The sequence below is a fragment of the Amaricoccus sp. B4 genome, assembly GCF_043226085.1.
In the GTDB taxonomy this organism is placed as follows: domain Bacteria; phylum Pseudomonadota; class Alphaproteobacteria; order Rhodobacterales; family Rhodobacteraceae; genus Amaricoccus.
Genome location: NZ_CP171225.1, coordinates 3,718,606 through 3,923,428, shown reverse-complemented (window position 1 = coordinate 3,923,428; position 204,823 = coordinate 3,718,606). Strand labels below are relative to the sequence as shown.

At 67.4% G+C, this 204,823-nt stretch carries 188 protein-coding genes, 4 tRNA genes, 1 pseudogene, 1 riboswitch and 1 other annotated feature; of the genes and pseudogenes, 97 read left to right on the top strand and 96 right to left on the bottom strand.

Annotated features, from left to right (window positions below; all coding sequences use genetic code 11):
• Positions 1-523 precede the first annotated feature (523 nt).
• The 3 genes from rpsT to mutM form a co-directional block, all read right to left on the bottom strand.
• Complete coding sequence (gene rpsT, locus ACF66B_RS18830) at positions 524-790, bottom strand: 30S ribosomal protein S20 (RefSeq protein ID WP_111428843.1); 267 nt, start codon at positions 788-790, stop codon at positions 524-526.
• Positions 791-901: 111 nt separating this feature from the next.
• Positions 902-1,678 carry an enoyl-CoA hydratase gene (locus tag ACF66B_RS18825; protein WP_111428844.1) on the bottom strand — a complete coding sequence of 259 codons (777 nt, stop codon included), beginning with the start codon at positions 1,676-1,678 and terminating at the stop codon, positions 902-904.
• A gap of 71 nt (positions 1,679-1,749) precedes the next feature.
• A complete protein-coding gene (mutM, locus tag ACF66B_RS18820) occupies positions 1,750-2,607 on the bottom strand; it encodes a bifunctional DNA-formamidopyrimidine glycosylase/DNA-(apurinic or apyrimidinic site) lyase (RefSeq protein ID WP_111428845.1) in 858 nt (285 codons plus the stop codon).
• A gap of 94 nt (positions 2,608-2,701) precedes the next feature.
• Between mutM and ubiE the strand changes: the two genes are divergently transcribed.
• Together ubiE and ubiB are read left to right on the top strand one after the other, a co-directional pair.
• The gene (gene ubiE / locus ACF66B_RS18815) at positions 2,702-3,457 is read left to right on the top strand and encodes a bifunctional demethylmenaquinone methyltransferase/2-methoxy-6-polyprenyl-1,4-benzoquinol methylase UbiE (RefSeq protein WP_111428846.1); all 756 of its coding nucleotides are present in this window, start codon (positions 2,702-2,704) and stop codon (positions 3,455-3,457) included.
• Positions 3,457-4,983 carry a 2-polyprenylphenol 6-hydroxylase gene (ubiB, locus tag ACF66B_RS18810; RefSeq protein ID WP_111428847.1) on the top strand — a complete coding sequence of 509 codons (1,527 nt, stop codon included), beginning with the start codon at positions 3,457-3,459 and terminating at the stop codon, positions 4,981-4,983. Before ubiE ends, ubiB begins: the two co-directional genes overlap by 1 nt.
• Before the next feature lie 33 nt (positions 4,984-5,016).
• Here the strand turns inward: ubiB and bmt are convergent, their stop codons facing one another.
• Both bmt and ACF66B_RS18800 read right to left on the bottom strand, forming a co-directional pair.
• Complete coding sequence (bmt, locus tag ACF66B_RS18805; RefSeq protein ID WP_111428848.1) at positions 5,017-6,030, bottom strand: betaine--homocysteine S-methyltransferase; 1,014 nt, start codon at positions 6,028-6,030, stop codon at positions 5,017-5,019.
• A gap of 32 nt (positions 6,031-6,062) precedes the next feature.
• The gene (locus tag ACF66B_RS18800; RefSeq protein WP_111428849.1) at positions 6,063-6,494 is read right to left on the bottom strand and encodes a SufE family protein; all 432 of its coding nucleotides are present in this window, start codon (positions 6,492-6,494) and stop codon (positions 6,063-6,065) included.
• A gap of 148 nt (positions 6,495-6,642) precedes the next feature.
• Here ACF66B_RS18800 and ACF66B_RS18795 point away from each other — a divergent pair, with 148 nt between their 5' ends.
• Positions 6,643-7,110, top strand: coding sequence for a hypothetical protein (locus tag ACF66B_RS18795; RefSeq protein ID WP_111428850.1), 468 nt, complete (start codon positions 6,643-6,645; stop codon positions 7,108-7,110).
• 39 nt (positions 7,111-7,149) lie between these two features.
• Here ACF66B_RS18795 and ACF66B_RS18790 read toward each other — a convergent pair whose 3' ends face one another.
• Together ACF66B_RS18790 and ACF66B_RS18785 are read right to left on the bottom strand one after the other, a co-directional pair.
• Complete coding sequence (locus tag ACF66B_RS18790) at positions 7,150-8,370, bottom strand: glycosyl transferase (RefSeq protein WP_111428851.1); 1,221 nt, start codon at positions 8,368-8,370, stop codon at positions 7,150-7,152.
• Between the two features lie 33 nt (positions 8,371-8,403).
• Positions 8,404-9,213 (bottom strand): HAD-IIB family hydrolase, encoded by an 810-nt coding sequence (locus ACF66B_RS18785; protein ID WP_111428852.1) that lies wholly within the window; start codon positions 9,211-9,213, stop codon positions 8,404-8,406.
• A 250-nt stretch (positions 9,214-9,463) separates the two neighbouring features.
• Between ACF66B_RS18785 and ACF66B_RS18780 the strand changes: the two genes are divergently transcribed.
• From ACF66B_RS18780 to ACF66B_RS18770, 3 genes are all read left to right on the top strand, one after another.
• Complete coding sequence (locus ACF66B_RS18780) at positions 9,464-11,209, top strand: alpha-amylase family glycosyl hydrolase (RefSeq protein ID WP_392663581.1); 1,746 nt, start codon at positions 9,464-9,466, stop codon at positions 11,207-11,209.
• Between the two features lie 103 nt (positions 11,210-11,312).
• Positions 11,313-11,389, top strand: a tRNA-Met gene (locus ACF66B_RS18775).
• A gap of 182 nt (positions 11,390-11,571) precedes the next feature.
• A complete protein-coding gene (locus tag ACF66B_RS18770; RefSeq protein WP_392663578.1) occupies positions 11,572-11,877 on the top strand; it encodes a tryptophan synthase subunit beta in 306 nt (101 codons plus the stop codon).
• A gap of 244 nt (positions 11,878-12,121) precedes the next feature.
• Here the strand turns inward: ACF66B_RS18770 and ACF66B_RS18765 are convergent, their stop codons facing one another.
• Positions 12,122-14,632, bottom strand: a complete 2,511-nt coding sequence (locus tag ACF66B_RS18765) for a cation:proton antiporter (protein ID WP_162683177.1) — start codon at positions 14,630-14,632, stop codon at positions 12,122-12,124.
• A 150-nt stretch (positions 14,633-14,782) separates the two neighbouring features.
• On the bottom strand, positions 14,783-16,249 hold the full coding sequence (locus ACF66B_RS18760; RefSeq protein WP_111428854.1) for an MFS transporter: 1,467 nt from the start codon (positions 16,247-16,249) through the stop codon (positions 14,783-14,785).
• 121 nt (positions 16,250-16,370) lie between these two features.
• On the opposite strand from ACF66B_RS18760, the gene ACF66B_RS18755 reads away from it, so the two are divergent.
• Both ACF66B_RS18755 and ACF66B_RS18750 read left to right on the top strand, forming a co-directional pair.
• Positions 16,371-17,204, top strand: coding sequence for a universal stress protein (locus ACF66B_RS18755; RefSeq protein ID WP_111428855.1), 834 nt, complete (start codon positions 16,371-16,373; stop codon positions 17,202-17,204).
• Positions 17,205-17,307: 103 nt separating this feature from the next.
• On the top strand, positions 17,308-18,069 hold the full coding sequence (locus ACF66B_RS18750; RefSeq protein ID WP_111428856.1) for a DeoR/GlpR family DNA-binding transcription regulator: 762 nt from the start codon (positions 17,308-17,310) through the stop codon (positions 18,067-18,069).
• 64 nt (positions 18,070-18,133) lie between these two features.
• Here ACF66B_RS18750 and ACF66B_RS18745 read toward each other — a convergent pair whose 3' ends face one another.
• From ACF66B_RS18745 to ACF66B_RS18735, 3 genes are read right to left on the bottom strand one after another with little or no spacing between them, the layout of a single operon-like run.
• Positions 18,134-18,325, bottom strand: coding sequence for a hypothetical protein (locus tag ACF66B_RS18745; protein WP_111428857.1), 192 nt, complete (start codon positions 18,323-18,325; stop codon positions 18,134-18,136).
• 23 nt (positions 18,326-18,348) lie between these two features.
• On the bottom strand, positions 18,349-19,488 hold the full coding sequence (locus ACF66B_RS18740; protein ID WP_162683178.1) for a WD40 repeat domain-containing protein: 1,140 nt from the start codon (positions 19,486-19,488) through the stop codon (positions 18,349-18,351).
• 14 nt (positions 19,489-19,502) lie between these two features.
• Positions 19,503-19,814, bottom strand: a complete 312-nt coding sequence (locus ACF66B_RS18735) for a hypothetical protein (protein ID WP_111428859.1) — start codon at positions 19,812-19,814, stop codon at positions 19,503-19,505.
• A gap of 76 nt (positions 19,815-19,890) precedes the next feature.
• Here ACF66B_RS18735 and ACF66B_RS18730 point away from each other — a divergent pair, with 76 nt between their 5' ends.
• The gene (locus ACF66B_RS18730; protein WP_111428860.1) at positions 19,891-20,160 is read left to right on the top strand and encodes a hypothetical protein; all 270 of its coding nucleotides are present in this window, start codon (positions 19,891-19,893) and stop codon (positions 20,158-20,160) included.
• Positions 20,161-20,167: 7 nt separating this feature from the next.
• Here ACF66B_RS18730 and ACF66B_RS18725 read toward each other — a convergent pair whose 3' ends face one another.
• Complete coding sequence (locus ACF66B_RS18725) at positions 20,168-20,650, bottom strand: hypothetical protein (RefSeq protein ID WP_111428861.1); 483 nt, start codon at positions 20,648-20,650, stop codon at positions 20,168-20,170.
• A gap of 855 nt (positions 20,651-21,505) precedes the next feature.
• Between ACF66B_RS18725 and ACF66B_RS18720 the strand changes: the two genes are divergently transcribed.
• The 9 genes from ACF66B_RS18720 (at position 21,506) to ACF66B_RS18680 (ending at position 31,925) form a co-directional block, all read left to right on the top strand.
• Positions 21,506-23,173, top strand: coding sequence for an aromatic/alkene/methane monooxygenase hydroxylase/oxygenase subunit alpha (locus ACF66B_RS18720; RefSeq protein ID WP_111428862.1), 1,668 nt, complete (start codon positions 21,506-21,508; stop codon positions 23,171-23,173).
• Positions 23,174-23,370: 197 nt separating this feature from the next.
• Complete coding sequence (locus ACF66B_RS18715; protein WP_111428863.1) at positions 23,371-24,456, top strand: 2Fe-2S iron-sulfur cluster binding domain-containing protein; 1,086 nt, start codon at positions 23,371-23,373, stop codon at positions 24,454-24,456.
• 25 nt (positions 24,457-24,481) lie between these two features.
• The gene (locus tag ACF66B_RS18710) at positions 24,482-25,540 is read left to right on the top strand and encodes an aromatic/alkene monooxygenase hydroxylase subunit beta (RefSeq protein ID WP_111428864.1); all 1,059 of its coding nucleotides are present in this window, start codon (positions 24,482-24,484) and stop codon (positions 25,538-25,540) included.
• Between the two features lie 14 nt (positions 25,541-25,554).
• The gene (locus ACF66B_RS18705) at positions 25,555-25,923 is read left to right on the top strand and encodes an MmoB/DmpM family protein (protein WP_111428865.1); all 369 of its coding nucleotides are present in this window, start codon (positions 25,555-25,557) and stop codon (positions 25,921-25,923) included.
• Between the two features lie 107 nt (positions 25,924-26,030).
• A complete protein-coding gene (locus ACF66B_RS18700) occupies positions 26,031-27,053 on the top strand; it encodes an amidohydrolase family protein (protein ID WP_111428866.1) in 1,023 nt (340 codons plus the stop codon).
• A gap of 5 nt (positions 27,054-27,058) precedes the next feature.
• Entirely contained in the window at positions 27,059-27,871 is an 813-nt protein-coding gene (locus tag ACF66B_RS18695; protein WP_111428867.1) for an iron-sulfur cluster assembly protein, read from the top strand.
• A 63-nt stretch (positions 27,872-27,934) separates the two neighbouring features.
• A complete protein-coding gene (locus ACF66B_RS18690; RefSeq protein WP_111428868.1) occupies positions 27,935-29,572 on the top strand; it encodes a molecular chaperone GroEL in 1,638 nt (545 codons plus the stop codon).
• Positions 29,573-29,643: 71 nt separating this feature from the next.
• The gene (locus tag ACF66B_RS18685) at positions 29,644-30,687 is read left to right on the top strand and encodes an NAD(P)-dependent alcohol dehydrogenase (RefSeq protein WP_111428869.1); all 1,044 of its coding nucleotides are present in this window, start codon (positions 29,644-29,646) and stop codon (positions 30,685-30,687) included.
• 161 nt (positions 30,688-30,848) lie between these two features.
• The gene (locus ACF66B_RS18680; protein WP_111428870.1) at positions 30,849-31,925 is read left to right on the top strand and encodes an NAD(P)-dependent alcohol dehydrogenase; all 1,077 of its coding nucleotides are present in this window, start codon (positions 30,849-30,851) and stop codon (positions 31,923-31,925) included.
• A 125-nt stretch (positions 31,926-32,050) separates the two neighbouring features.
• Here the strand turns inward: ACF66B_RS18680 and ACF66B_RS18675 are convergent, their stop codons facing one another.
• The 4 genes from ACF66B_RS18675 to ACF66B_RS18660 form a co-directional block, all read right to left on the bottom strand.
• Positions 32,051-34,039, bottom strand: coding sequence for a sigma-54-dependent Fis family transcriptional regulator (locus ACF66B_RS18675; protein ID WP_111428871.1), 1,989 nt, complete (start codon positions 34,037-34,039; stop codon positions 32,051-32,053).
• 98 nt (positions 34,040-34,137) lie between these two features.
• The gene (locus ACF66B_RS18670; protein WP_111428872.1) at positions 34,138-34,620 is read right to left on the bottom strand and encodes a hypothetical protein; all 483 of its coding nucleotides are present in this window, start codon (positions 34,618-34,620) and stop codon (positions 34,138-34,140) included.
• Positions 34,621-35,010: 390 nt separating this feature from the next.
• Positions 35,011-35,310 carry a ribbon-helix-helix domain-containing protein gene (locus ACF66B_RS18665; RefSeq protein ID WP_111428873.1) on the bottom strand — a complete coding sequence of 100 codons (300 nt, stop codon included), beginning with the start codon at positions 35,308-35,310 and terminating at the stop codon, positions 35,011-35,013.
• Between the two features lie 177 nt (positions 35,311-35,487).
• Positions 35,488-37,845, bottom strand: coding sequence for a transketolase (locus tag ACF66B_RS18660; protein ID WP_111428874.1), 2,358 nt, complete (start codon positions 37,843-37,845; stop codon positions 35,488-35,490).
• 119 nt (positions 37,846-37,964) lie between these two features.
• Here ACF66B_RS18660 and ACF66B_RS18655 point away from each other — a divergent pair, with 119 nt between their 5' ends.
• Complete coding sequence (locus tag ACF66B_RS18655; RefSeq protein WP_111428875.1) at positions 37,965-38,432, top strand: Lrp/AsnC family transcriptional regulator; 468 nt, start codon at positions 37,965-37,967, stop codon at positions 38,430-38,432.
• Positions 38,433-38,486: 54 nt separating this feature from the next.
• Here the strand turns inward: ACF66B_RS18655 and minE are convergent, their stop codons facing one another.
• The 6 genes from minE to ACF66B_RS18625 form a co-directional block, all read right to left on the bottom strand.
• Entirely contained in the window at positions 38,487-38,765 is a 279-nt protein-coding gene (gene minE, locus ACF66B_RS18650) for a cell division topological specificity factor MinE (protein WP_111428876.1), read from the bottom strand.
• A 1-nt stretch (position 38,766) separates the two neighbouring features.
• Positions 38,767-39,585, bottom strand: coding sequence for a septum site-determining protein MinD (gene minD, locus ACF66B_RS18645; RefSeq protein WP_111428877.1), 819 nt, complete (start codon positions 39,583-39,585; stop codon positions 38,767-38,769).
• 25 nt (positions 39,586-39,610) lie between these two features.
• On the bottom strand, positions 39,611-40,360 hold the full coding sequence (minC, locus tag ACF66B_RS18640; RefSeq protein ID WP_111428878.1) for a septum site-determining protein MinC: 750 nt from the start codon (positions 40,358-40,360) through the stop codon (positions 39,611-39,613).
• A 257-nt stretch (positions 40,361-40,617) separates the two neighbouring features.
• Positions 40,618-40,887 carry a DksA/TraR family C4-type zinc finger protein gene (locus ACF66B_RS18635; protein WP_111428879.1) on the bottom strand — a complete coding sequence of 90 codons (270 nt, stop codon included), beginning with the start codon at positions 40,885-40,887 and terminating at the stop codon, positions 40,618-40,620.
• Between the two features lie 215 nt (positions 40,888-41,102).
• Positions 41,103-42,002, bottom strand: coding sequence for an alpha/beta hydrolase (locus ACF66B_RS18630; protein WP_111428880.1), 900 nt, complete (start codon positions 42,000-42,002; stop codon positions 41,103-41,105).
• 24 nt (positions 42,003-42,026) lie between these two features.
• The gene (locus ACF66B_RS18625) at positions 42,027-42,827 is read right to left on the bottom strand and encodes an SDR family oxidoreductase (RefSeq protein WP_111428881.1); all 801 of its coding nucleotides are present in this window, start codon (positions 42,825-42,827) and stop codon (positions 42,027-42,029) included.
• Positions 42,828-43,011: 184 nt separating this feature from the next.
• On the opposite strand from ACF66B_RS18625, the gene ACF66B_RS18620 reads away from it, so the two are divergent.
• The gene (locus ACF66B_RS18620) at positions 43,012-43,956 is read left to right on the top strand and encodes a helix-turn-helix domain-containing protein (protein WP_162683179.1); all 945 of its coding nucleotides are present in this window, start codon (positions 43,012-43,014) and stop codon (positions 43,954-43,956) included.
• 21 nt (positions 43,957-43,977) lie between these two features.
• Here the strand turns inward: ACF66B_RS18620 and ACF66B_RS18615 are convergent, their stop codons facing one another.
• A complete protein-coding gene (locus tag ACF66B_RS18615) occupies positions 43,978-44,700 on the bottom strand; it encodes a GntR family transcriptional regulator (protein WP_111428882.1) in 723 nt (240 codons plus the stop codon).
• A gap of 133 nt (positions 44,701-44,833) precedes the next feature.
• Between ACF66B_RS18615 and dctP the strand changes: the two genes are divergently transcribed.
• The 7 genes from dctP to ACF66B_RS18580 all read left to right on the top strand — a co-directional run bounded on the left by dctP (position 44,834) and on the right by ACF66B_RS18580 (position 51,949).
• Positions 44,834-45,859 (top strand): TRAP transporter substrate-binding protein DctP, encoded by a 1,026-nt coding sequence (dctP, locus tag ACF66B_RS18610; RefSeq protein ID WP_111428883.1) that lies wholly within the window; start codon positions 44,834-44,836, stop codon positions 45,857-45,859.
• A 75-nt stretch (positions 45,860-45,934) separates the two neighbouring features.
• Positions 45,935-46,456 carry a TRAP transporter small permease subunit gene (locus ACF66B_RS18605; RefSeq protein WP_111428884.1) on the top strand — a complete coding sequence of 174 codons (522 nt, stop codon included), beginning with the start codon at positions 45,935-45,937 and terminating at the stop codon, positions 46,454-46,456.
• Positions 46,446-47,762 carry a TRAP transporter large permease subunit gene (locus tag ACF66B_RS18600; RefSeq protein WP_111428885.1) on the top strand — a complete coding sequence of 439 codons (1,317 nt, stop codon included), beginning with the start codon at positions 46,446-46,448 and terminating at the stop codon, positions 47,760-47,762. Before ACF66B_RS18605 ends, ACF66B_RS18600 begins: the two co-directional genes overlap by 11 nt.
• A gap of 10 nt (positions 47,763-47,772) precedes the next feature.
• The gene (locus tag ACF66B_RS18595) at positions 47,773-47,940 is read left to right on the top strand and encodes a hypothetical protein (RefSeq protein WP_392663557.1); all 168 of its coding nucleotides are present in this window, start codon (positions 47,773-47,775) and stop codon (positions 47,938-47,940) included.
• A gap of 4 nt (positions 47,941-47,944) precedes the next feature.
• A complete protein-coding gene (gene araD / locus ACF66B_RS18590; RefSeq protein WP_111428886.1) occupies positions 47,945-49,678 on the top strand; it encodes an L-arabinonate dehydratase in 1,734 nt (577 codons plus the stop codon).
• Between the two features lie 9 nt (positions 49,679-49,687).
• Positions 49,688-50,413 carry a ribonuclease activity regulator RraA gene (locus ACF66B_RS18585; protein ID WP_111428887.1) on the top strand — a complete coding sequence of 242 codons (726 nt, stop codon included), beginning with the start codon at positions 49,688-49,690 and terminating at the stop codon, positions 50,411-50,413.
• 24 nt (positions 50,414-50,437) lie between these two features.
• Positions 50,438-51,949 (top strand): aldehyde dehydrogenase (NADP(+)), encoded by a 1,512-nt coding sequence (locus ACF66B_RS18580; RefSeq protein ID WP_111428888.1) that lies wholly within the window; start codon positions 50,438-50,440, stop codon positions 51,947-51,949.
• 163 nt (positions 51,950-52,112) lie between these two features.
• On the opposite strand, the gene ACF66B_RS18575 is transcribed toward ACF66B_RS18580, so the two are convergent.
• The 4 genes from ACF66B_RS18575 to ACF66B_RS18560 form a co-directional block, all read right to left on the bottom strand.
• Positions 52,113-52,187, bottom strand: a tRNA-Gln gene (locus ACF66B_RS18575).
• Between the two features lie 58 nt (positions 52,188-52,245).
• Entirely contained in the window at positions 52,246-53,100 is an 855-nt protein-coding gene (gene kdsA / locus ACF66B_RS18570; RefSeq protein ID WP_111428889.1) for a 3-deoxy-8-phosphooctulonate synthase, read from the bottom strand.
• Positions 53,101-53,350: 250 nt separating this feature from the next.
• Entirely contained in the window at positions 53,351-54,172 is an 822-nt protein-coding gene (locus tag ACF66B_RS18565; protein WP_111428890.1) for a DUF2182 domain-containing protein, read from the bottom strand.
• 7 nt (positions 54,173-54,179) lie between these two features.
• On the bottom strand, positions 54,180-54,794 hold the full coding sequence (locus tag ACF66B_RS18560) for a DUF1326 domain-containing protein (RefSeq protein WP_111428891.1): 615 nt from the start codon (positions 54,792-54,794) through the stop codon (positions 54,180-54,182).
• 285 nt (positions 54,795-55,079) lie between these two features.
• Between ACF66B_RS18560 and ACF66B_RS18555 the strand changes: the two genes are divergently transcribed.
• Both ACF66B_RS18555 and ACF66B_RS18550 read left to right on the top strand, forming a co-directional pair.
• On the top strand, positions 55,080-55,706 hold the full coding sequence (locus ACF66B_RS18555; RefSeq protein WP_111428892.1) for a uracil-DNA glycosylase family protein: 627 nt from the start codon (positions 55,080-55,082) through the stop codon (positions 55,704-55,706).
• Positions 55,707-55,747: 41 nt separating this feature from the next.
• Positions 55,748-56,536 carry an SseB family protein gene (locus tag ACF66B_RS18550; protein ID WP_111428893.1) on the top strand — a complete coding sequence of 263 codons (789 nt, stop codon included), beginning with the start codon at positions 55,748-55,750 and terminating at the stop codon, positions 56,534-56,536.
• A 42-nt stretch (positions 56,537-56,578) separates the two neighbouring features.
• Here ACF66B_RS18550 and ACF66B_RS18545 read toward each other — a convergent pair whose 3' ends face one another.
• The 4 genes from ACF66B_RS18545 to ACF66B_RS18530 are packed head-to-tail and all read right to left on the bottom strand — an operon-like array spanning position 56,579 to position 59,534.
• Positions 56,579-56,830 carry a PepSY domain-containing protein gene (locus ACF66B_RS18545; RefSeq protein ID WP_111428894.1) on the bottom strand — a complete coding sequence of 84 codons (252 nt, stop codon included), beginning with the start codon at positions 56,828-56,830 and terminating at the stop codon, positions 56,579-56,581.
• A 42-nt stretch (positions 56,831-56,872) separates the two neighbouring features.
• Complete coding sequence (locus ACF66B_RS18540) at positions 56,873-57,331, bottom strand: hypothetical protein (protein ID WP_111428895.1); 459 nt, start codon at positions 57,329-57,331, stop codon at positions 56,873-56,875.
• Positions 57,332-57,369: 38 nt separating this feature from the next.
• Positions 57,370-58,347: a YVTN family beta-propeller repeat protein gene (locus ACF66B_RS18535; RefSeq protein WP_111428896.1), complete on the bottom strand. Its 978-nt coding sequence runs from the start codon at positions 58,345-58,347 to the stop codon at positions 57,370-57,372.
• Complete coding sequence (locus ACF66B_RS18530) at positions 58,344-59,534, bottom strand: ABC transporter substrate-binding protein (protein ID WP_392664913.1); 1,191 nt, start codon at positions 59,532-59,534, stop codon at positions 58,344-58,346. The genes ACF66B_RS18535 and ACF66B_RS18530 overlap by 4 nt, the downstream gene beginning before the upstream one ends.
• 280 nt (positions 59,535-59,814) lie before the next feature.
• Here ACF66B_RS18530 and ACF66B_RS18525 point away from each other — a divergent pair, with 280 nt between their 5' ends.
• Positions 59,815-60,360: an SRPBCC family protein gene (locus ACF66B_RS18525; protein ID WP_111428897.1), complete on the top strand. Its 546-nt coding sequence runs from the start codon at positions 59,815-59,817 to the stop codon at positions 60,358-60,360.
• The gene (locus ACF66B_RS18520) at positions 60,332-61,306 is read left to right on the top strand and encodes a beta-propeller fold lactonase family protein (RefSeq protein ID WP_111428898.1); all 975 of its coding nucleotides are present in this window, start codon (positions 60,332-60,334) and stop codon (positions 61,304-61,306) included. Before ACF66B_RS18525 ends, ACF66B_RS18520 begins: the two co-directional genes overlap by 29 nt.
• A 6-nt stretch (positions 61,307-61,312) precedes the next feature.
• Here ACF66B_RS18520 and bluB read toward each other — a convergent pair whose 3' ends face one another.
• Together bluB and ACF66B_RS18510 are read right to left on the bottom strand one after the other, a co-directional pair.
• Complete coding sequence (bluB, locus tag ACF66B_RS18515) at positions 61,313-61,936, bottom strand: 5,6-dimethylbenzimidazole synthase (RefSeq protein WP_111428975.1); 624 nt, start codon at positions 61,934-61,936, stop codon at positions 61,313-61,315.
• A 101-nt stretch (positions 61,937-62,037) separates the two neighbouring features.
• Positions 62,038-62,313, bottom strand: coding sequence for a hypothetical protein (locus ACF66B_RS18510; RefSeq protein WP_162683180.1), 276 nt, complete (start codon positions 62,311-62,313; stop codon positions 62,038-62,040).
• Positions 62,314-62,462: 149 nt separating this feature from the next.
• On the opposite strand from ACF66B_RS18510, the gene ACF66B_RS18505 reads away from it, so the two are divergent.
• Positions 62,463-64,274: a class I poly(R)-hydroxyalkanoic acid synthase gene (locus ACF66B_RS18505; RefSeq protein WP_162683181.1), complete on the top strand. Its 1,812-nt coding sequence runs from the start codon at positions 62,463-62,465 to the stop codon at positions 64,272-64,274.
• A gap of 63 nt (positions 64,275-64,337) precedes the next feature.
• On the opposite strand, the gene ACF66B_RS18500 is transcribed toward ACF66B_RS18505, so the two are convergent.
• A complete protein-coding gene (locus ACF66B_RS18500) occupies positions 64,338-65,543 on the bottom strand; it encodes an FAD-dependent monooxygenase (RefSeq protein ID WP_111428900.1) in 1,206 nt (401 codons plus the stop codon).
• Between the two features lie 116 nt (positions 65,544-65,659).
• Positions 65,660-66,298: a serine protease gene (locus ACF66B_RS18495; RefSeq protein ID WP_162683182.1), complete on the bottom strand. Its 639-nt coding sequence runs from the start codon at positions 66,296-66,298 to the stop codon at positions 65,660-65,662.
• A gap of 367 nt (positions 66,299-66,665) precedes the next feature.
• Between ACF66B_RS18495 and ACF66B_RS18490 the strand changes: the two genes are divergently transcribed.
• The 5 genes from ACF66B_RS18490 (at position 66,666) to ACF66B_RS18470 (ending at position 76,663) form a co-directional block, all read left to right on the top strand.
• Positions 66,666-72,215, top strand: a complete 5,550-nt coding sequence (locus ACF66B_RS18490; protein WP_392663546.1) for an MBG domain-containing protein — start codon at positions 66,666-66,668, stop codon at positions 72,213-72,215.
• On the top strand, positions 72,212-73,918 hold the full coding sequence (locus tag ACF66B_RS18485) for a ShlB/FhaC/HecB family hemolysin secretion/activation protein (protein ID WP_111428903.1): 1,707 nt from the start codon (positions 72,212-72,214) through the stop codon (positions 73,916-73,918). Before ACF66B_RS18490 ends, ACF66B_RS18485 begins: the two co-directional genes overlap by 4 nt.
• Before the next feature lie 116 nt (positions 73,919-74,034).
• Entirely contained in the window at positions 74,035-74,820 is a 786-nt protein-coding gene (gene surE / locus ACF66B_RS18480; RefSeq protein WP_111428904.1) for a 5'/3'-nucleotidase SurE, read from the top strand.
• Positions 74,821-74,833: 13 nt separating this feature from the next.
• Complete coding sequence (locus tag ACF66B_RS18475) at positions 74,834-75,481, top strand: protein-L-isoaspartate(D-aspartate) O-methyltransferase (protein WP_111428905.1); 648 nt, start codon at positions 74,834-74,836, stop codon at positions 75,479-75,481.
• A gap of 30 nt (positions 75,482-75,511) precedes the next feature.
• Positions 75,512-76,663, top strand: a complete 1,152-nt coding sequence (locus ACF66B_RS18470) for a peptidoglycan DD-metalloendopeptidase family protein (RefSeq protein WP_111428906.1) — start codon at positions 75,512-75,514, stop codon at positions 76,661-76,663.
• Positions 76,664-76,774: 111 nt separating this feature from the next.
• On the opposite strand, the gene ACF66B_RS18465 is transcribed toward ACF66B_RS18470, so the two are convergent.
• The 5 genes from ACF66B_RS18465 to ACF66B_RS18445 all read right to left on the bottom strand — a co-directional run bounded on the left by ACF66B_RS18465 (position 76,775) and on the right by ACF66B_RS18445 (position 82,369).
• On the bottom strand, positions 76,775-77,128 hold the full coding sequence (locus tag ACF66B_RS18465; protein ID WP_162683184.1) for a hypothetical protein: 354 nt from the start codon (positions 77,126-77,128) through the stop codon (positions 76,775-76,777).
• Positions 77,103-77,396 (bottom strand): SelT/SelW/SelH family protein, encoded by a 294-nt coding sequence (locus ACF66B_RS18460; RefSeq protein WP_111428908.1) that lies wholly within the window; start codon positions 77,394-77,396, stop codon positions 77,103-77,105. Before ACF66B_RS18460 ends, ACF66B_RS18465 begins: the two co-directional genes overlap by 26 nt.
• 40 nt (positions 77,397-77,436) lie before the next feature.
• Complete coding sequence (locus ACF66B_RS18455) at positions 77,437-78,045, bottom strand: nitroreductase family protein (protein ID WP_111428976.1); 609 nt, start codon at positions 78,043-78,045, stop codon at positions 77,437-77,439.
• A 150-nt stretch (positions 78,046-78,195) separates the two neighbouring features.
• The gene (locus ACF66B_RS18450) at positions 78,196-78,771 is read right to left on the bottom strand and encodes a DUF1349 domain-containing protein (RefSeq protein ID WP_111428909.1); all 576 of its coding nucleotides are present in this window, start codon (positions 78,769-78,771) and stop codon (positions 78,196-78,198) included.
• Complete coding sequence (locus ACF66B_RS18445; protein WP_111428910.1) at positions 78,761-82,369, bottom strand: hydantoinase B/oxoprolinase family protein; 3,609 nt, start codon at positions 82,367-82,369, stop codon at positions 78,761-78,763. The genes ACF66B_RS18450 and ACF66B_RS18445 overlap by 11 nt, the downstream gene beginning before the upstream one ends.
• A gap of 167 nt (positions 82,370-82,536) precedes the next feature.
• Here ACF66B_RS18445 and ACF66B_RS18440 point away from each other — a divergent pair, with 167 nt between their 5' ends.
• Positions 82,537-83,235 carry a TerB family tellurite resistance protein gene (locus ACF66B_RS18440; protein ID WP_111428911.1) on the top strand — a complete coding sequence of 233 codons (699 nt, stop codon included), beginning with the start codon at positions 82,537-82,539 and terminating at the stop codon, positions 83,233-83,235.
• 3 nt (positions 83,236-83,238) lie between these two features.
• Here ACF66B_RS18440 and ACF66B_RS18435 read toward each other — a convergent pair whose 3' ends face one another.
• On the bottom strand, positions 83,239-85,638 hold the full coding sequence (locus ACF66B_RS18435; RefSeq protein ID WP_162683185.1) for a methyl-accepting chemotaxis protein: 2,400 nt from the start codon (positions 85,636-85,638) through the stop codon (positions 83,239-83,241).
• Positions 85,639-85,784: 146 nt separating this feature from the next.
• On the opposite strand from ACF66B_RS18435, the gene ACF66B_RS18430 reads away from it, so the two are divergent.
• From ACF66B_RS18430 to ACF66B_RS18415, 4 genes and pseudogenes are all read left to right on the top strand, one after another.
• Entirely contained in the window at positions 85,785-86,618 is an 834-nt protein-coding gene (locus ACF66B_RS18430; protein ID WP_111432154.1) for an IS5 family transposase, read from the top strand.
• Positions 86,619-86,656: 38 nt separating this feature from the next.
• Positions 86,657-87,300, top strand: a pseudogene (locus ACF66B_RS18425) (IS3 family transposase); the annotation flags it as partial.
• Positions 86,938-87,054, top strand: a sequence feature (AL1L pseudoknot). Its footprint overlaps the pseudogene before it by 117 nt.
• A complete protein-coding gene (locus ACF66B_RS18420; RefSeq protein WP_392664910.1) occupies positions 87,301-87,393 on the top strand; it encodes an integrase core domain-containing protein in 93 nt (30 codons plus the stop codon).
• A 39-nt stretch (positions 87,394-87,432) separates the two neighbouring features.
• Entirely contained in the window at positions 87,433-88,269 is an 837-nt protein-coding gene (locus ACF66B_RS18415) for a phosphatidylglycerol lysyltransferase domain-containing protein (protein WP_111429544.1), read from the top strand.
• Here the strand turns inward: ACF66B_RS18415 and ACF66B_RS18410 are convergent.
• The 3 genes from ACF66B_RS18410 to ACF66B_RS18400 all read right to left on the bottom strand — a co-directional run bounded on the left by ACF66B_RS18410 (position 88,266) and on the right by ACF66B_RS18400 (position 90,750).
• On the bottom strand, positions 88,266-88,799 hold the full coding sequence (locus ACF66B_RS18410; RefSeq protein ID WP_162683237.1) for a hypothetical protein: 534 nt from the start codon (positions 88,797-88,799) through the stop codon (positions 88,266-88,268). The genes ACF66B_RS18415 and ACF66B_RS18410 overlap by 4 nt on opposite strands.
• Before the next feature lie 79 nt (positions 88,800-88,878).
• Positions 88,879-89,994, bottom strand: coding sequence for a cell division protein ZapE (gene zapE / locus ACF66B_RS18405; RefSeq protein WP_392663542.1), 1,116 nt, complete (start codon positions 89,992-89,994; stop codon positions 88,879-88,881).
• A gap of 30 nt (positions 89,995-90,024) precedes the next feature.
• Positions 90,025-90,750: an alanyl-tRNA editing protein gene (locus ACF66B_RS18400; protein WP_111429546.1), complete on the bottom strand. Its 726-nt coding sequence runs from the start codon at positions 90,748-90,750 to the stop codon at positions 90,025-90,027.
• Between the two features lie 180 nt (positions 90,751-90,930).
• Between ACF66B_RS18400 and ACF66B_RS18395 the strand changes: the two genes are divergently transcribed.
• Both ACF66B_RS18395 and ACF66B_RS18390 read left to right on the top strand, forming a co-directional pair.
• Positions 90,931-92,172, top strand: a complete 1,242-nt coding sequence (locus tag ACF66B_RS18395; protein ID WP_111429547.1) for an MFS transporter — start codon at positions 90,931-90,933, stop codon at positions 92,170-92,172.
• Positions 92,173-92,291: 119 nt separating this feature from the next.
• A complete protein-coding gene (locus ACF66B_RS18390) occupies positions 92,292-92,708 on the top strand; it encodes a globin domain-containing protein (protein ID WP_162683238.1) in 417 nt (138 codons plus the stop codon).
• A 63-nt stretch (positions 92,709-92,771) separates the two neighbouring features.
• Here the strand turns inward: ACF66B_RS18390 and ACF66B_RS18385 are convergent, their stop codons facing one another.
• The 3 genes from ACF66B_RS18385 to ACF66B_RS18375 form a co-directional block, all read right to left on the bottom strand.
• On the bottom strand, positions 92,772-93,572 hold the full coding sequence (locus ACF66B_RS18385; protein WP_162683239.1) for a DUF2189 domain-containing protein: 801 nt from the start codon (positions 93,570-93,572) through the stop codon (positions 92,772-92,774).
• Positions 93,573-93,681: 109 nt separating this feature from the next.
• The gene (gene prfB / locus ACF66B_RS18380) at positions 93,682-94,809 is read right to left on the bottom strand and encodes a peptide chain release factor 2 (protein WP_111429550.1); all 1,128 of its coding nucleotides are present in this window, start codon (positions 94,807-94,809) and stop codon (positions 93,682-93,684) included.
• Positions 94,810-94,983: 174 nt separating this feature from the next.
• A complete protein-coding gene (locus tag ACF66B_RS18375) occupies positions 94,984-97,533 on the bottom strand; it encodes a penicillin-binding protein 1A (RefSeq protein WP_111429551.1) in 2,550 nt (849 codons plus the stop codon).
• Positions 97,534-98,153: 620 nt separating this feature from the next.
• Between ACF66B_RS18375 and ACF66B_RS18370 the strand changes: the two genes are divergently transcribed.
• Positions 98,154-101,315, top strand: coding sequence for an Rne/Rng family ribonuclease (locus ACF66B_RS18370; RefSeq protein ID WP_111429552.1), 3,162 nt, complete (start codon positions 98,154-98,156; stop codon positions 101,313-101,315).
• A gap of 95 nt (positions 101,316-101,410) precedes the next feature.
• Here the strand turns inward: ACF66B_RS18370 and ACF66B_RS18365 are convergent, their stop codons facing one another.
• A complete protein-coding gene (locus ACF66B_RS18365; protein ID WP_111429553.1) occupies positions 101,411-102,565 on the bottom strand; it encodes an aminotransferase class I/II-fold pyridoxal phosphate-dependent enzyme in 1,155 nt (384 codons plus the stop codon).
• Between the two features lie 86 nt (positions 102,566-102,651).
• Here ACF66B_RS18365 and ACF66B_RS18360 point away from each other — a divergent pair, with 86 nt between their 5' ends.
• From ACF66B_RS18360 to aat, 5 genes are all read left to right on the top strand, one after another.
• Positions 102,652-103,995: a M48 family metalloprotease gene (locus ACF66B_RS18360; RefSeq protein WP_162683240.1), complete on the top strand. Its 1,344-nt coding sequence runs from the start codon at positions 102,652-102,654 to the stop codon at positions 103,993-103,995.
• Positions 103,992-104,750, top strand: a complete 759-nt coding sequence (locus ACF66B_RS18355) for a DsbA family protein (RefSeq protein WP_111429555.1) — start codon at positions 103,992-103,994, stop codon at positions 104,748-104,750. The genes ACF66B_RS18360 and ACF66B_RS18355 overlap by 4 nt, the downstream gene beginning before the upstream one ends.
• 112 nt (positions 104,751-104,862) lie before the next feature.
• Positions 104,863-105,363 (top strand): acetyl-CoA carboxylase biotin carboxyl carrier protein, encoded by a 501-nt coding sequence (accB, locus tag ACF66B_RS18350; protein WP_111429556.1) that lies wholly within the window; start codon positions 104,863-104,865, stop codon positions 105,361-105,363.
• Between the two features lie 29 nt (positions 105,364-105,392).
• Positions 105,393-106,736 carry an acetyl-CoA carboxylase biotin carboxylase subunit gene (accC, locus tag ACF66B_RS18345; protein ID WP_111429557.1) on the top strand — a complete coding sequence of 448 codons (1,344 nt, stop codon included), beginning with the start codon at positions 105,393-105,395 and terminating at the stop codon, positions 106,734-106,736.
• A 7-nt stretch (positions 106,737-106,743) separates the two neighbouring features.
• The gene (aat, locus tag ACF66B_RS18340) at positions 106,744-107,397 is read left to right on the top strand and encodes a leucyl/phenylalanyl-tRNA--protein transferase (RefSeq protein WP_111429558.1); all 654 of its coding nucleotides are present in this window, start codon (positions 106,744-106,746) and stop codon (positions 107,395-107,397) included.
• Here the strand turns inward: aat and ACF66B_RS18335 are convergent.
• The 7 genes from ACF66B_RS18335 to ACF66B_RS18305 all read right to left on the bottom strand — a co-directional run bounded on the left by ACF66B_RS18335 (position 107,361) and on the right by ACF66B_RS18305 (position 112,542).
• Complete coding sequence (locus ACF66B_RS18335; protein ID WP_392663535.1) at positions 107,361-107,756, bottom strand: DUF2155 domain-containing protein; 396 nt, start codon at positions 107,754-107,756, stop codon at positions 107,361-107,363. The genes aat and ACF66B_RS18335 overlap by 37 nt on opposite strands.
• The gene (mlaD, locus tag ACF66B_RS18330) at positions 107,753-108,196 is read right to left on the bottom strand and encodes an outer membrane lipid asymmetry maintenance protein MlaD (protein WP_111429559.1); all 444 of its coding nucleotides are present in this window, start codon (positions 108,194-108,196) and stop codon (positions 107,753-107,755) included. Before mlaD ends, ACF66B_RS18335 begins: the two co-directional genes overlap by 4 nt.
• A gap of 9 nt (positions 108,197-108,205) precedes the next feature.
• Complete coding sequence (locus tag ACF66B_RS18325; RefSeq protein ID WP_111429560.1) at positions 108,206-108,580, bottom strand: NADH:ubiquinone oxidoreductase subunit NDUFA12; 375 nt, start codon at positions 108,578-108,580, stop codon at positions 108,206-108,208.
• 66 nt (positions 108,581-108,646) lie between these two features.
• Positions 108,647-109,915, bottom strand: coding sequence for an ATP-dependent Clp protease ATP-binding subunit ClpX (gene clpX, locus ACF66B_RS18320; RefSeq protein WP_111429561.1), 1,269 nt, complete (start codon positions 109,913-109,915; stop codon positions 108,647-108,649).
• Positions 109,916-110,061: 146 nt separating this feature from the next.
• Positions 110,062-110,688 (bottom strand): ATP-dependent Clp protease proteolytic subunit, encoded by a 627-nt coding sequence (locus ACF66B_RS18315; protein ID WP_111429562.1) that lies wholly within the window; start codon positions 110,686-110,688, stop codon positions 110,062-110,064.
• 376 nt (positions 110,689-111,064) lie between these two features.
• Positions 111,065-112,432, bottom strand: coding sequence for a trigger factor (gene tig / locus ACF66B_RS18310; protein ID WP_111429563.1), 1,368 nt, complete (start codon positions 112,430-112,432; stop codon positions 111,065-111,067).
• A 25-nt stretch (positions 112,433-112,457) separates the two neighbouring features.
• Positions 112,458-112,542: transfer RNA gene (locus ACF66B_RS18305), tRNA-Leu, on the bottom strand.
• 286 nt (positions 112,543-112,828) lie between these two features.
• On the opposite strand from ACF66B_RS18305, the gene ACF66B_RS18300 reads away from it, so the two are divergent.
• From ACF66B_RS18300 to ACF66B_RS18290, 3 genes are all read left to right on the top strand, one after another.
• Positions 112,829-113,167 carry a P-II family nitrogen regulator gene (locus ACF66B_RS18300; RefSeq protein ID WP_111429564.1) on the top strand — a complete coding sequence of 113 codons (339 nt, stop codon included), beginning with the start codon at positions 112,829-112,831 and terminating at the stop codon, positions 113,165-113,167.
• Positions 113,168-113,247: 80 nt separating this feature from the next.
• Positions 113,248-114,657 carry a type I glutamate--ammonia ligase gene (gene glnA / locus ACF66B_RS18295; RefSeq protein ID WP_111429565.1) on the top strand — a complete coding sequence of 470 codons (1,410 nt, stop codon included), beginning with the start codon at positions 113,248-113,250 and terminating at the stop codon, positions 114,655-114,657.
• Positions 114,658-114,803: 146 nt separating this feature from the next.
• Positions 114,804-114,983: a DUF1330 domain-containing protein gene (locus ACF66B_RS18290; RefSeq protein ID WP_111429566.1), complete on the top strand. Its 180-nt coding sequence runs from the start codon at positions 114,804-114,806 to the stop codon at positions 114,981-114,983.
• A gap of 46 nt (positions 114,984-115,029) precedes the next feature.
• Here the strand turns inward: ACF66B_RS18290 and ACF66B_RS18285 are convergent, their stop codons facing one another.
• A complete protein-coding gene (locus tag ACF66B_RS18285; protein WP_392663530.1) occupies positions 115,030-116,394 on the bottom strand; it encodes an amidohydrolase family protein in 1,365 nt (454 codons plus the stop codon).
• Positions 116,395-116,709: 315 nt separating this feature from the next.
• Between ACF66B_RS18285 and ACF66B_RS18280 the strand changes: the two genes are divergently transcribed.
• The 7 genes from ACF66B_RS18280 (at position 116,710) to ACF66B_RS18250 (ending at position 125,685) form a co-directional block, all read left to right on the top strand.
• Entirely contained in the window at positions 116,710-117,699 is a 990-nt protein-coding gene (locus ACF66B_RS18280; protein ID WP_111429568.1) for an NAD(P)-dependent alcohol dehydrogenase, read from the top strand.
• A gap of 154 nt (positions 117,700-117,853) precedes the next feature.
• Positions 117,854-118,786, top strand: coding sequence for an L-lactate dehydrogenase (locus ACF66B_RS18275; RefSeq protein WP_111429569.1), 933 nt, complete (start codon positions 117,854-117,856; stop codon positions 118,784-118,786).
• A gap of 352 nt (positions 118,787-119,138) precedes the next feature.
• Positions 119,139-120,125 (top strand): TAXI family TRAP transporter solute-binding subunit, encoded by a 987-nt coding sequence (locus tag ACF66B_RS18270; RefSeq protein WP_111429570.1) that lies wholly within the window; start codon positions 119,139-119,141, stop codon positions 120,123-120,125.
• The gene (locus tag ACF66B_RS18265; RefSeq protein WP_111429571.1) at positions 120,122-120,607 is read left to right on the top strand and encodes a DUF1850 domain-containing protein; all 486 of its coding nucleotides are present in this window, start codon (positions 120,122-120,124) and stop codon (positions 120,605-120,607) included. Before ACF66B_RS18270 ends, ACF66B_RS18265 begins: the two co-directional genes overlap by 4 nt.
• Complete coding sequence (locus ACF66B_RS18260; protein ID WP_111429572.1) at positions 120,604-122,613, top strand: TRAP transporter fused permease subunit; 2,010 nt, start codon at positions 120,604-120,606, stop codon at positions 122,611-122,613. Before ACF66B_RS18265 ends, ACF66B_RS18260 begins: the two co-directional genes overlap by 4 nt.
• Positions 122,614-122,617: 4 nt before the next feature.
• On the top strand, positions 122,618-124,357 hold the full coding sequence (locus ACF66B_RS18255; protein ID WP_111429573.1) for a sensor histidine kinase: 1,740 nt from the start codon (positions 122,618-122,620) through the stop codon (positions 124,355-124,357).
• Positions 124,354-125,685 carry a sigma-54 dependent transcriptional regulator gene (locus ACF66B_RS18250; RefSeq protein ID WP_111429574.1) on the top strand — a complete coding sequence of 444 codons (1,332 nt, stop codon included), beginning with the start codon at positions 124,354-124,356 and terminating at the stop codon, positions 125,683-125,685. Before ACF66B_RS18255 ends, ACF66B_RS18250 begins: the two co-directional genes overlap by 4 nt.
• Before the next feature lie 91 nt (positions 125,686-125,776).
• On the opposite strand, the gene ACF66B_RS18245 is transcribed toward ACF66B_RS18250, so the two are convergent.
• Both ACF66B_RS18245 and ACF66B_RS18240 read right to left on the bottom strand, forming a co-directional pair.
• Positions 125,777-126,418: a response regulator transcription factor gene (locus tag ACF66B_RS18245; protein WP_111429575.1), complete on the bottom strand. Its 642-nt coding sequence runs from the start codon at positions 126,416-126,418 to the stop codon at positions 125,777-125,779.
• Positions 126,415-127,752 carry an ATP-binding protein gene (locus ACF66B_RS18240; RefSeq protein ID WP_111429576.1) on the bottom strand — a complete coding sequence of 446 codons (1,338 nt, stop codon included), beginning with the start codon at positions 127,750-127,752 and terminating at the stop codon, positions 126,415-126,417. The genes ACF66B_RS18245 and ACF66B_RS18240 overlap by 4 nt, the downstream gene beginning before the upstream one ends.
• 153 nt (positions 127,753-127,905) lie before the next feature.
• Between ACF66B_RS18240 and ACF66B_RS18235 the strand changes: the two genes are divergently transcribed.
• From ACF66B_RS18235 to ACF66B_RS18205, 7 genes are read left to right on the top strand one after another with little or no spacing between them, the layout of a single operon-like run.
• Positions 127,906-128,883: an AAA family ATPase gene (locus ACF66B_RS18235; protein WP_111429577.1), complete on the top strand. Its 978-nt coding sequence runs from the start codon at positions 127,906-127,908 to the stop codon at positions 128,881-128,883.
• Positions 128,883-129,722: a DUF58 domain-containing protein gene (locus ACF66B_RS18230; protein ID WP_392663524.1), complete on the top strand. Its 840-nt coding sequence runs from the start codon at positions 128,883-128,885 to the stop codon at positions 129,720-129,722. Before ACF66B_RS18235 ends, ACF66B_RS18230 begins: the two co-directional genes overlap by 1 nt.
• A complete protein-coding gene (locus ACF66B_RS18225; RefSeq protein WP_111429579.1) occupies positions 129,719-130,087 on the top strand; it encodes a hypothetical protein in 369 nt (122 codons plus the stop codon). Before ACF66B_RS18230 ends, ACF66B_RS18225 begins: the two co-directional genes overlap by 4 nt.
• Positions 130,084-131,040: a VWA domain-containing protein gene (locus ACF66B_RS18220; RefSeq protein ID WP_111429580.1), complete on the top strand. Its 957-nt coding sequence runs from the start codon at positions 130,084-130,086 to the stop codon at positions 131,038-131,040. Before ACF66B_RS18225 ends, ACF66B_RS18220 begins: the two co-directional genes overlap by 4 nt.
• The gene (locus tag ACF66B_RS18215) at positions 131,037-131,966 is read left to right on the top strand and encodes a vWA domain-containing protein (protein WP_111429581.1); all 930 of its coding nucleotides are present in this window, start codon (positions 131,037-131,039) and stop codon (positions 131,964-131,966) included. Before ACF66B_RS18220 ends, ACF66B_RS18215 begins: the two co-directional genes overlap by 4 nt.
• The gene (locus tag ACF66B_RS18210; RefSeq protein WP_111429582.1) at positions 131,963-132,610 is read left to right on the top strand and encodes a hypothetical protein; all 648 of its coding nucleotides are present in this window, start codon (positions 131,963-131,965) and stop codon (positions 132,608-132,610) included. The genes ACF66B_RS18215 and ACF66B_RS18210 overlap by 4 nt, the downstream gene beginning before the upstream one ends.
• Positions 132,607-133,788, top strand: a complete 1,182-nt coding sequence (locus ACF66B_RS18205; RefSeq protein WP_392663519.1) for a hypothetical protein — start codon at positions 132,607-132,609, stop codon at positions 133,786-133,788. Before ACF66B_RS18210 ends, ACF66B_RS18205 begins: the two co-directional genes overlap by 4 nt.
• A gap of 220 nt (positions 133,789-134,008) precedes the next feature.
• Here the strand turns inward: ACF66B_RS18205 and ACF66B_RS18200 are convergent.
• The 5 genes from ACF66B_RS18200 to ACF66B_RS18180 form a co-directional block, all read right to left on the bottom strand.
• Positions 134,009-134,082, bottom strand: a tRNA-Cys gene (locus tag ACF66B_RS18200).
• Between the two features lie 219 nt (positions 134,083-134,301).
• A complete protein-coding gene (locus ACF66B_RS18195) occupies positions 134,302-134,844 on the bottom strand; it encodes a peroxiredoxin (protein WP_111429584.1) in 543 nt (180 codons plus the stop codon).
• 125 nt (positions 134,845-134,969) lie between these two features.
• Positions 134,970-135,401, bottom strand: a complete 432-nt coding sequence (locus tag ACF66B_RS18190) for a PaaI family thioesterase (RefSeq protein ID WP_111429585.1) — start codon at positions 135,399-135,401, stop codon at positions 134,970-134,972.
• Positions 135,398-136,081, bottom strand: a complete 684-nt coding sequence (gene pdeM, locus ACF66B_RS18185) for a ligase-associated DNA damage response endonuclease PdeM (RefSeq protein WP_111429586.1) — start codon at positions 136,079-136,081, stop codon at positions 135,398-135,400. Before pdeM ends, ACF66B_RS18190 begins: the two co-directional genes overlap by 4 nt.
• 40 nt (positions 136,082-136,121) lie before the next feature.
• Positions 136,122-138,539: a ligase-associated DNA damage response DEXH box helicase gene (locus ACF66B_RS18180; protein ID WP_111429587.1), complete on the bottom strand. Its 2,418-nt coding sequence runs from the start codon at positions 138,537-138,539 to the stop codon at positions 136,122-136,124.
• A gap of 354 nt (positions 138,540-138,893) precedes the next feature.
• Between ACF66B_RS18180 and ACF66B_RS18175 the strand changes: the two genes are divergently transcribed.
• Positions 138,894-140,405, top strand: coding sequence for a calcium-binding protein (locus ACF66B_RS18175; protein ID WP_111429588.1), 1,512 nt, complete (start codon positions 138,894-138,896; stop codon positions 140,403-140,405).
• Positions 140,406-140,416: 11 nt separating this feature from the next.
• On the opposite strand, the gene ACF66B_RS18170 is transcribed toward ACF66B_RS18175, so the two are convergent.
• From ACF66B_RS18170 to urtA, 6 genes are all read right to left on the bottom strand, one after another.
• Positions 140,417-141,181: an SDR family NAD(P)-dependent oxidoreductase gene (locus tag ACF66B_RS18170; protein ID WP_111429589.1), complete on the bottom strand. Its 765-nt coding sequence runs from the start codon at positions 141,179-141,181 to the stop codon at positions 140,417-140,419.
• A gap of 173 nt (positions 141,182-141,354) precedes the next feature.
• Positions 141,355-142,050 (bottom strand): urea ABC transporter ATP-binding subunit UrtE, encoded by a 696-nt coding sequence (urtE, locus tag ACF66B_RS18165; RefSeq protein ID WP_111429590.1) that lies wholly within the window; start codon positions 142,048-142,050, stop codon positions 141,355-141,357.
• A 1-nt stretch (position 142,051) separates the two neighbouring features.
• Positions 142,052-142,831 carry an urea ABC transporter ATP-binding protein UrtD gene (gene urtD, locus ACF66B_RS18160; protein WP_111429591.1) on the bottom strand — a complete coding sequence of 260 codons (780 nt, stop codon included), beginning with the start codon at positions 142,829-142,831 and terminating at the stop codon, positions 142,052-142,054.
• Positions 142,828-143,955 carry an urea ABC transporter permease subunit UrtC gene (urtC, locus tag ACF66B_RS18155; RefSeq protein ID WP_111429592.1) on the bottom strand — a complete coding sequence of 376 codons (1,128 nt, stop codon included), beginning with the start codon at positions 143,953-143,955 and terminating at the stop codon, positions 142,828-142,830. Before urtC ends, urtD begins: the two co-directional genes overlap by 4 nt.
• Before the next feature lie 4 nt (positions 143,956-143,959).
• Positions 143,960-145,504 carry an urea ABC transporter permease subunit UrtB gene (urtB, locus tag ACF66B_RS18150; protein WP_392663512.1) on the bottom strand — a complete coding sequence of 515 codons (1,545 nt, stop codon included), beginning with the start codon at positions 145,502-145,504 and terminating at the stop codon, positions 143,960-143,962.
• Positions 145,505-145,620: 116 nt separating this feature from the next.
• Positions 145,621-146,889, bottom strand: a complete 1,269-nt coding sequence (gene urtA, locus ACF66B_RS18145) for an urea ABC transporter substrate-binding protein (protein ID WP_392664908.1) — start codon at positions 146,887-146,889, stop codon at positions 145,621-145,623.
• A gap of 486 nt (positions 146,890-147,375) precedes the next feature.
• Between urtA and ACF66B_RS18140 the strand changes: the two genes are divergently transcribed.
• A complete protein-coding gene (locus tag ACF66B_RS18140; RefSeq protein WP_111429595.1) occupies positions 147,376-148,344 on the top strand; it encodes a 1-phosphofructokinase family hexose kinase in 969 nt (322 codons plus the stop codon).
• Between the two features lie 21 nt (positions 148,345-148,365).
• On the opposite strand, the gene ACF66B_RS18135 is transcribed toward ACF66B_RS18140, so the two are convergent.
• The gene (locus tag ACF66B_RS18135; RefSeq protein ID WP_111429596.1) at positions 148,366-148,569 is read right to left on the bottom strand and encodes a heavy-metal-associated domain-containing protein; all 204 of its coding nucleotides are present in this window, start codon (positions 148,567-148,569) and stop codon (positions 148,366-148,368) included.
• Positions 148,570-148,711: 142 nt separating this feature from the next.
• Positions 148,712-148,925: riboswitch (cobalamin riboswitch) on the top strand.
• A 98-nt stretch (positions 148,926-149,023) separates the two neighbouring features.
• Here ACF66B_RS18135 and ACF66B_RS18130 point away from each other — a divergent pair.
• The 7 genes from ACF66B_RS18130 to cobJ are packed head-to-tail and all read left to right on the top strand — an operon-like array spanning position 149,024 to position 157,041.
• Positions 149,024-149,431, top strand: a complete 408-nt coding sequence (locus ACF66B_RS18130; RefSeq protein WP_392663508.1) for a DUF1636 family protein — start codon at positions 149,024-149,026, stop codon at positions 149,429-149,431.
• A 5-nt stretch (positions 149,432-149,436) separates the two neighbouring features.
• Positions 149,437-150,495 carry a cobalamin biosynthesis protein CobW gene (gene cobW / locus ACF66B_RS18125; RefSeq protein ID WP_111429597.1) on the top strand — a complete coding sequence of 353 codons (1,059 nt, stop codon included), beginning with the start codon at positions 149,437-149,439 and terminating at the stop codon, positions 150,493-150,495.
• Between the two features lie 13 nt (positions 150,496-150,508).
• Positions 150,509-153,778 (top strand): cobaltochelatase subunit CobN, encoded by a 3,270-nt coding sequence (gene cobN / locus ACF66B_RS18120; protein ID WP_111429598.1) that lies wholly within the window; start codon positions 150,509-150,511, stop codon positions 153,776-153,778.
• On the top strand, positions 153,775-154,932 hold the full coding sequence (gene cobG, locus ACF66B_RS18115) for a precorrin-3B synthase (protein ID WP_111429599.1): 1,158 nt from the start codon (positions 153,775-153,777) through the stop codon (positions 154,930-154,932). Before cobN ends, cobG begins: the two co-directional genes overlap by 4 nt.
• On the top strand, positions 154,932-155,561 hold the full coding sequence (locus ACF66B_RS18110) for a precorrin-8X methylmutase (protein ID WP_111429600.1): 630 nt from the start codon (positions 154,932-154,934) through the stop codon (positions 155,559-155,561). The genes cobG and ACF66B_RS18110 overlap by 1 nt, the downstream gene beginning before the upstream one ends.
• 2 nt (positions 155,562-155,563) lie before the next feature.
• On the top strand, positions 155,564-156,307 hold the full coding sequence (locus ACF66B_RS18105) for a precorrin-2 C(20)-methyltransferase (protein ID WP_111429601.1): 744 nt from the start codon (positions 155,564-155,566) through the stop codon (positions 156,305-156,307).
• Positions 156,304-157,041, top strand: a complete 738-nt coding sequence (cobJ, locus tag ACF66B_RS18100; RefSeq protein WP_111429602.1) for a precorrin-3B C(17)-methyltransferase — start codon at positions 156,304-156,306, stop codon at positions 157,039-157,041. Before ACF66B_RS18105 ends, cobJ begins: the two co-directional genes overlap by 4 nt.
• On the opposite strand, the gene ACF66B_RS18095 is transcribed toward cobJ, so the two are convergent.
• Positions 157,017-157,772 carry a cobalt-precorrin-6A reductase gene (locus tag ACF66B_RS18095; protein WP_111429603.1) on the bottom strand — a complete coding sequence of 252 codons (756 nt, stop codon included), beginning with the start codon at positions 157,770-157,772 and terminating at the stop codon, positions 157,017-157,019. The genes cobJ and ACF66B_RS18095 overlap by 25 nt on opposite strands.
• Between ACF66B_RS18095 and cbiE the strand changes: the two genes are divergently transcribed.
• The 8 genes from cbiE to ACF66B_RS18055 are packed head-to-tail and all read left to right on the top strand — an operon-like array spanning position 157,771 to position 165,367.
• On the top strand, positions 157,771-158,958 hold the full coding sequence (gene cbiE / locus ACF66B_RS18090; protein ID WP_111429604.1) for a precorrin-6y C5,15-methyltransferase (decarboxylating) subunit CbiE: 1,188 nt from the start codon (positions 157,771-157,773) through the stop codon (positions 158,956-158,958). The two genes, ACF66B_RS18095 and cbiE, sit on opposite strands and share 2 nt — an antisense overlap.
• Positions 158,955-159,332, top strand: a complete 378-nt coding sequence (locus ACF66B_RS18085; protein ID WP_111429605.1) for a cobalamin biosynthesis protein — start codon at positions 158,955-158,957, stop codon at positions 159,330-159,332. The genes cbiE and ACF66B_RS18085 overlap by 4 nt, the downstream gene beginning before the upstream one ends.
• Positions 159,329-160,114: a precorrin-4 C(11)-methyltransferase gene (gene cobM, locus ACF66B_RS18080; RefSeq protein WP_111429606.1), complete on the top strand. Its 786-nt coding sequence runs from the start codon at positions 159,329-159,331 to the stop codon at positions 160,112-160,114. Before ACF66B_RS18085 ends, cobM begins: the two co-directional genes overlap by 4 nt.
• Positions 160,114-161,430 (top strand): cobyrinate a,c-diamide synthase, encoded by a 1,317-nt coding sequence (locus tag ACF66B_RS18075; RefSeq protein WP_111429607.1) that lies wholly within the window; start codon positions 160,114-160,116, stop codon positions 161,428-161,430. The genes cobM and ACF66B_RS18075 overlap by 1 nt, the downstream gene beginning before the upstream one ends.
• Positions 161,427-162,158 (top strand): uroporphyrinogen-III C-methyltransferase, encoded by a 732-nt coding sequence (gene cobA / locus ACF66B_RS18070; RefSeq protein WP_111429608.1) that lies wholly within the window; start codon positions 161,427-161,429, stop codon positions 162,156-162,158. The genes ACF66B_RS18075 and cobA overlap by 4 nt, the downstream gene beginning before the upstream one ends.
• Positions 162,159-162,992, top strand: a complete 834-nt coding sequence (gene cobF, locus ACF66B_RS18065) for a precorrin-6A synthase (deacetylating) (RefSeq protein WP_111429609.1) — start codon at positions 162,159-162,161, stop codon at positions 162,990-162,992.
• Positions 162,993-163,037: 45 nt separating this feature from the next.
• Positions 163,038-164,246 (top strand): AMP-binding protein, encoded by a 1,209-nt coding sequence (locus ACF66B_RS18060; protein WP_111429610.1) that lies wholly within the window; start codon positions 163,038-163,040, stop codon positions 164,244-164,246.
• The gene (locus ACF66B_RS18055) at positions 164,243-165,367 is read left to right on the top strand and encodes an acetyl-CoA C-acyltransferase (RefSeq protein ID WP_111429611.1); all 1,125 of its coding nucleotides are present in this window, start codon (positions 164,243-164,245) and stop codon (positions 165,365-165,367) included. Before ACF66B_RS18060 ends, ACF66B_RS18055 begins: the two co-directional genes overlap by 4 nt.
• Here ACF66B_RS18055 and ACF66B_RS18050 read toward each other — a convergent pair.
• From ACF66B_RS18050 to ACF66B_RS18035, 4 genes are read right to left on the bottom strand one after another with little or no spacing between them, the layout of a single operon-like run.
• Positions 165,336-166,034, bottom strand: coding sequence for a nitroreductase (locus tag ACF66B_RS18050; RefSeq protein ID WP_111429612.1), 699 nt, complete (start codon positions 166,032-166,034; stop codon positions 165,336-165,338). The genes ACF66B_RS18055 and ACF66B_RS18050 overlap by 32 nt on opposite strands.
• Positions 166,031-166,576, bottom strand: coding sequence for a biotin transporter BioY (locus ACF66B_RS18045; RefSeq protein WP_111429613.1), 546 nt, complete (start codon positions 166,574-166,576; stop codon positions 166,031-166,033). Before ACF66B_RS18045 ends, ACF66B_RS18050 begins: the two co-directional genes overlap by 4 nt.
• 22 nt (positions 166,577-166,598) lie before the next feature.
• Complete coding sequence (locus tag ACF66B_RS18040) at positions 166,599-167,198, bottom strand: energy-coupling factor transporter transmembrane component T (RefSeq protein WP_111429614.1); 600 nt, start codon at positions 167,196-167,198, stop codon at positions 166,599-166,601.
• Positions 167,179-167,907: an energy-coupling factor ABC transporter ATP-binding protein gene (locus tag ACF66B_RS18035; RefSeq protein ID WP_392663499.1), complete on the bottom strand. Its 729-nt coding sequence runs from the start codon at positions 167,905-167,907 to the stop codon at positions 167,179-167,181. The genes ACF66B_RS18040 and ACF66B_RS18035 overlap by 20 nt, the downstream gene beginning before the upstream one ends.
• 330 nt (positions 167,908-168,237) lie before the next feature.
• Between ACF66B_RS18035 and ACF66B_RS18030 the strand changes: the two genes are divergently transcribed.
• A complete protein-coding gene (locus ACF66B_RS18030) occupies positions 168,238-169,794 on the top strand; it encodes a 2-isopropylmalate synthase (RefSeq protein ID WP_111429615.1) in 1,557 nt (518 codons plus the stop codon).
• 61 nt (positions 169,795-169,855) lie between these two features.
• Here ACF66B_RS18030 and ACF66B_RS18025 read toward each other — a convergent pair whose 3' ends face one another.
• Positions 169,856-171,454 (bottom strand): SGNH/GDSL hydrolase family protein, encoded by a 1,599-nt coding sequence (locus tag ACF66B_RS18025; RefSeq protein WP_111429616.1) that lies wholly within the window; start codon positions 171,452-171,454, stop codon positions 169,856-169,858.
• A gap of 369 nt (positions 171,455-171,823) precedes the next feature.
• Between ACF66B_RS18025 and ACF66B_RS18020 the strand changes: the two genes are divergently transcribed.
• The 5 genes from ACF66B_RS18020 (at position 171,824) to rodA (ending at position 177,471) form a co-directional block, all read left to right on the top strand.
• A complete protein-coding gene (locus ACF66B_RS18020; RefSeq protein ID WP_111429617.1) occupies positions 171,824-172,864 on the top strand; it encodes a rod shape-determining protein in 1,041 nt (346 codons plus the stop codon).
• 68 nt (positions 172,865-172,932) lie between these two features.
• Complete coding sequence (mreC, locus tag ACF66B_RS18015) at positions 172,933-173,850, top strand: rod shape-determining protein MreC (protein ID WP_392663496.1); 918 nt, start codon at positions 172,933-172,935, stop codon at positions 173,848-173,850.
• A complete protein-coding gene (mreD, locus tag ACF66B_RS18010) occupies positions 173,847-174,386 on the top strand; it encodes a rod shape-determining protein MreD (protein WP_111429618.1) in 540 nt (179 codons plus the stop codon). Before mreC ends, mreD begins: the two co-directional genes overlap by 4 nt.
• Positions 174,380-176,323 carry a penicillin-binding protein 2 gene (gene mrdA, locus ACF66B_RS18005; RefSeq protein ID WP_111429619.1) on the top strand — a complete coding sequence of 648 codons (1,944 nt, stop codon included), beginning with the start codon at positions 174,380-174,382 and terminating at the stop codon, positions 176,321-176,323. The genes mreD and mrdA overlap by 7 nt, the downstream gene beginning before the upstream one ends.
• Positions 176,320-177,471 carry a rod shape-determining protein RodA gene (gene rodA, locus ACF66B_RS18000; protein WP_111429620.1) on the top strand — a complete coding sequence of 384 codons (1,152 nt, stop codon included), beginning with the start codon at positions 176,320-176,322 and terminating at the stop codon, positions 177,469-177,471. Before mrdA ends, rodA begins: the two co-directional genes overlap by 4 nt.
• An 8-nt stretch (positions 177,472-177,479) precedes the next feature.
• On the opposite strand, the gene ACF66B_RS17995 is transcribed toward rodA, so the two are convergent.
• A complete protein-coding gene (locus ACF66B_RS17995; protein WP_111429621.1) occupies positions 177,480-178,067 on the bottom strand; it encodes a cytochrome c4 in 588 nt (195 codons plus the stop codon).
• Positions 178,064-179,317 (bottom strand): PQQ-dependent sugar dehydrogenase, encoded by a 1,254-nt coding sequence (locus ACF66B_RS17990; RefSeq protein ID WP_111429622.1) that lies wholly within the window; start codon positions 179,315-179,317, stop codon positions 178,064-178,066. Before ACF66B_RS17990 ends, ACF66B_RS17995 begins: the two co-directional genes overlap by 4 nt.
• 226 nt (positions 179,318-179,543) lie before the next feature.
• On the opposite strand from ACF66B_RS17990, the gene ACF66B_RS17985 reads away from it, so the two are divergent.
• Complete coding sequence (locus ACF66B_RS17985) at positions 179,544-180,479, top strand: glyoxylate/hydroxypyruvate reductase A (protein ID WP_111429623.1); 936 nt, start codon at positions 179,544-179,546, stop codon at positions 180,477-180,479.
• Positions 180,480-180,783: 304 nt separating this feature from the next.
• Here ACF66B_RS17985 and ACF66B_RS17980 read toward each other — a convergent pair whose 3' ends face one another.
• On the bottom strand, positions 180,784-181,242 hold the full coding sequence (locus ACF66B_RS17980) for a DNA polymerase III subunit chi (RefSeq protein WP_111429624.1): 459 nt from the start codon (positions 181,240-181,242) through the stop codon (positions 180,784-180,786).
• Positions 181,243-181,249: 7 nt separating this feature from the next.
• Entirely contained in the window at positions 181,250-182,731 is a 1,482-nt protein-coding gene (locus ACF66B_RS17975; RefSeq protein ID WP_392663492.1) for a leucyl aminopeptidase, read from the bottom strand.
• Positions 182,732-182,831: 100 nt separating this feature from the next.
• Here ACF66B_RS17975 and ACF66B_RS17970 point away from each other — a divergent pair, with 100 nt between their 5' ends.
• From ACF66B_RS17970 to rsmA, 6 genes are read left to right on the top strand one after another with little or no spacing between them, the layout of a single operon-like run.
• Positions 182,832-183,944, top strand: coding sequence for an LptF/LptG family permease (locus ACF66B_RS17970; RefSeq protein ID WP_162683241.1), 1,113 nt, complete (start codon positions 182,832-182,834; stop codon positions 183,942-183,944).
• The gene (gene lptG / locus ACF66B_RS17965) at positions 183,941-185,038 is read left to right on the top strand and encodes an LPS export ABC transporter permease LptG (protein ID WP_111429626.1); all 1,098 of its coding nucleotides are present in this window, start codon (positions 183,941-183,943) and stop codon (positions 185,036-185,038) included. The genes ACF66B_RS17970 and lptG overlap by 4 nt, the downstream gene beginning before the upstream one ends.
• Positions 185,039-185,068: 30 nt before the next feature.
• Positions 185,069-187,222 (top strand): LPS assembly protein LptD, encoded by a 2,154-nt coding sequence (locus ACF66B_RS17960; protein ID WP_162683242.1) that lies wholly within the window; start codon positions 185,069-185,071, stop codon positions 187,220-187,222.
• A gap of 22 nt (positions 187,223-187,244) precedes the next feature.
• Positions 187,245-188,168, top strand: coding sequence for a peptidylprolyl isomerase (locus ACF66B_RS17955; protein ID WP_111429628.1), 924 nt, complete (start codon positions 187,245-187,247; stop codon positions 188,166-188,168).
• Entirely contained in the window at positions 188,165-189,157 is a 993-nt protein-coding gene (gene pdxA / locus ACF66B_RS17950) for a 4-hydroxythreonine-4-phosphate dehydrogenase PdxA (protein ID WP_111429629.1), read from the top strand. Before ACF66B_RS17955 ends, pdxA begins: the two co-directional genes overlap by 4 nt.
• On the top strand, positions 189,154-190,005 hold the full coding sequence (gene rsmA, locus ACF66B_RS17945) for a 16S rRNA (adenine(1518)-N(6)/adenine(1519)-N(6))-dimethyltransferase RsmA (RefSeq protein WP_111429630.1): 852 nt from the start codon (positions 189,154-189,156) through the stop codon (positions 190,003-190,005). Before pdxA ends, rsmA begins: the two co-directional genes overlap by 4 nt.
• A 21-nt stretch (positions 190,006-190,026) precedes the next feature.
• On the opposite strand, the gene ACF66B_RS17940 is transcribed toward rsmA, so the two are convergent.
• The 15 genes from ACF66B_RS17940 to ACF66B_RS17870 form a co-directional block, all read right to left on the bottom strand.
• Positions 190,027-190,857, bottom strand: a complete 831-nt coding sequence (locus tag ACF66B_RS17940) for a DUF4167 domain-containing protein (protein WP_111429631.1) — start codon at positions 190,855-190,857, stop codon at positions 190,027-190,029.
• A 211-nt stretch (positions 190,858-191,068) separates the two neighbouring features.
• Entirely contained in the window at positions 191,069-191,908 is an 840-nt protein-coding gene (gene prmC / locus ACF66B_RS17935) for a peptide chain release factor N(5)-glutamine methyltransferase (RefSeq protein WP_162683243.1), read from the bottom strand.
• Positions 191,905-192,960 carry a peptide chain release factor 1 gene (prfA, locus tag ACF66B_RS17930; RefSeq protein WP_111429632.1) on the bottom strand — a complete coding sequence of 352 codons (1,056 nt, stop codon included), beginning with the start codon at positions 192,958-192,960 and terminating at the stop codon, positions 191,905-191,907. Before prfA ends, prmC begins: the two co-directional genes overlap by 4 nt.
• Before the next feature lie 31 nt (positions 192,961-192,991).
• On the bottom strand, positions 192,992-193,495 hold the full coding sequence (locus ACF66B_RS17925) for a DUF1499 domain-containing protein (protein WP_111429633.1): 504 nt from the start codon (positions 193,493-193,495) through the stop codon (positions 192,992-192,994).
• 9 nt (positions 193,496-193,504) lie between these two features.
• Complete coding sequence (gene ispG, locus ACF66B_RS17920; protein WP_111429634.1) at positions 193,505-194,641, bottom strand: flavodoxin-dependent (E)-4-hydroxy-3-methylbut-2-enyl-diphosphate synthase; 1,137 nt, start codon at positions 194,639-194,641, stop codon at positions 193,505-193,507.
• 82 nt (positions 194,642-194,723) lie between these two features.
• A complete protein-coding gene (locus tag ACF66B_RS17915; protein ID WP_111429635.1) occupies positions 194,724-195,998 on the bottom strand; it encodes a helix-turn-helix domain-containing protein in 1,275 nt (424 codons plus the stop codon).
• A gap of 192 nt (positions 195,999-196,190) precedes the next feature.
• Positions 196,191-196,700 (bottom strand): MarR family winged helix-turn-helix transcriptional regulator, encoded by a 510-nt coding sequence (locus tag ACF66B_RS17910; protein ID WP_111429636.1) that lies wholly within the window; start codon positions 196,698-196,700, stop codon positions 196,191-196,193.
• Between the two features lie 81 nt (positions 196,701-196,781).
• Positions 196,782-197,039: a succinate dehydrogenase assembly factor 2 gene (locus ACF66B_RS17905; protein ID WP_111429637.1), complete on the bottom strand. Its 258-nt coding sequence runs from the start codon at positions 197,037-197,039 to the stop codon at positions 196,782-196,784.
• A gap of 93 nt (positions 197,040-197,132) precedes the next feature.
• Positions 197,133-198,005: a hypothetical protein gene (locus ACF66B_RS17900; protein WP_111429638.1), complete on the bottom strand. Its 873-nt coding sequence runs from the start codon at positions 198,003-198,005 to the stop codon at positions 197,133-197,135.
• 205 nt (positions 198,006-198,210) lie between these two features.
• Entirely contained in the window at positions 198,211-199,170 is a 960-nt protein-coding gene (locus tag ACF66B_RS17895; RefSeq protein ID WP_111429639.1) for an oligopeptide/dipeptide ABC transporter ATP-binding protein, read from the bottom strand.
• On the bottom strand, positions 199,167-201,041 hold the full coding sequence (locus ACF66B_RS17890; RefSeq protein WP_111429640.1) for a dipeptide/oligopeptide/nickel ABC transporter permease/ATP-binding protein: 1,875 nt from the start codon (positions 201,039-201,041) through the stop codon (positions 199,167-199,169). Before ACF66B_RS17890 ends, ACF66B_RS17895 begins: the two co-directional genes overlap by 4 nt.
• 13 nt (positions 201,042-201,054) lie before the next feature.
• Positions 201,055-202,002 carry an ABC transporter permease gene (locus ACF66B_RS17885; protein ID WP_111429641.1) on the bottom strand — a complete coding sequence of 316 codons (948 nt, stop codon included), beginning with the start codon at positions 202,000-202,002 and terminating at the stop codon, positions 201,055-201,057.
• Positions 202,003-202,009: 7 nt separating this feature from the next.
• Positions 202,010-202,366, bottom strand: coding sequence for an MmcQ/YjbR family DNA-binding protein (locus ACF66B_RS17880; RefSeq protein ID WP_111429642.1), 357 nt, complete (start codon positions 202,364-202,366; stop codon positions 202,010-202,012).
• A 7-nt stretch (positions 202,367-202,373) separates the two neighbouring features.
• Positions 202,374-203,942 (bottom strand): ABC transporter substrate-binding protein, encoded by a 1,569-nt coding sequence (locus ACF66B_RS17875; protein WP_111429643.1) that lies wholly within the window; start codon positions 203,940-203,942, stop codon positions 202,374-202,376.
• Between the two features lie 63 nt (positions 203,943-204,005).
• Positions 204,006-204,698 carry an isochorismatase family cysteine hydrolase gene (locus ACF66B_RS17870; RefSeq protein ID WP_111429644.1) on the bottom strand — a complete coding sequence of 231 codons (693 nt, stop codon included), beginning with the start codon at positions 204,696-204,698 and terminating at the stop codon, positions 204,006-204,008.
• Between the last annotated feature and the right edge of the window lie 125 nt (positions 204,699-204,823).

Genomic DNA, 204,823 nt, shown 5'->3' with positions numbered 1-204,823 from the left:
CATCAACTCTGTAGGGGCTGTCATGATCCGACGTCAGACCGGCGCATGGAGCGACTGACGAACGCGGACGACGAAACAGGGCCAAAGCCCCACTGCCGCCGGTTTCGTTGTCACGAAGATCCTGCGCCGACCCACCTTTTTTCTTCAAGACGGCGTTGTGCGGATGCACAAACACGCCCTCATGCCAACCGCAAGGAGTAAATGGCGCCTAACGCCAAAACCTTTGCATGCGGCAAGACTGCTGCCTCCGACCCACGCGCCAGCCCTAACAGGCCGCTCGCGCGACATCGCAAGATCCCATCACGAGGAATACCCCTTACTCAGCCCCCAAACATGACAGAACAGATTCGCTCGGGACAACTCACGATACCGAAGCCCCCTCTCACGGACAACCGGACCGAAGGTGGAACATCGCATTCTCGAAAACATGGATGTGCAATATGCAATTCGCACATGCGAAAGGGGGACGCACCACGAAGGTGCGCCCCACCATGTCACGCAGAACGCGACAAAAGGTCAGATCTCAGGCAGCGAGCGCCTTCACACGATGCGCGAGACGCGACACCTTGCGGCTGGCGGTGTTCTTGTGAACGATGCCCTTGGAAACACTGCGCATGATCACGGGCTGGGCCGCACGAAGCGCCTCGGCAGCAGCATCATGATCGCCAGAAGCGATCGCCTCTTCCACCCGGCGGATGAAAGTGCGCATGCGCGTCCGGCGCGACTTGTTGACCTCGGTGCGGCGCTCGATCTGGCGCGCGCGCTTCTTGGAGGACGGCGAGTTTGCCATGTTTTGCTTGTCCGTATCTCGGTCGTCAGGGAAATTCTTGAAGCCGCTTCTTTAAGGTCGCGGATCAGGGCTGTCAACACGGCGCAGGGGCCTGCGGGGCGGATATTTCCGCTATTTTCCGCGAAACTGCGGCGTCCGCTTTTCGGCGAAGGCCGCCATGCCCTCGGCCTGATCCTCGGTGGAGAAGAGGCCGAAGAACAGGCGGCGCTCGAAGAGCACCCCTTCGCGCAGGGTCATCTCGTAGCTGCGATTGACCGATTCCTTCGCCGCGCGCACGGCGATCGGCGATTTCTCGGCAATCTTTGCCGCAACGTCCATCGCTTCGCGCACCAGATCCTTGGCCGGCACCACGCGGCTCGCAAGGCCCGCCCGCTCGGCCTCGGCGGCATCCATGAAGCGGCCGGTGAGGCACATCTCCATCGCCTTGGACTTGCCGACGAGGCGGGTCAGGCGCTGGGTGCCGCCCATGCCGGGAATCACGCCGAGATTGATCTCGGGCTGGCCGAATTTCGCCGTATCGGCCGCGAGGATGAAGTCGCACATCATCGCGAGTTCGCAGCCACCGCCGAGGCAGTAGCCCGCGACCGCCGCGATGATCGGCTTGCGGCAGGCGAGGATCGCCTCGCTCGGGCGGGTGAACATGTCCTCGACATACATGTCGACGAAGGATTTCTCCGACATCTCCTTGATGTCCGCCCCGGCCGCAAAGGCCTTTTCGGAGCCCGTCAGCACGATCGCGCGCACCTTGCGGTTGGCATCGAGGTCGGTGAGAGCGGCGGCGAGTTCATCCAGGAGCTGGGAGTTGAGCGCATTGAGCGCTTCGGGACGATTGAGGCGGATCTGCGCCACATGGTCCTCGATCTCGACGATCAGGGTTTCATACGCCATGGGGGGTCTCCTCGTTCCGAGCCTGGGTTTCACGTGTCGGTGCGCCAGCTAATCCAAGCCACGGCGGGGGATCAACCCCGGCGCTGGCAGATCGGGCAATGAAAGCTGGACCGGCCGGACTGCACGATGCGGGCAACTGTGCCCTCGCACCCCGGCGTGCGGCAGGGTTCGCCCTCGCGGCCATAGACGGCGAAGGAATGCTGGAAATAGCCCAGTTCGCCATCGGCGCGGCGGTAATCGCGCAGGGAGGAGCCTCCGGCCGCGATCGCATCCTCGAGCACCGCACGCACCTCGCGCACGAGGCGCTCGATCTCCGCCGCGGCAAGGCTGCCCGCCAGAGCGATCGGGGGCAGATGCGCCCGCCAGAGCGCCTCGCAGACATAGATGTTGCCGAGCCCCGCGACATTGGCCTGGTCGAGCAGCGCGGCCTTCACCGGGGTCCGGCGGCCTGCGAAGCGCGCGCCGAGCCATTCGGCGTTGAAGCCGTTGCCGAGGGGCTCCGGCCCGAGGCGGGCGAGCAGACGGTGGTTTTCGATGGCAGCGGTCGGCCAGAGATCCATGGCGCCGAAGCGGCGGGCGTCGTTGAAGGTGATCGTGGGGCCCGCCTCGACATGGAGGATAACGTGATCGTGCTTGCCGGGGAGCGGCGGGGCATGATGGAAGCCGCCGGGCACCTCGGCGCCGATGAGAAGGCGGCCGGACATGCCGAGATGGATGATGAGGGTCTCGCCGGTATCGAGCCCGGCAAGCAGATATTTCGAGCGCCGCGCGAGGGTTTCGACCCGTGCTCCCGCAAGCCGTTCGGCCATGCGTTCCGGGAAAGGCCAGCGCAGATCGGGGCGGCGCACCTCGGCCGAGGCAATCCGCTGCCCCTCGAGCACGGGGAGAAGCCCGCGTCGAACCGTCTCGACCTCCGGAAGTTCAGGCATCCTCGCCCCTCTGCCGATACGCCCGGTTGAGGTTGTCTCCGCCCGGGCGCGCCTTATAAGCACGGGAAGGTTCCGCAAGCAAAGGCCCTTTCAGATGTCCGACGCGCCCGACCGCACCACCCATTTCGGTTTCGAAACCGTGCCGGAGTCCGAGAAGGCGGGGCGGGTGCATGGTGTCTTCACCTCCGTCGCCTCGCGCTACGATCTGATGAACGACGCGATGAGCCTCGGCGTTCACCGCGTCTGGAAGGATGCGCTGCTCGACTGGCTGGCGCCGCGGCGCGGCATGAAGCTGCTCGACGTGGCGGGTGGCACGGGCGACATCGCCTTTCGCTTCCTCGAGCGCGTGAAGGGCGAGGGCCAGGTGACGGTGCTCGACATGACCGAGAGCATGCTGGTCGAGGGCCGCGCGCGGGTCGAGGGCCGGGAAATCGAGGGCAAGCTCGACTGGATCGTGGGCGACGCGATGGCGCTTCCCCTGCCCTCCGCGAGCTATGACGCCTACACGATCTCCTTCGGCATCCGGAACGTCACCCGGATCGAGGATGCGATCGCGGAGGCCTATCGCGTGCTGCGGCCCGGCGGGCGGTTTCTCGTGCTGGAATTCAGCCGGGTGCCGAACGCGATGCTGCGCCGGATCTACGACAGCTATTCCTTCAACGTGATCCCGCGCATGGGCCAGGCGATCGCCGGCGACCGGGACAGCTATCAGTATCTCGTCGAATCGATCCGTCGCTTTCCCGATCAGGAGACCTTCGCCTCGATGATCCGCGCTGCCGGATTCGAGCAGGTGAGCTACCGCAATCTCTCGATGGGAATCGCCGCCCTGCATTCCGGCTGGAAGATCTGATGCGCGGCCCGCACAATATCTGGCGGCTGATCCGGACCGGCGCGACCTTCGAGCGCACCGGCGCGATGGCGATGGCGCTCGAGGCGTTCGACGCGCCGCCGCTCCTGCGCGTGGCAGCCCGTGTGCTCGGCTGGCCCTTCCAGTGGCTGGGCTACGAGGGCGACCCGTCGCAGCCGCCGGTGCTGCGCGCGATCACGGCGCTTGGGCCGGCCTACATCAAGTTCGGCCAGCTCATGTCCACCCGGCCCGACGTGGTGGGCGAGGAGCTCGCGCGCGAGCTGACCGTGCTTCAGGACAAGCTTCCTCCCTTCCCCATCGAGGCGGCACGGGCGGAGTTCGCGGCGGCCACCGGGCGGACGGTGGACGAGGTGTTCTCGGAATTCAGCGAGCCGATCGCGGCGGCCTCGCTCGCGCAGGTCCATCGCGCCGTCCTGCGCGAAACCGGGCAGACGGTCGCGGTGAAGGTGCTCCGTCCCGGGATCGAGCGGGCTTTCCTGCGGGATGTCGATGCCTTCTACCTCGCGGCCTCGCTCGTCGAGGTGCTTGCGCCCTTCGCGCGCCGTCTGAAACCCCGCGCCGTCATCGAGCATTTCGAGGGCGTGGTGCTCGGCGAGCTCGACCTCCGGATGGAGGCGGCGGCGGCGGCGGAATTCGCGGCCAACAACGCGAAGGAGCCGGATTTCCGGGTGCCCTCGGTCATCTGGCCTGCGACGGAGCGCCGGGTGCTGACGCTCCAGTGGGTGACGGGCACGAACATGGGCGATGTGCCGGCGCTGAAGGCGCAGGGCACGGATCTCGTGCGGCTTTCGGAGCGGATCATCCAGGTCTTCCTCACCCATGCGCTGCGGGACGGCTACTTCCACGGCGACATGCATCAGGGCAACCTCAAGCTCGCGCCCGACGGGGCCCTGGTGGCGCTCGATTTCGGGATCATGGGCCGGATCGACGCCTATACCCGCCGGGTCTATGCCGAGATCCTGATCGGCTTCCTGAAGAAGGATTACCAGCGGGTCGCGGAGGTTCACTTCGAGGCAGGATACGTGCCCGCGACGCAGGACATGGAGGCCTTTGCCCAGGCCCTGCGCTCGATCGGCGAACCGATCTTCGGGCAGGACGCGACCCAGATCTCCATGGCGCGGCTGCTCGCGCATCTCTTCGAGGTGACGGAGCGCTTCGGCATGGAGACCCGCACCGAGCTCATCCTGCTCCAGCGCACGATGGTCGTCGTCGAGGGCGTGGCGCGCAGCCTCAACCCGGCCATGAACATGTGGGAGACCTCGCGGCCGGTGGTGACGCAGTACATTTCCGACAATCTCGGGCCGAAGGCTGTGGCGCGCGATCTTGCCTCGGCGGTGCGCATCCTCTCGCGCCTCGGGCCGCGGCTGCCGCAACTTGCGGAGCGGGCGCTGATGACCGCGACCGCGCCGCGGCGGGCGCCGGAGCGCGGCGGCCTGCCCGGCTGGCTCTGGGGCGTTGCGGGCGCCTGTGGCGGCGCGGCCCTCGTTGCGCTCGGAACGCTGCTCTAGATAGGGCCGGAGGCCTTTCGCCGAACGCGCCGGTCAGCGGCGCCGGCGGCGGGCCGGGCGATCCGGAGAGCCGCCGGCATCGGAGCCGTCGGACGCGGACGAGAACGGCCCGAGGCGGGTGGCGATCGTATCGAGATCGGGGGCTGCCGCCTCCGCAGGCGCGGATTCGAGGGCGGCACGCATGGCGGAGAGATGCGCCGCGGTCGTGCCACAGCACCCGCCAATGATACGCGCGCCGCAAGCCCGCGCCAGCACGGCATATTCGGCCATGAGTTCGGGTGTGCCGTCGTAATGGATATGGCCCGCCACGAATTTCGGAATGCCCGCATTGCCCTTGGCAATGAGCGGCAGATCGGGGTGCGCCCCGGCGAGGCCGCGGACCGTCCGCAGGAGATCCGAGGCGCCGACACCGCAATTCGCGCCGAAGGCAAGCGGCTTGTGTGGAAGCTCGGAGACCAGCCGCACCATGTCGGCGGCACTCACACCCATCATGGTGCGCCCGGCGGTGTCGAAACTCATCGTGCCGCACCAGGGCGCGCCGGTGCGCGCGATGCCCTCGGCCGCGGCCCGGAACTCCTCCGCCGACGACATGGTCTCGACCCAGAGGAGGTCCACCCCGCCCTCGAGCAATGCGCGGGCCTGCGCCTCGAAAATATCCGCAGCCTCAGAAGCCTCGAGCGACCCGAGCGGGGCAAGGATCTCGCCCGTGGGGCCCATCGAGCCCGCAACGGCCACCTGGCGGCCGCTGGCATCCGCGACCGAGCGCGCGAGCCCTGCCGCGGCGCGATTGAGCTCGGCCACGCGATCCTGCGCCTCGTGAAGCTTCAGGCGGCTGGCATTGGCACCGAAGCTGTTGGTGAGGAAGAGATCACTGCCCGCGGCAACGGTTTCGGCGTGAAGCCCGCGCACCCGTTCGGGCGCCTCGACGTTCCAGAGTTCGGGCGCATCGCCCGACACGAGCCCCATCGCGAAGAGGCTGGTGCCCGTCGCCCCATCGGCAAGGATCCAGTCGCGTCCGGACAGGAGGGATTGCAGCGTCGCGCGCATCGGCCCCGAGCCTCCTCAATCTGACCGGCGGTTCAGGCCCGCTGAAGCGCCGTTTCCGCAATCGCCCGGATCCGGCCGACCATCGCCCTGAGCCCGTTCGAGCGCTGCGTCGAGAGATGGCCTTCGAGCCCGAGCCGGCCGAGTTCGGCCGGGGCATCCACAGCGGCAACCTCGCGCACCGTCAGCCCGGAATAGAGGCTGTGCAGCACGGCGATGAGACCGCGCACGATCATCGCATCGGAATCGCCGTCGAACTCGAAGCGGGCGTCCGCCCCCTCCCCCTCGAGCCGCGGCACGATCCAGACCTGGCTCGCGCAGCCCTCGACCTTGGTTGCGGGGCTCTTCAGCGCCTCGTCGAGGGGCGGCATCTTCTTGCCGAGCTCGATGACATAGCGATAGCGGTCCTCCCAATCGTCGAGGAAGTCGAAATCCGCTGCGATATCTTCGAAGTCCTGAGCCGCCACCGTGATCCATCCGGTTTTATGGAAATCTCCCAAAGATGTAGGCGCAACGCCACGCAAGGTCCAGAGTCAAGCGGGTCGGGCGAGGTTTTCCCTTTCCAACCCATCCGGCACGGTCTATTTGCGATCGGGTGGCTGAATTCGGGACGTTATGTCGAGGAATGTGCTTGTCTTGGTGATGGTGGCCGGGCTTTCCGGCTGTTCCATTCAATTGCCCAGCTTCGTCGGCCGTGAGGGCGACGGAGAAGACACGTTCAAGCTGGGCGGAACGCCCGTGCCGGATCCGGTTCCGATCGATGTCGCCTCTGCCCGGGTCGAACCGGCACTGAACGGCTACATCATTCTCGTCGAAGGCATCGCCCCGACGGCCGGGTACAATACTGCGCTGCTCATGCGGCCCGATTCCCTGCCGGACGCGCCGCAGTCGGACGGCCCTCCGCCGGAGACGATCGACTTCCAGCTCCTCGCCGTGCCGCCGATCGGCCCGGCTCCGCCGGAACCTGCCGCGGCACGGGTGCTGCGCGCGGGATACTTCCTGCCCGAGGATCATGTCCGGCGCATCCGCACCATCCGCCTGCGCGGCGCGACCTCCGTCCAGACCCTGCCGCTCGAGAGGTAGAGGGGCGCGGGCCAGGCAGCCGCCTCGCCCGCAGGCCCCTCAGCCGTGCTCGGCGTTATCCTCGGCGACCGCGTCGCGCATCTGGCGCATGATGTCGGGGTCTGCGGAGTAGACCCTGCTCCAGCTCGGGATGAAGGGCGTTTCCATCGGGTTCTCGAGATAGACGTTCCCGGCCTCGACCACGTTCGAGGCAAAGAGCTCGACGTTGCTTTCTTCCTGATGCCGGTCGAGGTGCAGACCGTTCAGCATCGCATCCGCGTAGTAGCTCTCGATCATGTCGAGCGCGATGCGGTGATAGGTCGCCTTGAGCGAGGTGAAGGTCTCCTGGCTGAAGACCACGCCTTCCCCCGCGAGCTTGCGGTAAAGCGCCTTGCAGATATCGACGGACATCCGCGAAAGCCCCTGGCCGCGATCCTCGGCCGAGACGGGCTGGTGCTTGTGGTCGTAGGCGTCGGAAATGTCGACCTGGCAGATCGAGCGCGGGTTGAGATTGCGCCAGGCTTCCGACAGCACGCCGATCTCAAGGCCCCAGTCGGAGGGGATGCGCATGTCGGGCACGATGGCCGTCCGCATCGCGAACTCGCCGGCGAGCGGATAGCGGAAGGCGCGAAGGTAGTCGAAATACTCCCGGTCGCCGACGACCTTCTTCAACGCGATGAGGAGCGGGCCGACGAGCAGCCGGTTCACCCGGCCGTTGAGCTTTCCGTCCGCGATGCGGGGGTAGTAGCCCTTGCAGAGCTGATAGGGGAAATTCGGGTTCGCCACCGGATAGACGAGGCGCGCCAGCATGTGCCGCGAATAGGTGGTGATGTCGCAATCATGAAGCGCGATCACCGAGCTGTCCTGACAGGCCAGCGCGTAGCCCATGCAGTACCAGACGTTGCGGCCCTTGCCCGGCTCTTCGGGCGCGAGGCCGATCTGCTCCATGCGCGCGTCGATCTCGCGCAGCCTCGGGCCATCGTTCCAGAGCACGGCGTGATCCTGCGGCAGACGGGAGAAGAAGGCCTTTGCATGGCGGTATTGCGCCGCGTCGGCGCGGTCCAGGCCGATGACGATCTTGTTGAGGTAGCTCGCGCCTGCGAGTTCCTCGACGATATGCGGAAGCGCCTCGCCCTCCAGTTCCGAATAGAGCGAGGGCAGGATCAGGGTGATCTTGCGGGTGCGCGCAAAGCCTTCGAGCTGTGCGGTGAGCATCTCGGGGTCGGTCGCGCGCAGATTGTGCAGCGTCGCGACAAAGCCGTTCTGATGAAAGTCTGCCAGTGGTCAACTCCCGTGTGTCCGCGCGCGCCGGCCTCACGGCGCCGGGGCGGCTTCGGTAAGAATGGCCAGAACGGCCTCGTTCCAGCCTGCAGGCCCGATGGCACGGGTGCGTCTGATGCGGCCGAGCGCCTCGCCTTGAAGCTCCGCCAGCGGCTCATGCGCCGGGTTGGCGACGATGACCCCGAAATCGGCGGCCTCGATCATCTCTATGTCATTGGGAGCATCGCCCAGCGCGAGGGTCATTGGCAAGGCATCCTCGGTGCCCGCGCAGGCCCGACGGATCTCCGCCATCCGGTCGGCCTTGGTGCCGCCGAAGCTCAGGGTGAGAAAGCGTCCGCCGCGGCGGGCCGCGAGGCCCCGCTCCCGAAGGGCGGCCTCGAACGCGGGCAGATCCGCCCCGGGGCCGGTCCAGAGGCCGGGCTCGGAGAACTGCCGCAGGCGCGCAAGCGCGGCCGTGTCCGGATCAAGCCCGGTGCGGCGGGCGACCTCCGCGGCATCCCAGTCGCCGAAGCCCGAGAAGCCCGCGCGCAGGCGCGCCGGAACGGTTTCGAGCGCGTGGCGCAGCCGGGCATAGACCTCACCGCCTCCGGAGGGCATGGCGCCGCCAGGCAACAGCCCGGCCCCGTTCTCCACGATGGCCGGGCAGCCGGAAAAGCCCAGCCGTGCGCGCAGGGGGGCGATTTCGGCGGCGGTCTTGCTGCTGGCGAGAACCAGCGGAATCCGGCGCGCGCGCAAGGCTTCCAGCGCCGGGCGCGCCGCCTCGAAACCATAGGTCTCGTGATCGAGAAGCGTGCCGTCGAGATCGGAGAAGACGACAAGTCCGGGGCGGCGGGATCGGGGCATCGGCAGTCGCAGCGCTCTTGAACCAGGGGCGCCGCACGATTCCCGCACGGCCATGCCCGAAGGCTAGCGGCCATGCCGCGGGCGCAAAACCGGAAATCGCTGCGCTGCCACTGGCGGCACCATAACTGCATAAAAAACAGCGCCTGTCGCGAAGTTGCGCAGAAAGCGTGCTGATACGGCTTGTTTTCTGAACGCGTTACGGGAAACCTTGCTGAAACATGTGCAATCCGACAAGCGAGTTCCCCTTTTCGTGGCAGTTTCCCATTCCTCCCTGCGCATCAAGCTCTCGACCTTGCTCGAGTCGATTTATCCCGAGGTCAGCGCGAGCGACCTGACCGGACAGGTCATCGAGGCCTTCTGGCCGGAAGACCGAAAACCCAGAGCCCGGGCGCGGCAACCCGGCTCGGCGCTCTGGTCCGAGAAGGATGCCCTCGTCATCACGTATGGCAATTCGATCGTCGACGGAGCGCACAAGCCGCTTGATCTGCTGCGCCACTTTCTCGAGACCCGGCTCAAGGGCGCGGTGAACGCGGTGCATATCCTGCCGTTCTTTCCCTATACCTCGGATGACGGCTTCGCGGTGACCGACTATCGTGCCGTCAACGGCGTGCTCGGAAGCTGGGCGGATGTGAGCCGCATCGCGAGCGAGTTCAAGCTCATGTCGGATCTCGTGCTCAATCATGTCTCGAGCCAGAGCACATGGTTCAACGAATACCGGCAGGGCCACGAGCCCTATGACCGGTTCTTCTTCGAGGCCGACCCCTCGGACGATCTGAGCTCCGTGGTGCGCCCGCGCACGAGCCCGCTGCTGCGCGAAGTCGAGACGGCACAGGGCACACGGCATGTCTGGTGCACCTTCAGCCACGATCAGGTCGATCTCGACTTCCGCAACCCCGAGGTGCTGCTCGAATTCCTGCGCGTGATGCGGCTCCATATCGATCAGGGCGTGCGGATCATCCGGCTCGATGCGGTTGCGTTCATCTGGAAGGAGCTGGGCACGCCCTGCATTCACCTGCCCCAGACCCATGCCATCGTCCGGCTGATGCGGGTGCTCTTCGACTATTCGATCGAGCCCGTGGTGCTGCTGACCGAGACGAATGTGCCGAACGCGGAGAACCTCTCCTATTTCGGCAACCGCAACGAGGCGCATGCGATCTACAATTTCTCGCTGCCGCCCCTGATCCTGCACGCGCTTCTCTCGGGAAGCGCCCGCTATCTCAACCAGTGGCAGATGGCGATGCCGCCGGCCCAGCTCGGCTGCGCCTATCTCAACTTCTCCGCCTCCCATGACGGGATCGGCATGCGCCCGGCCGAGGGGTTGCTGGACGAGGACGAGATTGCGGCGGTGATCGACGCGGTGCGCTCGTTCGGCGGCCGGGTGAGCATGCGCGCGATGCCCGATGGCGGCCAGAAGCCCTACGAGATCAATGTGACCTTCTTCGACGCGATGAAGGGCACGCTCGAGGGCGAGGACGAGTACCAGATCGAGCGGTTCCTGTGCAGCCAGACCATCGTGATGGCGCTCGAGGGGCTGCCCGCCTTCTACATCCACTCCTTCCTCGCGACGCCGAACGATCAGGAGGGCGTGGAGAAGACCGGGGCCAATCGCGCGATCAACCGCCACCACTGGGAATATCCGGAGCTTCAGGCGCTGCTCGCGGATCCGGAGACGCCGCAGGCACGCGTGCTGGCCGCCATGAAGGCACGGCTCGCGGTGCGGCGGCGCCAGAAGGCATTCCACCCCAACGCCACCCAGTTCACCATGCATCTCGGCGACAGCATCTTCGGCTTCTGGCGGCAGAGCCACGAGCGGGACCAGTCGATCTTCGCGCTTCACAACGTCACCCGCGAGGAGGTGGAAATCCCGGTGATGGCGATCAACCTCATCTCGGGCGAGGACTGGGTGGATCTCCTGTCCGGCGAGCGTTTCACGCCCGCGCGCGACGTGATGCGCTTTGCGCCCTACCAGTGCCGCTGGATCTCGAACCGGCGCTGAGCCCGCCTTGCGGCGCCACGGAGACAAAAGTGAAATTCGGCGGCGGCGAGGTCACAAACCTGTCTTGACGCCCCCCTGCCCGCTCCTTATAGAGCGCGGCGTTGGCGGAGTAGCTCAGCCGGTTAGAGCAGCGGAATCATAATCCGCGTGTCGGGGGTTCAAGTCCCTCCTCCGCTACCAACACCCCTCCCCGAAAAAGCGATGGCAGTGGCGGCGGCTCGCGACAGCTGGCTTGCGTCTGCCGTGATGGCGGGAGAGCCTTCCCGGGGGCCGGGTTGATCCCTGTCGCTCCGGCTGGGGGGCCGGTTGACCTGGTGCGGGTCGATGGCCATTTCTGGTTCGTATCGGCGGAAGAGATCGGGATGGCGGACGAGAAGGCACGGCTGGAGCGGCAGTTCGATGCGATTGCGCGGGACATGCCGCCTGCGCGCAGGATCATAGATCCGCTGCTGCGCGGACGGCTCAGCCGGTTTCGGCTGCCGATTGCCTGCGGTCTGATCCTCGGCAGCTTCCTGTGGATTCTGCCGGTTTTCGGCCTCTGGATGCTGCCGCTGGGGCTTCTCCTGCTGGCCTTTGATGTGCCGCGGCTGCGGCCCGCGGTCTCGCGGCTTCTCATCCGGGGACGGCGCCGGGTCGGGCTCTGGCGGCGGAAACGCTCGGCCGAGTGAACCGGGCCGGGAGGCGTGAAATAGGGGCGTTTCACCGTGAAAATCGGAAAATGCCTTTGAAAAGACTGGAAAAACCCGTTAACAAATCATGAATGGGCCGCGACAGTCACGCCCCGCGAGGCGCGGCAGGGCGCGGTCTCGGGCCCCTCTCCGCCCCGGCACGGCGGGAGGGTGAGGCGGGCGGCCGAGGGAGCTGGCCGCGGCCCGCAGGCCACTTCTGCGGGCGCGGGGGCGGCAGCGGGCTTCAGCTTTCGGCGGCGGGAGGGTCCGGCGGGTTGGCAGCGGCGGCGAGCCTGCGCGCTGCGGCACTCCGCTCGACCACGGCGCGCAACTCGGGGTTCTTCTCGATCAGGGCGAGAAAGCGTGTCTTCTCGAGGCAGAGCAGCATCGAGTAGCTGATGGCCGACACCCTCGCCCGCCGCGGACGGCGCCCGAGTACGCCCAGTTCGCCGAAGATGTCGCCACGCCCCAGGCGGTAGGTCTGGCCGGCGGTTTCGACCTCGACCGCGCCCGAGGCAATGAAGAACACCTTCTCCGAGACCTCGCCGGGATAGATCAGCACCTCGCCCGGGGAGACGAAGTACGACTCCAGCACCTCGGCGAGCTGATCGCGGGCCTTGTCGTCCATGTCGCGGAACATCGCGGCATTGCGGATGATCTCGCGGTTATGAAGCGCCATGTCGAGCGGCGGGCGCTTGTCGGCCAGCGCGCGGGCCTGCGCGATCGCCTTGCTCAGGCTGCGGTAAAGCTCGGGGCCGATGAGCCGGTCGGCCCGGAGCGTGTCATATTCGAGCTCTTCCTGCCGCAAGGCGAGCTTGCGGATGAAGCGGCGCTCCAGCCGCTCGGCGTAGCCCGGGTATTGCAGCCGCAGGGCATCGAGCGCCTGCTCGACCTCCTCGCCGCGCCGTTCGAGAATGTCGTGAATGATCTCCGCAACCCGGCGGCCGTGGATGCGCAGGATGCGGCGGTTGGTGAAGGTGTGAAGCTCCTTGAGGTTGATCTGCGTGTGCAGAAGCCGCTCGAAGCGGTCGGCGATCATGTTGTGGATCGGACGCCCGAAGCCGAGGCGCACCTGCACCCTCTGGGCCATGCGGAAGCGGAGGCTGTAGGCGAGCGCCGCACTCGCCGTGCGCATGTAGCCGAGGCGCCCGCCCGTCCGGGTCCGGTCGATGAGGCGGCTTGCGTCCGAGAGCATGAGATCGACGATGGTTTCGGTGATGAGCCGTTCGCGGAACTTGTCGAGGATGATGTCGCGCTCGCGGGCCGCCAGCGTGACAAGGCCGAGCGTGATGCGGTCGCGGTCGCGGATCTCGCTGGCTTCCGCCTCCCGCACGGCCTTGTCGAGCCGTTCGCCGAAGGCCTTGGCCTCGCCGCGCGCAACCTCCGGCGGGAAGCCGTAGCGCTTCACGGTCTCGGAGGTCTCCTCCCGCACGTTCTGAAGCGCGACCGCGATCGCCTGCTTGCGGAGCGCGACATCGAGCGGGTTGAGCTGCTCGAGGCCGAGATAGCGGATCACCGGCCGGAGCGTGGTGCCCTGCACGAGCAGCGTGAAGAGCACGAAGCCGGTCGCGAGCACGGCGACGAAGCGCTGTGCATCCGGCGGGACGAAGGGGTTTTCGGTGACGGCGAGCGCCAGCGCGAGCGTGACCGAGCCGCGCAGCCCGCCCCACATGATGACGAGCTTGTAGGGGCGGCTGACCTTCGGACTGAGCCGGGCGAAGGTGAGCAGAGGCAAGACGCCGAAGAGCACCACCGCCCGCGCCGCGAGGGCCGCGATGATGACGACGGCGATGAGGCTGACCTCGACCAGCGTGAGCCCGCCGAGAATGCGCGGCACGAGGATGGCTGCGAGGGTGAAGATGAGCGTGCCGGCCCAGAAGGCGAGCTGTTCCCAGCTTGCGGTCAGGTAGTTCCAGTTTTCCGGCGGCAGGCGCGAGGGCCCGAGAAGATTGAGCGTGAGCCCCGCGAAGACCACGGCGATCACGCCGGAGACGCCCAGCACCTGCTCGGCGATGATGAAGATCACGTAGGGTGTTGCCAGCGAGATCGACATGCTCGCCATCCGGTCCACCCGCACCAGCGAGAGCAGGACAAGCGCCCCACGCGTCGCGACATAGCCGAAGCCGATGCCGCCCAGCAGGTTGAACAGGAACGTGTCGAGGATATCGCGCGGCCCGATCTCGGAATTGGTGACGATGCTGCCGATAAAGACCGAGAAAAGCGTGATCGCGGCGGCGTCGTTCATCAGGCTCTCGCCCTCGATCAGCCGGCCGAGCCGCGAGGGCGCGCTGAGATCGCGGAAGATGCCGACCACCGCCGAGGGGTCGGTGGTGGCGACGATGGCGGCGACAACGAGGCAGACCGGCAGCGGCTGGACGCCGAACGGCAAGAGCGCAAAGCCGATGACGAAGGTGGCGACGACCACGGCGAGCACGGCCATGACGAGGATCGGCACCCAGTCGTCGAGCATCCGGCGGACTTCGAGCGTCAGCGCGGTCTGGAACAGCAGTGTCGGCAGGAAGACGTAGAGGAAGACCTCGGAGCCGATCGGCAGCGCCAGCACCGAGCGCGCCACATCGTTGAACGCATCGGTGAGCGGCGTGGCGAGCAGGAAGAGCGCCCCGGCGCCGATGACGATGCCGACGAGGGCGAGCACCACCGTGAGCGGCAATCGCAGGCGTTGCGCGAAGGGTTGCATGAGACCGATCACGGTCAGGAAGAGGGCCAGGGCGAGCAGGAACGCGATCAGGGTCACGAGGGTATCCAGTCCGAATCGAAGAGGTGCAGCAAGGCCCACCCCGAGCCGCGGATAGCATCTTACCGGCGGCATGGCATCTCACGACCGGGGTGTTCGGCGGCATTTTGTCAGGGGTGCCGGCCGCCGCGCCGGGGTGTTCGCCGGCCCTCAGATCCTGCGGAGCGGCAGGGTCCAGGCGGCCGCGGCGCCGATGCCGGCAAAGATGGCGGTGCAGAGGAAGAGCCGGGAGAACGCCTGTCCGAAGGCATCGCCGATCTCGGCCAGCGCCTGCGGCGGGAGGCTGTCGAGGGCGGACGCGCCCTGCTGGACGACGCGCACGAAGGCATCGCCCGTCTCCGGGCCCGAGGCGGAGAGCGAGAGGAAGAGAACCGTGCTCACGATCGCCGTGCCGAAGGCCGCGCCGAGCGAGCGCGAGAACTGCACGGTGGCGGCGCCGGAGCCGAGCAGCCCCTTGCCGGAGGACATCTGCACGGTGAGCTGCACAACCCCCATCACGCTGCCCATGAAGAGCGAGCAGAGGCCGAAGAGGAGCGCGGTGGGGACCGCGCCCAGCGTGGTGGTGAACACCGAGGCGCCAAGCAGCAGGAGGGCCACGACCGTGAGGCCGACGGAGGGAAAGATCGCGCTCCGGCCAGTGCGGCCGACCAGCCGCCCGGTCGTGATCGAGCCGATGCCGATGCCGATGGTGAGCGGCAGGAGCAGGAGGCCGATGCGCGAGGCCGAGGCGCCGTGCTCGATCCGGTAGAAGAGCGGCATGAAGGTAATGAGCGACACGAGTGTCGCGCCGTGACAGACCGCCATGAGATCGCAGCGCCAGATGGCGGAATTGCGCAACAGCTCGAGCGGCAGGAGCGGCGAGGCGGCCCGGCGCTCCTGCCGCACCAGCAGGAGGAGGGCCGCGAAGGCGATGACCGCGAGCCCGGCGCTCATCGCCCAGGCGCCACTGACCGCCGCCTGGCCGCGCTCGAGTGCCACCAGGGTTGCGGCGATGAAGATCCCGAAGAGCAGGAACCCCGGCAGGTCGAAGCGGAAGGGCTGCGGCAGGACCGGGCGGCGTTTCAGGCGGAAGACCAGCAGCGCGGCGAGCGCGGCCGTCGGCAGGTTCACCAGAAAGATCGATCGCCAGCCCAGATGCTCGGTGAGGAGGCCCCCCGCGACCGGCCCGAAGGCGCTCGCCGTCACCGCGACGGTTGCGAGATAGCCCTGATAGTAGGCGCGCTCGCGCGGTGGGATCGTCTCGCCGACAAGGGCCTGCGAGAGCGTCATGAGCCCCCCGCCCCCCGCGCCCTGCAGGATCCGCGCGGCGGCAAGCATGCCCGTGGAGCTCGCCAGGGCGCAGGCGATCGACCCGGCCGCGAAGATCGCCAGGGCGATGAACATGAGGTTCCGCCGGCCGAAGACATCGCCGAGGCGGCCATAGACGGGGGCCGCAATGGTCGCGGCCACGAGATAGCTCACCACGATCCAGGAGAGCCGCTCGGCACCGCCGAGATCGCCCGCGATGGCCGGCAGCGCCGCGGCAACGATGGTCTGGTCGATCACCGCGAGAAACATCGGCAGAACGATCGACGGAAAGAGCTGGAAAAAGCCCGCGGAATCTTTTTGTGAACTCATGCGTCTTCCGGAGCGGCGTTGGGTGGAGAACTCGTCGGGACTGACAGGGCCGAAACTCCGCTTGGGTGTCCGGCGGAATCAGGGCAGTCTGCCGGTATTGGCATAACAAGGGACAAAGTCCATGAAATCGATTTTGGTTCCGGTTGGCCAGCAGGATTGCAGGTCATCCCTGATGCTCGCGGCGGAGGTGGCGAAACATCTCGGAAGCCTCATCGAAGGCATCCCCCTCCGCGAGCCGCCTGTCCCGAGCGTGGACTGGGGCATGGGCAGTGCATTCGTGATCGAGGAGCCGGCGCCGGACGACGACCATGTGGAAGCGGAGGCGCGCACGCAATTCCTTGCGGCGATGGCCGCAGGCGGGGTTTCCGTCTCCGCCGGGCCCCCGCCCGCCGGCGGCGCGGCCGCGATCTGGAACGAGACGAAGCCGATCGGCAATCACGGGCTCGGCCGCCTCGCGCGGGCCTTCTCGCTCACCTGCATTCCGCATCCGGCCAGGCGACCAAATGCGATGGCGACCTTCGAGGCGGCGCTGTTCGAAAGCGGCGGGCCGATCATGATGGCGCCGAACGATTGCCCCATCCGCGTCGGCGGCTGCTACGCGCTGGCCTGGAACGGCAGCGACGAGACGGCGCGCACGCTCACCTTTGCGATGCCGCTGCTGCGGCAGGCCGCGCGGCTGGTGATCCTTGCCGACGAATCGGGGCAGTTCGCCTCGCCCTCCGGCGGGCAGATCCGGCGCAAGCTCGCGCTCGAGGGCATCGAGGCCGATCTCAGGCTGCTGCCCGAGGGGAGCGTGATGTCCGGCAAGACGATCCTCGAGGCCGCCGAGGCGGAAGGCTGCGACATCCTCATAAAGGGCGCCTATACCCAGAGCCGCCTCCGGCAGATCATCTTCGGCGGCGCAACGCAGCACATTCTCGGGAATGCCCGGATGCCGCTGTTCATGGCGCATTGAGGCCCGATACACTCGGGATACGACATGTCCGCCGCCGAACGGCCCTTGCCCTTTCCGTGCGAATGCGAAGGATGGGGCAACGGACCGGCTTCGCGGAGGGGAAATGTCCCGCAACAAGACCTCGCGCCAGCAGCGCATCCTCGCCGAGCTGGAGCAGACCCCGTCGCTCAGGGTAAATGAGCTCGCCGAACTCATGGATGTATCCCCGGAAACGATCCGGCGCGATCTCGACGCCCTCTCCCATGACGGCCTCATCGACCGGACCTATGGCGGGGCGCTGCGCCGGCGACCGCTCGAACCGAATGTGAGCGAGCGGCATACGTTCCGGGTTGCCGAGCGGGAGTCGATGGCGCGCCGCGCCCGGCCGCTGCTCGGGGAAAGCAGGCATCTGATGATCGGCTCGGGCGCGACGACGATGCACATGGCCCGCCGCATCGCCGTCGAGATGAAGAACGTCACCGTGATCGCGCATTCCTTCGGCGTCGCCACCGTTCTCTCGCTCAACCCCACCATCACCGTGCTGATGGCGCCCGGCATCTACCACCCCGGCGAAGGCGGCATGCACGGCTCCGCGACGATCCGCTTCCTGCAGGATTTCCGGGTGGACTGGGCCATTCTCGGCGCAAGCGGCCTCACGCCCGACGGCCCCGCGGATGCGCTCATCGAATCCGCGGATGTCTATGCGATGATGATGCGGCAGGCGACGCATACGCTGCTGCTTGCGGACAGCGGCAAGTTCGGCGGGAGCTTTCCGGCGCGCTGGGCCAAATGGACCGACATCGATGCGCTCGCGACCGATGCCGAGCCCGAAGGGGAACTGCGGGAGGCGATCCTCGCAGGCGGGACCCGGATCCACTGCGCCTAGGGCGCAATTCCTTTCCGGATCGGCTTCGTTCCGGACCGGCCTCGGCCCGGAACGAAGCAGACGCTCAATGCGGGGCAGCTTCCCCGACAGCGGCGCTGCCGCCCTGATGGACCTTGCCTTCCGCAATCCAGCGCGCCGCCAGGATCAGCGCGCCCATGGCGAAATCCTTGTCATGCGCCGTGACCATTTCCTGTGACAGCCGCCCGAGCTGTTCGAAGAAACGGTCCTTGCTCTCGTCTTCCTGGCTTCGTCCCATGATGTCCTCCTTATGGATGCCGGTTACTTGAACATGTTTTTCGGAAAGGCGACCAGCGCCACATTCCCGCGCGCCGTGCCGATTGCCATGTGCCGGCCGTCCCGCGACCAGGCGAGAGCGCGGACCGCCGCGCCATCGCCCGGGCGCACGACCAGTTCGTCGGCCTTGCCAACCTGCGCGATCTGCACGAGGCCGTTGGCATAGCCGAAGGCCGAGAGCGCGCGATCGGGATGGGTGGTGACGGCGTCGATTGCCGCGATGCCCGGACTGCCGGTGGCGATCGCCTGAACGCGCGCCGCGGCCTTCGGGGTCGCGGGCAGAGCCCATGCCGCGGGCCGCAGGCCGCCAGACGCGATCACCGCCCCTGCCACCTGGTTCAGCGCCAGATCGGCGCCGGGCGCCGGGCCCTCGATCCGTGCCTGTGCGCCCTCGGCCGGCCAGATCGCCTCGATACCGCCCTCCGCGCACCCGGCGATCAAGAGATCGCCCGCGGCACTCCAGCGCAGCGTCGACGGCTTGCCCTCGACGGCCAGCGACAGCACGGGCGCGGCGCCGCCGCTGCTCGACCAGATCGAGACGCCGCCCGCCTGCGCGATGGCGAGCGCCTGGCCGTCGGGCGAGAAGGCGATGCCTGAAACAGGGGCGTCCGTGTCGATCTCGGCAACCGTTTCGAGCGTGTCTTCGTCGAGAATGCAGACACCACCCGCCGTGGCGGCCGCAAGCCGGCCGGGCTGCCCGCCGCGGGGGGCGGCCCGGTCGAGCCCGAGGATGGCGCGGCCGTCGCCGGCGCGCAGGCGCACCACCTGACCGCGCGGCGTGATCTGAAGGATGCGGCCGTCCGACGTGCCCGCGGCAAAGCCCGTGTCGCGGAACGCGGCAAGGACGGGGGCGCCCTCGCCCAGAGGCTCGGTGCGGGCCAGCGGCGCCGGGGGCCGCTCCCGTGGCCGGATCGTCGTGCGCCCGGTCTCGAAATCGAGCCGCAGGCGCTTTTCCGGCGCCTCCTCGTCCTCGAGACGCGCCAGCGCCACGCTGCCATCCTCGAGCCCCGCGGCCACTGCGGATCCGTCCGCATTGAACAGCAGGGCTCCGACCGGAGAGCCGGCGCCCCATTCACGGGCCAGAAGATCATAGAGCGTCGGCGCCCTGGTCAATGTCTCTTCCAATTCGGATCTCCCTGTCATTTCATGGCCGCCGCAATCTCGCGATCGAGTGCATCCACCCGCCCTTCGAGATGCAGAAGCCTCGTTTCACATTCCGCGAGTGCCGCAAGCGCCGCCTCCTGCCGCTGGATCGCGGCTTCGAGCTCGCTCCGTGCTGCCGCGCTCTCGCCATCCTCCGCGATGGTCCGCTCGCAGGTCATTACGTCGATTTCCGCGCCGCCGACGTCCTGCACGAGGCGCACCTGGGTGCCGTTGAGCTCGACAAGCTGGCAGACGAGCTGGGTGCGCTCGATCATCACCGTCTGAAAGCTTCGCGATTGATCCGTCATGCCCCTCTCCTGTAGGTCTTCAGCCGGGGGAGCGGCCGAAGCGGCGCCCCGTTTCAGGACCGCGAGGAACGAACGCATGAACGCTGCATCCCGGGACCCGTTTCTCTCCGCCCTCGCCGGCGTGGCGGCCGACCGGCTGGGCGAGGATCACCCCTGCGCCCTGCTGGCGGCCGAAGCCGCGGCCGCGCCGGGAAGCCCGGTCGAGGCGGAGCTGCGCCAGGCAATAGATGAGCTCGATCCGGAGGTTCGGGACGGCCTCATGGCCGAGCTTCACCGGCGGATGCGCGAGGATCTGTCCTCGATCTGGGACCACCTGCCCGGCTATCGGCAGACCCGTCCGAACTGAGCGCGGCTCAGCCGTCATCGCCTGACCCTTCCCCTTCGCCCCTGGCGGCACGGGACGGCTCGAGGCTCGCGATGAGCGCCGGCAGGGCGTCCGCCTCCTCGGCGAAGCGGCGCTCGGCCAGCTCGATGTTGGCGACGAGCGCATCCCAGATATCCATCCGCAGCACCTGGAAGGAATCGCCCGTCAGCTCCTCGATCTCGCGGATCCGGAACTGCCGGGAGAGCGACATGCCGGTATAGACGAACTCCCGGAGTTCGGTGGCATGGCTGTCGATGAAGGCCTGGAGGAAGGGGTGGCGTTCGCGGGTCACGCCGCGCGCGGCGAGGCCGGCGGCGATGTGGTCCCGGAAGTGTACCTGAAGCAGGTGCTGGCTCTCGCCAAGAAACCGCATGAGGAACACGAGATCCTGCGGCGCCCGGCGCAGGATCGCCTCGGCGACGCGCTGGGGCTCCGAAGACGGGCCGAGTAATGTTGCATCCTTGTCGGACATGATCCGGCGGCGTTTCCCTGTCTGGCCCGGCCTTGGCGGCGGGTCCTTCGTTCTGGCGGGCACACGCCCCGGACACCTCCGAGTCGCTCCCCTTGCCAGTCACATAATAGTCACGGCATTTCGTCAAGTGAAGCTCATATATAATTGAAGTTTCTACATGAATTTTTACAGAGGTGTCCGCGGACAATACACGTACAGCTTCGGTGTATTTACATGTGTAACGCTTCTTTACAGTCCGAGGTGAACGGGAAGCATGCTTCGGAAGCCCTTGCCCCGAAAATGGCGCCGAGCGCGAAAAAAACATCCGCCCGATGCCCAAACCTGACTTTGCGATGCATCAAAAAGGGGCGCGTGCCGGAGCGAGGCGATCGCGCTGGGCCAAAAATTTTACCCGTAATTCAAATGCGTTAACCGGCCTTTTTTGGCACGCCGCGCCTGCTGCAAACGCGAATTCGCTTCCTGAAGCCCCGGCAACCGGCGGCTGTTATCACGCGACTTTTCCGGCCGAATTGTGGCCTTCGCGTCTCATTGCACCAAAGGAGGAGGCCGCAATCCGAAGACTGGCACGGTCCTTGCTTTGTTACGCTGCAGAAGAAGCCGGTCCCGCCACGACGCGGGATCTCGTGAAGAACGAAGGAAGGGAGGAGACATGCGGGGGCACTGCCTCGCTCCGGTCCCAGCGCAGCGCGCGGGACGGGAGCTTCCGGCGCCCACAGCGGCGCCCTCTCCCGGAACCTTTGCCGTGATCCGAACGGGCGGTCGCGCCGGCATGCCAGATGGCATCCGCGAACGGACCCCCGCACCTGCAACCGTCGGCACGGGCCGACGCAAAGCGACAACAAGGAGGCTGATGGCATGACGTCATTGACGCTCAACAAGATCACGTCACAACGCGGCATCTCGGTCGGGGAAGCGACGAAGAAGATTTCCGACCTGGGGTGGAATCCGACCTACGTTCAGGAAGCAAGCACCTTCCCGACCGACTACAAGATCACCAAGGCGCCGCGGGACCCGATGAAGCAGGTGCTGCGCTCGTATTTCCCGATGCAGGAGGAAAAGGACAACCGCGTCTACGGCGCGCTCGACGCCGCCCTTCGCGGCGACATGTTCCGCAACGTGGAGCCGCGCTGGGTCGAATGGATGAAGCTGTTCCTGGCGATCATCCCCTTCCCGGAAATCTCGGCCGCCCGCTCGATGGCCATGGTCGGACGTCTTGCGCCGGGTGAAGACCTGCGCACCGGCTTCACCATGCAGATGGTCGACGAGTTCCGCCATTCCACCATTCAGATGAACCTGAAGAAGTGGTACATGGAAAACTACATCGATCCGGCAGGCTTCGACATCACCGAAGAAGCCTTCGGCAAGTGCTATGCCACCACCATCGGCCGCCAGTTCGGCGAAGGCTTCATCACCGGCGACGTGATGACCTCCGCCTGCATGTATCTGACGGTGGTTGCGGAAACCGCCTTCACCAACACCCTCTTCGTGGCGATGCCCTCGGAAGCGGCCCGGAACGGCGACTATGCCCTCCCGACCGTCTTCCTCTCGGTGCAGTCGGATGAAAGCCGCCACATCGGCAACGGCCATTCGATGCTGATGGCGGCGCTGAAGGAGCCGGAGAACCACCTGCTGCTCGAGCGCGACCTGCGCTACGCCTTCTGGCAGAACCACGCCATCGTCGATGCCGCCATCGGGACGTTCATCGAATACGGCACCACCAACCGCGACAAGGACAAGGAATCCTACGCGGAAATGTGGCACCGCTGGATCTTCGAGGACTACTACCGGACCTACATGCTGCCGCTCGAGAAATACGGCATCACGGTGCATCACGACGACGTCCACGAAGCCTGGAACCGCATCACGAAGAAGATGTATGTCCACAAGGTCGCCCAGTTCTTCGCGGTCGGCTGGCCGGTGAACTTCTGGCGGATCGAGGCGCAGCGTGACGCCGACTTCGAATGGTTCGAGCACAAGTACCCGGGCTGGTATGCCGAGTTCGGCGACTTCTGGAAGTGGTACGACAAGCTTTCGAAGCCGGGCCAGAAGGTCATCACCTTCAACGAGGAAACCGGCTACGTCTACCCGCACCGCTGCTGGTCCTGCCTCGTGCCCTGCCTCATCCGCGAAGACATGGTCGTGGACGAGATCGACGGCAAGCTCCACACCTTCGCCCACGAGCTCGACCGCTGGACCGCGGTGGAAGCCTTCGCGGACGAATACCAGGGCCGCCCGACGCCTGCGATGGGCCGCTTCTCCGGCAAGCGCGAATGGGAAACCGTCTATCACGGATGGGATCTCGCGGACGCGATCAAGGATCTCAACTTCGTCCGCGAGGACGGCAAGACCCTGACCCCGCAGCCGCACCTGCGCTTCGACGACAAGGACATGTGGACGCTCGACGACGTGAGGGGCCACACGCTTCTCTCGCCGCTGACGCTGCTGCGCGAAATGTCGCCGGAAGATCGCCAGAAGCATATCGCCGAATACCAGGCGGGCTTCACCATCAATCCCTGCAACTGAGCGGGATCAACCGGGGGCCGCAACCGGCGGCCCCCACACCATCCGAAAAAAGCAGGAGTTCACCTCTGCACCGCGACGCTTTCGCCACCCCGCCGGGATAGGGCGGAAGACCGAAACCACGACAGAGACGTGAACGCCATCTGCGAACCCGTTCCCACCCCGGGGAACGGAACGGAGAGGATTTGGGAGGCAAGCACATGGGGGAAACCTATACCGTCCGTCTGGAACCGGTCGGGGTCGAATTCGAGGTCGAGGAGGACGAAACCGTACTCGATGCAGCGTTCCGCCAGGGGATCGCCCTGCCGCACGGATGCAAGGAAGGCCAGTGCTCGGCCTGCAAATGCGTCCTGCTCGATGGCGAAGTGGATATGCTGAAGTATTCGACCTTTGCCCTGAACGACAGCGAACGCGATACCGGGCATGTCCTGATGTGCCGCTCGCTCGCATTCACGGATCTCGAGATCGAGCTCCTGAATTATGACGAGGAGGTCCTGTCGAAATCCATCCCCGTCAAGGATTTCTCGGGCCGGATCGTCACCTTCGACCGCCTGACCCACGACATACGCGGAGTCGAGATCGAGATCGACTCCCCGTTGAAATTCTGGGCCGGCCAATATGTCGACATCACAGTCACCACGGAAGAAGGGGAGACGATTACGCGCTCGTTTTCCATGGCAAATCCGCCGAGCGAAACCACGAAACTCTCCTTCATCATCAAGAAGTACCCCGACGGAAAGTTCTCCAACCAGCTCGACTCCGGAGGAATCCGAAAGGGAGCCGAGGTGCGGGTCCGGGGACCTTACGGAATGTGCTTCCGGCGCGAAGGACGGGAAGGACCCGTGATCCTCGTCGGCGCGGGGTCGGGCATGTCGCCGGTCTGGTCGATCCTCAACGATCACCTGGCGAGCGGCGAGGACCGCCCGGTCTACTACTTCTACGGCGCGCGCTCCCGCGACGATCTCTTCAAGCTCGACGAGATTGCCGCGATCACCGATGCCCACCCGGAGGTGACCTTCATCCCCGTCCTCAGCCATGCGGATGACGACGCGGAATGGACCGGCGAGCGGGGCTTCGTGCACGAGGCCGTCGACCGCAAGCTGCGCGAACTCGGGATCGAGGGCGAGGGCGATGTCTATGCCTGCGGCCCGCCACCGATGATCGATGCGCTCACCCCGACCCTCTTCATGCTCGATTTCGATACCGAGCGTGTCTTCTACGACAAGTTCACCCCAACGTCCGGCGCGTCGGCCCAAGCGCATCCCGCCGCCGCGGCGGCCGAATAACCCAAAAAAGCAGGGAGAAACGACTATGCCAGCAACCTCAAGCTCCGTCGGCTCGGGAGCGGCCGGCGCCGCGATCTTCTCGGGCTCGACAAGCCGGAAATACCGGTATTTCGAGCCTCGCGGCAAGCGGGCGACCCATTACGAAGACGTCACCGTGGACGTGCAGCCCGATCCGGAGCGCTATCTGATCCAGGACTGGATCATCTCCTTCGCTGACGGCAAGGGCGCCTATGTCAAGGACAACACCCGCGCCCAGAGCTCCAACTGGCACGCCTTCCGCGCGCCGGACCAGGAGTGGGAACGCACACACTACCAGCGTCAGTCGCGCATCGAGACCATGGTGCAGAACGTCATCGCCAACGCCCGCCGCGCCGGCGCGCCGCAGACCTTCGACCGGGTCTGGCAGACGATCCTGCAGAAGCATCTCGGCGCCTGGAAGCATGCCGAATTCGGCCTCGGGACCTCGCTCATGCAGGCCCAGCGCTACGGCTACACCCAGATGATCAACAATGCGACGCTGACCAACTCGTCGTACAAGATGCGCCTCTGCCAGGACATCACGCTCTATCTCGCCGAGATCGGCATGGATATCGCGGGCTGGAATGACGAGCTCGGCAAGCAGACCTGGCTCGAGGACCCGATCTGGCAGCCGACGCGCGAAGCGATCGAGACGATCATGGGCACGACCGATTATCTCGAACAGTATTTCGCCATCAACATCATCTTCGAGCCTCTCGTGGGCGAACTCTTCCGCTCCGGTTTCCTCATGCAGGCTGCCGCGGCGAACAATGACTTCATCACGCCCCCGGTGATCTCGGCGGCCGAGGCCGATTACGAGCGCAATCTCGCGAACACGATCGACCTCATGTATCTGCTCGTGCACGACGAGCAGTACGGCCATGCCAACCGCGAGCTCTTCCAGAGCTGGGTGAAGACCCACGGCGCGCTCGCCGACAAGGCCGCCGCCGCGCTGCAGCCGATCTGGTCGCAGCCCCACTCCAAACCCGTCTCGTTCGAGCATGTGCGGACCGTGTCCCACGAGAGGATCGGCCAGATCCTCGGCGAACTTGGCCTCAGCCGCTGACTGGAGAACAGACCATGTCGACCACGGCCCGCGACTCCTCGAAGAAGAACATCTTCAAGTCGATGAAGGACATCACCTTCGAACAGACCATCTCGCATCAGTGCGGGGTGACCATGAATGACTCCGTCGAGGCACGCGCCATCGCCGAGTTCATGGCCCAGGATCCGAACGTGACGGTGACCTACAACCCTGCGCTCATCCGGATCGACGGCGAGGGCAAGCTGATCTTCAAGATGGACGAGATCAGCGAGTTCCTCGGCAAGGACATGACCGCCGAGATCTTCGAAGTGAACACCTCGACCCACTACGGGCGGATGGTGCGCGTCGACGACAACACGGTGATCCTCTTCGGCAACATGGACGAAGTGTTCGAATACATCTGATGCAAGGCGGGCCGGGTGAAAGCCCGGCCCTTCCGCAACGACATTTCGCGACCGGGCGGTGGGTGCGCGCGAGGCGCCGGGAGCCTGGAAGGACAAGGGAGGAAGCCATGTACAAGACGCCCGACGGGAAGGAAATCTTCGTCATCGACGGCCACATCCATTTCTGGGACGGAAGCCCGGAAAACCAGGCCAACATTCACGGCAAGCAGTTCATCGAGTGCTTCTATGCCTATCACACGGCGCTGAGCCCGAAGGAGCAGCTCTGGGAGAAATCGAAGTTCGAGAAATACAGCGAAGACGATCTCTATCGCGATCTCTTCATCGACGGCCCCGATGACATGGCGATCATCCAGACAACGGTGCTCAGCGATTTCTACAAGACCGGTTTCGGCTGCATCCAGCGCGCCACCGACATGGCCGCCCGCGCCAAGGACCGCTTCATCGTCAACGGCTCCTTCGATCCGCGCGACGGCGAGAAGGCGCTCGAATACATCCACTTCATGAAGGAGACCTACGACATCACGGGCGTGAAGATGTACACGGCCGAGTGGAACGGGGCCTCGAAGGGCTGGCGGCTCGACGATCCGCAGGCCTATCGCTGCTTCGAGCTCTGCGAGAAGCTCGGCATCAAGAACATCCATGTCCACAAGGGCCCGACGATCATCCCGCTCAACAAGGATGCCTTCGACGTCCATGACGTCGACCACGCGGCGACGGATTTTCAGGGGCTCAACTGGATCGTCGAGCATTGCGGGCTGCCGCGCCTCGACGATTTCTGCTGGATCGCGGTGCAGGAAACGAATGTCTACGGCGGTCTCGCGGTCGCCCTGCCCTTCATCCATGGCCGGCCGCGCTATTTCGCCGAGGTGATCGCGGAGCTGCTGTTCTGGGTCGGCGAGGACAAGATCCTCTTCGGGTCCGACTATGCGATCTGGACCCCGCAGTGGCTCGTCGACAAGTTCTGGAACTTCGAGCTGCCCGAGGACATCAAGCAGGAGCGCGGCGTCGACCTCACGCCCGAGATCAAGGAGAAGATCCTCGGCCTCAACGCGGCGAAGCTCTACAACATCGACATCGAGGCGAAGCGCAAGGCGTTTGCGCAGTCTCCTGTCCAGATCGCGGCAGAGTGATCGCCATGGACGTGCCGGCACGCAACACGCGACAGGAAGGTCAGGTCTGGGATCGCCTGGCCCGGGTCGCAGATCCGGAGCTTGACGAGCCGATCACCGACATGGGGTTCGTCGAGCGTGTGGCGATCGTCGGGCGCGAGGCGGTGGAGGTGGATTTCCGCCTCCCCACCTACTGGTGCTCGCCGAATTTCGCCTTCCTGATGGCGGACGGCATCCGCCGCGAGGTCGGTTCGCTCCCCTGGGTGCGGCGCGTCCGGGTCAGGCTCCATGACCACATGTTCGCTGAACGTGTGAACAACGGGGTCAATGAAGCACAGGATTTCGCGGATATCTTCCGCGAACTCTCCGATGGCGACGATCTCGACGCGGTACGCGCGAAATTCGAGGAGAAGGCGTTCCAGCGGCGTCAGGAGTGCCTGATCGAGGCGCTCGTCGCGGAGGGCTTCCCGGCGTCGGGGATCGTTGCGATGACGCTCGCCGACCTCGACGCCCATGCCTTCGCCGACACGGCGGCAGCTGCGCAGAAGCCCCGTTACCGCGCGCTGCTCCTCGAGCTCGGGCTCGCCTGGGGCTCGGACGATCTCGCCTTCCGCCGCTATGACGGCAGCGCGATCACCGAGGCAGGCTTTGCCGAGCACATGGCCGCACTCCGGGCCGTGCGCATCAACATGGAGTTCAACGGCGCGCTCTGCAGAGGCCTGCAGGGCACCCGTTACAAGGAGGTCGACCGGAGCGGAAAGGAACCCGAACTGGTCGACTTCATCCTCGGCCGTGTCCCGCCGCGCGCGGACCGGCCCGGGCAGACGATGACGAACTGAAACAATCCGCGGGACAGGCGGAAGGAACTGGACCGGCGGGGCGCCGGTCCGAGGGAGGAAGACATGCCCAAACTCATGCTGCACAACAGCGAGGCGCGACGCGCGCTCGCACGCGGGGTCGCACGGCTCTCCGCCGCGGTCGAACCGACGCTGGGACCGAAGGGGCTCAACGCGATGATCGACCGCCCCGTGGGCTCGCCGATGATCACCCGCGACGGCGTCTCGATCGCCTCCGAAATCGAGCTCCCGGACCGTTTCGAGAACATGGGCGCCCAGGTGACCCGCGAAGTCTCGATGCAGACCAACGATGTTGCGGGCGACGGTACCACGACCGCGATCGTGCTGGCCAACGCGCTCATCCAGCAGGGTGTTGCCGCGGCCGAAACCGGGATCAAGACGGTCGATCTCTGCCGCGGGATCGACCTGGCCGTGGCGCGCATCGTGGAGACGCTGCGCGCCTCCGCCCGGAAGGCCAGCGACGATCCGAAGATCCTGACCGCCGTGGCGACGATCGCCGCAACCGATCCGAAGCTCGGCGCGCTGGTGGCCGAAGCCTATTCGCGGGTCGGGCCGGAAGGGGTCATCACCACGGAATACGGTGTGACGACGGAGACGACGCTCGAGGTCGTTGAGGGCATGTCCTTCGAGCGCGGCTATCTCTCGCATCACATGGTGACCGATGCCGACCACATGGAGGCCGTGCTCGAGAGGCCGCTCATCCTGCTGACCGACCAGAAGATCCTCGATCCGGCAGCGCTCGATCCGGCGCGCAAGATCGCCGATGACGAGGGGCGGCCGCTGCTCATCGTCGCCGAGGAGGTTTCCCCCGACGTGGTGGTGACGCTGCTCGAGGCCGCGAAGCCCGGCAAGTATCTCATCGTGCATCCCCCGGAATACGGCCACTGGCGCCGGGCGATGATGGACGATATCGCGATCCTGACCGGCGGCCAGGTTCTGGCCCGCGATCTCGGCAAGCGCGTCGAGAACGTGACACGCGCTCAGCTCGGCGCCGCCGATCGCGTTCGCACCACCTCCTCCCACACCACGATCCTGCGCGGCGAGGGCGACCAGAAGATCATCGCGGCCCGCCGGGCCCAGGTTCAGCGGCAGTATGACATCGCGCCGCCGAACATCGAGCAGGACAAGCTGCGCGAGCGGCTTGCCAAGCTCTCCGGTGGAACGGCGGTGATCCTGGCCGGCGGGGTGACGCCGGTCGAGCAGAAGCGCACGATCCAGCTCATCGAGGACTCGCTGCATGCGGTGCGCGCGGCAGCGGAGGAAGGCGTCGTTGCCGGTGGTGGCTCCGCGCTGACCCAGGCGGCCCCGGCCCTCGACAGCCTGCTTGCGGAGACCACCGGGGATGTCGCGGAAGGCGTGAAGCTCGTCCGTTCGATCCTCTCCCGGCCCCTGGCCCGGATCGCGACCAATGCGGGCGGCAACCCGGAGGCGGTCATCGAGGAAGTAACGCGCGTCAATGGCGGGCACGGGTTCGACGCCGCGACCGGCCGGTTCCAGAACATGTATGACGCCGGCATCGTCGATCCGGTCCGGGTGACCACCTCGGCGCTCCGGAACGCCGCCTCGGTCGCGACGCTCATTCTCACCACCGAGACGCTGATCGGCGATCTCGCGGAGGACGAGGAGGATCCGACCGCCGGCCCGGCCCGCGGCGGCGGCGCCGAGCTGCTCGGCCGGCCCTGAGCCCCTTCTGAACAGCTGATGCGCAGGCGGCCTGGAGCGCCGCCTGTTCCGACCCAGGAAAGGAAGACGCGATGAAAGCCGCGAGACTATACGAGTACGACGCCGCCATGAACGTCGAGCTCAAGATCGAGGACGTTCCTCCTCCCACGATCAACGGGCCCGACGAGGTTGTCGTCAGGGTCGGTGCGGCCGGCCTCTGCCGCACCGACCTCCATATCATCGAGGGTGTCTGGAAGGACATCATGGACCAGGATGGCAGCCTCCTGCCCTATATCATGGGGCACGAGAACGCCGGATGGGTCGAGGACGTCGGCTCCAACGTGAAGTCGGTGAAGCCTGGTGACGCGGTCATCTGCCACCCGTTGCGGACCTGCGGCATCTGCCTCAACTGCCACTACGGCCACGACATGTATTGCGAGCACGGGCAGTTTCCGGGCCTCGGCCTCAATGGCGGCTTCGCGGAATACTTCCTGACCAACGAGCGCTCCCTCATCAAGCTCAACACCAACATCGCGCCGCTCGACGTCGCGCCGATGGCGGATGCGGGCATCACCGCCTACCGTGCGGCGAAGCGCGCGGCCGGTCTCCTGCGGCCGGGCGCCTATTGCGCGGTGCTGGGCGTGGGGGGGCTGGGCCATATCGCGCTCCAGTGTCTCCAGGAGATCTCGGGCTGCCGGACCATCGCCATCGACCGTGAGCCCGGTGCGCAGCAGCTCGCCAAGGATCTCGGCGCCGATTTCGTGCTCGACGGCGGGCCGAACGTCATCGAGGAGGTCAAGCAGATCACCGGCGGCGGCGCGCATGTGGTGATCGACTTCGTCGGCGAGCTCGGGGTCGAGAACATCTGCTGGAAGATGTTGCGCCAGGGCGGCGAGATGATCGTCGTCGGCTACGGCGGCAAGATCGAGATCCCGACGCTCGAACTGGTGGCCAACGAGATCAAGATCGGTGGCAGCCTCGTCGGTGACTACACCGAGCTGGTCGAGCTCATGGAGCTCAATGCCGATGGCAAGGTGAAGATGCACTACAGCCAGTACAAGCTCGAGGACATCAATACCGCGATCGACGACTTCAAGCATCGCCGCTTCACCGGCCGGGGCGTGATCGTTCCCTGAGCCCAGCGCGGGCCGGCATACCAAGACAGGACCGGGCGCCTCACCGGAGGCGCCCGGCAGGCGGGGCAGCATTCCTGCATCCGGCGGCGGATCCGGGTGGCAGGAGAGACCGGCGTGTTTCGCCGGGAAAAAAAGCATCCGCAGGAGAAGGGAAGACGCTCATGGCTGCCAAGATGAAGGCCGCAATCTTTGTTGAGAAGGGAAGGATTGTCCTCGACGACAAGCCGGTGCCGGACATCGGACCGATGGACGCGCTTGTCCGCATCACCACCACGACAATCTGCGGCACGGATGTCCATATCCTGAAGGGCGAATACCCCGTCGAGAAGGGTCTGACCATCGGTCACGAGCCGGTAGGGGTCATCGAGAAGCTCGGCAGCGAAGTGAAGGGATTCCGCGAGGGGCAGCGCGTGATTGCGGGCGCCATCACGCCCTCGGGCTGGAGCCATGCCTGTCTCTGCGGCTTCTGCTCGCAGGACGGCGCGGGCACCAAGCACGGCTGGAAGCCCATGGGCGGCTGGCGCTTCGGCAACACCATCGACGGCTGTCAGGCGGAATACGTGCGTGTGCCGGATGCCATGACCAACCTCGCGCCGATCGCGGACGGGATCTCCGACGAGGAGGTGCTGATGTGCCCCGACATCATGTCGACGGGGTTCGCGGGGGCCGAGAACGGCAACATCAAGATCGGCGACACGGTTGCGGTCTTCGCCCAGGGGCCGATCGGGCTTTGCGCCACGGCCGGCGCGAAGCTGATGGGGGCAACGCGGATCATCGCGGTCGATCGGGTTCCGGAGCGGCTCAAGATGGCGCGCCAGCTTGGCGCGGATGTCACGGTGGACTTCAGCGCGCAGGATCCCGTGGCGGCGATCATGGAGCTCACCGATGGGCGCGGCGTCGATGTCTCGATCGAGGCGCTTGGACTTCAGGCGACCTTCGAGGCTGCGCTGCGCGTGCTGCGGCCCGGCGGCACGCTCTCGAGCCTCGGGGTCTATTCCAGTGACCTGCGGATTCCGCTCGATGCCTTCGATGCCGGTCTGGGCGAGAAGTCCATCCGCACGGCGCTCTGCCCCGGCGGCAAGGAACGCATGCGGCGGATGATCGAGGTGATCGGCTCGGGCCGTGTCGACCTCAAGGGGCTCGTCACCCACCGCTTCACGCTCGACCAGATCGAAGATGCCTATGAACTCTTCGCGAACCAGCGCGATGGGGTGCTAAAGGTGGCTGTCACGCCCTGACACGGTCCAGGGCCCCTGCACCACCGGAACGGCCCGCCCGAGGACAGGCGGGCCGTTTCCTTTCCCGTATCGTGAAATCGGCTCGTGACAACTGCGATGACGAAGCCGCCCGGCTCCGGCGCGGTCTATTCGTAGACGCGGCGGATGTCGTAGAGGCGCATCTTGCGGTATAGCGTCGGCCGCGAGATGCCCAGGGTCGCAGCGACCCGGCTGAGATTGCCTTTCTCCGCCCGGATCGTGTTGCGGATCGCTTCCTCCTCGAGATCCTCGAGACTGCGCGCGCCGTCCTCCGGACGTGCCTTGGCCGCAGCACCGCCCTGGCCCGCCGCCCGCATCTCGGGCGGCAGATCCTCGAGCGAAACGTCGCGGCCGCGCACAAGGAGGTAGAGCCGTTCGATCAGGTTGCGCAGCTCGCGCACGTTGCCCGGCCAGCCATAGGCGCGCATGAGCTCGCGCACCTCGTCCGGGAAATGCAGCAGCGGCCGGTTCTGACGCTCGGAGAATTCCAGGCTGAAATGTTCGGCAAGGGTCAGGATGTCGTCGCCCCGCTCCCGGAGCGGCGGCACGTGGATGGTGACCGTGCCGAGACGGTAGTAGAGGTCGCGGCGGAAGCGGCCCTGTTCCACCTCGGCCAGCAGATCCCGGTTGGTGAGAGCGACGAGCTGCACGTCCACTGGCCTACGGCGGCTGTCACCGATGCGCCAGACCGCGCGCTGCTCAAGCACCCGCAGGAGATAGGGCTGCATGTCCTGCGGCATCTCGCCGATCTCGTCGAGACAGAGCACCCCCTTGTCGGCGAGCTCGAACTTGCCGGGTTTGCCCTCGCGCACCGCGCCGGTAAAGGCGCCGGCAACGTGGCCGAAGAGTTCGGCCCCGATGAGATCGCGGGAGATGGCGCCGCAATTGAGCGCGACAAAGGGGGCGGCCTTGCGCGCCTCTGCATGCACAAGGCGCGCGAAGAGCTCCTTGCCGACACCTGTCTCGCCCTGCACGAGCACCGAGGCGCCTGCCTCCGCGGCCCGGCGCGCCAGATCGATGGCCGCCGCCAGCTTCGGGCAGTCGCCGACGATCTCGACCGGCAGCTTGCGCGCTGGTGCCGCGCGCTCGGCCCGGCGCGTGCTCGGCCCGTCGCCCGAGATGATGAGCGCGGTGCCGCGCACCTCACCGTCAAGCCGCAGGAAGCTCACGCCGCGGGGCTCGAGGAAGCAGGGCAGCGCCGCCGCGATCTCGGCCTCGCTGCGGACGCGGGAGGGATCGACGAGCCGCTGCCCCATGGCAAAGGCGCCGGCGTTCTGCGTCGCCTTGGGCATGTTGCGGTTGTATACGACGCGGCCATAGCGATCGAGCAGCACGACCCCGTCCCGCTCGCCGCGCGCCGGGCCGGACTCGATGAAGGCCTCGAGGAGACGGGCGCGCTCCTGCTGCTGCCTCTCGCCCAGCACACGCTGGATCTCGCTGGCCGCGGCGGCCACCAGCGCGGTGTTGTGGCGGCGGAAGATCTCGGTCGGCCCGGACAGATCGACGACACCGATGACGCTTTGATCGAAGGGATCGCGGATCGGCGCGCCGGCGCAGGTCCAGCACTTGATCCCGGCACAGAAGTGCTCGGAGGCATGCACGAAGATCGGACAGCCCGTGCGGAGCGCGGTGCCGATGCCGTTCGTGCCGATCGCGTCCTCACCCCAGACGCCACCGATCTCGAGGTGGATCTCGCGGCCGTCGTCGAGCGTGCGCTCGTCGCCGATGGTCTCGATGATGACACCGTTGCCGTCCGTGAGGATCAGCATGGCGTCGGAGCCTTCGAGGAGCTTGCCGATCTGGGAAAACGCCCCGCGTGCCGCTTCGCGCAGATCGCGATTGGCGTGTTTCAGCCGCGAGATGGCCTCGCTGCGGTAGGGCATTGGGGCTTCATTGGCCTGGGCATCGATACCTGAGCTCGAACTCCGGCTCCAGGATTGCAGGATCTCTTTCCGGACCGGGCATGCGCCTTCCGGAAGGACGCGGTTGTTGATGAGAAACTTCTCCCACGCACGCATCGTCTCCCGTTCATCATACTCGTACTGGGCTGCGCGGAGATGACCAAGACCATTGGTTGGGATAGCAGATTTCGCCATGACAACTCTAGCTGACTGTGCCGCACGCACCGCCCGGGCCATCAGGATCCGGAAGGTGCCGCTGCGGCGTCGCGGGCAGTATGCCGGCCCTTGCGGACCTAGGTGAGGCCGAGCCTCGCGCCGATGTCGGCCGCAAGGCTCTTTTCCGGATAGGAGCCTCCCACCATCACGCCATCGAGATCGGCAAGCGCCGCCGAAAGCTCTTCGTCCATCTCGGAAAAGAAGCCGTTCTGCTTCCGCGCCAGCCGGAAATGCCGCTGGCCGCCCTCCCGGCGGATTTCCCCGAGAAACTCGAGCTGCCGGCCCGAATTCATGTCCGCCATCACGACGCGGTTGTTGACGCTGATGCGGATGAAGGGTTTCGCCTCGTCCTTCGCCCGCGGCGCCTTGAGATCATGCGTGATAAGACCGCTGGCTTCCGGAGCCTTTGGTACCTTCGGCCGGGTCAGGCCGGCAGAGTATCCGCCGCCGCTCAGATTGTCGGCAAGCTTGCGGATCGTCGCGCTGTTTTCCGAGATCAGGCGACGTGCTGCCACATCCTCGCGCCGGGGACCGTCCCGCCTGGAAATGATATCGACCATGTTTCCTCCCTGGTTGGCGCCTGCGCTTGTTTGTCTTGCCGCCTCCCTTGCAAGGAAGATTCGGCCTGCAGGTCGTCTCCATCTCCGCGGTCAGGCGGAGCAATGTATCATGCACGCATGTTCAGGATTCCTCCATACCTCCATTCTGGTTAGAGGCACGGCGATCCCTCCGCGAAGGCAGGACGAGACGGCGAAAACACGGGCCTGCCCGCTGTCTGACGACACCGGGCCTTCCGCGTCATGATCTCTCGATCCAACCAATCCCACACCTGCCGATTCGCGGCCATGCAAGACACTAGCGCGGCGGCCAGACCCTCGGGTGGTAGTCTTGTACTACGCACAGGGTCGCGATCGACAAGCGGCGTTTCGCGTTCGCCGGCACCCGGCGGATCAGTCGTTCCGGCCTGTGATCGGCAGCATCTCCGACTGCGGACTGCGCGCGAGATGGGTAAGACAGGCGCAGCGAAGCAGCGAGGTGAAGTTGCGCGCTTCGCCGTAGCGCTCGATGACTTCGGCATGCAGCGTCGAGACGAACTGCGGCGTCGAGTGTCCTTCGGCGCCCGCAAGCGCGTCGAGCACGTTCCAGAACGCCCGCTCGAGACGGATCGATGTGCTCTGACCATCGAGGCGCATCGAGCGCGTCTGGCTCTCGTAGAAGTTGGGATCCTCCCCAACGAAGAGCTTGCACATCCGATATCCTCCCTGATGACCGGTACTGCGCGGATATTTTATTGGCGGATGACAGGACAGGCCCGAAACCCGCGCGTGCAATCTACCGTTTTCGCGCAGCCGCGTCGAGCACGGGCCCGCCCGGACGGCGCTGATGCGCCAATCCTTCCGGGCGGGCCCGCGGAGTCCGCCTCGTCTTCAGAGACGGCGACCAGGGGTAAGGCCGGCGACCTGTGCGGCGATGGACGCCGCATCGATTCCGAAGTGGCGGTAGAGGTCACCGATCGTGCCGGTCTGGCCGAAATGCTCGACGCCGAGCGGAATCGTCCGATGCCCGGCCACCGCGCCAAGCCAGGAGAGCGTCGCCGGATGGCCGTCAATCACGGTGACGAGGCTGCAATGCGGCGGCAGCGCCCCGAGCAGCCTTTCGGCATGGGAGCGGGCCTCAGCATTGCCGCGGGCACGGGCCCGTTGCGCGGCGGTCCAGCCCGCGTTGAGACGATCGGCCGAGGTCACGGCGAGCACACCCACATCGCGCCGCCCTTCCGCGATGCGGGCGGCGGCCTTTATCGCTTCACCGGCGACGACGCCCTGGTAGGCGATCACCACTTCGGCGCCCGGCCCCGGCTCGCGGAGCCAGTAGGCGCCGTCGATCGCGCCTTGCCGGAACGCGCCGTCGGTGGCGCGGTGGGGCTGTTCGAGCGGGTTGGTGCTGAGGCGGAGATAGACCGAGCCGCCGGTCTCGTCCCGGAGCCAGGTCCGCTCGTCGGGGTCGCCCTCGCCGTCCCGCTGGAGATAGTCGAAGGCCCATTCGAGGATCACGCCAAGTTCGTCGGCAAAGGCGGGCTCGAAGGCGGCGAGGCCATCCTGGCTCATGCCGATGAGCGGCGTGCCGATGGACTGGTGCGCGCCCCCCTCGGGGGCAAGGGTGACACCCGAGGGCGTCCCCACGATGATGAAGCGCGCATCCTGGTAGCAGGCATAGTTGAGCGCATCGAGGCCGCGGGCGACAAAGGGATCGTAGACCGTGCCGATCGGGATGAGGCGCTTGCCGAAGAGCGAGTGCGAGAGCCCGGCAGCGCCGAGCAGGAGGAAAAGGTTCATCTCGGCGATGCCGAGCTCGACATGCTGGCCTTCGGGGGTGAACTCCCATTTGGCGAGCGAGGGGATGTTGAGCGCACGGAAGGTATCGGGCCGGGCGTCGCGCGCGAAGAGCTTGCGGCGATTGACCCACGGGCCGAGGCTGGTGGTCCCGGTCACGTCGGGCGAGGTGGTGAGGATGCGGGCCGCGAGGTCGCTTTCCCCCTTCGCAAGCCCGTCAAGGAGCTTGCCGAAGGCCGCCTGTGTCGAGATCTCGGCCTCGCCGCCCGCCGCGACGGCGGGCACGGCCAGGCGATCGTCGTGAAAGCGGCGGCGGCCGGCGGCAAAGAATGGCACCTCGGCAAGGAACGACCGGAGCCCATCCGGATCAGCGACCGTTGCGAAGGCATCCCATTCCGCGCCTGCGGGCACACCCATCCGCTTCTGCCACTCCGCCATCTGCGCGCCGGTCATCAGCCCGCCATGGTTGTCCTTGTGGCCCGAGATCGGCGTTCCCCAGCCCTTTACCGTATAGGCGAGGAAGCAGGTCGGGCGATCGTGGTCGATGGCGGCAAAGGTCTCGGCCATGGTCTCGACGCAATTCCCGCCGAGGTTCTCCATCAGCGCCGCAAGCTCCGCATCGCTGCGGCGGTCGATGAGGGCGGAGACATCGCCCTGATCGCCGAGATCCTCCATGAGACGCGCGCGCCACGCCGCCCCCCCCATGTAGTTGAGTGCCGCATATTCGCTGTTGGGGCAGCGATCGATCCAGTCGCGCAACCCCTGCCCGCCCGGCTCCTCGAAGGCTGCACGCTGGAGGGTGCCGTATTTCACCTTCACCACGTCCCAGCCGAAGGCATCGAAGATCTTCTCGATGCGCTGGAACAGGCCCTCGTGCAGAATGCCGTCGAGCGACTGGCGGTTGTAGTCGATGATCCACCAGGTGTTGCGCAGGCCGTTCTTCCAGCCTTCCTGCAGGCATTCGTAGATGTTGCCCTCGTCGAGCTCCGCATCGCCGACGAGCGCCACCATCCGGCCGAGCGGGCGGTCGCCGCCCCAGGATTTCGCCGCGATGTAATCCTGCACGATCGAGGCAAACGAGGTGATCGCGACGCCGAGGCCGACGGAGCCGGTGGAAAAATCCACATCGTCCACATCCTTGGTCCGCGACGGATAGGACTGGACCCCGCCATAGCCGCGGAAGGCCTCGAGCTTCTCGCGGGTCTGCTGCCCCACGAGATACTGGATCGCATGAAAGACAGGCGCGGCATGCGGCTTCACCGCAACCCGGTCCTCGGGGCGCAGGGCGGAGAAATAGAGCGCCGTCATGATCGAGACCATGGAGGCCGAGGACGCCTGATGGCCGCCGATCTTGATCGCGTCCTCCTTCGGGCGGATGTGGTTCGCATTGTGGATCATCCAGTGCGACAGCCACAGGAGGCGTTGTTCGATGATCTTGAGCGTCGTGTCGGTCATGTGGCGTTTCCCCGCTGTTTCGCGCGAGCTTAGCGGAAGACGGGAGAGCGGTTCAGGGCAATTGACAGCGCCAGAACCACTAATGTTAGAGACTTCCACCAACGGAACAGGAGTTTGTGATGGATCCCGCCAACCTGGACGAGTTCGATGTTCGGATCCTGCGCATGCTCTCGCGGGACGGGCGGATCCCGGTTCAGGCCCTGAGCGATGCGGTGGGGCTCAGCCCGACACCGGTCGCGCGCCGCCTCCGGCGGCTCGAGGAGGCGGGGATCATCAAGGGCTACACGGCGGTGATCGACGAGCACGCTCTCGGCTTCGAGACCTCGGTCTTCGTATCGGTCAAGCTTGAACGCCAGATCGACAACGCGCTCTCGACCTTCGAGACCGCGATTGCGGCCTTTCCGGAGGTGGTCGATTGCTGGCTGATGACTGGGAACCGCGACTATCTGCTGCGGGTGGTGACGCGGAGCATGGCGGAATTCGAGGCGTTTCTTGTCGGGCGGCTGACGAAGGTCCCGGGCGTGGCCGAAATCGAATCCTCGATCCCGCTCAGGCGTGTGAAGTCGGCCCTTGCCCGCACGCTCTGAGACGCGCGCAGGCCCGGCCCCCTTCAGGGGAGGGTGTGACCCCTCCCCGCTCTGTCAGGCAGCACCCCTCGTGGCAAGCATCTGGGCGCCCGGAAGCTCGATATTGATCTCGAGGCTCGACATGTCGTCGCCACGCTCCAGCTTGATGTCGACGGTATCGCTGTCGACCTGCATGTGGCGCTTGATGACCTCGAGAATCTCCTTCTGAAGGATCGGAAGGAGCTCCGAATTCGAGCGGTCGACACGTTCATGGGCGAGAAGGATCTGCAGCCGTTCTTTCGCGGTCTGCGCGGTGTTGCTGGCCTTGCGCGGCTTGAAGGAGAATCCAAACATGTCAGGCCGTCCGTCCAAGCAGGCGCTGGAAGAGGCTGGGCCGCTCTGCCATCTGGATCCGCATCTCGATCTGCTCGCCGATGAGGCGTGAAACCGCATCCTCATAAGCCTTGCCCGCACCGGATTTCTCGTCGAGCACGACCGGCATGCCCACGTTGGACGCGCGCAGGACCGTGGTGCTCTCCGGGATGATCCCGAGAAGCGGAATGGCAAGGATCTCGAGCACATCCTCGACCTTCATCATCTCGCCCTTGGCGACACGCTGCGGGTCGTAGCGGGTGAGAAGCAGGTGCGACTTGATCCCCTCCTCGCCGCTCTTTTCCGCACGCGCCGTCTTGCTGTTCAGAAGCCCGAGCACCCGGTCGCTGTCACGCACCGACGAGACTTCGGGGTTCGTCACGACCACGGCTTCGTCGGCATAATACATCGCAAGATGCGCGCCGCGCTCGATGCCGGCCGGACTGTCGCAGACGATATAGTCGAAATCGTCCCGCAGCTCGTCGAGCACCGCCTTCACACCCTCGCGGGTGAGGGCGTCCTTGTCCCGGGTCTGGGAGGTCGGCAGGATCGAGAGGGTTTCGAGACGCCTGTCCTTGATGAGCGCCTGCTTGAGCTTGGCGTCCCCCTGGATGACGTTGATGAAGTCGAAGACCACGCGGCGCTCGCACCCCATGATCATGTCGAGATTGCGCAGACCCACATCGAAATCGATGACGACGGTCTTGTGGCCGCGCATCGCGAGGCCCGCGCTGATGGCGGCCGCCGAAGTGGTCTTGCCGACACCGCCCTTGCCGGAAGTGACAACGATGATCTTGGCCAAGAAATGCTCCTCTCTGCTTATAGGTTTATTTGAGGGCTTCCACGCACAGCGTGTCCTCCCTGAGAAACGCCTGTATGCGCTGCTTTCGAACCTCGGGGCCGAGGTCTTCACTGGTCCGGTAGAGGCCCGCGATCGCAATGAGCTCCGCGTCCAGACTCTGACAGAAGATGCGTGCGCTCCGGTCGCCGTTGACACCCGCAAGCGCCCGGCCCCGGAGGCGGCCATAGACGTGAATGTTGCCATGCGCGATCAGTTCGGCACCGGAACTGACCGGGGCGACGACCACGAGATCCCCGCGGTCGGCAAAGATGCGCTGGCCGGAGCGGACGGGCTCCGTCAACACGAGCGCCGAGACGGGCTCGGGTTCGGGCTCCGATGCTGGCGCAGGTTGCGGTGCCGCGACCGGCGCGGCGGCAATCGGCGCCACGGCGGGCGCGCTGCGGCCACGCTGCGCGATGTAGGGCACGTCCCGCCCCCCCTGGAGCAGTACGAGGCCCGACGCGAGCGCAGCCTCCTTCTGTTCGGCGCTGCCGTTCTGGACACCGAAGATCGAGAGCCCCCGCTCGCGCAGCCCCTTCAGAAGCGCGTCGAGCTCGCCATTCGCATCGGGCCCTTCCGCACGATCGAGATCGATGACGAAGGGGGCGTTGGCAAAGAAATCGGGCGTCTGCCGCAATTGCTGATCGAGCGCCTCGTAGAAGGCATCTCCCGGCGCCCCGGCGGGCCGGAGAACCACCGCTGTGAAGGACCGGCTACGGATCTGAAATGGCTTCATGGACGCGATAGCCGCGCCACCCCCATCCTTTGCACTTAATGGTTGCACGCTCGCCCCAATGCCTCTGTTTTGTATCGTGCATGATGGTTAATGCACGCCATGATTGACTCATCTCTACCCGTGCGGCAAGTCCCGGTCTAGTACAATGAGCGTGACTTCTGCGCTTATCTGCCGCTTCCGGGGCGTTTTCCCGGGCTCCGCGGCGCATCTGGACCGATATTTTGCCGATTTCGGCGCAAGTTACCCGAACGCCCCGCTCACTTGAGCTGGCTGTCCTTCGAGCCCCGGCGGTTGATCCCACCGCGCAGCATCGGCCGCGCATCGCGCTCCTGCTGACATTCGATGCAGAGCTTGACGCCCGGGATCGCCTGGCGGCGCGCCTCGGGGATCGGCTCCTCGCACTCGGCGCAATGGGTGAGGCTTTCACCGGCCAGACGCCGGCGGGCCTGCATCCGCTTGAGCTCGTCCTCGATCGACGCCTCGATCTGTTCGTTGACCGCACCGTCGCGCGCCCATCCTCCGGCCATGCCACCTCCTCCGCTCCGAACGCGCAGTCTAGCGCGATACGCCCAAGGAGGTCAAAGCGGAGCAGTTGCGAGGCGGTGGGATCGCAGGCACGGATTAGGGGAGAACGCCCGCGATCCCGATGCGCGCCTGCCAATTGCCGGCACGCCTCGCCTTCCCCGCGCCTGTCCGCAGCAAGACCGGGGAAGCCAGTTGTCCTGGCGCTTCGGCCGGGCCGTCACCCCAGGAGATGCTGCCGGAACCAGTCGACGGCCGGCGTGGAGGCAGACCCGAAATCATTCACGTAGGCATCGAAATGCCCGCCCTTGAGCGCCACGAGGCGCTTGGGCTCCAGCGCCTGCTCGTAGGTTGCGAGGGCGAGATCGGCGACGGTTAGCACATCGCCCAGCGCCACCACCATCAGGAGCGGCGTCGGGCTCACGAAGGCCGCATAGCTTCCCGGCTCGTATTCGGTGAACATCTCGACCGAACGCAACGTCACCTCGTTCTTCCAGGAAGGCGCACGGGCCTTGCCGGTTTCGGTGAACCATTTCCAGCTGTCGGGCGTCGGCAGCGCCGAGGGCGCGGAGGGATCCTCGTCCACCACGGGAATCATCGCGGGCGCCTCGCCCTTCATCCGCGCGCGGCGGTCTGCGTCGAACATGCCCTGCACGCCCGCGAGGAAATCCGCGCGGATCAGCCGGCGCGCATTGCCATGGCCGCTGGCGAGCGGCACCTGCGAGACGACGCATTTCACCCGCCGGTCGATCGCCCCCACCACAAGCACATGGCCACCGCTGTAGCTGGAACCCCAGATGCCGATCCGCTCGGCATCGGTCTCGGGCAGCGTCTCCGCATAGGTGATTGCATCGCGGTAGTCGCGAACCTGCTGCCAGGGGTCGATCTCGTAGCGCGGCTCGCCGTCACTGGCGCCGAAGTTGCGGTTGTCGAAGACGATCGAGGCAAGCCCGGCCTCGGCAAAGGCCTCGGCGAAGCGGTCGAGATACATCTCCTTTACCGCCGAAAATCCATGGGCCATCACGATTGTCGGCGCCGGGCCGCCCGCCCCCTCCGGCACATAGTGCCAGCCGCGGAGCGTCACGCCATCCTCGGTCTTGAATTCGATATCCTTGCGCATTCTGGTGCCCTCCCTTTGCTGGCTTCAGACCGAATAGCGGCAGAGCGTCTCGCCGCCGTCGACCCGGATCAGATCGCCATGGATGTAACTCGACTCGTCGGAGGCGAGGAAAATGGCGAGATTCGCGATGTCTTCCACCTCGCCCCAGCGTCGCAGCGGAATGCTCTCGGTGAAGAAGGAGTCGAAATCCTTGTCGTCAAAGAGCGCGCGGGTGAGCGCGGTCTTGGCGTAGGTCGGGCAGATGCCGTTCACGCGGATGCCGAGATGGCCGTATTCGATCGCAAGGCAGCGGGTGAGGTTCGCCTGCGCCCCCTTCGAGATGTTGTAGACTGACTGGCGCGGATGGCCCTGCAGCCCGGCGGTCGAGACCAGATTGATGACGTTGCCGCCATCCCCCTGCGCCATGAACTGCTTCACGGCCTCCTGGCAGCCATGCCAGGTCCCCTTCACGTTCACGGTCCAGCAGGCTTCCAGCTCCTCCTCGGTGAACTCGTGGAAGAGCTTGCCCCCACGGTAGATGCCCGCGTTGTTGAACATGATGTCGAGGCGGCCGTATGCCTCGACCGCCTTCTTTACGAGCGCGTCGACTTCCGGCCGATTGGTCACGTCGCAAGGCTGGAAGATCGCTTCGCCCCCTGCCGCCCGGATCTCCTCGACGGTGGTGTGGCCGGCATCGGCCTCGAAACCGCCGCTGCTCGGGGCTTCCTGCAGATCGCCGACAACGACCTTGGCGCCCTCCCGTGCAAAGGCAACCGCGCAGCCTCGGCCGAAGCCCGAGCTTGCGCCGGTGATGATCGCAACCTTGCCTGCGAGACGTCCCGCCATGTGTTTTCCTTCCCTGTCGTCTTTCGTTTGCGCGCAGCTCGCTGCGGCGCTGCCGAAATTATTGGCGGCTGGACCGCGATCGGTCTTGCCTCGCGGCGCGCGAGTAGTTGACTATCCGTGCATGGGGCGCGCGCAGGCACCCGGCAGAGGTGTTGCGTCCCGTACAAGGCATGGGAGGATGCCGATGATGACCGAAAATTGGTCCAGCAGCGCCCATCGCGCCACGGCGCAGTTCGAAGCCTGGCGTCATGCGCTCAACAACAGCCACCTCGAATGGCGGCTCGACGCCCCCACCGATCCCGCTTTCGGTGCACGCATCCGCCAGCGCACGCTGGACGGAGTGCGGATCATCGAATGCCGCTGCGATCCCTGCACCGGCTGGCGACGCCGCCCGGAGCTGCGCCGGACAGAAGGCGCGTGGTTCGGCATTCTGTTCGAACTCAGCGGCCGCGAGGTGATCCGCCAGGGTGATCGGGAGGCCGTACTCAAGGCCGGAGATTTCGTTCTCTGGGACAGCGAGCGCGAAATGGAATTCCGGGTATTGAAACCGCTGCACAAGCTTTCCCTGCTGATCCCCAAGGCGCGCATGAATCTGTTGCTCGGCGATGCAGAGCGCCACGCCGGCACCGTGGTGCCGAGCTCGGGGCGGACAGAGGGCATCTCGGCGGAAGCGCTGCGCCGTCTTGCGCGGGATTTCACCGAGATCGACGCGGACGGCGCGCATGCGGTCATCGAGCCGCTGCTGAGCCTCCTTTCCGCCACGATCATGACCCGTTGCCCGCCATCACGGGGCTCGGCCAGCCACCTCGACAGCTTCCGCAGTATCTGCCGCCATATCGAATGCAATCTCGGCGATGGCGGACTCACGCCTGCTTCCGTCGCCGCCGCGCATGGCGTCTCGCTCCGCTACCTTCACCTTGTCTTCGCTGAACAGGGCACGACATTCGGACGCTTTCTCCGGCAGCGTCGCCTCGCCTGCTGCTACCGCGAGATCGCCGATGCCGGGCAAGGCCGGACAATCACCGAGATCGCCTTCCGCTGGGGCTTCAACGACATGGCCCATTTCAGCCGCGTCTTCCGCGCCGAGTTCCGCATGTCGCCACGCGAGCTCGCTCAGGGAGCGAAGTGAGCGGCTCGCCTGCGGAGGGTCCTAGAAATAATCGGGAAAGCGGGCGATGATCTCGTCGACGGTCGCGAGCGTTCCCGAAAGATGTTCGCGCACCGCGGTTTCGGCGCCGGCAAGATCGCCCGCCGCGATCGCATCGAGAATGCAGCCATGGTATTTCATGATTTCGGCGGGCTTGCCGGGATCCGGCAGGTTGAGGTTGCGCAGCCGGTCGATGTGACCCGAGCGCGACGTAACGAGCCGCCAGAGTGGTGCAACACCGACGGCCTCACAGAGCGCACCATGAAAGCGGTGGTCGAGTTCGGCAAAACTGTCGAGATCGCCGGCCGCAAGCGCCGCGCCCTGCCGTGCCAGCATGTCCCGTGCAGGGGCAAGCCGTTTCTCCCCGCCGTCGAGCGCAAGGCGGCGCGTCACTTCCAGCTCGATGGAAAGCCGCAGGAATTGCGTCTCGCGCGCCTGAACGACGTCGATGCGTGACACCTCGGTCTTCGACTGGGGGTAGATGACGAGAAGCCCATCCTCCTCGAGCTTCAGCATCGCATCGCGTACCGGCGTCTGGCTCACGCCATAATAGTCGGCGATCTCGGAGCGGGAGAGATTCTGCCCCGGCCGCAGGTCGAGCCCGACGATCCGGTCACGCAGCGCTTCATGGATCTGCTGGCTGGCCGAGATGCGCCGGATGCGCGGGCGCTCTCCGGATGCAAACGGCGGGGTCCGGTCCGACGAAGCCGTCGATCTTGCGCTCATGATGCCTCCATTGCTCCCTGCCCGGCATGTCCTCCGACAACACTACAGCGCGCTTGCGAACGATGCACTAATATATTAGTGTATTAGATATACGGAGCGGCAAGCTCCGGCAATTTCCCGAGGGAGGAATCACATGGCCCTGACGAAAACCGTGCTGCTCACCGCATCGGTCTCGGCGCTCGCGAGCCTTGCACATGCGGAAACGCTCAATATCCAGACGTCCTTCAACGCCGGCGATTTCTCGACCCAGTATCTCACCGAGACCTGGCTGCCGAAGATCAAGGACATGACCGATGGCCGGATCGAGATCGTCCTCATGCCGAACGGTTCGGTGGTGCCGGCCAAGGAAACGCCGGAGGCGGTGGCCGCCGGGGTGCTCGACGGCGATTTCACTTCCGTCAACTATTTCGCGGGCAGCGAACCGGCCTATGCGATCATGGGCGACCTGATCGCGGGGTATGACACCCCCGAGCAGATGCTCGATTTCTGCCGGGTCGGCGGTGGCGAGGCGCAGATGCAGCAGGCCGCCGACAGCGTGACGGGCGGCGAGATCCACGTGATCGGCTGCGGCCCCTACTCGCGCGAAAGCCTGCCCGCCCGCGTGCCGATCCGGACCTTTGACGATCTCGCGGGCAAGAAGATCCGCTCCCCCGAGGGTCTTGCCGCAGCCGTCTTCGAAGCGGCGGGTGCCTCCCCGGTCTCCATCCCTTTCTCCGAAGTCTTCGGCGCGCTCGAAAAGGGCATCGTCGATGCGGCCGATGCCTCGGCCTATGTGAACAACGATGCGACGGGCCTCCACGACGTGGCGCCCTATCCGATCTATCCGGGCATCCACTCGATGGCCTCGATGCAGTTCACCCTCAACAACGAGACCTGGAATGCGCTCTCCGAGGAAGACCAGCAGGCACTTCGCACCTGGTGGTACGATGCGATGTATGCCATGGCCGCCGCGGTTGCCGCCGAGGATCAGAAGCTCGTCGAACGTGACAAGGCCGCAGGCAAGATCGAGGTGATCGACTGGTCGCAGGAGGATCGCAACGAACTCCGCGAGGTCGCCCGTGAGCAGTGGGAGATCTATGCACAGAAATCTTCCCTCGCGCAGGAAGCGCTCGACGCCAATATCGCCTACATGAAAGAGATCGGGCTCCTTCAGAACTAGGGCAAAAGCCCGCACCGCCGGCCGGCCTCGCGCCCGCCGGCGCCTTCACCTTTCAGCGATATCCGGGGAGACGCGATGAACCGCATCCTTGCCCGCTATGCCGATGCGATCGACCGGATCAGCGTCTTCGTCGGCCATGGCTGCTCTGTCCTCTTCTTCGCCTGCATCGCAGTCTCGGCCCTCGAGGTGGTGATGCGCTACGGCTTCGATCATCCCACCGTATGGTCAACAGAGCTCGCCATGACACTCTGCGCCTCGGCCTGGGTGCTCTCGGTCGGTTATGTCACCGAACGCCAGCGCCACATCTCGATCACCATGGTGGAGATGCTGGTGAGCGCCCGCACCTGGCACATCTTCCGCCTTGTCCAGATGCTCATCGCGCTCGGTGCGCTCATCGTGCTCACCCTCGCCCTCTGGAGCCCGGCCGCGAAAGCGATCGCACGCGGCGAACATTCGGGCACCGCATTCAACTCGATCCAACCGACCTATCTCAAGGTGCTGATCCTCGTCGGGGCCATTTTCTACATCCTGCAGCTCACCGCGAACATCATCCGCTGGGTCCAGGGCACCGAAGGGGAGATGTCCGGTGGGCATTGAATACATTACGCTTCTGATCGTCGTCTCGCTTCTGGCGCTGATGGCGCTCGGCGTCCCGCTCGGCATTACCACGCTCACCGTCTCGCTCACCACGGCATTGCTCTACTTCGGCGAACGCGCGGGCTTCTTCATCGTTGCGGCCAACGTCTCCGAAGTGCTGCACAAATACGAGCTCATCGCCGTACCCTTCTTCGTCTTCATGGCGAATGTGCTCGAACGATCAGGCATTGCAAAGACCCTCTTCGACTCGATGGCGATCATGGGTGGACGTTTCCGGGGCTCGGTGGCGGTGCAGACCTGCATTGTCGCCGTGGTTCTTGCGGCGATGTCCGGGATCATGGGTGGCGAGATCGTCATGCTTGGCCTCATCGCGCTGCCGCAGATGCTGCGCCTCGGCTATGACCGCAAGCTCTCGATCGGCATCATCTGTGCCGCCGGCGCGCTCGCAACGCTCATCCCGCCCTCGGTCGTACTCATTGTCTACGGGCTCGCCGCACAGGTCTCGATCACCAAGCTCTTCATGGCCTCCGCCGTGCCCGGACTGATCCTCGCCGCGCTCTTCATCACCTATATCCTCGTCCGGGTCCGGCTCAACCCGGCATTGGCGCCGATCTACGACATCCCCGAAACCGGCCTGCCATTCTTGCAGCGCGCACGCTTCCTCAAGGGTGTCATCCTGCCCGCGCTCCTCATCGGCGCCGTGCTCGGGGTGATATATTCCGGCATCGCCACCGTGACCGAAGCCGCCGCCATCGGCGCGGTGGGGGCGCTTGTCGTGGCCGGGGTGCGCAAGGAGCTGACCTGGCGGATGACCCGCGATGCCATGCGCCAGACGGTGCTCACCGTCGGATCGATCATCTGGCTGGTGATCGGTGCGGTCTCGCTCATCGGCATCTACAACCGCATCGGTGGCGGCGAGTTTCTGCGCGGCGTGCTTACCGATCTCAATATCGCGCCGATCTGGGTGATCGTCGTCATGATGCTGATCGTGATGGTGCTCGGCACCTTCCTCGAATGGATCGCGATCATCTTCATCACCGTGCCGATCTTCGCGCCCGTCGTGGTGGATCTCGGCTTCGATCCGATCTGGTTCGGCGTGCTCTTCGCGATGAACATCCAGATCTACTACCTTTCCCCGCCCTTCGGGCCGGCCTGCTTCTTCCTGAAATCGGTCGCCCCCAAGGGCATCGAGCTGCAGGAGATCTTCGCCGCCGTCCTGCCTTTCATCGCGCTTCAGGCCGTGGGTCTCTTCCTCGTCCTGTTCATCCCGGAGCTCGCGCTCTGGCTGCCCGCCATGCTCGACTGAGGAGGGAGCAATGAAAACGACCGACGAGGACCTTGCCCGTCAGGAAGACGATCTCCCCGCAGCCGCCTTCGCGGCCGAGGAGAAGCGCGACCACCACGATTTCGGCAACTGGCCGGAAGTCGCAGGCCTTGCCTTCACTCTCTTCGTCACCTGGCTGATCTTCGCATTCACGGGATAGGACAATGACAAGAAAAGACCCCAGGGACCTGCGCTCGGCCCGCTGGTTCGCTCCCGACGACCTCCGCGGCTTCGGCCACCGCTCACGCATGATGCAGCTTGGCTACGCGGAGGAGGATTTCCGCGACAAACCGGTGATCGGCGTCCTCAACACCTGGTCCGAGCTCAATACCTGTCACGCGCATTTCCGCGACCGCGTGCAGGACGTGAAGCGGGGCGTCACACAGGCGGGCGGTTTCGCCGTCGAGATGCCCTCGCTCTCGGTCGACGAGAGCTTCACCAAGCCCACCTCGATGCTTTACCGCAACATGCTCGCGATGGAGACGGAGGAGATGATCCGCTCGCACCCACTCGATGGCGTGGTGCTTATGGGGGGGTGCGACAAGACCACGCCAGGGCTCGTGATGGGTGCGATCTCGGCGGGCGTTCCGATGATCTACCTGCCAGCCGGACCGATGCTGCGCGGCAATTACGCGGGCAAGATCCTCGGCTCCGGCTCGGATGCCTGGAGATACTGGGACGAGCGCCGCGCGGGCAACATCAGCGATGCCGAATGGCTCGGCATCCAGGCTGGCATCGCGCGCTCGGCGGGCACCTGCATGACGATGGGAACCGCCTCGACAATGACCGCGATCGCGGATGCGCTCGGCCTCACCCTGCCCGGCGCATCCTCGATCCCGGCGGTGGATTCGAGCCATCAGCGCATGTCGGCCGACTGTGGCCGGCGGATCGTGGAGATGGTCTGGGAAAAGCTGACGCCCGACCGGATCGTGACCCCGCCCGCGGTGCAGAACGCCGCGGTCGTCGCGATGGCGACCGGCTGTTCGACCAATGCCGTGGTGCATCTTATCGCCATGGCGCGGCGCGCGGGCGTGAACCTCACCCTCGACGATCTCGACGCACTCGGCCGGGTGACACCGCTCGTTGCCAATATCCGCCCCTCCGGCAAGGACTACCTGATGGAGGATTTCTACTACGCCGGCGGCCTTCGCGCCCTGATGAAGCAGCTCGGGGATCGGCTCGACGGCTCGGTGCTGACGGTGACCGGCAGGACGATGTCCGAAAATCTCCATGGTGCGCAGGTCTACAATGACGATGTGATCCGGCCGCTCTCCAACCCGGTCTATGCCGAGGGCTCGCTCGCGGTGCTGCGCGGCAATCTCTGCCCCGACGGCGCAGTCATCAAGCCCGCCGCCTGCGACGTGAAGTTCCATGTCCACGAGGGCCCCGCCCTCGTCTTCGACAGCTATCCAGAGATGAAGCAGGCCGTCGACGACGAGGATCTCGCAATCACCCCCGACACGGTGATGGTGCTCCGCAACGCAGGCCCGCAGGGCGGCCCCGGCTTCCCCGAATGGGGCATGCTACCGATCCCCAAGGCACTCATCAAGCAGGGCCATCGCGACATGCTGCGCATCTCGGATGCCCGCATGTCCGGCACGTCCTACGGCGCCTGCGTCCTGCATGTCGCACCTGAAGCCTATGTCGGCGGCCCGCTCGCGCTTCTCCGGACCGGCGACACCGTGCGGCTCGATCTGCCCAACCGGCGGCTCGACATGCTCGTTGACGAGGCCGAGATCGAGCGGCGCCGCGCCGCCTGGACACCGCCGCCGGCGCGGTTCAAGCGCGGCTGGGGCTGGATGTTCTCCCGCCACGTGACGCAGGCCGATCAGGGCTGCGACTTCGATTTCCTGCAATCCGACTTCGGCCGAGCCGCCGGCGAACCCGACATCTTCTGAGGGCCAGACATGACCGACTACATCCTTTCCGAAGCGACCCGCGCCAAGCTCAAGAAGGTCTCCACCGCCTCAATCGCGACGGCGCTCTTCAAGCGCGGCCTGCGCAACCAGTTCATCCAGGGCGTCGTGCCGGTCGCGCCGAAGGAGGAGGTTATGGTCGGTCAGGCCTTCACTCTGCGCTACATCCCCGCGCGCGAGGATCGTAATCCGATCACCGCCTTCCGCAGCCCCGACCACCCGCAGCGGGTTGCCATCGAGACCTGCCCACCGGGCTGGGTCCTGGTGATGGATGGCCGGAAGGACGCGCGGGCGGCCACCGCGGGCTCGATCCTCATCACCCGGCTCGCGATCCGCGGCGCCGCAGGCGTGGTGACGGATGGCGGCATGCGTGACGCCGCAGGCATTGCCGAACTCGACATGCCGGCCTATTTTGCCAAACCGTCCGCGCCCACGAACCTCACCCATCACGAGGCACTCGACATCAACGTGCCCGTCTCCTGCGGTGATGCGCCGGTCTTTCCGGGAGACGTCATGGTCGGCGACCGCGACGGCGTGATGGTGATCCCCGCGCATCTCGCCGACGAAATCGCCGAGGAATGCACCGGGATGGAAAGCTACGAGGATTTCGTGCTTAAGGAAGTGCAGGGGGGTGCCGGGATCATCGGGCTCTATCCCTGCACGAAGGACGAGAATCAGAAAAAGTACGAGGCCTGGCGAACTGAAAACAGCCGCTGAGCCCCTACGGCAAAAGGAAAAGAGATGATTTTCACCCCTCATGGCAAGCATCTGATCGCCGGAGACTGGGTCGCAAGCGCGGAGACCTTCCGCTCACAGCCGGCCCAAGGCACCGCGCACGACTTCTCCAGCGGCACCGTCGATCAGGTGAACGCCGCCTGCGAAGCCGCCGAAGACGCCTTCTGGACCTTCGGTTATTCGACCCGCGCGGAGCGGGCTACTTTCCTCGATGCCATCGCAGAGGAAATCGAGGCCCGTGCCGACGCCATCACGGCGATCGGCAGTTCCGAGACCGGGTTGCCGGAGGCGCGGCTGCAGGGCGAGCGCGGCCGGACCGTCGGCCAGCTTCGTCTCTTCGCCTCGCATATCCGGGATGGCGCCTATCTCGACCGGCGGCATGACGCGGCGCTGCCCGACCGGCAGCCCCTGCCCCGGCCGGATCTGCGGCTGATGCAGCGCCCGATCGGACCGGTCGTCGTCTTCGGCGCATCGAACTTCCCGCTCGCCTTCTCGGTTGCCGGCGGCGACACCGCCTCGGCCTTCGCAGCCGGCTGCCCGGTGGTGGTCCGAGGCCATGCCGCCCACCCCGGCACCGGCGAGATCGCCGCCGAAGCCATCCACGCCGCGGTGAAACGCTGCGGGCTGCATCCGGGCACGTTCTCCTTCATTCAGGGCGGCGGCAATGCCGTCGGGGCGGCGCTGGTGCAGCACCCGCTCGTGAAGGCGGTGGGCTTCACCGGTTCCCTCGGCGGCGGACGCGCGCTCTTCGATCTCTGCGCCGCGCGACCCGAGCCGATCCCGTTCTTCGGCGAGCTCGGGTCGGTCAACCCGATGTTCCTGCTGCCCGAGGCGGTCAAAGGCCGGGGAGTCGATATCGGCAAGGGCTGGGCCGGATCGCTCGCCATGGGCGCTGGCCAGTTCTGCACCAATCCCGGAATCGCCGTCATACTCGAGGACCAGGCAGAAGCGGTCAGCGAGGCCGCACGCGAGGCACTGTCCGGCGTCGGCACCCAGGTCATGCTGACCGACGGGATCGCAGCCGCCTATCAGGCCGGCACCCAGCGCTATGGCGAGGCGCCCGGGGTGCGCGAGATCCTGACCTCGACCTGTGACCGCCGCAACGCAGCGCCCTTTCTCTACCTCGTCTCCGGCCGCGACTGGATCGGCAATCATGTGCTCTCCGAGGAGGTCTTCGGGCCGCTCGGCCTGATCGTGACCGCGGCGGACGCGGACGACATGCTGGCGATCGCCCGGAGCTTCGCAGGCCAGCTCACCGCGACACTCCATATGGATGCGGGCGATGCGGAGCTTGCACGCCGCCTGCTGCCCATCCTGGAGCGCAAGGCCGGGCGGGTTCTGGCCAATGCCTTCCCGACCGGCGTCGAGGTCTGCGACTCGATGGTTCACGGCGGCCCCTACCCCGCCTCGACCAATTTCGGCGCGACGTCGGTGGGCACGATGGCGATCCGCCGTTTCCTGCGTCCCGTCTGCTACCAGGGCATCCCGGAGGCAATCCTGCCCGAAGACCTGCGCTGATACCTCCGGCCTCGTGCTGCCAACGCGCGGTGCAACACTCGAGCGGGCCGCCTCATCACGAGCGCGGCCTGCCCCGTTTCATCCGAAGGAGCATCCTCCGGAGAAGTGAGCCTCACCGATCGGCCTGACGCAGATGGCAATTCGTTGTCGTGGCGGAAGAGACTGGCTGGGGCGGCAGGATTCGAACCTGCGAATGACGATACCAAAAACCGTTGCCTTACCACTTGGCGACGCCCCAAGCGCGTTCCCGTCTTCTATTCAGCCCGGGCGCCGATCTCAAGCGGAATTCGGTAGCTTCAGAACGGCTCGAACGGTGTTGCCTTCGCGAGGCGGTCGAAGGCCATAAGATCCTCGACGAGACGGGCCATCCGATCGAGCGGGATCATGTTCGGGCCATCGGAGGGGGCGCTATCGGGGTCTTCGTGTGTCTCCATGAAGACGGCGGCGACACCGATCGCGACCGCGGCGCGGGCCATCACCGGGGCAAATTCGCGCTGACCACCGGACGATCCGCCCTGGCCGCCCGGCTGTTGAACCGAATGAGTCGCGTCCATGACCACCGGCCAGCCGGTCCGGGCCATGATGGGCAGGCTTCGCATGTCGGCGACAAGGGTATTGTAGCCGAAGGACACTCCGCGCTCGCAGAGCATAATCTTCTCGTTGCCGGTCGAGGCGATCTTGGCCGCGACGTTCACCATATCCCAGGGCGCGAGGAACTGGCCCTTCTTCACGTTGACCGCAGCCCCGGTTTCGCCCGCGGCGAGAAGGAGGTCGGTCTGGCGGCTGAGGAAGGCCGGGATCTGGAGCACATCCACCACCTCGGCTGCGGGGGCGCATTGGTCGGGAGCGTGCACATCCGTCAACACAGGGCAGCCGATCCGGGCGCGGACCTCGCCGAGGATACGGAGCCCCTCGGCCATGCCGAGACCGCGCTTTCCGCCGAGCGAGGTGCGGTTGGCCTTGTCGTAGGACGCCTTGAAGATAAAGCCTGCGCCCGCGTTGGCGCAGATCCCGGCCATTGTTTCGGCGATCATCAGGGCATGCTCGAGTGTTTCGAGCTGGCAGGGTCCGGCGATCAGCGTGAGGGGAGCCTCGTTCGACAGGCTCAGATCGCCGATGCGGACGATCTTCGCGGCTTCAGTGGCGGTCATTCTATCCCTCCCTCAGTTCCGGGTTACCAGCGATAGCCCGTGGGCAGGCGAACTGTAAAGCCAAGGCAGACGGGGAGGATCAGAGGGCAGGTTTTCACGGTAAAGACACGAGCAAAGCGCCGAAATCGGAGACGTTGATCTTCATCTGGCGCGCATCCCGGGCGGATCTCCGATGTGAGATCCGGGTATATACAGGCTGGCCCTTCTCCTTCGGGCGCAGCGTAGAGGCAGCCCCTGCACCTCCATCTCCTCAGGCCGCGGCGACGAGCCAGTAGAGACCCGCCACCACCATCAGGAACCCGGAGCCGCGCGCGAATGCATGGCCCATGGGCAGGAGTTTCTCGACGAAGACCAGGGCCGCGATCATCGCCACCCAGAGGAGATTCATGACTCCGGCCGTGAAAAGCAGCAGCATCAGCGCCCAGCAGCAGCCAAGGCAATAGAGTCCATGTTGCGCCCCCATGCGGAAAGCGCCCATCGCGCCGCTCCGCCAGTGGAAGAGGAAGGTCTGGAGCGGCGCACGGCACTGCCGCAGGCAAGCCTCCTTTACCGGTAGCCACTGATAAACCCCGGCGCCAATCAGCAAGAAACCCGTCATTGCGGCGCTGGCGGAGCGCAGCATCGGCGTGAGGAGACGGAGCTGCTCAAGCCAGGTCTGCAGGACAGCTGCGAGCGCGCTGAAGGCAACCCAGAGCGCGATGTACCCCGCGGCGAAGGCGAGCGCCGAGGGGACCGGCCCGGCGCGCTCTCTGCGATTTCTCGCGATGCCGAGAAAGAGCAGAATTGCGGGCGCTGCACTTGGCAGCATCATTCCGACCATCATGACGGACCACATCAGGAAGGTCATGACGAACGGCCCGGCTGCGCTGGCCGCGGACATTTCGCCGGACGCCATTCCGCCAGGAGCTGTCACGGTCATATCCGGCGCCGGAGCAGAGCTCATCCCCGCCATCTCGCCCATGCGCGCGACATCGGCGACAAGATAGAGCCAGGCAAGTCCGGTGACGGCGAGAAGGCAGGAGAGGACAACAAGCCTCTCCCGCTCCAGCACGCGGACGATCAGCGCCGTCATCGCCCGCTCACGCCGCCCAGTTGAAGGAGGCGAGATGGCCGTTCCGGGTGCCGGAAACGTCGTCCCAGTCGATCCCGAAAGCATGCATGTGGCTCGTCCTTGCATGCCCCAGCGCAAGCCGTGACGAAACCGGATGGGTGGTGTTCTCCAGATAGATCGGCTTGCCCTCGTGCACGGCGCTCGGCACGGTTTCAACCGACTGGCTGACCAGATCGCCAGCACTGACAGAGGCGAACTTGCCGTCGGTCTCGAACACGATCCGCCGCTGCTCGACTCCGGCGAAGGCGCCCACGAGCGGCGCGAGATTGGCCATCGGCCCGCCGGCCGCGCCCGAGGCGATGCCGGTGATAGCTTCGACCTGCTGGGTGTCGGCACCATCATCGATGATAAGGCCGACCTTGATGTTGCCCGCTCCCATGATGCCCGGCGCATGCAGGAGCACGATGAATGACCGGCCGCTCAGATCGACGCCATCCTTTTCACCCTTCTCGACGTGCATCGCGAGGGCGGCCGTGCAATCCCCTTCGCTGGGTTCCGCCGCCAGATTGGACGTGATGCAGGGGCAGAGGAAATTGCAGTTGCAGGTTTCCACGTAGTTGCCTTGGATATGCCAAGTTGCCATTTCAATTCCCCCCGAGTCCTTCTTGGAGAAAATACAATATCATAATTTCCTATTAATTTTGATATGTAACTTAAATCAAAATAACAGGTGAAATTAGACATCAAAACTCATTTAATCATCACAAATGTAGCCATGACATTCGAGAGAAAGTCCAGCGCAGTGACGCCGGGTATGCGTCCATGTCCGGGAGAGGTTGAGGCGTTTCTGTTCCAACTCCTTGGATAGCCCCAAAGCCCTTTTCAGTTTGCTTTTCATTCCGAACCGGTTTTGGTCTAGTGAGGAGCCATGACGGACACTTGCCCCCCCGCCGAAGAGGATCTCGCGGCGCTGACCCAGGACATCCGCGCCTGTCGGATCTGCGCTGCGCGCTTTGAGGGCACCCGGACGGCCCATATCCCGCGGCCGGTGCCCTGGCTCTCGGCGCGGGCGCCGATCCTCGTATGCGGCCAGGCGCCGGGGATGAAGGTTCATGAGCGCGGGCGGCCCTTCGACGATGCCTCGGGAGACCGGCTCCGCGACTGGATGGGGATCGATCGCAAGACCTTCTACGACCGGAACCGCATCGGGGTCCTTCCCATGGCATTCTGTTTTCCGGGCTATGACGCGAAAGGCTCGGATCTGCCGCCACCGCCGGTCTGCGCGACGACCTGGAGGCGCCGCGCGCTCGCCGCGATGCCGGCCGTGCAGCTCACCCTGCTGATCGGCGGACATGCCCAGCGCTGGCATCTCGGGCGCGCCGCGGGCTCTGTCAGCGCGACGGTGGAGGCTTGGCGCGCTGCGCCCGAGGGCGTGTTGCCGCTCCCGCATCCCTCTTGGCGCAATACGGGCTGGCTGCGCAAAAACCCCTGGTTTGAGGCCGAACTGTTGCCGGAATTGCGCCTACGGGTTTCCAACTTGCTTGAAGACCGCTAGACCGTTCCGAACTGCGGAGAATCCTGCAGATCGGGAGAGCCATGATCGAGACAGCCATCGACGCCGCCTTTCAGGCCTCCGAGGCCGCGCCCGACGATACCCAGCTTTACATGCGTCTGCTCGAACGGGTGATGGATGCCGAACTCTTCCTGCTCCTTGCCGAGGAGCCAGAGCGCGAACATATCGAGCCGCATCTGTTCGAGCTGCCGGAAGGACGGTTCGTTTTGGCTTTCGACCGTGGCGAGCGGCTGGCAGAGTTTCTCGATGCGCCCGCGCCCTACATCGCGCTGCCAGGGCGGCGGCTGGTGGAGATGATCGGCGGGCGCAGCATCGGGCTTGCGCTCAATCTCGGCGTCGCGCCGTCCGAAATGCTGCTGCCGCCGGAGGCGGTGGGCTGGATGGCCCAGCTCGGCTCCGGCCTGCCAGAAGAGACGGAGGCGAAGGTGCGTGGTGTCGCGATGCCACGCCATCTGCCCTCGGGTCTCATCGGCGCAATTGATCCCAAGCTTGCGGCGATGGCGGGGGTGATCGAGGAGGCCCATCTTGCCGAGGTGCATTTCCACGACGGGACCGAAGCCCTGCTGCTGGCACTCGTAGGCGTGCCTGAGATCGCCCGGAGCGATGTTGCGGCGGCGATCGGCGAGGCGGTGCGGTTCAGCGGCACCGAGCACGCCCGGCTCGACGTGACCTTCATCGAGGCCGGCACCCCGATGCACAGCCAGATCGGCGCCATCTCGGTGCGGATCGAGCTGCCGCGCCATGCACCCGCCCCCCGACCGCAGTCGAAGCCGCCGGGCAGCGATCCGGACGAGCCTCCGATCCTGCGCTGATGCGGCTGGCGGGGGCTTCCCCCGACCAGCCTCAGGACAGCCTCACTCCTTGCGCTTGCCCGTGACGTTGAGATCGGCATCAAGCTCGATGTCGTACTGGCCATCAGCACAGAAGACATCGTCGAGCTCGTAACCCGGGCCGTCGGCCTCGATGTCGGCCGGGTCCATCTCGCACTGCATTCCGGCAAGCATCTCGGTGATCCTCGTCACCGTTTCGGCCGGGATCTCCTCGGCGCCGGCGGCAAAAGGCATGGCGAGCGCAAGGGCGGCCGCCGGGGCGAAAAGTCTGGTCATCAATAGAGTCTCCTTCTGTCATATCGGTTCGGAAGATCGGGATCAGCGGATCGCGATGGAGACCTTCTGGCTCTCCCCGGTCGAACCGGGAATCTTCAGCTCGAACGTGCCGGGCTTGATGGCGATGAAGGATATGCTGGCTGTGCCCGCGGCGTCGAACTCGAGGCTGTCGATCGCCATGGGGCGGATCTCGATCTGGTTGATTACGATTTCGTTGAACCAGATCGCGCGGAAGAATTCAGGGCCTGCGATGGCAAGCTCGGCGGAGCCGTCAGCGGTGATGCGCATCTCGTAATATGCACCCGACTGGAGCTCGATCGGGCCGGCTTCGTGGAGCGGCTGGCCGGAGGCGAGCGTGAGCTCAATCGGCTCACCGCGGTTGCACTTGGTAAGCAGGCCCGCAAAGCCGAATTTGTCGCAAAGCGGCGCGGCGGCGGCAGGCTGAAGCGCGGCGGGAAGGATGGCAGCCGCGAGAAGCGCGGCAGCGGCAAAGCGTTGCATGGGGACTCTCCCTGTCCTTGTGATCCGGTGCGGATGGCTCAATCCGGAGCGACGACGACGCCCCAGGGCTGCTGTCCGACCTGAACCGACTTTATCGTCTCGAGATTCTCGACGTCTATTACCGAAACGTCGTTGGAGTTGCCGTTGGTGGTAACGAGGTATTTCTCGTCAGGCGTGAAGGCCAGCTGCCAGACGCGCTGGCCGACGAGGAGGTAATCCTTGACCTCGTCGGTCGCGGCATCGACCACGGCGACACGGTTGGCAGGCCCGAGCGCGACGAAAAGGGTCTTGTTGTCGGAGGTCACGCGCATTCCCACCGGCTGGAGCCATTCGGGCAGCACGTTCGGAACCTCGAAGCCGATCTTGTCGATGAGCGTGGGCTCGGCTCCGGTCATGTCGATGACACTCACCGTGCCGCCGATCTCAGAGCTCACATAGAGTTTCGAGCCATCATCGGTGAAGATCGCGTAGCGTGGGCGCTGGTCGACAAGGACGTTGTGCTTGATCTCGTAATCGGCGCTGTCGATGAAATGCGCCATGTTGGTGGTTTCGGAGGTGTTGATGACCCAGTGTGCGTCGGGGCTGATCGCCATGCCTTCGGGCTCCACGCCCACCGGAACCTCGGCGATGACCTTGTGGGTCTTCGTGTCGACCACCGTCACGAGGTTGTCGTCCTCATTGGCAATGTAGAGCGGGTTGCCCGAGGGGTGCAGCACGAAGAGCTCGGGGTCGGGACCGGACGGGAGTGTGTGGAGTTCCTCGTAGGTTTCGGGATCGAAGACGCGCACGACGTCGTCGTCGGAGGCGCAGACATAGAGCTCCGAGCCGTCCGGGGAGATGGTGATGCCGCGAGGTCGGTTGCCGGCAGGAAACTCGCCGATCACCTCCCAGCTCTCGCTGTCGAGCACGGTCACGGAATTTCCGCGCTCGTTGGAGACGAAGACCTTGTTGGCAAGCGCGGGGTGGGCAAGGCCCAGGAGCGCCGTGGCGGCAAGAAAAGTGGTAGAGCGGTTCATCGGTCGGCTTCCTCTGTGAAGGCCGTGCAGGTCGTTTCCGGAGCGTCCGTCCCCAGTGTGTCGAGGGGCGAGACCTGGTGCAGGTAGCCATCTTGAGGCGAGACGCTCACGTTTACCCGCCCGTCGCTGAGCAGGATCGGCTGGCGGAGCTGGCCGTTCCAAGGGCGGAAGGTGACCGGCTGGCCCTTGAAGGCGGCGAGCGTGAACTCCTGGCCCAGCGCATAGGCGCGGATCGAGGCCGGGTCGGCCTCGCCCGTGCGGGTGGCAGCCTCGCCGATCACGCGAAGCGCGAGCCAGACCTGGTAATCCTCCTCGCGCGCATATCGCCGGGTGAGCTTCTCGAAGCGGGTCTGGAACTGCGTCGCACCCCAGGCCTCGTGAGCGGGCGACCAGGTAACGGGCCGGAGCCCGGCGGAGCCGACAACGAGATCGGGTCCCCAAGTATGATAGGGGAGGTGCGCGGCGAACACATCGGCCTCGTCGGCGGCAACGACCACGTCATGGCGCTTCATCTTCTGAGTAAAGACCGGGATCTGGCGCTGAACAAGCACGTAGCCGGTATCGGTGCGGCGCGCGCCGCCGGTGTCCTCGAAGCCACGCTCCTCGACAATCCTGGCACCGAACTTGCGGGCGGAGCGGCGGTAGGCGTCGGCGAGCGCGAAATCCTCCGGGTGAGAGCCCTGGATCAGCACCCAGTCGCCCCATTTCTTCCACATGAGATACTGGGCAAGTGCATCTGTCTTCATCGACCGGCTCGGAGCGATGTGGAGCACGTTGGCGCGACATTCGTCGTTGCGCAGTTCGTCGCCGGGTGCTGTCGCGTTGAGCAGCAGTGCGCGGTCGCCGGCCGCGTCGGCCAGTGCAAGGAGCGTCGCATCGTCTGACATGACAACGACGAGCGAGATCCCCTCGCCGAGCAGCCGTTCCAGCGCCGCCTGCGCCTCCTCCGGCGACACGGCCACGGTCTCGAGGCTGTAGTCCATGCCGAGGAAGGTACCGGTTGTCTGGTTGTCCTCGGTTGCAAGCACACCGCCCGCGAATCCCATGTCATCCGGCTTGAGGTCAAGGCGCGAGATCGGCAACAGCGCATCCTGGTCGATGCGGAGCACAGCCGCTTTGACCTCAAGCGCGCGCGTGGCGCCAGCCATGGTGCATGCCATCGCCAGCGCAAGCAGACAGAGCCGCAGCAAGATCCGATCCTCCCCAGGAGTTCCCGCAGTCTTTTTGTCGTTTTATGAACGATGCCGTTTTGGCAACTGTTTTAGTAAGGCTAACCTGCCGAAGGCAACAGCGAGAACCGATACCTTTGGCTGATTGAGCTCGGCCCGGCCCATGCCCGATCATCCGGCCATGCCACGGGCGACCGGGCATTCCGCACACGCGGGCGGGCTTTTGGTCTCCGGCCCCGCGTCGCGGGATGCTCTGCTTCGCGGCCAACAACATCGTCAGGACGGGTGAGGAAATCTCATGAAACTCCACCGCAGGCAGGCCATCCTCGGCCTGGCCCTTCTTGGTGCGCTTGCGCCGACACTTGCCGCAGCGCATGGACCATCGCGGCAGAAGCTCACGCTCACGACCGAGGTCGGCGCAGCCCCCGCGGAGGTATGGGCCGTGATCGGCAATTTCCAGGACATGAGCTGGCATCCGGCCGTTGCGGAGACGAACGGTGAAGGCGGCAACGAGATCGATGCGACCCGCGTGCTGCACCTCGGTTCGGCCGACGGGCCGACGATCTCGGAGATCCTCTACAAGTATGACCCCGAGAAGATGAGCTATTCCTATCGCATCACCGATGTGGATGTCGCCGTGCTGCCGGTGACGAACTATTCCTCGCATCTTACGGTGATCCCGAAGGACGGTGGCGGCTCGGTGATCGAGTGGCGCGGCGCCTTCTATCGCGGCTATCCCAACAACGATCCGCCCGAGGAACTCAATGACGAAGCCGCCATCGCCGCGGTAACGGGCGTCTATCAGGCCGGGCTCGATGCGCTGCACGCCCGTTTCGGCGACTGAGGCGCTCAGCGTCTGCGCCTGGCTCTGGGCGGCAGTGGCCAGTGCCGGCGATCTTGCCTATGTCACCAACCAGTCGGGCAACGATCTGAGCGTGCTCGATCTCGCGGCCGGGCAGGAGATCCGGCGGCTCGACGTGCCAGGCGCGCCGGCAGGTGTGGCCGCGGCGCCCGCGCTCGGGGCGGTCTTCACGGTGAGCCCCGAGAGCGCCACGGTGCGGCGCTTTCGCATGCGTGACGGCGCCCTTGAGGCTGAGGCGGTTTTCGACGGCGGGCCGATGGGAATTGCCGTCGATGCCGATCGGGGCCGGGTCATTGTCGGCGACTGGTACAATGCTCGCCTGCTGGTACTCGATGCCGAGGATCTCACGCTGCGCGCGGAACTGCCGACCGGGGCGGCACCCGCCGGCGTGGTGCTCTCACCCGACGGGCGTTGGCTGGCGTCCGCCGACCGGGACGGGGACCGCGTTTCGGTCTTCGATGCCGCGACACTCGCTTTCCGGCATGCCATCTCCACCGGCGCGCATCCTTTCGGCCTCGCGTTCGCCCCTGACGGGCGGCTCTTCAGCGCCGATGTCGAGGCGGACGGGCTGACGGTCATGGACCCGGAAGAAGGGACGGTACTCGGCCATGTCGTGACCGGGGCGCGGCCTTACGGCATCGCCTTCGCCGTCGGGCGGGGGTTTGTCACCAACCAGTATGCCGACAGCGTGACTGTCTTCGATGCCGCCTCGCTCGAAGGCATCACGACGCTCGAGGTTGGCGAGTATCCCGAAGGAGTGGCGGCCACTTCGGACGGTGGTCTCGTGGTGGTGACGAACTGGTTCTCGAATACGGTGACGCTTGTCGATCCGGAGGCGCTGGAGGTTATCGGAGAGATCGCCACCGGCGACGGACCACGTGCCTTCGGCGCCTTCATCGCGCCAGCTTCCCCCGACGGAGGCGGCTGACGGTGATCAGACCGCCTCCCAGGCGGGTTCCGAGTTTTCCTGCCAGCCGGAACGATGGAGGAGTGGTGTGTCATCGGCGAAGGTCGGGTAGCCGATACAGAGCCAGGCCAGGAAACGCCAGCCGGCTGGTACGCCGAGCAGCGTCTCGATCCGCCGCGGTTCCAGGATCGAAACCATGCCGAGCCCGAGATTCTGCGCCCGTGCAGCGAGCCAGAGTGCATAGACCGCCATCGCCGCGGACTGCCGCAGCGTTTCGGGCATGGTCTGTCGCCCGAGCCCGTGGCCGGTTTCCGGATCTTCGAGGCAGAAGACAGCGAGCTGGAGCGGCGCAGCCTCAAGTCCTGCAAGTTTCAGTCGGTCGTAGGCCGCGCGGCGATCCCCGGCATAGCCTTCCGCGGCCGCAGCGTTGCAGCGGGCAAACTCGTCCCGGACCGCCGCACGGATGCCCGGGCTCTCAACTCGGAGCACGCGCCAGGGCCGGGCATTGCCAACAGAGGGCGCAAGCGCTACCGCCTCGCGCATCCTGTCGATGGCGACCTCGGGCACGGGATCGGTGCGGAAATGGCGAACATCCCGGCGCCAGCGCATGAGCGAGAGCAGACGTGTAATCTGGTCTTCGCCGAATTCCATGCTGCCTGCCCTCTCCTGCCCGACGGACGCCCGTCGCGGCGCCGATTCCGAAGGGCGAAACCCATCAGAATTCCAAGCAGCCTGCAAGTTTTGTGGGCGGCCTACTCCGGGGCTCCGGCGGGAAGCGGCTCGGGTCGGGAGAGGGCAGCCGCCCTGGCCCGCAGCGCCTCGGCGCGCGCCTCGAGTTCCTCGGCGCCGCTCAGCAGGCCCTCTGCATCTTCGGGTGCACCGGCCCGCAAGCCATCGAAGCTCGCGGTCGGCTCGAGAACGGGCGGCGACTGTTTCACCTGCTGCGTGGAATCCGGAAAATCGGCCTCGGGGGGCGCGCAGGCGGCAAGCGCGAGCACAACGGCCACCAGCGGAACCGACGCCGCCAAGCCGGGGTTCAGGGGCCGCAGAAAGGGCCGGTCTTGCTCTGACATTGCAGCAGCCCCGCCGAATTGGATACTGGCAAACATCGCCGACCCTTGTATTATCCCCCGGACGTCGCGGCGGCAAGTTGCGGGCAAAGAAGGGGGAAACGAACATGAGCGATCATCAGGATCTCGATACGCTCGCGGAGCAGGGTCAACACGTTGCACATAACATGGCGGAGGTCTTCGACATCTCCAGCCAGATCTGGCAGACCTTCATGGCCGCGCAGCTTCAGCAGGGAACGCCGAAGCACGCCGATCCCCTAAACACCTTCCCGACCTTCGCCGAGCTCTATCGGACCATGTGGGACAATCCCAAGGAAGTTGCTGACAAGACCATCCAGTATTGGACGCAGCAATCGGCCCTCTGGCAGCATTCCATGCTGCGCTGGCTCGGGGCGAAGGACGTGCCGGAAAAGCTCGAGTTACCACACATGATGAAGGCGGACCGGCGCTTTGCCCATAAGGAGTGGTCCGAGAATGCGGTCTTTGACTATGTGAAGCAGTCCTATCTGCTCACCTCCGGCTGGATTCAGGACACGGTCAATTCCGTTGGAGAGATGGATCCGAAGGAGCGCAAGAAGGCGGCATTCTACACCCGGCAGTTCGTCGAGGCGATGAACCCCGCGAATTTCTTTGCCCTCAACCCGGAAGTACTCGAGGCCACGGTTTCGGAAAAGGGCGACAACCTGGTGCGCGGCCTCAAGATGATGCTGAAGGATCTCGAGCGCGGCAAGGGCAAGCTCCTGATCCGCCAGACCGACATGGATGCCTTCGAGGTCGGCAAGAACACCGCCGTTTCCGAGGGCTCGGTCATCTGGCAGACCGACATCTGCCAGCTCATCCAGTATTCGCCCAAGACGGAGAAGGTCTGCGCCAAGCCAATCCTCATCATTCCGCCCTGGATCAACAAATATTACGTGCTCGACCTCAATCCGAAGAAAAGCCTCGTGAAGTGGCTTGTCGAGCAGGGTCACACGGTCTTCATGATCTCCTGGGTGAACCCCGACGCGCGGCACAAGGAGAAGACCTGGGAAAGCTACATGTTCGAGGGCGCCTCGGCGGCCATCGACAAGGTGCTCGAGGAAACCGGGCAGCGCAGCACCCATGTCGCGTCCTACTGCATCGGCGGCACGCTGACCGGCACGCTGCTCGCGTGGATGGGCAAGAACAACGACAAGCGCGTGGCCTCGGCGACGTTCTTTACCGCCCAGCTTGATTTCGAGGATGCGGGCGAGTTGCAGATCCTCGTCGACGATCAGACGATCAACGTGATCGACTCGGAGATGGAGCAAGGCTACATGCCGGCCAACAAGATGGCCGAAGCCTTCAACATGCTCCGCGCCAACGACCTGATCTGGGGCTATGTGGTCAATAACTACATGCTCGGGAAAGACCCGTTCCCGTTCGACCTCCTGTTCTGGAACGCGGACTCGACGGCGATGCCGGCGAAGGTCCATGGCTTCTACCTGCAGCAGTTCTACGTCAACGATGCCTTCGCCAAAGGCAATCTGGTCGTGGACAACACCAACGTGACCCTCGCGGACATAAAGGTGCCGGTCTACCATGTGGCGACGAAGGAAGATCACATTGCGCCTGCCGCCTCGGTTTATCGCGGCGCCAAGGAGATGACGAATGCAGATGTACGCTTCGTCCTTTCGGGCTCGGGACACATCGCCGGGGTCGTGAACCCGCCCGCCCTGGGCAAATACCAGTTCTGGACCAATGCCGACATGTCGCAGCAGTCGCTCGACGCTTGGATGGGCGGCACGCAGGAGACAGAGGGAAGCTGGTGGCCGGACTGGGACGAATGGCTGAAAGCCCGTTCCGGGCGCCAGCTCAATGCCCGCGAACCCGGCGCCAAGCTCGGCGTGATCGAGCCCGCTCCCGGCTCTTATGTGAAGGTCCGCTTCGACAAGCAGTAGGACTGCAGAAACAAGCAGCGCCCCGGGCAAGCCCCGGGGCGGCAGCCCGCCGCGGGGCTTGCCTCAGAGCGTGGCCTGAGCGCTCACCACATCCGCCCCGTAGAGCCAGTCAAACCGCCCGAGCAGCGCGCTCGGCGCCACGGCAGATGCGGCCGAGAGGCCGAGATGGGCCAGCGTGCCGATGCCCGGACCGAGATGGTAGATCCGCCCGTTGCGGAGCGAGGCGCGCTGGATCCGCGTCGCCCGGGGCTTGCGCCGCGCTTCATAGGCCCGGAGCCCCTGCCCCAGATCCTTCGCGACATCGAGTTCGGCGGCGAGGACCCAGGCGTCCTCGAGGCCGGTTCCCGCCCCCTGCGCCAGAAAGGGCAGCATCGGATGACAGGCGTCCCCGATCAGCGCGACGGTGCCGTTCACCCAGTTTGGCAATGGCGGATGGTCGAAGAGCCCCCAGAGGAAGGTCTCGTCCACGGCCTCGAGCAGCTGCTTGACCCGTGGGCCGAACCCGGCAAAGGCCGCGCGCAGGTTTGCCGGATCGTCAGGTTCGGTCCAGCCCTCGATGGCCCAGTCATCCCGCTCCTCCACCGCAACGAAATTCCGGAGCGCGCCATGCCTGAGCGGATAGGTGACAAGATGTCGCCGCGGCCCCATGTAGACATTCACGCCATCGGGAAAGAGCCGCTCGGGAAGACGCGAGGCATCGACGAGCCCGCGCCACGCCACATGGCCGGTAAAGCTCGGCGCCTCGCCTTGGAAGAGACGTCCGCGCACACCCGAGCGCAAGCCATCCGCTGCGATAACGCCTTCCGCGAGCAGGGTTGCGCCGCATTCGAGCGTCACTCGGCAGCGGTTTCCGTACGTCTCGACATCTGCGACCCGCGCTGCGGTCTCGATGGTCACGCCGGCCTCGCGCGCCCCGGCTTCAAGCAGGGCGAGCAGATCAGCACGGTGGAACTGCCAGTAGGGCCGCCCGTAGCGCGCGATGCACTGGCGCCCGAGCGGGATTCGGGCCACGCGGCGCTCGGAGGCAAAATGATGGAGCTCAATCGCAGGCGGCAGGCTCGCGCAGGTTTCGGCGGCATCACGCAACCCGAGCGCCTCGAGAACCGCAACCCCGTTCGGTCCGACCTGAATGCCTGCCCCGACCTCGCCAAGTGCAGATGCCTGCTCGAGAACCCTCACCCGGGCCCGCCGCTGGGCCAGAGCCATCGCCGCCGCCAGTCCGGCGATGCCCGCACCGATGACGATGAATTCGTGCTCTGCCAGGTTCATGGCCCAGTCCTCCTGCGCGGCGGATGTCCCCTGCCCGTCTCTATAGGACAGGGCAGCGGCGGCGTCAGGACGAAATCACCGAAAGCGACACACAGCTCTTCAGGGCACCGCGCGCCTCACCGCACCGCATAGCCCGACGCCGCGAGCAGGCGGGCCACCTCGGCCCGGAGCTCATGCGCCCGGATGACGAAGGCTTCGTCCGCAATGGCGCTTGCGCCCTGTGGGGCATAGGCCGAACCGGCGCCTGCCTGAACGACCCGCGCCGCCGCCGTGCCCCGCCGGATCGCGGTCAGCATGCCGACGAGATGGTCGGAGCGGTCGAGGATCGGCCCCCCCGAGAAGCCAGGCCGAACGCCTGGCACGAGGGCGACAAGCCCAGGGCCGAACACATCGATATCCTTCCGCGGCTCGGTGACATGCCCGAAAAGCTCCAAACGGTCGCCGGCACGCGGCCCGCCCGAGGCATCAACCCCAACCGCAACGACGGCAAGCCCGCCATGGCTCCGGACAGGCTCGGTCGGGACCGGTGGCAGGAAACCTGCCGGGATCGACAGAACAGCAAGGTCCATATGGCGGCTGATCGCGAGAATCCGCGCATCGGCCTGGCGATCCGAACCGGCGGACGCCACCAGCCTGACGGTATCTCCCGGCCGCCGCCCCTCAACCACATGACCATTGGTCACGGCCACCCGCTCCGAGAGTGCGAAGGCCGACCCGACGAGATCTCCGCTCACAACCATGGCGTGGAAGCGCATCGGCCGCAGCCCGGTAGACGCACCGACACCCTGGCCGAAGAACAGCAGACACGAAAGGCCGATGACAAACGAACAAAGAAACCATGCCCACCCGTGTCCGGACCTGCCGGACCCGCGGGCTCCCCTAAAGACACCCATGGTCTTACCCCCAAGTGGTACCGACCCCCGTGCGGCACCAAGGAAAGATCTAGGCAGAGGCGGGTTTCCGTAGCCCTAACGCAGCGCCCCGCTGTTCCTAAACTTCATCGTTAAACCTTCCTAAACGACTCTCCCGCGAAAAGCACACGGGGCGGTTGGTATGCCAAGACCCTGATTCTCCGGAAGAACCGGGGGCACACTCTCCCAGAAACGCCAAGTCGAGTTCCCCATGTACGTCAGTAAAGTTTCCCAAGTAATTCGCGTAAAACAGTGTCACGCCGCGCGTATCATGCTTCTCGCGGGAGTCTCCCTCCTTGCGCTCGGATGCGGCTCCGCTTTCGCCGAGGGCCCGACGGGCGGAAACGTCGTGCGTGGCAAGGCAACTATCTCGCAACAGGGCGCTGTATCCAGGATCACCCAGACCAGCCGCCGCGCCGTGATCGATTGGGAGAGCTTCAATGTCGGGCGTGAAGCGAGCGTCGTCTTCGACCAGCCGGGCCGGGTCTCCGCAACTCTCAACCGCGTGACCTCCGCCGGCCGCAGCGTCATCCAGGGCACGCTCGCCGCCCCCGGCACGATCATCATCCAGAACACCGCGGGCGTTCTCTTCACCGGCAGTGCCAAGATCGATGCGACCGGTCTCGTCGCCACGAGCCAGCGCGTCAACGCGGAGCTTTTCCAGACCGAGGGGCGCCTTTCGATCGGCGGCGGCGAGAAAGCCGGCGCCTCCGTTCTCAACAAGGGCGAGATCACGATCGGCGAAGCGGGTCTCGCGGCTCTCGTTGGCACGGATGTGCGCAACGCCGGAGCAATCGTCGCGGAGCGCGGCACCGTCGCCCTGGCATCCGGGCAGCGCAGCACCATCGACCTTTCGGGCGACGGCACGGTGCAGATCGCCGTTGATGGGCATTCGAAGGGCGGCGGCGCGCGCAACACAGGCCTGATCGACGCGGCCGGGGGCACGGTCATCCTCACCGCCGGCGCTGCCGTCTCGGCGCTCGAGAGCGTTATCAACACCTCCGGTATCATCCGGGCTGGCGGCACCGCCGGACAGGGTGGCAAGATCCGCATCACCGGGCGCGGCAATGGGCGGCTCGAGTTGAATGGCTCGCTCGATGCATCGGGCACCGTCAAGGGCGGCGCGATTTCGGTCGCGGGGGGCAGTACCATCGCGGTCGGGGCCGCAGCCCGTATCCTGGCCAACGGTGGGCACGATGGCGGCAGCCTGCGGGTCGGAGGCGATTTTGGCGGCAAGGGCCCTCTTCCGCGTGCGGGCAATCTCAGGATCGACCGGGGCGCAGAACTCTCGGCCATCGGCATTTCGGGCACCGGCGGCAGCGTCGTCGCCTGGTCCGACGGCACCACCGAGATCGGCGGCACCCTCTCGGCAACGGGCGGCGAAGCGGGTGGCACCATCGAGACTTCCGGCCGCTTCGCGCTCGGAGTCGGAGTCCATGCGGGCATTTTGCTCGGCGAAGGCGGCAGCTGGCTTCTGGATCCACGCGATGTGCGGATCAGCACCTATGGCACACCCGTGAGGCCCGGCACCAACAATCCCACCGACGGATCGGGCGAGCACATCGTCAACGGCAGTTCCGTCGCCGCCGTGCTGCAGGGCGGCAGCGACGTCACGATCACCACGGATGCCGCAGGAGCCCCGGGCAGCGATACGGGCAACATCGTCGTCGATCGCCAGCTCAACTGGACCGGCGCCGGCTCTCTCACACTTGAAGCCGATGGCGGCATCGTGCTCGAAAAGGGTATCAGCAGCACCGATGGCAGCTTCACCGCTGAGGCAGGCGGCACGATCGACGTGAAGCGCTCGATCACCGCGCGCGGCGACGGCAGCATCACTCTCGAGGCGGGCGGCGACATCACGGTCTCCGAAGACATTTCCGCCTCCGGCGCGGGCAACGTCTCCCTCCAGGCCACCCGCGGCGACATTCGTATCGGCGAAACCTCCACTGGCAACGTGCTCGTCTCGACCACAACCGGCGCGCTCGACCTTGCCGCCTCCGAGGGCGACATCGTCCTGCACCGTGCCGAACGACTGGGTGCTGCGCATATCCAGGTCCGCTCGGCGAGCGGCCCGCTTTCCCTCACCGCCGGAAACGAGATCCGGATCGAGGGCGGCGAGGACAGCGCGAGCTGGGTTCGGGTCGGCAGCTCGACTGGCAGTTCCGAGGTCACGCTTTCGGCCCCCACCGTGACGGTGGTGGGCGGCACGCATCCGAACAGCTTTGCCGAGGTCGTGACCGGCGCCGGTGGCGCGCTCACCATCACGGGCGAGACCTTCGCGCTTTCGAACGGCAGCGGCGATATCGGCATGGTCGCCGCGCTCGATGGCGCTGATCTGACCATCAGCGCCACACGTCAGCGCTGGGATGGCTATCTGCGTGCCGGCTCCGGCGCCTCCGATGGCGGCAATGTGCTGATCGAAGGTTCTGCGACCGTCTCGGTTGAGCCCCAGTTCAGCCTGGCCGAGAACCGGAACTTCCACCTTGGCCCGGGAGCGGACGGGGCCGAGATCAATGCAACGGTTCCGGTCACGGTCACCACATCGGGCCGCGGCACGATCGATGTCGAAGGTCTCTTCTGCGTCCCGGGCCTGACCCTTGCCTCCGAAGAACAGGTCGCGCTCGGCCCCGATGCACAGCTCGTGGGAACCGGGCGAGGCGATGCTGTCGTCGTTGCCGCGGGTCGCAGCTTCGAGAATGCCGCCGGAGCGGATGCCATCGCGCTCGAGGCCGCCGGCAGCCGATGGCTCCTCTACGTCAACCGCTTCAACGGGCTCGAAGGGGACGAGCCGCAGAGCCACGGCTTTGATCTCTATGGCCGCCCCTACCCGACCACACCGCCCTCCGCGATCTCCCAAACCGGGAACCGCATCGTCTATGGCGAGCAGCCGACGCTCACCCTCACGGCGGATACCCTGAGCAAGTCCTATGGCAGCGAAGCCGAGCCGGGTTATTCCGCCTCTGGCCTCCGCGAAGGCGACAGCCTTGCCACTGCGCTGATCAGCGGACCGAATGTCATGAGCGACGGCAGCGAAGCCAACGCCGACACAGGCACCTACATCACCCGCGTCAGCGCAACCCAATCGAGCCAGGGCTATCATCTGGTTGTCGCCCCGGGAGCCATTACGGTAGAAGCGGCTCCGCTCACCATCACCGCAGGCAACGCCTCCCGCACCTACGGCGGCACCAACCCGGCCTTCTCGGCCACCGGGGCGGGCTTCGTCCTCGGACAGTCGCTCGACGATCTCGACGGCAGCCTCGGCTTCGAGACCGCGGCCACCCGACGCTCCGACACCGGGCGCTACAGCGTCACGGCCGCCGGCCTCACCTCCCGCAACTACGACATCACCTACGCCCCGGGCACCCTCACCATCGACCCGGCCGCCCTCACCATCACCGCAGGCAACGCCTCCCGCACCTACGGCGGCACCAACCCGGCCTTCTCGGCCACCGGGGCGGGCTTCGTCCTCGGACAGTCGCTCGACGATCTCGACGGCAGCCTCGGCTTCGAGACCGCGGCCACCCGACGCTCCGACACCGGGCGCTACAGCGTCACGGCCGCCGGCCTCACCTCCCGCAACTACGACATCACCTACGCCCCGGGCACCCTCACCATCGACCCGGCCGCCCTCACCATCACCGCAGGCAACGCCTCCCGCACCTACGGCGGCACCAACCCGGCCTTCTCGGCCACCGGGGCGGGCTTCGTCCTCGGACAGTCGCTCGACGATCTCGACGGCAGCCTCGGCTTCGAGACCGCGGCCACCCGACGCTCCGACACCGGGCGCTACAGCGTCACGGCCGCCGGCCTCACCTCCCGCAACTACGACATCACCTACGCCCCGGGCACCCTCACCATCGACCCGGCCGCCCTCACCATCACCGCAGGCAACGCCTCCCGCACCTACGGCGGCACCAACCCGGCCTTCTCGGCCACCGGGGCGGGCTTCGTCCTCGGACAGTCGCTCGACGATCTCGACGGCAGCCTCGGCTTCGAGACCGCGGCCACCCGACGCTCCGACACCGGGCGCTACAGCGTCACGGCCGCCGGCCTCACCTCCCGCAACTACGACATCACCTACGCCCCGGGCACCCTCACCATCGACCCGGCCGCCCTCACCATCACCGCAGGCAACGCCTCCCGCACCTACGGCGGCACCAATCCCGCCTTCTCGGCCACCGGGGCGGGCTTCGTCCTCGGACAGTCGCTCGACGATCTCGACGGCAGCCTCGGCTTCGAGACCGCGGCCACCCGACGCTCCGACACCGGGCGCTACAGCGTCACGGCCGCCGGCCTCACCTCCCGCAACTACGACATCACCTACGCCCCGGGCACCCTCACCATCGACCCGGCCGCCCTCACCATCACCGCAGGCAACGCCTCCCGCACCTACGGCGGCACCAATCCCGCCTTCTCGGCCACCGGGGCGGGCTTCGTCCTCGGACAGTCGCTCGACGATCTCGACGGCAGCCTCGGCTTCGAGACCGCAGCCACCCGACGCTCCGACACCGGGCGCTACAGCGTCACGGCCGCCGGCCTCACCTCCCGCAACTACGACATCACCTACGCCCCGGGCACCCTCACCATCGACCCGGCCGCCCTCACCATCACCGCAGGCAACGCCTCCCGCACCTACGGCGGCACCAATCCCGCCTTCTCGGCCACCGGGGCGGGCTTCGTCCTCGGACAGTCGCTCGACGATCTCGACGGCAGCCTCGGCTTCGAGACCGCAGCCACCCGACGCTCCGACACCGGGCGCTACAGCGTCACGGCCGCCGGCCTCACCTCCCGCAACTACGACATCACCTACGCCCCGGGCACCCTCACCATCGACCCGGCCGCCCTCACCATCACCGCAGGCAACGCCTCCCGCACCTACGGCGGCACCAATCCCGCCTTCTCGGCCACCGGGGCGGGCTTCGTCCTCGGACAGTCGCTCGACGATCTCGACGGCAGCCTCGGCTTCGAGACCGCAGCCACCCGACGCTCCGACACCGGGCGCTACAGCGTCACGGCCGCCGGCCTCACCTCCCGCAACTACGACATCACCTACGCCCCGGGCACCCTCACCATCGACCCGGCCGCCCTCACCATCACCGCAGGCAACACGACATGGACCGAGGGCGGCGGGAACCCCGATTTCACGGTCTCCGGCGATGGATTCGTTAACGGAGAGGATGTGGACGATCTCGGCGGAACACTGACCTTCGCGACAGACGCCACAAGCAGCTCCGGCCCAGGCAGCTACAGCATCACGCCTGATGGCCTTACTTCGGGCAACTACAGCATCACCTATGAAAGCGGAACGCTCACGGTGGAACCCGCAGGCGGCGGCACGGATGGTGGCGGCACCCCTTCTACCACGCTTGCCGATGCAAGCGGTGCGGTCGAGCGCTTCTCGCGCGGCGTCCCGCCGCTGACGCCGGGTGACGCGAGCTTCCGCACCACCCAGATCGACGCCCCGCCCGCAATCGCCAATGCCTTTGGCCTCGACTACTCGCTCGGCGATGTGATCCAGCTCGCCCCGGGTGGCCGCGCGCCTGCGGATGGCTTCTCGCCAGCCTCCGGCACCATCGCCTCTATGGATGATGCCGATGGGTTCCGCCCCGCGTCCGGCAGCGCAACACCCACTGCAGCGCCGCAGCCCGTGCAGGCGGGCGGCTGCAGCGGCTCGATCAACACCGGCGCCGCCGACGCCGGCTGCGGACGCGCCCGCAGCACAGAAACCTACTGGACCACAAGGACACCCGCCAGCCGATGATCCGGACCCGTCTCGCTTTCGCGGCCGCCCTTTGCCTCACCCTGCCCTCCGCCAGCTTCGGCCAGTCGGCACGTGATTATCTGCCCCGAGAACCCGGCCTGCGCCCGGACCCGGCCCGCGAGGTCAGGCCACCTGAGGAGACAGCACCGCCTGCAGCGATCCGACCCGCGGCGGGCACGGGCGGGCTCCTTCTTCGGGGAATTGCGCTCGATGGCGCCACTGCGGTCTCGGAGGCAGAACTTGCGCCGCTTTGGGCCGGGCTGATCGGCACGCGCGTTGGTGTGCCCGAACTCGAGGCGGTTGCGGCGGCCATCGGCGCCGCCTATCGCGCGCGCGGTTATATCCTTTCCCAGGCGGTCCTGCCCGCACAGGACGTGAGCGGTGGCATCGTGCGCATCCGTGTCGTCGAGGGCTTCGTCGAGACTGTTGAGGTATTGGCGGAGAATTCATCCGTCCAGGCCACGACGGAACGGATCTTTGCACCGGTCCCCGCAGACCGTCCGCTCCGGATCACGACGCTCGAGCGCAGCGTCCTGCTTGCGCGCGACACCTTCGGCGCGGAGGTCGAAACCGTGCTCGAACCGGCCCCGGTCACCTTCGGTGCCGCCAATCTCGGGGTCTCCGCCGCCGTCGAGCCCACCTCCTACTTCGCCACCGTCGACAACCGCGGCTCCCGCCTCTACGGCGCCTGGACGCTGGGTGCGGGCAGCCGGAGCTATAACCTCCTCGGGCTCGACGAACGCATCGATACACTGATTGCCGTTGCGCCGAGCGATGCCTCAATGCTCTTTGCCGCGGCAACGCTCGACAAGCCGCTCGCATCCCTCGCCGGTTCGGTGCTTGACGGCGGACGGCTCGAGCTCCATGCCGACTTTTCGCGCGCAGATCCCGACCTCGCGAAAAGCGGCTCGCCCGACGGGCTTTCGCTCGTGCAGGACGAGACGAACCTCCATGCAGGCCTGATCGTGCCCTTTATCCGGACCCGGTCGCAGAACCTCTTCGGCCGCGCCGGGCTCGGATTTCAGGAAAGCCGGGGCATCACCGACTTTGCCGATGTGGAATCGGAGCAGACCGACAGGCTCTGGGTGCTCGACGCACGTCTGACCTGGGATGTCGCCGACCGTTTCGGCGGCGTGACGCTGGTCGACGCAACCGTTCGCAAGGGGCTCGACATCGGTGGCGCGACGGTGGGTGCCGATGGGCCGGCGGCCGGTGTACCGGACTTCCTCCTCGCCGACCTAACCCTCTCCCGGCTCCAGCGTCTTGGCAACGGCGGCTGGGCGATCTACGGAGAGGCCACCGGCCAGATTGCCGCTGACGTCCTGCCCACCACCGAACGCTTCAGCCTCGGCGACAGCACGATCGGCCGTGGTTTCGCACCGGGAAATACCTCTGGCGACTCAGGCTTCGGCACGCGGCTGGAACTGCGTCGCGAGATTGCCCCCGAACGGCTGCGCGATGCGGTGCAGAGCGCCGAGCTCTATGTCTACGGCGATTACGGCCGCGCCTGGGACCGCAGCCTCGCCCGCGATGGCGAACAGGTGGAAACCCTCGCCTCCTGGGGTTTCGGCGCCCGGATCGACGTCCGCCCCTGGCTCACGCTGACGCCCGAGGTCGCCCGTCAGCTCGAAGGCACGGCAACCGATACGACCCAAACCGGCCTTGAAACCCGCTTCTACATCGGGGCCATCGCCCGTTTCTGAGCCATCGGCCGGAAACGGCCCACCCGAAGCGCGCCGGATACGGAATTCTCCGGCGCCGCCGCTGGACGCAGGGACGCCTCTCCCCTAAAAGGACTCGACATCTCCGAGGGGAAAACATGCGCATTCTCATCACCAACGATGACGGCATCACCGCGCCCGGCCTGAAGATCGCCGAGGCGATCGCGGCGGAGCTGGCCGGGCCCGAGGGCGAGGTCTGGGTTGTCGCACCGGCCTTTGAACAGTCGGGCGTCTCGCATTGCGTTTCCTACATCCGCCCGATGCGGCTTGAAAAGCTCGAGGAGCGCCGCTTTGCCGTCGAGGGCTCGCCCGCCGACTGCGTGCTTGCGGGCCTTGGAGAAATCCTGCGCGACAACCCGCCCGATCTCGTGCTTTCTGGGGTGAACCGCGGCCATAACGTCGCCGAGGACACGCTCTATTCCGGCACGATCGGCGGCGCGCTCGAGGCTGCGCTCCACGGCTACCGTTCAGTCGCGCTCTCGCAGTATTACGGCCCCAATTCGGCTCACGGGCTCGGCGCCTTCGAGGCCGCCGCCGAACATGCCGTGCCGGTGATCCGGCGGCTGCTCGAAAAGGCGCCATGGCAGCGCGAAGGCTACAACCTCTTCTACAACGTGAACTTCCCTGCACTTCCCGCCGCAGAGGTGAAGGGGGTCCGGGCCACGCACCAGGGCTCGCGGCTCAATCCGACCTTCGGGGTGCAGCCGCAACGCGCGCCCAACGGGCGGCTCTATCTCTGGCTCACCCATGGCGAAGGCAACAACGGCACCGCGCCGGGCTCGGATTCCCATGACTGCCACGCCGGGCATGTCACCGTCACCCCGCTCAGCGCCGATCTCACGGTGCACGAGATGGTCGCCCCGCTCGCGGAGCTTCTGCAGTAGGACCGGGAGTTCCATGGACGACATCGAGCGCCAGATGCAGTTCGTCTTCGCCTTGCGGTCGCATGGAATCACGAATGCCGATGTGCTCAAGGCAATGGAATCCGTGCCGCGCAAGGACTTCCTCGAAGGCATCTTCGAGGAACGTTCCCATGAGGATACGCCGCTGCCGATCTCCTGCGGCCAGACCATCAGCCAGCCGTCGGTGGTTGCGCTGATGACCCAGGCGCTCGATCTCAACCGCCGCTGCAAGGTGCTCGAGATCGGCACCGGCTCGGGCTATCAGGCTGCGATACTCGCCCGGCTCGCGCGCCGGGTCTACACAATCGAGCGGCACCGGCGCCTGGCCCGCCGCTCGAAGGAGCTGCTGCACCGGCTGGGGCTCCACAACATCACCGTGGTTCACGGCGACGGTTCGCTCGGCCTTCCCGAGCAAGTGCCGTTCGATCGCATCATCGTGACCGCCGCCGCTGAGGATCCGCCACAGATCCTGCTCGATCAGCTCCGCCCCGGCGGCATCATGGTCCTGCCCGTGGGTCAGAGCCACTCGGTCCAGACGCTCATCAAGGTCTCCAAGACCGAGCATGGGCTGGAATACACCGAGCTCGGACCCGTCCGCTTCGTTCCCCTTGTCGAAGGCATAGCACATGATGTATTGGACTAGCCGAAACCACCGAAATATGGGAGAATTGTGATGGTTTCGCGCCGCGGCTTGCCCAATGGGCGCATCCGGACCCTCCGCCCGCTCCTGATATCCTCCGCCTTCTGCGCGTTGCTCGCGGCCTGTACCGCGCCCGGCGCCGGCGGTGGCGGACAGCAGGCGGTCCCAAATCTTTCCCCGGATTCGCGCGGGGTCATCACCTACGCCACCTATCAGGTCGCCGTCGCGCGCGATGGCGATACGCTCGATACGGTTGCAAGCCGCGTTGGCACGACGAGCGCTGAACTGGCTCGGCTAAACGCGTTGCCCGGCGATTACCGGCTCCGGAGCGGCGAAGTCCTGCTCCTGCCGCAAAGCGTGGCACGCCCGCCCGATTCCGGCGGCTTCGGCACCGGCGAGGTAAGCACCGAACCGCTCTGGAGCCCCGAGGGGGCGGCCGCCGCCATCGATGGTGCCTCTGCGACGGGGAACACCTCTCCCCAGAGCAGCCCGTTCCAGAACGGCCAGACCCAGCCTCTGATCGACCCGATCCGGCACCGGGTGGAAGCGGGAGAGACCGCCTATTCGATCGCGCGTCTCTATGGTGTCTCGGTCACCGCACTCGCCTCTTGGAATGGGCTCGGCCCGGATCTCGCCGTGCGCGAGAACCAGGAGCTGCTGATCCCGATCGTGAGTGACGCGAATCGGATCTCCGGCGCAGCCGACACCCAGCCCGGCCAGCCGACGGATGTCGCCGCGCCCGCGATCGCGGCGACGCCGCTGCCCGACGACATCACCGAAGCGGCCGACCCGACTTCTCCCGATCTTGCCCAGTATCGCACCCCGGCCGGCGGCAAGCTTGATGCGCCTGTCTCGGCCAAGATCACCCGCGGCTACAACAGCTCGAACCCGAATGGCGTCGGCTACTCGGTCCCGGCCGGTACGCCCGTACGCGCCGCAGCCGATGGCGAGGTTGCGTTGATCTCGGAGGAACTAGGCGGCATCGGCACGATCGTTTTGATCCGGCATCGCGACGACCTGATGACGACCTACAGTACGCTCTCCGATGTGGATGTCACCAAGGGACAGAACGTGCGGGCAGGTCAGGTAATCGGCAAGGTCGCACCGCGCGACAAGCCGGAACTCCAGTTCGATGTCTTCCGCGGCACAACGAGCGTCGATCCAACGCCCTATGTCGGCGGTTGATCCGACTGGAAACCACCGCTGACCTCACGCGCGCCCGCACGCCCCGCGGGCGCGTGGTTTCGGTTTATCCTTGGTGTGAGAGCAAAATCCTGAGTTCGAACTGCTTTCGCTCTAGTGGCGAGCGAGTTCGGCCTTGCCCTGCAAGCGCCGGGCACAGACCAGCCATTCGCCGAGTGAACACTCAGTCTCAGCGCAGTCGAACTCGCAGACCGCAAGCGACGGCGGAACCTCCTGAACGAAGGAATCGGCCAGTATCCGGGTCTTGCGGTTGAGCCACCCGTTGAAGGCATGCGGGGCGCGGGCGAGCCGGGCCAGCGTGTGTTCGGCAACAGGATGTTCGCGCATCTTGGAAATCCTTCTCACCAGATCAAAATCATGCGTTAACCATGGCAGGCGTGAACCTTTGCAGCCTTGATCTCGCGCAAACGCAAGACAGGCTTCACGGTGTCCCTTGGCGATCGACATGGCCAAGGTCACGCTCGGGCGACACCCGGTCACGCACCATCTGCTTGAGCCTTTTCACATCCGGAAATCCGCCGTCACGCTTGCGTTCCCAGATCAGCTCGCCATCGATGCGGATCTCGAAGATCCCGCCGGTGCCTGGCACGAGTGTCACCGCGCCAAGCTCTTCGGAGAAGGTCGAGAGGAGCTCCTGCGCCATCCAGGCCGAACGCAGGAGCCAGTTGCAAAGGCTGCAATACGTGATGGTGACGGTGGGGCGGTGCTCTGACATACCCCCACTCTGCCCCGCTGCCACGCCCGCCGCAACCATGTCAGGCGGTTGGAAAGGCGCCCTTGAATGCCACTTCGGCGAGCGGGCGCCGCGGGCTCGGAACTTCGCGCGCCTGCAGCGCCTCGGGAAGCTGTGCCTTGTCGCCGAGCTTGCCGATCGCGACCCCGGCCTCGACGCGGAAGCCCTCGGGCACCCCTAGCACCTCAGGGATACGGTCGAAATGGATGCCGGTCATGCCATGCACGTGGTAACCCAGCAGCTGCGCCTGGAGCGACAGCAACCCCCAGGCCGCGCCGGCATCGAAGGAATGGCTGTAGATCGGCTGTTCCTCGCTCGATCCGGGCGCCGCGGCATGGGTTTTCGAAAGGATGAAGACCAGTGCTCCGGCGGCCTTCGCCCAGCTCTGATTGAAATCGTTGAGCAAGCCGAGCAGCCGGTCGAATTCCGGCGTCCCCTTTACGGCGTAGACGAAGCGCCAAGGCTGAAAATTGAAGGCAGAAGGCGCCCAATGCGCCGCCTCCAGAATGGTAAGGAGCTTGTCTTCAGGCAGGGCGGTTCCGTCGAAGGCACGCGGCGACCAGCGCTCGAGGAAGAGCGGGGCAACCGCGTTTTCGGCGTTGCGTGTCTCGATGGCTGAGATCTTGGTCATGGCGGTCGAAATCCTCTGCATTCGCGTTTGCAGCAAATGTAAGCCATCGCGGAATAAAACCAACAAGTTTCGTCGGTTTATTGTCGCGGCATCGGCGACACACCGTTGGCGCATCTGCCCGGCGCACGTAGCCCCAGCCAGCGTGAGGCCTCACGACTCATGCAAGTCACGCGCGATTGGTGGCCCGATTGCGACATCCTTGAAGTGCGCGACAAACCCGGCCCGCGTTGGCGAGCAGGCCATCGGTCCGACCTCGGCCGGTCCCTCCGGAAAGGGGCAAAGTCGCGCCATCCGCCAGGCTCCACCGTCCAGTGAATACTGCACCCGCACTGCATCGCCATGCCGGGTGATCCGCACCCCGACCACCGTCTCGGGCGTGGCCTCGGGCAACGGGATCACCGACCAGTCGGAGCGAGGCGCGCTGACCACGGTGCTGAAATGCATGAGCCCGTCGGTGAATTCGATACCCGCCTTGATCCAGCATGTCTCTCCGCACCGCAGCATCATCCCGGCCTGATCGTAGAGCGCCGAATAGCGGCCAGTCACAGCGAGGCGGGCGGTAAAATCCCCCTTCACCGGTGCAAGCCAGGCGTGACCACTGTCCCGCACAAAGCCATAGAACGTCTCCCGCCAGAAATCGGTCGTCTCGCCCGTCTCCAGCGAAAGTGCTGCTGCGTCGCCCGACCAGACCGGTGGAGGATTGAGCCAGGTGAACTCAGTTGCCATAACCACCGCCCCCCGGGGTTTCGAGCCAGTAGACATCGCCCGCGGCGACCTCGGTCTGATCCGCGCTGGCGAGTTCATCGACAGCGCCTCGGGCGCGCACCACGCGGGTCCGGCCACAGCCCCCCGGAGCGCCGCCCTCAAGCCCCGGCGGAGGCACGCGCCGGTGCCCCGAGAGGATTGCCACCGTCATCGGCTCGAGGAAGCGGATCCGTCGCGTCACGCCATTCCCGCCATGGAACTGCCCGCCCCCGCCGGTACCCTCCCGGATCGAGAACTCGTCGAGCACGACGGGAAAGCGCCATTCGAGCACTTCCGGGTCGGTCAGCCGCGAGTTGGTCATATGGCTGTGCACACCGCTCGTCCCGTGGAAACCCGAGCCATCCGACAGCCGGCCCGCCCCCGTCCCGCCGCAGATCGTCTCGTAATACTGGTAGCGTCCGTTACCCCAGGTGGTGTTGTTCATGGTCGATTGCGCCGCCGCCTGCACGCCCAGCGCGAGAAAGAGCGCCGAGGTCACAGCCTGGCTGGTCTCCACATTGCCCGCGATCACCGCTGCGGGATATTCCGGCGCAAGCATCGAGCGCTGCGGCACGATGACCTCCAGCGGCTTCATCACCCCCTCGTTCATCGGGATGTTGTCGTCCACGAGGCAGCGGAAGACATAGAGCACGGCCGCTCGCGTCACCGGCTCCGGCGCGTTGTAATTCGTTGCAAGCTGGGCGGTCGTGCCGGTAAAATCGATCACGGCCGAGCGGTTTTGCCGGTCCACCCGTATGCTCACCCGCACCTCGCGCGGCGCCCCGTCAAAGTCCGGGTCCATCGGATAGACGTAATCGGCATCCTTCAGCGCCTCGATCGCGCGCCGCACGCTCTCCTCCGCATTGTCCTGCACATGGCCCATGTAGGCCTCGACCACTGCGAGCCCGAAATGCTCGACCATGCGGCGAAGCTCCTGCGCCCCCTTCTCGCATGCTGCAACCTGCGCCCGGAGATCGGCGAGGTTCACCTCCGGCGCCCGCACCGGATAGGGCCCGGAGCTCAGCAGCTCGCGCGTCTCGGCCTCTCGGAACCGGCCGCGATCCACGAGCTTCCAGTTGTCGATATAAACCCCCTCGTCATGGATCGTCCGACTGTCGGGCGGCATGGATCCCGGCGTGAGACCGCCCACATCCGTATGATGGCCGCGCGCCGACGTGTAGAAGAGAATCTGAGCACCGGCATCATCCCAGACCGGCGTCACCACCGTGATATCGGGCAGATGCGTCCCTCCGTTGTAGGGCGCGTTCAGCACGAAAACATCGCCCGGCGCCATCTCGGGATTCTGCGCGATGACCGCCTTGACGCTCGCGCCCATGCTCCCGAGATGCACCGGCATGTGCGGCGCATTGGCGATGAGATCTCCGCCCCGGTCGAAGACCGCGCAGGAGAAATCCAACCGCTCCTTGATCGTGACCGAGGCCGCGGTGTTTTCGAGCACCGCGCCCATCTGCTCGGCAATCGACATATAGAGGTTGTTGAAGACCTCGAGCATCACCGGATCGGCTTCCGTCCCGACCGCGGCGCGTTTGGGTCGCGCCACGATGCGCCGGAGCACCACGTGGTCATGGGCGCTAATCCGTGCCTGCCAGCCCGGCTCGATCAGGATCGAGGTATGCGGCTCGACCAGCACGGCAGGGCCGGTGAGCGTATCGCCCGGCCGGAGCACCTCGCGCTTCACGAAGCGTGCCTCGACCCACGCGCCATGCAGAAAGACCGGCGCGACCAGCGCCGCGCGGTAATCGCCCTCCGCCCGTTCCGCCAGCGGCTGCGCAGTTTCGGCAAGATCCGCCGCCCCGCCGATCGCCTCGACCTGAACGCTCTCGATAACCAGCGCCGCATCACCCGGATCAAAGCCGAAGCGTGCCCGGTGTGCCGCCTTGAACGCCGTGCGCAACTCGCCCTCCGAGCCGAAGGCGATCGGCAGCGCCGTATCCGTGCCCTTCACCTTGAGATGCAGCGTATGGACGAGCCGGATATGGGCCTCCGCCACGCCCTGCGTCTCGACCTCGCCCAGCGCCTCGACGCCGAGCGCATCGAGACGCCCCGCAGCGGCCAGCCGTGTCACGTCGCCAAGCTCAGCCTCCATCGCTTCGGTCCGCGCCGCACGGATATCGGCAAGCCCCATGCCATAGGCTGAAAGCAGCGAAGCCATCGGATGGACGAGGCAGGTTTCCATGCCGAGCGTATCGGCAATCGCGCAGGCATGCTGTGCCCCTGCTCCGCCAAACACCGTGAGACAATAGCCGCTCACGTCATGGCCGCGCTGCACGCTGATCTTCTTGATGGCGTTGGCCATGTTCTCGACGGCAATGCGCAGAAAGCCTTCTGCCACTGCCTCCGGCGCCTTGCCGACCTCCGCGGCCATCCGCTCGAAGCCGGCCCGCGTTGCCGAGAGATCGAGCGGCCGGTTCGCATCGCGCCCGAAGATTGCCGGGAAAAACTCGGGCCGGAGCCGCCCGGTCAGCACGTTGGCATCCGTCACCGCCAGCGGCCCACCGCGGCCGTAGCACGTCGGCCCCGGATTTGCCCCCGCGCTCTCCGGGCCGACGCGCATCCGTGCCCCGTCGAAGGTAAGCAGCGAACCGCCGCCGGCTGCGACGGTATGGATGTTCATCATCGGCGCGGTGATCCGCACCCCGGCGATCTCAGTATGAAGCAACCGCTCGTAATCGCCCGCGAAATGGCAGACATCCGTTGATGTACCGCCCATGTCGAAGCCTATGATCCGCCCCTCGCCTGCAATCTGGCTGGTGCGCACCGCGCCCACCACGCCACCGGCCGGCCCCGAGAGGATCGCGTCCTTGCCTTGGAAGAGCCCCGCATCGGTGAGCCCGCCAGAGGACTGCATGAACATGAGCTTGCCCCGCATCTCCCCGTCGAAGGCGGCCGCGACCCGGTCGATGTAGCGCCGGAGAATCGGGGTGAGATAGGCATCGACCACGGTCGTGTCGCCCCGGCTTACCATCTTCATGAGCGGGCTGACCTCATGGCTTACCGAAACCTGGGCAAAGCCTGCCGCCCGCGCGATCTCGGCCGCCCGGGTCTCATGCGCATGATGGCGGTAGCCGTGAACCAAGACGATGGCACAGGCCGATAGGCCTTCGGCCCGCACTGCAGCGAAATCGGCTGCAAGCCTCGCCTCGTCGAGCGGAAGTTCCACGGTGCCGTCCGCCCGCACCCGCTCGTCGGCCTCGATCACAGTGCGATAGAGCATCTCGGGCAGGATGATCTGGCGGTCAAACAGCCGCGGTCGGGCCTGATAGGCAAGCCGAAGCTGCTGGCCGAGCCCGCGGGTCGTCACCAGTACCAGCGGCTCGCCCTTGCGCTCGAGCAGGGCATTGGTGGCAACCGTTGTGCCCATCTTGACACTTGCAATCCGTTCCGCGGGGATCGGAGCCTCGGCAGCGAGCCCCAGGAAACGCCGGATGCCATGGAGTGCGGCGTCCTCATACTGCTCGGGGTTTTCCGAGAGCAGCTTGGCACGATGGAACCGCCGGTCCGGGTCACGCGCAACAATATCGGTGAAAGTGCCGCCCCGGTCGATCCAGAAATCCCACATCCGCTCTCGCGCTCCCTGCCCGTCCTCCCTTCCGGTCTAGCGCGGGATCGCTGACCATGCCAGAGCCAAGCCCCGCCCTCTCTGCAACCGCTGGTGCCCGCTCAGAAATTCGCCAATGCGTGCAATCGCCTGCTGTATGCCGTGCGCGCACCTGCTAATCTTGGTCCATGTCGATCTGGAGCCGCATTGGAGACGCCATTTCCGCGCTCGTCGCGCGGGGCGAAGCGCTGTCCGCCTTCTTCGAACGGCGCCGTGCGGCGCCGGAGAAGTCGGTCGCCTTTACGATTGCCGTGGTCAGCCTCGGAGCCAAGATGGCCAAGGCCGACGGTCAGGTACGCCCCTCCGAGGTCGCCGCCTTCCGAAGGGTCTTCCGCATTGACCCCAAGGATGAGGCCGCCGCCGCACGGGTCTTCAACCTCGCCCGCCAGGACATTGCCGGCTTTGATGTCTACGCTCAGCGCATTGCCCGGATGTTCGAGGGCCAGCCGCAGGTGCTCGAGGACATTCTTGAGGGTCTCTTCAACATCGCGATGGCGGACGGCCATTACCACGAAGATGAAGAATGCTTCCTGCGCCGTGTTGCCGAGATCTTCGGCATCCGCCCGCCCGCCTTCGCCTGCATCGAGGAGCGCCATGTGTCCGGACGTCCGCGCGATCCCTGGCAGGTGCTGGGCGTGCCGCGCGATGCCGATCTCGGCACCGTACGGACCCGCTGGCGCGAACTTGTGCGGGCAAATCACCCTGACAAGATGATCGCGCGGGGCTTGCCGGAAGAGACAGTGGCGCTCGCCACGTCACGCATCACGGCGATCAATCAGGCCTGGGAGGAGATCTCCTCCCGGAACCAGGCCCGCGAAGTGCATTAAGTCTCAGGCTGCGCGCCGGCCCCGTCCACGCGGGGTTCCTGCGCCGCGCACGCCTCCGAAGAAGGCCACAAGCGATTCGAGCCGTTCGGTTTCCCCGGTCAGTGCCTGCGCTGCCTGCGCGCTCTCGTCCGCCATGCCCGCGTTCTGCTGAGTGATGGTGTCCAGCTCGTTCACCGCAGCCGATACGCCTTCGATCCCGGTCGCCTGCTCACGGTTGGCGATCGTGATCTCATCGGCAATAGAGGCGACGCTCTCGATGGCATCGACGATCGTCGAGAGCACTTCTCCGGTCGCCGACACGAGCCGCACACCCTCTGCGACATCCGCGGTGCTGCTCTCCATCAGGCGGCCGATATCGCCAGCAGCTGCCTCGGCGCGCTGCGCGAGCGCGCGCACCTCCTGGGCAACGACCGCGAATCCTTTCCCTGCATCGCCCGCCCGTGCCGCTTCGACACCGGCATTCAGGGCAAGCAGATTGGTCTGGAACGAGATTTCGTTGATGACCTTCACGAATTCGCCGACCTGCCGCGAATTGGCATCGATCTGGCTCATGGCGTTGATCGCCTCATGCACGACCTCGCCCCCCTTTCCAGCAGTTTCCACCGCCCGCTGAGCCCGCGAGGCAACCTGCTCGGCGCTTTCGGCATTGGCCTTCACGGTCGCCGCCATTTCGGTCATCGTCGCGGAGGTCTGTTCGAGCGAAGCCGCCTGGGCGGTGGCGCGATCTGCAAGCTGGCCGGAGTTCTCCGAGATCCGCCGGGTATCGGTGATGATCGCGACAGTCGTTTCGCCGATCGCCTGCACGATGCGTTCGAATTCGTTTACGGTCACATCCACATCACGCTTCAGCGCCGCGAACCGCCCCTTGTAGTTGCCGTCCATCCGGCAGGAGAGATCGCCGCCGGCAAGCTGCGCCATCACCCGGCTCGCGTCCGCGACCCCGCGCTCGACCTCGTCCATCAGCCGGTTCATGCCGCGGGCAAGCTCCTCGAGATGCGGGTCGTCGAAGCGCGCCGTGATCCGGCGATCGAATTCGCCTTCTGCCGCCCGCGCAACCACCGCACCGAACTCGACACCGAAGGCCTCCGCCGCCGCAGCACGGCGCTCGGCCAGCGCCCGGTCGCTATCGGCCCGGAGCCGCTCGGTCTCGGCCGCGGCGCGTTCGGATTCCGCCCGCGTGCGCTGTTCCTCCGCAAGGGCCCGCTGGCGCTCCGCGGCCTGCCGCTCCCCTGCGGCTTCCCGCTCGAGCGCCTTCTGCCGCAGCAACGCCTCGCGCAACTCGTCCACGCTGTCACGAAGAAGCCCGATCTCGTCCGCGCTCCGCCAGGCGGGCGCCTGAGCATCGAGATCGCCCGCAAGCAGACGCCGCATCGTCTCCGAGATCTGCAAGAGCCGCACGCCGATGCTCTGGTGCAGCCCTCGATAGGCAATGAATGCCGCGCCCAGGATCACGAGCGCCGCCGCGATCGCCATGCCCGCGGCAAACCGGTCGCGTGCGCGCAGAGCGCTGAGCCCTTCTTCCATCGCCGCATGGATCTGGTCCTCGGCATCATCCGCCGCGCTCATGAACTGATCGTAGGCAGCATCGAGCGCGGATGCAGCCGCCCCCATCGCCTCCGCCCGCGCAGCCATATTCGCCCGGCGCTCCAGCGCCAGTGCCGAGAAGGCGGCGACATCGGCAGGAAGCGATGAAGCGGCCGTCTCAAAAGCCGGATCCAGTGCCGCAGCCTCCTCAAGCCGCGCCCGGGCATTTTCGAAGTCCGCAGTCGCCATGCCGAAATCCGCGCTGGCATCGCCACTGAGGCCCTCCTCGACGATCAGATGCCCGTCCGCGATCAGAAAACGCGCCTCGCCAACAAGCCGTTGCAGCTCTGCATTGCCCGGCGCCACCTCCGCAGCAGAAGTCATGCCATCCGTGACGCGGCCGTAAAGCTCATCGAACGTCGCGTCCGCAGCACTGCCCACGCCGTCATCTGCAGAGAAGAGTTCCAGGCGGTGGCGCGCTGCCTTTTCCATCGTGTCGAGCGCAGCGAGTGCTGCGTCCACGCTTTCCCGCACCGCCGGCGAATCCGTTGGCTGATACCGGCCTTCCGGAAGATCTGCCCCGTCGAGAATCGCGTGTGCGAAAAGCCGCGCCGCCTCAAGCTGCTCGGAGATACTGTCGAAATTGCCGACCACCTCACCGGAGATGATCTCCTCGAGTCTCATATGCGCGAAGGTCCCGGTGAGCTTTACCTCCATTACCGCGTCGCCCAGAGGTGCAAGCCCCTCGCCGACCCGGATGCCGTTGCGCGCCACACCGTCGGCAGACCAGAGGATCAGCCCGCCGGAGGCAAACACAAGAATTGCAAACACGGAAAAGACTGCAAGGATCTTCCTTCCCGCCGACAGATTCTCGAACATGATAACTGGCCCCGGATAGTCGCAACGCGATCCCGGGACCATGGACAGGAAACATTTCCCGAAAATTAAGAGCCCACCCGGAAAAGAGTTGAGCGTCTTCAGTTGGTTGTGGTTCCGTTCGGTTTGCACGCTGAATGGAGCCGACAATGCCCTGGACTGAAGCCGCTCGACGGGAGTATCGGCGGGAATGCCCGCGTTATGCAAGCGACCTGTTGGATCGGGAATGGGCGTTGATCGAACCTTTCCTGCCACCGCCGAGCCGCCTCGGTCGCCCGCGCACGACGGATCTGCGCGAAGTGATGAATGCGTTGCTCTACATCGCTTCCACGGGGTGTCAGTGGCGTATGCTGCCGAAGGAGTTTCCTCCGGTCTCGACGGTGCAGGGCTATTTCTACGACTGGCGTGACAGCGGCCTGCTGCAGACGATCCGTTTCGCGCTGACGATGGAGACCCGGGACCTGGAGGGGCGGGAAGCCAGTCCGAGCGCGGGCGTGATCGACTCCCAAACCGTGAAAACCACTGAAAGCGGGGGGATTTCCGGTTTCGATGCCGGCAAGAAGGTCAAGGGGCGCAAGCGCCATATTGTCGTGGACACCTTGGGCCTGCTCTTCGGAGTAGTCGTTCATTCCGCCGATATCCAGGATCGGGACGGGGCGCCGGCGGTGCTCAGGACGATCCGCCATGCCTGTCCCTGGCTCCGTCACATCTTCGCCGACGGGGGCTATGCCGGACCGAAGCTGCGCGGCGCGCTCAGACACATGGGCGAGTGGACGGTCGAGATCATCAAGCGCTCTGACACCGCAGACGGCTTCGAGGTCTTGCCACGCCGCTGGGTCGTTGAACGGACCTTCGCCTGGCTCGGTCGATGCCGCCGTCTCGCCAAAGATTGGGAGAAATCCGTCGCCTCCGCCGAGGCCTGGATCAACATCGCCCATATCCGTCTCACAACCAGGCGCCTCGCAAGGTATTGCTATGTTTGACTGAGTTTTGAATCAGGCTCTGAGTAGGATGGAGCATCATGAGCAGGACCACGAACAAGTTTTCCCCTGAAGTGCGAGAGCGGGCCGTGCGGCTGGTTCTTGACACCGAGGCCCGGCATCCGTCGCGCTGGCAGGCGGTGATGTCGATTGCAGCGAAGATCGGCTGCACCGCACAGACCCTGAACGAGTGGGTCAAGAAGGCGGAGGTTGACAGCGGCCGCCGCGCAGGCATCCCAACCGAGACAGCGGAGAAGATGAAGGCGCTCGAGCGAGAGAACCGTGAGCTGCGCCAGGCGAACGAGATCCTCAGGAAGGCGTCAGCGTATTTTGCGATGGCGGAGCTCGACCGCCGGTCAAAGTGATGGTGGATTTCATCGAGGCGCATCGTGATGCGCACGTGGTCGAGCCGATCTGCGCGATTTTGCCGATCGCCCCTTCCACCTACTACGATCACTTGGCGAAACGGGCCGATCCGGCGCGTCGTTCGGATCGTGCACGTCGGGACGATGCTCTGCGGCCCGAGATCCGGCGCGTCTACGGCGTCCGCAAGATCTGGCACCAATTGCGCCGCGAGGGGTTCGACGTCGCCCGCTGCACAGTGGCACGGCTGATGAAGGACATGGATATTCAAGGCATCATCCGCGGCAAGCCGCACCGCACGACGTCGAACCCCTCGCGCGCAATCGGTGACTGGATCCAGTTCTACAACCACAGACGCCCGCATCAGGCACTTGCCATGCGGACACCAGCGGAGGCATTCAGATTAGCAGCTTAAACTGCACAGATTCCGCTGTGTCGACACAGGTTCCTCTTCATGACAGCTTCTCCGTTTAGTGACATACCAGAAGATGCCTTGAGACGCGGACGCTACCAAGAACATTCACATGCTTACCTAACGTTGTTCGCAAAAAAGTACCAGTTCGAGATGTCTACATCCGACCCATCAACCGTGCTGTTTAGATTTCAACAAGCGAAACATGCCCTTTTTTTGGGTGAAATAGATGATCGTTCAATCAATTACTTGTCGGACTTGCTCCGATCCGATCACCGAGTAATAACAACGGATCAAGGTCAGGCCGCACATCTTGCATCAAGGGTTAAGAGGAAGACCTCTGTGCATTTTGATCGAAATCAATCAGATTATATCTATCTTACAGATCACCTTCGCAGACCTATCGGCTCATCCTATGCGAGACGCCGCAATCTAATATCAAATGTTCGCCGAAATCTTGATGTCTGCGTTCGTGAGATGAAGCTTAACGAGACACCGACGGCAAAGTCCTTAGTGCAGGCGTGGTATGCTATCCGTAGATTTACGGCCAACAAAGACGAACGAGATGCTTGCATTGATGCAATTAACAGAGCATCTGAACTTAATTTAGAGGTTTTCGTCATGGAGGTTAATGGCGATCTAGAAGGCATTTCTATTATTGACCCCACACCAAGAGAATCCATAATAGTACTATTTCAGAAATGCCTTAGAGGTTTCAGCCGATCTGATGAATATTTCTATACCCAGTTGGCTGAGAAATATTCTGATACTCCCTATATCAACGCTGGGCAAGACCTTGGCATGACTGGTCTAAAGTTTTTCAAGTCTTCTATGAAGCCATACGAAATACGGCACAAATGGTATGTTCAAACGAGCTAGCTGAGAAAGGTAAGCGCAAATCCGACTGCAAGCCCGCAAATGCCTAGAGCATAAAATAGTGCAGATGAAATAAATAGTGCTCGCATTTGCCCAGAAAATATATGTCTACCCCCGTAGAATAAATTATCTATAGTTGCCTTTCCATCAGCAAAATCTCTTACATTTCTGTCAATGTGCTCCACAACATCAACGCATATGTCGTTTTTTCTAAGGATAACAATAAACGCAAGAAATGACGAAATAATTAAGCATGCACTAGACGCGAAAATTGTCATACTGGATATTTTCGAGAATTCAGCTACCGCTGCGACTGCAATAGATGCAATGGCTATTGAAGGGCCGGAAGTGGCCGGTGTAGACAATACTAAATTGTTCACCACATGGGATTGCTCAAAGAAAAAGTCGTAAGTTTTATTTCTCTTTTTTATCCAATAGTCTAGCTCTGGACGGCTTAGCTCGCTGGCTGAGACGCTTCGTTGAGCTGCTTCTGGGTGAAGCTTGCTTCTGTCATCTCGAACAGAGTTCGTCACGGTTCGCTCACTGGTTGCCTAGTCGTTGTACGCTTGCATACTCGAAGTATTGATTCAATTGGCTGTTTCTGGTTTCGCTTTAAGGCGCGGCCGCTGCGCCTCCCGGCCAGGTCGAGGAGCGCATTTCCTCGAGCCGCGAAACCGTGCGGTGAAACTCGAAAGCACCCGCGCCTTCCGTATAGAGTGCCTCGGGCGGCGCCGCCGCCGAGCAGACCAGCAGGACCTTGGCCTCGTAGAGCGCATCGATCAGCGTGACGAAGCGTTTCGCTTCATTGTTGTTCGCTCGCGACAGCGCCGGGATGCCCTCCAGGATCAGTACCTTTATCCGCTGCGCGATGGCGAGATAGTCCGCCGCGCCGAGCGGCCGGGCGCAAAGATCGGCAAAGCTCGCCCACGCCACTCCATGCGCATGCCGCGGCAGACGCACCGTACGGCCCTGCACCGCAATCTCCAGCGGCGCGCCGGCCTCACCGGCGTGGCTGGCCCAGGCCGCATCGAGTGCCGCGCGCGCCGCGGCATCGTCCGGGCTGAAATAGACCGTCTCACCCATCTCCCGGTCCATACGGTGATCCGTTGCGCTCTCGAGCTGATGGATCTCGAGCTTTTCTTTCAGCATGGCGATGAAGGGCAGGAAGAGATGCCGGTTGAGCCCATCCTTGTAGAGGTCATCCGGATGCCGGTTCGAGGTCGTCACCACGACGACGCCGCGCTCGAACAGCCGCTCGAAGAGACGCCCCACCAGCATCGCATCGGTGATGTCGGTGATCTGCATCTCGTCGAAGCAGAGCAGCGTGGCGGCATCGGCGATCGCATCGGCAACCGGCCGCACCGGATCGGAGGCGCCCTTCTGCCGCGCGGCGTGGATGCCCGCGTGAACCTCCTGCATGAAGGCATGGAAATGTACCCGCCGCTTGGGGCTGACCGGCGCCACATCGAAGAAGAGATCCATGAGCATCGATTTGCCCCGGCCCACATCACCGTAGAGATAGAGCCCGGGCACCACGGTTTCGGGCGTGCGCTCGCGCCCCCAGCCGAAGAAGCCGCGCTTCACCTTCTTCGGCGTCGCAGGATTGTAGTCCTTCAGGCGCATGAAGAGGAGCTGCAGCTTCTCGACCGCAAGCCGCTGCGCCTGATCCGGCGAAAGACCTCCTGCCGCAACCCGCTCGCGGTAAAGGCTCATCGGACCTTGGCTCATTTCCGTCTCCCGGTTCCGGCCGCGCGCGCCTCAGGCCGCAAAATGCAGATTGACGCGCCGGTTGGAACGCCCCTTCTTCTCGATCTTGCCCAGCCGCAGCGATCCGATCTCGCCGGTGCGCCCGACATGCGTGCCGCCGCAGGGCTGGAGATCGACGGTCGCCTCCCCGCTGCCGATACGGATCAGCCGCACCCGCCCCTGACCCGTCGGCGGCTTTACCACCATCGTCTTCACGAGCTCGGGCTGCGCCGCCATGTCCGCATCGGAGATCCACTCCGCCGTGACCGGCAGATCCCGCGCGACCAGGGCGTTGAGCGCGGCCTCCACCGCGGCCACATCTCCGGGCGGCTCGGTCATGTCGAAATCGAGGCGGCCCTTTTCGGCGGTGATCGCCCCACCCGTCACCCCGTAGGGCAGCACGACCGACAGCAGGTGGAGCGCCGTGTGCATCCGCATCATCCGATAGCGGCGGCCCCAGTCGAGCCGCAGCGTCACGGCCTCGCCGATGGCCGGAAGCGGCGCATTGTCCGCCACGAGATGCAGGATGCGCAGCCGGTCCCGCCCGGGGTGGATCGCCCCTGTCACGTGCAGTTCCTCCCCCGAAGCCGTCACAAGCACGCCCGTGTCGCCCTCCTGCCCGCCCGAGGTTGCGTAGAAGATCGTCCGATCAAGCTCCACGCCCCCTTCGGCAACGGCCGTAACCACCGCCGCGCATTCAGTCGCGTATGGATCGTCACGGAACAGGAATTCGGTCATGTCGGCCCCGGAAATTCAGCACCTCCCTCCCTGCCAGCCCCCGCTCCCGGAGACAAGCCCCGAGACCTGCGCGATGCCGGCCGCCCCCCTTGGCGCGGCGCGCCCGGAAAGCCTTTTCGACGCGATTGACTCGTCCGCGACCGCGCGATAATCGGCCCGATCCGTCAGTGGGGGTACACCATGAAAAGCGCTGTCAAACCGATCTTGTCACCGCTTCTGGTGGCCGCCTGCACGATACTCCTCATGAGCTTCGCCATTCGCGCGAGCTTCGGCCTCTTCCAGATCCCGATCTCCGAAAGCTTTGGCTGGCCTCGGGCCGATTTCTCGCTCGCCATCGCGATCCAGAACCTCGCCTGGGGTATCGGGCAGCCGATCTTCGGTGCGATCGCCGAACGCTTCGGCGACCGTCGCGCCATCGCGATCGGTGCCGTTGTCTATGCACTCGGCCTCGTGCTTTCGGCCAGCGCCGTCACGCCCGAGGGCCACCAGCTTCTCAACATCCTGATCGGCTTTGGCATCGCCGGCACCGGCTTCGGCGTGATCCTCGCCATTGTCGGACGGACAAGCTCACCCGAACGTCGCTCGCTCATGCTTGGCATCACGACCGCTGCGGGCTCAGGCGGCCAGGTCGTGGGTCCGCTCGCCGCCGAGGCGCTCCTCAGCGTCATGCCCTGGTCCTCGGTCTTCCTGATCTTTGCTGCGGCGATCCTTGCGACCCTGCTCCTGCTTCCGATCCTGCGCACGCCCCAGGTCATTCCCCATGTTCCGGGAGAGCGAAGCATGAGTTCGGTGGTCGGCGCCGCGGTGCGGGACCCGAGCTTCATCCTCATCTTTCTCGGCTTCTTCTCCTGCGGCTATCAGCTCGGCTTCATCACCGCGCATTTCCCCGCCTTCATCACCGAGGTCTGCGGCCCGATCGACCCCAGCGGGGTGCTCGCGGGGCTCGGCATAACCACCACCTCCGCGCTCGGTGCGCTTGCCATTGCGCTGATCGGCATCGCCAATATCGGCGGCACGATCGCAGCGGGGATGCTCGGCCAGCATTTCCGCAAGAAATATCTGCTGGCCCAGATCTACCTCGCCCGCACCATCGTCGCCGGGGCCTTCATCCTCACCCCGATGACGCCCGCCACCGTCGTGCTCTTCTCGCTCGCCATGGGGGCACTCTGGCTTGCAACCGTGCCGCTTACGAGCGGCCTCATCGCCCAGATCTATGGTCTGCGCTACATGGGCACGCTCTATGGCCTCGTCTTCCTCAGCCACCAGATCGGCGGATTCATGGGAGTCTGGCTCGGCGGCGCGCTCTATGACATCACCGGAACCTACGATCTCGTCTGGTGGGTCGGCGTTGGTGTCGGCGCGTTCTCGGCGGTTGCTCATCTCCCCGTGCGGGAGACCCCGGCGGTGCCGGCAATGGCATAACCGCTGACGCAGCCATCAATGCTGCGCTGCAACCAAAGAGACTGTTTACAGTTGCGCCAGATCAAGGTCATATCCCCTGTATGCGTGGAATTTCAGTCGCGAAACGAGGGAGAGAGCGTATGGCACTTACCGAGAAAGACATCCGCATCGTGCAGGAAAGCCTTCCCGCGATCAGAGCCCATCTCGAACCGGCGTCGATGAAATTCTACGAGAACCTCTTCAAGATCGCCCCCGAACTCCGCCCGCTTTTCCGCGAGGATCTGGCGGGCCAGGGAATGAAGTTCTTCTCGACGCTCAACACCGTCTTCGACATGCTGCACGAGCCGAAGACGGCCGACGCGGAGATGAGTGATCTCGCGGGCTCGCATGCGACCTTGGGGGTGAAGGCAAGCCACTTTGCGCCAATGCGCGAGGCGCTGCGCGTGACGCTCGAGGAAACGCTCGGAGCCGATTTCACACCCGAGATGAGCGAAGCCTGGCTCAAGGCCTATGATGAAGTCGCCGACGGCATGATCGCCCGAGCTCATCTCCGCTGAGCCTCACGCGCCTGCAACGGCCTTCCCCGGACTTCGGCCCGGAGAAGGTGGTTGTCTTTGGTCTCAGACGACGGCTTCTGCCGGCGGCTCCACCACCTTGCGATAGAGATGCCAGGTGCCATGGCCGAGCACCGGCAGCACGATGACAAGCCCGAGGAAGAACGGGATCATCGCCACCACCAGGGATGCCGCCACGATCCAGGCCCAGGCAAACATCGCCCGCGGATTGCTCCGCACCGAATCGACGCTGGTGATCATCGCCGTCACGAAATCCACCTGCCGGTCGATCAGCATGGGGATAGAGATCGCCGTGATCGAGAACAGGCAGAAGGCGATGATGAAGCCGATAATCGTGCCGAAGAACAGCAGCGCCAGCCCACTTCCCGTGCTGAACAGGATATCGATGTCGGAATAGACCGCAAACTGCATCCGGCCGAGCATGAGCGCCACAAGCATGTGCGCCACCCAGATCCAGATCATGAAGCCCGCGAGCACCACGAAGGCCATTGACGGCATCTGCCCGTTCCGTTGCCCCCAGACCGAGGCGAGGATCTCGTTCCAGGCGAGGGGCTGTCCCAGTTCACGCCGGCGGCTCACCTCATAGAGGCCAACCGCCACGAACGGCCCGATGAGCGGAAAGGCGAAGGCCAGTGGAAAGATCCAGAGATGCTGCTGCCAGACCGACAGCTGGAGCAGGATGAAGATCCCGGCGAGGGCATAGACGCCGCCGAAGAAGAGACCGAATCGCGGCACGGCCCGAAAATCCGCCCACCCTTCGGAGAGGGCGGCATAGACGTCCTCGACACTGATGTGCCGCACTTTCGGACGTGGAGCCGCGACCGTTTCGCTGATTGTCGTTTGCATCTGCAAACTCCCCCTGTTGCGGGTTTTCTCACCCATTTTCTATCCCCAGAGTAGATCGACCCGGGGACGAAAAACAACAGGAAGACGAGGCCGCCGGACGGCCGAGGCATCAATCCTCGGCCTGTGCCTCGGCGCGGCTCTTGCCTGCGACCTGCATCGCGAGGGCGGCCGCCATGAAGGCGTCGAGATCGCCGTCGAGCACACCCTTGGTGTCCGAGGTTTCCTCGTTGGTGCGCAGATCCTTCACCATCTGGTAGGGCTGCAGCACATAAGAGCGGATCTGGTTGCCCCAGCCCGCATCGCCCTTGGCTTCATGCGCCGCGGTGATCGCCTCGTTGCGCTTGCGGAGTTCCATTTCGTAGAGCCGCGACTTCAGCGCCGCCATGGCGTTGGCGCGGTTCTGGTGCTGCGACTTCTCGGAAGACGTCACCACGATGCCGGTCGGGATATGCGTGATGCGCACCGCCGAATCGGTGGTGTTGACATGCTGTCCGCCTGCGCCCGAGGAGCGATAGGTGTCGACGCGGATATCGGCCGGATTGACCTCGATCTCGATGTTGTCGTCCACCACCGGATAGACCCAGACCGACGAGAAGGAGGTATGCCGCTTCGCCGCCGCATCGAAGGGGGAGATGCGCACCAGCCGATGCACGCCCGATTCCGTCTTCAGCCAGCCATAAGCGTTCGGCCCCTTGATCTGATAGGTCACCGACTTGATGCCAGCCTCATCGCCGGCGCTCTCCGACATGAGCTCGACCTTGTAGCCATGCTTCTCCGCCCAGCGGACATACATGCGCGCGAGCATCGCCGCCCAGTCACAGCTCTCTGTTCCGCCCGCGCCCGCATTGACCTCGAGGAAGGTGTCGTTGCCATCGGCCTCGTTGTCGAGCAGCGCTTCGATTTCCTTCTGGGCTGCGCGATCGCGCAACGCCCGGATCGCCTCCTCAGCCTCGGCCACGACCTCGCTGTCGCCCTCCGCCTCGCCAAGCTCGATGAGCTCCGACTGGTCCGCGAGTTCCTGGGCCAGCGCCTTGTAGCCCTCGATCGCATCCGAGAGCATCTGCCGGTCGCGCATCAGCGCCTGCGCCCGAGCCGGGTCGTTCCAGAGGTCGGGATCTTCCGACATGGCATTGAATTCCTCGAGCCGGTGCTCCGCCGTCTCCCAGTTCAGCCGCTGACGCAGAAGGTCCAGGGACTTCTCGATTTCACCGACCTGCTGTGCGGTCTCTGCGCGCATGGATTGCCCCGTGTCTGATTGTCTCCGATCCGCGACGACCATCCAGCAGGTCGCGCGGCGTGGCGCACGTTCTAGCGGGCCGCCCTCAAGGGGTAAAGAGGCTCGCCGCACCAGCCAGCCCCAGGATCCGGGCCCCAGCCCTGTGGAGCAGGGCCGGGGGCCTTGCGTTGCGGATCAGTAGAGTCCGCCGCTCGACATCGATCCCAGCGAGGGATTGCTCGGCAGAACCTTGGTCTGTCCGCCCCGCACCTGAACCCGCTCGACCGCGGCCCGGCTCACGCCCTCGTAAAGCGGCACGTCCGCGCCCATCCGCCAGCCGCCGTCGACCGTCTGGCCATAACCGCCGACCACCGTCTGCTGACCGTCCTTGATATATTCCGACTGGACGTTCGGCCCGGTGGCGTTGTCCGCGAGCCGCTGACCGGTCGAGCGGTCGATCTTGATGAAATACCCGCCCGGCGGCACCGGGAATTTGACCGGACCCTGCCCCGCCAGCGCGACCTTGATGAACTCGGCGAAGACCGGCGCGCAGAGCGTGCCGCCGAAGGCCGTGCGCCCGAGCGGAGTGGGCGAATCGTAACCCATGTAGCAGCCAGCGGCGATCCGCGGGCTGTAGCCTACATACCAGACGTCCTTTGCATCGTTCGTCGTGCCGGTCTTGCCCGCGAGATTGAGGCCGAGCGACCCCACCGCAACGCGGCTCGTGCCCCGGCTCACCGCGCCCTGGAGCATCGAGGTGATCTGATAGGCGGTGATCGCGTCCATGATCCGCTCGGCATGGGACTGGACGCTCGGCGCGGGCGCCGCAGCAAGGAAATCCGCCTGGCAATCGACGCAGTCACGCTTGTCGTGGCGGTAGATCGTCTTGCCGTAGCGGTCCTGTACCCGGTCGACGAGCGTCGGCTCGACCCGAAGCCCACCATTGGCGAACATCGCATAGGCGGCGACCATCTTGTAGAGCGTCGTCTCGCCCGCCCCCAGGGAATAGGACAGCAGGTGCGGCATGTTGTCGTAGACGCCGAAGCGCTCGGCATATTCCGCCACCGTGTCCATGCCCACATCCTGCGCGATGCGGACCGTCATCAGGTTGCGCGACTGCTCGAGGCCGACGCGGATCGGCGCGGGGCCGTAGTATTTCTCCGAGGAGTTCTGCGGCCGCCAGATGCCCGCCGCGGTCGCGACCTCGATCGGCGCGTCGACGACGATGGTCGCGGGGCTGTAGCCCTTGTCGAGCGCCGCAGCGTAAACGAAGGGCTTGAAGGAGGAGCCGGGCTGCCGCAACGCCTGCGTCGCGCGGTTGAAGACGCTCGACTGATAGGAAAAGCCGCCCTGCATGGCGAGAACACGGCCGGTCTGGGTGTCCATGGCCACGAAACCGCCCTGGATAGCCGGAATCTGGCGGTAGGACCAGTGATCGAAGGCCCCGTCCTTCTCGACCGCCTTCACGAAGACCACGTCGCCCACGTCCCACATGTCGTCAGGACCGGTCGCGTTGCGGTAGCGGCCGTTCTCCGTCTTGATCCGCGCCCAGCTTGCATCCGAGAAGCTGAGATAGTGCCCGTCTTCATCCTCGGGCACGTCCTCGATGCCGATGCGCGCCGAGCTTTCGCCGATCGCGAGCACCACCGCCGGATGCCAGCCCTCGATGTCGCGCGGCACGCGGGTGCCACGAAGTGCGCGGCGCCAGCCGGCCTCGTCCGCCGCGTCAAGCTTCGCGGGATCTATGGTGGCGACCGGGCCGCGATAGACCTTGGTGCCACGGTCGTATTTCTCGAGCCCTTCGCGCAGCGCCTTGGCCGCGGTCTCCTGATATTCCGGATTGACCGAAGCGCGGATCGTGAGGCCCCCGGTAAAGAGCGCCTCGTCCCCGAGGCTTGCCGAAAGCTCGCGACGGATCTCGTCGGTGAAATAGCCGCGCGGCGGCATCTGACTCCGGGCGGACGGAATATCGCCGCTCTGCACCGTCTTCAGATCTTCGGCCTCGGCAGCGGTCGCTTCCTCGGCGGTGATGTAGCCATTCTCGCGCATCTGATCGAGCACATAGTTCCGTCGGGCGACGGCGCGGCTCTTCTCTCGAACCGGGTGCAGCGCGCTCGGGGCCTGCGGCAGTGCCGCGAGATATGCAATCTCGGCGAGCGAGAGCTCTTCGAGCGACTTCCCGAAGTAGGATTGCGCCGCGGCCGTCACGCCGTAGGAGTTCTGACCGAGAAAGATCTCGTTGAGATAAAGCTCGAGGATCTGGTCCTTGGTGAGCGTCGACTCAAGCCGGGTGGCGAGGATGATCTCCTTCACCTTGCGCTCGCCGGACCGGTCCCCGGTGAGCAGGAAGTTCTTCATCACCTGCTGGGTGATCGTCGAGGCGCCGCGCAGACGCTCGCCGCGTGCGGCGCCGTAGATCGCCGCTGCGATGCCGCGCGGATCGAAGCCGTGATGCTCGTAGAAGTTCTTGTCTTCGGCCGAAATGAACGCCTGCTTGATCCGGTCGGGGATCTCGTCGACCGGCGTGAAGATACGCCGCTCGCGGGCGAATTCGTCCATGAGCTGCCCCTCGCCGGAGTAGATCCGGCTGAGCGTCGCAGGCTCGTAGCGGGCGAGCTGGGCATGATCCGGCAGATCCCTGCCGTAGATCACGAAGATCGCGATGATACCTGCAAGCGCCATCAGGGAACCGATGACGAGCCAGCTGAAGATGAAACCGAAGAAACTTGTAATTGCCCGGAGCACGATTCGACGCCTGAATTGGGAAGGTCGGAACATATCGGAGCGGCGGGCGCAGGTCAAAATGCCCGGACATCAAACTCTCGACACCAGCGGAGCGGCGCCCGCGCCCGTTGAAACCACCTATGCGATAGTCGCTGCCCGCCTCTTCAGCGGCGTTTCTCACGATTACAGGGGCTTGCCGCCCTCCGTCTGCTACCGGACCGTGCAACCCACAAGGCTTCGCCCAGAAAAAAAGCAATTGTCAATTCAAAGGACGAACTCTATATGTGGTACTGTGAGCGCAGAAGACGAATTCTCGTCTCACACTCGTATTTGCCGCATGCGGACGGTGCACCCGGAACGCGAACAGCAGTTCCGGAAGGATCCGGCTCCCGTGCGTCAGGCGCTCGCGCCAGAAGGATATAACGCGGGAGCAGTCCCGAAGAAACGTTGGCGCCCCCGTTTGCGGCGGGCGCCGGAAAGAAGAGCGGTGACTTGCGCTGACCTCGAGCAGACGCCCATGATGCCAAGGCCGTTGAACGGCCTGCACGGGTTTGTCGCTCCAGCCCCCGCCACAGCCCAACCAACGTGCAGATGCGGCTTGTCCCGAGGGGGACGGAGGCCTGCCGTTCGTGAAAGAAACCATGACAAAGAAAATGCTTATCGACGCCACGCACGCGGAAGAGACGCGTGTGGTCGTCCTCGATGGAAACAAGGTTGACGAGTTTGACTTTGAATCTCTGAACAAGAGACAGCTCGCTGGCAACATCTACCTCGCGAAGGTTACGCGCGTAGAGCCCTCGCTTCAGGCTGCCTTCGTCGACTACGGCGGAAACCGGCACGGGTTTCTCGCGTTCTCGGAAATCCACCCGGATTACTACCAGATCCCCAAGGCCGATCGCGAAGCGCTGATCGCCGAGGAAGCGGCGTTCGCCAACGAAGCCGAGGAAGAGCCGGCCAAGGAAACCCGCGAGGCCTCCTCGTCCCGCTCGCGCGGTGGCAAGTCCCGCAGCCGGCGCCGCAGCCAGCCCGCCGAAGAGGGCAGCCCCGCCCGCGACGACGCCGTGATCGCCTCCGAGGTCATCGAGATTCCCTCCGACGACGCTCCGGTCGCGGCTCAGCCCGCGGGCAGTGACACGTCCGAGGCAGGCGACGACGTTGCCGTCGCCGCCGAGCCCGGCTCAAGCCTCGAAGCCACCCTTCCGCCCGCCTTCGAGGCGGCGCCCGAGGCAGACGGAGCCGCCGAAACATCCCTCGCACCCGGGTCTGAAGGCCCTGGCGTGGCACCCGCCGCGGCAGAAATCGAGGAAGCGCCTCAGGAACAGCCCGCAGAGGCCGAAGCCGATGACGACGCTGATAGCGACGACGACTCCGGCGACGATGCGGAAGCGGACGACACGGCCGAGGCCCAGGACGAATACGAATCCGTTGGCGGTCAGGATCACGTCCATGAGGAGCGCCCGGTCCGCAAGCCGCGCCCGCGGCGGTACAAGATCCAGGAAGTCATCAAGGTCCGCCAGATCCTGCTGGTGCAGGTCATCAAGGAAGAGCGCGGCAACAAGGGCGCCGCGCTGACCACCTATCTCTCGCTCGCGGGCCGCTACTGCGTGCTCATGCCCAACACCGCGCGTGGGGGCGGCATCAGCCGCAAGATCACCAACGCGGCCGACCGCAAGAAGCTCAAGGAAATCTCCGCCTCGATCACCGTGCCGGAAGGCGCGGGCCTTATCATCCGCACTGCGGGCGCCAACCGCACCAAGACCGAGATCCGGCGGGACTACGAATACCTCCTGCGCCAGTGGGAGCAGATCCGCGAGCTCACGCTCAAGTCCATTGCGCCGTGCCTCATCTACGAGGAAGGCAGCCTGGTGAAGCGGGCGATCCGCGACCTCTACAGCCGCGACATCGACGAGGTGCTCGTCGATGGCGAGCGCGGCTACCGCGAGGCCAAGGATTACATGAAGATGCTCATGCCTTCGCACGCGAAGAACGTGAAGCACTACGCCGACGCCCTGCCCCTCTTCTCGCGCTTCCAGGTAGAGAGCTACCTCGCGGGCATGTTCAACCCGGTGGTCCAGCTCAAGTCGGGCGGCTACATCGTCATCGACGTGACCGAGGCGCTCGTCGCCATCGACGTGAACTCGGGCCGCGCCACGCGGGAAGCCTCGATCGAGGACACCGCGCTCAAGACCAACCTCGAGGCGGCCGAGGAAGCCGCGCGGCAGATGCGGCTCCGCGATCTCGCGGGCCTCATCGTCATCGACTTCATCGACATGGACGAGCGCAAGAACAACGCCGCCGTCGAGAAGAAGCTCAAGGACAAGCTCAAGACCGACCGCGCCCGCATCCAGGTCGGCCGCATCTCGGGCTTCGGTCTCCTGGAAATGTCGCGCCAGCGGCTCCGGCCCGGCATGATCGAGGCAACGACGAAGTCCTGCCCGCATTGCCATGGCACCGGCCGCGTGCGGTCCAACGATTCCGTCGCTCTCGCCCTTCTGCGCGAGATCGAGGAGGAAGGCGTCCGCCAGCGTTCGAAGGAGGTGCTCATCGTCGCCCCCGTCGAGATCGCCAACTACCTGCTCAACCAGAAGCGCGAGCACATCACCATGGTCGAGGCGCGCTTCGGTCTCTCGGTGCGCGTCGAGGGTGACGCGGCAATGATCAGCCCCGACTACCGTCTGGAGCGGTTCAAGACCGCCTCGCGGATCGTCACCGTCCCCGAAGGCACGGCCGTGATGGCGCCCATCGTGGAAATGGACGACTTCGAGGAGCCCGAGGTCGAGGAAGAAGAGACCGCAGCGGTCGAAGCCGAAACCAGCGAAGAGACAGGCGGCTCCAACGGCAACGGCGAGGAAAAATCCTCCGCCGGCGGCAAGAAGAAGCGCCGCCGTCGCCGTCGTGGCGGTTCCAAGAACAGCCGGGACGAAGCCGAGACGCAGAACGGCGATGCAACGTCGGACGAGGCCGATGCGAACGGTGCTCAGGAGGACGGTTCATCCGTCTCCGAACAGGCGCCGGAGCCCGTCGCAGCCGATGCCGATAGCGAGACGCCCGCAAAGCGGGATGCCTTTGGCGAGGTGATCGACCTTGAGGCAGAGACCGGCCCCGAGATCGTGAGCGTTCCGGAATCCGACAGCAGCGCTCGCCCCTCGCGCCGGCGGCGCGTGAGCCAGCCGGCAGCCGCGGTCATCGCCGAAGCCGGCATCACGCTGGGCGAGGATGGCCCGGCCCCCGAGGAGGTCACCCCCGAAGCCGCCCCGTCGGCGGAGCCGGTTGCTGCGGAGACGCAGGCCTCCGACGAGACCGGCCATAGCGATGCGCCGGAGGAGGACGCCCCGCGCGCCGAGGTTTCGGCCGATCCGGTAACCGAAGCCTTCGCCGATCCCGCGCCGCAGCCCGTGACCGACGATGCGCCCCAGCACGTCGAGGCAAACTCTGAAGCCCCGGTTCCGGCCGAGGAACTACCGGCAGCCGAGCCCTTCGAGCCCGCGCCTGAAGCGGAAGAGACCGCAGAGGCGGCCCCGATCGTCGTCGCAGACGCCGCTCCGGCCGCTGAAGAGATCGTCGTCTTCGCCGAGGAGGCCGAACCGGCAGCCGCCCCTGTTGCGGCAGCCCCGCCGGAAGAAGAGACCCCCGCTCCGGCCTTTGACGACGGCATTGCCGCGGCACCGCTGGAGCAGGAGCCGGCGCCGCTCCAGGTTATCGAGGAGGCCGAGCTCGTCGGCGCGGTGGGCGAAGACGCCCCGGCAAGCCCTCAGGCCAACCGCAGCGAAGAGAAGCGCCGCGGCTGGTGGTCCCGGAACTGATCCGGAAAGTTCGAGGGGCGCGCCGGCATCGGCGCGCCCCCATTTCGTTTACGGTTTCAGGTTGAAACTGGTTGCCATGGCAGAGCCGGGCGGGGTCAAGCGCCCGTAACACGGGCCCCCTCCCGCCAGGTCACAAGCCTGCGAAGCCCTTCCTCCATATCCTCGGTGCTGCCGGCGAAGGAAAAGCGCAGGGTCCGGTGCCCTCGCTTCGGATCGAAATCGAGCCCCGGTGTGAGGGCAACACCCGCCTCGCGCAGGATCCGCGCCGCGAGATCACGGCTGTCGGATGTCAGGTCCGAAACATCGGCATAGATGTAGAACGCGCCATCCGGTGCGGTGATCCGCCCGAAGCCTGCCTTCGGCAACCCCTCGAGCAGCAACGCCCGGTTTGCGCCATAGGCCCGCACCTGCGCCTCCAGCTCTTCGCGCGCGCTGAGCGCCCCGAGCGCCACCACCTGGCTCGCGTGGGGCGGACAGATGAACATGTTCTGCGTCAGCCGCTCGATCCGGCGCACATGATCGGGCGGCACCACCATCCAGCCGATGCGCCAGCCGGTCATGCAGAAATATTTCGAGAACGAGTTGATGACATAGACATCATCGCTCACCTCGAGCGCCGAGACCGCGCGGCGCCCGAAATCGATGCCGTGATAGATCTCATCGGAGATGAAGGCGATGCCCAGCTCCGCTGCCGCCCCGATCAGCGCCGCCATCTCTGGCTTCTCGAGCACCGTCCCGGTCGGATTCGCAGGGCTTGCGACCAGGAGCCCGGCGAGATCGGCGCCGAGATCCTCGGGCCTTGGCTGGAACCGGTCTTCGGCGCGCGTCTGGATGCCGACGGGCTCCAGATCCAGGCATTTGAGGATGTTGCGATAGCTCGGATAGCCCGGCTCGCCGATCGCCACCCGCTCCCCCGGCTCGAAGAGGCTGGTGAAGGCGAGCAGGAAGGCCGCCGAGGAGCCGGACGTCACCACCACGCGCGCCGGATCGAGATCGACCCCGTACCAGTCGCCATAGAGCCGCGCGATCCCTTCGCGCAGCGCTGGAATCCCCAGGGCAACGGTGTAGCCGAGCGCGCTCTGCCCGAGCGCCGCGGCGAGCGCCGCCTGGGCCGCCTCCGGCGCGCCGCGCCCGGGCTGGCCCACTTCCATGTGGATCACCCCGCGGCCGGCCGCCTCCTCGCGCCGTGCCGCCTCCATCACATCCATCACAATGAAGGGATCGACCTCACCACGGGTTGATGTCCGCACTCCTGCTCTCCTAACTTGCCTCTCGCATGCGCCTGCCTCACGGGGGGCAGCGTCCCTGCGGACCCCAAGCGGCACGAAAGGGCCCCATGCGACCCGCAATCCGGTTTCTCGCCCTGGCCCTTCTGGCGCTTCGGCTCCTTGCTCCCGCGCCCGCATCGGCCCTCGGACTGATTCGCGATGCCGAGATCGAGCAGACCCTCGAGCGCATCGCCCGTCCGGTGTTCCTCGCCGCCTCGCTCAATCCCGCGATCGTCCGGATCTATATCGTAAACGATCCGGAGATGAACGCCTTTGTCGCCGGCGGGCAGAACATCTTCATCCACTCCGGCATGCTGATGCAGCTCGAAAGCATCGATCAGCTCCGCTCGGTGATCGCCCATGAATCCGGCCATATCGCCGGCGGCCACCTCTCCCGGCGCGATGACGCGCTCCATGGCGCCCGCGGTGTCGCCGCCATCGGCATGCTTGGCGCGGTCGCCGCCACCATCGCGGGCAGCCCGGAGGCCGGCATCGCCCTCGGCGCAGGGGCGACCCAGGCCGCGCAACGCCAGGCCCTCGCCTACAGCCGCGGCGAGGAAGCCGCCGCCGACCAGATGGGCCTGCGCTACATCGCCTCGTCCGGCAGCGATCCGGAAGCGATGCTCGACGTGCTGCGCCACATGCGCAGCCGCGACTTCCAGCGCTCGCTGAGCGCCAACGCCTATCTCCAGACCCACCCGCTCTGGAACGACCGCATCCGGCTGATCGAGGAACGCGTCGCCGAGTTGCCCTCGGGCCGCCCGCCCGACCCCGAGGACGTCTACTGGTACGGCCGCATGGTGGCGAAACTTCGCGGCTTCCTCGAGCCTGTCCGCCAGGTCCGCGCCACCTATCCGGAGAGTGACACCTCCGAGGCGGCCCAGCTCGCCCGCGCCGTGGCACTCTACCGCACCCCCGATCCCGCAGGCGCGCAGGCCGCCGCTGATGCGCTGATCGCCGAGCGCCCGGACGATCCGTACTACCACGAACTCAAGGGCCAGTTCCTGCTCGAGACCGGTCATGCCGAGGCGGCCGTGGCCGCCTATCGCGCGGCGGTCGAGCTCGCGCCGCTCGAGCCGCAGATCCTCGGCGGGCTCGGCCGGGCGCTGCTCAACACCGGCAATTCCGCCGACACGCAGGAGGCCCGCGACACGCTCGCGCTCTCCGTGCGCTACGACAAGGCCAACGAAGGCGTCCTGCGCGATCTTGCGCTGGCCGAGGCCCGCCTCGGCCATGAGGGCGCGGCCTCCCTTGCGACCGCCGAACGCTACCTGCTGCTGGGAGACATCCGCGATGCCGCCCGCAATGCCACCCGCGCCGCCCAGCTCCTGCCCAAGGGTTCACCGGGCTGGCAGCGGGCGGAGGATATGATAGTCGTGATCCGCCGCACGCGCGAAAGAGGACGCCGATGAAACCGAACCGCCTATGCCAGCTCGCCCTGGTCGCCATGCTGATGCTTGCCGCGCCCCTCCGGGCCGAAAGCCCGCTCGCCAATCTCGACGATGCCGATCGCGCCGCCCTGCAGGAGGAAATCCGTAACTACCTCCTCGAAAATCCCGAGATCCTCGTCGAGATGTATTCCCTGCTCGAGGAACGCCAGCGCGCCGCGACGGCCGAGACCGAACAGAGCCTCGTGAGCGACAACGCCAAGGCGCTCTTCGAGGACGGCTTCTCCTATGTCGGCGGCAATCCCGAGGGCGACGTGACCCTCGTCGAATTCCTCGACTACCAGTGCGGATACTGCCGCAAGGCGCACCCGGACGTCGCCCGTCTCATCGAGGAAGACGGCAACATCCGCTGGATCGTGAAGGAATTTCCCATCCTCGGCCCGAATTCCGAGCTCGCCGCCCGTGCCGCGATCTCGGCCAAGCTCGCCGAAGGCGACGAGACCTATGCCCGCCTCCACGAGGCGCTGATGACGAGCCCGCCGGTCACGGAGCAGAACCTCGATGCGATGCTCACCGCCAACGGCCTCGATGCGGCAAAGATCCGCGCCGGGATGGACGCGCCCGAAGTCACCAGGCGCATCGCCGCGACCCATGAGCTTGCCCGCACCCTCAACATCGCCGGCACACCCACCTTCGTGCTCGGGGATGAACTGGTGCGCGGATATGTTCCGCTCGACCAGCTCGAAACCATCGTCGCGAACAAGCGTTCCGACGATTGATGCCCGGATTGGCGCCGTTTTCTTTCTTTCCAGCGAAGAAACATGTCAATATACCGGCTGAGCAGGAACAGAGGACCCAAAGTGGTCCCGGGGAACAGGAACAGAGCACGTCATGAGCAAGAGACCGCAAGAGGCAGATGTCGAATTCATCAAGGCCCTCGCCGAGCTGCTGCGTGAAAACGATCTGACCGAGATCGAAGTAAACCGGGATTTCGGCGAGGATGACAGCCTTTCGGTCCGCGTCGCGCGCGAGATTGCCGCTCCAGCCACCATCGCGGCCCCGGTCCCAGCCTATCACGTCTCTGCACCGCAGCACTCTGCCCCGCCGCCCGCAGGCGCTCCGGCTGCCGCATCGGCGGCCTCTGACCCCTCCGACGATCCGGGCGTTGTGCCCTCCCCCATGGTCGGCACCGTCTACCTCCAGGCAGAGCCCGGCACACCTGCCTTCGTGAAGCTGGGCGACATCGTCGAGGAAGGCCAGACCATCCTCATCATCGAGGCGATGAAGACGATGAACCAGATCCCGGCGCCCCGCGCCGGCCGCGTGAAGCGCATCCTGGTCGAGGACGGCTCGCCCGTCGAATTCGGCGCACCGCTCATCATCCTCGAGTGAGGCGGGCGGCAGCGCAGGAGACGCATCGCATGTTCAAGAAAGTCCTGATCGCCAACCGCGGCGAGATCGCGCTCCGGGTGCACCGCGCCTGCAAGGAGATGGGCGTCCAGACCGTCGCGATCCATTCCACGGCGGATGCCGATGCCATGCATGTGCGCATGGCCGACGAGAGCGTCTGCGTCGGGCCGGCCCCGGCCTCCCAGAGCTACCTCTCGATCCCCAACATCATCTCGGCCTGCGAGATCACCGGCGCCGAGGCGATCCATCCCGGTTATGGCTTCCTCTCCGAGAATGCCAATTTCGTGCAGATCGTCGAAGATCACGGCATCGCCTTCATCGGCCCCTCCGCCGAACATATCCGGCTGATGGGCGACAAGATCACCGCGAAGGACACGATGAAGCAGCTCGGCGTGCCCTGCGTCCCGGGCTCGGACGGCGGCGTTCCGACCGTCACCGATGCCGCCCGGCTTGCCGCCGACATCGGCTTTCCCGTGATCGTCAAGGCAACCGCCGGGGGCGGCGGCCGCGGCATGAAACTCGCGCGCACGGCGGGCGAACTTGAAACCGCCTTCCAGACCGCCCGCAGCGAGGCGAAGGCCGCCTTCGGCAACGACGAGGTTTATCTCGAGAAATACCTCGGCCGTCCGCGCCATATCGAGATCCAGGTCTTCGGCGACGGCAAGGGGCGCGCGGTTCATCTCGGCGAGCGCGACTGCAGCCTGCAGCGCCGCCACCAGAAGGTGCTCGAAGAAAGCCCGTCGCCCGTCATCGACGCCGAAGCCCGCGCCCGCATCGGGGCGGTCTGCGCCGACGCCGTGGCGCGCATCGGCTACTCCGGCGCCGGCACGATCGAATTCCTCTACGAGGATGGCGAGTTCTTCTTCATCGAGATGAACACCCGCCTTCAGGTCGAGCATCCGGTGACCGAGGCCGTCTATGGCGTCGATCTGGTGCAGGAGCAGATCCGCGTCGCGGCGGGCATGCCGATGACCTTCTCGCAGGAGAATCTGGTGCCGAGCGGGCACGCCATCGAATGCCGCATCAACGCCGAGCGCCTGCCGAACTTCCAGCCCTCGCCGGGCAAGGTGAAGACCTACTACGCCCCGGGCGGCCTCGGCGTGCGGATGGACAGCGCGATCTACGACGGCTACGTGATCCCGCCCTATTACGACAGCCTCGTCGGCAAGCTGATTGTCCACGGCCAGAGCCGCGACCTCGCGCTCGCCCGGCTCCGCCGTGCCCTGGCAGAGCTCGTGGTGGACGGGATCGACACGACCACACCGCTCTTCCACGCGCTGCTCGACGAGCCCGACATCCAGCGCGGCGACTACAACATCCACTGGCTGGAGAAGTGGCTCGCCGCCGCGGGCTGATCTCCGAATGCGCGGCCCGGAACAGCCGGAAATCACACCGGATCTGCTGCTCCGGGCCTATGCTGCCGGGATCTTCCCGATGGCGGAATCCGATGGCGCGCGGGAGATCTTCTGGGTCGACCCCGAGCGTCGCGGCATCCTGCCGCTCGACGGGATGCACATTTCCCGGCGTCTTGCCCGCAGCTTCCGCACCCGCCCGTTCGAGATCCGCATCGACAGCGCCTTTGCCGAGGTGCTGGACGCCTGCGCCGCGCGGCCCGAGACCTGGATCAACCCGCAGATCCGCGCGCTCTACATCGCGCTCTTCCGCCTCGGCCAGGCGCATTCCGTCGAGATCTGGGAGGACGGCGCGCTGGCGGGCGGGCTCTATGGCGTCAATCTCGGCGCCGCCTTCTTCGGCGAGAGCATGTTCAGCCGCAGCCGCGACACGTCGAAATTCGCCCTCATCGCGCTGGTCGCCCGGCTGCGGGCCGGGGGCTTCCGCCTGCTCGACACGCAATTCGTCACCGACCATCTCGCAAGCCTCGGCGCGATCGAGATCCCGCGCGCCGACTACCGCCGCCGGCTCGCTGCCGCGATCGTCCGGCCGGCGGAGTTCCGGCGACTACCGCCCGACGCGACGCCTCAGGAATTGCTGCAGCTCTGCACCCAGATATCGTAGCGCGGATGGTCCATCGCCGAGAGCGCCGGCGAGGAGGCAAACATCCAGCCCGAGAAGCGTGGCTCGCTCTCGCGGATGTCGCGGATGCGCAGGAAGGCATAGGCATCCGCCGCGGGATCGTCCTTCGGCACCCGGCAGGTGTCGGCGGTAATCTCGAGATAGCCGTAGCGCACCGTCTCGCCCACACGCATCGGAATGTCCCGCGTCGTGCCGTTGAGCGTATCAAGCCCCTTGAGCAGCACGAAGGGCATATCCACCGTCTCGCCGACCCCGGAGATCTGCACCGATTGCGCCGCAAGCGCCATCTGTCCGGCGAGAAGCGCGGCGGCGAAAACGGAGATCAACCGGCCTGGCGTCATTTGCTGTCAGTCCCGAAACGCATGAGGAGATTGAGCAGGCTCACGGAGCCCTGAGTGTTCACCAGCTCGTCGCCATCGGCAACCATGAAGTCCGACGCCCCAGGCGTGATCTCGACGTAGGAGCCGCCGAGCAGCCCCTCCGACGCGATCTTCACGTCCGAATCCTCTGGAATTTCGAGCCCCTTCTCGACGGTGAAGACCGCCCGCGCGCGGTAGGTGGCCCGGTCGAGATCGAGCGCGGTCACCGTTCCCACCTTGATGCCCGCCAGCCGGACATCCGTCCCGACCGAAATACCCTCGACGCTGCGGAAATTGGCGACCAGCGCATAGCTGTCGTCTGTGACCTGCAACCCGGAGGTCTGGCCGGCATAGAAGAAGAAGCCCGCCGCGATGGCGAGCACGACCGCGCCGACCGCGGTTTCTGCCGCGCTATTGGCCATGGATGCGCCTTATTCGGGGGACCAGGCTTCGTAATCCTGGCGCACGACGGGGGTCGCCGACAGCAGGCTGCCCGGCGGGTGATAGGCCATCGCCCCACCGGTCAGATTGGGCTGATGCGGCTTTTCCCAGGGCTTGTGCTGAAGCGGCGACTTGCTCGGCGGCTCCTGCCAGGTGTGGTGGAGCCAGCCGTGCCATTCCGGGGAAACCCGGCTCGCCTCGGACTCGCCGTTGTAGATCACCCAGCGCTTGGCGCCATCATGCGACTGGTAATAGGCGTTGCCCTGCCCGTCCTCGCCGACCTTCTCACCCTTGCGCCACGTGAAGAGGCGGGTGCCGATTGTCTGGCCATTCCACCAGGTGAAAAGCTGTGCCAGCAGACTCATGAAGGGCCCTCCGAACGCGTTCAACACCTATGCTTATGGCGCATTCCCCGTCCGGGGTCCAGACGATCAGGAGGCGGAAGCCGAACCTTCGCCGCGATGCTCGGCATAGATGAGCAGCGGCTCGCCCTTGCGCAGGATGCACTCCTCGTTGACCACGACTTCCTCGACGCCCTGCATGGAGGGCAGTTCGAACATCGTGTCGAGCAGCACTTCCTCGAGGATCGAGCGCAGCCCGCGTGCACCGGTCTTGCGCTCGATGGCGCGCTTGGCGATGGCCCGGAGCGCATCCTCGGTGAAGGTGAGCTTCACGTCTTCCATCTCGAAGAGCCGCTGATACTGCTTGACCAGCGCGTTCTTCGGCTCGCTGAGGATGGTGATGAGCGCATCCTCGTCGAGATCGGTCAGCGTGGCCAGAACCGGCAGACGGCCGACGAATTCCGGGATGAGCCCGAACTTCAGCAGATCCTCCGGCTCGAGCTCCTGGAAGAGCTCGCCCACCCGGCGCTCGTCGGTGTCCTTCACATCCGCGCCAAAGCCCATGGCCGAACCCCGGCCGCGCTGCGCGATGATCTTGTCGAGGCCCGCGAAGGCGCCGCCGCAGATGAAGAGAATGTTGGTCGTGTCCACCTGCAGGAATTCCTGCTGCGGATGCTTGCGTCCGCCCTGCGGCGGCACGGAGGCAACCGTGCCTTCCATGATCTTCAGAAGCGCCTGCTGCACGCCCTCGCCCGAGACGTCCCGCGTGATCGAGGGATTGTCGGACTTGCGGCTGATCTTGTCGACCTCGTCGATGTAGACGATGCCGCGCTGCGCGCGCTCGACATTGTATTCCGCCGACTGGAGCAGCTTCAGGATGATGTTCTCGACATCCTCGCCGACATAGCCGGCCTCGGTCAGGGTCGTTGCATCCGCCATGGTGAAGGGCACATCGAGGATGCGGGCAAGCGTCTGCGCGAGCAGCGTCTTGCCGCAGCCCGTGGGCCCGATCAGCATGATGTTGGACTTCTGCAGCTCGACATCCGAGTTCTTGCTCGCGTGGTTGAGCCGCTTGTAATGGTTGTGCACTGCGACCGAGAGCACCCGCTTGGCAACGAACTGGCCGATCACGTAATCGTCCAGGACCTTGCAGATCTCGTGCGGCGTGGGCACGCCATCCGACGACTTGACCAGATTGCTCTTGGTCTCCTCGCGGATGATGTCCATGCAAAGTTCAACGCATTCGTCGCAGATGAACACGGTCGGACCCGCAATCAGCTTGCGCACCTCGTGCTGGCTCTTTCCACAGAATGAGCAGTAAAGAGTGTTCTTCGCGTCGCTGCCGCCCGTCTTGCTCATGCTCGTTCTCCGGCTTCCGCCAACCAGTCAAATGCGTTCAATGTCGTCTCACTCGGGTCCATTGATCTCCCGCCGTTCATAGGAACATGCATGACAGAAGAATTACAAGCCCTAACGCACAAGAGAGGTTTACGGCGAATTCTACATTATTCCGACTTGGGATCCGCCTCCCGGCGGTTCACGATCTCGTCAATCAGGCCCCAGTCCTTGGCGTCCTGAGCGGTCATGAAACGGTCGCGCTCGAGCGCGGCCTCCACATCCTCGATCGACTGGCCCGTATGCTGCACATAGATCTGGTTCAGCCGATCCTTCAGCGCCTGGGTCTCGCGGGCGTGGATCATGATGTCCGTCGCCTGGCCCTGGAACCCGCCGGAGGGCTGATGCACCATGATCCGTGCGTTCGGAAGGGCAAAGCGCATTCCCTTCTGGCCTGCGGTCAGCAGCAGCGAGCCCATCGAGGCCGCCTGACCGATGACCAGCGTCGAGACCGGCGGACGGATGTATTCCATCGTGTCGTAGATCGAGAGCCCCGAGGTCACCACGCCACCGGGGCTGTTGATGTACATCGAGATTTCCTTCTTCGGGTTTTCCGCCTCGAGGAAGAGAAGCTGGGCGACGATCAGGGTCGACATGCCGTCGTGGACCGGGCCCGCGACGAAGATGATCCGCTCCTTGAGCAGACGCGAGAAGATGTCGTAGGCGCGCTCGCCACGGGCGGTCTGCTCCACCACCATGGGGACGAGGTTCATGTAGGTCTCGATGGGGTCTTTCATCGGGGATGCGCCTTTCCTTCGGGGACTGCTCGAACCGCCTGCTCCGGTTTCAGAAAGCAATAATCATCGCTTGGACCATCCGCAAGGGCAGCCGGACCGCCACGTCAGGACCGGACGGCCAGACTGCGGCGCAGGCAACCCCCTGCAGGCCCCGATCCCGGCGCCGAATCGCTTCGCCGGGGTCGTTTTTCGCCGATTTGCCGCATTCTCCCCCCGGCCGCCTCGGGACCAAGGTCGCAGCCGGAATGCAACGCGCGACACAATCATGGATTGAATCAACGAATCACAGCCCATCGCGAGGGTTGCGGAAACGGACACGGCCGCCCCTCCGGAGCGGCCGTGCGGATCTCTGGGCAGATCTCTGGGGTCGATCGCCTTACTCGGCGGTCGCCTCTTCCTTTTCCTGCACAGCGGCGTCGTCCTCGAGCGCCTCGATCTCCTTCTGGAGCTCGTCCTTGGTCACCGTCTTGTCGGAAACCTGGGCCAGCTCGAGCACGAAATCGACGACCTTGTCCTCGAAGAGCGGTGCGCGCACCTGCTGCAGCGCCTGCGGGTTCTCGCGGACGAACTCGAGGAACTGGCGTTCCTGGCCCGGATACTGCCGCGCCTGCGCGAAGATCGCCTGCTGCATCTCCTGGTCGGTCACCTCGATGTTGTTCTTGGTGCCAAGCTCGGCAAGCAGCAGCCCGAGGCGCACGCGGCGGCGGGCAAGGCCGAGGTGCTCTTCGGTCGGCTCGATCTCGGGATGATCGTGGCCGTGATGGTCGGCATGCTCTTCGTGCCAGAGCTGATGCGCGATCTGCTTGGCTTCCACGTCGACGAGCGTCGGCGGCAGTTCGAAATCGACCTTGCCGTCCAGCGCATCGAGCAGGCGGCGCTTGATGACGGCACGGCTCGCCTGATTGTATTCGGCCTTGAGCCGCTCGACGATCTGGCCCTTGAGGGTCTCGAGCGTGTCGGCCCCGAAGCGCGACGCGAAATCGTCGTTGATCTCGGCATCCTTCGGCGCCTTCACTTCCTTCACGGTGCAGGCGAAGACCGCCTCCTTGCCCGCGAGGTGCGTCGCGCCGTATTCCTCGGGGAACGTCACGGTGACATCGCGCTCGTCGCCGGCCTTCGCGCCGAGAAGCTGCTCCTCGAAACCGGGGATGAAGTTGCCCGAGCCGAGCACGAGCGGGAAGTCTTCCGCCGAGCCGCCCTCGAACAGCTCGCCATCGACCGAGCCCTTGAAGTCGAGCACGACCTGGTCGCCGTCGGCGGCCTCGGCACCCTCGCCCTTGTCCTCATGGACCTTGGCGCCCTTCGCGAGGCTCTCGAGCGCTTCCTGCACCGATGCCTCGTCCGGCTCGACCACGAGCCGCTCGAGCGTGATCTCGGAAAATGCCAGTTCGGGAACTTCCGGAAGCGCCTCATAGGACATCGAGACCTCGATGTCGTCGCCTTCCTTCCACTCGTCGTTCGTCATCTTCACTTCGGGCTGCAGCGCCGGGCGGTCGCCGGTTTCCTCGAAATGCTGGCGCATCGCCGCATCGATGGATTCCTGCATCGCCTCGCCGAGAACCGACTTGCCGAACATCTTCTTCATCAGCGCCGCAGGAGCCTTGCCCTTGCGGAAGCCTTTCATCTGAAAGTCCTTGCGGGCCTCCTCCAGCTTCTCCGTGACCTTGGCCTCGAGCTCGGCCGCAGGAACGGTAATGGAGTAACCCCGCTTCAAACCTTCATTCAGGGTCTGAGTGACCTGCATAAGTATGTATCCTCGTCGCTGTCTCTGGTGCGGGCGGAGGGACTTGAACCCCCACGCCTTTCGGCGCCAGAACCTAAATCTGGTGCGTCTGCCAATTCCGCCACGCCCGCGGCCTCTGGCCCCCGAGATCCGCGAGCCTTGAACGAGGCCGCTCTCTACCAGAGGCCTTTCCCGCGCGCGAGCGAAAAATGTGCCCGTCGCGTGACATCCCGCCACTTGCAATTCCGCACAAGTTTTGCCCAACATGCCCAACGTCTGGGCAATGGGAGTTAATTCTTGAGCCAACGAGACGAACGCCACCGCGCACTGCATTGAACTCGCCCATGCAAATTGCTTTCTCGTGGCGCAGCCAAGAGCATGTATCGCCTAGAACACACGGTCAGGGGGCCCCTCGGCATGAAGAAAATCGAAGCCATCATCAAGCCGTTCAAGCTCGATGAGGTGAAAGAGGCACTACAGGAGGTCGGCATCCAGGGCCTGAGCGTCATCGAGGCAAAGGGATTTGGCCGCCAGAAGGGCCATACGGAACTTTACCGCGGTGCCGAATACGTCGTGGATTTCCTTCCCAAGGTGAAGATCGAGGTCGTCCTCCCCGATGAACTCGTGGAGACGGCGATCGAGGCGATCATTTCCGCTGCCAAGACCGGCAAGATCGGTGACGGCAAGATCTTCGTCTACCCTGTCGAACAGGCAATCCGCATCCGCACCGGCGAAGAAGGCAGCGACGCCCTCTGAGGCGCAGCGGACCGGGACAAGCGGGGCGCGCGCCGCGTGCGCCCTCGCGCCACAACAACTAGCAAACTCAAGGAAGTCAGATGAGCGACATTTCCTCCGTCATGAAACTTCTCAAGGACGAGGAGATTCCCTACGTGGATCTCCGCTTCACCGACCCGAAGGGCAAGGTGCAGCACGTCACGGTCATGTCCGATCTGGTCGACGAGGAATTCATCGAAGAGGGCTTCATGTTCGACGGCTCCTCCATCGCCGGATGGAAGTCGATCGAGGAATCCGACATGAAGCTGATGCCGGACCCGGCCTCGGCCTATGTAGACCCGTTCTTCGCCGAGAAGACGCTCTGCCTGCACTGCTCTGTCGTCGAGCCCGACACCGGCCAGCCCTACAGCCGTGACCCCCGCGGCACAGCGCAGAAGGCCGAGGCCTACCTCAAGTCCTCCGGCGTCGGCGACGTGAGCTACTTCGGCCCCGAAGCCGAATTCTTCCTGTTCGACAACGTCCAGGTTGCGAACAAGATGAACAAGGTGAGCTTCGAGATCGACGCGATGGATGCGTCCTGGAACACCGACACCGAATACGAGATGGGCAACATGGGTCACCGCCCGGGCGTCAAGGGCGGCTACTTCCCGCTCCCCCCCGTGGACGCGGCCCAGGACATCCGCTCCGAGATGCTCTCGACCATGAAGCGCATGGGCCTCAAGGTCGACAAGCACCACCACGAGGTGGCCTCGCCCCAGCACGAGCTCGGCCTCATCTTCGGCACGCTCACCGAGCAGGCCGACAACATCCTGAAGTACAAGTATGTCGTGCAGCAGGTCGCCCATGCCTATGGCAAGACCGCGACCTTCATGCCGAAGCCCTACTACGGCGACAACGGCTCGGGCATGCACGTCAACATGTCGATCTGGAAGGACGGCAAACCGCTCTTCGCCGGCGACAAGTATGCCGACCTCTCCGATGAGGCGCTCTACTTCATCGGCGGCCTGCTGAAGCACGCGAAGACGCTCAACGCCTTCACCAACCCGACCACGAACAGCTACAAGCGCCTGATCCCGGGCTTCGAGGCTCCGGTGCTCCGCGCCTACTCCGCCTCCAACCGCTCGGGCTGCGTGCGTATCCCGTGGACCGACAGCCCGAAGGCCAAGCGCGTCGAGGCCCGCTTCCCGGACCCCTGCGCCAACCCCTACCTCGCCTTCGCCGCGCTGCTCATGGCGGGCATCGACGGCATCAAGAACAAGATCGATCCGGGCGAAGCCTCCGACAAGGACCTCTACGATCTTCCCCCCGAGGAACTCGCCGAGATCCCGACCGTCTGCGGCAGCCTGCGTGAAGCGCTCGAGACCCTGGCCGTCGACCACGAGTTCCTGCTCGCGGGCGATGTGTTCACGAAGGACCAGATCGAGGGCTACATGGCGCTCAAGTGGCAGGAAGTCTACATGTTCGAGCACACGCCGCACCCGGTCGAATACCTGATGTACTACTCGCTCTGACCGGGCGGAAAACCGGAACACCGGAGGCGGGCCATAAAGGCCCGCCTTTTTTTGTTTGCACGCCGGCCTGTCGTCCACCGCCCCGGTCCCGTTTCCCGCTTTGCCCGGCCCGCGTCGCTCGGCTGGCCTCTTCACCAATTCGAGGCATGACGGACGAGGACGGGATGCCCGTCCGCATGGTCATCATCGAGTTTCCGACCATGGCGGCGCTGAAGGAACGGTATGCCAGCCCCGACTACGGCCCGGGGCGCGACATCCGCCTCCGCCCCGCCACCAGCACCCTGATCGCCCTCGAGGCAGGATCCGCCGCAGAATCCGCCGGCTGAAACTGCCCCGCTCGGCAAACCTCGCGGCCGGATCGCGCGCGCGCCGTCAGAGGCTCTGTTTCACGAACCGCCCGCCCTTCATGATCAGCCGCAGGTTTTCCGGGTCGTCCAGCCAGTCGAGACCAGCCTCGGGATCGCCGTCGACCACCAGGAGATCGGCGAAGGCCCCCTCCCGGATCACGCCAAGCGGGCCGTCATAGGTCGTACGCGGCCCCGAGAGCGCCAGAAGCTGCCCGGCCGCACCGGTCGCCCGGTGCAGCGCCTCGAGCGGCGGCATGAAGCGCGTGAGCTTCGCGAGCTGCCGCCCCTGACTCTCGGCGCCAGAAAAGAGCACATCGGTGCCGAAGGCCCAGTTGACGTCATATGTTTGCGCAAGCTCGAAGGCCCGCAGCGTGCCCTGGGTGACGGTCGCCAATGCCGCCACAGCCGCGGGGTCGCTGTACTGGGTGGCATCCTCGTCGTCGAGAAACGGCTGGATCGACCACCAGGACCCGGTGTCGGCCATCATCCGCACCGATTCCTCATCGGCGAGCTGGCCATGCTCGATGCATTTCACCCCTGCCCGGATGCAGCGCTTGATGCCCTCCGGCGTGTAGACATGGGCGCAGACATAGGTGTTCCAGTCGGCGGCGGCCTCGACAGCCGCCCGCATCTCGTCCTCGGTATACTGGATCGAGTCGAGCGGGTCGTGCGGAGAGGAGACGCCGCCGCCCGCCATGATCTTGATCTGGCTCGCCCCCTTCATCAGCTGTTCGCGCGCCCGCTGCAGGACCTCGGCGCGGCCATCCGCGAGGGAAGTGACGCCTGCCCGCATCGCATAGCTCGGCGGATCGGACGGCATCGCGGGCAGATCGTTGATCATACGAAAATCGCCATGCCCGGATGTCTGCGAGAGCATGGCACCTGAAGCGAAGATCCTCGGTCCTTCGACCACCCCGCGGTCAATGGCCGCCTTCAGCCCGAAAGCAGGGCCGCCCACGTCGCGGATCGTGGTGAAGCCGCGCTGGATTGTCGCCCCTGCTTCGCGGCCCGCCACCAGATGCACGAAGCCGATGTCCTGCGTCATCGCGGCCATCTGACTGATGCCGGCAAGCGTCGCGTGCCAGTGCGCATCGATCAGACCGGGAATGACGGTGCGGCCGCCGCAATCGATCACCTCCGCCGCTTCGGGCCCCTGCCCCGGCGCCGGCAGACCGGCGATGCGGCCGTCCTCGACGAGGATATCGACGCCCGTGCGGATCGACAGCGTCTCGCCATCGAAAAGCCGCAGGTTCGTGAGCAGGACCGGACGCCCCGGCGTCTGGGCGCGCAGCTCGCGCGGCGCGAGCCCGAAGCCTGCGAACATGCCGACCACTGCCGACATCCCGCCCAGCATCTGACGGCGGGAGATATCGGCCTCGATACGGCGCATCGCCGCGCGCGTCCCGGGCGCCCCGCAAAGGCAGGAATGGGCAAGGGCTGCAGGGCTGGAAGGCGCAGGGCAGGCAAGGCACATGGTGTAGTCTCCCATGGATAGAGTCAGGGCCGGTGACCGGAAATCGGGCCTTGAAGTAACGCCGCCACGCACGCCCTTGCAAGGAATCGCATGGGCCGCGACCGTCACACGGGCGCAACGTCAAGGCCCCGGCTCCGCCGTTCGTCGCGAGAACAGGGCCCTACGTCCAATTCCCTTTGCCCGCGTCACGCCCCGGCCGATAGGCTGGGCGCGAAACCGGGGGAGATGCGCATGACAGTCGTGCCCGAGACCATGAAAGCCGCCGTCGTCACTGCCTGGGGCGCACCCGATCTGGTGCGGATCGAAGAGCGTCCGGTGCCGCGTCCGACGAAGGACGAGGTGCTCATCCGGGTCGTCGCGACAACCGTCAGTGCGGCCGACGTGCGGATGCGCGGCCTCGACGTTCCCCGCGGGATGAAGCTCCCGATGCGGCTCGCCCTCGGCTTCTCCCGGCCGCGCCAGCCCGTCTTCGGCACCGAGGCCGCCGGCATCGTCGCGGCCTGCGGCCCGCAGGCGACGCGCTTCGCGCCGGGCGATGCCGTCATCGCCTTTCCCGGCGCCCGGCTCGGGGCCCACGCCGAATATCTCGCGATCTCCGAGCGCAGACCGCTCACGGCAAAGCCCGCGCGCCTTTCCTTCGAGGAGGCAGCCGGCCTCTGTTTCGGCGGCACCACGGCGCTGCATTTCCTGCGCAAGGCCGAGCTCGCGGCGGGCGAACGGGTGCTGGTCATCGGCGCCTCGGGCGCGGTGGGCGCGGCCCTCGTCCAGCTCGCGAAGCACGCGGGCGCGGAGGTCACCGCGGTCAGCAGTGCCCGCAACCTCGCGCTCACCCGCGACCTCGGCGCCGATCACGCCCTCGATTACGCCGAGACCGATCCGCTCGCCGCCGCGGCGGCCTACGACGTCATCGCCGATGCCGCCGGGGCGACCAGCTTTGCCGCCTGCCTCGACACCCTCCGGCCCGGCGGGCGCTACCTCGCCATTGCGGGCGGCCTGGGCGAGATGCTCACCCGGCCGCGCGGCGGCAAGCGCATCATCGCCGGCATGGCGGCCGAGCGCCCGGAGGATGTCGCCACCCTCGCGCGCATCGCGGAAGAGGGTGCCTTCCGCGTGGTGATCGACCGCGTCCTCCCGCTCGAGCAGATCGCCGAGGCACACCGCATCGCCGGGTCGCATCGCAAGCGCGGCAACCTCGTGCTGGCGGTCAGCGCACCGGGGTGAGGCCCCGCGCCTGCCATATATTTGCCATACGGATTCCATACGGATTCCATATCGATTCCAGACACGCCGAACGCCGTGATTCCGGCCTTTCCCTCGGCGCGGCATCGGGCCTATCGTGCCCTTGGCACGGCATGAGATCAGGAAAGGAAAAGCCATGAAACTCGGCGTTGTCGGCGCGGGAATGGTGGGCAGCTCGGCGGCCTTCGCCGCCGGCCTGCGCGGCACGGCCCGCGAGATCGTGCTCGTCGATCGCAACGAGGCCCTCGCCGTCGCCCAGGCCGAAGACATCTCCCACGCGATGCCCTTCGCCTCCGCCACAATCGTCCGCGCAGGCGGCTACGGCGACCTCGCGGGCGCATCGGTTGTCGTCATCGCCGCCGGGGTCGGGCAGAAGCCCGGCGAGTCGCGCCTCGAGCTTCTCGGGCGAAATGCCGAGGTTTTCCGGCAGGTTATCGGCGAGATCCTCACGGTGGAGCCGAATGCGATCCTGCTCATTGCCTCCAATCCGGTCGATATCATGACCGATGTCGCGACCCGGCTCTCGAAGCTTCCGGCGGGCCGGGTGATCGGCTCGGGCACCATTCTCGACACCGCCCGCTTCCGCTCGCTCCTGAGCCGCCATCTCGAGATCACGCCGCATTCGGTGCATGCCCATGTGCTCGGCGAGCACGGCGACAGCGAGGTTCTCGCCTGGTCCGGAGCCCGCGTCGGCGCCCTGCCGCTGGCCGATTTTGCCGCCCAGGTCTCCGCGCCGATCACCCAGGCCGTCCGCGATCAGATCGACGCCGGCGTCCGCCGCGCCGCCTACCGCATCATCGACGGCAAGGGCGCAACCTATTTCGGCATCGGCGCCGGCCTCGCCCGCATCATCGCCGCCATTGCCAGCGACGAAAAGGCGATCTTCACGCTCTCGATCGTCACGGATGAAGTCGCGGGCGTCGGCCCCGTCGCGCTCTCGGTGCCGCGGGTCGTCGGGCGCGAGGGGATCATCAGCACCATCCGGCCGGACCTCAACACCGCCGAGCTCGAAGCCCTCCGCGCGAGCGCCGAGCTCCTGAAAACCACCGCCGACGCCATCGGCATCTGAAGCCGGCCGCCTCCGCGACGAATGCCTGAACGAGGATAATCCCGGAAGCAGGTCAACCGGCATGGTGACATGCACTTTCAACCGAACGCTCACGGTGCGCCGGCCGTCCGAATGAAGCGCCCTTTCATGTAGAGCCGCTTCTCCTTTGAGCAGGCTGTTTCCGTCGCGGCCGAGACCTTTTGGCGGATATCTGCCTCCGGGCTGGCGATGTCTTGCCACGAAACTTCACGCCCTTGTCAGATAATGGCCGACGTTTCCCCGAGAATGGGTAATCTTGAGGCGTGGTTTTTCCGACATCTCGGAGAAGAGACGGGAAAGCTATGGGCACCTTGCCCGACATGGGAGGACGATTATGACCAAATCCGTAACCCGCAGGTCTTTTGGCCTGCTTGGAACCGCTTTTGCAGTGGCCATGACCTGTGGCGCACCGGCGATGGCGCAAAACCTGCTTTCCATCGCGACCGGTGGTACCGGCGGCGTGTACTACCCGATCGGCGGCGGTCTGGCCGAAATCATCAACAACCATATCGACGGGTATTCCGCCACGGCCGAAGTCACCGGCGCTTCCGTCGAGAACATGGGCCTGATCGCGCGGGGCGATGCAGATCTGGCAATCGGCCTGGCCGACACGGTTGCGCAGGCCTATTCCGGCACGGGTCGCTTCGAGGGTCAGCAATTGCCGATGATCCGCAGTCTGGCGTCGCTCTACGCCAACATGGTGCATATCGTTGCGCTCGAAGGCTCTGGCATTGCCTCGCTGGAGGATCTGCGCGGCAAGCGCGTGTCCGTCGGCGCACCGGGTTCGGGCACCGAGGTGAACACGAATGCGATCCTCGCGGCCAATGGCATCAGCTACGATGAAATCGAAGAACAGCGCCTGAACTTCAACGAAACCGCTGACGCGCTGTCGAACGGCGATATCGATGCAGGGTTCTGGTCCGTCGGTGCGCCCACATCGTCGATCCTGAACCTTGCGACAACGCAGAACATCGTCGTCATCGCGCTCAGCGAGGCGGAACTGGACGCCGCCATGGCGGAAGATGCGACCTTTACAAAAACCACCCTTCCGGGCGGCAGCTACAATGGCGTCGACGAAGACATCACCGTGCTGGGTGTTCCGAACGTGCTGACGGTCTCGTCTGAAATGTCGGATGACTTGGCCTACGCCATCACCAAGGCAATGTTCGAGAACATTGACGAATTGCAGGCGGTTCACCCCGCAGCGCGCGAGACGACGGTGGACTTTACTCTGTCTGCAACGCCCGTGCCGCTGCACCCCGGCGCGATCCGCTATTACGAAGAAGTCGGCGCCACCATTCCGGACAGCCTCCGTCCATGATCGGCCTGATCCGGGAAGGGGGAGGCAAAGCTCTCCCTCTTCTCGTTCTGCTGCTGCTGCCGGTCTTGGCGGGGGCGGATGCGCTGACGGCCACGCTCGAAGACGGCACCGAGATTGCCCGTCTGGATGTTCCCGAAGGAGGCGAGTGGTGCGTGCTTTGGAACCATTCGGTCAAGGGCTTTCCCGTTTCCGATTGCTACGAGAACCAGGCGGGCCGGATGGTGCTGGTTCACGCGCATCTTCCTGATTTCGCGGCCGGTCTGGACCATATTCCCGGACGCGGGCGTCAGGTGTCGGACGGACAGGGCGGCTACTTCATCCTCGACATAAATGAGCCGGTCCCGGGTGATGCCTATATTCTGCGCCCCGGTGCCGGTCCCGTAAACCACCGCTTGCAGGTCGGAGACACCATTGTCTCCCTGTCCGCGGTCGCGCCGCACCAAAGGGTGCGGATCGCTCTTACAAGGACTCAGGACCGATGACTTCGACCACCGAAGAACCCCGTCTCCCGATTGAGCAGCCAAGGGCGATTGCGCGTGCCATTACCGTGATCGGGATCGCGCTCTCGCTCTTTCAGCTTTACACAGCGGGGGTTCAGCCGTTGGGGCTGTTCTTCCAAAGACCCATTCACCTGGGCTTCGTTCTGGTTCTCTGTTTCCTGATCTACCCCGCCTTCGGGCGCGATCGTGCGCGCGGCACGGTGGGATGGATCATCGACGGTGCCTTGATCGTGATGAGTATCGGGGCTGGCGCCTGGGTGCCGTTGAATATCGACATCATCGCCAACCAGGTATTCCCGCGGCCCATCGACGTTGCCATGGGGGTCGCGACCATCATCGTCGTGCTGGAAGCCGCACGGCGCGCCGTTGGCCTTGGCATGACCCTGATCGGCGTGTTCTTCCTTGTCTATGCCTTCGCAGGCAACCGGGGGGAACTGCCTTTCCTCGCCGACTGGATGCCAGGCATCCTGAACCACCGTGGCTATTCGCTGGACCGGCTGGCCAGCCAGATGACCCTTGGGGCCGAAGGCATCTTCGGTATCCCCCTGGGGGTCGCCGCCACCTTTGTCTTCATCTTCGTCCTGTTCGGCGCGTTTCTGGAAGTCACCGGCGCGGGAAAGTTCTTCATTGATCTGGCCTATGCCGCTGCAGGCAAGCAGCGCGGTGGGCCTGCCAAGGCCGCCGTGATCGCCAGTGCGGGCATGGGGTCGATTTCCGGGTCGGCCATCGCCAACGTGGTGACAACCGGGGCATTTACCATCCCCTTGATGAAAAAGCTGGGATACCGCCCGGCACAGGCGGGCGGGATCGAAGCCGCAGCCTCCACGGGCGGGCAGATCATGCCGCCATTGATGGGGGCCGGTGCGTTCCTGATGAGCGAATTCACCCGCGTGCCTTACGTCGATATCGTTCTGATCTCGATCTTTCCGGCTGTGCTGTATTTCGGCACGGTCTACCTTCTGGTCCATATCGCGGCCGTCAAGCAGGGTATGACCGGTCTTGCTGCAGAAGACCTGCCCAACACACGCGAGGTTCTGGCCGAAGGCTGGCATTTCCTGTTGCCGCTCGTCGTGCTGGTCGCCTTGCTGGTCGCGGGGTATTCCCCGATGCGGGTGGGCTTCTACGCGATCTTGTCGATCATCGCGGCGGCGTCGGCGCGGGCGCTTTGGACATTCGCCGCCTCCGGGCCGACCGTTTCGGGTTTCGTTTCCCTGTGCAAGCGCGGTATCGCTCTGACCCTCGAGGCGCTCGAGCTCGGGGCACGCAATGCGGTCGCGGTGTCCGTGGCCTGTGCCGTGGCCGGGATCATCGTGGGCGTCGTGGGCCTCACGGGTCTGGGGCTGAAGTTCTCGGCCATGATGATCGCATTCTCCGGGGGCAACATCGTTCTGGCGTTGATCCTCGTCTTGCTGGCAAGCCTCGTGCTTGGCATGGGCTTGCCGGTGACAGCGGCCTATATCGTGCTGATAATCCTTGTGGGTCCGGCGCTGACCGAACAATTCGGCATCCCGCTTTTGATCGCACATCTGGTGGTGTTCTGGTATTCTCAGGACAGCAACGTGACACCACCCGTGGCGCTCGCGGGCTTTGCCGGCGCCGCGATTGCCGGATCGAAGCCGATGGAGACGAGCGTTCAGGCATGGAAATACGCCAAGGGCCTTTATCTGATCCCGCTGTTCATGGTGTTCAACGAAGAGATCATCCTTGGCGGTCCATTGCCGCTGGTGTTGTGGGGGGGCGCGCTTGCCATCCTCGGGCTCGTGGCCTTCGCAGCGTTGCTCGAAGGTTTCCTCTGGCGCCCCATGGCGATCTGGATGCGGGTGTTGCTTCTTCCGGGTGTGGTGGCGATGTTCTGGCCGAACCTGGCGGTCGAGGCTGCCGGCTTCGTGCTGGTCGCCGTCCTGCTCTGGATGAACTGGGCCCAGGCCCGTCGGGAAAAGGACTTGCCCGGCGGTCCGGCGTGGGCGCAGAGCGCTTTGGACGGCTGAGGTCATGACCCTGGTCCGGCCGCTTCTTCTCGCAGGGCTCGTTGGCGTGCTGGTCTGGGGTGTCGCGCAGCACCTCGCCCTGGGCACGGCACGCCAGCAGCTGGACCAGACCCTGCTTCTGACCGAACGCGCCGTTGAGGCTGAGGTGGAGCGCCTGAGCTCGCTCCCCGCTATCGCGGCAGAAGACGAACGCGTGCGCAGTGCGCTGGCCGGAACCGGTGCGTTGCAGGAAGCCAACCGCTATCTGGAAACGGTCGCGGTCCATGCGCAGGCAGGGGACCTGTTTCTGCTCGACGCGCAGGGCGATACGATCGCGGCGTCGAACTGGAACCGCCCGGGAAGCTTTGTCGGGCAAAACTATGGCTTCAGGCCCTATTTCAAGCAGGCCCTGGACCAGGGCCAAGGCCAGTTCTATGGCATTGGCGTGACAACCGGCGTGCCGGGATATTTCCTGTCGAGACGGATCGACGCGGACGGTGTGCTCGGTGTGCTGGTCGTCAAACTGGATCTGCGCCCCCTGCAGACCATCTGGCGCACGGCGGACGCCGACGTTGCCCTCGCCGATGAGCATGGCGTCGTCTTCCTGTCGGCGCGGCCCGATTGGGAATACCATGCGCTGACGCGGCTGGATTCCAATGTGCTTTCAGAACTGGAGGCCACCCGCGCCTACAAGGGCGCCGATCTGGCTGCGACAGACCCGCTTCTCACCGGAACGCTAACGCAGGACGACGCAGCAGGCGACGGGTGGATCGGACGGATTTCCACAATGCCGTCCACCGGTTGGCAAGTGATTGCCGCCCGTTCCACAGCCGGGCTGCAGCTCTTGTCTTTCGGTGCGGCGGTGCTGGCTGCGTTTGCGACACTGGCGCTGGTCGCCACGTTCAAGGCCTGGGACCAGCGCCGACAGATCATTGCGCTGCGCCTGTCACAGTCCGAAAACCTGGAAGCGATGGTCCGCGCCCGCACAGCCGATCTGGGGCGGGAAGTGGAGGCGCGCACCCAGGTGGAAATCGATCTGCGCGCCACACAGGAAGCCTTGGTGCATACCGAGAAGATGGCCGCCCTCGGCCGCATGTCCGCGGCGATCGTGCATGAGATCAGCCAGCCACTCGCTGCCATGGAGGCGACCTTGTCGGCGGCGGAACTGGGGTTGGACAAGAACGATGCGGCCACGGCAACCCGGCTGGGCAAGGCGCGCACGTTGATCCGTCGCATGCAGCGCACGACGAAGCATCTCAAGAGCTTTGCGCGCAAGGACGTGGCGGAACGGTCTCTGATCGACCTCAGGACTCCCGTTGCATCGGCGCTTGAATTGGTCGCCCCTCGGGCGCGCGCCATCGGCGTGATTCCGGTCTTTCATGCGCCGGACGGCAAGATCGAGGTGATGGCCGGCGTCGTCAGGATCGAACAGGTCGTGGCCAACCTCCTTCTGAACGCGCTCGATGCCGTGGCCGACTTGCCCGAAGCACAGATCACCGTCACCTTGACGGCCGAGGACGGTCAGGCGCGGTTGTGCGTGGCGGACACAGGCAAAGGCATCCCCGAGACGGACCTGCCCGATGTCACGGAGCCCTTCTTTTCGACCAAGGTGACCGGCGAAAGCCTCGGTCTCGGCCTTGCGATCTGCAAGGCGATCCTGTCTGATTTCCATGGCAGCCTCGAAATCAGCTCTGATCTCGGTCATGGCACCCGGGTCACCGCTACCGTGCCTCTGGCCACTGCCAAGGGAGCAGAGGCCGCATGAGCGCCAGAATCTTCATTGTCGATGACGATGACGATCATCTGTCGGCGCTTGCCGATCTGATCGACGCCTCGGGATATGGCGTGCAGACATTCGACACCGCGGGTGCCGCGTTGGCGGCGATGACGGAGCAGCCGGATCTTGTCATCAGCGATCTGCGCATGCCCGGCATGGACGGCATTGCCTTTCTCAAACAGCTTCGGGCGCAGCGGCATGGCGTGCCCGTCGTGCTGCTGACAGGCAACGGTGATGTCGGCCACGCGGTGGAAGCCATTCGCGCAGGCGCCGAAGACTTCCTGGAAAAACCTTACGACTCCGCACATCTCCTGGCGGTGGTCCGCCGCACCCTGGAGGCCCAAGCCGCGCGGAACGAGGTCGAACGCCTGCAACAGGTGCTCGCCGAGCGTGCCGACAGCAACATCCTCGGGCGGTCCCGCGCCATGCAGCAATTTCGCAAGCGCATTTCGGTTTTGGCCTCGGTCGATCTTGATGTGCTCATCACCGGCGAGACGGGAACGGGCAAGGAGCTCGCCGCCCGTGCCATCCATGCCGCGAGCACCCGGTCAGACGGCCCGTTTGTGGCGCTCAATTGCGCGGCCCTGCCGGAAACCATGGCGGAAACGATCCTGTTCGGTCACGGTGCGGGCGCCCTGGCGCACGATGCCGAGGGCCGTGCAGGCAAGCTGGAAGCGGCTCATGGCGGCACACTGATGCTCGATGAGGTCGAAACGATGCCGATGGCCATTCAGGCCAAGCTGTTGCGGGTCCTGCAGGAGCGCAGTTTCGAGCGCATGGGGGACACGGTCGCACGGCGTCTGGATGTCCGGGTGATAGCGACGACGAAAGCCAACCTGCGCCTGCTCGACACCTTCCGCCCGGATCTCTTCTTTCGGCTGGCCGGGGCAGAGCTGACGACGCCGACACTGCGCGAAGCGGGCGAGGATATCCCCCTGATCTTTGCCCATTACGCGCAGCTCGCCGCGCGCCGCTATGGCCGCTCGGCCCCGGAACTGCCCTGGACGCTGTCGCAGAAACTCAAGCGTCAGGCCTGGAGCGGCAATGTGCGCGAGTTGAAGTCAAGTGCCGAGGCCTTTGCGCTTGGGCTGGTCGAGTTTGAAGGCACAGGCGCGCCCCTGTCGGCCCCGATGACACTTGCCGATCGCGTCGCCGAGTTCGAAGCCCGCGAGATTTCTGCGGTTCTGGATGCCCATGCAGGCAACACCCTGCGCGCGGCAGAGACCCTCGGGCTTCCGCGACGCACCCTGAATGACAAGATGCGACGATATGCGATCTCGTCGGATGCTGAGCGCAAACCGGACGAACCTGGATAGCGCTCCGGTAGCGGTTTCTTTCCATGTCCTCCAGCCAGCTCGAAAGCCGACCTCAAGGAGGACCACCTGTCAGGGGGTAGACCAGCCCCGCTCAGACGGCCTGCAGGAGGCCGGTTTCAAGTGCGAACCAGACCAGCTGAGCGTCCGTTTCCAGCCCGAGTATGCTCTTGATCTGGTAGTGGTTGTTGCGAACCGTCTTCTGGCTGATCGCCAGTTCCTCCGCGACCCGCTCGGCTGGCCAGCCGCGGGCGAGCAGACAGAGGATCTCGGTCTGGCGCGGGCTGAGGTCCGCGAGGCCGCTACGCATGCCCGATACGCGATCGCGGGCAATCGCCTCGATCACGTCGGGAGAGATCACCGTCCGCCCCTGCAACGCGCCGAATATCGCCTCGATCAGGGTCTTCGGATCGCTGCATTTGGTGATATAGCTCGTCGCGCCCGCCTTGATGGCCTTCAGCGCAAAGGCTGCGCTCAGGTGCATCGTGAAGACGACGATCCTGGCGCTGTCGTCATACTGCCGGATGTGGCGGACAGCTTCGATGCCGCTCGCACCGGGCAGCGTGACGTCCATGACCACAACATCGGGCTTCAGGGCACGAAACTGAGCATAGGCGGTTCGGGCGTCCTCCGCCTCTCCGACGATCTTCAGCCCGGGTTGCAGGTCGATCAATCGGCGGTAGCCTTCGCGCACGACCGGATGGTCGTCGACGATGATGACGCTGAACTCCTTCATGCCGCGCAGCGCCCCCTCGCGTCGGGCAGCGTCACCCGGATACGAACGCCCCGGCCCGTGTTCTGCAAACGCAGCGTTCCGCCCATGGCCTCCGTCCGTTCCGACATGCCAAGAAGGCCGTGGCCCGGCGCGCCGCCGTCCGCCCGCCCGCCGCCATCATCCTCGACGGTCAGCGCGATCCCGTCACCGTCGGGATGGAGCGATACCGCGACCTGCGACGGCGTTCCGTGCCGCATGGCATTCGTCACGCATTCCTGCACGATGCGGTAGAGGTCCAGCAACACCGCGCCACTCATGCCGTCTTCGTCCAGCGTGCTGTCCAGCGTCAGACGGGCGTTGCTCTGGGCCTGCCAGCCGGACAACATGCCGCGCAGGCTCGCGACAAGCCCCACCTCGTCGAGGTCGGGCGGGCGCAACCGGGCAAACGCACCACGCAGACAGCTCATCATCGCACGGATATTGGCCCCGATGGCATCGGCATCTCGGGCCAGCGCCGGGCTCTCGGGCGGCGCGGTCAGACGGATCGATGCCGCAAGTGCCGCGGTCGCGGTCAGCATCTGGCCGAACTCGTCATGCAGGTCGCGGGCCAGCTGTCGGCGTTCAACGTCCTCGACCTCGATCAGGCGGCGCGTCAGGTTTCGACGCGCTTCGGTGCTGGTCCTGAGCTGCTGCGCGAGCCGGTTGACCGCTTCGGCGACAAGACGGAATTCCGGCGCGCCGGAGGCCGTGACACGCGTGTCGAGGTCGCCCTTGCTGAGCCGGTCAAGCCCCCGGACAATGCCGCTCACCGGCTCCAGCCGCGAATAGATCGCGATGGTTCCAAGCAAGAGCACCCCCGCGGCCATTCCCAGCGTCTGCCAGAGCGCCAACCGAACCCGTTGCCAGGCAAGTGTCGCGGCGGCAACGGGGTCGAAACTCACCTCGATCCCGTAGACGCCGTCCTGCGACGCGCTGCCTGCGCCGGTTACCCGCGCCGGTTCGCCGAAGATGCGCGTGACCGCCTTGCGGAACTTCTCGGGTGCAACGGGTCCGAAGACCTGCCAGCTGGCGCACATGCGCCGTTCCGTGATCCGGCGCTGCTCGAACCGGATGCAGGTGCCCGGAGCCATCAGGCCCAGAAGCTTGATCGACGTCATCTCGGCATAGAGCGGTTCGCCCGCGCGTGGCTCCATGTGGTAGTTGCGTTCGAGAACGTAGCCTGCCCGCGTCAACGTGTTGCGTGTCATGAGATCGGCGGTCTCGTAGGCCCCCGCAGCGGCAAGACCGATGGTGATGGCCCCCGCGGCCAGCGCCACCAGCCAGAGCGTCAGAACCAGTCGCAGCCTGAGACTCATCACAGCTCCTCCCCGAACGTCCGGGCTCCGAGGATCGGGGAAACCCGCCGGTCTGTCTCGGGCAAATTGCCCGACGTTTCCGGTTTTCTCGTGAAAGGCTTTGTCGAAGCGCCCCGGCGTGGCTTCATGCAGCAAGATGATCGGGAGAAACGCATGGAAGATCTTGCACCTGCCGGACCGTTGGCGGAAGCCGCGCAGACGCTGATACGCCGCATGGAAGACGGGCTGATCGGCCAGTCCGTTCTTGTCGAACGGCTGGTGATCAGCCTGCTGACCGGCGGGCACGTGCTGATCGAAGGTCCGCCGGGGCTTGCCAAGACGCGATCCGTCAGGCGGCTGTCCGACGCCGTGGAGGGCAGCTTTGCCCGTATCCAGTGCACACCCGACCTGATGCCCTCGGACGTAACGGGAACACAGGTCTGGCGGCAGGACAGCGGGACGATGGAGTTTCTGCACGGTCCTGTCTTTCACTCACTCGTCCTGGTCGACGAGATCAACCGCGCGCCTCCGAAGGTTCAATCCGCCTTGCTGGAAGCCATGGCGGAGAAACAGGTGACCAGTGGCACCATGGCGCGCCCTTTGCCTGAGCCGTTCATGGTCGTGGCGACCCAGAACCCGCTGGAGCAGGAAGGCACGTTCCCGTTGCCGGAAGCACAGCTGGACCGTTTCCTGTTCCACGTCCTGCTCGATCTGCCGGATGAAGCGACAGAACTTGCAATCCTCGATCTGGTGGAGGGCGAATTGCGCGCCCATGCGGGTCAGACGGGTCCGAGCCTCGCGCAGTCGACCCTTGCAGCGATGAAGGAAGAGGTGGTGCAGGTTCACCTCTCCCCCGCGCTCAGGCGCTACATCGTCGCGCTGGTAATGATGACGCGGCGGGCGGGCAACGGGCTGGCCGTGACCGACCGGATCCGCCACGCGGTCAGCCCGCGCGGGACGCTGTCGCTCGCCGCGGCGGCGCGGGCCCGGGCCTGGCTGAACGGCCGCGACTACGCGGTGCCGGAAGACGTGAAGGCGCTTGCCCCCGACGTACTCTGCCACCGCATGGCGCCGACCTGGCGTGCAGAGGCTGCCGGCGAGACGTCACGCGGCATCATGGCCGAGATCCTCTCCGTCGTGGAGCCGCTCTGATGAACGGCGCGATCTCGGGAGCCGTCCTTTCGCTGAACCGCCTGGTGGCACTCGCCTCCGCCGCGACGCCCATGTCGCATGAGGGCCTCGCGCGGGGGCAGGTTGCGGGCCTCTCCGGGCCGCGCCGGGGAGAAGGCGGCGACCTCTACGACCTCCGGCCCTTCGTGGACGGGGATGACCAGCGCCGGATGGACCCTGCCGCCACGGCGCGCAGCGGGCGGCCGCAGCTGCGCCGCCGGCACGAGGAAGTGGAGCGCAGCCTGCTGCTCGTCGTCGACATGCGATCCTCCATGCTCTGGGGCACGAAGCGACGGTTCCGCTCCGTTGCGGCCGCGGAATCCGCGGCGCTCGAAGGCTGGCGTTGCGTCCGCTCCGGCGGACGGTGCGGCCTCGCGATCCTGCGCGACGGTGGCCTGGAGTGGCGGCCCGCGCGCCCGCGCGAGGCGGCGATGCTGGAGATTGCGGCCACCCTGGCCCGCACACACGCCGAGGTCATGACAGAGCCGGAGGGAGACCCGCGCCCCCTGACCGACATGTTGCCGGAAATCGCCGCGCGCATCGCCTCCGGCACGGCAATCCTGCTGGCCACCGGGCTGGACGCGCCCGGTGACGGCTTTGTACCGATCGTGACAACACTGGCGCGACGCAATCCGTTCGAAGTCCTTCTCGTGCAGGACGCCGTGGAGACGGCGCCGCCGTCCGGGCATTTCAGCGCGCGCATTGGCCGCGCGCTGTCACGCGGGCGCTTCGGCGCATCCCGGACGGCGGCACTGTTGTCGGAACACGCGATTTCATTCCGGATCGTGCGCTCGGGCCAACCGGAGGACCTCTCGGCATGACGCCGGAAGACCTCGTGTCGCGCTTGGCGCCGGTGCGCGTGCCGGAGGATTTCGCCCGCTTCGGCCTTCAGGATGCACTGGCCGTCATCGCGCTGGGTCTGTTGGGCGGATTGCTCCTGTCCATCATGTTGCGCGGCCTGACCCGGCCCCGCCCCCATGCCATTCATCAGACTCGCGCCCGGATCGCCGCCTTGAGCGGTCTTGCTCCTCAAGAACGCGTGGCCGGTTTGGCGCTCCTCTTGCGCGAACTGGGCGAAGACATCCCGCCGCAGATGCGGATGGCTCTTTATGATCCGGACGCCCCTGCCGATCCGATCGTGCTTGAAGCGGCCATCCTTGCAGCGGCCCGGAGGCGCGGCCGATGAGCTTTGCCGCACCCTGGGCCTTCTGCCTGCTGCCCCTGCCACTCCTGCTGCTTCGCATCCTTCCACCGCGCAGATTTGCCAGTGGCGCGCTGAGCCTGCCACCGGCGCTGGCCGCCGCCTTCCGACCGACCGCCTCACTGCCAGTCCGTCGCCACGCGCGCCTGATCGTCCTTGCCTGCGCCTGGATCGCGCTGGTCACGGCACTGACCGGCCCCCGGCAGGAACGCGCGCTGGACGTGGTGCCCGCATCCGGACGGGACATCGTGCTGGCGCTGGACCTGTCCGGGTCGATGGAGCGGGAGGATTTCGTGCTGGATGGCCAGACCGCCTCACGCCTTGCCGCTGTCCAGTCCGTGGCAGCCCAGTTCGTCCGCGGGCGCACCGGGGACCGCGTCGGGCTGGTGGTGTTCGGGGACCGCGCCTATGTCGCGGCCGCCCCGACCCATGATGTCTCTGCCGTGGCGCAGGCCATCGGAACCCTTCAGATCGGCATATCCGGCAAGGCGACGGCCATCGCCGACGGGCTGGGCCTCGCCATCCGCCGTCTCCGGGGGCGCGATGCGGAGAGCCGTATCATCATCCTGCTCTCCGACGGGCAGGATACCACGGGGGCGGTTGATCCGGTGGCTGCGGCGCAGGCGGCGCAGGACCTCGGGATGAGGGTCTACACCATCGCACTGGGGCCTGCAGATCTGGCCGATGACCCGAAGGCACGGGATGCCGTCGACAGCGAAACCCTGCGGCGCATCGCCGAGGCTGCAGGAGGCGAGACCTTTCGCGTCAGATCGACGGAAGACCTCGAGCGCGTCACCAGCGCCATCGACAGGCTGGAGCCGAGCCTTGCGGACATGCCCCCGGTCCGGACGTGGCGCTTCTACTGGCCGTGGTTCGCGGGCCTGGCAGCAGCAGGCCTCGGCCTCTCCCTGGCGCTGCACGCGAAGGAGAGGGTATGACACTCCCCGAATTCATCCTGCTGAGGCCGCTCTGGCTGCTGGGGCTGCCCCTTGCCCCGGTCGCCGCGGCACTGGTGGCGCGACGGGCGGATGGCATGGCGGAATGGCGTGCCGTGGTCGATCCCGATCTTCTCGAGGCAATGCGCCTCCGGGGTCATGTCACCCCGCCACGCTCAGGCCCCGATCCCTGGCTGATGGCGCTGGCCCTCGCGCTGCTCTGTGCCGGGCTGGCGGGCCCCGCGAACCGCGACCATCATGCACCTCTTCTGCGCAATCGCGACGCGCTGATGATCCTCTTCGACCTCTCACCCTCCATGACCAGGGGGGGCGGCCTGGATGACGCACAGGCAGCCGTGTCGCGGCTGATCGACATCGGCGCTGCCCGTCCCGCCGGCCTGATCGTCTATGCCGGGGAGAGTTTCCTCGCCAGCATTCCCACCGACGATCCGGCGGCGCTGCAAGGCATGATCGCCGTGACGGACAGCGAAACCATGCCGGTCGGGGGCAGCCGTCCGGACCGGGCCCTGATGATGGCCCGCCGTGTCCTTGCAGATGCCGCGTCGGTGGCCCCCGATGTGGTGCTGGTCTCCGATGGCGGCGGCATGGGGCCGGTCGCCGCTGACGTCGCCCGCCAGATGGCGGCAGACGGGATCCGGATCTCGGGCATCTTCGTTCCGCAGGACGCGCCACCCTATGGCCTGCCTGCGGCAATGGCAGAAAGCCTGCAGGCAGTGGTCGAGGCGGGTGGCGGAGAGATGGCGAGCGCCTCCGATCTCGCCTCGATCGGCACGCTGCTCTCGGCACGGCGCAAGCCGCAGCAGCAGGAAGCGGACCTGCGCGCCCTGGAGTACCGAGACCTCGGACCGTGGCTTGCCGCGCTGGCGCTCCTTCCCCTGGCATTGCTGTTCCGGCGGAGGCAGACATGAGGGCCCGTCTCATCGCCATCGCGGCGACGGCCTGCGCGCTTGCCGCCGGACCGCAAGCCTGGGGCAAGCTCGCATGGCAGGCAGGCTTCCCCTCCCTCGCCGTGCCGCTTGTCAGCGATCCCTCGGCGCGGGCGGCCGCACTCTACGCCGCGGGCCGCTATGCCGAAGCCGACGCCGGGTTCGCCGCCGTCGGCCGCAGCGCCACCTATGACCGCGGCCTCACCCTGGCGGCAACCGGCGAATATGCGCTCTCGGTCGCCTATTTCGACGCCGTGCTGTTTGCCAACCGCTATGACACCGAAGCGCGCCACAACCGGGACACGGTCAAGGCGCTGGTCCCGCCCGTTGTCGGAGAGGCCATGGGCCACGGCCGCATCGAGGCAATCCTTGCCGAGGCAGGCATAAGGGCCGTGGCCTTCGATCCCGACGCTCCGGAGCAGAGAATCGTGCAGACGGAAGTCGATCCACAGCGCGAGTCCAACAGGCGCCCCGTCACCGGGGATCGCACCGCCGCCGCCGACACGGCATGGATCGACTCTCTGGAAGACACGCCAGGCGCATACCTGAAAGCCAGGCTGGCCGCCGAGATGGAGCGCCGCCGTGCCGAAGGCGAGGCCCACAAGGAGGAACCGGACCAGTGGTGAGAACCCTGCTTCTCCTCCTCTTCATGGCCGGTTCAGCGCTCGCGCAGGACCGGGACGCCCTGCGGCTGGAACTCATCCTCGACCCTCGCGCCGTCGCCCCACTCGAAGGGGAAATGGTCCTTGCCACCCTGCGCGGCACCTACCGGCAGACCATCGCCCGTGAGGAGGTGAAACTGCGCCCCATGACGGATTTCGACTGGGTGCGGCTCGGGCTCGACAGCTGGATCGACGCGCGCGTCGAGGGGCGGGCCGCACGGGTCTTCGAGCGGCGCCTCGCCTTCTATCCCCGCAGGTCGGGCCATCTCGAAATTCTCCCCATCGCCCATACGCTGGAAGTCATCGGGGCGGCGGGCAAACGGAAGACCGTCATCGTCCGGTCCGAGCCGGTTGCCCTGACGGTGCGTCCACGACCTGCCGACGCGGCGCAGCACTGGCTGCCTCTCCGCGCGCTTGAAATCTCCGACAGTTGGGACACCGATCCCGCCCGACTGGCGGACGGCCAGAGCGCGACCCGCCGGGTGGTGCTGCGCGGGTTCGGGGCGACCCCCGAGATGATGCCACAGCAGCCCAGCCTGCGGCAGCCCTGGCTCATCAGCTTCGCGCCGCCCGAGGAACGGAACTTTCAGGTCACCCCGGAGGGCCCCGTGTCCACCGTGGTCTGGACCTGGAAACTGCGCCCCGTCACAGGCGAACCCGGCGTTATTCCATCGGTGACGATCCCCTGGTTCGATACCGGCAGCCGTACGCCCGAAACGGCCACGCTTCCGATGGCCTCCATCGGTTACGCCAGTTTTGCCGATAACGGCGCATCTGGCTGGCGAAGCCTCCCGGCCACAAGTTGGCCTCTGTGGCTCCTCTCGAGCCTCTCAGCCATGCTCGTCGTGGCGCTGACCCTTCGGGATCGGGTTCCCGTCTCCGGGTTGCGCCGGAAATGGCGCCGCCGCATCCTGCTCCGGAGGTTGCGCCGCCGGGTCCGCGCAGGCGATGCGGCCGGGTCCCGCCAGGCCGCATCGCACCTGCTGGAAGGGCCTCCATTTCTCGGGGAAAGGCAGCGCCTCGAACTCCTCCGACCCGCGGACGATGCCCTATACGGCAAGCCGCTGCGCGATGTGCCTGGCCGTCTTGACCTGATGTACAACCAGATCCGGAAGACTATCCTGCACTCAGGGCAAGGCTGAACAGGACCTGTGAGCCCGACCTGAGGCCGCCTCAGGGGATCACTACCCACGATGGAAGCTGAGAAATTACGGCGGGACGCGCAGCCGACGGCATCTGGCGAAACGAGCACCAAAGGCAGGAGACAAGGTGAAACGGAACAAGACCGGGACTGAAGGTCTCTGCAGCCGTTTCAGATAATAGGGGAGGACCAAGCGAGGTGACTCGAGTGCTTGGAAATATTGGAGGCGAGTACCGGAATCGAACCGGTGTACACGGATTTGCAATCCGCTGCGTCACCACTCCGCCAACTCGCCAATTGCCCGGCCTCCTTAGATTTCCCGTGAACCGAGGTCAAGACGTTATCGTGACCGGATGCCCATGATGCGCGTACGGGCCGGGCAAACCACCGCCCCATTGCCCGCCACGACCATATTGCGTCGCACCACGCTCTGGAGACAAACCGCCCCGACATGCCGGGGCGGTCGCAGGACATTGCACAGCAATATCGGCCGGACGCCGCGGTGCCCCGGAGATCAGGCGGCGGCCTTCTCGCCCTTCAGCCAGGACAGCAGGTTTTCCGGCGAGCTCTCGCCATAGGGATCCTCGCCGTGGTTGTCGCAAAGGCCCGGCTCTTCGAACCAGCCCTCGATCACACCGTCGTTGACGATCGCGGCATAGCGCCAGGACCGAAGTCCGAAGCCAAGGTTGTCCTTGCGCACCAGCATGCCCATGCGGCGGGTGAATTCTCCCGAGCCATCCGGGATCACCTTGATATTCTTGATACCCTGCGCTTCGGCCCATTTGTTCATCACGAAGGAATCGTTGACCGACAGCACGTAGATCGTGTCGATTCCGAGCGCCTGGAATGCCGCGAAATTGTCTTCGAACCCCGGCAGCTGATAGGTCGAGCACGTCGGTGTGAAGGCGCCGGGAAGCGCGAAGAGGATCGCCCGCTTGCCGGCGAAATAGTCGGAGGTGGTCTTTTCCTCCCAGCGGAACGGGTTGGGGCCCGCGATGGACGCGTCGCGGACACGGGTGTGGAACACCACCTCGGGGAGCTTCTGACCGACTTTCATGATGGATCTCTCTGCACATGCCTCAATTGCACTGCAGCAATTTTATTCATTCTACCGCAACGCACAAGAGGCCGGAGTTCACCCGAATGTCATCGCCCGGCTCCGGAACGCCGGAGCGGACGGCTTCAGCCTCCCGTCGCGATCATCGTCCCGAGGATCGTCGCGATATGGGTGCGCCGCCCGCCCTCCTCGGCATGGACATCGCCCGCGATCACCACGAGCGTGCGGCCCGAACGGACCACACGGCCCTCGGCCACGAGACGCTCGCCGCGGCCCGGGGCAAGCATGTTGATCTTCAGCTCGACCGACAGCACGTCGCGGCCGGCATCCATCACGCTCTGGGCGGCATAGCCGCAGGCGCTGTCGCCGATCGACCAGGCAAGACCCGCATGGGAATATCCGTTCTGCTGCGTCACTTCGGGCCGGATCGGCGCGGCGATCACGATCCTGCCATGCTCGACCTCGAGAAGCTCGGCCCTGAGCAGCTCCATCATCCCCTGGCGGGCAAAGCTCTCGCGGATATGGGCCTCGAAATCGGGATTGCGCGGTTCGGTCATGTCTTCGTCCTGTTGCGGAGCGCCGCAAGCGGCAGGGTGAGGCAGGGGGCGCCGGTGAGAATGGCCCGGGCATCCGGCGCGAAGAGCCCGGCCAGGGCGGGATGGTCGCACCAGAGCCCGCCGGTATAGGCGCCGAAGGCGGGGAGGATCATGCGGGCGGCATCGACGAGAAAGCAGGCCCGCACGAGCCCTCCCCCCGCGGCAAGCCGGATCTTCGGGTGGTAATGGCCGGAGATCTCGCCCGGCGCGGCCCCGGCCGCGGCCTCGTGGCGGAAGGTGAGCGGGCCGAAGCTGAGCTCGGCGAGATGAGTGCCGCCGAGGGCGATCGGGCCGGGATCATGGTTGCCCTCGATCCAGATCCACTCCCGCCCCGCCATCAGCGCCGTGAGCCGGTCGGCCTCGCGGGCGGTGAGCGCCAGCGCGCAATCCGAATCGTCGAAGCTGTCGCCGAGACAGATGACCAGCGCCGGATCGAGCCGGGAGATCTCGTCGCCCAGCCGGGCGAGCGTCTCGGCGGTCTCGTAGGGCGGCAGGAGCGCGCCGCCGCGGCGCGCGAGGCGCTCGGACTTGCCCAGATGCAGGTCCGAGACGCAGAGGAGCCGCTCCTCCGGCCACCAGAGCGCGCCCGAGGCGCGGGCCTCGAGAGCCGCGCCGTTGAGTTCCGTATGCTGTCCCGTCATGGCCCCTCTGATGCCCGACCGGCGGGAGCGCGGCAAGGGCTCACGAGAGCCCCGCCTCGGCCAGCAGCGCGGCCACGGCGGCCTCGGCCAGCCGGACCTCGGCGCGGCCCCTGACCGGCACCCGGCCGACCTCGAGGAGCAGAGGCGCGGCAAGCGGCGTCACATGCGGCGCCCGGATGTGATCGAGCCGGCCGGCCGCGCGGGAGAGCATCTCCTCGATGCGGCCGAAATCCACGAGCCCTCGCCCCGCCTCGCGCCGGGTGATGCGCAGCATCAGGTGGTCGGGATCGTATTTCCGCAGCGTGTCGTAGAGGATGTCGGAGGAAAAGGTCGCCTGACGGCCCGACTTCCGCGCGCCGGGCAGGTTGCGGGTGATGAGGCCCGCGATGGTCGCGACATCCCGGAACGTGCGCTTCATCACCGCGTTGCCGCCGAGCCAGGTCTCGAGCCCCTCGCGCAGGCCCTCGGGGTTCAGCAGCGCCGCGGCATCCTCGACCGGCTCGAGCCCCCAGATCAGCAGGGCGTAATCGTTCGAGACGAAGCCGAGCGGATCGAGCCCGGCTTCCTCCATGCGACGGGTCAGCAGCAGGCCGAGCGTCTGGTGCGCGTTGCGGCCCGCGAAGCCGTAGAGGCAGAAATTGTGCCGATCGCCACGGGGAAAGCTCTCGGCCATGAGGCGGGCGGGTTCCGGCAGGCGGCTGATGCGGGCCTGCGTCTCGAGCCACTCCCGGGTGTGGCCGGGCAGCTCCGCCCAGGCGGAACGCTCGGAGAGAAGGGCCATGAGCCGGTGGGAGAGCAGCGTCGAGGTGGCGAGCTTCGTGCCGGAAAAGACCGCGATCTTCGGCTCCCGCGTCGGCTGGCGCGAGACCTCGAGCACCATCTCGCGCAGGCCCTCGTAGCGCACGGTCTCGCCACCGATGAGGAAGGTGTCGCCCGGCGTGAGGCTCGCGGCGAAGGCCTCCTCCACCTCGCCGAGCGGCACGCCGCCGCGGCCGCGGAGCCGGACCGAGAGCATCTCGGTCTCGACGATCGTGCCGATGTTCATCCGGAGCGCCCGGGTCGCGCGGGGGTCGCGGAGCTGCCAGAGCCCGTCGCGCTCGAGGAGGCGCTGCCAGCGGTCGTAGGCGCGGAGGGCATAGCCGCCGGTGGCGCAGAATTCGAGGCAGGCGTCGAAATCGGCGCGGGAAAGCCCGGCATAGGGGCCGGCGGTCAGGACCTCGCGAAAGAGCGCGTCGGCCGCGAACGGGCCGGCGCAGGCGGTGAGCAGGATGTGCTGGCAGAGCACGTCGAGGCCACCGGGGCCGCGGGGTTCGCCGTCGAGATCGTGCTCGCGGACCGCGGCGAGCGCGGCGTGGCATTCGAGCAGCTCGAAACGGTTCGCGGGTACGAGAACGGCGCGGGAGGGGGCGTGGTAGCGGTGGTTTGCCCTTCCGATGCGCTGGACGAGGCGCTTCACGTTCTTGGGCGCACCGACCTGGATCACCAGATCGACATCGCCCCAGTCGATGCCGAGATCGAGGGAGCCGGTGCAGACGATGGCGCGCAGGCTGCCGGCCACCATCGCGGCCTCGATCCTCTGCCGCGCCTCCCGCGACAGCGAGCCGTGGTGAAGGCCGATCGGGAGATCCTCGTCATTGGCCGCCCAGAGCGCGCGGAAGAAGAGCTCGGCCTGGGCGCGGGTGTTGATGAAGACGAGCGTGGTGCGGGCCGCGCGGATCAGATCCATCACCGCCGGGACGGCATAATGCCCGCCCATGCCGGCCCAGGGCGGTGGCGCGTCGGTCCTGAGGATCGAGATGTCGGGCTCGGGGCCGGGATCGGCGAGCAGCACCTCCGCCCCGCCGCCGAGGAAGGCGGCGAGGCCCGCCGGATCCTCGACCGTGGCCGAGAGCCCGACCCGGCGCAGGCCGGGCGAGAGGCTCTGGAGCCGGGAGAGGCCGAGCATGAGCTGGTCGCCGCGCTTCGATTCCGCCAGCGCGTGGATCTCGTCGAGGATGATGCGGGAGACCGAGCCGAAGATCTGCGGCGCCTCCGGATAGGAGAGCAGCAGCGCGAGGCTTTCGGGGGTGGTGAGCAGGATATGGGGCGGGTCGACCCGCTGCCGGGCCCGCAGGGAGGCCCGGGTGTCGCCGGTCCGGTCCTCGATGCGCAGGGCGAGGCCCATCTCCTCGACGGGGCGCGCGAGGTTGCGGCGGATATCGGCGGCAAGCGCCTTCAGGGGCGAGACATAGAGGGTGTGGAGGCCGGGAGGGGCGCTGCGGGAGAGCTCGACGAGGCTCGGGAGGAAACCCGCAAGGGTCTTGCCGCCGCCGGTCGGGGCGATGAGGAGCGTTGCCGGGTCATCCTTGCGGGCCAGGAGCTCGAGCTGGTGGCGGTGCGGCGCCCAGCCCTGCCCGGCGAACCAGGGGCCGAAGGGATCGGGCAGCGGGGCGGTTTCGGGGGGCGCGGCAGCGGACATGGAAGAGAGGTAGACCGCGGCGCGGGCGGGCTCAAGGGGCGGTGACGGCGGAGGCCGCACGGGCGGTGAAAATGGGGCGTTTCACCGTGAAACCGAAATTTTGGCACTGATTTCATTGAATTTTCGTAGTTAACATATCATGAATCCCCCCTCCCCGCGACCCCGCGCGCGGCGGCCGGGCTTTCGGCCGGAGGCGGCGTGCCGGGACCGGAGGTGTTGCCTCGAATGCCCCGCATTTCGCCGGGCGCAGGCCCCTGCGCCTTAACCTCCCGTCAGGAGAGATGACCGGATCCTTGACGCGGGATCGGGGCCGGGGCGCAGGCGCGCCGCCCCGGAGCAAGTGCGGAGAGCGGGATGTTCACGAAATACGGATACGACTTCGAGACCAATCATTACGTTTCGTCTGGCGGCGTTCAGGATACCGAATTCGGCTATGCCGGGAACGACTACTGGGTGGGCAGCCCGGGAACGGATATCTTCTTCGGTGGCGATGGCTTCGATTTCGTCGATCATTTCGCCTCGCCCATGCCGGTGAACGTGGATCTGGCCGCCGCCATGGGCTCGGGCGCCCACGGGTTTGCCCAAGGCGACCGCTATTTCAGCATCGAGGGTTTTGCCGGATCGCGCTTCGACGACACATTCTGGGGCTATGCCGAGTGGAAGGGCGGCGTGAAGGGGGTCGATCTGGTCGTGAGCTTCACCGGCGGTGTGGCCGAGGTCTTCTTCGGGCTCGACGGCAACGATCTCGCCCGCGGCTTCGGCGGCGACGACACGCTCGACGGCGGTGAGGGCAACGACACCCTCCGGGGCGACGAGGGCAACGACGTGCTCCTCGGCGGCACCGGCGACGATCTGCTCATGGGCAACGACGACGACGACAGCCTCGCGGGCGGCGACGGAGACGACACGATCGAGGGTGGCGCGGGCGACGACACGATCGGGGGCGGCGCGGGACAGGACATGGCCGAGGGCGGCGCGGGCAACGACACGATCGGCGGTGGCGACGGGGACGACACGCTCTGGGGTGAGGACGGCGACGACCTGCTCCAGGGCGGCACCGGCGCCGACCTGATGCGGGGCCACGCGGGCAACGACAGCCTCGAGGGCGGCGACGGGGCCGACACGATCGAGGGCGGCGCGGGCAACGATGCGCTCTCGGGCGGCGCGGGCACCGACACGCTGCGCGGACACGCCGGGGCCGATACGCTCGAGGGCGGCGCGGGCGCGGACCTCCTCCATGGCGGCTCGGGCGACGACCGCATCTCCGGCGACCGCGACGTCGGCTTCGCGTCCGGCCCGCCCGCCAGCGACACGATCTTCGCCGGCAGCGGTGACGACATGGTCTTCGGCGCCGACGGCGACGACCGGATCTTCGGCGAGGCGGGCGACGACACGATCGTCGCGGGCGGCGGGGCCGACCGGGTCGATGCCGGGCTCGGCGACGATACCGTCTATCTCGGCGCGGGACGCGATTTCTTCTCCGCGGCGAGCTACCGCGGCGCGGGCGACGATCATGTCTTCGGCGAGGCGGGCAACGATTTCCTGCACACCGGGCGCGGGGCCGACCGGCTCTACGGCGGCGACGGCGACGATGTGCTCGACGGCGGCTCGGGGAATGACCGGCTGACCGGCGGTGCGGGCGCCGATGCCTTCCATTTCTATCTCAATTCGGGGCAGGACGTGATCGCGGATTTCGACCTCGACGCGGGCGACCGGATCCATCTTTCCGCCGCGGTGGCGCTCGGCCCCGTCACCTTCGCCGACGGCATGGGCCGGATCGGGCTCGGCGGCGATGCCGCGATCAGCTTCGCGGTGGAGAGCGCGGCGGCGCTGGCGGCGGTGGTCGAGGCGATCGAGATCCTCTGAGGGCCCTCGGCTCAGGCCTCCTCGGCCCAGGGCGCGCGGGTGAACATGCCGCCATCGACCCAGAGCGTCTGGCCGGTGACGAAGGCGGCGGCGGGGCTGGCGAGGAAGAGCACCGGCCCGGCGATATCCTCGACGGTGCCGACGCGGCCGAGCGGGGTGATGCGCGACCAGCGGGCGGCGTAATCCGGCGATTCCGCCTCCGTCCGGGCGTTGAGGATGGCGCCCGGGGCGACGCAGTTCACCCGGATGCCGTGGGGGCCGAGCTCGACGGCGGAGACCTTGGTGAACTGCTCGATGCCGCCCTTGGAGGCGGTGTAATCGACGAGGCCGGGGAAGGCGAGCTTGTTGCAGCCCGAGCCGATGTTGATGATGGCGCCGGGCCTTCCCTCGGCCACCATCGCCCGGGCCGCCGCCTGGGTGTTGAGAAAGCAGCCGCGCAGGTTGGTGGCGATGACCGCGTCCCAGCGCGCGACCTCGAGCTCGAGAAGCGGCGCCCAGGTCTGGATGCCGGCGTTGTTGACGAGCACGTCGGGGGCGGTGCCGAAGCGGGCGCGGAGCGCGTCGTAGAAGGCGGGGACCGCGCGCTCGTCGGCAGCATCGCAGGGGAAGCCCTCGATCTCGGCGCCCTGCCCGCGCAGGGTCCCGACGAGCTCGCGGGCCGCCTCGGGCTCCGCCACATGGGTGAAGGCCACCCGGTAGCCCGCCGCGGCGAAGGCCTCCACCAGCCCCCGGCCGATCCCGGTATTGCCGCCCGTCACGACCGCGAGCCGCTGCATGCCCCTCTCCCCTTGTCGGATGGATCAAGGGGGGCAGTCTAACCGGCTGACGCGGTGCTCGGCCAGTGGCAGGCTGGTTGGGCGGCGCAACCGGCCGCGAGGGGAAGGAGAGCCTTCTGGGGGGCCACGAGGCGGCGCGGGAGCTGGCAGGTGATCCCGCCGCCTTGCCCGCGTCAGACGGTCATGTGGCGCTGGACTTCGGTTTCGTCGACCTCGCCCTTGGCGCCGGCGAGCACGATGGCGCCGCGGTCCATCACCGCGTAGCGGTCGGCGAGCTCGGTTGCGAACTCGAAATACTGCTCGACGAGGATGATCGCCATGCGGCCCTGTTCGCGCAGGTAGGAGATCGCGCGGCCGATGTCCTTGATGACGGAGGGCTGGATGCCCTCGGTGGGCTCGTCCATCAGCAGCACCTTGGGGTTCGTCACCAGCGCCCGGCCGATGGCGAGCTGCTGCTGCTGGCCGCCGGAGAGGTCGCCGCCGCGGCGCCCGAGCATCTCCTTCAGCACCGGGAAGAGCTCGTAGACCGTCTCGGGCACGCGGCGCTCGGCGCGGGGCAGCAACGAGAAGCCGGTCTCGAGGTTTTCCTTCACCGTCAGCAGCGGGAAGATCTCGCGGCCCTGCGGGACGGTGGCGATGCCGAGCTTCGCGCGCTGGTCGGGGCGCAGGCGGCTCACGTCCTGGCCGTCGAGCATCACCTTGCCGCCGCTGATGCCGCAGCGGCCGGAGATCGCGCGCATGAGCGAGGTCTTTCCCACGCCGTTGCGGCCGAGCACGCAGGTGACCTTGCCGATCTCGGCGGTCACGGTGATGTTCTTCAGCGCCTGGGCGGCGCCGTAGTGGAGGTTCATGTTTTCGACGGTCAGCATCTCAGCGCCCCAGATAGACTTCGACGACTTCCGGATTCGCCGCGACATGGTCGAGCGAGCCTTCGGCGAGGACATGGCCGCGATGGAGCACCGTGACCTTGCAATCGAGCGCGCGCACGAAGTCCATGTCGTGTTCGATCACGACGATCGAGTGCTTGCCCTTGAGCGAGCGCAGGAGCTCGGCGGTGCGCATGGTCTCGGCGTCGGTCATGCCGGCGGCGGGCTCGTCCACCAGGAGGAGCTGCGGGTCCTGCGCCAGCAGCATGCCGATCTCGAGCCACTGCTTCTGGCCGTGGCTGAGCGAGCCCGCGAGCCGGTCGCGGTGCGCGGTCATCCGCACGGTTTCCATCAGCTCGTCGATCTTGGTGCGGTGCCCGCCGGTCAGCCGGTAGAAGAGGCTCGCCGGCACGCCGCGGTCGCCCGCGATCGCGAGGACGAAGTTGTCGTAGACCGTGAGCGTCTCGAAGACCGTGGGTTTCTGGAACTTCCGCCCGATCCCGAGGCGGGCGCTGCCGGCCTCGTCGATGCGGGTGAGGTCGATGGTGTTGTTCCAGACCACCTCGCCCGAATCCGGGCGGGTCTTGCCGGTGATGATGTCGAGCATCGTGGTCTTGCCCGCACCGTTCGGCCCCACCACGGCGCGCAGCTCGCCCTTCGCGATGTAGATCGAGAGGTCGTTGATGGCCTTGTAGCCGTCGAAGCTGCGGTTGACGCCGTTGAGGTAGAGCTGCGTCGCGCCGGGGCCGCGGGGTTCGGCGCCCTCGTTGAGGATCTCGTTCATGCCTCGGCCTCCTTGGCGTCGGGTGCGGCGGCGATCGGGGCGGCGGCGCGCTTGCGGAAGGTGCCTTCGATGAGCCCGAGCACGCCCTGGGGCAGGAAGATGGTGACGACGATGAACATCGCCCCGAGCGCGAAGAGCCAGGCTTCGGGGAAGGCCGCGGTGAGCCAGCTTTCGGCGGCGGCGACGATGAGCGCCCCCATGGCGGCGCCGACCAGCGTGCCGCGGCCGCCCAGCGCCACCCAGATCACGATGGCGATCGATTTGGCCGGGCTGAACTCGCCGGGGTTGATGATGCCGACCTGCGGCACGTAGAGCGCGCCGGCGATGCCGGCGAGCATCGCCGAGACGGTGAAGATGAAGAGCTTGTAGTGCTCGACCCGGTAGCCCATGAACCGCGTCCGGCTTTCGGCGTCGCGGATCGCGATGAGGATCTTGCCGTATTTCGAGGTGGTGATCCGCCGCCCGAGCAGCACGCCGAAGCCGAGCGCGAGGCCCGAGAGCACGAAGAGCGCGGCGCGGGTGGTGTCGGCCGAGAGGCTGAAGCCCAGCACGTCGCGGAAGTCGGTGAGGCCGTTGTTGCCGCCGAAGCCCATCTCGTTGCGGAAGAAGGCGAGCAGGAGCGCATAGGTGAGCGCCTGGGTGATGATGGAGAGGTAGACGCCCGTCACCCGCGAGCGGAAGGCGAACCAGCCGAAGATGAAGGCGAGCAGCCCCGGCACGAGCAGCACCATGAGGCAGGCGAACCAGAACATGTCGAAGCCGTGCCAGAACCAGGGCAGCTTGTCGTAGCCGAGGAAGACCATGAAATCGGGCAGGACCGGGTTGGCGTAGACACCGCGGTCGCCGATCTCGCGCATGAGGTGCATCCCCATCGCGTAGCCGCCGAGCGCGAAGAAGGCGCCGTGGCCGAGCGAGAGGATGCCGCAGTAGCCCCAGACGAGATCGAGGGCGACGGCGAGCAGCGCGTAGCAGAGATACTTGCCGAGCAGCGCGACGATATGGCTCGGCACATGGCCGGCGCTTCCGGGCGCGACCATGAGATTGCCGAGCGGCACCAGCACGATGACGGCGAAGAGGATCGCGAGGAAGATGCCGATGCGCGGCGAGATGAGCTTTTCCGGCATGGGCTCAGGACTCCACGGCGCGGCCGCGCTGCGGGAAGAGACCGCGCGGGCGTTTCTGGATGAAGAGGATGATGAAGACGAGGATCAGGATCTTGCCCAGCACGGCACCGGCCCAGGGTTCGAGGAACTTGTTGGCGATGCCGAGCGAGAAGGCCGCGGCGAAGGTGCCCCAGAGGTTGCCGGCGCCGCCGAAGACCACGACGAGGAAGCTGTCGATGATGTAGGACTGGCCGAGGTTGGGGGAGACGTTGTCGATCTGGGAGAGTGCCACGCCCGCGAGCCCGGCGATGCCGGCGCCGAGGCCGAAGGTGAGCGCGTCCACCCGGCCGGTCGGGATGCCCATCTCCGCCGCCATGGCGCGGTTCTGGGTGACGGCGCGCATCTGCAGGCCCAGCGCGGTGCGCCGGAGCAGGGTCAGGAGGCCGAGGAAGACCACCACGGCGAAGATGATGATGTAGAAGCGGTTCCAGGTGACGGTCATCTCGCCGAACTGGAAGGCGCCCGACATCCAGGAGGGGTTGCCGACCTCCTGGTTGGTGGGGCCGAAGATCGTGCGCACCGTCTGTTGCAGGAGGAGGCTCACGCCCCAGGTGGCGAGCAGCGTCTCGAGCGGCCGGCCGTAGAGGTGGCGCACGATGCCGCGCTCGATGCCGACGCCGATCGCGCCGGCGACGAGGAAGGCCGCGGGGGTGGCGATGAGCAGGGAATAGTCGAAGAGGCCATGCGCGTGTTCGCGGATCACGTCCTGCACCAGGAAGGTCGTGTAGGCGCCGATCATGATGAGCTCGCCATGGGCCATGTTGATGACCCCCATCACGCCGAAGGTGATGGCGAGGCCCACCGCGGCGAGGAGCAGCACCGAGCCGAGCGAGAGGCCGAACCAGATGTTCTGGACCTGGGCCCACATGGCGCGGGCGCGCTCGACATGGGTGATGCCGGCCTCGGCGGCCAGGGCGATCTCGGGTTCGGGGGAATTGCGGTAGGCGCCGAGGGCTGCGAGCGCCTCGCTGCCGCCGCGGGCCGCCACCGTCTTGATCGCGTCGACGCGGTCGGCGACGGGGGCCTCGGTCTCGAGCAGGGTGCGGGCGCGGGCCTCCTCGAGGGCGCGGGCGACGCCCGGATCCTTCTCGACGCCGAGCGCGATGTCGATCGCCTCGAGCTGGTCGGGGTCGGGCGACTTGAAGGCGGCATTGGCGGCGCTGAGGCGCCGGCCCGGATCGGGGTTGGTGAGGTTGAGCGTGCCGAGGGCGGCCTTGATGACGCGCCGGAGGCCGTTGTTGATCTTGATCGCCTCGGTCGAGCGGCGCTCCACCGGGCCGAGATCGGCGCCGGTGAGCGGATCGGTCGCGGTCTGGCTGCCGCGGCGGCCGGTGACGATGACGACGGCGCCGTCGCTCTCGCGCACCTGCAGCTCGCGATCGCCGAGCGCGCGCAGCACCGGCGCGGCGCGCTCGTCGCCGGTCGCGGCGATCTCGCGCACCACCGTCTCGCGGTCGGAATAGTTGCCCTTGGGAAGCTGGGGCACCAGCTCCTCGAGGGTCTGGGCCATTGCCGGCGCGGCAAGGCACAGGCTCAGGAACAAGAAAAGAGAAGCCAGTTTACGCATGAGAGCCCTGCCCGCCTTGGTGTTGGGCCGCAGGAGAGGAGCCCCCTGCGGCCGGGGGTTCACTGGGTGGTCGCGCCGCCGCAGGTGCCGGTTTCGACGTTGAAGTTGCCGCAGGAGAGCGGCTCGCGCCAATCGGCGATCAGCTTGGCCGATTCCGGCAGGAAGTCGGACCATTCGTCGCCGAGCACGAGGCCGGGGGTTTCCCAGACGACCTCGAACTGGCCGTCATCCTGGATCTCGCCGACATAGACCGGCTTGGTGATGTGGTGGTTCGCCCCCATCGAGGAGATGCCGCCGGTGAGGTTCGGGACGGCCACGCCGACCATCGCGTCGATCACCGCGTCGGGATCGGTGGTGCCTGCCGCCTCGACCGCCTTCACCCACATGTTGAAGCCGATGTAATGGGCCTCCATCGGGTCGTTGGTGGTGCGGGCATCGTTGCCGGTGTAGGCGTGCCAGGCGTCGATGAAGTCGGCGTTCTCGTCGGTGTCGATCGACATGAAGTAGTTCCAGGCCGCGAGGTGGCCGACCAGCGGGCCGGTGTCGAGGCCCGCGAGCTCTTCCTCACCCACGGAGAAGGCGACGACGGGGATGTCGGTGGCGGAGATGCCCTGGTTGGCGAGCTCCTTGTAGAAGGGCACGTTGGCATCGCCGTTGATGGTCGAGACCACCGCGGTCTTCTTGCCGGCCGAGCCGAATTCCTTGATCTCGGAGACGATCGTCTGCCAGTCGGAATGGCCGAAGGGCGTGTAGTTGATCATGATGTCCTCGGGCGCCACGCCCGAATCCTTGAGATACTGCTCGAGGATCTGGTTCGTGGTGCGCGGATAGACATAGTCGGTGCCCGCGAGCACCCAGCGCTCCACGCCTTCCTCTTCCATCAGGTAATCGACCGCCGGGATCGCCTGCTGGTTGGGTGCGGCCCCGGTGTAGAAGACGTTGCGCTGGCTTTCCTGGCCTTCGTACTGGACCGGGTAGAAGAGGATCGAGTTGAGTTCCTCGAAGACCGGGAGCACGGACTTGCGGCTCACCGAGGTCCAGCAGCCGAAGACCACGTCGACGCCCTGGCCGGCGACGAGCTCGCGGGCCAGTTCGGCGAAGCGCGGCCAGTCGGAGGCGGGGTCGACGACCACCGGCTCGAGCTGCTTGCCGAGGACGCCGCCGTTGGCGTTCTGTTCCTCGATCAGCATCAGCATGGCGTCCTTGAGCGTGGTCTCGGAGATCGCCATCGTGCCGGAGAGCGAGTGCAGGATGCCCACCTTGATCGTCTCGTCGTCCTGGGCGTAGGCCGGGATCGCGGAGAGGCTGCCGGCCAGTGCCGCGCCCATCCAGAGGTTCCTGTAGCTGTTGCGCATGTCTTCTTCCGTCCTTGCTGACTGCATGTCGAATTGCGCCCGCACATCCCCCCTCAAGGCCTTCTCCCGGCCGGGCCCCATGCGATGCAGCGGGCGAAAACTGCGAAGACACCGGAATTTTGGCAAGGTTATTCGCCCCTCTCAGGGCAGAGTTCGGAGAACAGGCCAATTGTTAGACAGCGTGACTTCGGAACGGCGATTTCTTGTGCATATTATTCACGAGAACGTCATGGCGACCGGCGCCGGCGGCCGGAACGCCCGGAGCGGCGGCGCGGCAGGTTTCCCGCGCTGCGGCAGATTTCGCCGCATTTGCCGCAGCTCGGGGTTTGCGCCGCGGCGCGCCAGCCCCTAGTCTGGCCCCGACCGGCGGGAGACCCACCCCGCCCCCTGCCGGCCCCGGACTGAAAGGCAAGGCCCCCGGCCCCAACGCGCGACCGCGCCCGGAGAGACACGAGATACATGAAGCCCATCGTCACCCTGACGCTGAACCCGTGCGTCGACGGCTCCTGCGAGACCGAGACCGTGCATCCCACCCACAAGATCCGCACCAGCGGCGAGCGCTATGATCCCGGCGGCGGCGGCATCAACGTCGCCCGTGTCATCGCCGAGCTGGGCGGCGCGACGATCCCGATCTATTTCAGCGGCGGCTCGACCGGGGCGCTGCTCGACCAGCTGCTCTCGGGCCTGCCCTTCGAGGCGCACCCGATCCACATCGCCGACCAGACCCGGATCAGCCACGCGGTATACGAGCGCGCCACCGGGCTCGAATACCGCTTCACCCCGGACGGGCCGCGGGTGACGGATGCCGAATGGGCCACCTGCCTCGACGTGATCCGGGGGCTCGATTTCGACTATATCGTCGCGAGCGGCTCCTGCCCGAAGGGGCTGCCGCTCACCTGCTACTGCGAGATCTCCGAGATCGCGCGGCAGAAGGGCGCGCGCTTCGTGCTCGACACCTCGGGCGCGGTCTTCCGCACCACGGTGGCCGCGGGCGGGATCCATCTCGCCAAGCCCAGCCTCGGCGAGCTGCGCGCGCTGCTTGGCCGGCCGCTCGACACCGCCGAGGAGATCGAGGCGGCAGCGCTCGAACTCACGGCCACCGGCAAGGTCGAGTATCTCGCGGTGACCATGGGGCATGACGGCGCGCTGCTCGCGGGCGGCGGCGAGACCTGGTGGCTGCTGCCGCCGGAGGTCAAGGTGACGAGCGCCGTCGGCGCCGGCGACAGCTTTCTCGGCGCGATGCTCTGGGCGCTGTCGCAGGGCCGCGCGCCGGAGGATGCCTTCACCCTCGGCGTCGCGGCCGGCGCCGCGGCGGTCATAACGCCGGGCACCGAGCTCTGCCGCGCGGCGGACATCAACCGCTTCTACGCGCAGCTTCGCGCAAGCCCGGACCGCACGCGGCCCGTGGCCTATTCGATCTCCGGCTGAGGCCGGAGACGGCGGCGCGCCTCAGGCGGGCGCGCCGGCAACCTCGTAGCCTTCCGCCGCGATCGCCGCGGCCACCGCCTCGCGCGCCGCGCCGGTCTCGACGCTGACCCGGCCGGCGGGGCGATCGATCACCACCTCGGCGCCGGGGTCGAGCGCGAGCACCGCCTTGCGGACCGCCGCCTCGCAATGGCCGCAGGTCATGCCCTTCACCTGAAATTCCGTCATTGCTCCGATTCCCTTTCGCAACTGGATCTCCCGCCGGTCTGCACCCTTCCACCATGGGAAGGTCAAGCCCCCCCGGCGCGGGCGGGATGCGGCGGCCGGGCGACGGGGCGGCAAGAGGCCGCTTGACAATGCCGCGCATCCGGCCGCATCTGCGCCTGCTGGTTCCTGTCCCAGGACAGGCGAAGAGGGAATGCGACAGGGGATCTTTTCCCGAAGCGCAGCCGCCCCCGCGACCGTGACCGGAGAGGCGCTCCGATGCCACTGGCCCGATGGGCCGGGAAGGTGGAGCCGCCGCAGGGCCCGAAAGGGCCCCGACTCCGCAAGCCGGGAGACCTGCCAGCACGAAGGACCATGATGCGGACGGGGTGATCCGCGACCGGCCTGGCACGGTGCCCCACCGCTTTGCCCGAGCTGCCGCCTCTCCCCGTTTCGCGCGAGCGAGGGGAATGCGCTTGTGACTGGCACGACGAAAGACCCGGACGACTCCGAAGCCCCGGCCGCGGCGGCCGTGACGCTGGCCGTCTGCACCACCTGCCGCGCGGGCCTGCCCGTGCCGGAGGACGGGCTCGTGCCCGGCGCACGGATGTTTGCCGCGCTTTCGGCGGCGGACCTGCCCGAGGGCGTGCGGCTCCGCGGCGTCGAATGCCTCTCGGCCTGCGCGCGCGGCTGTGCGCTTGCGCTCTGTGCCGACGGGCGCTGGACCTATGTCTACGGCGATCTCGACCCGGAGGCGGATGTCGGCGCCATTCTCGAGGGCGCGGCCGCCTATGCCGCCGCCCCCGACGGCATCGTGCCCTGGCGCGCGCGCCCCGTCATCTTCCGCAAGCAGTCGATCGCCCGTATCCCGCCCCTGGAGACCTGAGCCCCATGTCCACGCTCGAAAAGACCCCCGTCACCGTCATCACCGGCTTTCTCGGAGCGGGCAAGACCACGCTCATCCGCCATCTGATGGCCAATCCGGAGGGGCGCCGGCTCGCCGTTGTCGTCAACGAATTCGGCACGGCCGGCGTCGATGGCGACATCCTGCGGAGCTGCGCCGATGCCGCCTGCCCGGCCGAGAACATCGTCGAGCTGGCCAACGGCTGCATCTGCTGCACCGTGGCCGACGATTTCATCCCGACGATCGAGGCGCTGATGGCGCTGCCGCAGCGGCCCGATCACATCCTGATCGAGACCTCGGGTCTTGCGCTGCCGAAGCCGCTCCTGAAGGCCTTCGACTGGCCGGCGATCCGCTCGCGCATCACCGTCGACGGGGTGATCGCGGTGGCCGATGCCGAGGCGGTGGCGGCGGGCCGCTTCGCGCCCGATCCGGCGGCGGTCGATGCCCAGCGCGCGGCGGACGAGAGCATCGACCACGAGACGCCGCTCTCGGAGGTCTTCGAGGACCAGATCGCCTGCGCCGATATCGTGCTGCTCTCCAAGGCCGATCTCGCCGGGCCAGCGGGGCTCGCCGCGGCGGAGGCCGCGATCCGGGCCGAGCTCGGCCGCGCCCTGCCCGTTCTCGCGATGGAGGAGGGCCGGATCGACGCGCGCGTGATCCTCGGGCTCGGCGCGGCGGCGGAGGACGATCTCGCCGCGCGGCCCTCGCATCACGACGGCGCGGAGGATCACGAGCATGACGATTTCGACTCCGTCGTCATCGACGTGGCCGAGATCGCCGACCCCGAGGCGATTGCCGAGGCGGTGCGTGATCTCGCCCGGAGCCGCAACATCCTGCGGGTGAAGGGCCATGTCGCGGTCGCGGGCAAGCCGATGCGGCTCCTGGTGCAGGCGGTGGGCGCGCGGGTGCGGACCCAGTACGACCGGCCCTGGGGCACGGCGGCGCGACAGGGCCGGCTCGTGGTGATCGCCGAGCACGACGACATCGACGCGGCCGCGATCCGGGCCGATCTCGACCGCGCGCTCGGCGCCGTCGCCGCGGAGTAAGGCAGACGCTCCGATGCACGTCATCTTCCGCGAGAGCCACGGGCTCGAGGATGCAGCGGCGCCGCAGGATCTCGGCCAGGATCCGGCCGAGCTCGTGGTGCTGTCCTTCTCCGACAGCGATCTCGGCGCCTTTGCCGCCGGGTGGCGGCGCGCGGCCGGGAGCCTGCCGGAGCTGAGGCTCGCCAATCTCGCGGCGCTGCGTCATCCGCTCTCGGTCGATACCTATCTCGAGCGGACGGTTGCGGGCGCGCGCGGCGTGCTGGTGCGGCTGATCGGCGGCGAGCCCTACTGGTCCTACGGGCTGCTCCAGCTTCAGGATCTGGCGCGGCGGCGGGGGATCGCGCTCGCGGTGCTGCCCGGTGACGGGCGGGACGATGCGCGGCTCGATGCGCTCTCGACCCTGCCGGTCGCGACGCTGCGCCGCCTGTCGCATCTTTGCGAGGCGGGGGGCGCGGTGGCGGCCCAGGCGGCCCTCGCCCAGCTCGCGCTCGCCGCCGGGCTCTATGCCGGGCCGGTGGCCGGGGCGAAGGCGCTGCCGCCGGCGGGGGAATACCGCCCCGGCACGGGCGTCGTTCCCGCCGGGGCGCCTGCGGCCGGGCGGCCCGGGCGGCCGGTGGTGCCGGTCGTCTTCTACCGCGCCTATCTCGCGGCGGCCGACATGGAGGCGGTGGATGCGCTGATCGCGGCGCTCGAGGCCGAGGGCTTCGATGCGCCCGGCCTCTTTGCCCCCTCGCTCAAGGCGCCCGAGGCGGCGGCGTGGCTGCGCGGGCGGCTGGCGGAGCTCGGGCCCGCGGCGATCCTCAACACCACGGCCTTCTCCGCGCGCGGGGCCGATGGCGCGCCCTCGCCGCTCGAGGCCGGCGACTGCCCGGTGTTCCAGACCGCCTTCGCCACCTCGGAGCGTGCGGCCTGGGAGGCGGGCGCGCGCGGGCTCTCGCCCGCCGATCTCGCGATGCATGTGGTGCTGCCGGAGGTGGACGGGCGGATCTTCGCGGGCGTTGCGAGCTTCAAGGCGCGGGCGGCGCGCGATCCGGTGCTGCAGTTCGCGCCCCTGCGGCATGCCCCCGATCGGGCCCGTGTCGCGGCGATCGCCGGGCGGATCGCGGCCTGGCACCGGCTCGGGGCGGCGGCGCCGGCCGCGCGGCGGCTCGCGCTCGTGCTCTCGACCTATCCCGGCAAGGCGCATCAGATGGCCCATGCGGTGGGGCTCGACGCGCTTGCCTCGGCCGAGGCGCTGATCGGTGATCTCGCGGCGGCGGGCCATGCCACCGCCCCCGGCGCGCCGCTGGCCGACGCGCTCGGGACGGGCGAGATCGCCTGGCCGCTCGCGGAGTACCGCGCGGCGCTCGAGACCCTCCTGCCCGCGCCGCTTCGGGAGGCGCTCGATCTGGCCTGGGGCCCGGCGGAGGCAGACCCGGCGGTCGCGCGCGGCGCCTTCCGGTTCCGCGCGGTGCGCCGCGGCGCCGTGCTCGTCGCGCTCCAGCCCGAGCGGGCGGGGGCCGCGGACCGGGCGGAGAGCTATCACGATCTCTCCCGCGTGCCGCGGCACGGCTATGTCGCCTTCCACCTCTGGTTGCGGGCGGCGGAGCGGGTGGATGCGCTCCTCCACATGGGCGCGCATGGCACGCTCGAATGGCTGCCGGGCAAGGCGGCGGCGCTTTCGGAGCGCTGCTGGCCCGAGGCGCTGCTCGGGCCGCTGCCGGTGATCTATCCCTTCATCGTCAACGACCCCGGAGAGGCGGCGCAGGCCAAGCGGCGGCTCGGCGCGGTGACGCTCGGGCATCTGCCGCCGCCGCAGGTTCAGGGCGGGCTGAGCGACGGTCTCGCGCGGATCGAGCGGCTGCTCGACGAATATTCCACCGCCGACGGGCTCGACCCCGCCCGCCGCGACCGGCTGATCGCCGCGATCCGGAGCGCGGCCCAGGCCGAGGGGGTCGAGGCGGACCTCGGGCTTGACGCGCGCGCCAGCGCGGCGGAGGCGATCCCGCGCATCGACCGCTTCGTCTGCGACCTCAAGGACAGCCGCTTCGGCGAGGGCCTGCATGTCTTCGGCCAGGGCGCCTGCGGCGCGGCGGAGCGCGCGGGGCTCCGCGCCGCGCTCTCGGGCCGCCCGGTCGCGCCGGGGCCCGCGGGCTCGCCGGGGCGCGGGCGGAGCGACGTGCTGCCCACGGGGCGGAACCTCTTCGCGGTCGATCCCCGCGCGGTGCCGAGCCGGGCGGCGCAGGCCGAGGGCGTGAAGCTCGCCGAGGAGCTGTTGCGCCGCCATCTCCAGGAGGAGGGCGACTGGCCGCGCGGGCTCGTCGTCGATCTCTGGGGCTCGGCGACGATGCGCACGGCGGGCGAGGAATTCGCCATGGCGCTCCATCTCGCCGGGCTCGCGCCGCGCTGGGACGCGGGCACCGGCCGGGTCTCGGGCTTCGAGATCCTGCCGCTGGCACTGCTCGGGCGGCCGCGCATCGACGTGACGCTCCGGGTCTCGGGGCTCTTCCGCGATCTCTTTCCGGGGCTCGCGGGCCTCTTTGCGCAGGGCGTCGCGGCGCTTGCCGCGCGGGACGAGGCGGCGGAGGACAATCCCTACCGGGGCGCGGCGGACGCGCGGGTTTTCGGACCGAAGCCGGGAGACTACGGGCTCGGCATGGGGGCCGCGATCGCGGATTATTCCGAGGCGGGCCGCGCGGCGGCGGGCGAGGCCTGGCTTTCCGGTTCGGCCTGGGCGATCGGGCCGGACGGCGCGAGCCGGGAGGCGCGCCCGGATCTCGAGGCGCGGCTGCGCGGGGCCGACGCCTTCGTCCATGTCCAGGACCTGCCCGAGACCGACCTGCTGCTGGCCGAGGATTTCGCCGCGCATATCGGCGGCGTGGCGGCGGCGGCGGGCGCGCTCGGCGCGGAGGCCCCGGTGCTCTGGCATCTCGACACCACGGCGGCGGGGCGGCCGCGGGCCCGCAGCCTCGGCGAGGAGATCGCCCGCATCGTGCGCGGCCGGGCCGCCGATCCGGCCTGGGCCGAGGGCATGATGGCGCATGGCTACCGCGGCGCCGCGGAGATCGCCGCGACCCTCGATCACATGGCGGCCTTCGCCCATCTCGCGGGCGCGCTGCCGGCGCATCTCTTCGACCTCTATCACGCGGCGACGCTCGGGCGGCCGGAGGTCGCGGCGTTTCTGGCCGAGGCCAACCCCGCCGCGCTCGCCGCGATGCAGGGCCGCTTCCGCGCCCTGCGCGATGCCGGGCTCTGGGCGAGCCGGCGCAATTCCATCGCCGCCGCACTGGAGGACGGGCGATGAGCGCGGTGGTTCGCGGCTGGTGCCCCGGCGCGCACCGGCCGATGGCCTCCGGCGACGGGCTCATCCTGCGCCTCCGGCCGCGCGGCGGGCGGCTTTCGGCGCGGGAGGCGGCCGGGATCGCCGCGCTTGCCGCGCGCCACGGCAACGGCGTCATCGACCTCTCGGCGCGCGCGGGCCTGCAGATCCGCGGCGTCGCGCCGGAGGGGCATGCGCCGCTGCTCGCCGGGCTTGCAGCCCTCGGGCTCATCGACGCCGATGCGGGCGCCGAGGCCCGGCGCAACGTCACGCTCACGCCGTTCTGGCGCAAGGGCGACGGCAGCCTCGAACTCGCGCTCGCGCTCGAGGACGCGCTTGCGGCCGACCGCAGCCTCGCCCTGCCGGTGAAGTTCGGCTTTGCCGTCGATACCGGGCCGCGGCGGGTGCTCGGGCAGACCGCCGCCGATATCCGGCTCGAACGCGCGGCGGCGGGCGGGCTCCTCCTGCGCGCCGACGGGGCGGCGACCGGGCGCGCGCTCCGGCCGGAAACGGCTGTCGCGGCCGCGGGCGCGCTGGCGCGCTGGTTTCTCGCGAGCGGCGGGGAAAAGCGGATGGCGGCGCATCTCGCCGCCGGTGTCCCGCTGCCGCCGGAGCTTGCGGGCGATGCCGCCCCCGCCCCGGCCGATCCAGCCCCGGCGCCCGGCCCGGTCGCGGGCACGGGCTGGCTGGTGGCGCCCGAATTCGGGCGGCTCGATGCGAGCCTTCTCGCCGATCTCGCGCGCCTCGGGCACGGGCTCCGGCTCACGCCCTGGCGGATGCTGCTCGTCGAAGGGATCGGCATCGCACCGCGTCTGACCGGGCTCGTCGAGGCCGCGGACGACCCGCGGCTCCGCATCCACGTCTGCCCCGGCGCCCCCGACTGCGCCCAGGCCGAGGCGGAGACGCGCGGCCTTGCCCGCGCCCTCGCCGCAGGGCTGCCCGCGGCGCTGCCGCTCGTCCATGTCTCGGGCTGCGCCAAGGGCTGCGCCCATCCCGGCCCCGCCCCCGTCACCCTTGCCGGGCGGGCGGGCCGTTTCGATCTCGTGCGCGGCGGGCGGGCCTCCGATCCCCCGGACCGCACCGGGCTCCGGCCCGGCGATCTTGCCGCACGCCCCGACATTCTCACGGAGCCCGACTGATGCCCCATGTCTACGAGACCGATGGTGCCGCGATCTATGCGCAATCCTTCGCGACGATCCGCGCCGAGGCCGATCTGGCCCGCTTCTCCCGCGACGAGGAACCCGTCGCCGTCCGCATGATCCATGCCGCGGGGCTCGTCGGCCTCGAGGCGCATGTGCGCTTCACCCCCGGCATGGCGACGGCGGCCCGCGCCGCGCTGGCCGCGGGCGCGCCGATCCTCTGCGATGCGCGCATGGTGAGCGAGGGCATCACGCGCGCCCGGCTTCCGGCCGCCAATGCGGTGATATGCACCCTGCAGGACCCGGAGGTGCCCGCGCTTGCCGCGGAGCGCGGGACGACGCGCTCGGCCGCCGCGCTGGAGCTCTGGCGGCCGCATCTCGCCGGCGCGCTGGTCGCGATCGGCAATGCCCCGACCGCGCTCTTCCATCTGCTCAACATGCTCGAGGACCCCGCCTGCCCGCGGCCCGCGGCGATCATCGGCTGCCCCGTCGGCTTCGTGGGTGCGGCCGAATCGAAAGCGGCTCTGATGGCCGCCCCGCCCTGCCCGGCGCTGATCATCGAGGGCAGGCTCGGCGGCAGCGCCATCACCGTCGCGGCCGTGAACGCGCTCGCAAGCTGGAAGGAATGACCATGACCATGGCCGAAACCAGGGTTTCGGGGCGGGTGATCTGCGTCGGGCTCGGCCCCGGGGATCCCGAGCTCATGAGCGTGCGCGCCGACCGGCTGATCCGCGGCGCGCGCCACGTGGCCTATTTCCGCAAGGCCGGGAACGGCGGCCAGGCCCGGCGCATCGTCGAGGGCATGATCGCCCCGGAGGCGACCGAGCACGCGATGGAATATCCGGTCACCACCGAGATCCCGTTCGATGACCCGGAATACGGCCGGCTGCTCGCGGGCTTCTACGAGGACTGGGCCGGGCGGCTCGCGGCCATCGCCGGGACCGAGGAGGTGGTGGTGCTCTGCGAGGGCGATCCGTTCTTCTACGGCTCCTTCATGCATCTCCATGCCCGGCTTCAGGGCCGGGCGCCGGTCGAGGTGGTGCCCGGCATCACCGGGATGTCCGGCTGCTGGACCGCGACGGGGCTGCCGATCACCTGGGGCGATGACGTGCTGACCGTGCTCACCGGCACGCTGCCGGAGGCGGAGCTGGCGCGGCGCGCGGCCGGGACGGATGCGCTCGTGGTGATGAAGACCGGGCGCAACCTGCCGAAGCTCCGGCGCGCGCTCGAGACCGCCGGGCGGCTCGATGCGGCCTGGCTCGTGGAGCGCGGCACCATGCCGGGGCAGACCGTGCGGCGGCTTTGCGAGGCCGATTGCGCCAGCGCGCCCTATTTCTCCATCGTGCTGGTCCATGGCCAGGGGCGGCGGCCGTGAGCGGCTGGCTTAGGGTTGCGGGCCTCGGCCCCGGCGATGCAGCACTGGTGACGCCGGAGGTCTCGGCGGTGCTGGCGGAGGCGACCGACGTGGTGGGCTATCTGCCCTATGTCGCCCGGGTGGCCGAGCGGCCGGGGCTTCGGCGCCATGCGAGCGACAACCGCGTCGAGCTCGACCGCGCCCGCCATGCGCTCGAGCTTGCCGCGGAGGGGCGGCGGGTGGCGGTGGTCTCCTCGGGCGATCCCGGCGTCTTCGCCATGGCCTCGGCGCTCTTCGAGGCGCTGGAGGCGGGGCCCGGGAGCTGGGCCGGGCTCGACATCGCCGTGCTGCCGGGGATCAGCGCGATGCTCGCCGCGGCGGCGCGGCTCGGCGCCCCGCTCGGACATGATTTCTGCGCGATCAACCTTTCGGACAATCTCAAGCCCTGGGCGCTCGTGGAGCGGCGGCTGCGCCTCGCGGCGGAGGCCGATTTCGCCATGGCCTTCTACAACCCGCGCTCGAAGAGCCGCCCGCACCAGTTCGCCCGCGCCCTCGAGATCCTGCGCGCGGCCTGCGGGCCGGAGCGGCTGGTGAGCTTCGCCCGCGCCGTCTCGAGCCCCGAGGAGCGGCTCGAGACGGTGACGCTCAGTGCGGCGCGGCCCGAGATGGCCGACATGCGCACGCTGGTGATCGTCGGCAATTCCGCCACCCGGCGCGCCGGGCGCTTCGTCTATACCCCGAGGCAGGCCGCGTGACCGAGCCAGCCCATCACCTCGGCGACGCTGCGCGCCACCGGCCGCCGGGGGATCGCCGGGCGCGCGATCATCAGGACCGGCAGGCCGAGACTGCGCGCCGCGGCGAGCTTGGCCGAGGCGCCGTCGCCGCCCGCGTTCTTCGCCACGACCATGTCGATGCGGTGGCTGCAGAGGAGGGCGATGTCCTCGGCCTCGGTGAAGGGCCCGCGCGCGACCACCACCGCGGCGCGCGGCAGCGGCAGCGGCAGCGTGGCCTTCGGCGGATCGACGAGGCGGAGGAGGTAATGATGCTGCGGGGCGGCGGCGAAATCGCCGAGATGCTGGCGGCCGATGGCGAGAAAGATGCGCTGCGGCAGCCCGGCGAGCGCCGCGACCGCGGCCGGAATGTCCGCGACCTCCCGCCAGTCGTCGCCCGGCTCCGGCGTCCAGGGCGCGCGTTCGAGCGCGAGGATCGGGGTCTCGGTGGCCTTGGCGGCGGCAACGGCATTGGCGCTGATCCGGGCCGCGAAGGGATGGGTTGCGTCGATGATCGCGCTGATCTCCTCGCGGCGGATCCACGCCGCCAGCCCCTCCGCGCCGCCGAAGCCGCCGACGCGGACCGGCACCGGCTGCTCGCGCGGCTCGTCGACGCGGCCGGCATAGGACAGCACCGCGCGGCGGCCGGTTTCGGCGATGGCGGCGGCGAGGCGGCTGGCGTCAAGCGTACCGCCGAGAATGAGGACGGGCTTCATGTCTGATCCCTGGCTTTCGATCATCGGTCTTGGCGAGGATGGACCGGCAGGGCTCGGAGACGCAAGCCGTGCGGCACTCGCGGCGGCCGAGATCGTCTTCGGCGGGCCGCGGCACCTCGCGCTTGCGGGCGTGGGCGCGCGCGGGCGGCCCTGGCCGGTGCCCTTTTCGATCGAGCCGGTGCTGGCGGCGCGCGGCCGGCCCGTGGCGGTGCTCGCCTCGGGCGATCCGTTCTGGCACGGTGCGGGCGGCAGCCTCGCGGCGCGGCTCGATCCGGCGGAATGGCGCGCCTTCCCCGCGCCCTCGGCCTTTGCGCTGGCAGCCGCCCGGCTCGGCTGGCGGCTCGAGGAGACCGTCTGCCTGGGGCTTCATGCCGCGCCCTTCGCGCGGCTCCGGCCGCATCTCGCGCCCGGCGCGCGGCTTCTCTGCCTCCTGCGCGACGGCGCGGCGGCGGGCGAACTGGCGGGCTGGATCACGGCCCAGGGCTTCGGCGCCGCGCGGCTCCACGTGATGGAAGCCCTGGGCGGGCCGCGCGAACGCATCCGCGCCCAGCGCGCCGCGGCCTTCGCGCTCGGGGATGTCGCAGCCCCGGTGCTGGCGGCGGTGGAGGCCGCCGGCGGCCCCGCCCTGCCCCGCGCCTCCGGCCTCGAGGACGGGCTCTTCGCCCATGACGGGCAGATCACCAAACGGCCGGTGCGGGCGCTGAGCCTCTCGGCGCTGGCACCATGCCCCGGCGCGCATCTCTGGGATCTCGGCGCGGGTTCGGGCTCGATCGCCGTCGAATGGTGCCTCGCCGCGCCGGGCGCGACCGCGGACGCCGTCGAGCTCCGCCCCGAGCGGGCGGCGAACATCGCCGCGAATGTGGCGGCCTTCGGGCTGGAGGGGCGGCTTTCGGTGCACGAGGGCCGCGCGCAGGACGCCCTCGGCGGGCTCGCCGCGCCGGATGCGGTCTTTGTCGGCGGGGGGGCGGACGCACCGCTCCTCGCCGCGCTCTGGGACCGCCTCGCGCCGGGCGTGCGGCTCGTGGTCAATGCCGTGACGCTCGGGACCGAGGCGCTGCTTCTCGAGTGGTCGGCGCGCGCGGGGGGCGCGCTGCTGCGGATCGAGCTCGCCGAAGCCGCCCCCCTCGGCACGCTGCGCGGCTGGCGCCCGGCCCGGCCGATCGTGCAGTGGAGCGTCACCCGATGAGGGTGGCGGGGATCGGGTTTCGCCGCGCCGCCGACATCTCGGCGCTCCGCGCCGCCCTTGCTGCGGCGGGCGGGCTCGGCGAGCTCTGCGCGCTTGCCACCACCACCGACAAGGCCGCCGCTCCGGTGCTCGCGCGCCTCGCCCGCGAGCTCGGCCTGCCGGTGCTCGGCATTCCGCCCGCCGCCCTCGCGGGCCGCGCGACGCCGACCCGTTCGCCGCGGATTCTCGCCCGGCTCGCCACCGGCAGCCTCGCCGAGGCCGCCGCCCTCGTCGCCGCCGGAACCGGCGGTCGGCTGCTCGGCCCCCGCGCGCTCTCGCCCGACCGTTCTGCCACCGCCGCCATCGCCACCATCGCCGAAAGGGTCCTTCCATGACGGTTCACTTCATCGGCGCCGGCCCCGGCGCCGCCGATCTCCTGACCCTGCGCGGCCGCGACCTGATCGCCGCCTCCTCGGTCTGTCTCTATGCCGGGTCGCTCGTGCCCGAGGCGGTGCTCGGCCACTGCCCGCCCGGCGCGCGCATCGTCAACACCGCCCCGCTCTCGCTCGACGAGATCATCGCCGAGATCGAGGCGGCCCATGCCGCGGGCCAGGATGTCGCGCGGCTCCATTCCGGCGATCTCTCGGTCTGGTCGGCGATGGGCGAGCAGCTCCGGCGCCTCCGGGCACGCGGCATTCCCTTCAGCGTGACGCCGGGCGTGCCCGCCTTCGCCGCCGCGGCGGCAGCGCTCGGCACCGAGCTCACCCTGCCCGGCGTCGGCCAGTCGCTGGTGCTCACCCGCACCTCGGGCCGCGCCTCCGCCATGCCCGAGGGCGAAAGCCTCGCGAATTTCGCCGCGACCGGCACGACGCTCGCGATCCACCTTTCGATCCATGCCGCCGGGCGCGTTGCCGGCGAGCTGATCCCGCACTACGGCGCGGACTGCCCGGCGGCGATCGTCTGGCGTGCCAGCTGGCCCGACGAGCGCATCGTCCGCACGACGCTCGACGGGCTCGAAGCCGCCGCCCTGGAGGGCCCGGGGCGCACCGCGCTCATTCTCGTCGGCCCGACGCTCGGCGCGGAGGATTTCGCCGAGAGCCGCCTCTATGCCGGCGATTACGACCGCCGGTTCCGGCCCGTGGGCGCCGCGCCGCGCTTTCCCGCGCGCGAGGCATGATGCTCCCCCGCGGCCTCATGATCTCCGCGCCCGCCTCTGGCACCGGCAAGACCACGGTCATGCTGGGGCTCGCCCGCGCCTTCCGCGACCGCGGGCTCACGGTGCAGCCCTTCAAGAGCGGGCCAGACTACATCGACCCGGCGTTTCACGGCGCGGCCTCGGGGCGGATCTCGCTCAATCTCGACAGCTGGGCCATGCCGCCCGACATGCTCGATGCGCATCTGGCGCGCGCAGGCGGCGCCGACCTGGTGCTCGCCGAGGGCTCCATGGGCCTCTTCGACGGCGTGGCGCAGCCGGGCGAGAGCGGCAACGGCGCCAGCGCGGACATCGCCCGGCGCACCGGCTGGCCGGTGGTGCTGGTGCTGGACATCTCGGGCCAGGCGCAGACCGCGGCGGCGGTGGCGCGCGGCTTCCCGGGCTTCCGCGAGGGCGTCGATGTCGCGGGCGTCGTGCTCAACCGCGTCGCGAGCCCCCGCCACGAAGCGCTTGCCCGGCTCGGCATGGAGGCCGCCGGGCTCAGGGTCTTCGGCGCGCTGCCGCGGCGGCGGGATGTCGAGGTGCCCGAGCGGCACCTGGGCCTGGTGCAGGCCGAGGAGCACGGCAGCCTCGAGCCCTTCATCGCCAATGCCGCGGCCTTCATCGCCGAACATCTCGACCTCGACGCGCTGCTGGCAGCGGCAGCGGGCGGTGGCGGCCCCGCCGCGGCCCCGGCTCCCGCCGCGATCCGCCCGCCGGGCCAGCGCATCGCGCTTGCCCGCGATGCGGCGTTTTCCTTCACCTATCCGCACCTTCTCGACGCCTGGCGGGCCGCAGGCGCCGAGATCCTGCCCTTCTCGCCGCTCGCCGACGAGGCCCCGGCGGCGACGGCCGACATCTGCTGGCTGCCCGGCGGCTACCCCGAGCTCCATGCCGGCCGCCTCGCCGCCGCGGGCCGCTTCCGTTCGGGCCTCCGCGCCTTCGCCGAAACCCGGCCCGTGCATGGCGAATGCGGCGGCTACATGGCGATGGGCGCGGGCCTCGTCGATGCCGAGGGCACCCGGCACGAGATGGCGGGCCTCCTCGGCCTCGTCACCTCCTACGAGACGCGGCGGATGCACCTCGGCTACCGGCTGGCGGAGCTCCAGGGCCCGCTGCCCGGGCAGGACGCGGGCGCGCGGCTCCGCGGCCACGAGTTTCACTATTCGACCATCCTCGCCCAGCCGGACGCCCCGCTCGCCCGCGTCAGCGACGCGAACGGCGCGGCGGTGGCCGAGACCGGCTCGCGGCGCGGCCGGGCGAGCGGCACCTTCTTCCATCTCATTGCGGAGGCTTCATGAGCGGCTTCGTGAGCTTCGTTTCCTCCGGCCCCGGCGATCCGGAGCTTCTGACCCTCAAGGCTGCCGACCGGCTCGCCCGCGCCGATGCGGTGCTCTACGACGACCTTTCGGCCGGGCCGATCCTCACCCATGCGCGCCCCGGCGCCGATCTCGTCTCGGTCGGCAAGCGCGCGGGCCGCGCCTCGCCGCGCCAGGATCATGTGAGCCGGCTGCTTGTCGATTACGCGCTGACCGGCCAGCGCGTCGTGCGGCTGAAATCGGGCGATGCCGGGATCTTCGGACGGCTTGAGGAGGAGATCACCGCGCTTGAGGCCGCCGGGATCGGCTTCGAGATCGTGCCGGGCGTCACCGCGGCCTCGGCGGTGGCGGCGGCGGCGGGCATGCCGCTCACCCGGCGCGAGACCGCGCGGCGGGTGCAGTTCGTCACCGGCCACGGCTCGACCGGCGCGCTGCCCGACGATCTGGAGATCGCCGCCCTGGCCGACCCGGCCGCCTGCACGGCGGTCTTCATGGGCCGCCGGACCTTCCCCGAGCTCGCCCGCAGGATAATGGCCGCGGGCCTGCCGCCCGAGACGCCCGCGCTCTTCGCCGAGGCGGTCTCGACGCCTGCCGAGAGCTTCACCCGCACAACCGTGGGCGAGCTTGCCGAACGCCTCGCGGGCGCGGAGCCGGGCCCTGCGGCGCCCGCGCTCATCCTCTACGGCGCGCTGGCACGCGGGAGGGGCTGATTGATGGAGCTTCTCCTCATCGGCATCGGCACCGGCAATCCCGAGCATCTGACGCTTCAGGCGATCCGGGCGCTGCGCTCGGCCGATCTCGTGCTCGTGCCGCGCAAGGGCGCGGGCCGCGACGAACTGGCCGACCTGCGCCTCGCGCTTTGCACCGAGATCCTCGGGGATACGCCGCTCGCCGAGTTCGACATGCCCGAGCGCGATCCGGCGATCCCCGGCTATCTCGACCGCGTCGAGGCCTGGCACGACGGGATTGCCGCACTCTGGCGCGAGGCGATTGCCGCCCGCCCCGCGCCGCCCGCCCGTGCGGCGCTGCTGGTCTGGGGCGATCCCGCGCTCTTCGACAGCACGATGCGCATCGCCGCGAGGCTCGAGCGCGACGGGACGGTGGCGCGGACCGAGGTGATCCCCGGCATAACCGCCATCGCCGCCCTCACCGCCGCGCACCGGGTGCCGCTCAACGGGCTCGGCGCGCCGGTGCTGCTCACCACCGGGCGGCGGCTCCGCGACGAGGGCTGGCCGCCCGAAGCGCCCGACCGGATGCTGGTGATGCTCGATGCGGGCTGCGCCTTCGAGGCGCTCGAGCCTGCGGGCATCTCGATCTGGTGGGGGGCCTATCTCGGCATGGCGGGCGAGATCACCGAGTCGGGCCCGCTCGCCGAGGCCGCCCCGCGGATCCGACAGATCCGCACTGAAGCCCGCGCCGCACGCGGCTGGATCATGGACATCTATCTTCTCGTGCGGGAGCGCGGCGATGACAGTTTGCGGGAGCGCGAAAGCCTGCCGGAAGGCGCAGGGAGGGGGATTTCGGAGGATGCACGCGCAGGGTGACGAAACCACTGGCGCGCGCCGCCCGTTCGTGTAGCAACACGGGCCATGATTCAGAGGTGCGCAAAACCCGGTTCCCGCTTCACGTGGCATGACGCCGCGCAGCTCGTCGCGCCCGATGGCGCGCGCTTCGGCCCGGAGACGCGCGAGGGCGCCGGGCTGCCCGGCGCGCTCTTTGCCGAGGCCGCGGCGGGGCGCGCCTTCGCGATGACACCGCGCGGGCTCGAGGCGGCGGCCTGCGGCGCGCAGCCGGCCTTCGAATGCGAAACCTCCGGCAGCACCGGCACGCCGAAGCGCATCCGCCGCAGCCAGGCCTCCTGGCTCGCGAGCTTCGCGATCAACCGCACGCTCTTCGACATCGGCCCCGGCGCGCGGGTCGCGGCCTTCGGGTCGCTCGCCCAGTCGCTCTCGCTCTATGCCGCGGTCGAGGCGCTGCATCTCGGCGCGGAGCTGCACCTGCTGACCGGGCTCCGGCCGGGGCGCCAGCGCGCGCGTCTCGCCGCGGTGGAGATGACGCATGGATATGCCACGCCCGCCCAGCTCCGCCAGCTCGCCCGCGCGCGCGGCCCCGCCTGCCCCACGCTCCGCCGGCTCCTCGTCGGCGGCGGCACGCTCGACGGGGCGGCCCGCGCCGCGGCGGGCGCGCTTTTCCCCAATGCGGTGCTGACCGAGTTCTACGGCGCCTCCGAGACGAGCTTCATCACCATATCCGGCCCGGAGACGCCGCCGGGCGCGGTCGGTGCGGCCTATCCCGGCGTCGAGATCGAGATCCGCGACACCGAAGGCCATGCCGTGCCGCGCGGAACGCTCGGCGAGGTCTGGGTCGCGAGCCCCTATCTCTTCGAGGGCTACGCCGCCGGGTTCTCGCTCGACACCCGGCGCCTCGGGCGCTTTCTCACCGTGGGCGAGCTCGGCCATCTCGACGCGGCCGGCCAGCTCCACCTCGCCGGGCGACGGAGCCGCATGATTACCGTCGCCGACCAGAACGTCTTTCTCGATGCGGTCGAGGCCGTGCTGCTTGGCCTGCCGGGCGTGGCCGAGGCCGCGGTGATCGCCGAGCCCGACGCGCTGCGCGGCCATGTGCTTGCGGGCTTCGTCCAGCTCGCCCCCGGCGGCGAGACGGATGAGATCCTGCGCCGCTGCCGCGAGATCCTCGGCCCGCTCCGGACGCCGAAGCGGCTCCGGGCCGTCACCGACTGGCCGATGCTCGCCTCGGGCAAGACCGACCGCGCCGCGCTCGCCCGGCTCGGCGGGTGAGACCGGCCTATGTCATCGCCGCGCGGCGCACGCCCGTAGCCCCGCGCGGCGGGGCGCTCGCCCGCACCGCCCTGCACGATCTCGCCGCCGCCCCCTTGCGCGCCTGCCTTGCCGACGCCGGGCTCGCGCCCGAAGCGGTGGATGAGGTGATCCTCGCCAATGCCCTCGGGGCGGGGGGGAATCCCGCCCGCGCCGCGGCGCTTGCCGCCGGCCTGCCCGAGCGCGTCGGCGGGCTCAGCATCGACCGGCAGTGCTGCGGCGGGCTCGATGCGCTGCGGCTCGCCGCCCTGATGGTCGGAAGCGGCGTGGCCGAGGCGGTGCTCGCGGGCGGGGCGGAGAGCTATTCCCTGCGCCCGTTCCGCGCCGCGCCCGATCCCGAGGGCGGCCCGCCCGTCCCCTACGATCAGGCCCGCTTCACCCCCTGGCCCGAGCGCGACCCGCCGATGCATGCGGCGGCCGATGCGCTCGGCCGGAAGCTCGGCATTGGCCGCGCGGCGCAGGACGCCTGGGCCGTCGCAAGCCATGCGAAGGCCCGCGCCACCGGCCCGGCGGCGGGCGAGATCGCCCCGGTGCCCGGCACCGGGCTTGCCGCCGACAGCTTCACCCGGCGGCTCGGCGCGGGGCTCGCGGCGCGGGCCCCCGTCGTCCTGGGCACAATCACGGGCGCCAATGCCGCCGTCGCCGCCGATGGCGCCGCGGCCTGCCTCGTGGTCTCCGGACGCCTCGCGCGCGCCGCCGGCTGCCCGGCCACCCGGATCGGCGCCTCGGCCGCGCTCGGGGGCGATCCGGAGCTGCCGGGGCTCGCGCCCGTCGCGGCCATCGGTGCGGCCCTCGCCGCGGAGGGGCTCGGGCCGGAGGCGCTCGGCGTGGCCGAGATCATGGAAGCCTATGCGGTGCAGGCGATCGCCTGCGTGGCGGGCGCGGGCCTCGATCCGGCGCGGGTCAATCCCGGCGGTGGGGCGCTCGCGCGCGGCCATCCGGTCGGGGCCTCGGGCGCGATCCTCGCCGTGCGGCTCCACCACGAGCTGCTGGCCCGCGGCGGCACCGGGCTTGCGGCCATCGCGGCGGGTGGCGGGCTCGGCACCGCGCTCATCCTTCAGGCGTGTCCGGAAATCCGCTGAAACTGGCAAAGTCCGCGAGCGCGAGCCGCTCGGTCCGCACCGCATTCGCCGGATGCCCGGGATCGGCGCGGCCGAGCGCGATGCCGCAGACGACCATCTCCTCGGGCGGCAGGCACAGGTGCCCCGCCACCAGATCGCCGTAATTCGCCAGGGCCCCGATGCCGCAGGTGCCGAGGCCCTCGGCATGGGCCGCGAGCAGCAGCGACTGGATCGCCATGCCGAGATCCATGAAGCAGCCCTTGCCCATTCCGCGCTCGATGGTGACGACGATGCCGACCGGCGCGCCGAAGAAGCGGTAGTTCTCCTCGAACTGCCGCCGCCGCCCATCGAGATCGCGTCTGGCGATGCCGAGCGCATCGTAGAGCGCAAAGCCCGCCGCGCGCTGGCGGGCCTTCAGATGCGGCGGCATCGGCGTCGGGAAATAGGAATATTCCGAGACCATCGGCCGGCCGGCGGCAATGCCTGCCAGCAGCGCCGCGCTCAGCCCGGCAAGCGGCGCGCCGGCGAGCACATGGAAGCGGCCGGGCTGGAGGTTCGCCCCGCTCGGGGCCGCGCGCGCCGCCTCGAGCAGCCGCGCGACGACCTCGCGCGGCAGCGGATCGGCACGAAAGCCGCGCACGGAGCGGCGGGCCGCCGCCCGCGCCGGATCCTGCCCGGCACCGGTCACTGGCGCGAGAAGACCGCGTCGGGCCGCGCCTTCGCCAGCGTCGCGGTCACGAGCCCGGCCACCACGGCCTTCACCAGATCGCCCGGCAGGAACGGGAGCGCAAGCAGCGCCGCCTGCGGCAGGGTCTTGTCGAGCACCACCGCCATGCCGATGATGCCGCAGATGTGCATCACCACGATGCCGCCGGCGATCGAGCAGAGCGTGACCCCGAGCGCGAGCGACTGCCCGCGCCAGCGCTCCACCAGGAAGCCGATGACGTAAGGCGCGAGCGCGTAGCCGACGAGGTAACCCGCCGTCGGGCTCACGAAGACGCCGAGGCCACCGCGCCCGCCCGCGAGCAGCGGCAGGCCGAGGGCGACGAGAAACAGGAAGAGCAGCACGGCGAGAAATCCGCGGCGGGCGCCGAGGATCGCGCCGCAGAGCATCACCCCGAGGCTCTGGGCGGTGATCGGCACGCCGGAGACGAGGTCGATCTTCGGGATGAGCCCGAGCGCCGCGATCAGCGCGGCGAAGAGGGCGATGTAGGTCAGGTTGCGTTCCATGGGTCTCCCACCGGCGAGTCGGTTACTCCACGCCCCCCCGGGCCCGGAGTGCTTCGGATACATGCTCCGCATCGTCGATCGCAAGCAGAGCGAAGGGCGCGATGATGCGCCAGCGCGGACTTTTCGGCGAACGCGCCCGCCAGGCCTCGCCGAGTGCCGCGCCCTTCTGCGCCAGCACCGGCGTGAAGCGCACCACGAGCGCGATGGCGAGCGAGAGCCGCCGCGGATCGAGCCCGAGCGGCCGGAGCGGGCCGAGCAGCCGCTCGATGACGGCGATCATGTCGTCGAGCCGTGTCGTCATGGTGACGAGATTGGCGAGCCCGACCGCGGCGAGGAGCTTCGCGGCGATCCCGATCCCCTGCACCAGCGCACCGGTCGCGAGATGCCAGAGGAGCACCACGGCGACGAAGATCCAGAGCGGCCTGAGGAGCCGCAGCCCCTGGGCGAGGAACGCGCGGCCCGGCAGCAGGTAGAGCACGAGGACGAGGGCGCAGGCCGCGAGGCTCACCCAGGTGCGGTCCGCGAGCCCCACGCCGAGCGTGAAGAGGCAGAGCCCGACGAGCTTCGGCCCCGCGCGCCAGCGGTGGTAGCGCGTCGGGATCTCAGAGGTCAGCGAGATCATCCGCCCCTCCCAGCCGCTCCATCTCCGACCGGTAGGCCGGCAGCACCGCCTCGGGCGGCCCGTCGGCGGCGATCCGGCCCCCCTCGAGCCAGATCACCCGCTCGTAGCCCTCGAGCGCGGCGAGATCGTGGCTGATGTGCAGAACCGCCGCCTCCAGCCCGTCGAGATGGCGCGAGAGCCGCATCGTCGTCGGCAGGTCGAGGCCGGCGAAGGGCTCGTCGAGCACCACGAGCCGCGGCGCCATGGCGATCACCGCCATCAGGCAGACGAGATGCCGCTGGCCCTGCGACAGCGTCTGCACCGGCCGCTCGGCCCAGTCCGCGCGGCCGAAGCGGGCGAGGATGTCGCGCGCGCCCGCCTGCGCGTCGCGCCGCCCGCGCCCCTGCTGCGAGAGGCCGAAGGCGATCTCTTCCTCGACGGTCGGGAAGATGATCTGGTGGTCGGGGTTCTGGAACAGGATCCCCACCGTGTCGATGGCGCGCCGGCGGTCGCGGCCCACATCGACGCCCGCAACCCGCACCGTGCCCGCATCCGGCAGCACAAGGCCGCAGACGAGCCGCGCGAGCTGCGACTTGCCCGAGCCGTTGCGGCCCACGAGCCCGATGCGCCGCTCGGAGAGCGCGAGCGTCAGCCCCTCGAAGATCGCCCGCCCGCCCTTGGCGAGCGACACGCCCTCGAGCCTCACCTCCGCATTCATGTTCCGCGCCATGCCCTCTTCCCGACGTCTCCCCGGCCGGACCCCGGCCGCCGCTGGCCAGCGCCTAGCACAGCCCCGGCCCGAGGCAAACATCCCGCCGCAGTGCAACATGCCGCCGCCCGCAGGCCCCTGCAATTCCCGCTTTATCTTCCCGGACCCGCCGCTATAATGCGCGGCCATGAGTGGACAGGTTGACATACCCGAATTTGGTATTGCCGCACCGGATCGGATCCGGCGCGATGGGCTGCTTCTTCTTAGTCGCCTCTGAGCGTGCCGGCTCCGGCGCACGCGCTCAGGGGACCTGACCGACGCGCCGCCCAGCACTCTTCCCAAGGAACAGCCATGACCGAGATTTCCGCAAGCCAGGACCAGGTCCTGATCTTCGACACCACGCTGCGCGACGGCGAGCAGTCCCCCGGCGCCACGATGACGCTGGGCGAGAAGCTCCAGATCGCGGCCCTGCTCGACGAGATGGGCGTCGACATCATCGAGGCGGGCTTCCCGATCGCCTCCGAAGGCGATTTCGAGGCGGTCTCCGAGATCGCGAAGCTCGCGAAGACCTCGGTGATCTGCGGCCTCGCGCGCGCCAACTTCAAGGATATCGACCGCTGCTGGGAGGCGGTGCGCCACGCCCGGCGACCGCGCATCCACACCTTCATCGGCACCTCGCCGCAGCACCGCGCCATCCCCAATCTGGACATGGACCAGATGGCGCAGCGCATCCACGAGACCGTGACCCACGCCCGCAACCTCTGCGACAACGTGCAGTGGTCGCCGATGGACGCGACCCGCACCGAGCATGACTATCTCTGCCGCGTGGTCGAGATCGCGATCAAGGCCGGGGCCACCACGATCAACATCCCCGACACCGTGGGCTACACCGCGCCCGCCGAGAGCGCCGATCTGATCCGGATGCTGATCGAGCGCGTGCCCGGCGCGGACACGATCACCTTCGCGACCCACTGCCACAACGACCTGGGCATGGCGACGGCCAATGCGCTGGCCGCGGTCGCAGCCGGCGCGCGCCAGATCGAGTGCACGATCAACGGCCTCGGCGAGCGGGCGGGCAACACGGCGCTGGAAGAGGTCGTGATGGCGCTCCGCGTGCGCAACGACATCATGCCCTTCCGCACCGGCATCGACACCACCAAGATCATGCAGGCGAGCCGTCTCGTCTCGACCGTCTCGGGCTTCCCGGTGCAGTTCAACAAGGCGATCGTCGGCAAGAACGCCTTCGCCCACGAGAGCGGCATCCACCAGGACGGCATGCTGAAGAGCGCCGACACCTTCGAGATCATGCGCCCCTCCGACATCGGCCTCACCGAGACCAACCTGGTGATGGGCAAGCACTCGGGGCGCGCCGCGCTGCGCGCCAAGCTGGTCGATCTGGGCTATGCGCTGGGGGACAACCAGCTCAACGACGTCTTCGTCCGCTTCAAGGCGCTCGCCGACCGCAAGAAGGAAGTCTATGACGACGACCTGATCGCGCTGATGCAGGACACCGGCACCAATGCCGCCAACGACCGCATCCAGGTGAAATCCCTGCGCGTCGTCTGCGGCACAGATGCGCCGCAGACCGCCGAGCTGACGCTGACCATCGAGGGCGCGGAGCATTCGTCGCACGCCACCGGCGACGGCCCGGTCGACGCGGCCTTCAACGCCGTGAAGGCGCTGGTCGCGCATGACGCCCGGCTCCAGCTCTATCAGGTCCATGCCGTCACCGAAGGCACCGACGCCCAGGCGACGGTCACCGTGCGCATGGAGGAAGCGGGCAAGATCGTCACCGGCCATTCCTCCGACACCGACACCATCGTCGCTTCGGTGCGGGCCTATGTGAACGCGCTCAACAAGCTGATGGTGCGGCGGCTGAAGACCGCGCCCGAAGCCGCCAGCGCCTGATCGCGCCCCGCACGCGCGCGCGCCCGGCCGGAGCGATCCGGCCGCGGCCCGCCCGCCATCCTCAGACGAAGCCCCAGAGCGCGGCTTCGTCGATCCGCGCGGGCGTCTCGATCGCGGCGAGTTCCTCGGCGCTGTCGAGAAGGACGACATGCTCGATGCCACGGGTCTCGAGCCCGATCGCCGTCAGATGCTGCACGGGCGCCCCTTCGCGCAGCTCGGCCTCCACCGCCACCCGCGTGTCGCTCCCGAGCAGCAGATAGAGCGTATCCGCGCCGCGATCCCCCGACATGCAGCCGCCATCGCCGTCGGAGACCGCCGCGCCGCGGAGCTTCGGATCGACGAAGACGAAGGCATCCGCCCCGGCCCCGCCATGGAGCGCGTCGAGCCCCGCGCCGTCGACCATCAGGTCCGCACCCCGGCCGCCCCAGGCCCGGTCCGACCCGGCGCCGGTGGCGAGAACGTCGTTGCCGTTGCCGCCGAAGAGCAGATCGCGGCCCGATCCGCCCGCCACGATATCGTCGCCATGCCCGGCCGCCACGCTGTCGTCGCCCCGCCCGGCCAGCACGATATCGTCCCGCGCCCCGGCCAGCACCCGGTCGTCCCCGGCCCCGGCCAGCACCAGATCCCGCCGCGCCCCGCCGAGCACCACATCGTTGCCGCCGCCGAAGAAATGCGTCTCGCTCGTGAGCGTCGCGGCGGTGAAGGCCCCGAGCACGGCATGCACCGCCGCCGTCGGATGGACGATATCGAAGAAGGCGAGCTGATCCCGGTCGACGCCCGCCACCGCCGGATTCGCCGGAAACGCCCCGTCGTAGGAGCCGTCCGGCTGTTCGACGAGCGTGGGATTGCCGCCGCTCCCGAGCAGCACCGGCTGGCCGAAGAGATCGGGGCGCAGCCCGAAGGTGCCCGGATCGGCCATGATATCGCCCGCGAGCCGGTTGAAATCGATCCAGCCGACCGTGACGCCCGCATCCTCGAGCTCTCCCGCGCCACGGCTCAGCAGGTCGTTGTGCGCCCCGACAAGCGTATCGCCGAGCGCCAGAAGATCGTCGGGGGTCTGCGCCGAGAGCGGGAAGAAGCGGAAGCTCGGCATGGTATAGAGCAGCACCGTCTCCACCCCGGTCGCCGCCACCTGCTCGGCGGCCCGGATGGTGTTGCCCACCACGCCCTGCACCAGGAGTGCCGCCTCGATCGGCGCGGTCACCTGGGTCGACGGCACGAAGTCGGAATAGTCGTTGAGCCCGATCAGGAACGCCGCCGCCGTGCCCCTGGCGGGCGCCACCGTTGCGGCGTCGGCCCGGTAGCGCGCAACCTGGCCGCCGAGATAGAGATCGTAGTCGAGATCGGCCTCGGTCGCATCCGGCCGGATCGGATCAAGCCCCTGCACCTGCCCGCCGAGCCGCGAGGAGACATACTCCTCGACGGTGAGGCTCCCGACCGCATGCGCATAGCCCACCGCGTAATTCTCCCGCCCGATTCCGAGCAGGTCCGTGGCAACCGCCGCATGGACCGCGCCGTTGGTGAAGGCCTCGGTATAGCCCGCCGATTCCACCGGCAGGGTGACGATCGCCGTTCGCCCGGTCAGGTCATGCACATTGTGCTCGTCGGTAAGGCTGTCACCGAAGAAGAGGATGTGGCTCGGAACTTTCGGAGACGTCATGGGAGCACTCCTGCTGACCCGGAGGGGGAGAAAACGCCGCCACGCAGCGGCGGAGACTCGCGATATCGCGAACACCCGCCGCCATGATACGCCGCCGCCTGCGCCAATGCACGCGAGGGGAGAGAGCCACGCCGTCCGTGCTGTCGGATTCGGCCATCTGCGGCGCGCGACTGCAGCATTGCCGCAACATTAACCGAATTCCCGAATCGTTTAGCCTTTATTCACCCATCGGTTGCAGAGACTTGTGTTAACCATGCGGCGGAGGCTTTACCGGCCCTCTCGGAGAGGCCTATAAAGCCGGAACGCATCGGCACAGATACTGGCGCAGGCAACCGGTCCGTTCCGGACCAAGAGGGCAGAAACAAGAACATGTTTGGGGCATTGGGCGGCATCTTCTCGTCGGACATGGCGATCGACCTCGGCACGGCGAACACGCTGATCTACGTGAAGGGCAAGGGCGTCGTTCTGTCCGAGCCCTCGGTCGTAGCCTATCATTTCAAGGATGGGCGCAAGCGCGTGCTCGCGGTCGGCGAGGACGCAAAGCTCATGCTCGGCCGCACCCCCGGCTCGATCCAGGCGATCCGGCCGATGCGCGACGGCGTCATCGCCGATTTCGACGTCGCCGAGGAGATGATAAAGCATCTCATCCGCAAGGTGCACCGCACCGGCGGCTGGTCCAAGCCCAAGATCATCGTCTGCGTCCCCCATGGCGCGACCCCGGTCGAGCGCCGCGCGATCCGCGAAAGCGTGATGGCAGCGGGCGCGCGCAAGGCGGGCCTCATCTCCGAGCCGATCGCCGCGGCCATCGGCGCGGGCATGCCCATCGCCGAACCCACCGGCAACATGGTCGTCGACATCGGCGGCGGCACCACCGAGGTCGCGGTGCTCTCGCTCGGCGACGTGGTCTATGCCCAGAGCGAGCGCGTCGGCGGCGACCGGATGGACGAGGCGATCGTGAGCTACCTGCGCCGCCAGCATAACCTGCTGGTCGGCGAAGCGACCGCCGAGCGGATCAAGCTCGAGATCGGCACCGCGCGCATGCCCGACGACGGCATCGGCCGGCGGATCAACGTCCGCGGCCGCGACCTGCTCAACGGCGTGCCGAAGGAACTCGAGGTCACGCAGGGCCAGGTCGCCGAGGCGCTGTCCGAAACCGTGCAGACGATCGTCGAGGCGGTCATCACCGCGCTCGAACAGACGCCGCCCGACCTCGCCGCCGACATCGTCGACCGCGGCGTGATGCTCACGGGCGGCGGCTCGCTGCTCGGCGATCTCGACCTCGCGCTCCGCGAACAGACGGGCCTCGCGATCACCGTCGCCGAGGATCCGCTCAACTGTGTCGCCATCGGCACGGGCAAGTCGCTGGAATTTGAAACCCAGCTCGCCCATGTGCTAGACTTCGGCAACTGAGGCGGGCTTCTACCCGCCCGGTCCGGACCGCGGCGGGGGGCGGGTCCGGGCAGAGGCACTGAAACAGATTGGCGATCCGAGACAGCTCTCATCCAGACTATCTCACCGGCCTCCGCCGGGTGGTGCTCGGCATCGCCGCCGGGCTGCTCGTGCTGCTGTTCCTGATCTGGCGCATCGACAATGCCCGCGTCGAGCGGCTGCGCGCGGCCCTCGTCGATCAGGTGATGCCGAGCTTCGAATGGACCATCAAGCCGATCGCCGCCACCGGCCGGATGCTCTCCGATCTCCGGTCCTACCAGCGCGTCTATGCCCAGAACGAGGAGCTGCGCCGCGAGCTCCAGCGGATGCAGGGCTGGCGTGAAGCGGCTCTCCAGCTCGAACAGAAGAACGCGCGCCTGCTTGCGCTCAACAACGTCCGGCTCAACGCCCGCACCACCTTCGTCACCGGCGAGATCATCGCCGATGCCGGCAGCCCCTTCCGCCGCTCGGCCATGGTCAACGTCGGCCGGATCGACGGAGTGAAGGACGGCTCGGCGGTGATGGACGGGCTCGGCCTCGTCGGCCGCATCGCGGGCGTCGGCGAGCGCTCGGCGCGGATCATCTTCCTCACCGACGGATCGAGCCGGGTGCCCGCGGTGATCCGCCCCTCGGGCCAGCATGCCATCGTCACCGGCAACAACAGCGGCGCGCCGATCCTCGAGTTTCTCGACCAGCCCGACGAGATCCGCCCCGGCGACCGGATCGTGACCTCGGGTGACGGCGGGCTCTACCCGCCCGACATCCTGATCGGCCAGGTGCTCACCGGCCCCGACGGCCGGCTCCGCGCCCGCATCGCCGCCGATTACGGCCATCTCGATTTCGTCCGCGTCATCCGCCAGCAGGCGCCGGAGAGTATCGAGGGCCCGGGCGGGCTCATCGGCCCGCTGCTCGCCTCCGACCCGGCCCCGGCCGCGGACCCCGCCGCGGGCGGGGAGACGGCGCAATGAGACGGCGCCGCTCGCCCGCGCTGCTGCGCCAGGGCGCGTTTCTCCTCGTCTGCGCCGCCGCGATCTACCTGCCCCTCGCGCCCCTCGCCCCGGGCTCCGAGCGCGTGGCGCCCGATGTGCTCTTCTGCGTCGTCATCGCCTGGGTGCTGCGCGACCCGGCCTCGGCGCCGGCCTGGATCATCATCGCCGCCGGGCTCGTCGCCGATCTCGTGCTCGCCCGGCCCGTCGGGCTCGGCGCGCTCGGCCTGCTCGCCGCCTCCGAGATCGCGCGCGCCCAGCGCGACCGGATCCACGGCATCAACATCCTCGTCGAATGGATCGCGGTGCTGCTCCTCTTCGTGCTGACCTGGGCCGCGACGCTGTTCGTGCTGCGGCTGAGCTTTGCCGACACGCCCGGTCTCGACATCAGCCTCCGCCTCGTCACCGAGACTGCGATGATGTATCCTCTGATCTCGCTCGTCGCCGCCCTCGGCATGCGGATCTTCGGGCCCGCGCGCGGCGTGGCGCGCGCCCTCGAACAGGGAGGGACATGGTGAGCACGCATCACGACGACCCGCCACCCCGCATCACCCGCCGCGGCCTCATGCTGCTCGGCATCCAGATGGGGGTGATCGGCGCGCTCGGCTGGCGCATGCGCGACCTGCAGATCGTGCAGAGCGAGCATTTCCACCTCCTCGCCGAGGAAAACCGCATCAACATCCGCCTGCTGCCGCCCGCCCGCGGCCTGATCCGCGACCGGAACGGCCGGCTGATGGCAGGCAACCGGCAGAACTACCGCGTGGTGATGGTCCGCGAGCAGGCGCGCGATCCCGAGGCGATCCTCGCCCGGCTCGGCCAGATCATCGACCTGCCCGCCGACAAGCGCGAGCGCGCGCTGAAGGAGATGCACGGCCGCAGCGCCTTCGTGCCGGTGGTGGTGGCCGAACACCTGACCTGGCAGGATGTCGCCCGCGTCGCGGCCAATGCCCCCGTGCTCCCCGGCGTCATTCCCGAGGTCGGGCTCAGCCGCTTCTACCCCGACGGCTATTCGACCGCGCATGTGGTGGGCTACGTCGGCCCGGTCTCCGAGAGCGATCTCGCCAGGCTCGAGGACCCCGACCCGCTGCTCCAGATCCCGCGCTTCCAGATCGGCAAGACCGGCGTCGAGGTGAAGCTCGAGGACGACCTGCGCGGCGAGGCGGGCAACCAGCGCATCGAGGTGAGCGCCGCGGGCCGGGTGATGCGCGAGCTCGGCCGCACCGAGGGCAAGGCGGGCCGGGACATCCGCCTCACCATCGACCAGGGCCTGCAGGATTTCGCCATGGAGCGGATGCGCGAGGAAAGCGCTGCCTCCGTGGTGATCGACGTCACCAACGGCGACATCATGGCGATCGCCTCCTCCCCCGGCTTCGATCCCGGAAGCTTCGTCTTCGGCATCTCCTCGGGCGAGTGGAGCGCGTTGATGAACAACGATCACCGCCCGCTCTCCAACAAGACCGTGTCGGGCGTCTACCCGCCGGGCTCGACCTTCAAGATCGCCGTCGCCCTCGCCGCGCTCGAGGCGGGCGTGATGCGGCCGCATGAAACCGTCTACTGCCCGGGCTTCACCCAGCTCGGACGCCGCCGCTTCCACTGCTGGAAGCGCGGCGGCCACGGTTCGGTGGATCTCCGCCGCAGCCTCGCCCATTCCTGCGACTGCTACTATTACGAAATGGCCCGCCGCGTCGGCGCCGACGGCATCTCGGCCATGGCGAAGAAGCTCGGCATGGGCATCCGCCACGACCTGCCCCTGCCCGCCGTCTCCGAGGGCCTCATGCCCGACCGGGCGTGGAAGAAGGAGAACCGCGGCGAGTCCTGGACCACCGGCGACAGCTTCAACTACGGCATCGGCCAGGGCTTTACGCTCGCCTCGCCCCTCCACCTCGCGCTGATGACGGCCCGCGTCTCGACCGGGCTCGCGGTGATGCCACGGCTGGTGCGCGCGATCGGCGACGAGGAGATCCCGGTGCCGCCGCCCGAACCCCTCGGCATCGACCCCGCCCATCTCGCCGCGGTGCGCGACGGGATGTACAACGTCTCCAACACCCCCGGCGCCACCGCCTTCCGCTCGCGCATCGCGCAGAAGGACATGGAGATGGCGGGCAAGACCGGCACCAGCCAGGTGCGCATCATCACCGCCGCCGAACGCGCCGCGGGCGTCACCAAGAACGAACAGCTCCCCTGGAACCGCCGCGACCACGCGCTCTTCGTCGCCTACGCCCCCTATGACCAGCCGCGCTACGCCATCGCCCAGATCGTCGAGCACGGCGGCGGCGGCTCGAAGGTCGCGGCCCCGATCGCGCGCGACATCCTGCTCCAGGCGCTCTATGGCGGCACGCCGCCGCTCGAGGCCTACCCCTCCGAACAGCGCCGCGAGATCGAGGAGCGCCGCAAGGCCGCGCAGGAGGCCGCCGAGGCCGCGGCGGGCCGCCCGCCCGAGGGAGACCCGGCATGAGCTATGCCGTTCCGAGCCACCGCGACACGCCACGCGGCCTCGCCAAGCTCTTCGCGCTCAACTGGGCCCTCATCCTGCTGCTCTGCGCCGTCGCCGGCGCGGGCTTCCTCATGCTCTATTCCAACGCCGGCGGCAGCTTCTCGCCTTGGGCCGGTCCGCAGATGATCCGCTTCGGCGTCGGGCTGGTGGCGATGGTGGTGATCGCGATGGTCCCGCTCCGCTTCTGGCGCTGGGTCGCGCCCTTTGCCTATCTCGGCGCCTTCGCGCTGCTCGTGCTCGTCGAGATCATGGGCTCGATCGGCATGGGCGCCCAGCGCTGGATCGACCTCGGCCCGATCCAGCTCCAGCCCTCCGAGCTCATGAAGGTCACGCTGGTGATGGCGCTCGCCGCCTATTACAGCTGGCTCGACCCGAAGAAGGTCTCGCACATCTTCTGGGTGATCCTGCCGCTCGTCCTCATCCTTGCGCCCACCGCGCTGGTGCTGAAGCAGCCCGACCTCGGCACGGCGCTCCTGCTCGTCATGGGCGGGGGGGCGGTGATGTTCCTCGCCGGGGTCAGCCTCTGGTATTTCGGCGCCGCGGTGCTGACGGTGGCGGGCATGGTCTATGCGGTGCTGAAATCGAAGGGCACCTCCTGGCAGCTCCTCGAGGATTACCAGTACCGCCGCATCTTCACCTTCCTCGACCCCGCCGCCGACCCGCTCGGCGCGGGCTATCACATCACCCAGGCCAAGATCGCCATGGGCTCGGGCGGGCTCGCGGGCCGCGGCTTCATGCAAGGCACCCAGAGCCGGCTCAACTTCCTGCCCGAAAAGCACACCGACTTCATCTTCACCACGCTCGCCGAGGAATTCGGCTTCATGGGCTCGGCGACGCTCCTCGGGCTCTACACCCTCGTCATCGTCTTCTGCATCGCCTCGGCGATCTCCAACCGCGACCGGTTCGGGGCGCTGATGACCGGCGGGCTCACCGTCACCTTCTTCCTGTTCTTCGCCGTCAACATGGGGATGGTCATGGGGCTGATGCCGGTGGTGGGCGTGCCGCTGCCGCTCGTCTCCTACGGCGGCTCGGCGATGCTCGTCCTCCTCGCCGCCTTCGGCCTCGTCCAGAGCGCCCATGTCCACCGGCCGCGCAGCCAGCAGGACTGAGGCGCGGGCTATCCCCCCTCGGGCGGCAGGATCTCGAGATGGACGGCGGCATACCAGTCCGCGGCCTCCCGGATCTCGGCATCGCTCAGCCCCGAGGCCACCTGCGTCATGATCTCGTGCACCCGGCTGCCGCGCTTGAAGGCCTTGAGCTGGGTGTCGATGTAGATGTTGGTCTCGCCCGCGAGATTGGGCGCATCGAGAAGCTTCGAGATCCCGTCCGCGCCGTGGCAGGCCACGCATTGCTGCGGGGCATCCGCGGCCGAGACCCCCTCGGGCAGCGTCGCCACCGCCCGCTGCGCGGCATACCATGCCGCCACATCCGAGATCTGCTGCGCGGTGAGGCCCGGGGCCACCACGCTCATCATCTCGTTCTCCCGCGCCCCGGTCTTGAAGGCCATGAGCTGGGCCTCGAGATAGCTCTGCGGCTCGCCGCCGATATGCGGCGCGATCGGCACCTGGGCAAAGCCGTCGATCCCGTGACAGGTGCGGCACATGTTCGCGACCTTGCGCCCCGCCGCCGGATCACCGGCCGGCGCCGGGGTGGCCACCCCGGCGAGCAGAAGCCCGCCGAGGATCGCCGCTGCGGCAGATCTCATTCGCCACCCGTGTAGGCAATCCGCCAGATCGCGCCGGCGAAATCATCCGAGACCAGCATCGAGCCGTCCGGCAGGAAGGCGATATCCATCGGCCGCCCGCGGTATTCGCCCGTCTCCTCGTCGAGCCAGCCGTCGGCGAAGACCTCCGTCCCGGCGGCATTGCCCTCCTCGTCGAGCGCGGTGAACATCACCCGCGCGCCGACCGGCTCGGTGCGGTTCCAGGACCCGTGCTGGGCCGAGAAGATCCCGCCGCGATACTTCTCCGGGAAGGACTTGCCGGTGTAGAACCGCATGCCGAGATCGGCGGCATGGGCCTGCATCTCCACCTGCGGCGGCACGAACTCGACGCCCTCGGGGCGCGGCACGTCCGTGTAGTCGGGGATCTCCACCGCGCCGTTCACCCAGGGAAAGCCGAAGTGCTGGCCCGCCGCGGTCTGCCGGTTGAGCTCGCCCGGCGGGATATCGTCGCCCATGCCGTCGACCTGGTTGTCGGTGAACCAGAGATCGCCGTTCGCCGGGTTGAAATCATGCCCGACCGAGTTGCGGATGCCGCTGGTATAGACCTCGCGGCCGCTGCCGTCCGGGTTCATGCGGAGGATCCCGCCGATGCCGAGCTTGGCATAGAGCTCGTGCTTGTCCACGGGCGGCACGTTGTGCGGCTGGCCGATCGAGATGTAGAGCTTGCCGTCCGGCCCCACGCGGCAGACCCGCGCGGTGTGGTTGAAGCTCTCCTCCTCCGCCGGGATCAGCTCGCCCTGCGGCACCACGACCGCCACCGGCTGGTCCGGCCCCTCGAAGAAGAACTCGGCGGCCGGGAAGGAGAGCACCCGGTTGCGCTCGGCGATATAGAGGAACCCGTCCGGCGAGAAGCACGGGCCGTTCGGAATGTCGAAGGTCACCGACGGCGCGAAATCCTTCACCTCGTCGGCCACCCGGTTGCGGTCCCGGTCGACCACCGACCAGACCTTGTCCTTGCGCGTGCCGGTGAAGACCACCGTGCCCTGCGGCGCGACCGCCATCGAGCGCGCGTCCGGCACCACGGCATAGAGGCTCGCCTCGAAGCCGTCCGGCACATTGATGTGCTCCAGGATGCCGTTGAGCGCATCGGCGCGCTCGCCCTCCTGGTCGATTGTCGTGAAAGCCGCATCGGTGCGCTGCATGTTGGACAACTTGTTCATGTTGTCCTGTGCGGCGACCGGCACGGCAAGCAGAGTCCCCAGGACCGCGCCTGGCACCAGTCTGTTGAACATTTCGCTCCTCCCTGAGCTGTCGCACCCGGCTGTTGTGACCCGGGCATTTTTTGTTTGGCATTGACTGTCGACAGCAGGCTGCAATCCTGTCAACGATTCGAAACCCTTGCCGAGCTGCGAGGGCCGACATCTAAGGAGGCGGCGCGGACGGCGGACTGTGGGTGGGTGCGCTCCGGCAGGCCGCGGCGCCTCGCGCACACCGCAACCCGGAAAGGCCCGCCAGTCCATGCCAGACCTTCTCTTCTCATGCTCTGATGACGAGCATGCGGCCTTCGCCCCGCCGATCCTCGAAGCCTGCCGCGAGCGGGGCCTCGACATCCGCGCCGCGCGCGTGGCGCTGAACCCGGCGGCGGTCGATTACATCGTCTTCACCCCCGACGGCCCGGTCAGCGATTTCGCGCCCTTCACCGGGCTCAAGGCCGCGCTCAGCCTCTGGGCGGGCGTCGAGCGCATCGTCGGCAACCCGAGCCTCACCGCGCCGCTCTGCCGCATGGTCGATCCCGGCCTCACTGCGGGCATGGTGGAATACGTCACCGGCCATGTGCTGCGCTACCACCTCGGGCTCGACGCCGTGCTCGCCGCGCAGGATGGCGAATGGCGCCCCGGTCTCGCGCCGCCGCTGGCGGATCACCGCACCATCGGCATCCTCGGCCTCGGCGCGCTCGGGGCGGCTGCGGGCGGCGCGCTGGCCGCCCTCGGCTTCCGCGTGGTCGGCTGGAGCCGGCGGCCGAAGCAGGTCGAGGGCCTCGAATGCCTCTCGGGCGAGGCCGGGCTCATCGAGGTGCTGATGCGCGCGGGCATTCTCGTCACCCTGCTGCCCGCGACGCCCGAGACGGAAAACCTGCTCGACGTGACCCGCCTCGCCGTGCTCCAGCGCGGCGCGCGGATCATCAACCCCGGCCGCGGCAGCCTGATCGACGAGGCCGCCCTCCTCGCCGCGCTCGACAGCGGCCAGGTGGCGCATGCGACCCTCGATGTCTTCCGCACCGAGCCGCTGCCGCCCGGGCATCCGTTCTGGGCCCACCCCAACGTCACCGTCACCCCCCACATCGCCGCCGCCACCCGCCCGGGGAGCGCCGCTCAGGTGATCGCCGAGAACATCCGCCGCGGCGAGGCGGGCGAGCCCTTCCTCCACCGCGTCGATCGCGGCGCGGGCTACTGATCCGGGCTGCGGCCGGACCCTCAGGGCTTGCGCCCGCCGGTCGGGAGTGACCGCCAGATCCGGTCAGGTCGCCCATTCCGGGAACCACGGGCCGCGCGCCGCGCCCGAACGCTCCGCGATCTGACGGGGGAAGGCTTCCCGGCCAGCCAGCCAGAGGCCCATGCCACCCCGCTTGCGGGCGCGCGCCGGTCCGCATGGCGCCCCCGCGCCATTCATGATATGTTTACCACTTAATCCTGAAAAATCAGAGGCTTGATTTCGTTTTCACGGTGAAACGCCCCGTTTTCACGCCCGCAACCCGCGGTCAGGAGCTCGCCTTCTGCACCCAGCGTCCGTGTTCCTGCGCCCAGTATTTCGCCGCGAGCCCCGCCGCGGTCACCGCCTTCCAGTCGGCCCGTGCGGTCTGGACGATGTCCGGATCGCCCCCGTCGAAGAGCAGGCAGGTGCGGGCAAACCCCGCCATCTCCTCCGGCGTCGCCCGCGCCCCGTCCACCAGCATGAGCACATCCGCCCCGTTCGGCACCTCCGGCCCCAGCGTGAGATAGACCGGCTGCCGCTCGGGATGCGGGCCTGCGGCCGTGCCATGGGGCAGGAAGCTCTCGTCGCGATAGGTCCAGAGATGGGTGTCGAGCGCCGCGAGCCCGCCTTGCGAGCCGCAGCGCACCACCACCTTCCAGCCCCGCTCGAGCGATTTTTCGAGCAGGAAGGGCAGGTTCTGCTCCAGCGGGCTTGCCGTCAGGTGATAGAACAGAACCTCCGCCATCCGGGCCTCAGGCCTCGAACTTGTCCCGGATCAGCCGGTCGAGCGCGCGCACGCCCCAGCCGGTCGCGCCCTTGTTGACGAGATCCGTGCCCTTCCCGTCATAGGCCACGCCCGCGATGTCGAGATGGATCCAGGGGGTCCCGTCCTTCACGAAGCGCTTGAGGAACTGCGCCGCGGTGATCGAGCCGGCCGGGCGGCCGCCGACATTCGAGATGTCCGCGATCCGGCTCTTGAGCTGCTTGTCGTAGGCCGGCCCGAGCGGCAGCCGCCAGGCGCCCTCGCTCTCGCTGTCCGCAGCCTTCAGGAACGCACCGACCAGCTCCTCGTCATTGGAGAAGACGCCCGCGTTCTGATGGCCGAGCGCAATGATGACCGCACCGGTCAGCGTCGCGAGATCGATCATGCCGGTCGGATTGAAGCGCTCCTGGGCATACCAGAGCACATCGGCCAGCACGAGACGGCCCTCGGCGTCGGTGTTGATGACCTCGACGGTATCGCCCTTCATGGTCTTCACGACATCGCCCGGGCGCGTCGCCTTGCCGTCTGGCATGTTCTCGACGAGACCGACGAGCCCCACCACATTGGCCTTGGCCTTGCGGAGCGCGAGCGTCTTCATCACGCCCGAGACGACCCCCGCGCCGCCCATGTCCATCGTCATCTCTTCCATGCCCGCCGCGGGCTTGATCGAGATGCCGCCGGTGTCGAACACAACACCCTTGCCGACGAGCGCGAAGGGGGCTTCGTCCCCGCCGCCCTTCCACTGCATCACCACGACCTTCGAGGGGCTTTCCGAGCCCTGCCCGACCGCGAGCAGCGTGCGCATCCCGAGCTTCTCGAGCGCCGCTTCCTCCAGCACCTCGACCTCGAGGCCGACATCACGCAGCGCCGCAAGCCGTTCGGCGAATTCGGTGGTGGTGAGAACGTTGGCGGGCTCGTTCACCAGATCGCGGGTGAAGAACACCCCCTCCGCCTGGGCCGCGAGCGGCGCGAAGGCCTCGGCCGCGGCGGCGGCATCCTTGGCCATCACGGTCGCGGGCACGGGCTCCGCCGCGGCGGCATCCTCGTCCTTCACGCTGCGGTAGGCGGTGAAGTCATAGGCCCGGAGCGAAAGCCCCAGAGCGAGATCCGCGACATTGCCGAGCGGCCCGGCCAGCACGGTCACGGGCTTCGCGACGCCCGCCTTGGCGATCTCGGCGCCGGCCTTGCGCGCCGCCTCGGGCCCGGGGCGGCGGGCAAGCTTGATGACCTGCACCGCCTCGGCGGCAAGACCGGCGGGAAAGGCCAGCACATGGCTGCTGCCCGGCTTTGCCTTGGTGAAGGTCTCGCTCTCGACCAGCCGCGTCAGCGCCTTGCGCGTCAGCCGGTCGACCCGCCGCGCCAGAGGGTCCATGGCGCCATCCGGGGTCACGAAAGCCACGAGACGTCCCTCGAGCCCGGCGATTGCCTCGGCATCGGGTTCCACGAAGCTTGTTTCTAGTGGCGCGGTCACGGCTCTCTCCTTATGCTCGGCGGTTCGAGGCAAAGGCCTAGCCCCTTTCGCGGGGCTTGGCCAGACGGGCATTGAAACCGCCACGCGGAGAACGACGGGCGTGAAGACACTGAACCGCTACATCCTGCGCCAGCTCATCGCGGCGTTCGGTTTCTTTGCGCTCATCTTCACCGGCGTGATCTGGCTCACCCAGGCGGTGCGCCTCATCGACACGGTGATCTCGAGCGGCCAGGGTGCCTGGACCTTCGTCACCTTCTCCTCCCTGGTGCTGCCTCAGGTCTTCGTGATCGTCCTGCCGCTCTCGGCGATCGGCGCCGCACTCTATTCGCTCAACAAGTTCTACGCCGATTCCGAGCTCGTGGTGATGATGGCCGCAGGCCACGGGCCGATGAAGCTCCTGCGCCCGGTCGCGGTCTTCGGCGGGCTGATCGCGGTGACCATGGCCTTCGTGCTCATGATCCTCGTGCCGATCTCCGGCAAGACGCTTGCCGAGCGCACCCGCGCGATCCGCTCCGATCTGGCCCAGTCGCTGATCGTCGAGCGGCAGTTCATCCATCCGCTCTCCGGCCTCACCCTCTTCATCACCGAGACCGGGCGCTCCGGCGAGATGAAGGGCATCTTCCTCAACGACCAGCGCGATCCGGCGCAGGTCGTCACCTATTCCGCCGAGCGCGCGCTCTTCCTGCGCGCCGACGACGAGGCCCGGCTGGTGATGCAAGACGGCGTCGCGCTGAGCACCACCCAGGCGGGCGACCTCAACAGCGTGACCTTCGACCAGTTCGTCTTCGATCTCTCGGACCTGCTCGACAAGGAGCGCACCCGCGTGCCGCGGCCCTCGGAATACCCGGTCACGGCGCTGCTCCGGCCGACGCCGGAGATGCTCGACACCCGCTACAGCCTCGGCGACTACATCTCCGAGGCGCATTACAAGCTCTCGCTGCCGCTCCTGGCCATGACCTACCCGGTGATCGCGCTGGTGACCTTCCTCGCCGGCGGCTACCGGCGCAGCGGCTTCGGCCGGCGCGTCGTGGTCGCGGTCGCGGTGGCGGTCATCGTGCAGGTGCTGATGTTTGCCTGCGAGGCGCGGGTGAACGAGACGCCGCGCCTCTGGCCGCTCATGTATCTGCCCCAGCTTCTCGCGGTCATCTACATCGCGGTGCTCATGCGCTATCTCTGCACCCCGCGCCACCCCCGCTGCCGGAGGCCCGCATGACGCTCTGGCGCTATCTGCTCCGCGGCTTCCTGCGCGCGGTCCTCGGGGTCTTCGCGGTGATCGGCCTCGTGATCGCGCTCTTCACCGGCGTCGAGAACATGCGCCGCTATGGCGACAGCGGCGCGGCCTTCGGTGATATCGTGCGCATCACGCTGCTGCAGATGCCCGAAACGCTCTACCAGATCTTTCCGCTCATGCTGATGCTCGCAAGCCTCGTGAGCTTCCTCAAGCTCGCCCGCACCAGCGAGCTCGTGGTGATGCGCGCGGCCGGGATCTCGGCGCTCCGGCTCATCTCGATCCCGGTGGTCGCGGCCATCGTGATCGGCGCGGCCTTCGTCGGCGCGGTCAATCCCTTCGTCGCCGCCACGCTGCGCAAGAGCGAGATCGTGGCCGACAGCTTCAACAACGACCACGCAAGCTTCCTCTCGATCTCCGCCGAGGGCCTCTGGCTGCGTCAGGCCGATGACGGCGGCCAGACCGTGATCCAGGCGGCCCGCTCGAATTCCGCCGGCACGATCCTGAGCCGGCTCCGGATGCACCGCTTCGACGAGGACGGCACGCTCTATGCCCGCATCGAGGCCCCGGTCGCCCGGCTCACCGGCCATGTCTGGCGGATCGAGAACGCCACCGTCTGGGAGCTCAACCCCGAAGACGGGCGCTACGAGCGCACCCTCAACCACGCCCGCTACGACCTGCCCACCTCGCTCACCAACGAGCAGATCCTCGACAGCTTCTCCGCGCCCGAGAAGATCGGCTTCTGGGAGCTGCGCGGTTTCATCGAAGAGATCGAGCGGGCGGGTTTTTCGGGCACCCGGCACCGGCTCTATTTCCAGAGCGAGCTCTCCAAGCCGCTGCTCTTTGCCGCCATGGTGCTGATCGGGGCGACCTTCGCGCTCCGGCCCGCCCGGTTCGGACAGACCGGCGTGATGATCCTGCTCGCCATCCTCGCGGGCTTCGCGCTCTACTTCCTGCGGGATTTCGCCGAGAGCCTCGGCGCCCAGGGCCAGATCCCGCTGCTGGTGGCGGCCTGGATGCCACCGCTCGCCGCGATCCTCCTTGCCGTCGGCCTGCTCTTGCATCTCGAGGACGGCTGACCGATGGACACCTCACGAGCGGAAAGGAGAATGATGCGCTCCGCAGCCCGAGCACCGGCCGCCCGTGTGGCGGCACTGGCCCTTGCGGCAGCCCTCGCGCTGCCCGCAGGCCTCGCGCGCGCCGAGCCCGCGAGCCTCATCGCCGATGCGGTGGACTATGACCGCGACAGCAAGGTGCTGACCGCCTCGGGCAATGTCGAGGTCTACTACCAGGGCCGCGTGCTCCATGCCGAAAGCATCACCTATGACGAGGCCGCCGACGAGATCCGCGCCACCGGGCCGCTCTCGATCACCGATGCCGGCGGCACGGTCTTCCTGGCCGATACCGCCGAGCTTTCGTCCGACCTGCGCCAGGGGCTGATCGAGGGCGGCCGGGTGCTGATCGCGGGCCAGCTCCAGATCGCCGCATCCGAGATCTACCGCACCGGCGACCGCTACACGACGCTGCACCAGACCATCGCTTCCTCCTGCACCATCTGCGCCGAGAACCCGGTGCCGACCTGGGACATCCGCGCCGCCCGGGTCATCGAGGATCAGGCCGCCAAGCGCATCTATTTCGAGCACGCGCGCTTCGAGATCATCGGCGTGCCCGTCGCCTACATCCCGCGCATGAGCATCCCCGATCCGAGCGTGCGGCGCGCGAGCGGCTTCCTGCTGCCGGAATACCGCCAGTCCGACATCTACGGCTCGGGCATCCGCCAGCCCTACTACCACGTGTTCAGCCCCTCCGCGGACGCGACGATCATCCCCTTCGTCAGCACCGGCGGCGCCGCGTTGCTCGAGGGGCAGTACCGGCGGCGCATCCGCTCGGGCGGCTACGATCTCTGGGGGGTCTATGCCTTCGACGACGGCATGGGCGACCACGGCCGCAGCGCCTTCGCCGCCGATGGCGAGTTCCGCCTCCAGCGCGGCTTCGTCGCCGCCTTCGACGTGAGCCACGCCAGCGACGACAGCTTCCTGCAGGAATTCGACTATTCCGACGCCGACCGCCTCACCTCGATCGCCCGCCTCTACCGGGTCCGGGCGGAGGATTTCATCCAGCTCGACACGGTGGCCTTCCAGAGCCTGCGCGCCGACGAGGAGACCGACACCGTCCCCTTCGTCTTCCCGGAATTCCTCTATTCCCGGCGCGGCGCCCTCCCCGGCGTCGGCGGGCTCTTCGGGGTGGAGGCGAGCGTCCTCGGCATCACCCGGCAGGACGGGCAGGACATGCTCCGGGTCGGCGGCGGCGGCAACTGGCAGCAGACCTGGATCGCGCCGAACGGGCTCGTCACCACGGCGCTGCTCCGGGGCGATCTCGACGTCTACGCAAGCAGTGAGAACCCCGACCAGCACGACGGCACGGATTTTCGCATCGTGCCGATCGCCGCCTCCGAATTCCGCTGGCCGCTGCAGCGCGCGACGGAGCATGCGCGGCACGTGCTCGAACCGATCGTGCAGGTGGTCTATTCCGAGGCGCTCGGCAAGGTCGACGTGCCGAACGAGGACAGCCAGCTTCCCGAGCTCGACGAGACCAACCTCTTCGCCCTCAACCGCTATCCGGGCCGCGACCGGGTCGAGACCGGGCTCCGGGCCAACGTTGGCGTCCAATACACCCGCTATGACCCCGACGGCTGGACCCTCGGCATGACCCTCGGCCGGGTGATCCGCGCCGAGGACGACCAGCAGTTCCCGACCGGCACCGGGCTCGACGGCTATCTCTCCGATTACGTCGGCGCGGTCGCCGCGACCTTCGACACCGGGCTCACCGTCACCAACCGCGCGCTCTTCGACGACAAGCTCACCTTCCAGCGCAACGAATTCGCCCTCGGCTTCGAGGACGAGCGCGCCGAGGTGGCCGCGAGCTACACCTATTTCGCCGAGGACGATTCCAACCCGATCCTCGGCCCGCAGCCCGAAACCGACGAATTCGGCATCGAGGCGAGCTACCGCGTGCGCCCGAACTGGTCGGTGCGCGGGCTCTGGCGCTACGACCTGGCCTCGGATTCGATCCTCAAGGCCGAGGGCGGTGTCACCTATGGCAACGAATGCGCCGAATTCGAGCTTTCCGTCTCGCGCCGCTATACGTCATCGTCTAATCTGCGCCCCTCGACCTCGATCAGCTTTGGCATCCAGCTTGCCGGGCTGGGCGGGGACGGGGAAACCAACTGGCCGTCCCGGACCTGCCGGCTCCGGGGCATCTGAGGAGACCCGGGGTATTTGGGGCATGAGTAAAGCAACGACGGCGCTGATCGCGATCTTCCTCTGGCTGGCGGCGCCGGTCTGGGCGGCGAATCCCTATGCGCCCACGCGCACCGTCAACGGCGCGGTCATCACCCAGTATGACATCGTGCAGCGGGCAAACCTGCTCGACGCCCTCGGCGCCGACGGCGATCTCCGCACGCTCGCGCTCGACCAGCTCACCGACGACAGGCTCAAGGTCCAGTCGGCCAGCCAGATCGGCTTCGAGCTGCCCGAGGATGCGGTGCTCGGCGGGATCGAGGAGTTCGCCGCCGCCCGTGGCATGACCATCGACGACGTGCTCCAGATCCTCGAGACCCGCAAGATCGACCGCCAGACGATGGACGATTTCGTCGAGGCCGGTCTCATCTGGCGCGAGGTGGTGACCGCCCGCTTCCGCAGCCGCGCCTTGCCGACCGACGCGGAGGTCGAGGCCGCCATCGCCATCGCCGACCGCACCCCGATCGAGGTCTATCACCTCGCCGAGATCTCCCTGCCCTATGCCGAGCGCGGCCAGCCGGCGACGCTCCAGCTTGCCGAGGAGATCACCCAGGACCTCGCCTTCGGCGCCAGCTTCGAGGATGCCGCCCGGCAGTTCAGCCGCAGCGCCTCGGCCGCGAACGGCGGCGCCATCCCGCCGATGCCGCTCGAAGGCATGCCGCCGCCCCTGCGCGCCACCGTGCAGAACCTCCGCCCCGGCCAGGTCAGCCGCCCGGTCGAGATCACCGGCGGTGTTGCCATCCTCAAGCTCATCTCCATCGGCAAGGAGCTGCCGAAACGCGATCCGGAGATGACCGATTTCGACCGCAAGGAAGCCATGCGCCGCAAGATCTTCAGCGAACGCATCACCGCGTTCGGTGAAGGCTACCTGCAGGAACTGAAGACAGACGCGCTGATCGTGGATCAATGAAACCAGTTGCACTTACGCTCGGCGATCCGGCCGGAATCGGCTGCGAGATCACGCTCAAGGCATGGAAGGCGCTGCGCGAGGAGCTGTGCTTCTTCCTGATCGGCGACCTTGCCCATGTCGCGCACATGGCCCAGGCCCAGAACGTGCCGGTCACGCCGATCCAGTCCCCGGCCGAAGCCCCCGCGGCCATGCAGCAGGGCCTGCCGGTCCTGAAGCACGCGCTGCCACACGCCGCCCCCGCCGGCCGCCCGGACCCGGCCAACGCCGCTGCCGTCATCGAGATCATCCGCCGCGGGGTCGATCTCGTGCGCCGGGGCGAGGCCAGCGCGCTCTGCACCAATCCGATCAACAAGAAGGCGCTGCAATCGGGGGCGGGCTTCGCCTTTCCCGGCCATACCGAATTTCTCGCCCATCTCAGCAACGCGCCGCTGCCGGTGATGATGCTGGCCTCGCCTCTCCTGCGCGTGGTGCCGGTGACGATCCACATCCCCATCGCGGAGGTGCCGCGCCAGCTCACCGCGGATCTGCTCGAGGCCACCGTCCGCGTGACGCATGCAGCACTGCGCGCCGATTTCGGCATCGAGGACCCGCGCATCGCCATCGCCGGGCTCAACCCGCACGCGGGCGAACAGGGCGCCATCGGCCAGGAGGAGCGCACGGTGATCCGCCCCGCGCTCGACCGGCTCGAGGCCGACGGCCTCAACGTCACCGGCCCCTTCGCCGCCGACACGATGTTCCACCCGGTGGCGCGGCGGAACTACGACGTCGCGCTCTGCATGTATCACGATCAGGCCCTGATCCCGATCAAGACGCTCGATTTCGACGGCGGCGTCAATGTGACCCTCGGGCTCGACTTCATCCGCACCTCACCCGATCACGGCACCGCCTACGACATCGCGGGAACCGGCACCGCGAGCCCCTCGAGCCTGATCGCCGCGCTGCGGCTCGCCGCCGAGCTCGGCGCCCGGCGCGCGGCCCGGGCCACATGAGCGGCACGCTCGACGCCCTGCCGCCGCTCCGCGAGGTGATCGCCGCGCATGCCCTTTCGGCGCGCAAGGCCCTGGGCCAGAACTTCCTGCTCGATCTCAACCTCACCGCCAAGATCGCCCGGCGCGCCGGCGATCTCTCGGCCTGCGACGTGCTCGAGATCGGGCCAGGCCCCGGCGGTCTCACCCGCGGCCTGCTGAGCGAGGGCGCGCGGCACGTGGTTGCGATCGAGCGTGACGCCCGCTGCCTGCCGGCGCTGGCCGAGATTTCCGAGGCTGCACCCGGACGGCTCACGGTGATCGAGGGCGATGCGCTCGAGGTCGATCCGCGGCCGCATCTGACGCCACCGGTGCGGATCGTGGCGAACCTGCCCTACAATGTCGGCACCGAACTGCTGGTGCGCTGGCTGACCCCGCCCGTCTGGCCGCCGTTCTGGACGAGCCTCACGCTGATGTTCCAGAAGGAGGTCGCGGAGCGGATCGTCGCGCAGCCGGGCTCGAAGACCTACGGGCGGCTCGCGATTCTCGCGCAGTGGCGGGCCAACCCCCGCATCGTGCTGGAAATTCCCGCCCGCGCCTTCACGCCGCCGCCGAAGGTGACAAGCGCGGTCGTGCATCTCGAACGCCTTGATGCGCCGCGCTACCCGGCCGATCCGGCCGTGCTCTCGCGCGTGGTCGCCCTGGCCTTCGGCCAGCGGCGGAAGATGCTGCGCGCGAGCCTCAAGCCGCTCGGGCCGCATCTCGAAGACATGCTGACGGCTGTGGGGATTGCACCGACCGAGCGGGCCGAACAGGTGTCGCTCGAGGCCTGGTGTGCGCTCGCCCGCAAGGTCGCGGGCGAGACGGAATGATCTGAAAAAACCGCGCGGGCTTCAGTCGGCGGCTGCAGCCGTGGCCTGCTCGCCGCTGTCGGGCTCCGCGGCGCGCGGCTTGCGGCGCGTGCGGCGCTTCGGGGCCGGCGCGGCTTCCGCGGCGGTCTCGGGCTGCGCGGCCTCGGCTGCGGGCTGCTGTTCCGCCACGGGCGCCTGTTCGGGCGCGGCATCGCTGCCGCCCTGCTCCGGTGCGGCTGCCGCATTGGCGGTTTCCACCGGGGCTGCGGGGGGCGGTGCATTTTCCTCGGCCACCCGAGCCTGCGGCTGCGGTTCCGGCCGCGGCGCCTCGGCCGTGATGCGCGCCTTGCGCTCGCTGCGGCTTTCCGGCGTCTCGACCGGGCCCGACGCGTCGTCGTAATCGCCGGTATCGATCGTGGTCAGGCCGGAGTCATCGGACTCCTGCCCGTCGTTGCTGTCCTGACCGGACGAACGGCGCTCGTTGTGATTGTTGTTGTTATTATTGTTGCCGTTGCCGTTGTTCTGGTTGTTGTAGTTGTTGTTATTGTTGTCGTCGCGGCGGGACGAATTGTCGCGCGACTGATCCTGGGTCTGGCGCTGTTCCTGAACCTGGCGCTGCGCCTCGCCGAGCAGACGGCTGTAATGCTCCGCGTGCTGAAGGAAACTCTCCGCGGCAACGCGGTCTCCGGCAAGCTGCGCATCGCGGGCAAGCACGTTGTACTTGTCGATGATCTGCTGCGGCGTGCCACGCACCTTCCCATCGGGCCCGGCGCTGTCGAAGACACGGTTGATGATATTGCCAACGCTACGGCGCTGGCCTTGGCTGCCGTTGCTCGACTTGTTCCGGGAACGTGATTTGTTAGATGCTCTCATGCCTACGGATTTCCGCCATATTTCGGGCTTATGTGACCGTCCGCCGCGCCTGAAGAGGGGGGCGCTGACCAGACGGTCGGAAGCGTCAATACACTTTGCGGGACCGCCATGCGGCGCGGTAGATACACGCGCTCTGCCAGCGGAACACCGTCAGTCTATAACCCGCCCGGCAGGAAAGACAAGCGCAAAACCCGGTCGGACAGGGCCGCATTTAGCGAGAAATTTCCACAGATCGGGCTTTGCCACCCATATCGAGGTGCAAACGCACATTTTCGAACCCAACTTCGCGCATCAACGCGGGCACGCTCTCGCCCTGGTCGGCACCGATCTCGAAGAGCGCCCGCCCACCCGGCGCAAGGCAGGCGCCGATCCCCGCGGCGATGATGCGGTAGCTCTCGAGCCCTGTCACACCCGGGCTCAGCGCCATCCTCGGCTCCCACTCGCGCACATCCCGGTCGAGCCCCTCGAGATCGGCCGCCGGAATGTAGGGCGGATTGCAGACGATGAGATCAAACCGCTCCGCAAGCCCCGTGCACCAGTCGCCGGGGCGAAGCTCCGCCCGCGCCGCCACGCCGAGCCGCCGGGCATTGCGCGCGGCAACTTCGAGCGCCGCCGGGCTCGCGTCGATCCCGAGACCCGTCGCCTCGGGCCACTCGGCCAGCAGCGTGAGCAGAAGCGCGCCGCTCCCGGTGCCGAGATCGAGGATGCGGGCCGGTTTCGCGCCCTCGAGCGCCAGGGCGATCAGGGTCTCGGTCTCCGGGCGCGGGTCGAGCACATCGCCCGTCACCTCGAAATCGCGCCCCCAGAAGAGCCGCCGCCCGAGGATCTGCGCCACCGGCCGGAAGCGGACACGCTCCCCCACCATCCGCGCGAAGGCCTCTGCCGCTGGCGGCGCGAGATCGTCCATGCCGTGAAGCGTGAGCCGGCCCGGTTCGATGCCGAGCGCCGCACTCATCAGAAGCCGCGCATCGCGCCCCGGATCGGGCACGCCCGCCGCCGTGAGCTGCGCCGCCCCTGCCCGCAGCGCCGCCCCGACGCTTCCGGGCGTCACGAGCCGAGCTCGGCCAGCCGCTCCGCCTGATCGGCGGTCACCAGCCCCTCGATCACCTCGTCGAGATCGCCCTGCATCACCTGATCGAGCTTGTAGAGCGTGAGGCCGATGCGGTGATCGGTCAGCCGGCCCTGGGGGAAATTGTAGGTCCGGATGCGCTCCGAGCGATCGCCCGTGCCCACCTGCCCCTTGCGCTCGGCCGCCCGCGCGCTGTCCTGCCGCTGGCGCTCCATGTCGTAGAGCCGCGCGCGCAGCACCTGCATCGCCCGCGCCCGGTTCTGGTGCTGCGACTTCTCCGAGGAGGTCACCACGATCCCGGTCGGAAGGTGGGTGATCCGCACCGCCGAGTCGGTGGTGTTCACATGCTGCCCGCCCGCCCCGGAGGCGCGCATCGTGTCGATGCGGATATCCGAGGTGGGAATGTCGATATCGACCTCCTCCGCCTCCGGCAGCACCGCGACGGTCGCCGCCGAGGTGTGGATCCGCCCGCCCGATTCCGTCACCGGCACCCGCTGAACCCGGTGCACGCCGGATTCGAACTTGAGCTGCGAGAAGACCCCCTCGCCGCCGATCTCGGCCACGAGTTCCTTCACGCCCCCGAGCTCGGTCGCCGTCTCCTCGACCAGCGTCCAGCGCCAGCCGCGCCGCTCGGCGAGCCGCTGATACATCCGCGCGAGATCGCCGGCGAAGAGCGCTGCCTCCTCGCCGCCGGTGCCGGCCCGGATCTCGAGGATCGCCGAGCGCGAATCCGCCGCGTCCTTCGGCAGCAGCGCGAGCTTCAGCCCGTGCTCCGCCTCCGGCAACTCGGCCTCGATGCGCGCGATCTCTTCCTCGGCGAGCGCCTTCATCTCCGGATCGGCCAGCAGCCGCCGCGCCTCCTCCGCCTCGCGCGCCAGCGCCTGATAGGTGTCGATCTGCTCGACGACCGGTTTCAGCTCGGCATATTCGCGCGAGAGCGCGGCGAGATCGGCCACCGCCGCGCCTTCGTTCAGCCGCGCTTCGAGAAACTCGTAGCGGCCTTTGATCTGGGTGAGTCTTTCCAAGGGAACCATGGCGGGGATTTCGGGGATCGCGCGCGCCCGGTCAAGGGTCTCTGGCATGTGGCAGCGGCAGCGCGTCGAGCCAGGCCCGCACCCGCGCCGCGTTCACGCCGAAATCGGACCAGCCGTAGCGCGCGCGGGAATAGACCGCGAGGCTGGACCGCCCGTCGCCGAGATCGACAACCCAGACGGAAATATAGTCGGGAAACTGAAACACCCGGCTGCGCTGGACATAGGTCATCCAGAACTCCGCCGGTTCGCCGGCAACGCGCTCCGTGCGCGGCTGCGCGCGCGCCATCGCATCGAAGGCCCCGGCGAGTTCGGCGGCGGAAGCGATGAAGACCGGAGACACCATGTCTTCGTCCGGCGCGTCAAATCCCTCCGGTATGGTGCGGAAGTCGTTCGACTTTCCGGTCCCCGGCACATTGGTCGGATCGGCGTGCCAGCGCATCGGGTCGCTCGGCGCGACGCGGATGGCGATGGCCGCGGCAATCGCCCCGGCCGCGAACAAGGCGAGCAGCAGGGCGGCCAGGATCAGAATGCGCACGGCCCCGGGCTACTCGGCAGCCTGGCCTGCGGTCTCCGCAGCCTCGGCCTCGATCTCGGCTGCACGCTTCTCGACCAGCTCGACGATATGATCGACCATGCCCGCGTTGCCGAGCTTGTGGTGCTGCTTGCCGGCCAGATAGACCATGCCCGAACCGGCGCCGCCGCCGGTGAAGCCCACATCGGTCATCAGCGCCTCGCCCGGCCCGTTCACCACGCAGCCGATGATCGAGAGCGACATCGGCGTCTTGATGTGCTCGAGCCGCTTCTCGAGGATCTCCACCGTCCTGATGACGTCGAACCCCTGCCGCGCACAGGACGGGCACGAGATGATGTTGACGCCGCGATGGCGCAGCCCGAGCGATTTCAGGATCTCGTAGCCGACCTTCACCTCCTCGACCGGATCGGCCGAGAGGCTCACGCGGATCGTGTCGCCGATCCCCATCCAGAGCAGGTTACCGAGCCCGATCGCGGACTTGATGGTGCCCGACATGAGCCCGCCCGCTTCGGTGATGCCGAGATGGATCGGCGCATCCGTCGCATCGGCCAGCGCCTGATAGGCGGCGGCGGCGAGGAAGACATCCGAAGCCTTCACCGAGATCTTGAACTCGTGAAAGTCGTTGTCCTCCAGGATGCGGATATGCTCGAGCCCGCTCTCGACCATGGCCTCGGGACAGGGCTCGCCGTATTTCTCCAGCAGATGCCGCTCGAGCGAGCCCGCATTCACCCCGATCCGCATGGAGCAATTGTGGTCGCGCGCGGCCTTGATGACCTCGCGCACGCGGTCCGGGCTGCCGATGTTGCCGGGATTGATCCGAAGGCAGGCCGCGCCCGCCTCCGCCGCCTCGATGCCGCGGCGGTAGTGGAAATGGATATCCGCGACGATCGGCACCGGGCTCTCGCGCACGATCTCCTTCAGCGCCTTGCTCGAGGCCTCGTCGGGCACCGAGACGCGCACGATATCGGCGCCCGCTTCCGCCGCGCGCTGCACCTGGTCGATGGTGCCCTTGATATCGGTCGTCAGCGTGTTGGTCATCGTCTGCACGCTGATCGGCGCATCGCCGCCCACGGGGACGGACCCGACATGGATCTGCCGCGACGTGCGCCGGATGATGTCCCGCCAGGGACGAACGGGATTGTGTGTCATGAGGAGTTCCGCGAGCCTCGAGCCTTGCTTGCCCGGAACCTAGTTCACAAGTGCCCGCTTGTCACCCCGGCCCGCGCCCCGCTCACTGGATCGCGACGGGCGCACCCGTCGGGCTCTGGCGCACGATGCCCGGCCCGATCGACTGGCTGATGACCTCGGGGATGTCGCTCACCACCGGAAACTGCGCCACGACGGCCGTCGGATCGAGCGAGATGTCGCGCACGGCACGGGTGCCGCTGCCGAGCGGTCCGCGCAGCGCATCGCCGAGCTGGACATAGACCGAGCCGGAATTGCCCGCCCAGATCAGCGGCGCGCCCACGCCTTCGGGCGGCGTGTAGCTCTCGCCCTTCTCCAGGATGCGCTCGAAGATGATGGTGCCGTTGTCGAGATAGACCCGGATCCAGGCCGCGCGCTCGGCGATCACCGAGAGCGGCATGTCGCCCCCAGCGGCAGCCTGCACTGCACCCTCGCCCTCCGCCGCTCCGGCGGCCGCCGCCTCCTCGGAATAGACCGCCTGAACCAGCGGCGCGACGACGCTCGGCGTCATCTCCACCGGTTCGAGCTTGGCGCCGGCGGAAAGCCCGGCATCGCCAAGCCGGATCGGGGCGAGATCGTCGGGGTTGATGGCGGCAATCGGCCCGTCGCGCGGCGCGAGGATCGGCACCTCGAGCTCCTGCTGCCGGTAGAGATCGGCGAGCGAGGTGGCGGCCACCGGGCTTGCGAGATCGGCAAAGGCCGCATCGGCGCCGTCGGTGATCTCGGGCGCCTCGATCGCATTCATGTCGGACTGCGCCAGCGGCAGATCCTCGACCGGCGCGAACTGCACCCGCTGGATGTTCTGGAGCACCGTCCAGCCGCCATAGCCCAGCCCCGCGATCAGCAGGAGCAGCACGAGAAGCGAGCCGATGGCGGAGAGCTGCACGTCAGAGAACATCCCGCGACGCGGCTCGCTCAGCGGAAATTTCGGCTGGAAAGCCAGCGCGGCGGCGGATTTTCCCGCCTTCTGCCCCGGTGTCTGACCGGACCTTCCCTGTGCCTGCTGCGGGCGGGCGGCCGCGCTCGCGGGGCCGTAGGAAAACCCGTGCTCGGCGCAGAACCGGCGATAGACCTCGACGGGGTCGAGATCGAGATAGCGCGCGTAGGAGCGGATATACCCCGGAATGAAACTGGGATTGGGGAAGGCGGAGAGATCACCGTCCTCGATCGCCGCGATATAATTTGCCTGAATGCGCAGATCACGCTGCACATCGAGGAGCGTCTTGCCCTTGGTGGCACGCTCCCCTCTCAATTCGTCGCCCAGCGCAAACTCGCAGGTTTGCGTCACATCACCGGACGAATGACGATCCTCGTGTTCCATGGATCCGCCTCAAGACCCCGCCGCTCACTGCTCTGCTCGCACCGACCCTCAACGAATCACACGCAACGGAGTCGACTGTTTTTTGTGACTCTATCACGGTGTGCAGGGGTTTGGCAGATAGGCCCGGCAAGGTGTTCGCCTTCAGGATGAGTTTCCTGCACAACTGTTGCGCAGGCGCCGTATTTTCCGAAATCAGTAGATGTAGCGGATCTGATCGGTCCAGTAGCGTTCCATGCGCCGCAGGCTCGCATTGATGTCGGCAAGCTGCACGTTGCCGGTCACATCCTTGCTCAGGATGCCCTCGGCATGGCGCTGGAACAGCTCGGCGACGATCCCGCGGATGTGCTGGCCCTTGTCGGTGAGCCGCACCCGGACCGCGCGACGGTCCACCGCGCATTTCTGGTGGTGCATGTAGCCGCAATCGACGAGCTTCTTGAGGTTGTAGGAGACGTTCGAGCCCTGGTAATAGCCGCGCGTCTTCAGTTCTCCCGCCGTCACCTCGTTGTCGCCGATATTGAACAGCAGCAGAGCCTGCACCGCATTTATGTCGATGATACCGAGCCGCTCGAATTCGTCCTTGATGACATCGAGCAGCAACCGGTGCAGACGCTCGACCATGGAAAGCGTCTCGAGATAGGCGACGAGAAAATCCTCGCTGGGCGAGGAGTCTTCCACGCGCGCCACTTCGGCATGCATACTCATGGTGTCTCTCCGGATAATCCTTACTCGCCCGAACACTTGCTCAAAATCTTCTACAAGTCGTTAAGGAGCGCCCGGGATACCTTATATGTGGTGGTGTGCGCGGATCTTGCCCATGATCTCCGCGTGTTCCCCGGGCGTTGGCGCCTTTCCGCTCAACCATTTATACAAGTCCTGATCGTTTTCCGCCAGCAAGGCCTCGTAGATGTCGAGCTCGCGATCGCTCAGCTCCGTGAGGCGCGCATCCGAGAACGGACCGAGAATCAGGTCCATTTCCTTCGTCCCGCGCCGCCAGCTGCGCATCCTGATCCGCTTGAGACGGGCCTCTGCCGCATCCACCATCGCTCATTCCCTCCATCCGCGGCCCCGCCCCGGTGCGGGCGCGGCCATGCGCGGCGCAGTTTCGCGATATTCGCGCCGCATGCAAGGCGACGCTCAAGAGCCCTGCCCCGTCACCATCCGCCCCCGTTCGTCGACATAGAAGCCGAAGATGTCGACGGCGTGGCGGCGCAGCTCGATATCCTGAAAGATCGGCCGGTGATGCGCCTTCTTCAGCAGGTATTCCCAGCGGCTTTCGACATTGAGCGCGCGCCCGTCGGGGCGGGGCTGCGAGAGCTTGCGAAGGTAACGCGCCGGGTTCCGCGCCAGCCGTTTGAGGAAATCAGTCGAGAAGTAGCGCCCGGCGTTGCCGAGGATCTCGCCATAGCTCGGGCGGTAGCCGTCGAAGGAGCTGCCGCCACCGTTGCGCGGCACATCCGACAGGCTCGCCTCGGAATAGCTGCCGCCGAAAACCTCGCAGAGCGCCATGCGATACGCCTGGTCGCGGAACCAGCGATTGAAGATCACCGTCGTCGCCTCGGAATTGCTCGCCCGCGCCGCCATCTGCTTCCAGTTCTCGAGAAACTGGTCGAGCCGCGGCGAGGAGGTCAGCGGCGCGCCGTCCTCATGCGCCTTCGCCCGGCTCGCCCAGCAATTGTAGGGATCGCGCAGCACATAGACGATGTGGCAGTCGTAGCCGGGGAAATCCTCCGGCCGCAGGAAGGCCACATCCTCGAGCAGCGCGCCCGACGCGCCGCGGCGGCGGGAATCCTCGAAGGAACAGACGATGCAGTCGATCTGCTCGCGTGCCATCAGCGCGGCGCGATTGGTCTCGTGCGAGAAGAAATCGAACGGCAGGTCGTTCAGATGCTCGCTGCTCCGGAAGAGCGAGCCGAGCCAGCCGATCACCGCGTGATTGCCGGATCTCTGCAAACCCACGAGCTGGATGATGACACGACGCCTGTCCGGCTGAAGTCCCTCTATCGTCATGGCGATGCCCTGTTTTCTAACGCCTCGGCATTCCAATCGGATACGGATACGGCCACAGCAGGAGGCTTCCCCCAAGCGCGGAACATGTATCTGCATCGTTTGGAAATTTTTTTTCTCTGTACTTTTTTACCACGGTTAACGAACCGTGTCATACACTTTTAACGGGTATTTCCGCAGCGTCACTCAGCGCGCGAATTTCCGCCTTTCAGAGCGGATGCAGGCAGGCCGCGGCCCGTCCCCCGCCCATCGGCCGGAGCGGCGGCGGCGCGGCACGGCAGTCGGCCTCGGCCCGCGGGCAGCGCGCGGCAAAGGCGCAGCCCGGCGGCGGCGCATAGGGATCGGGCAGCTCCTGCGCCTCGCCGGCGGGCGGGGAAAGCGGCCGCCCCACCTGCGGCGCGGAGGCCGCGAGCAGCGCGGTATAGGGGTGCCGCGGCCGGGCGAAGATCTCCGCCGCCGGGCCGGTCTCGACCAGACGCCCGAAATAGAGCACCGCGATGCGCTCGCTCACCGCCTCCACCACCGCGAGATCGTGGGAGATGAAGAGATAGGTGAGATCGAGCCGCGCGCGCAGGTCCGCAAGCAGGTTCAGCACCTGTGCCTGCACCGAGACATCGAGCGCCGAGACCGGCTCGTCGAGCACCAGGATGCGCGGCTCGGCGGCCAGCGCGCGGGCGATGCCGATGCGCTGCGCCTGCCCGCCCGAGAACTCGTGCGGATACCGGTCAAGAAACTCTGCGCGCAGGTTGACCGCATCGAGCAGCTCGGAAATCCGGGCCCGGCGGCCCGGCGCATCGAGCCCGGCGAGATGGCGGAGCGGCGCCTCGAGGATCTGGCGGATGGTCTTGCGCGGGTTGAGCGAGGCGATCGGGTCCTGAAACACATACTGGATCAGCCGCCCGAAGGCCGCCGGATCGCCGATCTGTTCTGAAAGGTCGCGGCCCGCGATCTCGATCCGCCCCGCCGTCGGCAGCGAGAGCCCCACCAGCATCCGGGCGAGCGTGGACTTGCCGCAGCCCGACTCCCCGACGATGCCGAGCGTCTCGCCCCGCGCGACCCGGAGGCTCACGTCCTCGACCGCATGCACCGCGGGTCTTGCCCGCCCCAGAAGGCTGCGCCCGCCGCCGAAGGTCTTCGACAGCCCCTCCACCTGCAAGGCCGCGCTCATGCCGGCACCTCCTCGGGAAAGAGGCAGCGCACGGCCCGATCGCCGCTGCCCTCCAGTGCGATCTGCCCCGTGCGGCAGCGCTCCGCTGCCTTGTCGCAGCGCGGCGCGAAGGCACAGCCCTCGGGCAGCGCATCGACCGGCGGTGGCAGACCGGGGATGGCCTCCAGCCGCCGCCGGCCCGCGCCGATCTCCGGCACGCAGGCGATCAGCCGCCGGGTGTAGGGATGGCGCGGCGCGGCGAGCACCTCCGCCGTCGGCCCGGTCTCCACGATCCGGCCGGCATACATCACCGCCACCCGGTCGCAGAGCTGCGAGACCACGCCGAAATCATGGGTGATGAAGAGAAGCGAGAGCCCGCGCTCGCGCCGGAGCCCGTCGAGAATGGCAAGGATGCCCGCCTGCACCGTCACGTCGAGCGCCGTGGTCGGCTCGTCGGCGATGACAAGCTCGGGATCGTTCACCAGCGCGAGCGCAATGCCGACCCGCTGACGCATGCCGCCCGACAGCTCGTGCGGATAGCTCCGCGCCCGCGCCGCGGCGTTGGGGATCTGCACCCGCTCGAGCATTGCCACCGCCCGCGCCCAGGCCGCCCGCCGCGGCACCGGCGCATGCGCCCGGATCGCCTCGACGAGCTGATCGCCGACACGAAGGAGCGGGTGGAGCGTGCCGAGCGGGTCCTGAAAGATGTAGCTCACGCGCGCGCCCCGGATCCGCCGCAGCGCCTCGGGCTTCATCGCGAGCGTGTCCTCTCCGCCGATCCGCACCGCACCCGCGGTGATGACACCCGGCGGCGAGGCGACGAGGCGCAGGAGCGAAAGCGCCGTTACCGATTTCCCCGAGCCCGACTCGCCGATCAGCCCGAGGCATTCGCCCGGCGCGATGGCGAGATCGACGCCCCCCACCGCGCGATAGACCCGCGCGCCGACCTGAAACTCCGTCTCGAGCCCCTCGACCGCCAGAAGCGGCCCGGCCCCGGCGCCCGCGGCCGGCGTCGCGGCCTTTCGCCGCACCTCCGTCGCCGCCGCGGGCCGCGACAGCGCCCCGGAGCGCAGCCGCGGATCGAGCGCGTCGCGCACCCCGTCGCCGAGCAGGTTCACGCTCATCACGATGAGAAAGATCATCACGCCCGGCACGATCGAGGCATGCGGCGCGGTGATGAGCAGCTTCCGCCCCTCCCCCAGCATCGAGCCGAGATCGGCCTGCGGCGGCTGCGAGCCGAGCCCGAGGAAAGACAGCCCCGCCGTCTCGAGGATCATCCAGCCGATGGTCGTGGACATCGCGATCACGATCACCGGCAGCACGTTGGGCAGGATCTCGGTGAAGACCAGCCGCGCCCCGCTCTTGCCCGAAAGCCGCGCGGCATCGACGAATTCCCGGTGCGCGAGCCCCACGGTCACGCCACGGATGTTGCGGGCGAAGAACGGCACGTTCACCGCCGCCACCGCATAGAGCGCATTGACGAGCCCGGGGCCCAGCACCGCGACGATGGCAAGCGCCAGCAGGATGTAGGGAAAGGCCATCAGCATGTCGATGCCGCGCATCAGCAGGTTGTCGATCCGCCCGCCGCGGAAGCCCGCAATGATCCCGATGGTCGAGCCGATCGCCGCCGCGATCACCGCCGCCGCGATGCCGACCGCGAGGCTCAGCCGCGTGCCCCAGATCAGCCGCGACAACAGATCGCGCCCGAGATGATCCGTCCCGAGCAGCGCTCCCGCCGAGAACGGCGGCTTCAGCCGCTCGGCCGGCGCCGTCAGGTCCGGGTCCGGCAGAGGCAGCAGCGGCGCGAGGAGCGCCACCACCACCACCGCGCAGAGCACGATCCCCCCGAAGGCCGCCAGCCGGTTGCGCCAGATGAGGCGGAGCGTCGTCATCGCCGCCCCCCGCTCACGTCTGCACCCGCGGGTCGAGCCAGGTCTGCGCCAGATCGGCCAGCAGGTTGAAGAGCACATAGCTCGCCGCCACGACCAGCACGCCCCCCTGCACCAGCAGCACGTCCCGCGTCGAGATCGCCGTCACCAGCATGCCCCCCACGCCCGGCCACTGGAACACCGTCTCGATATAGACCGCCCCTCCGAGCACGAACCCCGCCTGCACCCCGATCACCGGAATGATCGCGACCAGCGCGGCGCGGAAGGCATGACCATAGAGCACCCGCCCCTCGCCCAGCCCCTTGGCGCGCGCCGTGCGGATGAAATCCTGCCGCAGCACCTCGAGCATCGCCGAGCGGGTGAGCCGCGCGATCACCCCTGTCGCCACCACCGCAAGCGTCGTCGCCGGCAGCACCAGATGCGCCGCGAGATCCCCGAGCCCCCCGCCGCCGTAGATCGCCTGCATCCCCGAGGCCGGCAGCCAGCGCAGCCGCACCGCAAAGAGCAGGATCAGCAGGAGCCCGAGCCAGAAGGACGGGATCGAGATCCCCACCAGCACCACGAAGGTCAGCACCCTGTCGACGAGCCCGTATTGCCGCGCCGCCGTCCAGATCCCGATCAGCAGCCCGAAGACCGTGCAGAGCACCAGCGCCGCGCCCGCCAGCACCAGCGTCGCCGAGAACCGCTCCAGCACCTCGTCGAGCACCGGCCGGTTGAGGCTGTAGGACCGCCCGAGATCGCCATGGGCGAGATTGCCGAGCCAGATGAAATACTGCTCGACCAGGGGCCGGTCCAACCCGAGCTCACGGTTCAGCCGCGCGACATTCTCGGGCGTCGCATAGGAGCCGAGGATCGCAGTCGCCGGATCGCCCGGGATCATCGCCATGATCGCGAAGACGATCACCGTGAGCCCGAGAAGCACCGGCACCAGCGCAAGAAGCCGCCTGATCGTGTAGCCCAGCATCCCCGCCCTACTCCAGCGCCGCCGCGAGCCGCTTCGGCGCCGTCATCCGGTAGCTCTGCCGGATGCGCGCCTCCACGTCCGCCCAGTCCGGCGCCTCCGCCTCCGCCCCGTCGAGCCGGATGCCGATCCAGCCGCGATGCCCGACATAGGGCGGTCGGAAGAAGCGTGCGGGATCGGCCGCGACCAGCACCTCCTGCGCTCCCTCCGGAGCCTTGAGCCAGACCGAAAGCCGCCCGTCGCCCCGTTTCGGCATCGCAAAGATCCTGTCCCGCACTCGGAAGGTCGGGTCGCCCCAGGCCTCCTTCTCGGTGGCCTCGGGCAGCGCGAGACAGATCCCGCGCAGCAGGCCGAGCGCATCCGCCATCCCGGCCTCAGCCCTTGGTCACGTCTTTGAGCAGCAGGAAGAACGAGGGCTGGAGCGCGAAGCCCGACACGCTCTCCGCCGTCGCCGCATTTTGCTTCCAGTTGGCGACGAAGGCCCAGGGCGCATCGTCATGCACGATCACCTGCATCTCCTTGTAGAGCTTCGCCCGCTCCGCCTCGTCGGTCGAGACCCGTGCCGCCTCGAGCAGCTTGTCGACCTCCGGATTGGAGTAGTAGCCGGAGTTGAACCCGCCCTCGTCCGGCCAGGCGCCGGTGCGGAGCGCGAGATAGGGCAGCGTGTCCGGATCGTTGGTCATCCAGGCCATTTCGGCCATGTCCGCCTTGCCCTCGAGGCCGGGATTGACCTCCGCGAGGAAGGTGTTCCACTCGTAGGTCTCGATCTTCACGTCGAGCCCCACCTTGGCGAGATCGGCCTGGATCGCCGCGCCCATCGGGATCGGATCGAGCATCCCCGAACCGCCCTCGGTCACATAGAATGTCACCTCCGCGCCCTCGGCCCCCGCCTCCTTGAGGAGGGCGGCGGCCTTCTCCGGATCGAAGGGATAGGGCGCCACATCGGCATTGTAGGCCCAGGCGAAGGCGGGCGGGATCGGCCCGGCGGCGACATCCGCCGTGCCCTGCAGCACGTTCTCGACCAGCGACTGCTTGTCGATGGCGTAGTTCACCGCCTGGCGCACCCGCTTGTCGGCCATCGGGCCGTCCTTGGTGTTGAGGATCAGGAACCAGAGGTGCGGCCCGGCCTGCTCGTGCATCTCGAAGCCGTTGCCGTCGAAGGTCGCGACATTGTCGGGCGGCACCTCGACCATCAGATCGATCCCGCCCGAAAGCATCTCCGCCACCCGGGTGTTGGCATCCGTCAGCGGCCGGAACACCACCGCGTCGAGCCCGGGCGTGCCGTCCCAGTAGTCCTCGTTGCGGGTGAGCACCACCTTGGCATTCGCGTCCCACTCCTCGAACCTGTAGGGCCCGGTGCCGACGGGATGCCGCCCGAAATCCTTGCCATGTTCCTTGACCGCCGCGGGCGAGACGATCAGCCCCGGCGTATAGGCGAGGTTCGAGAGAAACGGCGCATAGGGCTCGGAGAGATGAAAGGCGACCGTGTCGGCGTCCACCACCTCGACCTCCTCGACCGTCGAGAAGAAGAACGAGAGCGGGAAGGGCCCGGTGTCGTGATAGGGATTGTCCTCGTCGAGCATGCGGTCGAAGTTGAACTTCACCGCCTCGGCATCGAGCGGCGTGCCGTCATGGAACGTCACCCCGTCGCGCAGATCGAAGGTGTAGTCCGTGCCGTCCTCGCTTACCTCCCAGCTCTCGGCAAGCGCGGGCTCGACCTCGAGCGTGCCGTCCTTGTAGCGCACGAGCCCGTCGTAGACATTCATCACGATGCGGAAATCGTTCGCCGCCGTCACCGCATGCGGGTCGAGCGATTTCGGCTCGGCGATCTGGCCCACGATGAGAACGCCCGGCGGGGTCTGCGCCTCCGCCAGCGGCGCCGCGGCCATCAGGGCAGCAAGACAGACCGCCAGTCGCCGGGTCCGGTTTCGGGTTGGGCGCATGTCGTCCTCCTCGAATGGTGCGCAAGGGCGGGGCGGCGCGCCGGGCGCGTCCCCCCGCGGGGATCAGGGCGTCATCAGCGCCAGCAGCTCGTCATGGCGCATGACATGGCAGTAGATCATGTTGAGGATCGCGAGTTCCTGCGTGTGCAGCTCCATCGTCCCCGCCGCGCAGCAGTCCTCGACCACCACGACATGAAAACTCTCGTCCGCAAGGCTCCGCACCGTCGAGGACACGCACTGATCGGTGAAGATCCCGGCACAGATCACCGTCCGGATCCCCATGTTGGCGAGGACAAGCCGGAGGTTCGTGCCGGTGAGCGCGCTGTCGGTGGTCTTCGTGACCACGATCTCGTCCGCCTCCGGCGCCAGCTCCGGCACGAGCTGCGAGGGCTCCTCGCGAAACGGCAGCAGCAGATGGTTCCAGCCCGGCATCTTCTGGCTGAGCGAGCGGTCCCGCCCGTCGGTCTTGAGACAGGCGATGCGGGCAAAGGTGCATTCGACCCCGAGCCCGCGGCAGGCCGCAAGCAGCCTCGCGGTGTTCGGGATCACCGTGCCGGTCATCCGGTCGTGAAACGGCGTCCAGGCATCATAGGTCTCGCGCTCCGCCATCGAGAGCATCTCCCGGTCCGGGCGGTCGAGATAGACGTTCTGCACATCGATGACGAGAAGCGCGGTCGTGCCGGGGTCGAGGGGCGGCGGAACCGGATCCGGCGCCCCGGCATAGTAGAACGAGCGGTTGCGTTGTTTCCAATCCATGGACGTCCCCTGCCGTGCCGGCCCACTCTAGCGGCAGGAGATCGAGCCGCAAGGCATTATCCCGCCCGGCGAGTATCCCCGCGCGCTCCGGCCCGCGCGGCGGCAAAAAGGGTGTTCATACTGGC

Coding starts and splice junctions, on each gene's coding strand:
- rpsT (WP_111428843.1), bottom strand. CDS start 790: ATGGCAAACTCGCCGTCCTCCAAGAAGCGCGCGCGCCAGATCGAGCGC.
- ACF66B_RS18825 (WP_111428844.1), bottom strand. CDS start 1,678: ATGGCGTATGAAACCCTGATCGTCGAGATCGAGGACCATGTGGCGCAG.
- mutM (WP_111428845.1), bottom strand. CDS start 2,607: ATGCCTGAACTTCCGGAGGTCGAGACGGTTCGACGCGGGCTTCTCCCC.
- ubiE (WP_111428846.1), top strand. CDS start 2,702: ATGTCCGACGCGCCCGACCGCACCACCCATTTCGGTTTCGAAACCGTG.
- ubiB (WP_111428847.1), top strand. CDS start 3,457: ATGCGCGGCCCGCACAATATCTGGCGGCTGATCCGGACCGGCGCGACC.
- bmt (WP_111428848.1), bottom strand. CDS start 6,030: ATGCGCGCGACGCTGCAATCCCTCCTGTCCGGACGCGACTGGATCCTT.
- ACF66B_RS18795 (WP_111428850.1), top strand. CDS start 6,643: ATGTCGAGGAATGTGCTTGTCTTGGTGATGGTGGCCGGGCTTTCCGGC.
- ACF66B_RS18785 (WP_111428852.1), bottom strand. CDS start 9,213: ATGCCCCGATCCCGCCGCCCCGGACTTGTCGTCTTCTCCGATCTCGAC.
- ACF66B_RS18770 (WP_392663578.1), top strand. CDS start 11,572: ATGGCGGACGAGAAGGCACGGCTGGAGCGGCAGTTCGATGCGATTGCG.
- ACF66B_RS18760 (WP_111428854.1), bottom strand. CDS start 16,249: ATGAGTTCACAAAAAGATTCCGCGGGCTTTTTCCAGCTCTTTCCGTCG.
- ACF66B_RS18755 (WP_111428855.1), top strand. CDS start 16,371: ATGAAATCGATTTTGGTTCCGGTTGGCCAGCAGGATTGCAGGTCATCC.
- ACF66B_RS18750 (WP_111428856.1), top strand. CDS start 17,308: ATGTCCCGCAACAAGACCTCGCGCCAGCAGCGCATCCTCGCCGAGCTG.
- ACF66B_RS18745 (WP_111428857.1), bottom strand. CDS start 18,325: ATGGGACGAAGCCAGGAAGACGAGAGCAAGGACCGTTTCTTCGAACAG.
- ACF66B_RS18735 (WP_111428859.1), bottom strand. CDS start 19,814: ATGACGGATCAATCGCGAAGCTTTCAGACGGTGATGATCGAGCGCACC.
- ACF66B_RS18730 (WP_111428860.1), top strand. CDS start 19,891: ATGAACGCTGCATCCCGGGACCCGTTTCTCTCCGCCCTCGCCGGCGTG.
- ACF66B_RS18725 (WP_111428861.1), bottom strand. CDS start 20,650: ATGTCCGACAAGGATGCAACATTACTCGGCCCGTCTTCGGAGCCCCAG.
- ACF66B_RS18720 (WP_111428862.1), top strand. CDS start 21,506: ATGACGTCATTGACGCTCAACAAGATCACGTCACAACGCGGCATCTCG.
- ACF66B_RS18715 (WP_111428863.1), top strand. CDS start 23,371: ATGGGGGAAACCTATACCGTCCGTCTGGAACCGGTCGGGGTCGAATTC.
- ACF66B_RS18710 (WP_111428864.1), top strand. CDS start 24,482: ATGCCAGCAACCTCAAGCTCCGTCGGCTCGGGAGCGGCCGGCGCCGCG.
- ACF66B_RS18705 (WP_111428865.1), top strand. CDS start 25,555: ATGTCGACCACGGCCCGCGACTCCTCGAAGAAGAACATCTTCAAGTCG.
- ACF66B_RS18700 (WP_111428866.1), top strand. CDS start 26,031: ATGTACAAGACGCCCGACGGGAAGGAAATCTTCGTCATCGACGGCCAC.
- ACF66B_RS18695 (WP_111428867.1), top strand. CDS start 27,059: ATGGACGTGCCGGCACGCAACACGCGACAGGAAGGTCAGGTCTGGGAT.
- ACF66B_RS18690 (WP_111428868.1), top strand. CDS start 27,935: ATGCCCAAACTCATGCTGCACAACAGCGAGGCGCGACGCGCGCTCGCA.
- ACF66B_RS18685 (WP_111428869.1), top strand. CDS start 29,644: ATGAAAGCCGCGAGACTATACGAGTACGACGCCGCCATGAACGTCGAG.
- ACF66B_RS18680 (WP_111428870.1), top strand. CDS start 30,849: ATGGCTGCCAAGATGAAGGCCGCAATCTTTGTTGAGAAGGGAAGGATT.
- ACF66B_RS18675 (WP_111428871.1), bottom strand. CDS start 34,039: ATGGCGAAATCTGCTATCCCAACCAATGGTCTTGGTCATCTCCGCGCA.
- ACF66B_RS18670 (WP_111428872.1), bottom strand. CDS start 34,620: ATGGTCGATATCATTTCCAGGCGGGACGGTCCCCGGCGCGAGGATGTG.
- ACF66B_RS18665 (WP_111428873.1), bottom strand. CDS start 35,310: ATGTGCAAGCTCTTCGTTGGGGAGGATCCCAACTTCTACGAGAGCCAG.
- ACF66B_RS18660 (WP_111428874.1), bottom strand. CDS start 37,845: ATGACCGACACGACGCTCAAGATCATCGAACAACGCCTCCTGTGGCTG.
- ACF66B_RS18655 (WP_111428875.1), top strand. CDS start 37,965: ATGGATCCCGCCAACCTGGACGAGTTCGATGTTCGGATCCTGCGCATG.
- minE (WP_111428876.1), bottom strand. CDS start 38,765: ATGTTTGGATTCTCCTTCAAGCCGCGCAAGGCCAGCAACACCGCGCAG.
- minC (WP_111428878.1), bottom strand. CDS start 40,360: ATGAAGCCATTTCAGATCCGTAGCCGGTCCTTCACAGCGGTGGTTCTC.
- ACF66B_RS18635 (WP_111428879.1), bottom strand. CDS start 40,887: ATGGCCGGAGGATGGGCGCGCGACGGTGCGGTCAACGAACAGATCGAG.
- ACF66B_RS18630 (WP_111428880.1), bottom strand. CDS start 42,002: ATGCGCAAGGATATCGAATTCAAGACCGAGGATGGCGTGACGCTCCGC.
- ACF66B_RS18625 (WP_111428881.1), bottom strand. CDS start 42,827: ATGGCGGGACGTCTCGCAGGCAAGGTTGCGATCATCACCGGCGCAAGC.
- ACF66B_RS18620 (WP_162683179.1), top strand. CDS start 43,012: ATGATGACCGAAAATTGGTCCAGCAGCGCCCATCGCGCCACGGCGCAG.
- ACF66B_RS18615 (WP_111428882.1), bottom strand. CDS start 44,700: ATGAGCGCAAGATCGACGGCTTCGTCGGACCGGACCCCGCCGTTTGCA.
- dctP (WP_111428883.1), top strand. CDS start 44,834: ATGGCCCTGACGAAAACCGTGCTGCTCACCGCATCGGTCTCGGCGCTC.
- ACF66B_RS18605 (WP_111428884.1), top strand. CDS start 45,935: ATGAACCGCATCCTTGCCCGCTATGCCGATGCGATCGACCGGATCAGC.
- ACF66B_RS18595 (WP_392663557.1), top strand. CDS start 47,773: ATGAAAACGACCGACGAGGACCTTGCCCGTCAGGAAGACGATCTCCCC.
- araD (WP_111428886.1), top strand. CDS start 47,945: ATGACAAGAAAAGACCCCAGGGACCTGCGCTCGGCCCGCTGGTTCGCT.
- ACF66B_RS18585 (WP_111428887.1), top strand. CDS start 49,688: ATGACCGACTACATCCTTTCCGAAGCGACCCGCGCCAAGCTCAAGAAG.
- ACF66B_RS18580 (WP_111428888.1), top strand. CDS start 50,438: ATGATTTTCACCCCTCATGGCAAGCATCTGATCGCCGGAGACTGGGTC.
- kdsA (WP_111428889.1), bottom strand. CDS start 53,100: ATGACCGCCACTGAAGCCGCGAAGATCGTCCGCATCGGCGATCTGAGC.
- ACF66B_RS18565 (WP_111428890.1), bottom strand. CDS start 54,172: ATGACGGCGCTGATCGTCCGCGTGCTGGAGCGGGAGAGGCTTGTTGTC.
- ACF66B_RS18560 (WP_111428891.1), bottom strand. CDS start 54,794: ATGGCAACTTGGCATATCCAAGGCAACTACGTGGAAACCTGCAACTGC.
- ACF66B_RS18555 (WP_111428892.1), top strand. CDS start 55,080: ATGACGGACACTTGCCCCCCCGCCGAAGAGGATCTCGCGGCGCTGACC.
- ACF66B_RS18550 (WP_111428893.1), top strand. CDS start 55,748: ATGATCGAGACAGCCATCGACGCCGCCTTTCAGGCCTCCGAGGCCGCG.
- ACF66B_RS18545 (WP_111428894.1), bottom strand. CDS start 56,830: ATGACCAGACTTTTCGCCCCGGCGGCCGCCCTTGCGCTCGCCATGCCT.
- ACF66B_RS18540 (WP_111428895.1), bottom strand. CDS start 57,331: ATGCAACGCTTTGCCGCTGCCGCGCTTCTCGCGGCTGCCATCCTTCCC.
- ACF66B_RS18535 (WP_111428896.1), bottom strand. CDS start 58,347: ATGAACCGCTCTACCACTTTTCTTGCCGCCACGGCGCTCCTGGGCCTT.
- ACF66B_RS18525 (WP_111428897.1), top strand. CDS start 59,815: ATGAAACTCCACCGCAGGCAGGCCATCCTCGGCCTGGCCCTTCTTGGT.
- ACF66B_RS18520 (WP_111428898.1), top strand. CDS start 60,332: ATGCGCTGCACGCCCGTTTCGGCGACTGAGGCGCTCAGCGTCTGCGCC.
- bluB (WP_111428975.1), bottom strand. CDS start 61,936: ATGGAATTCGGCGAAGACCAGATTACACGTCTGCTCTCGCTCATGCGC.
- ACF66B_RS18505 (WP_162683181.1), top strand. CDS start 62,463: ATGAGCGATCATCAGGATCTCGATACGCTCGCGGAGCAGGGTCAACAC.
- ACF66B_RS18500 (WP_111428900.1), bottom strand. CDS start 65,543: ATGAACCTGGCAGAGCACGAATTCATCGTCATCGGTGCGGGCATCGCC.
- ACF66B_RS18495 (WP_162683182.1), bottom strand. CDS start 66,298: ATGCGCTTCCACGCCATGGTTGTGAGCGGAGATCTCGTCGGGTCGGCC.
- ACF66B_RS18490 (WP_392663546.1), top strand. CDS start 66,666: ATGTACGTCAGTAAAGTTTCCCAAGTAATTCGCGTAAAACAGTGTCAC.
- ACF66B_RS18485 (WP_111428903.1), top strand. CDS start 72,212: ATGATCCGGACCCGTCTCGCTTTCGCGGCCGCCCTTTGCCTCACCCTG.
- surE (WP_111428904.1), top strand. CDS start 74,035: ATGCGCATTCTCATCACCAACGATGACGGCATCACCGCGCCCGGCCTG.
- ACF66B_RS18475 (WP_111428905.1), top strand. CDS start 74,834: ATGGACGACATCGAGCGCCAGATGCAGTTCGTCTTCGCCTTGCGGTCG.
- ACF66B_RS18470 (WP_111428906.1), top strand. CDS start 75,512: ATGGTTTCGCGCCGCGGCTTGCCCAATGGGCGCATCCGGACCCTCCGC.
- ACF66B_RS18465 (WP_162683184.1), bottom strand. CDS start 77,128: ATGTCGATCGCCAAGGGACACCGTGAAGCCTGTCTTGCGTTTGCGCGA.
- ACF66B_RS18460 (WP_111428908.1), bottom strand. CDS start 77,396: ATGTCAGAGCACCGCCCCACCGTCACCATCACGTATTGCAGCCTTTGC.
- ACF66B_RS18455 (WP_111428976.1), bottom strand. CDS start 78,045: ATGACCAAGATCTCAGCCATCGAGACACGCAACGCCGAAAACGCGGTT.
- ACF66B_RS18450 (WP_111428909.1), bottom strand. CDS start 78,771: ATGGCAACTGAGTTCACCTGGCTCAATCCTCCACCGGTCTGGTCGGGC.
- ACF66B_RS18445 (WP_111428910.1), bottom strand. CDS start 82,369: ATGTGGGATTTCTGGATCGACCGGGGCGGCACTTTCACCGATATTGTT.
- ACF66B_RS18440 (WP_111428911.1), top strand. CDS start 82,537: ATGTCGATCTGGAGCCGCATTGGAGACGCCATTTCCGCGCTCGTCGCG.
- ACF66B_RS18435 (WP_162683185.1), bottom strand. CDS start 85,638: ATGTTCGAGAATCTGTCGGCGGGAAGGAAGATCCTTGCAGTCTTTTCC.
- ACF66B_RS18430 (WP_111432154.1), top strand. CDS start 85,785: ATGCCCTGGACTGAAGCCGCTCGACGGGAGTATCGGCGGGAATGCCCG.
- ACF66B_RS18415 (WP_111429544.1), top strand. CDS start 87,433: ATGACAGCTTCTCCGTTTAGTGACATACCAGAAGATGCCTTGAGACGC.
- zapE (WP_392663542.1), bottom strand. CDS start 89,994: ATGAGCCAAGGTCCGATGAGCCTTTACCGCGAGCGGGTTGCGGCAGGA.
- ACF66B_RS18400 (WP_111429546.1), bottom strand. CDS start 90,750: ATGACCGAATTCCTGTTCCGTGACGATCCATACGCGACTGAATGCGCG.
- ACF66B_RS18395 (WP_111429547.1), top strand. CDS start 90,931: ATGAAAAGCGCTGTCAAACCGATCTTGTCACCGCTTCTGGTGGCCGCC.
- ACF66B_RS18390 (WP_162683238.1), top strand. CDS start 92,292: ATGGCACTTACCGAGAAAGACATCCGCATCGTGCAGGAAAGCCTTCCC.
- ACF66B_RS18385 (WP_162683239.1), bottom strand. CDS start 93,572: ATGCAAACGACAATCAGCGAAACGGTCGCGGCTCCACGTCCGAAAGTG.
- prfB (WP_111429550.1), bottom strand. CDS start 94,809: ATGCGCGCAGAGACCGCACAGCAGGTCGGTGAAATCGAGAAGTCCCTG.
- ACF66B_RS18370 (WP_111429552.1), top strand. CDS start 98,154: ATGACAAAGAAAATGCTTATCGACGCCACGCACGCGGAAGAGACGCGT.
- ACF66B_RS18360 (WP_162683240.1), top strand. CDS start 102,652: ATGCGACCCGCAATCCGGTTTCTCGCCCTGGCCCTTCTGGCGCTTCGG.
- ACF66B_RS18355 (WP_111429555.1), top strand. CDS start 103,992: ATGAAACCGAACCGCCTATGCCAGCTCGCCCTGGTCGCCATGCTGATG.
- accB (WP_111429556.1), top strand. CDS start 104,863: ATGAGCAAGAGACCGCAAGAGGCAGATGTCGAATTCATCAAGGCCCTC.
- accC (WP_111429557.1), top strand. CDS start 105,393: ATGTTCAAGAAAGTCCTGATCGCCAACCGCGGCGAGATCGCGCTCCGG.
- aat (WP_111429558.1), top strand. CDS start 106,744: ATGCGCGGCCCGGAACAGCCGGAAATCACACCGGATCTGCTGCTCCGG.
- ACF66B_RS18335 (WP_392663535.1), bottom strand. CDS start 107,756: ATGACGCCAGGCCGGTTGATCTCCGTTTTCGCCGCCGCGCTTCTCGCC.
- mlaD (WP_111429559.1), bottom strand. CDS start 108,196: ATGGCCAATAGCGCGGCAGAAACCGCGGTCGGCGCGGTCGTGCTCGCC.
- ACF66B_RS18325 (WP_111429560.1), bottom strand. CDS start 108,580: ATGAGTCTGCTGGCACAGCTTTTCACCTGGTGGAATGGCCAGACAATC.
- clpX (WP_111429561.1), bottom strand. CDS start 109,915: ATGAGCAAGACGGGCGGCAGCGACGCGAAGAACACTCTTTACTGCTCA.
- ACF66B_RS18315 (WP_111429562.1), bottom strand. CDS start 110,688: ATGAAAGACCCCATCGAGACCTACATGAACCTCGTCCCCATGGTGGTG.
- tig (WP_111429563.1), bottom strand. CDS start 112,432: ATGCAGGTCACTCAGACCCTGAATGAAGGTTTGAAGCGGGGTTACTCC.
- ACF66B_RS18300 (WP_111429564.1), top strand. CDS start 112,829: ATGAAGAAAATCGAAGCCATCATCAAGCCGTTCAAGCTCGATGAGGTG.
- glnA (WP_111429565.1), top strand. CDS start 113,248: ATGAGCGACATTTCCTCCGTCATGAAACTTCTCAAGGACGAGGAGATT.
- ACF66B_RS18290 (WP_111429566.1), top strand. CDS start 114,804: ATGACGGACGAGGACGGGATGCCCGTCCGCATGGTCATCATCGAGTTT.
- ACF66B_RS18285 (WP_392663530.1), bottom strand. CDS start 116,394: ATGCGCCGTATCGAGGCCGATATCTCCCGCCGTCAGATGCTGGGCGGG.
- ACF66B_RS18280 (WP_111429568.1), top strand. CDS start 116,710: ATGACAGTCGTGCCCGAGACCATGAAAGCCGCCGTCGTCACTGCCTGG.
- ACF66B_RS18275 (WP_111429569.1), top strand. CDS start 117,854: ATGAAACTCGGCGTTGTCGGCGCGGGAATGGTGGGCAGCTCGGCGGCC.
- ACF66B_RS18270 (WP_111429570.1), top strand. CDS start 119,139: ATGACCAAATCCGTAACCCGCAGGTCTTTTGGCCTGCTTGGAACCGCT.
- ACF66B_RS18265 (WP_111429571.1), top strand. CDS start 120,122: ATGATCGGCCTGATCCGGGAAGGGGGAGGCAAAGCTCTCCCTCTTCTC.
- ACF66B_RS18260 (WP_111429572.1), top strand. CDS start 120,604: ATGACTTCGACCACCGAAGAACCCCGTCTCCCGATTGAGCAGCCAAGG.
- ACF66B_RS18255 (WP_111429573.1), top strand. CDS start 122,618: ATGACCCTGGTCCGGCCGCTTCTTCTCGCAGGGCTCGTTGGCGTGCTG.
- ACF66B_RS18250 (WP_111429574.1), top strand. CDS start 124,354: ATGAGCGCCAGAATCTTCATTGTCGATGACGATGACGATCATCTGTCG.
- ACF66B_RS18245 (WP_111429575.1), bottom strand. CDS start 126,418: ATGAAGGAGTTCAGCGTCATCATCGTCGACGACCATCCGGTCGTGCGC.
- ACF66B_RS18240 (WP_111429576.1), bottom strand. CDS start 127,752: ATGAGTCTCAGGCTGCGACTGGTTCTGACGCTCTGGCTGGTGGCGCTG.
- ACF66B_RS18235 (WP_111429577.1), top strand. CDS start 127,906: ATGGAAGATCTTGCACCTGCCGGACCGTTGGCGGAAGCCGCGCAGACG.
- ACF66B_RS18230 (WP_392663524.1), top strand. CDS start 128,883: ATGAACGGCGCGATCTCGGGAGCCGTCCTTTCGCTGAACCGCCTGGTG.
- ACF66B_RS18225 (WP_111429579.1), top strand. CDS start 129,719: ATGACGCCGGAAGACCTCGTGTCGCGCTTGGCGCCGGTGCGCGTGCCG.
- ACF66B_RS18220 (WP_111429580.1), top strand. CDS start 130,084: ATGAGCTTTGCCGCACCCTGGGCCTTCTGCCTGCTGCCCCTGCCACTC.
- ACF66B_RS18215 (WP_111429581.1), top strand. CDS start 131,037: ATGACACTCCCCGAATTCATCCTGCTGAGGCCGCTCTGGCTGCTGGGG.
- ACF66B_RS18210 (WP_111429582.1), top strand. CDS start 131,963: ATGAGGGCCCGTCTCATCGCCATCGCGGCGACGGCCTGCGCGCTTGCC.
- ACF66B_RS18195 (WP_111429584.1), bottom strand. CDS start 134,844: ATGAAAGTCGGTCAGAAGCTCCCCGAGGTGGTGTTCCACACCCGTGTC.
- ACF66B_RS18190 (WP_111429585.1), bottom strand. CDS start 135,401: ATGACCGAACCGCGCAATCCCGATTTCGAGGCCCATATCCGCGAGAGC.
- pdeM (WP_111429586.1), bottom strand. CDS start 136,081: ATGACGGGACAGCATACGGAACTCAACGGCGCGGCTCTCGAGGCCCGC.
- ACF66B_RS18180 (WP_111429587.1), bottom strand. CDS start 138,539: ATGTCCGCTGCCGCGCCCCCCGAAACCGCCCCGCTGCCCGATCCCTTC.
- ACF66B_RS18175 (WP_111429588.1), top strand. CDS start 138,894: ATGTTCACGAAATACGGATACGACTTCGAGACCAATCATTACGTTTCG.
- ACF66B_RS18170 (WP_111429589.1), bottom strand. CDS start 141,181: ATGCAGCGGCTCGCGGTCGTGACGGGCGGCAATACCGGGATCGGCCGG.
- urtE (WP_111429590.1), bottom strand. CDS start 142,050: ATGCTGACCGTCGAAAACATGAACCTCCACTACGGCGCCGCCCAGGCG.
- urtD (WP_111429591.1), bottom strand. CDS start 142,831: ATGAACGAGATCCTCAACGAGGGCGCCGAACCCCGCGGCCCCGGCGCG.
- urtC (WP_111429592.1), bottom strand. CDS start 143,955: ATGCCGGAAAAGCTCATCTCGCCGCGCATCGGCATCTTCCTCGCGATC.
- urtB (WP_392663512.1), bottom strand. CDS start 145,504: ATGGCCCAGACCCTCGAGGAGCTGGTGCCCCAGCTTCCCAAGGGCAAC.
- urtA (WP_392664908.1), bottom strand. CDS start 146,889: ATGGGCGCGGCACTGGCCGGCAGCCTCTCCGCGATCCCGGCCTACGCC.
- ACF66B_RS18140 (WP_111429595.1), top strand. CDS start 147,376: ATGAAGCCCATCGTCACCCTGACGCTGAACCCGTGCGTCGACGGCTCC.
- ACF66B_RS18135 (WP_111429596.1), bottom strand. CDS start 148,569: ATGACGGAATTTCAGGTGAAGGGCATGACCTGCGGCCATTGCGAGGCG.
- cobW (WP_111429597.1), top strand. CDS start 149,437: ATGTCCACGCTCGAAAAGACCCCCGTCACCGTCATCACCGGCTTTCTC.
- cobN (WP_111429598.1), top strand. CDS start 150,509: ATGCACGTCATCTTCCGCGAGAGCCACGGGCTCGAGGATGCAGCGGCG.
- cobG (WP_111429599.1), top strand. CDS start 153,775: ATGAGCGCGGTGGTTCGCGGCTGGTGCCCCGGCGCGCACCGGCCGATG.
- ACF66B_RS18110 (WP_111429600.1), top strand. CDS start 154,932: ATGCCCCATGTCTACGAGACCGATGGTGCCGCGATCTATGCGCAATCC.
- ACF66B_RS18105 (WP_111429601.1), top strand. CDS start 155,564: ATGACCATGGCCGAAACCAGGGTTTCGGGGCGGGTGATCTGCGTCGGG.
- cbiE (WP_111429604.1), top strand. CDS start 157,771: ATGTCTGATCCCTGGCTTTCGATCATCGGTCTTGGCGAGGATGGACCG.
- ACF66B_RS18095 (WP_111429603.1), bottom strand. CDS start 157,772: ATGAAGCCCGTCCTCATTCTCGGCGGTACGCTTGACGCCAGCCGCCTC.
- ACF66B_RS18085 (WP_111429605.1), top strand. CDS start 158,955: ATGAGGGTGGCGGGGATCGGGTTTCGCCGCGCCGCCGACATCTCGGCG.
- cobM (WP_111429606.1), top strand. CDS start 159,329: ATGACGGTTCACTTCATCGGCGCCGGCCCCGGCGCCGCCGATCTCCTG.
- ACF66B_RS18075 (WP_111429607.1), top strand. CDS start 160,114: ATGCTCCCCCGCGGCCTCATGATCTCCGCGCCCGCCTCTGGCACCGGC.
- cobA (WP_111429608.1), top strand. CDS start 161,427: ATGAGCGGCTTCGTGAGCTTCGTTTCCTCCGGCCCCGGCGATCCGGAG.
- ACF66B_RS18060 (WP_111429610.1), top strand. CDS start 163,038: ATGATTCAGAGGTGCGCAAAACCCGGTTCCCGCTTCACGTGGCATGAC.
- ACF66B_RS18045 (WP_111429613.1), bottom strand. CDS start 166,576: ATGGAACGCAACCTGACCTACATCGCCCTCTTCGCCGCGCTGATCGCG.
- ACF66B_RS18040 (WP_111429614.1), bottom strand. CDS start 167,198: ATGATCTCGCTGACCTCTGAGATCCCGACGCGCTACCACCGCTGGCGC.
- ACF66B_RS18035 (WP_392663499.1), bottom strand. CDS start 167,907: ATGGCGCGGAACATGAATGCGGAGGTGAGGCTCGAGGGCGTGTCGCTC.
- ACF66B_RS18030 (WP_111429615.1), top strand. CDS start 168,238: ATGACCGAGATTTCCGCAAGCCAGGACCAGGTCCTGATCTTCGACACC.
- ACF66B_RS18025 (WP_111429616.1), bottom strand. CDS start 171,454: ATGACGTCTCCGAAAGTTCCGAGCCACATCCTCTTCTTCGGTGACAGC.
- ACF66B_RS18020 (WP_111429617.1), top strand. CDS start 171,824: ATGTTTGGGGCATTGGGCGGCATCTTCTCGTCGGACATGGCGATCGAC.
- mreD (WP_111429618.1), top strand. CDS start 173,847: ATGAGACGGCGCCGCTCGCCCGCGCTGCTGCGCCAGGGCGCGTTTCTC.
- mrdA (WP_111429619.1), top strand. CDS start 174,380: ATGGTGAGCACGCATCACGACGACCCGCCACCCCGCATCACCCGCCGC.
- rodA (WP_111429620.1), top strand. CDS start 176,320: ATGAGCTATGCCGTTCCGAGCCACCGCGACACGCCACGCGGCCTCGCC.
- ACF66B_RS17995 (WP_111429621.1), bottom strand. CDS start 178,067: ATGAGATCTGCCGCAGCGGCGATCCTCGGCGGGCTTCTGCTCGCCGGG.
- ACF66B_RS17990 (WP_111429622.1), bottom strand. CDS start 179,317: ATGTTCAACAGACTGGTGCCAGGCGCGGTCCTGGGGACTCTGCTTGCC.
- ACF66B_RS17985 (WP_111429623.1), top strand. CDS start 179,544: ATGCCAGACCTTCTCTTCTCATGCTCTGATGACGAGCATGCGGCCTTC.
- ACF66B_RS17980 (WP_111429624.1), bottom strand. CDS start 181,242: ATGGCGGAGGTTCTGTTCTATCACCTGACGGCAAGCCCGCTGGAGCAG.
- lptG (WP_111429626.1), top strand. CDS start 183,941: ATGACGCTCTGGCGCTATCTGCTCCGCGGCTTCCTGCGCGCGGTCCTC.
- ACF66B_RS17960 (WP_162683242.1), top strand. CDS start 185,069: ATGATGCGCTCCGCAGCCCGAGCACCGGCCGCCCGTGTGGCGGCACTG.
- ACF66B_RS17955 (WP_111429628.1), top strand. CDS start 187,245: ATGAGTAAAGCAACGACGGCGCTGATCGCGATCTTCCTCTGGCTGGCG.
- pdxA (WP_111429629.1), top strand. CDS start 188,165: ATGAAACCAGTTGCACTTACGCTCGGCGATCCGGCCGGAATCGGCTGC.
- rsmA (WP_111429630.1), top strand. CDS start 189,154: ATGAGCGGCACGCTCGACGCCCTGCCGCCGCTCCGCGAGGTGATCGCC.
- ACF66B_RS17940 (WP_111429631.1), bottom strand. CDS start 190,857: ATGAGAGCATCTAACAAATCACGTTCCCGGAACAAGTCGAGCAACGGC.
- prfA (WP_111429632.1), bottom strand. CDS start 192,960: ATGGTTCCCTTGGAAAGACTCACCCAGATCAAAGGCCGCTACGAGTTT.
- ispG (WP_111429634.1), bottom strand. CDS start 194,641: ATGACACACAATCCCGTTCGTCCCTGGCGGGACATCATCCGGCGCACG.
- ACF66B_RS17915 (WP_111429635.1), bottom strand. CDS start 195,998: ATGGAACACGAGGATCGTCATTCGTCCGGTGATGTGACGCAAACCTGC.
- ACF66B_RS17910 (WP_111429636.1), bottom strand. CDS start 196,700: ATGAGTATGCATGCCGAAGTGGCGCGCGTGGAAGACTCCTCGCCCAGC.
- ACF66B_RS17905 (WP_111429637.1), bottom strand. CDS start 197,039: ATGGTGGATGCGGCAGAGGCCCGTCTCAAGCGGATCAGGATGCGCAGC.
- ACF66B_RS17900 (WP_111429638.1), bottom strand. CDS start 198,005: ATGACGATAGAGGGACTTCAGCCGGACAGGCGTCGTGTCATCATCCAG.
- ACF66B_RS17895 (WP_111429639.1), bottom strand. CDS start 199,170: ATGAGCGCGGCCTTGCAGGTGGAGGGGCTGTCGAAGACCTTCGGCGGC.
- ACF66B_RS17890 (WP_111429640.1), bottom strand. CDS start 201,041: ATGACGACGCTCCGCCTCATCTGGCGCAACCGGCTGGCGGCCTTCGGG.
- ACF66B_RS17885 (WP_111429641.1), bottom strand. CDS start 202,002: ATGCTGGGCTACACGATCAGGCGGCTTCTTGCGCTGGTGCCGGTGCTT.
- ACF66B_RS17880 (WP_111429642.1), bottom strand. CDS start 202,366: ATGGCGGATGCGCTCGGCCTGCTGCGCGGGATCTGTCTCGCGCTGCCC.
- ACF66B_RS17875 (WP_111429643.1), bottom strand. CDS start 203,942: ATGCGCCCAACCCGAAACCGGACCCGGCGACTGGCGGTCTGTCTTGCT.
- ACF66B_RS17870 (WP_111429644.1), bottom strand. CDS start 204,698: ATGGATTGGAAACAACGCAACCGCTCGTTCTACTATGCCGGGGCGCCG.